The sequence below is a fragment of the Nonomuraea aurantiaca genome, from assembly GCF_020215705.1.
GTDB lineage: Bacteria > Actinomycetota > Actinomycetes > Streptosporangiales > Streptosporangiaceae > Nonomuraea > Nonomuraea aurantiaca.
The window spans coordinates 113946-342691 of sequence record NZ_JAIWNB010000003.1; the positions used below are offsets into that span (position 1 = coordinate 113946).

Genomic DNA, 228746 nt, shown 5'->3' on the forward strand with positions numbered 1-228746 from the left:
AGGCGGCGGGCGGCAAGATCCTCGAAGGTCCCGCCGAGGGTTACGCCCTGGTCACCGACCCGTCCGGCGCCAGGTTCGCGCTCTACCAGCCGGGCGCGTTCATCGGCGCCGGCGTGCTGGCCGAGCCGGGCGCGATGAGCTGGGCCGAGGTCAACGCCCCCGACGGCGCGGCGGCCGACGCGTTCTACGGCGCGCTCTTGCCCTACGACCCGCAGCGGGTCGAAGGGGGCCTCGACTACACCGTCTACAAGGCGGGCGGCGAGCCCGTCTGCGGCCGGCTCCAGATGGACGAGCACTGGGCGGGCGTGCCGCCGCACTGGATGGTCTACTTCGACGTGGCCGACCTCGACGTGGCCACCGCGAAGGTCACCGAGCTCGGCGGGGAGGTGCCGGTGCCGCCGTTCGATTCGCCCTTCGGGCGCGTCGCGGTCATCCACCACGCGGGCGGCGGCGGCTTCTTCAGCCTGCGCCGGCCACGGGGCTGAGCTCGGCGCCGAAGTCCAGTGCGATCTTCCGCATGGCCCCGGCCAGCTCCTCCCGGTCGAGGGCGTCGATCCGCTCGGCCGGGCCTGAGACCGACATGGCCGCCACCACCCGGTTCCCGTCGTGCACGGGCACGGCCAGGCAGTGCACGCCGAGCTCCTCCTCACCCAGGTCCATGGCGTAACCGCGGTCCCTGACCAGGCCGAGCTCGGTGAGCATGCCGTCGGTGTCGGTGATCGTGTTGGGGGTGCGGCGCGGCATGCCGGTCCGTACGAACACCGCGACCGCCTCCTCCGCCGGGCGCCCGGCCAGCAGCACCTTGCCCACGGCCGTGCTGTGCGGCAGCACCCGCCGCCCGACCTCCGCGAACATCCGCAGCCGGCGCGGCGACGGCACCTGCGCCACGTAGACGATGAAGTCGCCCTCCAGCACCGCCAGGTTCGCCGTCTCTCCCGACAGCGACACCAGCTTCGACAGGTAGGGCCGCGCCCACACCCCGACCATGCTCTCGGCGATGCCGCCCAGCCGCACCAGCCCGCCGCCCAGCGCGTAGCGCCGGTCCGACTCCTGGCGTACGTAGCCGCGGGCCAGGAGCGTCTGCAGCAGCCGGTGGATCGTCCCGAACGGCAGCCCGGTCTTGGCCGCGATCTCCGACAGCCCAGCCTCGCCACCGTGCTCGGCCAGCGCCTCCAGCACGTCGAGCGCCCGCTCGACAGACTGCACGCTCACCCGCCCAACCCCCGTCCGGTCAAAGAGAAACCCCGCGTAGCGACGCGTCCAGCACCTCGGCCGTGTGCGCCACCCTGATCCGCGCGCCGCCGCGCCGCATCGCGGCGGCGATCTGCATCGTGCAGCCCGGGTTCGCCGACACCAGCAGCTCCGCGCCCGTAGAGGCTACCGACTTGGCCTTCCGGTCGCCCAGGTCGCGGGCCGCCTCGGGCTGGAAGATGTTGTACGTCCCGGCCGAGCCGCAGCAGATGGCCGACTCCGGCACCTCGCGCAGGTCCAGCCCCGGGATCGCCGTCAGCAGCTCGCGCGGCTGGGCCCGGATCCCCTGCGCGTGGGCCAGGTGGCAGGCGTCGTGATAGGCCACCGTGACGGGCAGAGGATGCCGGTCCGCCACCGGTCCCAGCTCGACGAGGTATTCCGACAGGTCCAGCACGCGGAACCCCGGCTCGGCGTCCAGCAGCTGGCCGTACTCCTTCATCGACGACCCGCACCCGGCCGCGTTGACCACGACCGTGTCCACGCCGGCCTTGGTGAACGTCCTGACCGTGCGCCGGGCGAGCCGCCTGGCCTGCTCCTCGCGGCCCGAGTGCACGCTGAGCGCCCCGCAGCACCCCTGGCCGGGCGGGATGACCACGTCGCAGCCCTCCAGCGCGAGCACCCGCGCGGTGGCCGCGTTGACCTGGGGGAAGAACTCGCCTTGCACGCACCCGGTCAGCATGCCGACCACGGCCCGGCGCGGCCCTCTGGCCCGGACCAGCCGCGGTATCCGCTGCCTGCGTTCGACCTGCGGTGCCAGCCCCGCCATCGCCCCGAGGCTGGGATGCACCCGCTCCAGGAACGGCGCCATCCGCTCGGCCAGCGCCATCCCGGGGCGCAGCAGCCGCAGCCTGCGCGGGTAGGGGAACAGGCTGAACACGATCTCCCTGACCGCCCGCTCGCGCGGCTCGCGCACGTGGACCCGCTCGACCTCGGCCCGCGTCTGCTCGATCAGCCGGTCGTACCGGACGCCCGACGGGCAGGCGGTGACGCACGCCATGCAGCCGAGGCAGGCGTCGAAGTGCCCGGCCATCTCCGGCGTCACAGGGGTGCCCTCGACGTGCTGCTTCATCAGGTGGATCCGGCCGCGCGGCGAGTCCATCTCCTCGCCCCACAGCGTGTACGTCGGGCAGGTGGGCAGGCAGAAGCCGCAGTGCACGCAGTCGTTGATCAGCTTGGGGTCGATGCCGCCGGACGTCATGCCAGATGCCTCCTGGTTACCGCTCACTCAGATGCCGCCGATGAACCTGCCGGGAGACATGCGGCGCTCCGGGTCGAAGCGCTCCTTGACCCGCCGCATCAGCGGCAGCGCGCTCACCGGCCCCCAACGGTCCACACCCTCGTACGGCGCGGCCAGCACGGTCACCCGGCCGCCCACCGGCGTCAAGCGCTCCCGCAGGCCGGACACGAGACCCGCGAAGTCCGCAGGCGGTTCAGCCGTGGGCTGGAGCCAGACCCGGCCCGCGACGGGCGAGCCGCGGAGCGAGAGCCCGGTGTCGCGTACCGCCGCCAGGACCTCGCTCGTCCGCGCGGGCGGGAACCGCAGCTCGATCAGCAACTCGTCGTCGGCGATCAGCCCCCACCAGGCCGGCGCCTCGTCCGTGACGGTGCCCGCGCCCATGGCCCCGCGCAGCGCCTCGGCCCGCTGCCCGGCGGCCGAGCCCTCGACCAGCACGACCAGCGTGATCGGCGCGTCCCCGCCGGGCCAGTCGAGCTCGACCGCGCTCGGCTCGGCCTGGGAGGCGGCCAGCATCGCGGCCACCTCCTGGACCTGCTGCCGGACGAGCTCGGTCACGACATAGCGGCGGTCGGCGGGCAGCGGGTGCAGCCGGAACGTGGCCTCGGCGATGACGCCCAGGGTGCCGTACGAGCCGGTGAACAGCTTGCCCAGGTCATAGCCCGCGACGTTCTTGACCACCCGGCCGCCCGACCTGGCCACGGTCCCGTCCGGCAGCACGACGGTGATGCCGATGAGCAGGTCGCGGGCCGTGCCGTAACGGAAGGCGCGCGGCCCGGCCGTCGCGGCGGCCAGCGTGCCGCCGACCGTGGCGCCCTCGGCGAACGGCACGTCCAGCGCCAGCTCCTGCCCCTGCTCGGCCAGCGCGTCCGCCAGCGCGTCCATCGTCACCCCGGCCTGGGTCTTCACCACGAGGTCGCCCGCGGCGTGCTCGACGACCTCGTTGAGGCAGCACAGGTCGAGCAGGACGTCACACCGCTCGGGCGGGTGACCCCAGTGCAGCTTGGTGCCGCCGCCCACGGGCACGACCGCCAGACCGGCCCCGGCGCAGGCGCGCAGCACGGCCGAGATCTCCTCGACCGACTCGGGCAGGGCCACCACGCCCGGTCGCACGCCGCCCACGACGTCGTCCGGCCCGGCCTGCCTGACCGTCACGCCGGTCTTCTCCAGCCCGTCCAGCTCCATCAGAACTGCTCCGCCTGCCCCGAGGCGACCAGCGGATGGACGCCCTTGCGCACTCCCGGCACCTCCCCGCACAGCCGCGGTGTGGGGAACACCTTGCCCGGGTTCGACAGGCCCTTCGGGTCGAAGGCGCAGCGGACGAGCTGCATGGTGTCGAGATCGTCCGCGGAGAACATCCTCGGCATGTACTTCGCCTTGTCCACACCCACCCCGTGCTCCCCGGTGATCGACCCGCCGTGCTCGATACACAGGTCGAGGATGGCGCCCGAGACCGTCTCGGCCCGTTCGCCGGCCCCCGACTCCGCGTCGTCGAACAGCACCAGCGGGTGCAGGTTGCCGTCGCCCGCGTGGAACACGTTGGCCACCCTGATCCCGTACTCCTCCGACAGCCGGTCGATGGCGGCCAGCACCTTCGGCAGCGAGGTGCGCGGCACCACGCCGTCCTGCACGATGTAGGCCGGGCTGATGCGGCCGACGGCCGCGAACGCCGACTTGCGGCCCTTCCAGATCGCCGCCCGCTCGGCCGGGTCGTCGGCCGTCCGCAGCTCGAACGCCCCCGAGCAGATCTGCTGAAGCCGGGCGAACTGCCGGACGACCTCCCGCTCCGGCCCGTCGAGCTCCACGATCAGCACCGCGCCCGCGCCCTCGGGATAGGAGCAGGCCACCGCCGCCTCGGCCGCCTCGATGGCCAGCGCGTCCATCATCTCGATCGCCGCCGGCACGATGCCGACGCCGACGATGGCCGACACCGCCTGCCCACCCTGCTCGATGCTCTCGAACGCGGCCAGCACCGTGGTGACGGCCTCGGGGGTGCGGCTCAGCCGTACCGTGATCTTGGTGGCGATGCCCAGCGTGCCCTCCGAGCCGATGAACGCGCCGAGCAGGTCGTAGCCGGGGTCCATCCGGTCGAGGGTCACCAGGTCGCCGTCAGGGGTGACGATCTCGCAGGCTTCGATGTGGTTGACCGTGAAGCCGTATTTGAGGCAGTGGGCGCCACCGGAGTTCTCCGCCACGTTGCCGCCGATCGAGCAGACCTGCTGGCTGGACGGGTCGGGGGCGTAGTAATAGCCCTGGTCGCGGACCGCCTCGGTGATCGCCAGGTTGGTGACACCCGGCTCGACGACGGCCCGGCGGTTGGGCAGGTCGATCTCCAGGACGCGGCGCATCTTGGAGGTGACGATCAGCACGCCGTCCTGGCGGGGGAGCGCCCCGCCGGACAGGCCGGTGCCGGAGCCGCGGGCCACGAACGGGACCCCGAAGTCGTTGCAGGCGCGGACCACCCCGGCGATCTGCTCGGCCGTCTCGGGCAGGACGACGACGCCCGGCGTGGCCCGGTGGTAGGTCAGGCCGTCGCACTCGTAGGTGCGCAGGCGTACCGGGTCCGTGATCACCGAGTCGGCGGGCAGCAGCGCGCGCAGCGCGGCCGTCAGCTCGTCGAGCGGCTTGTCGACCATGGAGCCCCCTTCTATCCGCCATCCTCGGTCATACCCGGTCTTTCGCCCTACTGTCTGTTCTTGTTATTTCCGGATATATCCGGAGCTGAAGCACCGGATATATCCGGAAATTTCGTGATTACGGCATGCGGGCGTACGCGGGGAGCGTCAGGAACTCGGCGAAGTCGTCGTCCAGCGCGACCTCCTTGAACAGCGCCGTGGCCTGCGCGTACAGCAGCTCGTCGTAGCCCGGCTCGGCCGCGATCTTCGCCAGCTCCTCCGCGATGATCCGCTCGACCAGCTCCTTCGTCACCGTCGCGCCCGTGTCGGCGAGCGTGATGTCGTTGTGGATCCACTGCCAGATCTGCGAGCGGGAGATCTCCGCCGTGGCCGCGTCCTCCATGAGGTTGTGGATCGCCACCGCGCCGAGCCCGCCCATCCAGGCGGCCAGGTAGCGCAGCGCCACGTCCACGTTGGCGCGCAGCCCGGCCTCGGTGATGTCACCCGGCGTCTCGGAGACCGCGAGCAGATCGGCGGCCGTGACCGAGACCTCGTCGCGCGTCCGGTCGAGCTGGTTGGGCCGCGAGCCCAGCACGCCGTCGAACACCTCGCGGCAGATCGGCACCAGATCGGGATGCGCGACCCAGGAGCCGTCGAAGCCGTCGCCCGACTCGCGCGTCTTGTCGGCGCGCACCTTCTCCAGCGCCGTCGCGTTGACCTCGGCGTCGCGCCGCGAGGGGATGAACGCCGCCATCCCCCCGATCGCGTGCGCGCCCCGCTTGTGGCAGGTCCGCACGAGCAGCTCGGTGTACGCGCGCATGAAAGGCGCGGTCATGGTGACCGCGTTGCGCTCGGGCAGCAGGAACTCCCGCCCCCGGGTGCGGAACTTCTTGATCACGCTGAACAGGTAGTCCCAGCGGCCCGCGTTGAGCCCCGCCGAGTGGTCGCGCAGCTCGTAGAGGATCTCTTCCATCTCGAACGCCGCCGGGTACGTCTCGATCAGCACGGTCGCCCTGATCGTCCCCTGCGGGATGCCCAGCAGGTCCTGGGCCCGGACGAACACCTCGTTCCAGAGCCGCGCCTCCAGATGCGACTCCATCTTCGGCAGGTAGAAGTACGGGCCGCGGCCCTTGTCCAGCTGCCGCTGGGCGCAGTGGAAGAAGTAGAGCCCGAAGTCGAACAGCGAGGCCGACACCGCCCGCCCGTCCACCAGGGCGTGCTTCTCGTCGAGGTGCCAGCCGCGCGGCCGGACCACGATCGTGGCCAGCTCGGCGTCGGGCTTGAGCGCGTAGGTCTTGCCGCCGGTCTCGAAGTCGATCGTCCGGTCGAGCGCGGCGCGCAGGTTGAGGTGGCCGCTGACGCAGTTGGCCCAGAGCGGGGAGTTGGCGTCCTCGAAGTCGGCCAGCCAGACCTTGGCCCCCGAGTTGAGCGCGTTGATCGTCATCTTTCTGTCGACCGGGCCGGTGATCTCGACCCGGCGGTCCTCCAGCCCCGGCGCCGGCGGCGCGACGCGCCAGTCGCTCTCCCTGACCTCCTTGGTCTCCGGCAGGAAGTCGAGCCGGCCGCCCGCCGACAGCTCCGCCTGCCGTACGCGCCGGGCTTCCAGCAGCTCCTGGCGGGTCGCGTCGAACTCGCGCTGCAGGCTCTCCACGAAGGCGAGCGCCTGCGGCGTGAGGACCTCGTCGAAGCGGTCGAGTATCGGGCCGGTGATCTCCATATGCCCCTTCTTCCATGATGTGGAAAATTGGTTCTGGATTATGGAAGAGAAGCTACTTCATGGGTGGTCCCCGGTTCAAGGTGGGGGCCCCCTGGGGGAGGGTCAGGGGGAAACCCCGATGTACGGCATGCCCTGGGGACGCGAGGATCTGTCTCATGAAGACGATCGTGATCGCGGGTGGCCTCCTCGCCTCGGCATTACTGCTGACGGGCTGCGGGCTGAAGGCCCTGTCCGGCCCGACCAACCAGGACACCGTCACGTACCAGGTCACGGACAAGGTCGCCAAGCTGCAGCTCAAGAGCGGCTCCGGCGACACCGTGCTCACCGAGTACGACGGCAACGCAGTGCGGGTCACCGAGACCCTCCAGTGGCGCAACGAGAAGCCGAAGGCCGAGCACAAGGTCGACGGCGACACGCTCTCCGTGTTCTACAGCTGCCCCAAGGGCTGGGACAATTGCGCCGTCAACTACAAGATCGAGGTCCCCAAGGGTCTTCAGGTCGACGCCGACGCGGGCTCGGGCGACATCACCATGAGGCAGCTGACCGGGCAGATCGAGGCGAGCGCCGGCTCGGGAGACGTGGACGCCAGCGGTCTCGGGACCAAGAAGATCTTCGCCGAGGTGGGCTCCGGCAACCTCGCGCTGAAGTTCGCCGTCGTCCCCGACAGCGTCGAGATGAAGAGCGGCTCCGGCGACGCCAGCCTGCATCTTCCGGCCGGTGCCTATGATGTGCAGACCAAGGGCGGATCGGGTGACGTGCAGGTCTCGGTCGACAAGGACCCGGCCTCTCCGCACAAGGTGTCGGTGGCCACGGGCTCCGGAGACGTGAGCGTGGTGCCGGGATAACCAGGTGATGACATGAGGGATGTCATGTCACCATCGGGGAAGACACTCCGGTGTTCAGACGTTGCCTATTAGAGATGACACGAATGCACGAATACTCCGCGCTCGACGAGTTCGACACCGACGGGATGGACCTTGAGGAGCGCCAGGCGCTGCGCCGCGTGGCGGGCCTCTCCACCGAACTTCAGGATGTCTCCGAGGTCGAATACCGGCAGCTGCGGCTCGAGCGGGTCGTCCTGGTCGGCGTCTGGACCTCAGGCACGGCGGAGGACGCCGAAAACTCCCTGCTGGAGCTGAAGCTCCTGGCCGAAACGGCCGGTTCGGAGGTCCTCGAGGGCCTCATCCAGCGCCGCCAGAAGCCCGACCCCGCCACGTACATCGGATCGGGCAAGGCGCTCGAGCTGCGCGACGTGGTCGAGTCGACCGGCGCCGACACCGTGATCTGCGACGGCGAGCTGGCCCCCGGCCAGCTCCGCCAGCTGGAGGAGACGGTCAAGGTGAAGGTCATCGACCGCACCGCGCTGATCCTCGACATCTTCGCGCAGCACGCCAAGAGCCGTGAGGGCAAGGCTCAGGTCGAACTGGCCCAGCTCAGCTACCTGCTGCCCCGCCTGCGCGGCTGGGGTGGCAACCTGTCCCGGCAGGTCGGCGGACGCGCCGCGGGCGGTGTCGGCATCGGCGGCCGTGGCCCCGGTGAGACCAAGATCGAGCTCGACCGGCGCCGCATCCGCGAGCGCATGGCCAAGCTGCGCCGCCAGATCAGCGGCATGTCGACCTCGCGCGACACCATGCGCCACCGGCGCAGTCGCCGGGAGGTCCCGGCCGTCGCGATCGCGGGTTACACGAACGCCGGCAAGTCCTCGCTGCTCAACCGCATCACCGGCGCCGGTGTGCTGGTGGAGGACGCCCTGTTCGCCACCCTCGACCCGACCGTACGCCGGGCGCACACGCCCGACGGCAGGCTGTTCACGATCGCCGACACGGTCGGCTTCGTGCGCCACCTGCCGCACCAGCTGGTCGAGGCGTTCCGCTCCACGCTGGAGGAGGTCGCCGACGCCGACCTGATCCTGCACGTGGTCGACGGCGCGCACCCCGACCCCGAAGGCCAGCTCGCCGCCGTGCGTGAGGTCTTCGCGGACATCGAGGGCGCTTCCGACATCCCCGAGATCGTGGTGATCAACAAGGCCGACGCCGCCGACCAGGAGGTGCTGGACCGCATCGCCAGGCGCGAGCGCGACAGCATCGTGGTCTCGGCGCGCACCGGTGCCGGCATCGCCGAGCTGATGGCGCTCATCGAGCGTGAGCTGCCCAGGCTCGACCACGAGGTCGTGCTGCTGGTGCCGTACGACCGGGGCGACCTGATCTCGCGGGCCCACAAGGAGGGCGAGGTGCTCTCGGTGGACCACGTGGCGGAGGGCACGGTTCTGCACGCGCGCGTGCTCCCGAGCCTGTTCCAGGAGCTGGAGCGGGCCGGCAAGCCGGTCGAACGCGTCTCCTAGCGGCCTCCTGGCACTCGTGGTGGGCAGCTTTGGAGTGATCGTGAGGGGCGGAACCCCTTAAATCACTGCGGAGCTGCCCAAAGGCGGCAGTGGTCCCTGAACGCTGGGATTGCTAGGATGAGCCGAGTCTTACGACACTAATGGCACGGGTTTCAGATGATCGCTGCTGCGAGTCAGGTCGCGTGCGGGGGCCACAGGGGATCGATGGGGCTGAGTGGCGGTTGGGATGAGTGGGCTTCTTTCCGAATAACCCTGTACAGCAAGCCCACCTGTGAAATAACGTAACTGAACTGAAATCGCCGGATCATGAGTCTGGCGATACGGTCACCGCACAGCCATACGCGGATGAGATCAGGAGACCCCCCATGTCGTCCGGACCCGGAGCCGACTCAGTGGGCGCGGCGGCAGCCGTGCGCTGCTGGGCACTGCGCTCAGCTGGGGGATCCCGCGGGGCGGTGATGCGGTGACCGTTCGGCTCCTGACCAATATCGGCCGCCTCTGGACCGGCAACGAGGTCCTCAGCAACGCGGCCATCCTCGTACACAACGACCGGATCGCGTGGGTCGGGCGGGCGCCCGACCTGCCGCAGAGCGTGCCCGGCGTCGTCGACGACATCGTCGACGTGGACCACGTCGAAAACCTGGGCGGCGCGCTCGTCACGCCCGGCCTCATCGACGCGCACACCCATCCCGTCTACGCGGGCAACCGGTACGCCGAGCTGGCGATCCGCACCGGCGGCTCCACCTCGTCGGCGATCACCGCGGCGGGCGGCGGCGTGGGCTCGACCGTCACCGTGACCCGCGGCACCGACCCGTGGACGCTGTGCAACGGCGTGCGCGAGCGGCTGCGCGGCTGGCTGCTCAGCGGCACCACGACCGTCGAGGCCAAGACCGGCTACCACCTCACCCGCGACGGCGAGCTCGCCGACGTGCGGCTCCTGCGCGAGCTGGAGAAGGAACCGATGATGCCGCGGGTGCACGTCACCTTCCTCGCCGCACAGGTGGTGCCGCCGGAATACTTCGGCCGGCAGCGCGAATACGTCGAGGCTGTGGGCGCCTGGTGCGCCGACGCGGCCGCCGCCGGCGCCGACAGCGTGGACGTCTACTGCGACGAGGGCCACTTCACCACCGAGGAGTCCCGCTGGGTGCTCGCCTCGGGCCGTAACGTCGGTCTGCTGCCGCGCATCCACGCCGGCCTCTACAGCCGCCGCGGCGCCGTTCAACTGGCCGCCGAGCTCGGCTGCGCCTCCGCCGACGGGCTGCACCACATGTCCGAAGAGGACATCGCGATCATGTCCCGCTACGGCGTGCCCGCCGTGGTCTGCCCCGCGACGGCGCTCCAGCGCGGCCACCTGCCGCCGGTCCGCCAGATGATCAAGCACGGCGTGCAGATCGCGCTCGGCAGCGACCACAACCCCGGCTACTGCGGCATCACCTCGATGTCCCTGGTCATCGCGATGGCGGTGTCGGCGTTCGGGATGAGCGTCAACGACGCGCTGCGGGCGGCCACGCTCGGCGGCGCCACCGTGCTGGGCGCGCCCGACCGCGGCGTCCTGGCTCCCGGTCGTCTCGCCGACATCGTCCAGTGGGACGCCGACCACGAGGGCGCCTTCGCCTGGTCCTTCGGCCTCAAGCCGCGCCGGGTCTGGCGGGGTGGCACTCCGGTTCAGTAGTAATGCCGTCATCGGTGTTCGTGGTCACGGATTCAACCGCTTACCTGCCTCCGGTGCCTGGTGTCGCTGTCGTACCGGTGCAGGTGACTTCCGGCGGTCTTTCGTACGACGAGGACTCCTTCACCGGCGACCTGTCGTCGGCGACCACCTCCAGACCCGCGCCCGCACACTTCGCCTCGTGCTACGCGTCGCTGGCGGCCGGCGGTGCATCGGGCGTGGTCTCAATCCACCTTTCCGGCGATTTTTCCGGCACAGCCGCCGCCGCCCTGCTGGCCGCCAAGGAGTCCCCGGTGCCGGTGGAGGTCATCGACACCCGCTCGATCGCCATGGGCCTCGGCTACCCCGTCCTCGCCGCCGCCCGCACGGCCGCGGACGGGGGCACGCTGGCGGACGTGGCGGCGGCGGCCCGGCGGTGCGCCTTACGGACCCGGACGTACTTCTACGCCGACACGCTGGAGTACCTGCGGCGAGGCGGCCGAGTGGGGACGGCGGCCTCGCTGGTGGGCTCGGCACTGCTGATCAAGCCGCTACTGCACCTGGTGGATGGGCGGGTCTCGCTACTGGAGAAGGTACGGACCGCGACCCGGGCGATCGCCCGGCTGGAGGATTTGGCGGTGGCCGCGGCGGCGGGCAAGGCGGAGGTGCGGGTCGCCGTACAGCACCTGGGGGCGCTGGGACGGGCGGCGGGACTGGCCGAACGGCTGGCCAAGCGGCTGCCCGGGGTTGTGGAGATGCGGGTGGTGGAGGTCGGGGCGGTCGTGGGGGTCCATGTGGGTCCCGGGATGCTGGGACTGACGGTCACCTCGGCCGACTAGGACGATATCGCCGAACGTTCGCCCGGCATCGGTTCTTCCGTTCTCCCGTGGGATGTCCCTTCTTGGGGACCTCTGCCGCGATGGACGGTCTTCTTCCGCTCCTCGGGAGGGGCACTTCCCCTGGTGAGCCCAACTGCGACGGACGGTCTTCTTCCTCTCTCCCGGAGGGGGATCGCCCATCAGGACCCCAACCGCCACGGACCGTCACAGGGATCTAGACGGTCGTTTGACGAACCACTTCTTCGTCCACAGGGCCGCCTGACCGTCGCCCGGTTGTCCCCAGAACCTCGTTCACCAGCCTGCGGGCCCCCGCCTGTCTCGTACCTTCGCTGGCGTGCGCAACCACGATGCGACAGCCGAGCGGACCATCGCCGAGTCCCGCCTACGGTCGCTTACCAACCCCAGCCTGCCCGGCGGCGCACTCCAACACCCACACGACCCGCCTCCGCAGCCCGGCCAAGCCCTGCCCGAGGCACCCGTGACGCCAGGCCGAGCCTCGCATGGGGCGCCCGTGAGGTCAGGCCGCGCTCCCACCCCGCACGAGCCGATTCAGAGATCTGGCCGTGGGGCGGTCCCTCACGACCCGCCTCAGAGGCCTGGCCGACCGGCGGCCCCGATCCCGCCCTCGTTCGAGGCCTTTCGCCAGGCCGTCACCACCAAGACGCCCGCCTCGCTCGACCCCGGCAGGCCGGGCCTGCGCATCCTGATAGCCCTGGCTGTCCTGGCCGCAGTGGTGGCAGGCGTGATCGCGTGGCGCTCCCAACCCACCCCAGAACCCCTCCCCGCCCCACCCCCCAGCCCGCCGGTACCCGCCACCCCATCTCCCACGGCCAAAGTGACCGTCCACATCACCGGCAAGGTCCGCAAGCCGGGCCTCTACACCCTCGCGATGGGAGCCAGGGTGGCCGACGCGGTGACAGCCGCAGGAGGCCCCGTCCGCAGCACCGCCATGTCCTCGGTCAACCTGGCCAGACGCCTGGTAGACGGCGAACAGATCGTCGTAGGCGCCCCACCCGGCCTCCCACCCGGCCTCGGTTCAGCCGACCCCGCCACCACGATCCTCGACCTCAATACGGCCACCCCCGACCAGCTCGAACAACTCCCCGGCGTGGGGGAGGTCCTGGCGGCCCGCATCGCCGACTTCCGCATCGCCCACGGCGGCTTCACCAGCGTCGACCAGTTGCGCGAGGTCAGCGGCATCGGCGCGAAGAAATACGAGGAGATCAAGGGAAAGGTCCGCGTCTGACATGCCTCACGACCTTCCTTCCTCACCTCACTCCTGGTCCCTGGCCCTGCCTGCCGTTGCCGCCTGGGCCACCACCCTCACCCTCCTGAACTTCTCCCCGACCACAAGCTTGATCGTCTCCGCTGTGGCCACCGTGTCCGCGCTCCTGACTCTCCCCAGACTTTCCCGCGTTCTCCAAGTAGGCTCCCTCACTTGGATCATGTCCGGCCGCACTTCCTCGGGAGCGGTTCAGGGGTCCGCCCGGCGGCTCTGGCGCAACGTGGCCATCGCGACTCTCACCTGTGTCGCCGCGACCTCAGCCTCGGTGGGCCTGCGCGTCCACGCCGTGAGTACAGGCCCGGTGGCCGCCCTGGCGACCCGCGGTGCACAGGTCACCGCCCAGATCACCCTCACCGACGATCCGAAGATCAGACGCCACCGAGGCGGACGCTTCACCCAGGACCGCATAGTCGTCCCCGCCACCCTGACCGTCCTCCAAACCCCCTCCAGCCTTCAATCGCCGCTTCGGCGAGGTGCGGCCGGCAGAGCAATCGCGGTGAACACCCCTGTCGTCGTCTTCGCCCAAGGCGCCGAGTGGAGCAGCCTCCTCCCGAGCCAGAGCCTGGAAGTAACCGCTCGTCTGGCCCAGGCAACCCCAGGCGATCTGATCGGCGCCGTCCTCCTCGTACGAGGGCCACCACGCGTCCTCACCTCCCCGTCATGGATCCAGGCCGCGGCAGGCACCCTCAGAGCAGGCCTACGGACGGCCGCAGACATACTCCCGGCAGACCAGCGCGGTCTCCTCCCTGGCTTGGTCGTGGGCGACGTCTCCCGCATGGACCCACAACTCACCGCCGACCTCAACGAAGCAGGCCTGAGCCACCTGAACGCGGTAAGCGGCGCGAACCTCGCGATCGTGGCAAGCGTCGTCCTGGCCCTCTCCCGCCTGGCCGGTTTCCCGCTCGCCCTGAGAGCCGTCCTCGCCGCCATCGCGATGATCGCCTTCGCCGTGGTGGCCAGACCCTCGCCCAGCGTCCTCCGAGCCCTGCTCATGGGCCTGACCGCCGCCATAGCCCTGGGCACCGGCCGGGCCAAGGACGGTGTGGCGGCCCTGTCGGCGTCGATCCTGCTGCTCATCCTGTTCGACCCCGAACTAGCTCATTCGTACGGCTTCGCCCTGTCCGTGTTCGCGACCGCCGGCATCCTCCTCCTGGCTCCCCGCTGGCGAGCCCACCTCACTGGCCCCGACCCAGAGGAAACCCCCGCAAGCGCCGACACCTACGACGACTTCGCCGCCGAGAACCCCACCCCCACCCCCACCCCCACCCGGGCCGACGATGCCAGCCGTCACAGCGACTCGGCACCATACGGTGCTGTCGCGTCCGATCAAGCGGGCCGTGGTGTGGTCGAGTCGGGTTCGGCGGGTTGTGGTCCTGTCGGGTCCGATTGGGTTATTGGTGGCGTGGCCCCGTCCGATTCGGTGGCCCGTGGGGTCGTCGGGTCCGGTTCGGCATCATGCGGTGCCGTCAGGTCCGACTCGGTACCTCGCGGTGCCGTCAGGTCCGACTCGGTACCTCGCGATGGCGGCGCGTCTGATTCAGCCGCTCACTCGGCCGCTCACTCGGTCGCTGATTCGGCCGCGTTTGGTGCCTTCGCCGCCGACTCGGCACCCCACAGTGCCAATGCCGACACACCCGATGTCGTCCTCGAGTCCCAGGAGCCGCCGCCCTCTGCCCCGATTCGCTCATCGCCCGGGCGAGGTCGGCGCCGTCTGCGGCTGCCTCGGTGGGCGGCGGAGGCGGTGGCCGTGTCCGCGGCGGCGCAGGTCGCTGTGACACCGGTTCTCGTGCTGTTGTCTGGCCAGCTGACCCTGGTGGCCATACCCGCCAACCTCCTGGCGGGCCCGGCAGTGGCGCCGGCGACCATCCTCGGGTTCGTCGCCGCACTGGTAGCTCCCATATGGCCGCAGGCAGCTCAGTGGCTGGTCATCCCGGCAGGGTACGCCGTGGGCTGGATCATCATGGTCGCCCAGTGGGCCGTGAGCATGCCACTCGCCACCCTCCCGTGGCCGGGCGGTCTTCCGGGCCTCGGGCTTCTGGTGGTCGCCGTAACCCTGATGATCCCGGTGCTCAAACGCCGTGCCTGGAGAACGGCGGCCCTCACGATGGCCGGCGTGGCGCTCGTGGTCGCGCTTGTGGTTCGTCCCATGGCCAAGCCGTGGCCGCCTCCGAACTGGCTGATGGTGGTCTGCGACGTCGGTCAGGGCGACGGCATGGTGCTGGCGGCCGGTCCCGGTCGTGGCATCGTCGTCGACACCGGCCCGGACCCCGTCGTCATGGATCGCTGCTTGCGCAGGCTGGACGTACGCGACGTACCCCTGCTGCTCCTCACCCACCCGCACGCCGACCACGTGGACGGCCTCCCCGGCGTACTCAGGAACAGGCGTGTCGGCGCGGTCATCGTCAGCCCGCAACGCGTCGCCCCGCAGGAGAGCAATCGCATCGCGACCATCCTCGCCCGCCACCGGATCCCCGAATGGACGCCACTCGCGGGCAGTCGCTGGCAACTAGGCCCGTCCGAGATGACCATCCTTGCCCCTGACTCGGCCCAGGGTGGCACCGAGGGCCAAGGCGAGGGTAGCTTGATCAACAACTCCAGCGTCGTGGCGCGCGTACGCTGGCGAGCTGGCTCGGCCCTCCTGAGCGGCGACATCGAAACCGAGGCTCAAGACGCGCTGCTGCGGCGCCTCGCCCCGCGAGCGGACGTACTCAAGGTCCCGCACCACGGCTCGCGGCGACTGGATCCGGCCTTCTTCGCGTCCGTAGGCGCTCGCGCGGCGCTGATCAGCGTAGGAGCCGACAACGACTACGGCCATCCCGCTCCGTCCACGATCGGGCTCCTGCACCGCCTCGGCGCCCGCGTCTACCGCACCGACCGCTCGGGCGACCTGGCGGTCATCGATCAGGACGGACAACTGGCGGTGGTCGCCCGCGGCCCGTAGCCGGCACCGGTCCATTCCAGTCTGCCGTTCTGCGAACGCTGGAACGGGATGGGACGCAGTTCTGCGTCACCTGACCTGGACGATGGCAGGCCCAGTCATCCTGAAGCGGTGCGTCACCTGACCTGGACGAGGGCAGGTCCAGTGATCCTGAAGCGGTGCTGCGTCACCTGACCCGCACGAGGGCAGGCCAAGTGATCCTGAAAGGGGCGGCTATGCCACCGAGAATCGGCACCGTTTGTCGCCGGGTTGGGCACCGGTTAGTGATCAACGGGCCGAGAGCGTTGATGGTTCGGGCACTTCTTGGATCGGTTTCTGGTGATGGGACAGGACGGCTACTTGTTGCGCCTGAGGACGGCCCAGGTGAGGAGGATGAGGGAAGCCAGGCGCATGGGGCGGCTCATGACCTGTCGCGGGGTCATGACGGTCTGGGCGTAGACGCGCGGAACCGCGTAGACGAGCCTGATGAGCGTCGGTGCGGGAGCCAGCGTCACGATGACGGTGACCGTGATGGCCAGCCACACCGGCGGGGACTCCAGTACACGTCTGCGTAGGCGAGGAGCAGTCCGAGGGCCACGGCCACCACGAGCGCATAGCGAACGGCGCCGAAGGTTCCCTTGGAAAGCTGGCGGGCCAGGCTTGCCGCCGAGGCGGTTGTGCGGCGCTGCCGCAGGCGGATCAGCCCGATGATCGCCAGAATCGCGACAAGATAGGTGTGCACCGAGGCGATCAGCCAGGTCGGTGGACGGGTGGCGAAGGAGACGTGGAGATAGTCCAGGGTCGTGGTGGACAACAGCACGCATGCCAGAGCCGTCATGCCGTGAAGGACGCTACGGGCGAGCCGCCCCAGGTCGATCGCGCTGTCCCAGGAGTCCCTGCCCTCGTCCTGTTCGAGGTGCGCGGCGATCAGCCAGACGATGCCGCCCGTGAGGGCGACGGAGCCCACCGCCAGCAGGCCGCTGGCGAGCAGCGTTTCCGACCAGACGCGGTAGCAGGCGCTGCCGACGGTGGGAGTCTCGCCGGCGACCACCGCGAAAAGGTAGCTGTCGAGCGCCAGGGCCGCGAACGTGGCGACGAACAGGCCCATGGCCGGGATTCTGCGCCGTTTGGGCCACGACTGGCTCAGCATCACCACGAGGCCGGTGAAGACGAAACCGGCCAGCACTCCGGCCAGCTGGGAAAGCTCCGGCGCGAGCTCGATCGGATTCCAGCCGGCCTCCGGGCAGACGCTGTTCACAAGCGCCAGTGTGAGCGGACGCACCGGCCGTGTCGCCGGGAACGGCGCATCCGGGGCTATGGGTGCACAGGGGTGCTCGTCGAACGGCGTCGCCCCCGACCTCGTGAAGAGGCGCCCGCCCAGGCGAAGGGCGCTCGCCCCCCTCCCGGCGGGCGCCCCTCGTCTGGGCGGGCGCCTCCGGCGCGGGCTCAGCACGTAACACGGTTCAGCGCATTTGCAGCTCAGCGCATACAGGGCTCAGCACGTCAGTGGTTCGGTACATCGTGGTTCGGTACGCCGGAGGCTTAGCACGTCAGTGGCTCAGCACGTCGGTGGCTCAGCACGTCGGTGGCTCAGCACGTCGGTGGTTCGGTACGTCAGCGGCTCGGCGGGTGGGTGGCTCAGCACCGTCACAGTGATTGCCGGTACGCGAGCCACGTCCTCCCCGCGCCCGCCGTCCTGGCCCGGAACTCGCGCCTCTCCTCCGGCCCGTACCGCGCCTTGTAGGTGCGGAAACGCGTCCACAGGGCGGCCAGCCCGATCACCGCGTCCGGCGGCGCGGACGACCATGACGGTACGCGGGACAGCAACTCGTCCACCTCTTCTGGGGTGTGTCCGGCTTCGACGAGGTGGGGGGCGAGCATGGCCGCGTCGATCCAGGCCGCGCCCCGGGCGGAGAACGACCAGTCGATCGCGTACACGCGCCCCTGCGAAATGAGCATGTTGTTCGAGCAGAGGTCGTAGTGGAGCAGTGTGTTGCCGCGGAGGTCACGCGGTTCGAAGCGTTCGATCGCGGTGTCGTACAGGTCGCGGTCCGCTGGGATGCCCTTGTCGCGCAGATGAGAGTGCTTGGCCAGCAGCGGCAGGATGTTGTCGATGACCGGCGCCGCTCCCCTGGGACAGGGCGTGAGCAGGGCGCCGAGCAGGGACACCGTGTCCAGGACGGCGGGCAGGTCGGGGGAGCCGGGCGTCAGGTCGACGTGGCGGCTGTTGTCGTTGATGTACTCGAACACGGTCACCAGCCACCCGTCCTGCTGCCCTCGCCACAGCAGGTGGGGTGCGGGAGTCTCGTCGGGCAGCACGTTCGCCGTCCATGACTCCGTACGGTGTGCCTTGGCAGCGGGTCCGGACGCCTCGACGGCCTTGATGAACACGCTGTGATTCTCGGTCTGTAACCGGGCCGAGATACCGGGCATGGTGCCTTCGCCGGCGGGCTCCACCTTGATGACCGGGCCGCCGCATTCGAGTTCTACCGTTTCGCGCACGCTCGCCGGGAGGTCTTCCCATTGCTGCCGGGTCATCGTAATCCTCCATTTCCGGAGTCGTCGGCGCAGCCCGAATACCACTGGCCGCGTCCGCCGTCTGCGATCCGCAGTTCGGCGTCGAGCGGGAGAGCGAGCGGGAGAGCGGGGGTGCGCATGGTTTGTGCGGTGGCGCCGGCTCGCTCGGCCGCAGGGTGGAGTGCTGCCCCAGCCAGGTCGTCGGGGCCGTGGTCGCGTGCGGCTCGCTCGACCGAGTGATCGAGCGGGCCCTGGTCGATGAGGTCGCACGGGTGGGTCAGGGTCGACCGGTCCAGCGGGGAGCCCGGGGCCGGATAGACGCGGGCCGGCGCACCGAGACCGAGGGTGCCCAGCGGTGAAGCTGTGGGCGGCCGTGCGGAAATGCCCGCAGGTAGCGCCTGTGGCCGTGCGGTGGTGTCCGCGAGTAGCGCGGGTGGGCGTGTGGTGGTGTCCGCGAGTAGCGCGGATGGGTGTGTTGAGATGCCCGCAGGCAATGCGGACGGGTGTTCGGAGATGCCCGCAGGCGATGCGGGCGGGTGTGCGGCGATGTCCGCGGGTGACGCGATCGGGTGTGCGGAGATGTTCACAGGTAATGCGGGCCGGTGCGCGGAGGGGTCCGCAGGTAAAGCAGTGGGGGACACAGCGACTTCCTCACGGAGGTGGAGCTTGCTTGCGGCGGCCGGGGTTTGGAAGTCCGGGAGCCTTCCGGCCGCCGCGAAGTGGTCCGCCTCGAAGGTACGAATCCGCGTTGTGGCCGCTCAAGGAAGTTTCGAAAAGTTTCTTAAAGATCTGGGCGCGCCGCGTCGATACACGACAGCGCGAGCGGCCCATAAACGGCCACTTCAGCCAGTGCGGTAAACGCTTTCTCGTAGACGGCGACGTCGTCCGGTTTCTTGATCCGGAACTGCGCGGCCACACCGTCCACCCGGACCTCGGTGGCGTCGTACAGCCAGAAGTTCTCCGGCGGCATGACGGGCGGTTTGCGGCTGTACGGGAGGATGCCGAGGCTGACGTAGGGATTGTCCCGGGTGTACGTGGCCAGCCTGTCGAGTTGGTCGTTCATCCCGGCGGGGTTCACCATCGGGGTGCGCAGCGTCTGCTCGCCGAGGACGAACACGAAGCGCCGTACGCCCCCGAGCGACTGCTGCTGCGCCATGCGCGCCGCCACGGCCCGCTCCAGGTCATCGGTTATGCCGCGGAAGGAGATGATCGTGGACAGATGGGCGCGGGCGTACGCCTCGGTCTGCAGTAGGCCGGGGACCGTGGAGTGCTGCCACACGCGTAATCGGGTCGTGCGTTCGTACAGCGGGATGAACGCCTCCTGGACCTGGCCCAGCCCGTTCCGCTCCAGGCGGCGCCATTCGGTGTAGAGCGTGTCGATATGGCGGGCGGCGGCGAGCAGGTCGGGTATTTCGTGTTCGGCTCCGCAGGCGGTGGCCCAGGCGCGGATGTCGTCGTCGCTCGGGACCTGCTGGCCGTTCTCGATTTTGGAGATGCGGGACTTGCGTCCGCGCCACCCCATGGCCTCGGCCAGGCGGTCGCCGGTCATTCGGCGACCGCCCTCGGTGTGGGCGGTGCGAAGATCCTTGAGCCGGATGGCGAGCGACATTCGTGCTTCCATGATCGTGCTGTGACTTGTCATGGGCCACCTCGGCTCGGGCGATGGAGTTGCTTCGAAGCTACGCCCGGGTTCGGCCTCACGTCTGTAGGGTTTCTTGAAAATCATGGAGAAACCATTGAGCATGGTTCGGCCGGATGTGACCGTTGCTTCCTGCGGCACAGAAAGCGACTCAGGCCAGCGACCCGTAAGCCACATGTCGCCGGTTCGATAGAAGGACCATCGAGCACCGCCATCGCCGTGCCGATATCGTCGCGAAGCCACCGTGGTAGTGCTCCCGGGCGAGCTCGCTTTTCGGCATCGAAGGGCCGCCGCACGTGTGGTCGTCTCACCGGGCGCGGAGCAGGTCGAGGAAGGCGGTGAAGGCCGCGTCGGTGCGGGCGGTGTCGCCGGTGGCGTCGGTGTCCATGAGGAGCCCGCGAATAACGGCGAGCACGGTGGTGGCCAGCGCGGGTGCCGCCGCGCCATGGTGGCCGCGCAGCCCCTGCTCCAGGAGCGCGAGCCAGTCGGTGGTGGCGGCCCTGCGGAAGTCGGGCCACAGGGCCTGCCCGTCGGGCGTGTTGTGGACGGTGCCGAACAGACGCAGGTAGGGCGCTCCGCTCCGCCGCTGCCGAGTTGCGGGGAGACGGGGCGCGCGCCCAGCGGGAAGGGGCCGACGTTGGAGGACGACGTGGCGGCCGTACGCGAATGGCTGGCGGCGGACGAGCAGCCGACGATCGTGGTCAGCCACAGTTATGGCGGTGTTGTGGCGAGCGCCGCGGCGACGGAGCTGCCCCAGGTGCGTCATCTGGTGTACATCGCAAGTTTCCTCCCTGAGGTGGGCGAGAGCCTGGCCTCGTTCGGTGACGGGACGCCCGCGCCGTACCTGGACTTCGGTCCTGACGGCACCTTCGGCGTGCGCGCCGAGTTCGCCACGCGGACCTTCCTGCAAGACTGCGACCAGGAGGCGGTGGAGCAGGCGCACGCGCGCTTGGTACGGCAGAGCGCTGCCGTCACCACCGCGCCGGTCCAGGCCGCCGCTTGGAAACAGATCCCCTCCACCTATGTCGTGTGCGCGCAGGACAACGGCACTCCTCCGGCGTTGCAGCGCGCCCAGGGCGAGCGGGCCACGCGCGTGGTCGAGGTGGCCGCAGGTCACCACCCCTTCCTGGCCCAGCCGAATGTCGTCGCCGAGCTCGTCCTCGATCTGGCCTGAGCCGGGCTCGTCGTCACGGCGTAGGGTGGGTGGTGCGCGCTCAGGGCGCCACCGGTCCGCGGACAGGGCTAAGCCCACCTGATGCTCATCGAACGACCCGGCCCGACCTCTTTTCCCGGCCTGATCATGCGGACGCCAGGCCAGACGGAAAGGAGGCCCTCGTGCCCATCCATCGCCTGCCCGACAACCCCAGCATCGAACGGCTCCGCAAGCAGGCCAAGACACTCCATCAGCATGCGAAGGCGGAAGTCCCTGAGGCGCTCGGGCTCGTCGCCGAGTTCCATCCCCGGCCGCCGGAGACGCTCAAGCTGGCCGACGCGCAACTCGTCACCGCCCGCATGTACGGCTTCGCGAGCTGGCCCAAGCTCAAAGAACACCTCGGCACCGTCGAGCGCTACTCCCGCTCGCCGCACCGGGTCCCACCGAGCCAGGAGTTGCCGGAGGAGTTCCTGCGGCTCGCCTGCCTCACCTATGGCACGGACCACCCGGGCCGGACCGCGGACGCCGACCTGCTGCTGGCCCGGCATCCGCAGTTGCCCACCGCGAACGTCTTCACCATGGCGGCCACCGGCTCGGCCGATGCGCTGGCCGACATCCTGGCCGGAAGTCCGGGGCTCGCCCGGGAGCAGGGCGGTCCCTACGGGTGGGAGCCGCTGCTGTACCTGGCCTACGCGCGGCTCAATGCTCCAGGAGAGTACGTGGCGGCGGCCCGGCTTCTCCTCGACCATGGCGCCGATCCGAACGCCGGATTCCTGTGGGACGGCCTGACCTCGCCGTTCACCGCGCTCACCGGCGCATTCGGCGGAGGAGAGGGCCACCAGCCACCGCATCCGCAGGGTCTGGCGCTGGCCAGGCTGCTGCTGGAGGCCGGGGCGGACCCCAACGACAGCCAGACCCTCTACAACCTCGGGCTCGGCGGCGCCCGCTCCGACGACACCGCCCACCTCCAGCTGCTGCTGGAGTTCGGCTTGGGCCGGGGCGAGGGCGGCCCGTGGCATGCCCGGCTGGGCCCGACACTGCAGTCCCCGCAGCAGATGCTGCGCGACGAACTGGCCACCGCCGCGCTGCGGGGCGGCCCGCGGCGGGCCCGGCTGCTCCTGGCACACGGCGCGGAGGTCAACGGCCTGGGCGGGCATCCGGCGTACGGCGGACACACCCCCTACGAGCTCGCCCTGCTGAACGGGCACACCGAGGTCGCCGAACTGCTCGCCGCGGCGGGCGCCTCGGCGGTGCTGGACGAGATGGAGGCGTTCACCGCCGCCTGCATGCGCGCCGACGCCGCCGCGGTGGCCGGATTCGGCCCGGAACCGTCGGCGCGGGCGCTCGCCCGATTCCCCGGGCTGATCATCAGGGCGGCCGAACAGCGCAAGCCCGCGGCGGTACGGCTGCTCGCCGGTCTCGGCTTCGACGTGAACCACCTGCATCGCTCCACCCCGCTGCACGCGGCGGCCTGGAACGACGACGTCGAGACGGCCGAGACACTGATCGAGCTCGGCGCCGACCCGGCGATCAAGGACACGGCGTACGACGCGACCCCGCTCGGCTGGGCCGAACACGGCGGCATGCATCGCGCGGCGGCGTACCTGCGAAGTCTGGAGTGAAGGTCCGGTGACCGCCGTCGTCGAGTACCGGCTTGTCGGTGTCGCGTGGCATGCTGCACGACATGGCGGCAACAGATCCAGCACTCGTGACCTTGGTCGTCGGCGACGAGGAGCTGCTGGCCGAGCGGGCGGTCAGCGAGGTGATCGCGGCGGCGCGGGCGGCCGAGGGCGGTGCGGAGGTGCACGATCTCATCGGCGGGAAGGTGGCGCTGGGGGAGCTGACCCAGCTGACCTCGCCGTCGCTCTTCGGTGATCGTTCCGTGGTGGTGATCCGGTCCGCGCAGGATCTCGTCAAGGACGTCATCGCAGAGGTCGTGAAGTACGCGGCGCATCCCTCTGACGACACCGTGCTCATCCTGGTCCACCCGGGTGGGGTGAAGGGCAAGGCGCTGGTCGACGGGGTCAAGAAGGTGGGAGCGCGAGTCGTCACCGTCAACAAGGTCACCAAGGCCGGCGAGCGGCTCGACTTCGTCAAGGGCGAGATCAAGCGGGCGGGGCGCGGCATTTCGAGCGACGCCGCGCAGGCACTGCTCGAGGCGGTGGGCAACGATCTGCGGGAGCTGGCCGCGGCCTGCAACCAGCTGGTGTTCGACACGGAGGACAAAACGATCAACGCGGCGGCCGTGGCCCGCTATCACAAGGGGCGCGCGGAGGTCACCGGGTTCAACGTGGCCGACTCGGCGCTCGAGGGGCGGCTGTCCGAGGCGCTGGAGCAGCTCCGCTGGGCGCTCGGCACCGGGGTGGCCCCCGTGCTGCTGGTGAGCGCGCTGGCGGGTGGGCTGAGGGGCCTGGCCAAGGTCGGCGGAGCGCCGCGCAATCTCAGGGGCGGGCAGTTGGCGAGTCACCTGGGCATGCCGCCGTGGAAGATCGACCGCGTCAAGCGGCAGCTCAACGGCTGGGGTCCGGAGGGCCTGTCCCGCGCCATCCAGGCGGTGGCCGATGCCGACGAGCAGGTCAAGGGTGGCGGCGCCGACCCGGCGTACGCGCTCGAACACACGGTGCAAGTGATCGTCGCCAACCGTACGGGCCGGTAGCCGACACCCAGTCCGGTAACCGTACGGGCCGATACCCGACACCACCCTGAAGCTGTACGGGCCAATAGCCGACAACGCGCCTCAATAACCAATGGGCCGGCAGCCGGCACCCCGGTAAGGTCGCGAAGCGTCGGAGGGCGAGGTGTGCCCCTTACCGGTTGGTGGAGGATATGTGAGCTGGTCGCCGTTTCGTATTGAGGTGCCGGACGAGGTGCTGGACGACCTGCGGAGCCGGCTGCGTAACACGCGGTTCGGCGCCCCGCCACGGCTCGGAGACCAGGGAGGGGAGCGGGCGTGGCAGGGCGGCGCGGATCCCGGCTATCTCCGTGACCTCGTCGGCTACTGGGCCGAGGAATTCGACTTTCGGGCACGTGAAGCAGAGCTGAACGCTCTGCCGCACGGCATGGCGCACATCGACGGCGCGCGCACGCACTTCCTGAAGATCCCCGGCAACGGGCCCGCGCCCATGCCGTTGCTGCTGTGCCACGGGTGGCCGAGCAGCTTCGTGGAGATGTTGCCGCTGGCGGCCCGGCTGGCCGATCCGGGGCGGTTCGGGGGTGATCCGGAGGACGCGTTCGATGTGGTGATCCCGTCCATGCCCGGCTTCCTCTATTCGGAGCTGCCCGCTGAGCCGCTGACCAGGGCGGCGATGGCGCGGACGTTGCACGCGCTGATGACCGAGGTGCTGGGCTACGAGCGTTACGGCGCGTTCGGCGGTGACATCGGCGGGGCGGCGATCGGGTGGCTGGGGGCGCTCTATCCGGAGCAGGTGATCGGGATTCACCTGATCCATCCGCCGTTCCCGGCGTCGTTGGAGGTCCCGCCGCTGTCGGCGGAGGAGCAGGCGTTCCTCGACGCGGAAGCCGTCTATGACGAGGGTGACGGCGGCTACAGCGCCATCATGGGCACGCGGCCTGACACCATCGCCGCCGCGCTGCTGGACTCGCCGGTCGGGCTGGCCGCGTGGATCGTGGACAAGTACCGGGACTGGAGCGACTGTCACGGCGAGGTGGAGACGCGGTTCGACCGGGACACCCTGCTGACGATCCTCACCCTCTACTGGGCCACAGGCTCGATCGGCACCTCGTTCAGGCAGTACTTCGACTTCGAGCACAACTCCGCGCGGCCGCCCATCACCGTGCCCGCGGCGGTCACGCTGAGCCACGAGCCGGTGATGACCGACTTTCCGCGCTCGCTCGTCGAGCGGGCCTGCACGGACATCCGGCACTGGAGCGAGCCCGGCAGAGGCGGCCACTTCCTGCCCCTGGAGGAGCCGGCCCTCCTCCAGGACGAGCTGACGAGCTTCTTCCGCGAACTCCGGCGCACCTGACCGGCGCACCTGATCGGCGCACCGGACCGGCCGCGGTGGAGGGTCAGCGGGTGGATTCCACGTTCACCAGGAGCCGTTTGAGCAGGCCGTCCAGGGTCGCCTGCTCCGCCGGATCCAGTGCGTAGACCATCGCGGCCTCCACCTCCGCCCGGATCCGCATGGCCTCCATCCACAGCTCGTGCCCCCTGTCCGTCAGCTCCACGTCGACCCGGCGGCGGTCGTCCGTGCTGCGCAGGCGGCGTACCAGGCCCAACTTCTCCAGCGTGTCGAGGCGGCCGGTCATCCCGGCGGGCGACAGCATCAGCTCCGCGGCCAGCTCGGAAGGCGTCGCGGAGCCCGCCCTGGCCACCAGCCGATGCAGCGTCTCGAACTCGAAGTCCTGCATCCCCACCTGCGCCAGCGCCGTCTCCTTCGTCTGGTGCAGGTGCTTGACGAGGAGCTGCATCCGCGTCACCACCGCCTCCACCCGCTCGTCGTACGGCGCCTTGCCCCGCCACCGCGCCAGATGCCGATCGACAGAGTCACTGGAGCCGGAGCTGCCGCTGAGGCCAGGGCTGGGATCGGAGTCCGCGTTCATTCCGCAATCATACGCCAGCAAGTATTTAGTTGACGAAACATTAATCAGCGAATTAACCTGCCGTCCCATGAGACTTCTGCTCGGGCGAGCCATTTCCGCCTTGGCCACCGCCTTGATCCCCACCACCCTCACCCTGGCCGTCCTCCGCACCACAGGCTCGGCCGAGGCTCTTGGCGTCGTCCTGGCCTGCGAGCTGATCCCCCTCCTGCTGCTGCTTCCGGTAGGCGGGGTGCTGGCCGACCGGTTCCGGCCCGAGCGGGTGGCGCTGGTGGCCGACCTGGTCCGCGGCCTCTCCCAGGCCGCCATCGGGATCGAGCTGCTGATGGGCGTCGGCCGCGTGCTCGACCTGGCCGTGCTGTCGGCGGTGGCGGGGGTGGCGATCGCGTTCGGCATGCCGGCCGTACCGAGGCTGGTCGCGGCGGTGGTGCCGGGGCCGGAGCGGCTGCGCATGAACGCGCGCATCGGCGTGGCCACCAGCACGTCCACCGTGCTCGCGCCCGCCCTGTCGGGCGGCGTGGTGCTGGTGGCGGGGCCGGGGTGGGCGGCGCTGCTCACCGCCGCGCTGTTCGCCTGCTCGGCGCTCACCCTCGGCGGAGTCCGTACGGCCAAGCAGCCCGACAGAGCCCGGTCCACGTTCGCCAAGGATCTGGCCGAGGGGTGGCGCGAGGTCAGGACGCGGCCATGGTTCCTGAAGTCGGTGCTCGGCCATGGCGTATGGCATTTCATGGCCGGGTTGTTCCTCACCCTCGGCCCGCTGACCGCGGTCAAACATCTCGGCGGCGAGGCCAGCTGGGTGCTCATCGTGCAGTGCGGCACGGTCGGCCTGGTCGCGGGGGTGTTCCTGGTGCCGAGGCTGCCCGTCCGCCGGCCGCTGGTCGTCGTCCAGGTGGCCGCCGCGCTGTACGTGCTGCCGTTGGCGGCGCTGGCGGTGACGGCGAACGTGGTGCTGATCGCGGCGGCCTACTTCGTGGCGATGTTCGGGCTCGGGTTGCTCAGCCCGTTGTGGGAGACCGTCGTCGCCGAGGAGATCCCCGAGGGCGCGCTGGGTCGGGTGCGGGCCTTCGATCAGCTCATCTCGTTCGCGTCGCGGCCGTTCGGGCTGGCCGTGGCGGCGCCGCTCGCGGGTTTCGTGGGCATGACCGGGCTGCTGCTGACGGGAGCCGTCGCCGTGGCGGTGGCGAACCTGGCCGCGATCTCGTCCGTCAAGCCTCCAGCGAGCGGCTCTCCAGAGGAGCGGCCTCCCGCAGGACTCCGTCGCTGATCTCCAGCACCCGGTCGGCCAGGGTGATGAGGCTCGGGTCGTGGGTGGCGACGAGTGCGGTGACACCCTCACTGCGGACCAGGGCGCGCAGCAGCTCCATGATCTGCCGCCCGGTCTGCGAGTCGAGTTGTCCGGTGGGCTCGTCGGCGATCAGTAGCCGGGGCCGGTTGGCCAGCGACCTGGCGATCGCCACCCGTTGCCGCTGGCCGCCCGACAGCTCGTACGGCCGCTGGTTGACGTGCTGTTCCAGCCCGACGAGGGACAGCAGCACGCGCACGCGCGCGTCCCGCTCCGCGACCGGGGTGCGGGCCAGCCGCATCGGCACGCCGACGTTCTCGGCCGCCGACAGCACCGGGATCAGCCCGAACGACTGGAACACGAACCCCACCACGTCGCGGCGCAGCGCCAGCAGGTCGTCCTCGGACATCGAGGTCACCTCGGCCCCCGCCACGACGACCCGCCCGGCGTCGGGCCGGTCGAGCCCGCCGATCTGGTTCAGCAGGGTCGTCTTGCCGGACCCCGACCGGCCGCGGATGGCGATCAGCTCGCCGGGGTAGGCCGAGAACGACACCTCCCGCAGCGCCACGACCTCCTTCGGCCCGGTGCGATACGTCTTGCGCACCCCCTCTACGACGACCAGGGGCTCACTGCTCATTGGAGGGCTCCTCCCGGGCCGGCCACACGCCGATGTGGTCGGATTCGAGTTCGAGGCGCACCCGGCGTTCCATGTCCAGGGCGTTCATGAAGTCGTGGGGCAGCTGCAGCCGCCCCACGCGGTCGAGCACGGCGTACTCCTCGGCGACGCCCTCGCGGCGGAGCGTCTCGCTGCTGGTCCGCCCGTCGCGGATGCCGATCGTGCGATCGACGCGCTCCGACACCAGCGGGTCGTGGGTCACGATGACCACGGTCACGCCCAGCTCGCCGTTGGCCTTGCGCAGCGCCCCGAACACCTCCTCCGAGGTCTCGCTGTCCAGCTCGCCGGTGGGTTCGTCGGCCAGGACGAGCTGCGGGGAGTTGGCCAGGGCGACGGCGATGGCCACCCGCTGCTGCTCGCCGCCGGACATCTCGGGCACCTTGCGGTCCGCACAGGAGGCGACGCCCAGCAGGTCCAGCAGTTCGGCGGCGCGCTCCCTGCGTGCCTTGCTCATCCCTGAACGGCCGGCCAGCTTCATCGGCAGCTCGACGTTCTCGCGGGCGGTCAGGTATGGGAGCAGGTTGCGCGCGGTCTGCTGCCAGACGAACCCGACGATGTCGCGCCGGTACCGCAGCCGGTCCTTCGCGGTCATCGACAGCAGGTCCATGCCCGCGACCCTGGCCACGCCCGCCGTGGGCACGTCCAGGCCGGACAGCACGTTCAGGAGCGTCGACTTGCCCGACCCGGAGGCGCCGACGACGGCGACCAGTTCGCCCTCCTGGATGAGCAGGTCGAGGCCCTGCAGGGCGACCACCTCGACGCCCTCCGTCTTGTAGATGCGCACCAGGTTGTCGCACACGATGTGCGCGTCCCCGCCGAACGCGGCCTTCTTCTCGGCGGCCTTGGCTTCCAGCTCGGACAACGTTGGACTCATGCGAGATCACCCACTCGGAGTACGGCGCCGAGGCTGCGGCGGCGGCTGATGGCGGTGTGCGCGTAGGTGCCGAGCACGGCGACGGTGGCCAGCCCGGCCGCCAGGACGACCGGCATGACCGGATCGGCGGAGTAGTCGCCGACGGCCAGGTCACCGGCGTAGGCGGACAGGTCGATGCCGGGCCCGAGCGCCGCGGGCAGGCCGAGGCCGAGGGCGAGCCCGGCGAGCGAGGTGATGAGGATCAGCGGGAGGATCTCCAGCACGGTCAGCCCCCGCGCCTGCCGGTCCGACAGCCCCAGCGTGCGCAGGAACGACAGCGCCCTGGCCCGGTCGGCCGCGCCGATCACCAGCGTCACCAGCACGGCGATGAGCGCGTAGACCGCCAGGGCGACGGCGGTGATGAGCAGGATGTTCTGGACGGTGCCGGTCATCGGGTCGTCCTCGATCGCGGCGAGGGCCTGTTCCTGCGAGGTCAGCTCGGCCTTGGGCTGTCCCGTGGCCGCCAGCAGCGCCGCGTGATCCGCCTCGCCCTTGATCAACAGGGTGTTGACGCCGGGCCGTTTGTTCGTCGCGAAGGGCAGCACGATGAACTTGCCACGGGGGTAGAAGCCGGGCAGCGAGGCGATCTCGCCGGCCGTGGTGACCTTCATCCGCTCGTACCAGGCGATCTCGAACGTGCCGCGTCCGCGCAGCTCGTGGGAGACCAGCACCGGGATCCCCGAGGCCCCCGAGGCGGTGAGGGGCACGCTGATCGGCGCGCCGTCCAGCAGCCGCCGCCATTGGGCCAGGTCGACGGCGATGATGTCGGCCCGCTCGCCGCCGTAGCCGATCTGCGCGGTGGCGGTCTGCGCGGGCACGAGCAGACGTACGCCGGGCACCTTGCGCACCCGCTCGATGGCGTCGGGTGGCAGCTCCACGGGCGAGGTCAGCTTGATCGGCGCCCCAACGCTCTGCCAGGACGCCAGGCGCTGCGTGGTGGACAGCCCGCCGGAGATCACCGTCCCGAACACCGACACGGCCAGCGCGGGCAGCAGGATCAGCACCGGCAGCACGCTGGCGGATCTGGCCCGGGCCGCCCTGGTCAGGCCCAGGAAGGGCACGGCGAGGCGGCCGCGCGCGGCCAGCCGTACGAGCAGCTTGAGGGGGAGGGGATAGCAGCGGATGGTGATCAGCGCGGCGGCGACCGTGAGCGCGACCGGCACGAACAGCAGGAACGGGTCCTGGCCGCCGGTCGTCAGGCCGCGGGCGCGCAGCAAGTACGCGCCGGCCAGCGCCAGGCCGACGACCAGCAGCTCCAGGGTGATCCGCCGGGCCGACGGGCGGGCGGCGGCCACGTCGTCGCGGCGCTCGTGCAGGGGCGTCCGGTGCGTCATGGCCAGCCGCGCGGCCGCGTAGCCGACGGCGGTGAGGGGCACGAGGGCGGGCCCCGCGTGGGCGATCCACGGCACCGGCCCCGGCACCAGGAAGGCCAGCCCCCACCCGGCCAGCGCCGCGGGCACCACCGCGAGCGCCACGAGCGCCGCACCGGTACCCGCCACCTGCCGCAGCGACCCGCCGCGCGCCCGCGCCAGCGCGAGCGGGTGATCGATCCGCTCGGCCAGCAGTTGCACGGCCAGCACGAGCACCCCGAGCGCCACGACCAGCAGGCCGCCGAGCACCAGGAACATCACGGTCTGCGCGGTGCCCAGCGCGGTCCCGAACGTGTCCAGCAGCCCCGGCAGCTCCGTCTCCAGCCGGTACTGGCTGTCGGCGCCCGCCGGTTGCAGCGTGACCACGTGCCCGTAGTCCTCGACGGCGGCGCGCAGCTCGGGCACGTCGAGAGAGGCGGCCGCGGTGGGAGCGACCGGCAGGACCCAGCTGTAGATCAGGTTGCGGTCGGCGCCGCTCAGGGCGGCCAGGCCGGCGGACGAGATCAACGCGGTCGTGCGCCGCTCCAGCTCCAGCTTGCCGGGCGGCTGGACCTGCGTGACGTGCAGGACGTCGATGTCGTGGCTCCAGTAGCGGGCGCCGGGGTCCTTCGCCCTGAACACGCCCACGATCTTGACCGCGGCGTAGTCGCTCTCACCGAGGATCCGCACGTCGCCGATCTTCAGCGGCATCGTGGTGCGGGCCTCCTCCACGATGCCCACCTCGAACAGCGGGATCTCCGACCCGCTCCAGCGCGTGGTCGTCGGCTTGCCCGGCGCCCGGCCGTCGACCCACTCGACCCGCCGTTCGCCGTCCGACAGCCAGGCGAGGTTGATGTAGGTCTGCCCGCCCGACAGGTGGACCGGCGTGTCGTACGTCTTCGCGCTCATCTGGCCGGGGGCCGAGACGAGCGGCCGCAGCCGGGGCGGCACGAGCGAGCGGAGCCGGGCGTCCCTGGAGGCGAACTGCCCGGGCTCGTGCAGGTCGTCCGGCCCTCCGCGCGACCTGGTCTGTACGGTCAGGTCGGCGAGCTGCGCGGGCGCGTCCTGGAGAGCCCGGTGGAGCGCTTCGTCGTACGAGCCCTGCAGCACCCGCGGCAGCCCCGCCACGAGCAGGCAGGCGCTCAACGTCAGCAGGGACAGCATGGCCATCGCGCCCAGACGTACCTGGGCCAGGCGCAGGATCCTCACAAGTCCTCCTGACGCTGTCCACGCAGGTTGCGGGCCAGTACGGCGACGATGCCGAGCAGCACCGCGGCCACCAGCGCCAGCATGGCCGCGGTCGCCGCCCACGGGATGTCGAGCAGCACGTCCGGCGTGACGGCCGCGGCCTGCCCGGTGAGCACGATGTGCGGCACGACCAGGACGCCCACGACGACCGCCAGCGCCGTGCCCGCCACCAGCGACAACCCGATGACGAACGCCTGCTCGACCGCCAGCAGCCCGAACACCTGCCGGTAGCTCACCCCGAGCGCTCGCAGGATCGCGAACTCGGCCATCCGCTCCCGCGCCGCGACGGTGGCGTTCACCACGAAGCCGAGCGCCGCGAACGCCAGCGCCGCCGCGAAGCCCAGGATCAGCGCCCCCTGCAGCCCACTGGCCAGCGGGTCGTCGCGCAGCCGCTCGGCGAGCTCGCGCTGGTCGACCGCGGTGACGTCCCACTCCGGCCGCTTCTTCAGCGCCGCGAGCGCGGGCCCGGTGTCACCGTCCTGGGCGGCCAGCCACCATTCGGTGGCCGGTCTGGGGATCTGTCCCCCCGCCAGGCCGTACGCCTGAAGGGTGGCCCAGTCGGCCAGGACGGCGGGCTGGTCCGCGGCGGTCGTCGGCATGCGGTCGACCAGGCCCGCGACCTTGACCTCGACGATCCGCCGATCCAGGTTGACCCGGCCCACCTGGCCCGCTGTGAGCTTGAGCGAGGCGGCCAGGTCGGTGGTGAGCACCACGGGCAGCGGGCCGGACAACACGCCGAAGGCGACCGCGACCGGCTGTGATCCGGTCGCCTTGAGCGAGATCGGGCGATCCGCGCTCAGACCGGTCACCGTGACCTGCGCGCTGCCGCTCTCCGGCGGATTGGCGACCAGGCCGCGGACGGACAGCGGGTAGGTGATCTTCCCGGTCCGCCCGGCGATCTCCGTGAGGTCGAGGTCGATCTGGTTGTCGCCCGGATGGAGCAGGCCCAGGGGCAGCTCGCGCCAGACGCCGAGCGCGTCCGAGACCATGATCCGCAGCGACACCGCGGCGTCGGCGCGGGCCCGCAACGTGAGCGTCGTGGGCCTGCCCGGCAGCTCCAGCGGGGCACCCCGCGGCCGGCCCGAGGCGAGCACCCGCGCCAGCTCCGCGACCGATCGCGCCGACAGGTCGGGCCGCAGCTGGAAGAGCCGGTCGAGCTTGCCGGCGTCGAGTCCGAGCAGGACCGCGCCCTCGCCACTGAGCTGGACCGGGCCGCGGAAGGCGGGCGAGGCCGTCGTGACGCCCGGCAGCGCGGCGAACGCGCTGCCGCGCCCGAACGTGCCCAGCTCGGGACCGTCCGGCGGCCCGGAGATCCGCAGGTCGGCACCGGCCTGATGGCGGGCCTGGTCCTGCTGGGAGCCGCGCCAGGTGGCGGCCGTGGCCATGGACACGATGCCGATCGCGATGGCCATGGTCAGCAGCAGCGCGGGCCCCGCGTACTTGAGCGGCCGCCGGCTGACCTGCCAGACGCCGAGCGCCGGGGCGAGCGTGGGCCGCCTGGCGGTGATCCGCTCGGCCAGCTTCGAGACGCGGGGCACCAGGCGCAGGCCCAGCATGCCGCCGGTGAGCAGCGCCAGGGCCGGTCCCGAGACGATGAGCGGGTCGATGCCGAGGTCACCGGCGGCGGTCGCGGTGACGGGCGCGCCGTAGCGGCGCAACTGCCAGATGGCCAGCCCCGCGACCACCAGCAGCGCCAGGTCCGCCCCGGCCCGCTCGATCAGCCCGCGCCCGCCGCTGCGGCCGCGCGTCGACTGCTCCTCCACGTAGGTACGCCGGGCGCCCGCGAGGGCCGGGAGCATGAGGAGTACGGCCGAGGCCAGGGCCACGCCGATCGAGACCGCGAAGGTGCCCAGATCGGGCGAGGGCGTCAGCCGTACACCGGAGGCCTTGATCCAGGGCAGCGTGTTGACCAGGGCCAGCAGCGGCGGGCCGAGGAAGGGCGCGACGATCGCGCATGGGACGGCCACCAGCAGCGCCTCGCCGCCCGCCAGCGCGGCCAGCCGCAGCGTGCCCGCGCCGCGCGAGCGCAGCAGCGCCACCTCCATGCGGCGGTGGTCGGCGAGCAGGCGGGCGGTGAGCATGAGCGCGTACGCGGCCAGCAGCAGCAGCTGGAGCACCGGGATCAGCATGGTGGAGCGGGCGACCAGGGCGGCGGTGCCGAGCTGGGCGAGCATCTCGGGCAGGCGGCTGGTGGCGGTGCAGCTCGCGCAGCCGTTCGCGTGGAGTCGGTCGCGCAGCTCGGTCACCCGGGCGGCGAACGGCCGCAGCTGCTCCGGTGACAGAGCGCGCAGGTCGGGGACGGCGGTCCAGGTGGCGTTGACGTTCGTGGCGAAGCGGCTCAGGAACGTCTCGCGGGGGACCATCAGCGGGCCGTAGGTGGTGTACTCGCCCGTCTCGACGCCCCTGGTGAGCAGCTGCTCGCCGGTCCAGCGGTCGCCGAACGGGTCGTTGAGCTGGAAGACGCCGGTGACGCGGACGGTGACCGCCTTGTGGTCGAGGCGGCCTTCGGTGGTGATCTCCTGACCCGCCTTGACGCCGATCGCCGTGGCCGCCGACAGGGAGATCGCGGCCTCGACCGTCTTGGTTGTGGTGGCGCTCGGCCAGGTGCCGGAGATCAGCTTGGCGTGGGCGTCGAGGGCGTCATAGCTGCCGAACCTGAGCAGCTCGGGGGTCTTTCGGCTCTCCTGGCCCGGCCGGACGTAGGAGTCGGAGCGGAAGGCGGTCGTGATGGCGGCGGGCCCGCCCGCGTAGGCTCTGGCGAGCTCGGCGCGGATCGCCCGGTCGAGCGCCGGGAACGTCTCGCCGGTGACGGGCGTGGCGATGGTCGCGGCCACCTGGCCCAGGGGCGCGGTCTCCATCGTGCGGCGCACGCCCACCTCGGCGATGGTGGAGGCGTACATGGTCAGCGCGACCAGCGTCGTGGTGGCCAGCAGGATCGACCCGAACGCGGCCAGCAACAGCAGCGGCTCGCTGAACGCCCGTTTGACGACCAACGGCCCCCGCATGTGCCCCCCTTGTCCTGTTTAGTGAACCTTTGGGCATTCAGCTGGGGGAGGGCAAGGCGATCTTCGCAACGGTGACGGACCTGATGCGGCGGTGTGATATCGAAATCGTGACACAAAAAACGCCGCACCCCTTGACGGCGGTGCGGCGCTCTGGCGCCTTGCTCTTTGGGCGAGCTTGGCTGGGCCTTACTTGGCGGCCAGGGTGGCTGCCTGCTTGGCGATCGCCGACTTGCGGTTGGCGGCCTGGTTCTTGTGGATGACGCCCTTGCTGACGGCCTTGTCGAGCTGGCGGGCGGCGGCCCGCTGCAACTCGGCGGCCTGCTGGGCGTCGCCCTGCTCGGCGGCCTCGCGGAACTTGCGCACGGCCGTCTTCAGCGAGGACTTGACCGCCTTGTTGCGCAGGCGAGCCTTCTCGTTCTGCTTGTTGCGCTTGATCTGGGACTTGATGTTCGCCACGAAGAAGCCTCGGTAAAGTCTGAGTGATGGATGGGGCGCGCGGGCTCGTGAGAGGGGCGCGCCACACGCAGTTGTACAGGTTACCAATAACCCAGAGGGCAGCTCAAATCAACACCCTGGGAATTGGAGTCTCGGACCAGTGTACGGCCTCAGGAGAGCCACTCGGTGGTGTATTCGCGCCAATCCTCCTCCGTTGCGGCGAAATCGACGTACAGGGCCAGGCCGAACCGCTCCCGCCTGCCATGGTCCGACAGGGCCAGCTTGGCGCCCTGGGCGGCCATGGCGACGCTCTCGGCGGCGTCGCTCCACCCGATGCCGTGGTCGTGGTAGGCGGGGGCGCCCACGAGGACCAGCTTCGTCTCCGGGACGAGGTCGAGGGCGAGGGTGGCCTGCCGTACGACATAACCCCCATAAAGGGACTGCAGGGGGGTGAAGGAGTCGTACGTCATGATGGCCACCTGGTCGACGCGGTCGGCGGCCTCCTTGAAGAAGCCGCTCGACCAGTACTTGTCGTGGCCGAGGATCGCCCGGGTGGGCAGGCGGACGAGAGGGTACGGCTCGATCTGGGGCGTCGAGATCGACAGCAGCTTGGTGTACCGGCGGGTTCTGTCGAGGAGGTCGAGGAACTCGCGGTCGCCGTCACCGATCGGCTCGAAGTTGTAGTGGATGCCGTCGAAGCCGGTCTTCATGATGGCGGCGACTCCGGCCAGGACGTTCTCGCGGGACCTGGCGTCGTCGAGGTCGAGGAAGCCGTCGACCTTCTGGCCGAGCCAGGCGGAGATGCGGACGCCGGGGAGGTACCGCCGCCCCCATTGAACGAAATTTCTGGCGTTGGGGTATTTATCGGGATTTAGCTGGCCGTCCTTGTCGAACGGACCCGCGTGGACGTACAGGTCCTTGATGCCGGTGGCGCGCAGGCGTACCGCGAGTCGCTCCACATCCTGCTCCGTACGGCGGCCGTCGACCCACGCGTGGCCGAGCCAGAGAGCGTCGTTACCCGTGCTCTTCGCCCAGGCCGCCGGGGCACCGGTAAACTGGAGGCGGAGCGCGCCGGCCAGGAGGCCGATCAGCGCGACGACGATGGCCAGGGCCAGCGCGACAAGGCGCAGGCCACGGCGAATGGCGGTTCGGGCAATCACCCGGGCATGTCACCATGAAAGACGCTTGACCTCAACCCTGTCGAAACGGACTTCGGTGCGCACTCAGCCTGGCCAGACCGACCCCGCGTTGATCCGCAACTTCTGCATCATCGCGCATATCGACCACGGCAAGTCGACCCTTGCCGATCGGATGCTGCAGATCACCGGCGTGGTCGACGACCGCTCCATGCGCGCCCAATACCTCGACCGGATGGACATCGAGCGGGAGCGCGGCATCACCATCAAGTCGCAGGCCGTGCGGCTGCCCTGGGACGGCCACGTCCTCAACATGATCGACACACCCGGCCACGTCGACTTCACCTACGAGGTGTCCCGGTCGCTGCAGGCGTGCGAGGGCGCGGTCCTGCTGGTCGACGCCGCCCAGGGCATCGAGGCCCAGACGCTGGCCAACCTCTACCTGGCCATGAACGCCGACCTGCACATCATCCCGGTGCTCAACAAGATCGACCTGCCCGCCGCGCAGCCGGAGAAGTTCGCCGAGGAGCTCGCGGGCCTGATCGGCTGCGACCCGTCCGACGTGCTCAAGGTCTCGGGTAAGACCGGCGCCGGCGTACGCGAGCTGCTCGACCACGTGGTGCAGACCGTCCCCGCGCCGGTGGGCAAGGCCGACGAGCCCGCCCGCGCGCTGATCTTCGACTCGGTCTACGACACCTACCGGGGCGTCGTCACCTATGTCCGGGTCTTCGACGGCCACCTGGGCAAGCGCGAGCGCATCCTGATGATGTCCACCCAAGCCGCCCACGAGACGCTGGAGATCGGCGTCATCTCGCCCGAGCCCAAGGTGTCGGACCGGGGGCTGGGCGTCGGCGAGGTGGGCTACCTGATCACCGGCGTCAAGGACGTGCGCCAGTCGCGCGTCGGTGACACCGTCACCTCGGTCGCCAAGGGCGCCACCGAGATGCTGGCAGGCTACGACCACCCCAAGCCGATGGTGTTCTCCGGCCTCTACCCCATCGACGGCGACCAATATCCCGAGCTGCGCGAAGCCCTCGACAAGCTCCAGCTCAACGACGCCGCGCTGATCTACGAGCCGGAGACCTCGGCCGCGCTCGGCTTCGGCTTCCGCGTCGGCTTCCTCGGCCTGCTCCACATGGAGATCGTCCGCGAACGGCTGGAGCGCGAGTTCGGCCTGTCGCTGATCTCCACCGCGCCCAACGTCGTCTACCGCGTGGTCATGGAGGACGGCTCCGAGCTGACCGTCACCAACCCGTCGGAGTTCCCCACCGGCGGCAAGATCTCGCAGGTCTTCGAGCCGGTGACCAAGTCGACCATCCTGGCCCCCGCCGAGTTCATCGGCGTGATCATGGAGATATGCCAGGGCCGGCGCGGTCAGCTCCGCGGCATGGACTACCTGTCGGAGGACCGGGTCGAGATCCGCTACACGCTGCCGCTCGGCGAGATCATCTTCGACTTCTTCGACCAGCTCAAGTCGCGCACCCGGGGCTACGCCTCGCTCGACTACGAGCCCGACGGAGAGCAGGAGTCGGAGCTGGTCAAGGTCGACATCCTGCTCCAGGGCGAGGCCGTCGACGCCTTCAGCGCCATCGTCCACAAGGACAAGGCCTACGCCTATGGCGTCGACATGGCCAAGAAGCTGCGCGAGCTGATCCCCAGGCAGCAGTTCGAGGTGCCGATCCAGGCGGCCATCGGCGCCCGCGTCATCGCCCGCGAGAACATCCGCGCCATCCGCAAGGACGTCCTGGCCAAGTGCTACGGCGGCGACATCACGCGTAAGCGCAAGCTGCTGGAGAAGCAGAAGGAAGGCAAGAAGCGGATGAAGATGGTCGGGCGGGTCGAGGTGCCGCAGGAGGCGTTCGTCGCGGCACTGTCGACCGACTCCAGCGCCGACAAGACCAAGAAGTAGCCCCTCCGGAGGCGATACAAGAAGTTCGGCCTCATCCCGAGCGCCGCCGATCAACATCGCGCACCAGGCCAAGAAACTGGACGAGGGTGGCCCAGCGATTCTTCGCCCGCCACCCCGACGGGATCGGCCTCGACCTCGGAGCCGGCCTGGACAGCCGGGTGCTGCGCATCTCCCCACCGCCCACCGCCGACTGGTACGACATCGACTTCCCCGAGGTCATCGCCGCCCGGCGGCAACTGCTGCCCGCCCGCGCCACCCCGCATGCCATCGCCGCCGACCTGACTGATCTCCTTGGTGGACCGCCTCATCGGCCACTTCCCAAGCGGGGAGATAGCCTTCAACGGGTACGGCAGCTTCCACGTCTGGGCCCAGCGGCACCTTCCCATGGCCGCCACCCAAGCCGTCAGGGACATCACCAAGTTCCCCGGCCTCGACGATCCCCGGGACGCCGAACGCTGGCACCTCAAGCTGAAGCTGGTCAGGGAGATCCTGTGCACCCGAGAGCCTGAGGTCGCCCTGTTCCCGCCGGTCCTTCGCTGGTGGACCCGTCTAGGCGCGCTGAGCGCGGCCCTATCCCGCCGGGGCAACGTCGTACTCCACTACCGCTTTTAGAGAGCTTGAGCGTCGGCAGCCCGAGCACATCCCTACCCGCGTCTTCTGCGGTCGAGCACATCCTCTACTCGTACTCGCGCCTAGCACGTCCTCTACGGCCCGAGCACGTCCTCTGCAGCGAGCGTCTCCTGCCCACACCGAGCACGTCCCCTATCCGCGCCGAACACATCCGCTACAGCCCGAGCACGCCTGGGACGCCGGCCAGGGCGCGCCAGCGGGCCGCCGGGTCGTCCACCAGGCGGCGGGCCGCCAGATCGAGCAGCCCGCCCACGCTGGTCATCTCGGCCGCCAGCCGCCCGTCGGCATGCCTGAACTCCTGCGCGATCCTGAACGTCTTCCCCTCACCCCACAGGAACGCGCACGTCACCTCCACCTCGTCGCCGCCGCGCAACTCGCCGAGGCAGCGGATGGTGTTCTCCAGGGTCACCGGGCCCACGCCCGAGCCCAGCATGTCGTCGACCGAGATGCCCGCCGCGCGCAGGCACTCCCAGCGGGCGTGGTCGCCGTACTGGTGATAGACGGCGCTGTTGACATGGCCCTGCGAGTCAAGCTCATAGCCGCGTACGGCGATGCGCACGGAAAAGGTCATGCCCGGCCCTCCAGCCAGGTGTGCGACTTCGCGGTGAGGTAACGCAGACCGTCGTCGCGGATCTCGGCCCAGTCGCCCCGCGCCCACCCGCCGGTCGTCTGCGGGGCGAACCCATGCCGCTGGAACAGCACCGATGCCTCCTTCTGCGTCAGCCCTCGCCGCCCCACTCCTCGATGACCCGGGCCGTCCGCTCGTCCTCCCCGGCATCCTCCGCCTCGCCGAGGGCGGCGGCGAGCTCCTCGAACCCACGGGCGATCAGCCGGAGCGCGGCCTGTGTGCGAGCGACATCCATCCCTGCGAAGGAGTATGAAACGTTCATCGATCAGTGGAGCCCGCTGGCGCCCCCGATAGCTGCCGGCGCGGTGACCGCTGCCGCGGCGGTACGGGCCCGAACCGAGGTCATGGACGTCTACCGCCGCTTCCCGGTGCTGCCTGTTGTCCTTCTGCCGCCAGAGTGGCCGCGCAGAGGTGCCCGGGGCCTATTTGTCCAGGTCTGCGACGGTCTCTTGCGGCCTGGGCAGGACCACGTCCGTGCCGTGGTGGCCAGCGTCGCGGACGGACATTGCCCCGCAATCCAGGCGCCCACGGTCGCGGATATGGCCGCCGGGATTCGTCAGGCCGCGGACTGATCCCTCCGCACCACGTCATCTATGCCAGCCGCCGTCGGTTTCCATCGACGTTGACACTTAATCGCACCGCAGTAACACTTCACCCGCCTCAGCCTCACATCCGGTGCACACCGGAGCGCCGGATGTGACGCAAGTCACCCTCCACCTGTGGTATCTGAGGAGGCACATCACATGGCAGACGAGGCTCCCCAGCACAATTCCTTTCCGTCAGATGGCCGTGTGCCTGGCCCACCTGGCTCTCCGAGGTTCGTCGCCCTCTTGCTCCTCACCCTGCTGGCCGTACCGCTCGCGACGCCGGCCGGGGCGGTGACGGACCTGGCGCTGAGCAAGACCGCGAGCGCCGACTCCAGCCAGTCCGGTCGCGGCCCTTCTCTGGCCAACGACGGCGACACCGCCACCCGCTGGTGCGCCGCCGATGGCAGTACCGGCCACTGGTGGCAGGTCGACCTCGGAAGCGCGGCGACGCTGAGCGGCACGGAGGTGCGCTGGGAATTCGCGCGTAACTACCGCTCCCAGGTGTCAGTGTCCGCTGACGGCGTCACCTGGACGCGGGTGGCAGACCGTACGGCGAGCACGGCCACCGCGCAGGTGCAGAGCGACGCCTTCACCGCGACCGCCCGGTACGTGCGGATCACGGTGACCGGGCTCGCGGCGTCCACATGGACGAGCATCGCCGACTTCAAGGTCTTCGGCGCCGACACCGGCACCCCGCCAGGGCCCGCGCCCGATCCAGCGCTGCGTGCCAGGTGCACCGGCACCTCCCCGATCACCTGCCACCTCGACGTCTCACCAGGCGAGTATGACGTGACCGTGGTCCTGGGCGACGCGAGCGCGCTTGGCGCGACCACCCCGTGCTGGTGACCCCGGCGGCCGCCCTCATATGCAGCGGAAGCACGGCAACGCCCAACCGCGGATTCGTGACCGAGACCTTCGACGTCGGCACGGTCACCGGCACCCCGGTCATCGACCTCCACAAACTGAGCTACACCCGCTACAGCAGCCTGCGCTTCTGCCCGTTCAACGGCGACTACACCTCCGGCCCCGTCGGCGCGTTCTTCGCCGACGACCACACACTTCGAGGCGGCCGGGGTCCGGCAGATCGCCGGCCTGGTCACCACGGCGGTACGCGATCAGCAACTCTCCCTCACCGCTTACCTGCGGCCTTGATCGACTCGCCTCCCAAGGGCGACGTCACACGGCGCGGGATGTTGAGGTCAACATCCCCCTTCAGCCCGTCGGCAACACGCACCGCGAGATTGGGGCAACACCGTGACAAACCATCTGCGTCCCCTCCGCCTAATCCTGCTCAGCGTTCTGAGTGCGCTGGCCCTGGTACCAGTAGCGGCCCTCGCGAGCGCCCAACCGGCCAGCGCCGACACCAGCCAGTTCAGGGGGGTGAACTGGGCTGTACCCGGCGACAACTTCGTCAGAGGCCCGCTCGTCCTCGATGGGCTGACCCAATCCGACAGCTACGCGACCGTCCAGGCCAAGGCGGACGCCATCTACAACGGGTTTGAGAGCCAGCTCGGCGTCAACACCGTGCGGTTACCGGTCAACACCCACACCGTCGGTTCGTCGTGGTGGAACGCCTACCGCGGAACTATCGACGCCGCTACCGCCAGGGGGCTCAAAGTCATCCTCGCCTACTGGGAGGACGCCGCGGCCTCAGGCGGCCGGATAACCGACACGGCCGCCTTCAACGCGATGTGGAACACCGTGACCGCCCAGTACGGCTCCAACGACCTGGTCTACTTCGAGCCGATGAACGAACCCCACGGCTACAGCGCCTCCGAGTGGACCAACTTCGCCGCCTCGTGGATCAACGCCCGCTCGTCCATACCGAGGGGCCGGATCCTCGTGGGCGGCACCGGTTACAGCCAGGACCTCAGGCCGGTCTGTGCCGACAACCGCTTCAGCGGAACGCTGCTGTCCTATCACCACTACGCCTTCTTCTACGGCGAGAAGGACTATGCCGGCTGGGTCCAGAGCTTCCGCGAGCGGCTGGGCACCTGCGCCTCCCGCGCGGTCACGACCGAGTTCGGCGCTCAGATGGACCTCGGCCTCAATTACAACGACGCGGGCAGCACCAACAACTTCGTCCGCTACTTCCGCGCGGACACCGATTCCATGCGGGACCTGCACATGGGTTCTGTCTACTGGCCAGCGCTCGGGGGAAAGAACAGCGGGAACGGCTACGACCATTACTCCATGTTCGCGCTCCAAGGCAGCGGCACCAACCTGACCTTGAGCATCCGCAACGCCACCGGCGCCGCGCGCCTCAGGTACGGCTGGGGCGACGGTGGGACTGGCACTCCCGGAATGGTCACCCTCACGGCATCGAACTCGGGCAAGTGCGTCGATGTCGTCAGCGCGTCCACGGCGGACGGGGCCGAGATCGCCCAATACGGCTGCAGCGGCGGCGGCAACCAACGGTGGGAGTTCCGCGACCTTGGCACCGGCTACTACCAGATCGTCGCCGGGCACTCCGGCAAATGCCTCGATGTGGATGCGGCCTCGACCGCCAACAACGCCAGGATCATCCAGTGGACCTGCGGCAGCGGGCAGAACCAGCAATGGCAGGTACAGGACGCTGGCAGCGGCCGGGTGCGACTGATCGCACGCCACTCCGGCAAATGCCTTGACGTCCCGAGCAACTCCACCGCCGACGGCACCCGCCTGATCCAGTACGCCTGCGGCAGCGGGCAGAACCAGCAGTTCACGCGGAATGCTGCATAAGCTCAATAACGCCCAGCGGCGCGCCGCTGGGCGTCGGACGGGGGCGAGGCCGTTTCGGCGTCCGCAAACGACCAGCCGTAGAACCGCAGGTAACCTGACGTCTCCTCGCCAGGCGCCGCCTTCAACAGCTCGTTGGCCCGCTCCATGTCGGCGTCCGGCCGACCGCCCGCGAGTCCACAGCCCTGGTTCCCCGTGTACGCCGGGGATTCTGTCGGTGGCGCCCGCTACCTTGCTGTCCGAACACCTGTGCGATAGGAGGATGGCATGATTGCCGCTGAGCAATTCGAGCGTGCCGCTGTTCTGGGGGTCGCCGTGGCGGAGGAGATGCGGCGGTTGCTGAGGCTCCACGCGGTGCCGGCCGGGGCGGCGGGTGATGGCACCGTCCTGGTCGACGTGCCCTATCCCGATGCGGCCGTGGTGGTGGCCGTGCTCGATGTGGCCGCCGACTGTTTCGGCGAACGCGGCGGCTCGGTCGAGGAGACCCGCCAGGCCGCGCTGGAGACGGTCTTACAACTGGCAGGCTTTGATGACGAGTCCCAGCTCAACCACATGGGGGTCACGGGTCCGGGCGGACGAGACCGCGGCGGTACGCGTACGTGACGGCCTGCGCGCGGTCTCTCAGACGGGCCTTGGCGAAGAGGTTGTTGATGTGGGTCTTGACGGTGGCCTCGCTGATGAAGAGGCGGGTGGCGACCTCGCTGTTCGACAGGCCGTCGGCGATGAGCCGCAGCACTTCGACCTCGCGCCGCGTCAGGCCGTCGCGCGCCTCATCACTCCCTGCGGTACTCCCTGTGGTGCTGTCTCCGTTGCCGGAAGCGGGCCGTTCGGCAGTCGCGTCCGGTCTGGCGGCAGTTGGTCGTTCGGCGGTCGTGTCCGGTGCGGCGGTCATGTTCGGTGCGGCGGAAATTGCCCGATCGGTGGTCATGTCCGGTCTGCTGGAAGCTCGTCGTTCGGCTATCGCGTCCGGCCTGCTGGGGGCCGGTGCGGGTGGCTGCTCGCGCGGGTCGGGGGCAGGACGTTCATCCCAAGCCCGGCCGGCGTCGGATGCCGTCATGGTGTCGAGGAGACGGCGCTGGACGGAGGGGTCGAGCTGGGCGTTACCGCTGACGACAGTGGCGATGGCCTTGGCGATCTCGTCCGAGTCAGCGCTTTTGGTCAGGAAGCCGCGTGCCCCTGCCCTGAGCGCGGCGAACACCGACTCGTCGTCCGAATACGTGGTGAGCACCACGACCTGGGTGTCCGCGTGTTCGGCGCGGATGCGGCGGGTGGCCTCCACACCGTCCATGCGCGGCATCCGGAGGTCCATCAGCGCCACGTCGGGCCGCCGCTCCGCGACCAGGCGGAGCGCCGCCTCGCCGTCCCCCGCCGAACCGACCACCTCGATCCCCGGCAGCAGTCCGAGCAGCAGGACCAGCCCCTCGCGGACGACAGACTGGTCATCGACGACTACGACCGTGATGCTCATGATCCGGCCACCGTAGCCCACTGGGCGAGACCGGCGGGGTTGTCGAAGGTGCGGAGGCCCTGCGGGCGGCAGCCTAGGAGGCTGGCAGGTGGGCGCGAGTCGCCGTTCATCTCATCCGTCGAGGGGTTCACGCCGGGACCCACAAATGGACGCGGAAACCGTCTGTCGTCTCGCCCGCCGACAGGGTGCCGCCGAGAAGCTCGGCTCGTTCGCTCATGCCCACGAGGCCATATCCTCCCCCAGGCGTGCCTCGCTCGGCTGCGGCGGGGTTGGTGATGCGGAGATCGCATGAGCCGGGCTCGTACACCAGGCTGATCGTGGCCGGAGAGCCGGGAGCGTGGCGCCGTACGTTCGTCAACGCCTCCTGGGCGGTACGCAGCAGGGCGAGCTCCGTTTCCGGAGGCAAGCGGTGTTCCGTGCCTGAGACGTGCAGCGTGCACGCCCGGTCGGTGGTCGCCTGGAACTCCTCCGCCAGCGTCCGAAGCGCCTGCGGAAGGGCAGGCGCGTCTTCGCGCAGGGCCGACACCGCGCGCCGGGCTTCCTCGAGTCCGGATTTGGCCAGGTCGCGCGCGCGGACGACGCGGTCGAGCGCTTCGTCGGTCTTGTCCGCGCGGAGCAGGAGCTTGGCGCCCTCCAGGTGTACGAGTTGCGCCGACAGCGAGTGGGCGAGGATGTCGTGGATCTCTCTGGCGATCCGTGCTCTTTCGGCGAGTACGGCCTCGCGGGCCTCGGCGGCTCTGGCCGCCCGGCGTTCCTTGACCGAGTACGCCACCAAGAACACCAGGCAGGCACTGAGGATGAGGCTGAGATCGCGACCCAGCCGCCCGTAGATCGCCCCCTCCACGAGCAGCCCGCCGACGGCCAGAACGCCGATGGGCACCGAGTGGCGCAGCGGCAGCCGGACCGCCGATATGCCAAGGCAGTACAGCAGTACGGCGAGTGCCGGACCGCCGTCGACCACCGCGTCGAGGATGATCGCGAGAACGACCGACAAGCCGAGCGCGATTGCCATGACCGGCGCCCGGGACGTGATCGCCGCGATGGGAGGTCGGGCCGCGATCGCTCTGAGGGACTGGCGGGCCGCGATCGTGATGCGGGACGCGCGGGAGGTGATCGTTCTGACCAGTACGCCGAAGGCGACTCCCTTTCGCGACACACCGACGGGCTCGGACGGGCGTGACGCCACGTGGTCCATTAGTGGTCGGGGCATCACTTGATCCTGAGGTGGTCGGGACGGTGCTCGGTCTGGCTGCGGTCGAGGCGGCGGTGGGGGTGGTGGTGGGGGTGGTGGTGAAGGATGCGGGGCCTTCTGGTCCTGCCGGAGTGTGGACATGTTGCGGGTCAAAGCGAGTTGGACGACGAGCAGCATGATCACTATGGCAGAGGTCAGTGTGGTGACCGTCAGGCCGGTGCCGGTCAAACCAAGCGTGGGCTTGGCCCGTATCTGTGCCCATACGAACACCACGATCGCCCCCAACCGCAGGACGAAGGGGACGATCTTTGACGGGCCAGGCATCACTCCACGAAATTATCCGCCCGCAGGGTCGTACCGGAAAGGGCGCGGCCGCGACGGGCGACGAGCAGGGCCTGGGCGCCGATGGTAAGGCCGACGAAGAACAGGATGCCGGAGGTCGAGACGCTCAGGCCGAGGGCGGTGCCGGCGAAGTACAGGCCCACGCGGCTCGCGACCGAGGCCAGCCAGGCCAGAAGGGTCAAGGGGGTGGCTTTCGACCAGGTCACCCCGGCCTCGTCCATCCAGACGCGTACGGTCGCGGCGCGGACGGCGCCGAAGACCACGGCGGCGATGGCCTCCACGGCCACGAGGGCCAGGCTGAGGGCAAGCTGGGTGGTGTCGATGAGACCACCGGTCAGCAGGCCCAGCGCGACCAGGGCGGCCGAGACATAGACGATGCCGTTTCTGGCCGTGGGGCGGGTCATCATCTGCCGGTAGACGACGAAGATGACGACGGCGGGGATGAGCAGCGCGCTCAGCAGGGGATCCATGGGTCTGACGTTAGGGAGGAGCGGTGTGGCGGCGGATCGGACTGGGGGTTGAGTCCTGGATCTCCACCCTGGGGTGGAGAGCGCGGGCAGGCCGGTGCGCGGGGGTGAAAGTGCGGAGAGCTGCGGGCCCGACGAGGCTGGTGCGCGGGCGAGGTCAGAGGGCCGGTGTGCGGGTCAGACGTGAAGGCGGTGTGCGGGCGCGGCAGGAAGCGCGCCCGCACACCACGATCACCCGGACCGCACGAGCGGTGCTGTGATCACCGCAGTACCGAGTACAGCGCCGACGTCAGTGAGGCGCGGGAGTCGTCCTGGTCGATTGACCACATCATCGACCCGCCCAGCCCCCTGAGCCGGATGTAGGCCGCCTTCTGCAGCATGACCGCCGGATCGTCGTACGACCAGAACTCGTTCCCGTCGTACAGCCACAACGTCCCCGTCCGCACGTCTCGGTACCGTTTGCCGGGCTTGGTGGCCAGGTCCTTGTAGTCCTCCGTCCCCGGTCCCCACTTGCCCGGTGCCGGGCCGGTGGCGGGCTTGTACAGGCCGTCGCCGCCGGCCGTGACCCCGGTCCAGCCCTGGCCGTACGCGGGGACGCCGACCACGATCTTGTTCGCGGGAGCGCCGCGTGACAGGTAGTCCCGTACGGTCTGGTCGACGCTGTACCGGATCGGGTTCGGGTCGCGGCGGTCCGTCAGCAGGTTGCCGTTGTGGCCCGTCTGGGGCTCCCAGTTGCCCCGCAGGTCGTACCCCTGGACGGTGGCGAAGTCGAGTTGCTTGAAGACCTGCCGTACCTCGAAGCCGGCGTCGATCTTGGCCGTCGCGGCCGGCAAGAAGGCCGTCAGCTGCGACGACGCGGAGAACGCCCGCAGCCGCGACCGCAGTTCCGCCGTGAAGAGGGTGAAGTTGCGCTTGTCCTCGGGTCTGATGACGTTCCCGTCGGCGCCGGACGAACCGGGCCACTCCCAGTCGAGATCGATGCCGTCGAACACCCCGGCCCCGGCGCCCGCCGCCAGTCCCGGCAGGTCGCCGCGCAGCCACAGGTCGACGCACGACTGCGCCAGCTTCGCCCGGGATTCGGCGGTGAGGACGGCGTCGGAGAAGTAGCGGGAGCCGGTCCAGCCGCCCAGCGAGATCAGCACCTTCAGCCCCGGGTGCTTGGCTTTGAGCTTGCGCAGCTGGTTGAGGTTGCCGTTCAGGGCCTGCCCCGGCGCGTCGGCCACGCCGTCCACGCTCTGCTCGGCGGGCACCGGGCGGTGCCAATCCGCCCAGGGGTCGGCCGAGTAGCAGGTCCCCTCCGCGTTGACGAAGCCGAAGGCGTAGTTGAGGTGCGTCAGCTTGGCGGCGGCGCCGCTGGCCTCGACGTCCTTGACGTGGTAGTTGCGGCCGTAAATGCCCCACTGGATGAAGTAGGCGACGCGTTTGAAGCCGGTATGGGCTTCGGCGGGCACTGCGACCGCCGTGAGTCCCAGGAGGAGTGAGAGTGCGACCAGGATCTTCGTCTTCACGAGGCGTCTCCAGATAGGAAACTTTCCTATTAGTTTTCCGGATCGTAGAGCCGCTGGATCGGGCAGTCAATGGCAGCGGGCAGACTGGAGGCGTGCCATCCACCCTGCCCGACGGCGACGCCGCGCCCTCCTCCGGTGACCTGCCCGCGAGCGCGTTGCGCGGTCTCGGCGAGCGTCCGTTCGGCTTCTACGTGCACGTCCCGTTCTGCGTGACGCGCTGCGGCTACTGCGACTTCAACACCTACACCACCGCCGAGCTGGGCCCCGGTGCCTCGCACCGCGACTACGCCGACACGGCCATCGAGGAGGTACGGCTGGCACGACGTGTCCTCGGTGACGTGGAGCTCCCGGTCGAGACCGTGTTCTTCGGCGGCGGCACGCCCACCCTGCTGCCCGCCGAAGACCTGAGCCGGATCCTCGGCGCGATCGACGCGGAGTTCGGGCTCAAGGCGGGCGCCGAGGTGACCACGGAGGCCAACCCCGAGTCGGTCGACCCGGCCTACCTCGGCAGGCTGCTGGAGGGCGGCTTCAACCGGGTCAGCTTCGGCATGCAGAGCGCCAGGGAGCATGTGCTCAAGGTGCTCGACCGGCAGCACACGCCCGGCCGGGCGGCGCAGGCCGTACTCGAAGCCAAGAAGGCGGGTTTCGAGCACGTCAACCTGGACCTGATCTACAGCACGCCCGGCGAGTCCGACGACGACTGGCGGGCGTCGCTGGAGGCGGCGATCGCCGCCGAGCCCGACCACGTCTCCGCCTACTCGCTGATCGTGGAGGACGGCACGCGGCTGGCCGCCAGGATCAGGCGCGGTGAGCTGCCGATGCCCGACGACGACGTGGCCGCCGACCGCTACCAGATCGCCGACACGCTGCTGGCGGAGGCGGGCTTCCGCTGGTACGAGGTGTCCAACTGGGCCACGGACGACGACGCGCGGTGCCGGCACAACCTGCTCTACTGGACCGGCGGCGACTGGTGGGCCGCCGGCCCCGGCGCGCACAGCCACGTGGGCGGCACCCGCTGGTGGAACGTCAAGCATCCGGCCGCCTACGCGCAGCGCCTGGCCGCGGGCACGTCGCCCGCGCACGCACGCGAAGTGCTCGCCGACGACGACCGCGACGCCGAACGCCTGATGCTGGAGCTCCGGCTGGTCTCCGGCTATCCGGTCGCCGACGTCGCTCCTGGCGCGCGTACGGCGGTCGCGGTGGCGCTGGGCGACGGCCTGCTGGAGCCGGAGCCGTTCAAGGCGGGGCGGCTGGTCCTCACCCTGCGCGGCCGGCTCCTGGCCGATGCCCTCGTACGGGATCTGCTCAGCTGACCATGCGGATGGCGATCGGGTAGCGGTAGTTCTCGCCCTTGTTGGCGGCGATGGCGGCCTGGATGTGGAAGATCAGCGACACGATCCAGATGATGGGGAACAGGATGATCCCGATCAGGACCACCGTCAGCAGGCCCGCGACGACGTAGCCGATGAACATCGTGATCTGGAAGTTCAGCGCCTCGGCCGACTGGTCACGGACATAGGGTGACTCGTCCCGCTTCATCAGATAGATGATCAGTGGGCCGATCCAGGAGACGAGCAGGCCGAGCAGGTGGGCCAGCATGGCCATCGTGGTGTCGTCGCTGCCAGGCCGCGGACCGTAGACGCCGGGGACGTGCGGCGGACGCTGCTGTGGGGCCGCGTAGCCGTAGCCGGGCTGCTCGTAACCGGGCGGCGGCGTGGGCGGCTGCCCGTAACCGTAACCGGGCGACTGCCCGTAGCCACCGGAACCGGGCTGCCCGTAGCCATAACCGGGCTGCGGCCCCGACCCTGGACCGCCCTGAGGCCCGGAACCATAGCCGGGCGTCGGACCGGGACCAGGCTGGCCGCCGTACCCAGGCCCGGAACCATAGCCGGGCTGGCCGTCGTATCCGGGCGCGGGACCCGATCCAGGCTGGCCGCCATACCCAGGCTGACCGCCGTACTCGGGCGCAGGACCGGATCCTGGCTGAGCTCCGTAGCCGGGCGCCGGACCGGAGCCGGGCGCGGGACCCGATCCTGGCTGGGCTCCGTATCCGGGCGCCGGACCGGAGCCCGGCTGGGCGCCGTACTCCGGTTGCCGAGGGGTTTCCGGGTTGATGTCCGACTGCGAGACGCGCCGCGTCGCATCGTCGTCCGGCGGCGGCTGCGGGGGATCCTGGCTCATGGTGCCTCCGTAACGAAGTCGATCAGTTCCTCGACCCGGCCGAGCAGCTCGGGCTCCAGGTCTGTGAATGCCGAGACGGCGCCGAGGATCCGCCGCCACGCGTCGGCCGGTTCCATCCGCCAGCCCAGGGCGGCGATCACGCCCTCCTTCCACGGCACCCCGCGCGGCACGTCCGGCCAGGCCGGGATCCGCAGCACGGAGGGCTTGACCGCCTGCCAGATGTCCACGTAGGGATGCCCCACGACGAGCACGTGGGGCGAGGCCACCTGAGCGGCGATCCGGCTCTCCTTGGAGCCCGGCACGAGATGGTCGACCAGCACGCCCAGCCTACGCTCGGGCGACGGGCCGAACTCGGCCACGATCGCGGGCAGGTCGTCCACGCCCTCCAGGTACTCGACCACCACGCCCTCCACCCGGAGATCGTGGCCCCAGATCTTCTCCACGAGGGCGGCGTCGTGCACGCCTTCCACGTAGATGCGGCTCTCCTTGGCCACCCTGGCCCGCAAGCCCTCGACGGCTATCGAGCCGGACGCGCTCCGCCTGGGGGCGGCAGGGGCCGCGGCGGCCGGCCGGACGAGCGTCACGACCTTGCCGTCCAGCAGGAACGCGGCGGGCGCGAACGGGAACAGGCGGCGCTTGCCGAAGCGGTCCTCCAGCGTGACGGCCTCCTTGTCGCAGGCCACCACGGCGCCGCAGAAGCCGCTCTCGGCGTCCTCCACGACCAGATCGAGTTCGGCGGGCACCTGTGGGATCTTGCCCTTGCCCGGCCGCCGCCAATTCCCCGCTAGAACATCACCCTCGTACACACGGGGACCGTAGCAAATCACCCGCCCGCCGCGAGGCGCTTGCGATGAGAGCTGCGCCGGGTCACCACCATGATGGTCACGATGACGGCACCAAGCACGCCCAGACCCGGGATCACCAGCAGCGCCGCCACGCCGCCCACCAGCCCGCCCGTGGCGGAGGCGAAGTCGCGGCCGACGCCGAAGCGCGCGTTCGCCGGCTCCTGGGTCGTGCAGGTGAACTGGTAGTCGCCCTTGGCCGGCGCGTTGACCACGAGGATGAGCTGCCACTGCGTGCCGTTGACGGTGACCCGTTCGGTGCCGGACGTCCTGGCGAGCTTGGCCTGACCGGGACCGCCGTCGATCCGGCACATGTAGTGGACCTGGCTCTCGCTGGCGAGGTACACCACCGGCTTGTCCGCCGGATCCAGCGGCACGCTGACGCTCTCGCCCGACGCGAACGTCTTGGACGGGGCCACCGCGCCCACCGTGTTCAGGATGCCGCTCACGAACACTCCCACCCCGACCAGACCGGCGAGCAGGGCCAGTCCCCAGGCGATCGCGATCCACCGCATCCGCGGTCTGATCAACTTCGGGTCAACCTGAGGGCCGAATCGCTGCGGCGTGCCGTAAGGTCCGGGCTGGTACGGCTGCTGCTGCCCGTAGGGGCCGGGCTGCTGGTACTGCTGGCCGTATTGCGGCGGACCATATTGGGGCGGCGGCGGGCCGAACTGGGGAGGTTGCCCCTGGTACGGACCCTGTCCCGGCGGCGGACCGTAAGAGGGGGGCTGGGAGTCATCGGTCATATCGGCCAGTGTGCGCCCAATGGGCAGCCACTCGCTAGCTCCGGTGTTATCGCACCTTGTGGGCGGGAGCCGTACACTTGGCACTCGGGAACACAGAGTGCTAGACCTGTCGTTTCCTGAAAGGCAGAGGTAGGAGGTGAGCGCGTGCTCGACGATAGGAAACTGGCGGTGCTCCGCGCCATTGTCGAAGACTACGTGTCCACCAACGAGCCGGTGGGCTCCAGGGCGCTCGCCGAACGCCACAACCTGAAGGTCTCCCCGGCGACGGTCAGGAACGACATGGCCGCGCTGGAGGAGGAGGGCTACATCACCCAGCCGCACACCAGCGCGGGCCGCGTGCCGACGGACAAGGGCTATCGCCTGTTCGTCGACCGGCTCTCGCAGGTCAAGCCGCTCTCCGGGGCGGAGCGCCGGGCGATCGAGACGTTCCTCGCCGGCGCGGTCGACCTCGACGACGTGGTCACCCGCACGGTGCGGCTGCTCGCGCAGCTCACCCGGCAGGTCGCGGTCGTGCAATACCCGACGCTGACCCGCTCGACGGTCAGGCACGTCGAGCTCGTGCCGCTGCACGACCGGCGGGTCATGCTCGTGCTGATCACCAACACGGGCCGCGTCGAGCAGCGGGTGATCGAGCTGCCCGAAGTGGTGGAGGACACCCGCATCGCGCACCTGCGCGCGGTGCTCAACGCCTCCCTCGACGGCTGCGGCCTGCTCAACGTCCCCGATCAGGTCGCCGACCTGCCGGAGCGGCTGCCCGTCGAGGACCGGCCCGTGGTGGCCACTATCCTGTCGGTGCTCCTCGAGACGCTGGTCGAGCGCCATGATGAGAAGATCGTGTTCGCCGGTGCGGCCAACCTCGCCGGGGCCGACTTCTCGACCGGGCTGCGCGACGTGCTCGAAGCACTGGAGGAGCAGGTCGTGCTCATGCGGCTGCTCGGCGAGACTTCCACAGACACCCCGTCCACGCTCACCGTGCGCATCGGCTCGGAGAACCCGTTCCTCCGTGGCACGTCGATCGTCGCAACCGGGTACGGTTCTGGCGACAACGAACTGGCCCGGCTAGGCGTGCTAGGCCCCACGCGGATGGACTATCCCGTGACGATGGGCGCCGTGCGCGCGGTGGCACGCTACGTCAGCCAGATCCTGGCTGCATCATAAGAGGTCGATAAGTGGCAAACAGCGACTACTACGCCACCCTCGGGGTGCGCCGTGACGCCAGTCAGGAAGAGATCAAGAAGGCCTACCGCAGGCTAGCCCGCGAACTCCATCCCGACGTCAATCCGGACCCCGCGACCCAGGAGCGGTTCAAGGAGATCACGCAGGCCTACGAGGTGCTGTCCGACGCCAACAAGCGTCAGATGTACGACCTGGGCGGCGACCCCTTCGGCGGCGCGGGCGCGGGCCAGGGAGCGGCCGGCTTCGGCGCGGGCTTCCCGTTCAGCGACATCATGGACGCCTTCTTCGGCACCGCTGGCGGCGCGCGCGGCCCCCGCTCGCGGGCCAGGAGAGGGCGCAACGCGACCATCCGCGTCGAGCTCGACCTGCGCGAGACCGCCTTCGGCACCACCCGCGAGCTGGTCGTCGACACGGCCGTGCTCTGCGAGGTCTGCCAGGGCGCGGGCGCCGCGTCCGGCACCCACCCCGACACCTGTGACATGTGCAACGGGCGTGGCGAGATCTCCCAGGTCACCCGGTCGTTCCTGGGCCAGGTCATGACCTCCAGGCCGTGCCCCCAGTGCGGCGGCTTCGGGACGATCATCCGCCACCCGTGCCAGGAGTGCTCCGGTGACGGCCGCGTGCGCACCCGCCGTACGATCAAGGTCCGCATCCCCGCGGGCGTCGAGGACGGCACGCACATCCAGCTCGCCGGCGAGGGCGAGGTCGGCCCCGGCGGCGGCCCGCCCGGAGACCTCTTCCTGGAGATCGTCGAGCGCCCGCACGAGATCTTCGAGCGGCGCGGCGACGACCTGCACTGCACGGTCCAGATCCCGATGACGGCCGCCGCGCTCGGCACCAACCTCGCCGTGGAGACGCTCGACGGCTCCGAGGAGGTCGACGTGCGGCCCGGCACGCAGTCGGGCCAGGTCATCACGATGTACGGCAGGGGCGTGCAGCGGCTCAACGAGACGGGCCGCGGCGACCTGCTCATCCACGTCAACGTGGAGACCCCGCTGCGGCTCGACCCGGCGCAGGAGGACCTGCTGCGCGAGCTGGCCAAGCAGCGTGGCGAGGAGCGGCCGCCCGGGAAGTTCGCCCCCGGGCAGCAGGGGTTCTTCTCGCGGCTGCGGGACGCCTTCAACGGCCGCTGAGCGGGAGGCGGTCAACGGCCGTTGACCCGTGACGGCACCAGGAGCTCGCCCGGGAGGGCCACCCGGGCGGTGATGCCGTGTGGCGGCGACTCGTCCAGCCACACGCGCACGCCGAGCCGCTCGGCCAGCCTGCCCACCACGTAGTGGCCGAGGTAGCGGGTGGGAGCGGCGAAGAAGCGCCGTTCGCCGCGGAGCCGGGCGTTCGCGGCGGCGCGCTCTCCCTCGGTCATCCCCACGCCCTGGTCGACGATCGCGATGTGGCACTCGCCCTCGCGGGTGCTGGCCCGGATCTCCACCTCGGTGTCGGGCGGCGAGCAGGTCAGCGCGTTGTCGACCAGCTCGGTCACCAGGTGCGCGATCTCGGCGACGGCCGTGCCCCTGAGCAGGGCGTCGTCCACCTCGCCCAGCACCGCGCGGCCCGACCCGGCCGCGCTCAGGGCCGAGCGGAGCACGTCGCGTACGGCGACGGGATCAGGCGGGCGGCGCGGACGGACGGCGGCGGGCCGGTGAGGCTCCTCGGCCGCGGGCTCCGCCGTGTCCGGGGCCTTCCCGGCCAGCCGGCGCGGCGCCGCGCGGGCGATCGTGGCAGGGACGGTGAGCAGGACGGTCAGCCGAGTCTTCAGCGCGCACGGCCAGCGCCGCGCGCGACGGGTGTTCCTGGACGGAACGGTCATCGCTCTTACCCCTCGTAGAGTGACCTCAGGAAGGTGCGATCTCGGCCAACCTTAATCGTTTCGTGATCCTATGGCTACTGAACGTGAAAATCTTTGGGGTGATCGCCGGTGACCGTGCCGGTATTCCTGGCCGACGGCCTCGCCGACCACACCGGGCCTGAGCTGGTCCTCGACGGTCCTGAAGGACGCCACGCGGCCTCGGTCCGGCGCCTGCGCGCCGGAGAGCGGATCGACCTGACGGACGGGGCGGGCACGGTCGCCGAGTGCGTGGTACGCGAGGCGCTGAAGGACGCGCTCAGACTCGACGTGCTGGGCCGCTACGAGGTGCCGCCGCCCGAGCCCAGGCTGGTCGTCGTCCAAGGGCTGCCCAAGGGCGACAGGGGCGAGCTGGCCGTCGAGATGATGACCGAGGCGGGCGTCGACGTGATCGTGCCCTGGGCGGCGGCTCGCAGCGTCACCCAGTGGAAGGGCGACAGGGCGGCCAAGTCGCTGGCCAAATGGCGTTCGACGGCCCGGGAGGCGGGCAAGCAGGCGCGCAGGTTCCACCTGCCGGAGGTGGCCGAGCCGGTGTCCACGGCCGGGGTCGAGGCGCTGCTCGGCGGCGCGGCGCTCGCTCTGGTGCTGCACGAGGAGGCCGCAGATCCGCTGTCGGGCGTGGCGCTGCCCGCCGGGGGCGACATCGTCGTCGTGGTGGGGCCCGAGGGGGGTGTCTCTGACGCGGAGCTGGCCGCGTTCAGGGCGGCGAAGGCGGTGCCCGTGCTGCTCGGTCCGACGGTGCTGCGTACCTCGACGGCGGGGGTGGCGGCGGCGGCCGTACTCATGGCGCGAACCGGACGCTGGTGAGTGAGGCCGCTTGACCGGCGCGAACCCGAGGCCGGCGAGCTCTCAGTCGCTCACGGTGTGGTGGCGAGGGGGGTGCCGCCGAGCGGGCTGGCGAAGGTGTTGGCCGTCGTGTCGATGTCGGTCGGCGGGCACTCCTCGACCGGGCAGGGCCCGCCGGGCGTGCTCGTGTCCGAGAGCGTCGGCGTGGGCGTGGGCGTCGGAGTGGGCGTCTCCTCGTCCGTGGGGCAGTCCTTCGGCGGCTGCTCCTCGGTGGGGGTCGGGCACTTGGGGGTCGGTGTCGCCTTGGGCGTCGGCTTGCTGGTGGACCTGGCGGTCTCCGAGGCGGGCAACGGCGCGGAGGTGATCGGGGCGGGCACCACGGCGGGCGGATCGTCCGGCGGCGGGGTCGGCTTCGGCGAGGCCGGCCGGCTGGTCGAGGAGTTGGCCGGCGGCTTGGACCTGGTGTCTCTGACCGGCTCGATGGTGTCCTGCTGCATGACCTTGTGGCGCAGCTCGGGGACGACCATCACGATCGTGCCCGCCACCAGCAGCGCGCTGGCGGCGGCGGCGCCGGCTCGCCACCAGAACAGGTTACGCACCCCGCGCCGCTCGATGCGGGCGCGGATGATCTCCAGTCCTTCCGGCGAGGGCACGACCGTGTCCGCCTCCGCGCGGAGCACACGGCGCAGGACGTCGCCGTACTCGTCGGGGGACTGGGTCATGACATTTTCTCCAGGACGGATCGCAAGGCGGCCATGCCACGAGCTGTGTGGCTCTTGACCGCGCCCTTGCTGATGCCCATGGCGTGGGCGATCTCAGCCTCGGACAGATCACCGTAGTAGCGAAGGACGAGTGCCTCTCTCTGACGTGTTGGCAGGGACCTTAGCGCTTCGATGACGGCGGTGCGTTCGAGCTCGCCGATCGCGCCGTTCTCGGCGCTCGGAGCATCGGGCAGGCCCTTGGGCGCGTATTTCTCGACGACCGCGCGGTGACGCAGCACGGAACGGGACCGGTTGACGACGGATTGCCGCAGGTAGGCAAGTGCTTTGTCGGGATCGCGCAGTCTACGCCAGGCGCCATGGATGGCGACGAACGTGTCCTGCACGACTTCTTCCGCGGTTGCCATGTCTCGCACCAGCAACACGGCGAGACGCACTAATGACCGAAAGTGCGCACTGTAAAGCGCGGTCACGGCCATGTCGGCGTCCCACCCGACCGGCACCGCCCCCAGCGACCTGTCGGCCAAGAGGGTTTCGGTGGTCACATCATTGGGACGCGCGGCCTTCCCGGAGGGTTTACGCTCTTGCGGTTCCTTAGAGGGCATTAGCCAGTCGTGTCCTCGCCAGGTGGCTTCGCCCGACCCTGAATCGTCTTGTTTTTCGGCAGTCTCGCACACTAACCCTAACCGCGAGGATCTTCGGACGCACGGCACGGCGGATTACCGATTCGCAACAGAGACAGCAGATTCCGTCCGATCTAGGATCGAGGGAGAATGCGGCGCCCCCAGTCACCCCGCAGAGCCGCCCCGGCCGCTCGGAGCGAGCGGTTGAAGGACGTGGCTGCCATCGTGACGCCGCTTTGGGCCTTCCTGGGGGCGGTGGCGGCGCCACTGCTGGGCGGCGGGGCGGTCGGGCGCGTGGTGTTCGCCGTGGCCTGCGTGGTGATCATGGTCCTGACCGTTCTCGTGGTGGTGGTCCTGCTCGGCGCCCGGCTCGGCCCCGTCGGGACCGCTGTCGCGTGGCTCGGCACCCTGCTGCGGGCGTTCTTCGGCGGGGTGTGGCGGCTGATCGTGTTCGTCGCCCTGCTGGTCAGGGCCGCCGTCGAGTGGGCGAGCCGGCGTACCGGGCCCCTGGCGGCCGGGGCGCTCGGGTTCGTCGCGGGGGTGCTCGCGGTGGCGCTCGTCCTGCAGGGCGGGCCGCTCGTGCGGATCGGACTGGGCTGGGTGCTCTCCAGCCCCTGTGGCCAGCCGCTGGAGCTGCGGGTGCTCACCTCCGCCGAGAACGTGGCCGCCCTCCAGGCGGCCGGCCGCCGCTACGCCGACGAGAGCGCCGACCTGCGCGGCTGCCCGCGCGTGCGGTTCTCCGTGACCCCGCAGCCGCCGCTCGCCACCATGTCCCAGGCCGCCAACAAGGAGTGGAACGACCCCGCCTCCTGGAACAGCAGCACCTACCGCGCGCTGATCGCGGTCCACCCCGACATCTGGATCCCCTCCAGCGCGGCCACCGAGGAATATCTCCGGCAGGCGTTCGCCAACCTGGGCCAGGTCACGTTCGACCGGATGTCCCCGGTGGCCACCTCCGCGCTGCTGGTCGCGTTCACGCCCGCGCTGGAGGCGCGGCTGGGCACGCAGCCCTCGCCCACGGACCTGGCCGGGCTGCGGGCCTGGCTGGAGAGCGTCGGGGCGCCCCTGGTCAGGCCGCGCGCCGACCTGTCGGAGATCGGGCTCATCGCCAGCGCCGGACTCTACGGCGCCTCCAAGGACGCCTCCAAGGACAGCTCCAAGGACATCGCCGACGAGATCGCCTACACCCCGCCGAACCTCCCGCTCTCCGACGCCGCCAGCCTCCTCTGCTACGCCCGCGACCGCTTCGACACCGTCAAGGAATCGCTCGCCATGATCGTGCCGGAGCACCTCGTCTACGCGGTCAACAACCACCAGGACCTGGGCGCCTGCGCTCCGGGGCGGCAGACGGCCGGCCTGTCCTGGCACCGGCTCGACGGACTGCCCACCCTCAGCTACCGCTATGTCCGGCTGAAGTGGGCCGACCAGTGGAACGACGCGCGCGAGCGGGCGGCGATCGACTTCCACGACTGGCTCGCCCAGGACAGGCTCGCCCCCTACGGCTACCGCGACTCGGCGGGCGTGTCCGACCGCAAGGAGCCCATGCCCCTCGGCAGGGAGCTCGACTCGGGGCGGGCCGACAGCGTCGAACCGGCCACCGTCGAACCGGCCCGGCTGATCGACCGCCTCGGCAAGGCGCACCCCGAGACGTCCTTCCTGCTGCTGGTCGACGCGTCGGGCTCGATGGGCAGCCCGATCACGGGCGGCACCGCGCTGCAGAGGGCCAGCTCGGGGGCCAGTACCCTGCTCAGGCGGCTGCGCGACGGCCGCGACAGGGTCCGGCTGGCCACCTTCTCCGACTCCGGCGGGCTCGGCGAGACCCTGGCGACGGGCCCGGCTCAGGTGGCCGGACGGCTGGGGACGCTGGCCGTACACGGGCGCGACGCTCCGCTCGGGGACGTGCTGGCGCAGGCAGCCCCCCTGCTCGCGGACACCCCCAACCCGGTCGTGGTCATGCTGACCGACGGCGCTCACGAGGCGGGCGACCTCGGTCGGACGGTGGCCGCCCTGCGGAAGGTGAAAGGGCTGAGGGTACGGCTGCTGCTCACCGGGGAGCAGCGGTGCGACGCGGACCACATCGAGCGGTTGGTCAAGGCCGCCGGCGAGGCCGTCAAGTGCGCGCCCATCAGCCGGGCCGAGGCCGCGACGCCGTACCAGGACCAGGTCGACGAGGTCGACAAGGAGCTGACGGAGTTGTGGCGGGAGAGCCCGTGACCGTGCGGCGATGGCGGGCGGCGGCCGTGGGCGCGGCGGCGGGAGCGCTGCTCACGCTCGGCGTGGTCGGCGTCAAGGAGCGGCCGGCGCCGGCGGAGCAGTGCGTGGACGACGACGTGATCAGGGTCGCCACCGGCGATGACGTGAGCGTCGGAGGCGCGCGCAGGGAGCTGATCCGCCGCTGGAAGGGCCCGCTCGTCCAGATGATCGAGATCTCCCGGGTGGCCGACCTCAAGCGCGACGAGATGCTGGCCGCCGCCCAGGCCGACCCGTGCCAGGCCTACGACCTGCTGATCATCGACATGGCCTCGACGGCCGAGTTCGCCGCCGCCGGCCTGCTCAGCGAGATCCGGCCCGAGGACGTCCCCTCGGGTCTGGTACGCCAGGCGCGCGAGAGCGGTCAGTGGGACGGCAAGCAGTACGCGCTGCCGTTCGCGGTGGACGTGGGGCTGCTGTACCGCAGGGCCGACCTGCCGGAGCCGGCGAGCTGGGACCAGCTCTGGCCCGCCGCCCGCCAGGCGGGGGCCACCTACCGCCGCGGCGGGTACCTGGCGCAGCTCGCCGACTTCGAGGGCCGGACCGTGGGGCTGCTCGAACTGCTCCGCGCCTATGGCGCCACCGTGGTGGACGGCGACGGCGAGATCGTGCTCGACCGGGCGCCCAACGACCGGCGGGCGCTCACCGCGCTGCGGTGGATGCGGCAGTGGCAGAGCGACCAGACGCTGGGGGACTCCTGGAAGGACAAGGAGGCCGAAAGCCTGGCCACCTTCGCCGACGGGGGCGCCGGATACCTTCGGCACTGGCCGTACGCGGATCTGCAGCTGATCACCGACGGCAGGATGCCGTTCAAGCTGTCCAAGCTGCCCGGCCCGGCGACGCTCGGTGGTTCGAACCTCGCGATCACCGCCAGATCCACCAAGTACGACAGCGTCCTCAAGTTCGTGAAATACCTCCTCCAGCCGGACAACCAGCGGCAGCTGTTCGCCTGCGGTGGTTACGCCCCGGTCGTCGAGGCCGCCTACGAGGACGTGGCCGTCTGCCCCGAGGCCGACGCGCGCGAGACCGGCACCCCGCCGACGCGCGACGACCTCCGGCGACTGGCCTCCGCGATCAAGGAGTCACTGCCGACGGCCACGCGGCCAAAGCTGGAGCACTACACCCGGTTCAGCGAGGTGTTCAGGGCGTGCGTGACGAAGTACCTCTTCGCCGCGGAGGAGCCGACCCTTCACGACATCGGGATCATCGCCGACGAACTGGAGGTGGCGAAGCTGGGAAGGACCGAGGAGGGCGAGCCCTGTGGGTAGGGTGCTGCCTGTGACCGACTGCCTCTTCTGCAAGATCGTGGCCAAGGAGATCCCGGCCGAGATCGTCCTCGAGAACGACCGGGCGCTGGCCTTCCGCGACATCAACCCGCAGGCGCCCACGCACGTGCTGGTCATCCCCAAGGAGCACCACGCCGACGCGGCCGCCCTGGCCCAGGCCGACGACGGTCTGGCCGACGACGTGCTCAAGACCGCGCACGCCGTGGCCGTGCAGGAGGGCGTGGCCGAGCGCGGCTACCGGGTGGTCTTCAACACCGGGCCGGGCGCCGGGCAGACGGTCTTCCACGTGCACGCCCACGTGCTCGGCGGGCGTGATCTGCGGTGGCCGCCCGGCTGATCCGGCGTGGTGATATTGGCGCGAGCAATCAGCCTGGTCCCGGCTACGATGGGCGGAGAAGTACATCCGAACAGACCGGGAGGCATCAGGCCGCTGGCCTGCCCATGTCCGAACTACATGAATCCCGAAGAACGGCACCTCCCTCGCGCACTCAAGCCAAGGTGCTGATACCGGACGAATACCCAATGGTCAGCCTCCTGGGCTCCCGTGATGAGCTGCTGCGCGTCATCGAGGGTGCGTTCAGGGCCGACATCCACGTGCGTGGCAACGAGATCACCGTCACCGGCAGCCCTGACGAGAGCGGCGCCGTGGTGCGCCTGTTCGAGGAGCTGGTCGAGGTGCTGCGCAATGGCGGCGAGCTGACCGCCGACGCGGTCGAGCGGAGCATCGCGATGCTGCGCATGACGTCCGACCGCCCGGCCGAGGTGTTGTCGCTCGACATCCTGTCCTCACGCGGCCGGACGATCCGGCCCAAGACCGTCAACCAGAAGCGCTACGTCGACGCCATCGACCAGCACACGGTCGTGTTCGGCATCGGCCCCGCGGGCACCGGCAAGACCTACCTCGCGATGGCCAAGGCCGTACGCGCGCTGCAGGAGAAGCGGGTCAACCGCATCATCCTGACGCGGCCGGCCGTCGAGGCGGGGGAGCGGCTCGGCTTCCTGCCGGGCACGCTCTACGAGAAGATCGACCCCTACCTGCGCCCCCTGTACGACGCGCTGCACGACATGGTCGACCCCGACTCGATCCCGAAGCTGATGGCGGCGGGCACGATCGAGGTGGCACCGCTGGCGTACATGCGCGGCCGTACCCTCAACGACGCCTTCATCATCCTCGACGAGGCGCAAAACTCCTCGGCCGAGCAGATGAAGATGTTCCTGACCAGGCTCGGCTTCAATTCCAAGATCGTGGTGACCGGTGACGTGACGCAGGTCGACCTGCCCTCGGGCACGGTCAGCGGCCTGCGGGTGGTCCAGGAGATCCTCGACGGCATCCCCGACATCCACTTCTCGCGGCTGACCAGCGCCGACGTGGTCCGCCACAAGCTGGTGAGCGAGATCGTCGACGCCTACGGCCGCTACGACGCGCTTCAGGAGCCGAAGCAGATCCAGCATCGGGGGAAGCGACGTTGAGGAGAGAGACGTTGAGGACGGAGACGTTGAGGACGGAGACGTTGAGGACGGAGACGTTGAGGACAAAGACGTTGAGGACGGAGACGTTGAGGGATCGACGATGAGCATCGAGATCAACAACGAGTCGGGCGCCGAGGTCGGCGAGCAGGGGCTCGTCGAGCTGGCCACGCACGTGCTCGGCGAGATGGGCATCAACCCGCTCGCCGAGCTGTCGATCGTGGTGGTCGACGAGCGCACGATGGCCGAGCTGCACGAGAAGTGGATGGGCGAGCCGGGTCCGACCGACGTGCTCGCCTTCCCCATGGACGAGCTCCGACCGGGCGGCGGGGCGCGCGGCGACGCCGACACCGCCGCCGACCCGGCGCTGCTCGGCGACGTGGTGCTCTGCCCGCCGGTGGCCGCCCGGCAGGCGGAGGAGGCCGGTCACAGCGCGCAGGAGGAGCTGGAGCTGCTGTGCACGCACGGCATCCTCCACCTGCTCGGCTACGACCACGCCGAGCCTGAGGAGCACAAGGAGATGTTCGGCCTGCAGGCCCGGCTCCTCGAGTCGTGGCGGGAGGTGCGCAGCCCGCGGTGAACGCCTGGTTGCCTCTGGCCATCGCCCTCGTGGTGATCGGTGGCCTGATCGCCAGTGCGGAAACGGCACTGACGCGCATCTCCAGGGTGCGCGCGGAGGAGTTCGTGCGCGAGGGGCGGCGTGGCGCCCCGCGGCTGCGGGCCATCGTCAACGACCCGCCGCGCTATCTCAACCTGCTGCTCCTGCTCCGGCTGAGCTGCGAGCTGGTCGCCACGGTGATCGCGACGCTGCTGTTCATCGACCTGATGCACGACCAGGGCTGGGCGTACGTGTGCGCGGCCGCCGTCATGATCGTGGTCAGCTACGTGATCGTCGGCGTCTCACCCCGCACCCTGGGCCGCCAGCACGCCGAGCCGATCGCGCTGGCCAGCGCCCCCATCGTCTATGGCCTGACCAGGATCTTCGGCCCGCTGCCCAAGCTGCTCATCCTGCTCGGCAACGCGCTGACCCCCGGCAAGGGGTTCCGCGACGGCCCGTTCACCTCCGAGGCGGAACTGCGCGACCTGGTCGACCTGGCCGAGGAACGACGGATGATCGAGCCCGACGAGCGGGAGATGATCCACTCGGTCTTCGAGCTGGGTGACACCCTCGTGCGCGAGGTCATGGTGCCGCGCACCGACATGGTCTTCATCGAGCGGGGCAAGACGCTCAGCCAGGCGCTCTCGCTGGCGCTGCGCAGCGGCTTCTCCCGCATCCCCGTCGTGGGCGAGAACGAGGACGACGTCATCGGCATCGCCTACCTCAAGGACGTCACCCGCAGGGTGCACGAGTCGGACTCGGGGGAGGACGGCGGCGAGGAGAAGGTCGAGTCGATCATGCGCCCGGCCACCTACGTCCCCGAGAGCAAGCCGATCGACCAGCTCCTGCGCGAGATGCAGGCCAGGCAGATCCACCTGGCCATCGTCATCGACGAGTACGGCGGGACGGCCGGCCTGGTCACGATCGAGGACGTGCTCGAGGAGATCGTGGGCGAGATCGCCGACGAATACGACCGGGAGGCTCCCCGCGTCGAGACCATGCCCGACGGCGGGCTCCGGGTGACGGCCCGGATGCCGGTCGACGAGCTCGCCGAGCTGTTCCACACCGAGATCGAGGTCGACGACGTCGAGACCGTCGGCGGGCTGCTCGCCCACGCGCTGGGCCGGGTGCCGATCGCGGGCTCCGAGGCGGAGATGGCCGGGCTCCGGCTGACGGCCGAGAGCCTCGCCGGGCGCCGTAACCGGATCAGCACCGTGGTCGTCCGCAGGGTGGTCCCGCAGGAGGGCGATGTCGTATCCGCCGCCGCCGAGCACGACTGACAGCTCACTGACCGTTTTGCGATGGATGTGGCAAGTGTTCTACAAGTCTGTTGCAAGCGGCGTACGACAGCCTTAATCCCGACACCCCAGTGCGGTGGGTGTCACTGGGGAAGCATCCGAACGCCGGGTGGGGTTCGCGGCGGGAGGATGCCCCTGGGGGGGACGACAACGTCTCGGTCTGCTAGCCGATCGTGACGTTGCTCGGCGTAAAGGGGGTTCTCGTCCGGTAAGCCGGACGAGAACCCCCTTTTAGCGTTTGGGGCTTTGTTGGTGACTCCGGTGGATTTTCGTATTCGTCGCGTGGGGACGTTGTGAACCGGGGGGAATCATGGAACGCGGGATCATCGTCCTGGCCATCATGGGCGGGCTGCTCGCCGGATGCGGCGGCGGGCCGGCCGAGAGTTACGTCGACGTCCAGGCCATGGCCCGGCTGCGCGAGGTGCTGAACAAGGATCCGCAGTTGCCCGACGGCTTCTCCGCGCGGTCCGAGGAGCCGTGGCGGGTGCCGTTCGCCCCGGCGGACCACAACTGCCGGACCGCGCTGGACCCGGCGGCGGGCCGGGCGCCCGCGCGGGCGCTGACGGCGCAGGCGGCGGCCAGCTTCGAGGGGGACGAACTGGGCGAGGTGGCCGGGGTGGGCCTGGCGCGCTACGCCGGCTCGGAGGCGGAGGGGCGCATCGAGGAGCTGACCGACGCGCTGGAGGCCTGCCGGGCGGTGCGGGCGGGCGGCGGCACCCGGCTGCGGCTGACGATGCTGCCGGTCGAGGACGTGGGAGACGAGGCGGTGGGCGCGGAGCTGCGCGGGCGGCTGAACGGCTACCCGTACGCGCTGGACGTGATGCTCGCCCGCTCGGGTGACACGCTGGTGTCCGTCGTGCACACGGGCATCGCCAAGGTGGATCCGGAACGTACCCGGCAGGTGCTCAGCGCAGCCGTTGGGATGGTCAGTGCTTAACCTGTCGGGATGGGCAGCGCTTAGCCGGTCAGGACGGGCAGCGCCTAACCTAGAGCTCGTGACTCTCGATCCAGAAGACAGCAAGATCATTACGCTCGCGCGGGCGGCCAGGGCGCGCAACGGCTCGGCCGAAGGCGCCGCCGTACGTGATGAGACCGGGCGCACCTACTCCGCCACGAACGTCGCGCTCTCCTCCCTCACGCTCTCCGCCGTACAGGTGGCGGTCGCCACGGCCATCTCCAGCGGCGCGCAGACGCTGGAGGCGGCGGCGCTGGTCACGGCGGGCGACGGGCCGAGCGCCGAGGACGCGGCGGTGGCCGCCGAGCTGGGCGTCAAGGCGCTGCTGGTGGCCGGGCCCGACGGCACGCTGAGGGGCTGACGTGGCGATTTCGCCCCATCTGGCCGGGGTACGCGCCAAGGTCGGCTCCGATCTGCTGATGCTTCCGTCGGTCTGCGGCTTCGTGTTCGACTCCGCGGGCAGGGCGCTCATGGCGCGTCACGGCGACGTGGGCCTCTGGGCGGCGCCCGGCGGCGGCGTCGACCCCGACGAACGCCCCGAGGACGCCCTGGTCAGAGAGCTCCAGGAAGAACTCCGCATAGACGTCGCGCCGCGCGGCCTGATCGGTGTGTACGGCGGGCCCGAATTCCGCACCGTCTACCCCAACGGGCACCAGTGCGCGTACGTCATCGCCGTGTACGCCTGCGTCATCGAGGCGGGCACGCCCACCCCCGACGGCGAGGAGATCACCGACGCCCGATGGGCGACCGAGACGGAGATCACCGGCCTGACCACGACCGCCTGGATGCCGTTGGTGCTGCCCGACGCGTTTGCCTGGTGGCGTCGACAGGGCGTTTGATAGGCCACAATGCACTATGTGACTTCGCCAGACAGCCATCGCGCCGGATTCGCCTGCTTCGTTGGGAGGCCGAACGTCGGCAAGTCCACGCTGATGAACGCCCTGGTCGGCACGAAAGTGGCGATCACCTCGTCCAAGCCGCAGACGACCCGGCGCGTCATCAGGGGCATCGTGCACCGGCCCGAGGCCCAGATCGTCATCGTCGACACGCCCGGCCTGCACCGCCCCCGCACCCTGCTCGGCGAGCGGCTCGACAGCCTCGTACTGTCCACGCTGACCGAGGTCGACGTGATCGGCTTCTGTGTCCCCGCCAACGAGCCCATCGGCAAGGGTGACCGTTTCATCGCCGACAAGCTCTCGGCCGTGAAGAAGACCCCTGTCGTCGCCGTGCTCACCAAGTGCGACCTGGCCTCCAAAGAGCAGATCGCGCAGCAGCTCCTGGCGCTGTCGCAGGTGGCGGAGTTCGCGGCGATCGTCCCGGTGTCGGCGCAGTCGGGTGACCAGCTCGACGTGCTGGCCGAGGTGCTGATCGAGCACCTGCCGGAGTCGCCGCCGCTCTACCCGGGCGGGCAGCTCACCGACGAGCCCGAGCAGGTGCTGGTGGGGGAGCTGATCAGGGAGGCGGCGCTCGAAGGGGTACGCGACGAGCTGCCGCACTCGATCGCCGTGGTGGTCGACGAGATGATGCCGCGCGAAGGGCGGGATGATCTGCTCGACATCTACGCGCACATGTTCGTCGAACGGCCGTCGCAGAAGGCGATCGTGATCGGGCACAAGGGCGAACGCCTGCGTGACGTCGGGACGCGGGCGCGCGGGCAGATCGAGGCGCTGCTGGGCACTCGGGTCTATCTCGACCTGCGGATCAGCGTGGCCAAGGACTGGCAGCGCGACCCCAAGCAGCTGCGCCGCCTGGGCTTCTACGACTGACGGAGCCTTTACGGCTGACGGAGCCTTTACGGCCGGCGGCCGCGGACCAGCGACAGGACGGCGAGGGCGACCGCTGCGAGGGCACAGGCCAGCGCGGCGAACCAGCCGTAACGGATCCCCGGCTCGATCGACAGGAACCCGAGGTCGACGGAGACCCCGTTGCCGACACCGGGCGGATCGACCACGAACCTCACCAGCACGATCGTCGCCAGCGCCCCCGGGATGACGGCCAGCGCGGCCACCCGGGGCCGCCCGAACAGGCCCGCGACCCCGAGCGCCAGCGTGGCGAGCCCGGCGACGAGCGCGTAGACGCCAAGACTGTCGTCGATGCCCCGTATGTCGTTGGACACGCCGCCGATGGCACCGAGCCTGGCCTCGATCCCCGTCCACGGCAGGAACGCGCAGAACACCAGCAGCGCCCCGGCCACCGCGATGACGAACGCGTAGCCGCGCCGCGCCTTGGGCTTCGCGGGGCTCGCTGAGAGAGAGTCGGCCACTCGATCACCTTAGGTCGGGCGCGCGGCTCCTGCCAGGCTACCGAGGGCTATACCCTCACCCCACTCCAGACGCCGGCGCAACGCGACGGCATCGGTGGCCAGCGCGGACACCAGCACACCTGGCCCGGCCAGCGGTAACACAGCCACGCCTTCCGCGACCACGGCCTCTGAGGCGGCTTCCGACGGGGTGACCACGGGCGGGGTGGCCGGGGGCGGGGTGATCAGGGTGGTGCCGATGCAGCGGGCGTCGCCGTAGACGGCGGGGGAGGCGTCGATGGCCGGGCCGCCGACGGTGTACTCCTGCCTGAGCAAAGGGCGGCCGTCGTACGTGGCGTCGAAGCGGGCGTGGCAGCGGCCCGGCGCCTCGCCGTACCGGCCGAAGACGATCTCCTCGCGCCAGAACGCGCGCGCGCCCGCCGCCAGCGTCAGCCGTACCACCAGGCGGTGGGCGCATCCGGCGGCCAGGACCGTCGGCTGGGGCGCGAAGCGGAGTGCGGCGCCCGCCCCGACGCGCGCGGAGATCGCCATGACGGATTCGCCGGAGCCGGGCAGCACCAGCGTGCCGGCCACCGAGCCGACCTCGAGGGAGGTGCCGGGTGCGATGTCGAGGTCGAGGTCGAGCCGGTCGCCGCCGAGCGGGCCGGCCGCCGTGGAGACCAGGTACACGGTCTGGGGACCCGTCTGCCGCAAGGTCAGGGGCGGCATCGAGCTCAACCGGCTGATGACCGTCCGGCCACCGGCCAGGGAGGTCGCGACGGCCGCCCGAGCCCGCATCGCCCGCCGCCCGATGTCCGTCTGGGCCCGCTGCTCGACGGCCGCGAGGGTGTTCGCCCACGTGCCCTCCTGCGCGTCTGACGAGGTATCTGACGCTGTCTCCGGCGAGCCCGTGTCAGTCATAGGGCGACGGCCTTCATGCCGCTGAGACGGGCTCGTGGGGCCAGGAAAGGGCCTGTTCGGAGACCCAGGCCGCCACGGCCGACGCCGAGGGGTCCTGTCGGATCGAGGTGAAAAGTACTGGTCTGTCGCCGCGGACCGCCGCCGCGTCGCGGGCCATCACATCCAGGTCGGCGTCCACCAGCGGCGCCAGGTCGATTTTGTTGATCACCAACAGGTCGGCGGAGGTCACTCCCGGCCCGCCCTTGCGGGGCACCTTGTCGCCGCCGGACACGTCGAGGACGAAGATCTGCCGGTCGGCCAGCCCGCGGCTGAACGTCGCCGTCAGGTTGTCCCCGCCACTCTCCACGATCACCAGGTCCAGCGGGCCGAACCGGTCCTCCAGGGTCTCCACGGCGTCGAGGTTCGCGGCGATGTCGTCGCGGATGGCGGTGTGGGGGCAGCAGCCGGTCTCGACGGCGAGGATGCGTTCCTGATCGAGCACCCCGGCCCGGCGCAGGAAGTCGGCGTCCTCGGTCGTGTAGATGTCGTTGGTCACCACACCCAGCCGCAGGGAGCCGCCGAGCGTGCGGCACAGGGCGGCGACCAGGGCCGTCTTGCCGCTGCCCACCGGCCCGCCCACGCCGAGGCGGAGCGCTCTGCCGTGGTGGGCGGGCGCGTGGTGATGGTCGTCGTGGTTGGCGCCCATGGCGTGTCCTTCCTAGGAGACGAACAGTCTGACCTTGGCGCCCGCGTGCCGCTCGGCCAGCAGGTCCAGGGCGGGGGCGGATCGGGCGGGCAGCTCGGCCCACGGGCGGCTGTACGGCGTGGCGTCGGAAGCCGTGGTGGCGAGGTCCGGGGTCAGGTCGGCGAGCAGGCCGTGGACCGCGACCGGGTCCAGGCCGAGCAGGCGGACCGCCGCCGTGGCCGGGCCGGTGATCGCGTGGTAGGCCGCCGCCAGGGCGGCGTCCTCGGGCGACGCTCCCGCCGCGTGCGCCGCCGCGCCGAGCGCGATGGGGTGATGGGGATTCGGTACGGCCAGCGCCAGGTCGTCGAGCGCGCCGGGGCAGCGAAGATCCGGTCCGGCCGTCAGGTCGTCGAGTGTGGGCGACGGCCACAGGCGGCGGGCCACCCGCAGGAGCAGCCTGCCCTGGGTCCTGGAGGCGGCCCTCTGGGCGGGCGAGGCGGTCCGGGCGTCGGCCTCCGCGTCCAGGAGGATCCACAACGCGCCCAGCGCCTCCGACCGGGTCGGGGACGTGCCGAGCGCCTCCGCCCGAGACGCGCCCAGCGCCTCTGGCCAGGGCTGCGCGCAAGCCCCCGTACGCGAGCTCTCCTCGCCCAAGGCGCAGGCGGCGGCCGCGAGGGCGGCGGCGACGTGCCCGGACGTGTGGAGGCGGCCCCTCAGGAAGGCGGCCAGGGACGCCAGGTCGTGGACCGTGCCCGTGGCGATCGCCTGTTCGGTGCCGCCCGAGTGGGCGTGGCCCCCGGCCGGGAGCCGGGAGTCCGTGAGGAGCAGGAGGGCGGGGTTCACGGCCATCAGAACAGGAAGTAGCGCTGGGTCATCGGGAGCGTCTCGGCGGGCGCGGGTTCGATCAGGTCGCCGTCCACGCGTACCTCGAACGTGTCCGGAGCCACCTCGATCCGGGGCAGCGCGTCGTTGAGCGGCATCGCGTCCTTGCCCCGCCCCCGTACGTCCGCCACGGCGACCAGGCGGCGGCGGACCGCCAGGCGGCCGGCGAGGCCCGCGTCGAGGGCGAGGGGCGAGACGAAGTGCAGCGAGGTGGCGGCGGCCGTGGCCGGGGCGGCGCCGAACATCGGGCGGGGCAGCACCGGCTGCGGCGTGGGGATGGAGGCGTTCGCGTCGCCCATCTGGGCCCAGGCCACCACGCCGCCCTTGAGCACCAGCGTGGGCTTGACGCCGAAGAACGCCGGGTCCCAGAGGACGAGGTCGGCGAGCTTGCCGCGTTCGACGGAGCCGAGTTCGGCGTCGAGGCCGTGGGCGATGGCCGGGCAGATCGTATATTTCGCGATGTAGCGGCGGGCGCGGAGATTGTCAGCCGGGCCGCCCAGAGCGCCGCGGCGGCGCTTCATGACGTGCGCCGTCTGCCACGTGCGGATGATCGTCTCGCCGACGCGGCCCATCGCCTGCGAGTCGGAGCCGATCATCGAGATCGCCCCCAGGTCGTGCAGGACGTCTTCGGCGGCCATCGTGGCAGGCCGGATGCGGGACTCGGCGAAGGCCAGGTCCTCGGGGATCGACGGGTTCAGGTGGTGGCAGACCATCAGCATGTCGAGGTGTTCGTCGAGCGTGTTGACGGTGTGGGGCCTGGTGGGGTTCGTGGAGGAGGGCAGGACGTTGGCGAACGACGCCATCCTGATGATGTCGGGCGCGTGCCCACCCCCCGCCCCTTCTGTGTGGTAGGCGTGGATCGTCCGGTCGCCGATGGCGGCCAGCGTCGACTCGACGAACCCGGCCTCGTTGAGGGTGTCGGTGTGGATCGTCACCTGTACGCCGTTCGCGTCGGCCACGGTCAGGCAGGCGTCGATCGCGGCCGGCGTGGAGCCCCAGTCCTCGTGCAGCTTGAATCCCGAGGCGCCCGCTTCGAGCTGTTCGAGCAGACCCTCGGCGCTCACCGTGTTGCCCTTGCCGAGCAGCGCGAAGTTGAGCGGGTAGGAGTCGAGCGACTCCAGCATCCTGGAGAGGTACCAGGTGCCGGTGACCGTGGTGGCCTTGGTGCCCTCGACCGGCCCGGTGCCGCCGCCGACGATCGTGGTGACGCCCGCCCCGATCGCCTCCTCGAGGATCTGCGGGCAGATGAGGTGGACATGGGAGTCGACGGCGCCCGCCGTGAGGATCTTGCCGTTGCCGCTGAGGATCTCGGTGGACGGGCCGATGACGATGTCGACCCCGTCCATGGTGTCCGGATTGCCGGCCTTGCCGATGCCGGAGATCCGGCCGCCGGTGACGCCGACGTCGGCCTTGACCACGCCCCAGTGGTCGAGGATCACCGCGCCCGTGATGACCAGGTCGGGCGCGCCCTCGGCCCGGGTCGTCCTGGCCTGGCCCATCGACTCGCGGATCACCTTGCCGCCGCCGAACACCGCCTCGTCCCCGGCCCCCGCCGGCCCCACGGACAGGTCCTCGGTGACCTCGACGAACAGGTCCGTGTCGGCCAGCCTGATGCGGTCGCCCGTCGTGGGGCCGTACAGGGCGGCGTATCGAGCGCGGGAGATGTCAGCCATCGAGGGGGCCCGCCCATTCCGGTCGCAGGCCGGGCACCACACGGCGCCCGGCGATCGGCACCAGGGTCACGTCGCGCTCGACGCCCGGCTCGAACCTGATCGCGGTGCCCGCGGGCACGTCGAGCCGCATCCCCCAGGCGGCGTCGCGGTCGAAGGCCAGCCCGGGGTTGGCGGCGGCGAAGTGGTAGTGCGACCCGACCTGGACCGGCCGGTCGGCGGTGTTGACGACCCGGACCGTCACCCTCGGCCGTCCCGGATTGAGCGGGATGTCGTCGGCGGGGTGCCGAAATTCGCCCGGGATCACCGGTCCGTCCTGCGCGCGGCGATCAGCCTCGTCAGCGGCAGCTACGGGGTCGGTCTCGTCAGCGGTGACGGGGTCGCCCTCGTCGGCGGTCACGGGATCGGCCGATGCACGGTGACCAGCTTGGTACCGTCGGGAAAGGTCGCCTCGATCTGGACGGAGTCCAGCATCTCGGGCACCCCCTCCATGACGTCGTCCCGCCCGAGCACCGAGCGTCCGGCGTCCATCAGATCGGCCACGGTCCGTCCGTCCCTGGCCCCCTCCATCAGGAACGACGCGATGACCGCGGTAGCCTCTGGGTGGTTGAGCCGCAGGCCCCTGGCCTGACGCTGCCGCGCCACCCCGGCGGCGACGTGGATGAGCAGGCGCTCCTGCTCGTGTGGGGTAAGCCGCATGGCCCGGACCCTAGGAACCGGCCGTTTCCGCGATGTTGCCGGGGGATGTCGAGTCGGTTTCCGGTCTGCCCACCCGCCTCATCCCACCATGGGAAGCGCTTGGGACCGGCCCAGATCGTCCTCCAGCGCCTCGAAGACCGCCAGCGCCGACCCCGCCAGCTCCCTGGCCCGCTCCGCCGCGCCCTCCGCCTGGTTCACCCGGGCCAGGGCCAGCAGGGCGTACGCGTCGAGCAGCTGGTCGCCGAGCCGTACGGCGATCCCTCTGGCCGTCTCGGCGGCCGTCCTGGCGTCGGGGACCGCGTGCTGCGCCAGCCGTACCGAGGACAGATCCAGGAGCGTGTCGGCCTGCCGGTAGCGGTCGCCGAGCGCGGCGAGGTGGGCGGCGGCGGCCTGGAGGCGGTCCGCGGCCTCGTCGAGGCGGCCCGCGCGGTGCAGGACCACGCCCAGGACACGCAGCGCTTCGGCGGCGTCGCGATCGTTCTCCGCCGCCTTCAGGCAACCGAGCAGGGCGCGCTCGGCCTCGGGCAGCCGGTCGCGTTCGAGGTGGACGCGGCCGAGGCGCCGCCTGGTCTGGTTGACGTCGCGGGTGCGCCCCTCGCGCAGGAACATGCCGAGCGCCAGCCTGAGCCGCTCGTGCGCCGGGTCCCACTCCCGCTCGGCCAGGTGCAGGTCGCCCAGGTCGCGCAGGATCAGCGCCTCGCCCATGGCGTCGCCGGCGCGCCGCGCCGACTCCAGCGCCGCCGCCGTGACGTGGCGCCAGTCGTCGAGGAAGCGGTGGCGTTCGAGGTACGGCCCGAGCAGGTGGGCGAGCCGGTGGCAGCCGTCGTCGAGGCCCGCCTGATGAAGGTCGGAGACCAGGCCGACCAGGAAGGCCCGCTCGGCTTCGAGCCACTTGACCGACTCCCTGATGTCCCTGGTCGCCACGAGGGTGGCCGGATCGCCGGAGACCAGCGAGAACCGCGAGAACCGTACCCTGGCCAGGACCACCTCCATCAGCTGTACGAGCGCGGCGGGCGCGGCCTGACTCCCTTGCTCGCGGGCGAACAGGCGGGTCAGGTCGTGCAGCCGGTAGCGCACCTGCCCGGCCACGTCGACCACGTGCGTCTCCAGCAGTCCGGCGTCGACCAGCGCCTCGGCCTGCCCGCCGAACAGCTCCGCCACCCAGTCCGCGAAGTCCGGCGCCGACAGCGCGCCGAGCCCGCGCAGCGTGGCCTTGGCGGGCTCGGGCAGGCCGTCGTAGCCGATGGCGAGCACGCTGCGCACGGCCTGGTCGCCGGAGCGCAGCCCGTCGAGCCGCTCGTGCTCGTCCTCCAGCAGGCCGACGAGGTAGTCGGCGGTCCAGCCCGGCCGGGCGGCCAGCCGGGACCCGGCGATGCGCAAGGCGATCGGCAGCCCGCCGCAGAACCTGGCCAGCCTGCCCAGCGCCTCGTCGGCCGGCCGGCCGGAGGTGCGGACGAGCAGGTCGAGCGCGTCGGCCTCGCCGAGCACGCCCACGGACACGCGGGTCGCGCCGGACAGCCCGCCGAGGGAGGAGCGGCTGGTGACGACCGTGGGGCAGGACGTCAGCAGCGGCCGCACCTGGCTCTCGGACGACGCGTTGTCCAGCAGGACCAGCAGCCGGCGGTTGGCCGCGTACGTACGGAAAAGTCGCTCTCGTGCCTCGAGCGAGGCGGGGACGGCCTGGGCCGGGCAGCCCAGCCAGCGCAGGAAGTCCTCGAGCACCGCCGCGGGCGCCGTCGTCTCGCGCAGGTCGGCGTAGAGGATCCCGTCGGGGAAGCGCTCGCGCTCGCGCCAGGCGGCGTGCACGGCCAGCGCCGACTTGCCCGCGCCCGCCTGCCCGTGGACGACGACCTGCCCGCCCACTACCAGCTCGAGGAGGTCGGCACGCCCGGTGAACCCGGCCACGTCGTGCGGCAGCAGCACCGGCGGCCCCGCCGAGACGTGCAGCGACACGTCGTCGTGCAGCATGCGGTGGTAGAGCAGCTGCAGATCGGAGTCGGGCTCGATCGCGTGGCCGTCGTCGAGCGCCTCGCGTAACGCCGCGTACGCGTCGAGGGCCTCCGCGCGCCGCCCGCTCCGGTAGAGCGCGAGCATGTACTGGCCTCGGAAGCGCTGCCAGAGCGGATGCTGCTCGGCCAGCCGCCGCAGCTCCGACAGCAGCTCGCGGTGGCGGCCGGCGTCGAGGTCGAGCTGCACCCGGCGTTCCAGGGCGAGCAGCCGCAGCTCCTCCAGCTCCTCGCGCAGCCGCCGGGTCTCCACCCAGCGTTCCCCGTCGGGGTCGAGGTCTTCGAGCGCCGGTCCGCGCCACAGGGCCAGCGCCTCCTGGTACGAGCCCCGCTCCACCAGCGACCTGAAGCGGTCGACGTCGAGCTGCTCCTCACCGATGGCCAGCGTGTACGTGCCGGACACCGTGGTGATCACGTCCTTGCCGATGAGCTGGCGCAGCTGCCCGACATAGCCCCGGACCAGGGAGTCGGACCGGTCGCCGCCCTCGCGCGGCCACAGCAGCGCGCGCAGCCGTCCCACGGTGAGCGGGCGGCGCGCGTTGAGCACGAACATCGCCAGCAGGTCGCGGTGCTTGGGCGCGGTCGGCGTACGGTCGTCGTCGCCGTCGCGCACTTCCAGCGGACCCATGATGCGAAATTCCACGCGGCCTTCCTCAGCAGGGGGACATCGACCACAATTACACACTTGATGATCCCTCTGACTCCCTCCGACCCGCACCGGTTGGGCCGCTACTGGCTCGCGGGGCGGCTGGGCGCCGGTGGCCAGGGCGTCGTCTATGAGGCGTACGGCGAGGAGGGGGAGCGCGTCGCCGTCAAGGTGCCCAGGTTCGACGATCCCGAGTCGCGGGCCAGGCTGGCCAGGGAGGCGGCGGCGGCCGCGCGGGTGGCCTCGTTCTGCACGGCCAGAATCATCGAGGTGGCCGAGCCGTACATCGTCAGCGAGTTCGTCCCTGGCCCCAACCTGCGGCAGGTGATCGCCGAGCACGGCCCCTACGAGGGTGACACGCTGCGGCGCCTGGCGATCGGTGTGGCGACCGCGCTGACGGCCATCCACCAGGCCGGCGTCGTACACCGCGACCTCAAGCCCGACAACATCATCCTCGGGCCCGACGGTCCCCGGGTGATCGACTTCGGCGTGGCGCGCGAGGCCGGCCCGACGACCACTGGCCCGGTCATGGGGACGCCCAACTACATGGCGCCGGAGGTCCTGGCCGGCCGGGGCGCGACGGCCGCGGCGGACCTGTGGGCGTGGGGGCTGGTGGTGCTGTTCGCCGCGCGGGGCGAGGACGCGATCGAGGTACGCGAGCCGGTCGCGGTCATCGGCGAGGTCATGGACTTCCGTCCCGACACGGCCGACCTGGCCGACCCGCTCGGGCGGCTCGTGGCGAGCGCGCTCACGAAGGACCCGGCCGCGCGGCCCTCGGCCCGCGCGGCCCTGCTGGACCTGATCGGCGCCGGCGGCGACCCGCTTGCTCGCGGCGGGGTGCTGGCCAGCCCGCTCAGGAGCCCGGCCGAGCCCGACCTGGGCGCGATCGCCGAGGAGCTGTACGACGAGCTGTCCGAGGCCGAGCGGGCGGCCGTCCCCGAGGTGCTGCTGCGCATGCTCGACGGCGACGGCTCGCTCCGGCCGGTGACCCGCGAGGAGCTGCCCGAGAGCGAGGCCGTGTCCGCCCTGCTCGCCTTCTTCGAGGCGGCGGGCCTGGTGACGAGCACCGGTGATTCCTACGAGCTGGCCAAGCCCGCCCTGATCCAGGCCTGGCCCCGGCTGCGGACCTGGGTGGCCGACAACCGCGAGGGACTGCCAGTGCACCGCCGCCTGGTCGAGGCGGCCGGCCTCTGGGACGGCAACGGCAGGAAACCCGCCGACCTGCTGCACGGCTCCAGCCTCGACCGGACACTCCAGTGGGCTGCCGCCGAACGCAAGGACCTGACGCTGGCCAGGAGAGAACGCGAGTTCCTCGACGCCGCGGCCAAGCAGACCAGAAGCCAGTCCAGGAGGCGCGGGCTGCTCGCGGCGGCGCTGGCCGTACTGCTGGTGGCGGCCCTGGGCGGCCTGGGGACGGCCGAGTACCTGCGCAGGGAGTCCGGCAGACAGCGTGACGACGCGCTGGCCAAGTCGCTCGCGTTGCAGGCCGCTGACCTGCGGGAGAGCGACCCGCAGCTGGCGAGGCTGTTGACCGTTGCGGGCTGGCGGCTGAGCCCCGACCTGGCCGAGACGCGGGGCGCGCTGTACGAGTCGCTGTCCAGGCCGGCGAGCGACGTCTTCACGGACCCGTACGCCAGTCCGAGCAGCATCTACGGATTGGACGACACCGGTCGCACGCTGGCGGCCGTCCAGGAGGGCCGGGTGCGGCTCTGGGACGTACGCGCGCACCGCCTGATCCGCGAGTTCGCCGGCGTGGGCACGGCCGTGCGCCAGGTCGCGCTCAGCCCCGACGGGCGGACGCTCGCCGTGCTGGAGGACAAGGATGTGCGCCTCTGGGACGTGATGGCGGGCACGGCGATCGGCGCCACGCTCGGCGGTGGGTTCGTGATGCCCACGGCACAGGGTCGGCTTGCCTTCGACCGCGCCGGTCGCACCCTGCTGGTACCCGAGGGCACCGGCGGCGCCGAGCGCGCTTGGGACGTGGCCACCCGGAAGCGGCTGACCGCCGGATCAGGGGCGGGGCTTGACGCGGTGGACCCGGCGCGCCGCGTCGGCGTGGTGTCCACCGGCGGGCACGGCAAGGTCGAGCTCTGGAACCTGCGCACCGGCAAGCGACTGCCCGCGCCCTGGCTGCCGGCCAAGACTGAGGTCACGTACGTGAGTCTCAGCGACGACGGGCGGGCGCTCACGGTCAGCGAGAATGCGCTACGGCCGGGCGAGCGCCGGATGCGCGCCTGGGCCGTGCCGGGCGGAGGCGTGATCGCGGCACGTTACGGCGGCGAAGCGGAAAGGAATGCCGCCTTCGGCTTCGGTGACCGCTACCTCGCGGGCTGGACCTATCAGGGGGAGCTCATAATGTGGGGGCGCGCCGGATGGCCGGTCGTCCTGGAGCGCGACCTGCCAGGGCACATCAACAGCGTCCACTTCGACGAGGGCGACCGTGTGCTGCGCTACCAGGCCGACGACGGCGTGATCGACGCCGTGGACATATCCATGCTGTTCGACCAGCCGCTGACCACGGGAACCCCTGACGGGCAGGCGCTGCTGGGGCCGGGCGGGCACACGGTGGCCATCACGAGGCCCGGGGAGACCCGGCTGTGGGACGTGTCGACCAAGCGCCCGCTCGGGCCACCGATCCGCGTCATCGGCCGCGAGTCCGCGCTGGCCTTCAGCCGGGACGGCGGGCGACTGGCCGTCGGCGACAAGTCGGGCACCCGGATCGTGGACGCGCACACGGCCCGCGTGCTGGACACGATCAAGGCCGCGGACGTGGACGACGTGGCCTTCAGCCCCGACGGCCGAACGCTGGCCGTCTTCCCCAACAGGCCCGACGGCACCGGCGCTCCCCTCGAGCTGTGGAATCTGGCGAAGGGCACCGCCACCCGCGCCGCCGTGCCCGGCCCCGGCACGCTCGCCTTCCGCCCTGACGGCAGGCTGCTGGTGGGCGGCGTGGTGCCCCAGCCCATCGACCCGGCGACCGGCACCCGGTTACCGATCGCCGAGGGGCTCGGCCGGTTGAACGGCACTCACGCCTTCAGCCCAGACGGCCGGCTCATCGCCTTCTCGGGGCCCGACCGGATGACGTTGTGGGACGCGGACGTGAAGGCGCCCGTCGGAGCATTCCCCGCCGTGCCGGGCAGCGCGATCCAGGAGATCGCCTGGTCGCCGGACGGCCGCACCATCGCCACGTACGAGGACGGCGACCGGGTCAGGCTTTGGGACGTGCCCGGCATGCAGCCTCTCGGTCTGGTCTTCGACGGCCAGAAGAAGATCCCGCTGGGCGACGGGTCGCTGGCCTTCAGCGCCGACGGCGACACCCTCTACAGCGCCATGCCCGACGGCGTGGTGCGGACGTTCCCGCTCGACGGCGGCAAGGTGGCGGCCGCCGTCTGCCGCCGCGCCGGTCGGTCGCTGACCGAGCGGGAGTGGCAGCGCTACCTGCCCGAGGCCGACAGGTTCGACCCCTGCCTCAGCCCGTAGCCGCCCACTGCCGGGCCGTCGCCACGATCTCCTCCAGATGGCCGCTGTGGGCGCCGTGCCAGTACACGTGCCCGCACTCCTGGCACCGCCCGTACGCGTCGTAGGCGTGCCGGGTACCCGCCTCCAGGACCGGTAGCACCTCCCGCTTCTCCACCGGAGCCAGCTCGCCGTTGCAGGCCGTGCACCTGGTCCACGGGCGTAGCGGCGGGGTGAAGCGTTCGAGCAGGTCGCGTAGCTGGTCGTGGGGGCGGGAGCCGCGCACGTACGCGCCCAGCCACAGCGCGCGGCGGCGCAGCAGGCCGCGGTCCTGGGTGAGCAGCACCCGGCGCTCCTCGTTGGCCTGGACCACCAGGGCCGGGTCGTCCATGTCGTTGTGGTAGGCCGTGTCGAGGCCGAGCAGGCGCAGCCGTCGCGCGAGCGTGCCCAGGTGGACGTCCAGCAGGAAGCGGGGTTCGCGGGGCAGCGGCTGGGGTCTGGGCACCGGCCGGACCTCGATGAGGTCGCCGGCCGCGGGCTGGTACGAGGGTCCGACGCCGCGGCCGTCGACGGTCATCGGCCCGACCTCCGTCAGCGGGATGCCGGCCGACTCCACGTGGTGGCCCAGGGTCGAGCTGCCGCCGATGGCGATCCGGTGACGCTCGCGGCGCCGGCTCACGGGCAGGAACATCATCAGCTCGGCGGAGATTCGAAGGTGCGCGTCCCGTTCGGTCACATTGTCCATTCTGCGTGATTCGATAACGTGAACCTGTGCCAATGTCCCGCCGTGTCTTTCTCGCGCTCGCCGCGCTGGGCGCCGCGGGCTGCTCGGTCACCGCCTCGGAGCAGCGCTCGCTGCGGCTGGCGACCGGGTTGGCCGGTGGGCCGTACGGGGCGCTCGGCGATCGGTTCGCGGCCGAGTTACGGCGCGACGGGTTCACCGTGGAGGTGATCGAGACCGCGGCCAGCGTCCAGAATCTCACCATGCTCACCGATGGCCGGGCGGATCTCGGGTTCTCGCTGGCCGACAGCGCCGACGACGCCGTACGCGTGCGCCACCAGCCCGTCGTCGCGCTGGCCAGGATGTACATGAACTACGTCCATCTAGTGGTACGCGCCGACTCGGACATCTTCGCCCCCAAGGACCTGGCATGGCGCCAGGTCTCCATCGGCGCCGACGGATCGGGCACCGCCGTGACCGCCGAACGGGTGCTCGACGCCGCCGGGGTACGTAATCACATCACCGCCAGGCTTGGCCTCGACGGGTCGATCAAGGCGCTCGTCGACGGCGTGATCGACGCGTTCTTCTGGTCGGGCGGCGTACCCACCCCCGCGCTCGCCTCACTCGGCGGCATCAGGATCGTCTCGTTGGAGCCGTTCGTGCCGATGCTGCGCCGCACCTATGGCCCGGTCTACGAGCACGCCACCATCCCCGCGGGCGTGTACGGCGGCTCGAAACCGGTCCCCACCGTCGGCACGCCCAGCTACCTGGTCTGCCGCCAGGCCCTGTCCGACGACGTCGCCTACACCGTCACCGACACGCTCTTCAGCGCCCGCGACCGCCTGCAGGCCCCCTCGGCGCCGGGCGGCCTCCTCGACAAGCGCTACGCCATCGGCACCGGCGTCGTCCCCCTGCACCCCGGCGCCGCCCGCTACTACAGGTCCGTCTACGGCTGAACGAGCGCTACAAGTCCGTGTACGGCTGAGCCAGCCGCAACTCCACGACCAGCCCATGGGGTACGGCGGGCAGCAGGCTCAACGTCGCCCCGCACGACTTGGCCAGCTCGGTGGCGATGGCCAGCCCCAGCCCGCTGCCCGGCACGTTCGCGTGCGCGCCCGACCGCCAGAACCGGCCCAGCGCGTCACCCCGCTCCTCCTCGGCCAGCCCCGGCCCGTCGTCGGCGATCCGCAGGACGCCGTCGGAGAGCGTGACCGTCACCGTGCCGCCCGCGGGCACGAACTTCTGGGCGTTGTCGAGCGCGATGTCCGCCACCCTGGCCGCCGCCTCCGGCACGAGCGACATCTCCGGCACCTCCACCCGCAGGGTGAGATCCTTGGCCGGGTAGACCTCCCGCCACACCGCCAGCCGGGGCCGCAGCTCGATCTCCTTGGTCTCGGTGCCCGCGCCCGCCTCCACCCTGGCCAGCGCCAGCAGGTCCTCCACCAGCAGGGCCAGCCGGTCGAGCTCGCCCATGGCCTCCTCGAACTCGGTGGTGCCGTCCGAGCGCAGGTGCGGCTCCAGATTCTCCAGCCGCAGCCCGAGCACGGTCAGCGGGGTGCGCAGCTCGTGCGAGGCGTCGGCCACGAACGCCCGCTGCCGCTCCATCGCGCCCGACACCGCGTCGGCCATCGCGTTGAACCGCTCCTCCAGCCGTTGCAGCTCCGAGGGCCCCGCACCCGGATGGGCCCGCGCGTCGAGGTGGCCTTCCGCGATGGCCCGGGTGGTGCGGTCGAGCTCGGTCACCGGGCGCAAAATCCAGCGGGCCAGCTGCCTGGCCGCCAGCACCGAGTAACCCAGCGCGATCAGCGCGCCCAGCGCCAGCGCGCCCCAGACGAGCGAGACGTCCAGCCGCGACTGGTCGGTGCGGGCCTGGAGCAGCACCACGCCGGACAGCTGCGCGTCCCGGCCGGCCGGCTCGGCCAGCAGCACCTTCGCCGGGCCGAAGGGGCTGATCGTGGGCAGGTCCTCGGTCGTGCGGCCGCTCAGGGCCAGCCGGGTCTCCTCCTGGTCGTCGCCGTCGAAGCGGCCGGCCGTGACCACGATCATGCCGTCCCTGTCGCGGACGCGGATGGCCGCGCCGTACAGGTCGGCGTAGCGGACGACCTCGGCCGTCAGCGCCGTCCGGTCGTCGTCGCGGGCGGCCTGGTCGGCCAGTTCCGCGAAGCGGGTGGCGTCGGCGCGGCGGTCGAGCAGCAGCCGGTTCGTACGGTGCGAGGCGTAGGCGAAGCCGAGCGGCACCGCCAGCGCCGCGATGAGGAACACGATCAGCGTGGTGAACGTGACCACCAGGCGGGAGTTCACGCGCCGGCCAGTGGGGTGGAACCCAGGCGGTAGCCGGTGCCGCGCAGCGTCTCGACCAGGTGCGGACGGCCGGTCTTCGACCGCAGCCCGGCCACGTGCACGTCGAGCGAGCGGGAGGCGGACAGCAGCGGGTCGCCCCAGACCTCGTCCAGGATCTCCTCGCGGCTGCGCACCACGCCCGGCTCGCGGGCCAGCAGCGCCAGCACGTCGAACTCGCGCCTGGTCAGCGTCACCTGCTCACCCGACACGGTGACCTGCCTGGCCTCCAGGTCGATGCGTACATCGCCGACACTCACCACGTGGTCCCGCGTCGGCATCGGGCGGGTGCCCCTGCGCATCACGGCCTCCATGCGCGCCATCAACTCGACCGTACGGAACGGCTTGACCAGATAGTCGTCGGCCCCGGACCGCAGGCCGCGGAGCACCTCGCGCTCCTCCGTGCGGGCGGTCACCACGATGACCGGCACGGCCGACACCCGGCGCAGGCGGCGCAGCACCTCAAGGCCATCCATGTCGGGCAGGCCCAGGTCCAGCAGGACAAAGTCGACGCCCCCCGCCAGGCGGAGGGCGTCGACTGCCAGCCCCGCGCGCGCGACCTGGTGGCCGTGGCGCGCGAGGGCCGTGGTGAGCGCGGAGGCGAGTCGATCGTCGTCTTCGACCAGGAGAACTCGCATCAGGCCAGATTAGGCCCGGACGGGGACAGACTCCGCCGCTCCCTCTCGCTCCGAGCGGGAGAGCGCCGCGTCGCGCGTCTCGCGCATGGTCAGGTAGACCACGAGCGACACGGCGGCGCAGGCCGAGACGTACCAGTAGAAGCCGGACTCGATGCCCGACGACTTGAACCACAGCGCGACGTACTCCGCCGTGCCGCCGAACAGGGCGTTCGCGATGGCGTACGGCAGGGCCACGCCGAGCGCCCGGATGTGCGTCGGGAACAGCTCCGCCTTGACCACCGCGTTGATCGAGGTGTAGCCGGTGATGATGATCAGGCCGACGAGCGACAGGATGAACGCGCCGACGAAGCCGGAAACACTGGACAGCGCGGTCATGAGCGGTACGGTGCCGAGCATCGACCCGATGCCGAAAGTGATCAGCAGCGGCCGGCGGCCGATCCGGTCGGACAGCCCACCGGCGAGCGGCTGGATCAACATGAAGATGAACAGCGCGGAGAAGCTGACCAGCGACGCGGTCGCCTTCTCCATGTGCGCGGTGAGGACCAGGTACTTGGTGAGGTAGGTCGTGTAGGTGTAGTACGCGACCGTGCCGCCCATGGTCAGGGCGATGACGAGCAGCGCTTCCTTCTTGTGGGCCATCAGCGCCTTGATGGTGCCGCGCTCGCTCTTCTCGCCCTTGTCCTGCTCCTCCTCGTCGTACGCCTCGGTCTCCAGGAGGTTGCGCCGCAGGTAGAACACGACCGCCGCGCCGAGGGCGCCGATGACGAACGGGATGCGCCAGCCGTAGGAGTTGAGCGCCTCCTTGGTCATCGTGTTTTGCAGGATGATCTGCAGGCCCAGGCCGACGAGCTGGCCGGCGGTCATCGACACGTACTGGAAGCTAGAGGCGAAGCCGCGCTTGCCCGCGGGGGTGGCCTCCGTCAGGTACGTGGCGCTGGCCGCGTACTCACCGCCCACGGAGATGCCCTGCAGGAGGCGGGCGATCAGCAGGACCACCGCGCCGAAGTAGCCGACCGACGCGTACGTCGGGGCGATGGCTATCAGCAGCGCGCTCAGCGACATCAGCGTGACCGTCATGGTCAGCGCCGCCTTGCGGCCCTTCGTGTCGGCGTAGCGGCCGAGCAGCCAGCCGCCGATCGGGCGCATGAAGAAGCCCACGGCGAAGATGCCCGCGGTGTTGAGCAACTGTGCGGTGGCGTCGCCCTCGGGGAAAAAGGAGGCGGCGAAATAGATGGCGAAACTGCTGTAGACAAACCAGTCGTACCACTCGACCAGATTGCCGACGGAACCGCCGATCACTGCTTTCCACGGCACGCGGGGTTGGCTCACTGGATTACCTCCTGTGCGGGGCCTGGGGGGAGTAGGTGCAGGCCAGAGCCTCTCCGCAGAAGGTTGTTCCGACAAGGGGAGACGGGCTAGATCTAACGTCCGCTTAACATCAGGGAAACGGAGAGGTGAGATCAGGCCCGTTTTCCCGTCACTGCCGGTAGTTCTCCACCTCGCCGACCGGCCGGGCCTTGGCGCCGTCCGGGTTCTCGCCCGCGTCCCTTCTGGCCCTGCGCTGCCTGAGCAGGTCCCAGCACTGGTCGAGAGCCGTCTCCAGCTCCCTGACCCGCGCGTGTTCCTCGTCCGAGCTGACCTCGCCGGCCGACAGCCTGCCGCGCAGCTCGTGCTCTTCGGTGACCAGGTCACTGATCTTGCTGAGTATCTCGTTGTCCCGCATGTCCAAGACTGTAGTTACTACGTGATAGAACACGGCCTATGCCTGGTATCGCGCTGGTAAGAAAGCCCGGCCCCCGGATCTCCGAGGGCATCGTCACGCATGTGGAGCGCGCACCGGTCGACCACGAACGGGCCCTTGACCAGCACGAACGCTACGTCGCCGCCCTGGAGGGGGCCGGGTGGCAGGTACGTCACGTGGAAGCCGCCGACGACCTGCCCGACGGGCCCTTCGTCGAGGACATGGTCGTGGTTTGCGACCGGCTGGCCGTACTGACCAGACCGGGGGCGATCGAGCGGCGGCCCGAGGTGGACACCGTGGCGGCCCTCGTACGGGAGCTCGGGGTCAAGTCCGTCAGGATCGCCCGGCCCGGCACGCTCGACGGCGGCGACGTCCTGCAGGTCGGCAGGACCGTGTACGTCGGCAGGTCGGGCAGGACCAACGACGAGGGGATCACCCAGCTCACCGCGCTGCTGCCGGAGCGGCAGGTGGTGCCCGTGGACCTCAATGGCGTACTGCACCTGAAGTCGGCCGTCACGGCGCTGCCGGACGGCACGCTCATCGGCGACCCCGACCGCGCGGACCTGCCGGGACTGCTCGTGCCCGCCGAGGAGTCGGGGGCGCACGTGGTGCTGCTGGGCGGCGACCGCGTGCTGATGGCCGCCTCCGCGCCACGGACCTGCGCGATGCTCCAGGAGCGCGGCCTGGAGGTGACGCTGGTGGACATCTCGGAATTCGAGAAGCTGGAAGGCTGCGTCACCTGCCTGTCGGTTCTCATCATGTGAGATCGGGGACAGTTCACGGCGAGACCTCTGGTAGCGTGCAAGGCATGCTGCGTGGCCTCCTTCTTAGCTGCCGCGGCGGGGGCCACTAAGGCCGGCTCCCTCGCCGCGGAGCGAGCCATGCGCGTCGGCCGCTTTTCTTTCGACCGACGAGGAGCTCCCGACATGACCGCTCAGCAGCCCAGCCCGATGCCTTTCCAGCGTTATCAGCCGTTCGAGCCGATCCGGCTGACCGATCGCACCTGGCCTGATCGGGTCATCACCGAAGCGCCGCGATGGTGCGCCGTGGACCTGCGTGACGGCAACCAGGCACTGATCGACCCGATGGACGCCCATCGCAAGCTGCAGATGTTCGAGCTGCTGGTGAAGATGGGTTACAAGGAGATCGAGGTCGGCTTCCCCGCGGCCAGCCAGACCGACTTCGACTTCATCCGGCAGATCATCGAAGAGGACCGGATCCCCGGCGACGTGGTGATCCAGGTGCTGACCCAGGCCAGGCCCGAGCTGATCGAGCGCACCTTCGAGTCGATCGAGGGCGCCAAGCAGGCCATCGTGCACCTCTACAACTCCACCTCCACGCTGCAGCGCCGGGTGGTGTTCGGGCAGGACCGCGAGGGCATCACCGCCATCGCCGTCGAGGGCGCCAAGCTGGTCAAGAAGCTCGCCGACGCGACCGACGTGGACGTACGCTTCCAATACTCGCCCGAGTCCTTCACCGGCACCGAGCTGGACTACGCCGTCGAGGTCTGCGACGCGGTCAACGACGTGTGGCAGCCCACGCCCGAGCGCAAGGTCATCGTCAACCTGCCGGCCACGGTCGAGATGGCCACGCCCAACATCTACGCCGACCAGATCGAGTGGATGCACCGCCACCTGAAGTACCGCGACTCGATCGTCCTGTCACTGCACCCGCACAACGACCGCGGCAGCGCCGTGGCCGCCGCCGAGCTGGGCTACATGGCCGGGGCCGACCGCATCGAGGGCTGCCTGTTCGGCAACGGCGAGCGCACCGGCAACGTCTGCCTGGTCACCCTGGGCATGAACCTGTTCTCCCAGGGCATCGACCCGCAGATCGACTTCGGCGACATCGACGAGATCCGCCGCGTCGTCGAATACTGCAACCAGTTGCCGGTGCACCCGCGCCACCCGTGGGGCGGCGAGCTGGTCTACACCGCCTTCTCCGGCTCCCACCAGGACGCCATCAAGAAGGGCTTCGACCACCTGGAGGCCGACGCGGCCGCGGCCGGAGTGCCGGTCGACCAGTTCACCTGGGCCGTCCCCTACCTGCCGATCGACCCCAAGGACATCGGCCGTACCTATGAGGCGGTCATCCGGGTCAACAGCCAGTCGGGCAAGGGCGGCGTCTCCTACATCATGAAGGCCGACCACCAGCTGGACCTGCCGCGACGGCTGCAGATCGAGTTCTCCAAGGTCGTCCAGGCCCGCACCGACGCCGAGGGCGGCGAGATCGGCTCGGCCGAGATGTACTCCATCTTCCGGGACGAATACCTGCCCAACCCGGCCAACCGGTGGGGCCGCCTCAGCCTGATGGCCCACCGCCACGAGTCGGCGGGCGACGACCGGGACCGCATCGGCGCCGACGTACGGCTCGACGGCGAGATCCGCGAGATCGAAGGCGTCGGCAACGGCCCGATCTCGGCCTTCATCGACGCGATCGCCAAGGTCGGCATCCGGGTGCGGGTGCTCGACTACGTGGAGCACGCGATGAGCGCGGGCAGCGACGCCAAGGCGGCGTCCTACCTGGAGTGCGACGTCGACGGCCGGGTGCTGTGGGGGGTGGGGGTCGACGCAAACACCACGACGGCCTCGCTCAAGGCGATCATCTCGGCGGTCAACCGCGCGTCGCGCTGACCATCCTCAGTCGGCCGCGCCCCCTGATCACGGGCGGCGCGGTCGACCTACTCATCCATTTCCCGCAGGATTTGGTCGAGTCGGGTCTCTCGGTTGTTCATGGCGCGGTTGAAGGTGTGCATGACCTCCTCGAACTGTGCCATGGCCGCGTCAGGGGACGGTGGCGTCCGGCCGACGGCGTCGTACAGGAGTTCCTCATGGCGCCTCTCGCAGTCGTCCTGTGCGCGCCTCACCGCGAGGGTGACCTCTTCGCCGAGGTCCTGGCTGCTCAGTTTCATCGCGCGTGGGTCCAGGCGCACCTCGGTGATGCGTCCGCTGGAGTCGGTGCGGGCCTTGATCTTGCCGTCGGCGCTCTCGCCGGCGCCGTAGGCGTCCTTGAAGCCGCCACCGGCCTTCTTCAGGCGGCTGTGTTCCTGTTCGGCTTGCTCTGAGATTCGGTGGAGTTCGTCCCGGTAGATGTTTTTGGGGTCGTCGGAACTCATGTTCTCTCTTGGGGATTATCTGACCGGGTTGGTCCGGTCGTAGTTCTTCTTGGTCTGGTCCAGGGTCAGGCCCGCGTTGTTCAGGTTCCACATCAGGGCGTCCACCCAGTCGATGGTGTTGGTATAGAACTTCAGGTAGTCGTCGGCCAGTTCCTGGGAGCCCTCGGGAAGCAGGCCGAAACAGCTGGACGTCGGCCTGGCCGCCTCGGCGAAAGCGTTTCGGGGATCGGACAGCAGTTTCATCGATTCGCTGGCGGCCTGCCCGCCTTTCTTCAGGTCGTCCGCGGAATATCCGACTTCCTGGCTCTTTCCTGTCATCGCACTCTCCAGTCGGTCACTTCAGCTTCGGAAGTTTAAGCGTCATGCCTGGTTTCAGGGCCCCGGGGTCCGAACCGATGACGTCCCGGTTGGCGTTGTAGATTTCGGGCCAGTATCTTTCGCTGCCGTAAACCCGCTTTGCGATCGCAGACAAACTTTCCTGTGCTCCGACCTGGTGTGACGAGGGCCGGGGGGCAGTGGTGGCGGTTCCCTCCGGTTGGCGGTCCATCGATGGGGGAGTATCAGGCTCTGGATACTTCTTATGGTCGATGTGCGGTGGCGGATCTGTCTGCTTGAAGGGGACGCCGATGGGTGGGGGAAGGTTACGCAGGGCGGTGCCGGGGATGATCGCGCCGGTGGAATTGAAGAGCTGGACCTGGAAGTCGCCGGTGATGCCGAACTTGCGGAGGGCGGAACCGTTCAGGGCGCCCCAGCCGCCGTTCAGCACCGCCACCTTCCCAATGTCCTTGACCATTTGCCCCAGAGTCTTGCCCTCGAGTCTGTCGTTGACGATCGTGTAGCCCGTTCCCGTCATTGCTCCCGCGGCGAAGAGGGCTTTGGCACCGTACGCCTTTTTCGCCTTGTCCCAGCCGACGCGGCCCCAGGGGAAGGCCGACGATATCGCCGCGGAATTCACCATCTGCGCGTATTGGAGGCCGAAGGGCGCGAAGAACGACTGGCCCTTGAGCTCCCGGCCCAGGCCCACGAACATGAGCTGGCCGGCGCCCATCTGGAGGCCGAACATCTTGGCGTAGCTCCTGAAGGACGTCAGGGCCGTCTTACCGAAACTCATGCCCTGCGTGCCGTTCAGCACCCAGTTCTGCGACTTGAAGAGCGTCAGGCCCTTCCTGAGCGCCTTGCTCCTCTTCATCAGCTCGGCCAGCTTGCGCAGGGGTACGGCGATTTTCTGGAGCAACCAGATCAGCCGCGCCAAGATGGTGGCCGCGAGACTGGCGCCCTGAGCGGCGATCTTGGCTCTGGCCATCCACGCGGCCCACCTGCCCATCACGCCCGTGAACATGGAGAGGGCCACGCTGATCGCCACCGCCTGGAGGATGGATTTCAGCAGCTCCCTGAACGCCCGTTTGGTCTCGTGGGTGGCCTCCTTGGCCATGAGGAGCACTTCCGACACGTGGCCGAGGCTCTTGACCAGCGCCTGCCGTTCGGCCGGGTCGAAGTAGGTGTCGACCATCTCCTGGTGGTGCGTGGCCGAGTCGCCGGTCCACTGCTTGCGGCCCTTCTGCACGGCCGGGTCGATGTATTTGTCGCCCACAGACTCCAGGCTGCCGGCCAGCTGCTTGCACGCCTCGGACATCTGCGCCAGCTGGCGTTCGTCGTTGTCGTTGCCTGCGGCCTTCATGGCGTTCATGATCGTCGAGATCAGCTGCGACAGCGCGTCGACCTCGGCGCGCGGGTCAAAGTTAACCATGTGCTCCCCTCAAGCGTCGCCCTGTGCTCGATCCGCAAGCGCAGGGAGGTGCCCGAGGCCCACCCTCCCAAGTCGTGCCCGGTGGGGCAGGCGGCATCGGGTCATATGGTCATGATCGCTGCGGTGCCCCGCATTGTGGCACGCAGAGGGATGTTCGGCTAGAGATCCGACAATCAACGACGTGCGACGGCCAGTATGGCCCCGTCCTGCACATCCGAACCTTAAGTGTTTGTTAGATCGGCAATGTGGATCTTGACGTTGTCGATCAAGGATGCATACGTTCAGTGACGCTTCGCGACTGTTCGCAGCGCTATGACCATCGGCGCCGCGACAGGCGATGCGAAACCCCCCACAGCCGAGACACCGTCTACAGACGGGAGAACGGATCATGGAACCCACCTACCTCATCTGCCTGCCCTTCGCCGGGGCCGGCGCCTCCTTCTTCAAAGGATGGCAGCGCTACCTGGCCGAGGGCCTGAGCATCCTGCCGGTGCAACTGCCCGGCCGTGAGGAGCGTTTCGTCGAACCTCCGCACACCGATGCCGCCCGCGCCGCGGACGAGGCGTGCTCGCAGGTGCTGCAGCGAATCGGCCCCGGTTCCCGGGTGGCCGTCTTCGGTCACAGCCTCGGGGCGGTGCTGGCGTACGAGCTGGCGCACCGGCTCAGCGGCGTGACCGGATTGCGGCTCGCCCGCCTGTACGTCAGCGGTTCCCCCGGGCCGTGGAGCGGGCGGGAGAGTCGCGCCACCGGCCTGGCCGACGAGGAGTTCCTGGCCCGGATCCGTTCCTTCGCCGGATACTCGCACCCGGCCCTGGAGGACCCGGAGATGCGGGCGCTGCTGTTGCCCATGCTGCGCGCCGACGTAGAACTGCACGAGAGCTACCGACCCCAGTCCGACAAGCCGCTGTCCACACCGATCACCGCCGTACACGGTCTCGACGACGAGCTGGTGGACATGGCGTTGATCGCTCAGTGGGAGCGGGCCACCACCGCCGGGTTCAACACCGTCGAGCTCGACGGAGGGCACATGTACCTGGCCGATGATCCCGCTCCCCTGCTGCGGCTGATCGGCGCCGACCTGGCGACGCCGGAAGAGCGATGACGATGCGCCTGTCCGGGAAGACGGCCGTCATCACCGGCGCGGCCCGCGGGCTGGGCCGGGCCAGTGCCCGGATGTTCGCGCGGGAGGGCGCCGACCTGGTGCTGCTCGACGTCGCGCGTGGCCTGCCAGGGGTGCCGTACGCGCTCGGCTCCGCCAGTCAGCTCGAATACACGGCCGAACTCTGCCGGGAGTTCGGCGTCTCCGTCATGACCAGGCAGGCCGACGTACGGGAGACGCACGATGTCGAGGCCGCGGTGTCCATGGCAATCGGTCGCTTCGGCCGCATCGACGTCCTCGTCAACAACGCCGGCATCGCCGCCCCTTCCGGCAAGGTGGCGCACGAGATCGACGAGCACGAGTGGCAGTTGATGATCGACGTCGATCTCTCCGGTGCGTGGCGCGCCATCCGCGCGGTCGGCAAACTGATGGTCGAGCAGCGATCCGGCAGCATCGTCAACATCGCCTCGACCGCCGGGCTGGTGGGATATCGGCACTTCGCCGGATATGTGGCCGCCAAGCACGGTCTCATCGGCCTGACCAAGGCCGTCGCGCTCGACTACGCCCCGCGCAAGGTCCGGGTCAACGCCCTGTGCCCTGGTTCCGTCCGCGATGACCCCCAGGTCGAGGGCCGGATGCTGGCGGAGATCGCACGTTCGCTCGACGTGCCGGTGGGCGAGCACGAGGAGGCCTTCGTGCAGGCCCAGCCCATGAACACCCTCATCGAGCCGGACGACGTCGCCTCGGCCGCCGTATGGCTGGCCTCCGACGAATCCCGGCAGGTCACCGGCAGCGTACTCACCGTCGACGGCGGCTTCACCGCACGCTGACGCCCGCACTTTCACCACGACCACGCTCTGGAGATCACCGCGTGTCCCGAACCGATCTCATCCCCCCAGACCGCTCGCCCTCCGCACACTGTCATGCGCGGCGCGTCAGGCTGCCCGATGGCGTTGGTGCCACCTGGCTGGCCGGACTCTTCGAACGCGCGGTCCGCACCTGGTGGGGGGACACGCCTGACCGGCTGCCCCGGCTCTGGGACGAGCGGGTTCCGGCCGCCTGCGACTCCGCGGTGGCAGGCCGCCGCGTCGAGGCCGAACTGCACCGTCCTTTGGACGCAGAGGGCGCCTTGCTGCGCGCGGTGCTGCTGCAGTACGCGGACGGGCCCGCCGACCTCGTGCTCGTCGCCCATCGCGCCAATCTCGACGCCCTGTCGCTGCGCACCGTGGCCGACGTGCTCACCGGGCGGGCTCGGTATGAGGGATTCACCGACAAGACGGCGAGTCATATCGTCGCCGCCGCGGACGCTGAAACGCTCAAAAGATGGCGGGAAGCGGATTTTTCCGGACGTATTGCGTGGGCCAGCGGCGACGACGCGGCGGGTGACCGTACCGGCCTGGTCACCGTGGCGATCCGCGAGGCCGGGCCGGACGTGCCGGCCACGATGGCGGCGGCGGTCGGGCTGGTGCTCGGGCGGTACGAGAACCAGGAGAATCCGGTCGTCGGCGTGCTCGGCCCCGTGCCCGAGCGGCCGGAAGGAGCGCTGGGAGCGTTCGACGCCGGGCTCCTGCTGGCGCTGGACCTTTCGGGCGCGCGCACCGCAGGGGAGTTGGTGGCCGAGACCGCCCAAGCGCTGGCCTCGGACGGCGGGCGGTGCGACGGGCGGCAGTACGCCGAACTCCTCGCGGAGACCGGCGGCCGGGTCGTGGCCGGTCTGCTCACCGACGGGCCGGCGGAGAGCGGGTCCGGTACGCACGTTCCCTGTCAGACAGCCCCGTTCCCGCTCACGATCGTGCCCGGTCGCACCCCGGACGGCGGCCTTCAGCTGGTGGTACGCCATCGGCTGGAAGACGTGGACGCCGACTCGGCAAGGCGCTTCGCCCGCCACGTCGTCCGCGCCTACGAGCAGCTGGCCAACGCGCCCGCCGGCCTGGTCCCCGCCGACGTCGAGTTGATGGACGAGGCGGAGACACGGCAGGTGGTCGCCCTCGGCCGGCCGTTACGGCGGCTGGACTGGCGGCCGGAGCGGATCGACGACGTGTTCGCCTCCCGGGTGGCGGAGCGTCCCGACGCGGTGGCGCTCACCTGCGAGGGCCGCTCCCTGACCTACGCGGAACTGGACGCGCGCGCCGACCGCTTCGCCGCCGCCCTCCTCGACCGGGGCGTGCGTGCGGGGGAGCGCGTCGGCGTCTGCCTCGGACGCACGCCCGATCTCGTGGTCGCCATGCTGGCGGTGCTCAAGGCGGACGCGGTGTACGTGCCCATGGATCCGGCCTATCCGGCCGACCGGCTGGCGTTCACGGCTCAGGACGCGGCCTTGCGCATCGTCATCGCGGACCAGGACTTTCCCGGCGGCGGGTCGGCGAGCGTGGTCAGGCCCGAGGAGCTGGAGACCCACGGCGGCGAGGCAGGCCGTGCCCGTCCAGAGCGGCGGGAGCCGGGTGAGGCCGCGTACGTCATCTACACCTCGGGCTCGACCGGGCGCCCGAAAGGCGTCGTGGTGCCGCATCGCAACGTCGTCGCCCTGCTGTCGGCCACCCGTGACGATTTCGGGCTCGGTCCCGGTGACACCTGGACGCTCTTCCACTCCAGCGCGTTCGACTTCTCCGTCTGGGAGATCTGGGGAGCGCTGCTCACCGGTGCCCGGCTGGTCGTGGTGCCGTACTGGGTCTCTCGCTCGCCCGAGGAGTTCCGCGAGCTGCTGGCGCGCGAGCGCGTCACCGTGCTGAACCAGACGCCGTCGGCGTTCGCTCAGCTCATGGAGGCCGACCGGCGGCAGGACGAGCGGCTGGCGGTCCGGCTGGTGATCTTCGGCGGTGAGCCGCTGGACGCCCGGCCCTTGCGGGCCTGGTTCGACCGGTATCCGGAGGATCGGTGCCGGCTGGTCAACATGTACGGCATCACGGAGACGACGGTGCACGTGACGGCGCAGAACGTGACCCGCCGTGAGGCGATGACCGGGTCGCGGTCCGTTGGGCACGCCCTGCCCGGCTGGCACCTATACGTCCTCGACGAGCGCGGCCGTCCCGTGCCGTGCGGTGTCCCCGGCGAGATCCACGTCGGGGGAGACGGGGTCGCCCTGGAGTACCTGGACCGTCCCGAGCTGACCGCGCAGCGCTTCCTGCCCGATCCCTTCACCATGGGCCGCGTCTACCGCAGCGGCGACCGGGGCAGGCTGCTGCCCGATGGCCGGCTGGAGCACCTCGGCCGTCTCGATACCCAGGTCAAGCTGCGCGGATTCCGCGTCGAGCTGGACGAGATCCGCAACGTCCTGCTGGACGACCCCTCCGTCACGGCGGCCGCCGTGGTGCTGAACGGCGATCGGGACGCCGCGGGAGCGCGCATCGACGCGTACGTGGTGCCGGCCGGCGGCGATCCGGCGGCGATCCGGCAACGAGCCGCCAAGGTGCTGCCGGAGCACATGCTGCCCGCCACCATCACGCCTCTCGACACACTGCCACTCACGGCCAACGGCAAGCTCGACGTTCGCGGGCTTCCCGAGCCGGTTGTCGCGCCCGCCGCGCCGATTCGGGCTCCGTCAGGTGAGCTGGCGGGCGCGCTCGCCGCGGTGTGGGAGTCGGTGCTCGGCGTGCCCGTCGGACCCGACGACAACTTCTTCGAGCTCGGCGGCAACTCCCTGTACGCCATGCGGGTGGCGGCGGCCATGCGCGACCGCGGCCTGCCCGCCTTTCCGATGCGCGAGCTGTACCTTCACCCGACGGTGAGCGGCCTCGCGTACGTGCTGGACGAGGTGACGTCCCATGAGTGATCGGCTGCTGGACGGCTGCGACGACACGGCCACGGACTATCCCCGAGACAGCCGCGTCGAGCAGCTCTTCGCCGAGCAGGCCGAGGCGGCGCCCGGCCAACCGGCCGTGGTGCACGGAAACACCACGCTCACCTACGCCGAGCTGCACCGCCGCAGCACTCTGCTGGCCCAGAGGTTGCGCCGCGATGGGCTGCGTCCCGCGGAACCGGTGGCGCTGCTGCTGCCGCGTACCCCCGACCTGATCGTCGCGGCGCTCGCCGTGCTGAAGGCCGGCGGGTTCTACGTGCCGATGGACCCCGACCATCCGGCGGATCGGATCTCCCAGCTGATCGAGGACAGCGGCGCCGGCCTCCTGCTGACCACGCGAGAGCCGGCCCGCGGGCAGGCCATCGCGGTGGACGCCCAGGACTGGTCGGCCGAACCCGAGGGGGACGTCCCCGCGCCGGGCGACGCGTCGGACGTCGCGTACCTGATGTACACCTCGGGGACCACCGGACGGCCCAAGGGCGTCCTGGTCCCGCATCGCGGCATCGTCCGTCTGGTGCGGGGCGTCGGCTATGTACGGCTCGACTCCACGGCCAGGGTGGCGCAGATCGGGGCGACCGGTTTCGACGCTTCCGTCTGGGAGACCTGGGCTGCCCTGCTCTGCGGTGGGACTGTGCACATTCTCGATCGGGAGACGTTCCTCGACGGCGCGGAGCTGAGGCGGGCGCTGGCGGACGGGGGTATCACCACGGCGCTCTTCACCTCCGCGCTGTTCGGTCAGCTCGCGGACGAGGACCCGACCGTGTTCGGGCCGCTGCGGGACCTGCTGGTCGGAGGCGACGTGCTCTCGGCCAAGCACGCCAGGTCCGTGCTGCGGGCCAATCCGGGTCTGCGGCTCGTCAACGCGTACGGGCCGACCGAGAACGCGGTCATCTCCACCTGCCACGAGGTTCGTGAGCCGATCGGCGCCCGCGTGCCCATCGGCCGCCCGGTGCCCAATACCACCGCGTACGTGCTCGACCAGGACAGACAACCGCTTCCAGTGGGCGTCACCGGCGAGCTGTACGTCGGCGGCGACGGGCTGGCGCTCGGCTACCACGGGCGCCCCGACCTGACCGAGCGCGCCTTCGTCCCCCACCCTTTCCGGCCAGGAGAGGTCCTCTACCGGACGGGCGACCGGGCGCGCAGACTGCCTGACGGGTCGATCGACTTCCTCGGCAGGACGGATCACCAGGTCAAGGTGCGCGGTCTGCGCGTCGAGCCGGGCGAGGTCGAGGCCGCGCTACTGGCCCGCCCCGGAGTGCGCGAGGCGGTGGTGGTGGAGCGGCGCGCGCCTGATTCGTCCGACGGTCACCTACGCGCGTACGTCTCGGGTGGGCATTCCCTGGAACCGGAGCGGCTGCGGACGGACATCGGGCGCGTGCTGCCCGCTCACATGGTGCCCGCCCAGATCGTGGTGCTGCCCGCGCTGCCGCTGAACGTCAACGGGAAGGTGGACCGAGCCGCGCTGCCCGAGCCGATCCCCGCAGGCGGTGGGACGGCCGGGGACGAGCTCGAGCGAGAGCTCGTCGAGCTGTGGGAGGACGTCCTTGGTGTGCGCGGGATCGGCGTCGACGACCCACTCGACCGGCTGGGCGGCAGTTCGCTCACCGCGACCCGGCTGGCCGCCAGGGTGCGGAAGAGGTTCGGAGTGGCTTGCCCGGCCTCGGCCGTGCTGGCGGTCCGTACGGTGTCAGCGCTGGCCGACCTGGTCCGTGCCGCGGACGGCACCGACGTGGTGGGGCCGCGTCCGTGTCAGGCCGGCGAGCGGACCCCGCTGTCACCTCAGCAGAAGGGCGTCTATGTCGAGCAGGTCAAGGACCCGTCCAGCACCCAGTACAACCTGCCGATCATCGTCGACCTCCCCGGCCGGATGGACGCCGGACGGTTGCGCGCCGCTCTCTCGACGCTCGTCGAGCGGCACGAGATCCTGCGCACCGACGTGGCCGTGGGCGACGACGGGCAGCCGTACCAGCGAGTTCACGAGGTGCTTTGTACGACGCTGGATGAGGTCGGCCTGTTTCGCGGTGCGGATCTCGACGGCTGGACCGAGCGGTGGATCCGCGCCTTCGACGTCCATCAGGCCCCCCTGTGGCGGGCGGCCCTGGCGCGGCACGACCATGGGAGCCGGCTGGTGCTGGACATTCACCACCTCCTCACCGACGGCCACTCGCTCGCCCTCCTGATGGCCGAGTGGGCGGCGCTGCTCAGGGGCGAGCCGCTCCCCGAGGTGGAGCTGCGTTACCGGGACTTCGCGCAGTGGGCGAACGGGCCGGAGCGGCGCGCGCTGTCCGAGACCCAGCGTGGCTTCTGGGCCGAGACGTTCGCGCGGCCGGTCAAACCTCTCGATCTGCCCATCGACCTGCCCCGGCCGGCGATCCGCCGGACGGAGGGGGACCACCTGCCGTTCGCGTTCGGCGCGGAGCGCAGCCACGCGGTCAGAGAGCTGGCCCGCACCGAGAGAGTGACGGCGTTCCACGTGATCCTGGCCGCGTACACCGCCTTCCTGGGGCAGGTGAGCGGCGGTGACGAGGTGACGGTCGGGACGCCCTTCTCCGGCCGGCACCTGCCGGGGGTGGACCGGGTTCAGGGGATGTTCGTGAACACCCTGTGTTTACGGATGTACCCGGCCCCCGAGCTGCCGTTCCGCGCGTATCTGCAAGCCGTGGCCCGGCACACGCTGGCGGCCGGCGACCACCAGGATCACGCGTTCGACGCTCTGGTGGCGATGCGGGGAGAGCATGACTTCAGCCGCCACCTGCTCTTCGACGCGTTCTTCGGGATGCAGGACACAGGGCTGCACCAGGTGGAGTTCCTCGGCGGCCGGCCCCGGTGGCGGCCGGAGGCCACCCGGCGCACGATCTTCGACCTGGACCTGCAAGTCGAGGACGCACCCGAAGGGTACGACGCCCGGCTGGCGTACGCCACAAACCTCTTCCTGCGCCCCACGGTGGAGACGTTCCGGGATGAGCTGCTGGCCCTGCTCGACGCGGCGCTCGCCGAGCCGGACACGCCGCTCGGCGAGCTCGGTCGGGCGCCTTCGGCCCGGCCTGGCCTGCCCGAGCTCGACTTCGACTTCGACTTCTGATCTGGAGAGGCCATGCAGTCCATTGAGACCCAGGGCACGCTCAAGGTCGCGGCCGCGAAGCGCCGCCGCGAGGGGGCGTTCTGGCGCGCTCAGCTCGCGGCACTGCCAGAGCGCACCGGCTTCCCGCCCGACGCGAACAGTGGCTCGACCGGGGAGGCGGTCGCCGCGCTCGACCTCGGCCCCGAGCTGACCGCCAGACTCGGCAAGCTGGCCCGAGGCCAGGACACCGCCCTGCGCTCCGTGCTGATCGCCGTGGTAGGCGCGTTGCTCCGGCGTTACGGCGGCGGCGAGGAGTCCGTGCTGGCCACCCCTCCCGTCCCCGTGCCCGGCGGGCCCGCGCCGCTGGCCTCCTCACTGGTGCTGTGCCTGCCGATCACCCGCGACACCACGTTGCGCGGGCTGCTGGGCGAGGTCGGCGACCGGCTGCGCGCCGCGGTCGAGCACCAGGACTACCCGATCGAGCTGCTCGCCGACGAGTTCGGGAGCGCGGCACAGGAGGGGGACGACCCTTTCGCCGACGTGCTCGCGGACGCCGTACGCGACGAGACGGACCCGGCCGGCCGGCCCGGCTTCCCGCTCGCCTTCGCCTTCGTACGCGGGCAGGCCGGGCTGACTCTGGAACTGCGCTACCGTCCCGGCACGCACAGCCCCGGTGCCGCCCGGCGGCTGCTCACCCACTGCGTGATGCTGCTCGACCAGGCCACCGCCGCGCCCGACACGGCGATGGCCGCCTTCGACCTGCGATCCGACGACGATCTGGCGCTGATCCACAAGGCGAACGACACGGACGCCGCCTTCGAGGACACGGTGCGGCTCGACGAGCTGTTCAGCCGCCAGGTCGCCGCGACCCCTGACGCCGTGGCCGTGGTCGGTGACGGCTTCTTTCTCACCTACACCGAGCTGAACGTCCGTGCCAATCGCCTAGCGCACACGCTGCGCGCCCGCGGTGTGGGCCGCGACGACCTCGTGGCCGTGCTGGCGGACCGCTCGCCGGAGATGCTCGTCGCCGTCTACGCCGTGCTGAAGGCGGGGGGCGCGTACCTGCCGATCGACCCGGGCAACCCGCGCGACCGCATCGCGTACATCCTCGGTGACAGCGCCGCCCGCCTCGTCCTCACCCAGCCCCGCCACCTGGAGCTGGTCGGCGACGGCGTCGCCGTCCTGGACCTCATGGACGAGGGAGCCTACGCGCAGGAGGTGAGCACGCCGCCGGTCGAGGGCGGCCCCCGCGACCTCGCGTATGTCATCTACACCTCGGGTTCGACCGGTGCTCCCAAGGGCGTGCAGATCGAGCACCGGTCGGTCGTCAACCGCATCGGCTGGATGCAGAAGGCGTACCCGATCAGTTCCGCGGACGTCATCATGCAGAAGACGCCCACGTCGTTCGACGTCTCGGTGTGGGAGCTCTTCTGGTGGACGTTCGCGGGCGCGTCGGTGTGCCTGCCCGAGCCCGGCGCGGAGCGGGACCCGGAGGCGCTGACCGCCGCGGTCGAGCGGCACGGCGTCACCACGATGCACTTCGTGCCGTCCATGCTGGGGGCCTTCCTCGACTTCGCCTCGGGAACGGGCGAGCGCCGCAGGCTGTTCACCCTGCGGCAGGTCTTCGCCAGCGGCGAGGCGCTGCCGGTCCACCACGTGCGACGCTTCCACGAGGTGGTCACAGGTTGCCGGCTGATCAACCTGTACGGGCCCACCGAGGCGGCCGTCGACGTCACCCACTACGCCTGCCGCGGTGACGAGAGGATGGTGCCGATCGGGCGGCCGGTCGACAACACGCGCGTCCACGTGCTCGACGCGGATCTGCGACCCCAGCCCGTCGGCGTCCCGGGGGAGCTGTGCATCGCCGGGGTCCAGCTGGCCCGCGGGTACCTCCATCGCCCCGAACTGACGGCCGAACGCTTCGTCGCCGCGCCCCACGCGGGCGAGAAGCGCGTCTACCGTACGGGGGACCTGGCCCGCAGGCTGGCCGACGGCGGCATCGAGTACCTGGGCCGCATCGACCACCAGGTCAAACTGCGGGGATACCGCATCGAACCGGGCGAGATCGAGGAGCGGCTGCGGCAGCACGCCGCCGTGAGGGACGCCGTCGTCATCGCTCGCGGGCAGGCTTATCTGTGCGGTTACGTCCTGGCGTCCGAGCCACCGTCCGAGGATGACCTTAAGGAGCACCTGAGGCGCACGTTGCCGGAGTACATGGTCCCCGCCCGCCTCGTCACGCTCGCGTCGTTCCCGCTCACCCCGAGCGGCAAGCTGGACCGCGGCGCGCTGCCCGACCCCGGCGAACCGGCCCGTGCGGTGGACCACGTCGCCCCGCGTACGCCGCAGGAGGCGGACCTGGCCCGCATCTGGGCCGAGGTGCTCGGCGTCGAGCAGGTCGGCGCGCACGACAACTTCTTCGCGCTCGGCGGCAACTCGATCCACTTCGTCACCGTGCTGGCCAGGGCACGCGCGTGCGGCCTCGACTTCACCTTTCAGCAGCTCTTCGAGAACCCGACCATCGCGAGGCTGGTCGCGCTCTCGCCGTCTTCGGATCCGGCGACGCGCCCGCTCCGGCCGTTCGAGCTGCTGACGGCCGAGGACCGGGCGAAGATCCCGGCCGGAGTGGCCGACGCCTACCCGATGACGCAGCTCCAAGCGGGACTGGTCTTTCAGAGCGAACTGTCACACAACACAGTCGAATATCACGACATCATCAGCTACACGATCCAGAGCTCGTTCGACCTCGGACGCTTCGAGCGGGCGGTCCGGATTCTCGTCGCCGCGAACCCGATCTTCCGTACCAGCTACCACCTCACCGGCTACAGCGAATACCTGCAGCTCGTCCACGAGGACGCGCCGTCACCGCTGTACGTCGCCGACCTGCGCGGTATGAACGAGGGCGAACAAGACGCCTGGTATCACGCATGGGCGGAGCAGGAGAAGGCCCATCGCTTCACCTGGACCGAGCCCGGCCTCGTCCGGTTGCACGTGCACGTGCTCGGCGACGACCTGTTCCGCTACACGCTCAGCCAGCACAACTCCGCGCTGGACGGCTGGAGCATCACCCTGGTGCACACCACGCTGTTCGACACGTACTACCGGCTGCTCGACGGACGGCCGCTGCCGGACATGGAGCCGGACGGGTACGCGCGCGACTACCTCTCGCTGGAGCGCGAGTCCCTGGCCGACGAGGGCCACCGTTCCTACTGGGCGGACGTGCTCGAAGGCAGCGCCTTCGCCGAGGTGCCCCGCACGAGGGAGTCGGCATCGCCGGACGTCTTCCCCGTCGTGTTCCACGAGGTGGAGTTCCCGCGCGGACTGTCCGACCGGATCGTGGCGCTGGCCGGGGCGCTGTCCGTGCCGGTCAAGAACGTCGCGATGGCCGCGCACGTCAAGGTGCTCTCACTGATCACCGGCGAGCGCGACGTCATGACCGGGTACGAGCACAGCGGCCGGCCCGAGGCGGAGGGCGCCACCCGCTCGATCGGCCTGTTCCTCAACACGGTGCCCTTCCGGGTGCGCACGGGAGAGGGCTCCTGGGAGAGCCTCGTGCGCGACGTCTACCAGGCCGAGGTCGAGCTGCTCCCCGCGCGACGGTACCCGATGGCGCAGATGAAGCACGACCTGGGGACACAGCGGGCACTGTTCGAGACGGCCTTCAACTTCACGCACTTCTATCTGCTCAGGGAGCTGGAGGCACTTGACGGCTTCTCCCTGCTCGACGTGCGGGCCAACTCGGAGACGGAGTTCGTGCTGCGCGCCGAGTTCTCCCGGCACTTCATCACCGACGAGGTACGGCTGAGCCTGCACTACCACGCCCACCTCTTCGAGCCCTGGCAGGTGGCGCGGATGGGGGCGTACTACATCGCCGCGTTCGAGCAGATGACAGCCGATCCGGCCGCTCTCCATCACCTCGCCGATCTGCTGCCCGGCGAGGAGAGCGCGGCGCTGATCGCGATGGAACAGAGCGAGAGCGTCCTGCCGAAGCTGGCAGAACATTATCGGGCGCGGGTCGTCGACGAACACGGCCTGCGGGTGCCCTTCGCCACGCCGGGGCGGATCGTGCTGATCGCCAACGGGGTCACGATCCCCACCACAGGTGTGTACGGACGCCGCATGCCCGGCGGCCTTGAGCTGTTCCAGGCACCCCGAAGCCTGACGTTTCACCGTTCCGAAGAGCGGAGTGCCGAGGGGGAGACGGGCCGTCGTCCCACCGGAGCGGTGGGACCGCGCATCGCGGAGGCGTGGTCCAGGGTGCTCGACGTGCCGCTGGAGCAGATCACCCTCGACGGCAACTTCTTCGAGCTCGGCGGCAGCTCGCTGTCGGCCATGCGGGTGGTCATGGAGTTGGAGGGCCTCGTGTCGCTCACCGACCTGATGCGCAACTCCACCCTGGGACCGCTGTGTGAGATGGCCGAGGCTCGTCTGAACGAGGGCGCGCCCTGCTCGCCGCTGCTTCGCTCGCTGTCGGCCGACCCCGACCGAGCCCGGTCCGTCCTCGTGTGCTTTCCCTACGCGGCCGGCAACGCCGTCAACTTCGAGCCGCTGGCCACCGCCCTCGACAAGGCGGGCGCCGACGTGGCCGTCTATGGCGTGGAGTTGCCTGGCCACGACCCCGGCCATTCGGACGAGCCCTTCCTGTCCATCGAGGAGGCGGCGCGGCGGGTGGTGGAGGAGATCCGCGGTCTCGCCGACCGGCCCGTGGTGCTCTGGGGCCACTGCGTCGGCTCGGCTCTGGCCATCGAGACCGCACGCCTGATGGAAGCGGCCGGAAACGCGCCGCTCCACGTCTTCGTGGCCGGAAAGCTGCTGCACGACGCCCGGACCACTCGCGAGTCCATGGAGCGGGTGGACGCGATGACGGATGAGGACATCGTGCGCTGGCTCGTCGAGGCGACCGGTTACTCCGGGCTCGACGTGCTCTCACCCGAGCAGGCGGCCTTCGTCACCAGGACGTTCCGGCACGACTCCGGTTCGGCCAACGGCTATCTGGTGGCGGCGGCCGAGCGAGGGCCCGTCGCCAGGCTGTGCGCGCCGCTCACGGTCGTCCATGCCTCGGACGATCCGCTGACCCCTGACCACCGGTGGAGGTACGAGGACTGGTCGCTGTTCGCCGATCGGCCGCGGCTCGCGGAGCTCGGGCCCTTCGGCCACTACTTCTGCCGGACAGCCCCGGACGCCGTGGCCACGCTGCTACGTGAGCTGGTGCCACGTACGGAAGACCCGCCGGTATCACCTACGGAAGATCAACGGAGCGAAGTGCACTGAGATGACCACCACCAACACCCCCCAGGCGGTCACGCCGCTGACTCCCGGCCAGCAGTACCTCGCCGGAGCGAGGAGCATGGTGCCGTTCCTCGCCTCGGCCATTCCCATGGGCATCGCCGGAGGCGTCCTCGGACTGTCGAGCGGGCTCTCCGGCTGGGCGACCCTGGGCCTGGCGATGGCCGTGAACTCCGGCACCGCCCAGTTCGTCGGCTTCGCCCTCATCGCCGGCGGCACAGACTGGGCCGCGATCATCCTCACCACACTCATCCTGGGGCTCCGGATGCTCCTCTACTCCACCATCCTGATCCCGTACATCAAGGAAGTGCCCCAGCGGTGGCGGGTGCTGCTCGGGTTCGGGCTGATCGACGAGGTCTTCTTCGTGGCGATCGAACGGCTGAGGAAGGGCGAACTCACCCACAACAAGCACATGTTCTTCCTCGGCGCGTCCTCACTGCTGTACGTCACCTGGATGCTGTGCACGGCGATCGGCATGTCCCTCGGTTCGGCCGTGCCGGATGTACGGGGGCTCGGACTGGACTTCCCGGTGACCGCCATGTTCATCGCCATGCTCGCGATCGGGCTGGCGAACTGGCGCGTGGCCGCGGCCATCTGCGCCGCGGGGGTGACCGTGATGCTGGCGCGGGACCTGCCGTACAACCTCGGCGTCGTGCTGGCCGCGGTGGTGGGAGCGGTGGTGGGGGCCGCGTGCGAGTACGCGGCGAAGACGAGGACGAAGGAGATCGCCCGATGAGTATGGCGCTGCTGATCCTCGGCATGGGGTTGTGCAGTTTCCTGCCGCGCTACCTGCCGCTGGCCCTCTTCGCCGACAGGGAGATGCCGCCGCTGGCGGAGACGCTGCTCAGGTACACGCCGCCGGCCGTGCTGGCCGCACTGGTGTTCCCGGCCGTCCTCGCGCCTTCGGGGGACGGCGTCGAGCTGACCCTGACGAACCCTTATCTGATAGGCGGCGCGGTCACCTTCGCCGTAGGTCTGGTGTCGAAAAGGTTCCTGCTCGTGACAGCGGTCGGAATTGCCGCTTTCTATCTCAGTCGCTGGCTTGTCGGCTGAATGTTATAGGCGTCTTAAGTTTGTCGAAATTCATTTGACACCCGACATCGTGCGGGCGATTTCGCATGCCCTCATACAAGCTCTCAACTGGTGAGACATCCTTGACAAATAGCTATTGCGAGATGATCCGGGCGCCATTAAAGTGTGGCCCGCAGGTGCGGACTCGCAATAAAGAGACGGGGCATCTTTCGCGTTCGGTCTGTGCCTCAGGCGAAACGACCAAGAAAGGATGACCGGGTCTCCATGACGACCGTGTCCGCTGAGAAGGAATCACGTGCCTTAAACGTGACCATGCGCGTACTGAACAGCGTCGAACGCGCCGGTAATAAACTGCCTCATCCGTTCTGGCTCTTCATCATCCTGAGCGTCGTGCTCATGGCGCTGAGCTGGATCCTGTCGGCGGCCGGAGTGTCGGCGGTCAACCCCGCCGACAAGACGACCGTCGCGGTGAAGAACCTGTTGTCGAGCGAGGGCGTCACGCTGATGCTCGGCGACGCCATCAAGAGCTTCACCACCTTCCCCCCGCTGGGCACGATCCTGGTGGTCATGCTCGGCGTCGCGGTGGCCGACAGAGCGGGGCTGCTCTCGGCGGTCCTGCGCCGGGGCGTCTCCCGCGTACCGGCCCGGTGGGTCACGTTCGCGCTCGCCTTCACCGGCATGGTCTCCCACGTGGCCGCCGACTCGGCGTACATCGTGCTGATCCCGCTGGGCGGGCTGGCCTTCTACGCGGTCGGCCGCAGTCCGATCGTCGGCGTCGTGGTCGCGTTCGTCTCGGTCGCGGCCGGCTTCGACGCCAGCCCGGTGGTCACCCCGCTCGACGTCATCCTGGGCGGCATCACCACCGACGCCGCGCACACCATCGACCCGAGCTACACCGTCACACCGCTCGCCAACTACTTCTTCTCCATCGGCTCGTCGGTCGTGCTGTCCATCGTCATCACCGTGGTGACGGAGACGATCCTCACCAAGCGGGCGGCGAGCATGCCGATCGACGAGGACGCCGAAGTGGGCGACCTCGGCGCGCTGGAGCTGTCCGACAAGGAGCGGCGCGGGCTGCGCTGGTCCGGCGTCGCGCTGCTGGTGATCGCCGCGCTGATCGCGCTGTCCATCATCCCGGCCGACTCCCCGCTCCGCGGCGAGGGTGGCAGCCTGGTCACCGGCCCGCTGCTGAACGCGATCTCCGTCATGCTCGGCGTCGCCTTCTGCCTCGTCGGCATCGTGTACGGCCGCGTAGCCGGCACCATCAAGAGCGGCAACGACGTACCCACGTTCATGGCCGAGGGCATGCGCGAGATGGCGCCGGTCCTCGTACTGTTCTTCGCCATCTCCCAGTTCCTGGCCTACTTCAAGTGGACCGGCATCGGCACGATCGTCGCCATCAACGGCGCGGACCTGCTGAAGTCCGCCGGGATCAACGGCCCGATGATCTTTGTCGGCATTCTGATCATCGTCACCTTCATCAACCTGCTGATCACCAGCGGCTCCGCCCAATGGGCGCTGGTCGGCCCGGTCTTCGTGCCGATGCTGATGCTGCTGAAGATCTCGCCAGAGGCCACCCAGGCGGTCTACCGCATCGCCGACTCCTGCACCAACGCCCTGAGCCCGATGAGCCCCTACTTCGTGCTGGTCCTCGGCTTCATCCAGCGCTACCGCAAATCAGCCGGCATCGGCACGCTGATCGCCCTCACCATGCCGTTGTGCCTGATCATGCTCGTGGTCTGGACACTGTTCTTCCTGGCATGGTGGGCGCTCGGCATCCCGCTGGGCCCCGGCGTTCCCTCCTAACTCTCCTCACTCTTAGCGAAAGGATCCTTTAGTGACACCGGCTCCCACGTGGACCCGCCAGGCGCTCCCCTCCATGCTCGACGACCTGCGTATGCTCGTCGAGCTGGAAAGCCCGAGCAACGACAAACAGCTCCTGGACGGGGCACTCGACGCGATCTTCCGCTGGGCGGTGGACCGCGCCGGGGAGCCGGACGAGTTCACCCGGCACGACGGCGGCCGGCACGGCGACGTGCTTGAGCTGACCTACCAGGGCACCGCCCCCGGATTCGTCCTGCTGGTCGGCCACTACGACACCGTGTGGCCGGTCGGCACCCTCGCCGACTGGCCGTGGCAGGTCACCGACGGCGTCATCAGCGCACCTGGCGTCTTCGACATGAAGACGGGCCTCGTCCAGGCGGTCTGGGCGGTACGCGGGCTGCGCGAGCTGGGCCTGCCGCATCCCACGGTCCGCCTGCTGTTCAACGGCGACGAGGAGATCGGCAGTCCGGCCTCCCGCGCCCGCATCGAGGCGGCCAGCGACGGGGCGCTGGCCAGCCTGGTCTTCGAGGGCGCCATAGACGGCGCGGTCAAAACCTCCCGCAAGGGCGTCGGCATCTTCCAGGTGTCCGTCACCGGGATCGAGGCCCATGCCGGCCTCGACCCCACCGCCGGTGCCAGTGCCATCCACGCCATGGCCGACCTGATCACCCAGATCGCCGCCCTGGGCGCCCCCGCGCTCGGCACGACGGTCAACGTCGGCCTGGTCAGCGGCGGCACCGGCACCAACGTCACCGCAGGCCAGGCAACCTGCGGCATCGACGTACGCGTGTCCGACCCGGCCGAGATGGCCCGGGTGGACGCCGCACTCACCTCGCTGCGCGCCCCCGACCCTCGGGTCTCCGTGGCGCTCTCCGGCGAATGGAACCGGCCACCCATGACCCCCAACCCCGCCTCCCAGGACCTGTACGCCAGGACGTACAAGGTGGCGATCGAGCACGGCTGGGACCTCCGCGAGGCGGGCGTCGGCGGGGCCAGCGACGCCAACTTCATCTCAGCCCTGGGCCGGCCCGTGCTCGACGGGCTCGGCCCCGTCGGAGCGGGATCCCACTCCCGGGGGGAGCACACCATCGTCGAATACATCCCGGAGCGCACCGCCCTCACCATCGGGCTCATCGCGGGGTTCGCCAGCTAGTCGCCCCGTCACGCGACCTTGGCCGGGTTGCTGGGGCGGCTCGCGCTGTGGGACGCCGTCACCACGACGGCCTCGCTCGTGGCCTCCGCGCTTCGCGCTGACGCGCGGGTCCTGGGGCCGGTGACTCGGTCTCGCGCACTTGTGGCGCTGGTCCGATCCACGGTGAATGGCCGAGCCAGTCGTCGATTGTCATGTACAGGTCAGTGATCAGGGTGTTGAGGTCTATCTGATTCTCAACACCCTTTGTCATTCCCGCGCTCCGGACCTATTCGTCGCTAGGCGCCGTCCTTGTCCAGCAGCCGATCGAGTGTGCGTCCCACGTCGGCCATTGTGCGCTGCAGGTAGTCGAGTCTGTCCAGCATCTCGTGCTGAGCGGATGTGAGCTGCTCGTGGGTGTGCCGGCGAAGGCCGCCTATCTCGTCTCCGAGAGCTGCGAAGTCCTGGGACGTCTCCGCCTTGATGCTGGCGATTTCAACTCTTATCTGGGCAACGGCGACCGCTGTTGAGGCAATGGCGGTGTGTATGCCTTCCAGGCATGGGCAACCGTTCGTCGGGAGGCTCGCATGTTGACGCCGCGCGCGGGGGCCGCGATAGGCCCCATTACGGGAACGCGCTGTCGCTTCGACGGCTGCCGCGCGAAGTTTCACGTCGCGAGTCTCCGCCTCTTCGTTCATGTACCCCTACCTTTTCGGTAGCTGGAAGGATCTCGGCCTTGGCGGCCAGGATCACTGTGTGTGAGTACATCGTCGCAAGAAGTTGTTGTTCGATGACGCAGGGTCATCGGAATTCGGGTGTGGTTTTATTCGTCGCGGTGTGGCAGAGATGCATCTGAGTTTGATTTTGGGCTGGAGCGAATGTGTTGCGGTGGGGACAATCTGGGGCGCTACGGGCTGGTTAGGTTTTGGTAGCGGGAGGGTGACGTTTGCTAGGTGCCGGGAGTGCAGTTGTACAGGTGGCCGTAGCGGGTTTGGGCGATGCGCATGAGTTCGGTCAGGTCTTTGATCGCGTCCCTGCCCGTGGCGACCTGGGCCAGACCGATGTCGATCAATCGGTTTTTGCTGTCGCAGCGAAACTTCGCGCTCACTTGGAACGGCTGGTCTGGGAATGATGCATTCGGCAGGTGCGCGGCCAGGCCGTCACCGAGATCGCTAGGGAGCGGGGCCCCGCCGTGCCTTGTGTATACCTGGCGCCTGTCATTCAGCAAAAGGTCCAGATGCTCACGGGGCATCCCGGGGCCCTCCTGCATCCATCTCACGTCCAGAGGGCGAGGGTTCGTATCTGGAGCCCAGCAGTCGCCATTCTTCTCGTTGCCATCAGTCTTCTCCGCGAGAGGCCCGCTCACACCAGTGACAACGCGAAATGCCTGCTCGGGGATGAGTTTGCAGACGTATGGCGCGGAATCAGCGACAGGTTGAGGGGCCGGGGCCGGTGTGGAGACGATGTCGTTTGTCGGAGTGCAGGCTGCAGTGAGCAAAGTGAGAGCAGTCAGAGCGACGGGCAGACGAGAATGCCTCATTTGCCATCTCCAGAGGGCGAGGTCTCGAGGCCCAGATAGTCGTCCACCTCACTGGTGCTGCGGAAGGTGTTTTTGAAGCGATCATGCAGGTCGCTACTTCCTCCGGTTGTGCGAGTCCACGCGAGGAACTGGCTGTATTCCTTCGGAGTCATCTTGGCGAAAGGTGTAAGCGTCGGCGGGGTTCCGGTCGCGAACACCCGATCCTTCATATCGAGCCCGTCAAGCAGCCCCTTGTTCAGCATGGCTGTGGCGACCATCTGCTCCGCCAGCCTCTCCACCGCCAACCGGTTGTCCGCCAGTGTGCGATACGTGTCATCCAAGCCTCGCCGGTGTTCGGACATCTGCTGGGCGACTCGGTTGGCGATCTCGTCACGCGCAGCCCCGGCGAGCCTGTCGTACTCCTTGCCGATCAGTTCGCTGAAGGCGCCGGTGGCCAATTGGCCCACCTGCTTGGCTCCTGGCACCGGGAGCAGCCCAATCGCATCGCCCACCATGGTCTTCAGCGACTCGTCCGCCTTCTTGTCGTCCAGCCCTTGGGCGATCAGCGCTTGGCGGCGAGTCTCCACGATGAAAGTGAAGGGAAGCGCCTCCTCCACGGTGCGGTCCACTAGGAACTGCTTGATGTCGGCCGTGTCGACCCGCCCATTTTTGTCGAAATCGAACTTCTTGACGTCGGCCTTCGTGAAACCGAGCCGCTCAGCGTTGGAAGCATTGAGGCCGACTGGAGCCACGGTGTCCAGCGCCGCTCGCATATGTTCAGTCTGTGCTCTCACCAGCGCCTCAAACCCGGCGTCATGGGAGGCGGCCAGCACCAGCGCATAAGTCAGGTCTTTAGCCGCGATGCTGCCGAAGGCCTCATGGTTCACGAGGAGCTTGGAGACGTGGTCGATGTTCGCCGCGATCGCGCGGGCCAGAGGATAGCTCAGGGGAGCGAAACGATCGAACGTCCCTCTGTTCTTTATCTCCAGATTGCCGCTCTCCCCTTTGCCAAAGGCAGGGCGGACCTCGTCGGCGACGGTCTTCATCATCTCGGCCGCCAGCTTCTGGGAGGTCTCATCCCGGCCGGTCGTCGCCGTCACCAGCAGGTCATTGAACGGCGCGTAGTCGCCCAGATAGCGAGAGGAACCCCACCGTGTCGTCAGCAGATAGTGCAGCACGGATTCCTTCCACCCGGCCGGGGTCTGGTCCAGCAGAGCATGGGACGCCTCCCGGCTGGACTTTGCTGCATGGAAAAGATCGTCCACCAACGATGAGGCCCTCGCGCCTGGATTGCCCACATGCGTTCCCGGTCTCAGCATGGTGCCAAGGCCGAGCGCGCCCGCCAGGTCGACTATGGGAACCTGGGCTCCCGCGAACATCCGGCCCAGCAGGTCCTTACTCGCTGCCCATTCATCCTTACGCTGCTCGTACTCGTAGACGATCACGTCACGCCCGACGACCTCCATGAACTCCTTCGAGTACGGAGGCTTCCCGTCGTGGGCACGCCAGATGAGCGCCTGAGCCTGGTAGCCCGTGTACTTCGTGTCGCCGGCCTTCTGCTGGGCCCGGCCCTCCCTCACCAAGTCCTTGAGGAATTCGGCGCCCATGTACGCGGGATTCTTCGGATCGGTTCCCCTGGCCAGAGCCGCGCTCAGCATGCGCAGAGCGTCCTTGCCCTGGCTGGAGACCTGGGCCAGGCGAGCGGAGTCCCCGTGGGTCCCGGCGTCGCGCAGTCGCGCGGCCAGCGAGCCAGGCAGCCGCGTCACGCCCTGGGTGCCCAGCGTGCCCAGGAATGCCTTCACGAACTCCGCGTCCCCGGTCCGCGCCGCGTATTTCTTCAGTTCGGCAAGCGCCTTAACATCCCCATCTGCGGCGTTCAGCGCGGCGCGACCGGCCAGCGTTCCGTCTAGTAGCCCCTTGGCGGCCTCCAGGCCGTCGGGCATCTCGAGGAAGCTCCCGGCTGCCGTGCTCATGCCGAAGGCGACCTTCTGCCGCTGCAACTCGTGGACCAGTTTCTGCCGCCGCCGCAGGTCCTCAGCCTGCGTGGTAACACGTCCGGCCAACTGCCGCAGCCGAGCCGCCGGAGAAGTGTCGAGCCCGGCGCCCTGCAATTCGCTGTGCAGGGCCTGCGCCAGCTCTTCCAGTCGCCTGGCGGCCTCGGTGTGCTTGCCCGCCATCGCGTCGAATTCGGACGGCTTCACTCCGGTGAACTCCGTCATGGCTTGTCCGGAAGGGAAGCCAATTTCTGGTTCGCGCTGTGTACGGCCTGCGTGAGCATGTCCTGCAACTCCCTCCGGTCCGCGTGGACCTGGGAGTCGAACCGGGCGCCCGTGGGACCCACCCACGCGTCGTTCTCCATCAGGCGGCAGGAGGGATCGAGCGCCCACCAGTGCTCGTCCGAGAGTCGCTGGATCTGCTCCGCCACGGCCCGCATCGCCTCGCGGTCGAGGTTGGCCAAGATGATCCCCTTGTACGGCTCGCTGCACCAGAACAGATCAGGAGGCGGCGTCCCTCACGTGGTCACACGATAATCAACATCGCATCAACAAAACAAGTTTAAGCGCAGTGAAAGGTATGGCGCGTTGGAATTTTATTATGCAATGAGCTGCTTTGCCCGACCTCGATCTTGTCAGGTGGGAACTGGGTGTGACCTGCGGGTCTTTCCGCCGGCGAGAGTGAAACTCATTGAGGATTCGCTGAAACGGTCGAGATGAGGCCAGCGCGAGATGGTTGACGAGTGCACCGTCACGGACGGGAAGATCATGGCCACCGGGGCAGGCCGGGGCGGGGAACGCAGCTACGCGCCGATTACGCGCTCAAACTCCCGTCAGGGACTGCCTACCATGGTGGTGGAGTTAAGACAGACGCCCACCAGCGACGACGAGGGCATTGAGCAGGCCAAGCGATACGCCAGCAAGCTCCAGGCACCCTTCGCCAACGCGACGAACGGGCTCAGGCTCATGAGATCGGCCTCGACGCGGGGCTCAGCACAGAGACCGACGGCCACTCTTCGGCGGACGAATTGTGGGCGATGCCACCAGTCAAAGGGAGCTCGGCGCGTGCTCACCATCATGGAATGCTTGCGAGCATCCTGCTAACCGCTGCGCCCAGCAGGATGCTCTAAAATCCTCGTGGCGGAGTCTGGTCGCTTTACGGACCAAGGGAAGACTCTCCGCATGAGCGGAGAGTCTTCCCTTTCTGCGAACATATTTACAAGTCGAACTCGCCGTCCTTCACGCCGCTGATGAAGGCGCTCCATTCGCCAGGAGTGAAGGTGAGGGCCGGACCGCTGGGGTTTTTGCTGTCGCGGACACCTCGGCGTCCTCCGGACAGTTCGGCAACCTCAACGCAGTTGCCGCCGTCGGGCCCCGATCGGGTGGACTTGCGCCAGGTAGCTGTGTCGAGTTCGCGGGTCAGCTCGTCCATCGCTGCAGCGTCTCCTTGATCAGATCTAGGGATTCGCGTTGGGACAGCGCTTCTGAGCGAATCCCCTCATATCTATATGTTAGGACGCGGACGTCCTCTGGTCGCTCGGTTACTCGACTCATGACGCCAGCGGATTCGACATACGCTGTGTCGAAGACGCCATGTGCCTGCGCGATGGCGAACCCGCCGGCAAGACCGGTCGTGGAGTAGGCCTTGAGGGGAAGAACCTGGATGGTAATCCGGGGAGCTTCGCCATCTTCGAGAAGGCGAGTGAGCTGCGCCGACATCACGGCGGGGCTGCCGATCGGGCGGTGCAGAACGGCCTCGTCGATCACAATCCACAACAATGGCGGTTTGGGACGCCTAAGGATGCTTTGGCGTTCCATTCGAGCGATCACATGTTCCTCGACCTGTTCGGACGTCACGCCGACATCACCGCTCAGGACCGCCCTGGCGTAGTCCTCGGTCTGCAGCAGGCCGGGCACGACCAGCGGTTCCCAGGTCCGGATCGCCTCCGCCGTGGCCTCCACCTCGAGCCAGGGCCGAAACCAAGGAGGAGCCTGCGCATGACTGACCATCGGCCAGAGCCGCATCAGCGCCCCTTCCGCCTCCAGCGCCTCGTCGCAGTGGCGGGCGAACTCCTCCGTTGGTGACCGTCTGGCTGTCTCGATCATGCTGATCGTGCCGACGGAGTAGGACACCGCTTTCGACAGACGGATCTGGGACCAGCCTCTGGCCTTGCGGTGTCGCCGCAACTCGAAGCCGAACAGTGCGGTCGGTGAGTCAGTAGGGCATAGCTCGCTTTCCTTAGGCATCTGACCTCCAGGGGGATGGCCACCGTTTCAACACGACTTTCAGCGAAACGGTTGATGGCTTATCGAAGTCAATTGACTACTCAATGTAGCCGAGTCTTGGGATGGTTGGAAGCCGATCGAGGCCGACTTCTTCGGGTGGGTGAAGTAATGAAAGCAGCGAGTGCGGAGCCGAGGGTCATCGGCTCGATCCAGCTCGTGGGCATTCGCGAGTCCGTCTCGCACGCCCGCTCCGAAGTGCGCAGATGGCTCGGAGACGATCATCCTGCTGTCGACGACGCGGTGCTGGTGGCGTCCGAGCTCGTGACGAACGCGCTCCGCCACTCCGACGCCAAACCGTACGACTTCATCGGCCTCACCGTCACCGCGACGGACGAGATGGTCTATGTGGAGGTGCGTGACCCCGGTTCCGCCTTCTCCGGCCCGCACATCCGTCAGGAGCCGGAGGCGGAGGACGGTCGTGGGCTGCTGATAGTCCGTGAGATCTCCCAAGACTGGGGAACCCGAGAGCACGGCCGTGGGCTTGGCCGTACCGTCTGGTGCGCCATCCGGGCGGTCCCATCTTCCCCTGGCCCGTCCGCTCCCGAATCGGTCTCCGGATCGGTTGGCGGGTGCGGTCCTGGCTGAACGCGCAGCCAGCCCAGGTCAGGCGGCTCCTCCTTCTCGAGGAGGGGGAGTGGGGGGAGCCGCCGCAGAACGTCCGGCAGGATCTTCCCCCCGTGGCTCCAGGCCGGGCGGGCCCCCGATGAGTGCACCCGCTTCGGCCCTCATCGGGGGCCATCCACAGAACGCAAGGAAGGTCTGTGCGCGGGCACAGTAAGTGGCGGACGACCCGGCATCGCCGCCTCGCCGGTGAAGTGAACGACCCCAAGTACGCCAGGCTTTACGAAGAGGCGGAAGCCGAGCAGCGACTTGGCCGGCTTGTCTAGGCGGGCCTGACCATTGGCTTCCTTCCTCACCGGGCTGCGTGATCTGGACCTGACGGCATCGAAGGCGCCAGCCTCTAGGTGAGAAGCACCTGACCGAGGACGTGCTCGCCGATGGCCGCCATGCTGGGGTTGTCGGCTGAGTGGGCGGCCAGGGCGGTGCCCATGGCAAGGGCCCAGCCTCTTGCGCGCTCCCACGTCACCTCGTCGGCGTCCACGCGTGTTCGGAAGACCTCGCGCGCGTTCTCGTCGAACACCAGCCATGCGGCGGCCAGGTCGGTGGCGGGATCACCGCTGGTGAGATCGCCGAAGTCCAGGACGGCCGCCAGCTCTTCCCCGTCGAGCAGGAGGTTCCCCGGGTGCGGGTCGCCGTGGAGCCAGAGCGCGGGGCCCTGCCAGGGCGGAAGGGCGGCCAGCTTCTCCCAGAGGGGGAGAAGATCGGCTGATCGGGGAATGGACCGCAGGCGCTGCCGTACCGCTTCGTCGCGGGCGGCGAGCGGGACGCCGCGAACGGGGTTGCGTGGCGCGTCAGGTGGGGCGGGCCGGTGGAGTCCGGTCATGAAGTCGGCCAGTGGGACGGCGATGCCGGAGCGGTCGCACGGTGGCACGTCGGCGACCGTGCGACCGTGGAACCAGGGTGCGATCGTCCACGGCCAGGGGTAGCCCTCGCCAGGTACGCCGACTCTGACAGGTAAGGGCAGCGCGACTTCGACGTGCTCGGCCAAGACCGGCAGCCAGCGTTGCTCGTTGACGATGAGGTCGACGGCGACCTGGCGGCGCGGCAGGCGTACACACAGATCCGTGCCGAGACGGTAGATGACGTTGTCCCAGCCGTTGGCGACGAGGCTCAGCGGGCCCGCCAGATCCGGGTGCTGCGTGCGGATCAGGCGGTCGACAACGTCGTCGTGGATGTCGATCTCCGCCGCCGGGGTGGTCACGCCGCAACGATAGCGCTGGAGTCAGTCCCCAAGGGCGGCCCTCTGATCGTGCGTGCGGTGAGCCCTCGATCGGTACGCACGGTGAGCCCTCGATCGGTCCGTGCGGTGAGTCTCAAAGTAGCGGGTGGGAGATCCTGGTCGGCGCGGATGCTCGGTTCTTACGGATGTAGCACTCGGCGGCCAGCCGTAAGCCGAGATATCCGGGCCGGCGTGGATGGCGGATCAGTTTGTCGGGATAGCCGTGAAGCTACGTCCGGCATCTGGGCGAATCGGTCGGCAGCCAGGCACGGTCCGAGGGCGAGAGGCAGCGAGACGGCGGCGGCTTCGGCTATTAGTGAACGTTGCGTTTCTATGGGTTGAATCATATGCTCCTTAGAGAACGTGTCGTTCTCTAAGGAGCGTGCGATGGGCCTCGTGCTGCCGGGTCTGATGCTGGCGATGCTGCTGGGCGCGCTCGACCAGACGATCATGGCGCCCGCTCTGCCCGCCGTGGCGGGGAGTCTCGGCGGGCTGGATCAGATGCCGGCGGTGATCAGCGCCTACCTGGTCGCCGCGACCGTCGTGATGCCCCTGTACGGCAAGCTCGGCGACCGATACGGGCGTAAGCCGATGATGCAGGTGGCGATCGTCATCTTCGTCACCGGTGCCGTGCTGTGCTCGGTGGCTGCCTCGATGCCGCAGTTCATCGCGTTCCGTGCGGTGCAGGGCATCGGTGGTGGCGGGCTGATGATCGGGGCCCAGGCGATCATCGGGGAGGTCGTCAGTCCGCGTGAGCGCGGTCGCTATCTGGGTCTGATCGGTGCCGCGTACGTGGTCGCCGCGGTCGGTGGACCGCTTCTGGGCGGGTTCTTCATCGACCGGCTCAGCTGGCGGTGGATCTTCGCGATCTACCCGCCGCTCGGGCTACTCGCCCTGGTCGTGCTGACGGCGACCTTGCGGCTCCCCAAGCCCGAGCCCAAGGTCGAGGTCGAGAGTGCGCCCGAGGTCAAGGGCGGGAATCGCGTGCCGATCGACTTCGCTGGTGCGGTCGCATTGGCGGTCGCCGTGGTCGGTGTGGTCATGCTGGGACAGACCAGGAACCTGGCCTTCCTCGCGCTGGCCGTCGCGGGCGGGGTGGCGTGGCTGGTGAGCGCCCGGTATGCCGCCGATCCGATCCTGCCGCTGCGCCTCTTCCGCGACCGCGCCTTCGCCGTGCCCGTGGCGATCAGCCTGCTCATCGGATTCACCCTGTTCGGGACCATCGCGTACATGCCCGCCTACCTGCAGATCGCCCTGCGCTCCACCGCCACCCAGGCGGGCCTGCTGGTGACCGCGCTCATGGGGGGCGTGCTGACCACCACCGTCGTCTCCGGAAGGCTCATCACCAGGACGGGGCGCTACAAGCCCTACCCGGTGGTGGGCACGGCGATGACCGCGGCCGGGCTGGCGCTGCTCGGGATCGTGGGCGACCGCGGGGGAGCGGTGGCGATCGCCGCCGTGATGCTGCTCATCGGGCTCGGCGTCGGGCTGGTCATGCAGGTCATGGTGCTGGCCACGCAGAACGCCGTCGACTACGCCGACCTCGGCACCGCGACCTCGGCGGTGACGTTCACGCGGCAGATCGGCGCCTCTGCCGGGGTCGCGCTGGTGGGGGCGCTGATCACCTGGAGGTCCGGCATCACCGCCACCGAGGCGGCCGATCTGCCCGGCAGCGTGCGGGACGCCTTCGCCGAGGCCGTGCCGCCGGTGTTCGCGGCCATGGCGCCGCTGCTCGCCGTGGCGTTCGTCCTGGCGTTCGCGCTGCCGGCGCGACCGCTCCGCACCACCGCCTATGCCGAGGAGAACCAGTGACCTCCGAGGAGGACCGGTGGCATCCGAGGAGGACCGGTGAACAGCCGAGGAGAACCAAGTGAAAGACGACCAGGAGCAAGTGAAAGCCGACGAGGACCGAGTGAAAATCGAGGAGGTCCAATGAGACTCGTAGCACCCCTGAACGCCTTCGGCCGCGGCGACCTGGCTCTGGCCGGCGGCAAAGGCGCCAACCTGGGCGAGCTCGTCAAGAACGGCTTTCCCGTCCCAGGCGGCTTCGTCGTAACCACCGCAGCCTACGAACTGGTCGCCGACGGGCACGACACCCGTACGTACTTCGAGAACGTGGAGATCCCCCCGGAGCTGCGCGAGGCGATCGCCGGCGCCTATGCCGAGCTCGGCGGCGGGCCCGTGGCGGTTCGGTCCAGCGCCACCGCGGAGGATCTGCCGGGGGCGGCGTTCGCCGGACAGCAGGACACCTACCTCAACATCGTGGGCGAGGAGGCGGTGGTCGACGCGGTCCGCCGGTGCTGGGGCTCGCTCTGGACCGAGCGGGCCGTCGCCTACCGCGAGAAGCGGGGTGTCGACGCGGCCGAGGTTCGCATCGCGGTGGTCGTGCAGCGCATGGTCCAGTCGGAGGCGGCCGGTGTGCTGTTCACCGCGAACCCGGTCACCGGCGACCGCGCGCAGATCGTCGTGGACGCGAGCACGGGGCTGGGCGAGGCCGTCGTCTCGGGACTCGTCACGCCCGACCACTACGTGCTCGACGTCTCGGGGCGGGTCACCTCCTTCACGCCGGGCCGTCGCGAGGTGGTCATCCGCGGTACGGCCGGCGGCGGCGTCGTACACGAGACCGGAGACTCCGCCACCGGCGAGGCGCTGCCCCGCGCGGCGCTCGCTGAGCTGGCCCGGCTGGCGAGCGAGGTTGCGGCTCGGTTCGGCCGCCCGCAGGACATCGAGTGGGCGTACGCGGGCGGCCGGGTGAGCCTGGTCCAGGCCCGTCCCATGACCGCGCTCCCGCCGGCGCCCGTGGGGTCGCTCAACCCGGTCCAGCGTAAGGTCGGCAGCGTCCTGCTCGAGTATCTGCCCGTACGCCCTTATCCGATCGATATGACGACCTGGCTGCCGTACGGTCCGGCGGGCATGATGGCCAAGGTCGCGGCGGCCTTTGGCATCAAAGGGGTGTTCGAGGACTTTCTGCAGGAGGAGGACGGTGTCGTCTACCGGTTGGTGCCACGCTCTCCGCGGGTGACGGCCGGTCTGATGGCCATCCCGTTCCGGCTCGTCCGGCGGGCCAGGCGCTACGACCCCGCCCGGTGGACGGAGGATCCGCGCTTCCAGACCTTCCTCGCCGCGAACCGCGAGCTGGCGGCCCGTGACATGGGCTCGATGCCCTGGCCGGAGCTGATTCGCGTCCCCAGACAGGCACTGGACCTGGTCCAGCCGGTGACGGACCTGCGCACCGACTACCTGCCCGGCACCGGGCTCGCCCTGTTGCGGCTGCTGATGGCGGTCAAGCTGCTGCGTCGCGGCGCGCTGTTCGGCGAGTTGATGACCGGCGCGCGCACCCGTACCTCGGACGCCAACCAGGCGCTGGAGGCGCTGGCCGAGGAAGCTCGGGCGACCGGAGCGCTCGACGCGGATCCGATGCCCTCTGGCTTCGCCGCGAAGCTACGCGACTTCTTCGCCGAATACGGGCACCGGGAGACGGTGACTCCGATTCTGGTCACCCCGCCTACCTGGGGCGAGGCCCCGGAAATCGTCCTCGGAACGATCAGGGTGCTCGCGTCCAAGCCGCCCACTCCAGCGCCCGCCGTGGACGGGGTGGCCGTGGGAGTGGGCGGAGCGGTCGAGCGGCTGCTCCGGCACCCCCTGCTGCGGGCCGGGCGCCGGAGGGCTCGGGTCGTGCGCTGGGTCGAGGCGGCTCGCGCCGGTCACGCGTTCCGCGAGGACAGCCACTTCTACTTCACGCTCCCGCTGCCCATTCTGCGCCGGTCGCTGTTGGAGATCGGGGCGCGGCTGCGTGACGCGGCCGTGCTCCAGCGGCCCGAGGACGTCTTCCACCTGCGGTTGGAGGAGCTGGAGTCGATCAAGGACCTGGCCGCCTCCGACGAGTGCCTCGACGAGCTGCGGGCGGCCGTTCAGCAACGGGCGGCCAAGCGGGAGGAGCTCTCGGGTGTGCGGCTCATCGACCCGCGGGCGATCTTCCCCGTCCGCGACGCGGGCACCGCGATCGTGACCGGGACGCCCGCGGGCGGCGGGAGTGCCACCGGGCCGGTCAAGGTCATCCGGGATCCGGCCGAGTTCGGCAGCCTGACGAGCGGGGACGTGCTCGTCTGCCCCTACACCAACCCGTCGTGGACCCCGCTGTTCCAGCGTGCGGCGGCCGTCGTCGTTGACACCGGAAGCGCCGCCTCGCACGCCGCGATCGTCGCCAGGGAGTACGGCATCCCGGCCGTCATGGGTACGGCGGGAGGCACGTCCACGCTGGTCGACGGGCAGGTGGTAACCGTCGACGGGGACGCGGGCACCGTCGTCATCGCCCACTCAAGCGGGGATGCGGCCGCCTCCGACCCTGGCGGGGATGCGGCCGCCGCGGTCTCTGACGGGGGTGTGGTGGCCCCGGTCTCAGATGACGGCGCGGGCACGGTCACCGCGGCCTCATAGGATGCCTGTCATGGTCACCGACCACCGCAAGCTGCCGCGGCGGCGCGGCGAGGCGCTCAACGTCGCCATCTATCAGGCGACCCTCGCCGAACTCGCCGAGGTCGGCTACGCCCGGCTGACCATGGAGCGCGTCGCCGAGCGGGCCAAGGCCAGCAAGGCCTCGCTCTACCGGCGCTGGCCCACCCGCATCGAGCTGGTCATGGACGCCGTCTATCACGTACTGCCCGACGCGCTGTCCGTCCCCGACACGGGCAGCCTGCGCGGCGACATACTGGCGGCGTTGCGGCGGACGGCCGAGGCGCTGGCCGGTCCCGCGGGTGAGGCGATGCGCGGGCTGCTCAGCGAGGCGCTGGGCGATGAGTCGCGGGCCGCCACGTTCCGGGAGAACTCGCAGGGCACCGGCAGGCGGCTGATGCGGGAGATCGTCCGCCGGGCGGTCGAGCGTGGCGAGGTCGCCCCCGAGGACGTGACCCCGCGCCGGCTCGACGCCGGTCAGGCGCTGCTCCGGCAGCACTTCCTTTTCCAGGGCCTGCCCATCCCGGACGAGCTTCTCGTGCAGATCGCCGACGAGGTCATGGTCCCGCTCTTCACCCGAGCCTGAGCCCGGCAGGTAGGCGGGCAGGTGGGCAGGTGGGCAGGCAAAGCGTTCACGCGGGCTTGAGGCCCAGCAGCGCGCCCAACGTGCGCACCGACTGCTCGAAGCTCCCACGCTTGTCTTGGATCGTGTTCTCGAACTGGCCGAACACCTCGAAGCTGACCCATCCGTACAGGCCGGTCCACGCGGTGAGACCACGAAAGATCAGGTCGTCGGGGACTCCGGGCATGATCTGGCGCAGGTTCGCCGCGTCCGCCGACAGCGTGGCGGGGGCGGGCGGGGCGAGGTCGGGCGGGGCCAGCGCGCCCGCCTCGTACGCCTGCGCGAGGATCCGGCCGAACACCGCCACATCCCGCACCCTGGCCGCGATCGTCTCCTCCGGCGCCTGGTAGCCGGGCACCGGGGAGCCGTACAGCAGCGTGTACTCGTGCGGATGGGCCAGCGCCCACTCGCGTACGGCATGGCAGACGGCCAGCCAGCGCCCCGCGAAGTCGCCGGGCGGGCTGTCCTCGTCGGCGCGCTCCACCGCCGCGCCGAGCGCGTTGTAACCGTCGATGATCAGGGCGGTCAGCAGGTCATCGCGGCTGGGGAAATAGCGGTAGATGGCCGACGAGACCATGCCCATCTCGCGGGCCACCGCGCGCAGGGAGAGCCCGCCCGCGCCCTCGGTGGCCAGCTGGCGACGGGCGATGTCGGTGATCTCCTTGGTCAGCTCGGCCCTGACACGTTCTCTCGCGGTACGGCTCGCAGTCATGTCCCGACCATATCAGAGCACTGAGAAAAAACGAGAGCACTGCTCTTGACGATTGGCGCTCTGATGAGAGAGCATTGCTCTTGTAAGCGAACGGCAGTCACGCGGAGGTTGAAATGCTGAGCATCGCCAAGGGAGCCAACATGGCTCTGATGTTCTTCCTGGAGCTTGGGGTTCTGGTCTCCGTGGGGTACTGGGGCTTCACGGTGAGCCCCAACTGGGCGATCAAGCTGCTCACCGGACTCGGCGGGGTGGCGCTGTTCATCGCCGCCTGGGCCCTGTTCGGTGCGGGCGGTGGCGCCAACGCCACGATCCCGCTGACCGGCCCGGCCAGGGTCGCCCTGGAGATCCTCTGGTTCGGCGGCGGCGCCCTGGCGCTCTACGCCGCGGGCCGGGTCGCGCCGGCCGCCGTCTTCGCCGCACTCTTCGTCCTCAACGCGGTCCTCCGCATCGTCTGGAAGCAGGTCTGATCATGGGTAAGCACGTCGTGGTGGGTTCCGGCCAGGTCGGCACGCATCTGGCCACCAAGCTCCTGGCCCAGGGGCACGAGGTCACCGTGGTGACCCGCTCGGGCAGCGGCCCCGCCGGGGTCCACAAGGTGGCGGCCGACGTCGCCGACATGGCACGGCTGACGGAGGTCGCCAAGGGCGCCGACGTCCTCTACAACTGCGTCAACCCGCAATACCACCGCTGGCTGACCGACTGGCCGCCGATGGCCGAGTCGTTCCTCGGCGCCGCGGAGGCCACGGGCGCGGTGCTGGTCATCCTGGGCAACCTCTACCCCTACGGCCCGGTCAAGGGCCCGATGACCGAGGACCTGCCGCTCGCCTCGGCCACCCCGAAGGCTCAGGTGCGGGCGAAGATCTGGAACGACGCGCTGGCCGCGCACCGTGCGGGCCGGATCCGGACGACCGAGGTGCGCGGCTCCGACTACTTCGGCCCCGGCGCCACCGACCAGTCGCATCTGGGCGGGCGGTTCCTCGTGCCGTTCAGAGCGGGCAAGACCATCCAGCTGGTGTTCCCCGCCGACATGCCGCACAGCTGGACGTACCTGCCCGACGTGGCCGACGCGCTGATCGTCGCGGGCACCGACGAGCGGGCCTGGGGGCGGCCGTGGCACGTGCCCACCAGCGACCCGCTCAGCTTCCGCCAGATCGGTGAGCGGATGGCGGCCATCGAGGGGCGGCCCGCGCCCAAGCTGGCCACGCTGCCGTGGCCGCTGGTCCAGGCGATGGGTCTGTTCTCGCCGATGGTCAGGGAGCTGAAGCACGTGCGCTACCAGTTCACCGCGCCGTACGAGCTGGACTCCTCGGCCTTCCAGCGGACGTTCGGAGTCGCGCCCACGCCGATCGACGAGGCGCTCGCGGCTACGCTCGAGGCGTGAAGACAGCCATGATCGGCCTGGGCGACATCGCGGAGAAGGCGTACCTGCCCGTGCTCACCGCCCAGCCGGACCTCGACCTGCACCTCTGCACACGCGACAGCGAGACCCTGGATCGGCTCGGCGACACCTACCGGATCGCCGCCCGGTCCACCTCGGTGGACGACGTGATCAAGAGCGGGGTCGAGGTCGCGTTCGTGCACGCCGCCACCGGCGCCCACCGCGAGATCGTCGAGCCGCTGCTCGACGCCGGGGTGCACGTCTACGTGGACAAGCCGATCGCCGACAACCTGGCCGACTGCGAGGCTCTCGTACGGCTGGCGAAGGCGAAGAGGCGCTCGCTGATGGTCGGCTTCAACCGCCGGTACGCCCCCGGATACACCGGACTTCTCGCCCTTCCTCGACACCTCGTTCTGATGGCGAAGAACCGCGAAAAATACCCTGATGTGCCTCGTCGGGCGATATTTGATGACTTCATTCACGTGGTCGACACGCTCCGCTTCCTCGCGCCCGGCGAGGTCACCGGGACCCGGATCAGGACCCGCGTCCAGGGCGGACTGATCGAGCACATCGTGCTGGAGCTGACCGGCGACGGCTTCACCGCCATCGGCCTCATGAACCGCGTCAGCGGGGCCACGGAGGAGATCTGCGAGGTCATGGGCGACGGAATCAAGCGCCGGGTGGTCAACCTGGGCGACGTGATCGACTACGCGGGCGGCGAGACGCTCACCAGGCGGCCCGACTGGGTCCCGGTCGCCCGGCAGCGCGGTATCGAGCGCATCTGCCTGGAGTTCCTCGCCGCGGTCCGCGACGGCCGCACGATCAGCGCGGACGACGCGCTGATCAGCCACGCCATCTGCGAGGACATCGTCGCGAACGCCTCCTGACCGGCCCCCGGCGTCACGGGCGCTGCCTGTGGCGCATCCAGGTGTCGGCGCCGGCCAGCAACCGGCTGAACGGCCGGCCGCCGAGCCGGGCCAGCACGGTGAACCCGGCCGCGTCGCTCATCGGGCTGGAGGACGACACGACCCCCGCCACCTGCTCCCCGTACACGGCCGGACCGCCGCTGCCACCGGCCGGGGCGTGGCAGTTCTGGGTCACCAGCACGCCCGGCCCCTGAGCGGTGGCCTCTTTGGCGTCCCCCAGGCAGTGGTACATCCGGGTGCCGGGATACCGCCGCCCCGCCGGGTAACCTAGCAGGTCGAGCCCGCGCAGCGGCGTACCCCTGCGGGTGGCCAGCGGGCGCAGTCCGGGCCCGGTCGCGTCCTCCAGCGTGCCGCCGCGCCGCATCACCCCGACCAGCCCGACGTCGTACGGCAGCAGCTCGGCGGAGTACGGTCGGCCCCGCCACTGATCGGGCACCCAGGTCCGCACGGCCGGCCAGACCCCGAACGGCGGCCGGCCCTGGTCGAAGCCCGGCAGGAAGACCATCTGCCGCAGCGGCCGGCCGTCGTGGTAGAGGCAGTGCGCGGCCGTCAGCACCAGGCTCCGGCTGCGCGACCTGATCACCGTGCCGCCGCACATCACGGTCGTCCGGCTGGCCGGATCACGCCCGAGCAGCACCCCGATGAGCCGTTGCACGCCGGTATAGGGGCGGGGGACCAGCGCGTACCCCAGGCGGTCGCCGTCCGGTGTCAGCACCCTGCGGGCAGGCACCGATCGCTGGGGCACCTCCGCGAGGCCGGTCGGATCGAGCAGGGCCAAAGAGAGCACCATCCTGAGCACCCGTACACTCTAGGCCGATGATCATCAGCCCTCTGACCTGCGACATGAAGGTTTACCTAACCGTGGGCTGAACGCTGGGAGCAGGGCATGATCGCGCGGGCGAACAGGGCGGCGTGCGCCGTCATCCGCCGCCGGGCCCGCTCGCGCTGCTCCGGCGTGGCCCCGTCGTGCAGCCACAGCACGCGGGCGTGCGCTATCGGGCCCAGCAGCGAGTACGCGAGATCGTCCGGCGACCCCAGATCGTCGCGCACCCGCCCCTCGGCCAGCCAGCGGGCGAACACCTCCGTCAGGCCGGCCAGCGCCCGCTCGATGCAACACCACGTATCACGGCGACCACACGGCCGGGAACGCGGCGTTCCCCGCCGAGGTGAGCCGGTGGCGCACCCCTGACGTGGTGTTCGACTCCTACGCCGAGATCGACCTGGGCGGGCGGCTGGTCCAGCTCCACCACTTCGGACCGGGCAACGGCCCCGGCGACACCGTCGTCTACGTCCCCGACACCCGCACCGCGTGGACCGGCAACTTCCTCTGCCACGCTGGCACCGCTCACATGCTGTTGCAGGGCGGACCCGAGCCCTACCTGGCCTCGCTGCGCCGGATGCGCGAGGCGCTGCCCGAGCTGGACACGATCGTCCCGGGTCACGGCCCGATGGGTGACGGGCCCGCGGCCATCGACGCGCTCGTCGGCTACCTGGAGGGCTGAACATCCTGGCCACCTACCGCCTCTATGAGGGTCGCTAGCCCTTCTCGCGGTCCTGGTCGCTCCAGATGAGCAGGGCGACGCCGGCTGCCGCGATCGCGAGATAGACGGGGGTCGGGATGTCGAACCACCTGCGCAGCAGGCCCCATTCGGTGTCGAAGAAGACCCGCGCCACGAATCCCCCCAACCCCTGGATGACCACGACAACTCCCAGAAATCCCCTCATGCCTCCACCCTGGCGAGTCGGTGGAGGCACGGGCATCGAACCTAGGGCTACCTCAGGGCCTACTAAAGTTCACGCCATCACGGGTAGAGGCCGCGCATCTGGTGCGCCTCCGCCACCCGGCCGACGCCGATGACGTGCGCCGCCTGCCGCAGGGTGAGGTCGCGGGCGGTGGCCAGCGAGCGTACCTCGGCGTAGGCGCTCTCCATCAGCTCGCGCAGCTTCAGCTCCACCTCGCCGCCACTCCAGGAGTAGGCCTGCATGTTCTGCACCCACTCCAGGTAGGACACGATCACCCCGCCCGCGTTGGCCAGGATGTCGGGCACCACGATCGTGCCGCCCGCGGCCAGGATCTCGTCCGCCTCCGGCGTGGTGGGCCCGTTGGCGCCCTCCACGATCAGGCGGGCGCGGATGCGCGGCGCGTTCTCGGCGGTGATCGCCCCCTCCAGGGCCGCGGGCACCAGCACGTCCACGTCCAGCTCGAACAGCTCGGCGTGGTCCAGGGCGTCCGCGTGGCGGTAGCCGGACACGCCGCCCGACTCGGCGGCCCAGGCGCGTAGGTCGGCGATGTCGAGCCCGCCAGGGGCGTACACCGCGCCCGTCGCGTCGGACACGGCGACCACCGTGCAGCCGGCGTCGGAGAGGTATTGCGCTGCCGGGGCGCCCACCTTGCCGAAGCCCTGGACGGCCACCGTCACGCCTTCGGGCGAGCGGCCGAGCGCGCACATGGCGGCGATCTGGACGCCGCGCGAGGTCGAGCCGGTCCGGCCGAGCGAGCCGCCCAGCGTCAGTGGCTTGCCGGTGACCACGCCGGGCAGCGCGTAGCCGGTGTTGACGCTGTAGGTGTCCATGATCCAGGCCATGGTCTGCTCGTCGGTGCCGACATCGGGGGCCGGAATGTCCTTCTCCGGGCCGATCATGGGCAGGATCTCGTTGACGTAGCGGCGGGTCACGCGCTCCAGCTCACGCTGGGTCAGCTCGACCGGGTCCACGGCCACGCCGCCCTTGGCGCCGCCGTACGGGATGCCGACCAGCGCGCACTTCCACGTCATCCACATCGCCAGCGCGGTGACCTCGTGGATGTCGGTGCTCGGGTGGAAGCGGAGGCCGCCCTTGGCGGGCCCGCGTGAGACGTTGTGCTGGACCCGGAAGCCCTGGACGACGTCCATGCGCCCGTCCTCGCGGCGCACGGGGACCGAGACGGTCAGCGAGCGGCGCGGTGTGGCGAGCATCGTGCGGAGCCCGGCGTCGAGCCGGAGATGTTCGGCGGCCTGGTCCAGCTGGTGGAGAGCCGAATCGAGGGCCTGGCGGCCAGGTGTGATCAGGGCCGGCGTCCTTGACGGCACCATGACGGTCATGGAAGGGAGTCCTCCTGTTGTCTACGCCCGGTAGCTGAGGCAGGCGCCATTGCCTGCCTTGTTTGGGCGTTCGTGTCACGATCATCCTAGAGCGCGGCGTTTATCGCTGCCTATGGTTTTCGGATTGCCGTATCTCAGGTGATCTGCTGTCATCAATTACATGTGCTGAGCGGGATGCTGCAAACGCGCCACTCTGGCAGGCTTGCCCCGGCAAGTGTGCCGAACTGTCGAATCTGGGGGACTGATGCCCGCACTGGTCGTCGGGCCCATGCTGCGTTACGTCGATTCTGCCAGCGCCTCGATCTGGGTGGAGATCGGCGAACCCGGCGTGGTCACCGTGGAGGCCGCGGGCCGGGCCTTCACCTCGTCCACGTTCACCGTCCACGGACACCACTACGCGATCGTCGATCTGCTCGGCCTGACCGAGAGTGTCGACTCGTACGTGGTCAAGATAGGGGAAGAGCAGGTGTGGCCGCTGGAAGGCTGGCAACCCAGCCGGATCAGGTTGTTCCCGGCGGAGGGGCCGAGCAGGGTGACCTTCGGCTCCTGCCGGACGAGCGTGCCCCACGACGGCACGTACGTCCTGACCCACGGCGAGGACGTGCTGCGCTCCTACGGCTCGCACCTCAAGGACGCCGGCCCCGAGGAGTGGCCGGACCTGCTGCTGCTCCTCGGCGATCAGGTCTACGCCGACAACCCGTCGCCCGAGATGCTGAAGTTCATCGCCGAGCGCAGGGACAGCGAGCCGCAGAAGGAGATCGCCGACTTCGAGGAGTACGCCGAGCTCTACCGCCAGGCGTGGACCGAGCCGGAGATCCGGTGGGCGCTCTCCACCGTGCCCACCGCGATGATCTTCGACGACCACGACCTGCGCGACGACTGGAACACCTCCCAGACGTGGCGCGAGCAGATGGCCGCGACCTCCTGGTGGAAGCGCCGGGTGATCGCCGGGCTCGGCGCCTACTGGGTCTACCAGCACCTCGGCAACCTGTCGCCGGCCGAGCGGGCGGACGACGCGCTGCTGGCGAGCCTGCTGAAGGGCGAGGGCGGCGACGCGCTCGACGCCTTCGCCGAGCGGGCCGACGCCGACCCGAGCAGCAACCGGTGGAGCTACTCCCGCGAGCTCGGCGACACCCGCCTGATCATGGTCGACACCCGGTGCGCCAGGCAGCTCACCCCGGGCGACCGGCGAATGCTCGACCCGGTCGAGTGGGCCTGGCTGCGGGAGGAGGTCGCCAAGCCGGCCGAGCGGCTGGTCATCGGCTCGTCGATCCCGTTCCTGCTGCCCGAGGGCGTGCACTTCGTCCAGAACTGGAACGAGGCGCTCTGCGACGGCAAGTGGGGCCGCTTAGTCGCGCGGCTCTCGGAGCGGGTCCGGCAGGCGATCGACCTGGAGCACTGGGCGGCCTTCCGCCGCTCGTTCGAGGACCTGGCCCGGCTGCTGGTCGAGGTCGACAAGCCGGTGCTGGTCCTGTCCGGCGACGTGCACTACTCCTACCTGGCCAAGGTCAACGGCCGGCCGATCTACCAGGTCGTCTGCTCGCCGATCCGCAACCCGCTCAGCCCGGTGCTGCGCTGGGCCAACGTGTTCAGCCAGTTCGGCCTGGCCACGCTGGTCGGCGGGCTGCTGGCGCGGCTAGCCCGCATCCCGCGCCCGCCGTTCCGCTGGGAGGTCGTCGCCGGGCCGTGGTTCCAGAACGCCGTGGCCACGCTGACCCTGCCCGGCGAACTGGACTGGTACGAATCATCCGGGGACACGGTCAAGCACATCGATTCTGTACGGATTCCATGAAAACGGTTATCATTGGCTTTTGTGTGCCATGACCAGTACTCCGTCGCCGTGCCCTTCTACGACCTGTGGCACGAGGACGGGCACGTCCCGGAGATACGCAGGCTCCTCCCGCCGCTGCTCAGCGGCATCGGCCGGAGCATCATGGAGATCGGGGCCGGCACCGGCCTGATCACCGAGCTGATCGCGTGGGAGACGCCGGCGGAGATCTATGCCGTCGAACCGTCGCTCGGCATGCGCTCGGTCCTGGTCTCCCGCCTGGCCGAGCGCGCCGACCTGCTGTCCCGCGTGACCGTCCTGCCGTGCGGCGCGCTCGACGTGGAGGTCGACGAGCCGGTCGAGGCCATCGTGATGATCTCGGTCCTGCAGGGCTTCGACGCCGCCGAGCGGGAGCGGCTCTGGGAGGTCCTGGCCAGGCAGCTCGAACCCGGCGGGCTGCTGGTGTTCAACCACCGCGAACCACCTCCTTCCGTACCGGGCGAGCTCGAGCGCATGGGGTCGTACCAGGTCGGCAGGCACACGTACGAGGTCTGGGGACAGGTGCTTGAGGCGGCGGGCGAGACCGTCAGGTGGCGCTTCCTCTACCAGATCAGGCAGCGCGGGGTGCTGATCAGCGAGGACGAGGTGGTGAGCGTCAGCCACCGGCCCGGCAGGGAGCGGCTGGACGCCGAGCTCGACGCGGCCGGCTTCACGGCCCAGCGGGCCTCGGAGGGCCTCCTGGCGTGGCGCCTCAATGGCGGATCGGCGTGGAAATAGCGTGAAATAGGTGGAACCGAGGTCCCGCGTGCGGTCAACAACAGGGTGACCGCATGAGAGAGGACCGGCACGTGGTGGGTGTTCAGGAGAAACCTGAAACGCTGGACGACTCGGCGCTGATCGCGCAGTCGGTGATTGATCCGGAACGTTTCGCGGTGCTGTTCGACCGGCATGCCGACGAGATCCACCGGTACGCGGCCAGGCGGCTCGGTGCCGAGCCGGCCGAGGACGTGACGGGCGAGGTGTTCCTGGTCGCCTTCCGCGTCCGGGCGCGCTATGACCGCACGTGGCCGGACGCCAGGCCGTGGCTGTACGGCATCGCCACCAAGGTCGTCGCCCAACATCGCAGGGCGGAGCGGCGACGCATTCACGCGATGTCGAAGGTGGGCGCGGAACGGCCGGGCTCGTTCGACGACCGCAGCGCGGACCGGGTCACCGCCGAGCAGCTCCAGCCCAGGCTGGCGCGGGCGCTGACCAGGCTCAGCGCGGCGGAGCGCGACCTGCTGCTGCTGGTGGCGTGGGCGGACCTGACGTACGAGGACGCGGCGCTCGCGCTGGGCGTGCCGGTGGGCACGGTCCGGTCCAGGCTGCACCGGCTCCGCGTCAAGGTACGCAGGGCTCTCGGCGGCATCGACCCCTTCGCAGAGGAGCCCCAGCATGGATGACGAGATCCGGACGTTCGCGGACGGAAGGCCGGCCGCTCCGCCGTATCCGGCGGAGGCCCGCGCGAAGGCGCGTGACCGGTTGCTGCGCGAGGCCCGCGAGGGGCGCGGGTTCCGCTTTCCGAAGCTGGGCTGGCAGGCTGCGGCCGCGTTCGGGGTGACGGTCGCTCTTGTCGGGGGCGTGGCCGTGGCCCTGTCGGCGCAACAGCCGAAGCTGGGAGTGGCCACGTCGGCCGCCCAGTCGGCCGCCACCCAGTCGGCGGCCGTGTTGGACGGTGACCTGCGGCCCAAGCCAGGGCAGTTCATCATGGTCGCGTCCGACACGATGTACAGCTCGTTCTCGCAGGCCAACGGCAAGATGACCCGCTATCTCTACCGGACGCACCGCGAGATCTGGCAGTCGGCCGATGCCAGCGCGGACGGCCTGCTGCTCATCGCGGGGCTCGCCCCCAAGCCGTGGCCGGGCGAGCCGCTGCCCAAGGAGGCACAGAAGTGGAAGGGGGAGAGCTGGATGCAACTCGCCTCCTGCCCGGCCCGGCTCGCGGCCTTCCGGACCGACCACGCCTATCTGAGCACGCTGCCGCCCGACCCGGCCTTGATGCGGTCCTTCCTCTACAAGCGGCAGCCCGGTGGCAAGGGGGAGGCCGACCGGGCGGCGTTCGTCGCGGCGGGCGACCTGGTCAGGGAGACCTACATGCCCAAGGCGCAGCGTGACGCGCTGTTCGAGGCGGCCAAGGAGATCCCGGGGGTACAGGTGGCCGACGGGGTCGAGGACTCCGCCGGGCGCCAGGGCGTGGCGCTGGGCAGGGAGTCGCAGGGGATCCTGGAGCAGCTGATCTTCGATCGGGACACGCACATGCTGCTGGGGGAGCGGCACACGGTCGTAGACGCCAAGGCCGCCGGCGCGCCGGTGGACAGCGTGCTCGCCTTGACGGCCCAGCTGAAGGTGAGTGTCGTGGACCGGCTGCCGGAGCACGCGCCCAAGGTGGAGCGGGACGACTCCTGCACGCCTCAGCCCGGCGCGACGACGGATTCCACCGAACAGCCGACCGCCCTGCCCACCGACGAGGCGACTGACCTGCTGAGCGACGGGCCGTCTGACGTGCCGAGCGACGGGCCGTCTGACGTGCCGAGCGACGGGTCGATCTACAAGCCGACCGACGGGCCGACCGATGAGCCGCCGGCCCCCGTTCCTACGAAGACCGGCTGATCCAGTACGGCCCGCGCCCCGGAGGTGGATGCGCGGGCCGTACCTGTTTCCGGATGTGGTCTCTAGCTCTGGCGGAAGGAGGCCAGGGCGTCGGCGAGCTGGTCGACCGCCCAGACCAGGTCCTCCTCCGAGATCACGATCGGTGGCGCCAGCCGGATCGTGGAGCCGTGCGTGTCCTTGGCCAGCACGCCGCGCGCCATCAGCGCCTTGGACAGCTCGCGCCCACTGGCCAGCGACGGGTCGATGTCGACGCCCGCCCACAGGCCGCGCCCCCGCACCGTCACCACGCCGTGGCCGATCAGCTCGCGCAGCCGCGCGTGCAGCACCTCGCCGAGCTCGGCCGCCCTGGCCTGGAACTCGCCGGTGTTGAGGATCTCGATCACCGCGTTGCCGACCGCGCAGGCCAGCGGGTTGCCGCCGAACGTGGAGCCGTGCTGGCCCGGCTTGATCACGCCGAGGATGTCCTTGTTCGCGGCGATCGCCGAGACCGGTACGACGCCGCCGCCGAGGGCCTTGCCCAGGACGTACATGTCGGGCACGACGCCCTCGTGGTCACAGGCGAACGTCTTGCCGGTGCGCCCGAGACCCGACTGGATCTCGTCGGCGATCATCAGGATCCCCTCGGCGGTGCACAGCTCCCGCACCTGCGTGAGGTAGCCGTCCGGCGGCACCAGCACCCCGGCCTCACCCTGGATGGGCTCGAACAGCACCGCCACCGTGTCGGCGTCGACGGCCTCCCTGATCGCCTCGACCGAGCCGTACTTCACGATCCGGAAGCCCGGGGTGTAGGGACCGAAGTTGTCGCGGGCGTCGGGGTCGGTGGAGAAACTGACGATCGTGGTCGTGCGGCCGTGGAAGTTGTCCTCCATCACGATGATGTTGGCCTGCTCCGGCCGGACGCCCTTGACCTCGTAGCCCCACTTGCGGGCGACCTTGACGGCGGTCTCGACGGCCTCGGCGCCGGTGTTCATCGGCAGGATCATGTCCTTGCCGGTGAGGTCGCCGAGCCCGGCGCAGAACGTGGCGAACTGGTCGTGGTAGAACGCCCGGCTGGTCAGCGTCAGGTTCTTGAGCTGCTCCTGAGCCGCCCCGATGATCTTCGGATTGCTGTGCCCGAAGTTGAGCGAGGAGTAGCCGGACAGGCAGTCCAGATAGCGCTTGCCCTCGACGTCGGTCACCCACGCCCCGTGTGCCTCGTGGATGACCACGGGCAGCGGGTGGTAGTTGTGCGCGCTACGGCGCTCGCTCACGTCGATCAGCTCTTGGGTGGTGCTCATCTCAGTTCTCCCCCCGGATCTCCAGTGTGCAGCACTTCGGGCCGCCGCCTGCCTTGCGCAGCTCCGACAGGTCGACGGGGATCGGCTCGTAGCCGCGCCGCTTGAGCTCCAGCTGGAGGTCGCCCGCCTCGGCGTTGATCACCACGTGGGTGCCGTCGCTGACCGCGTTCAACCCGAGGACCTCGGCGTCGGTGTCGGTCGCGAGCACCGCGTCCGGGAACAGCCGGGCCAGCACCGCGCGGCTGCCCTCGGAGAAGGCGGCGGGGTAGTAGGCGACGTTGCGGCCGTCGATCGGGAACAGCGCCGTGTCGAGGTGGTAGAAACGCGGGTCCACCAGCGTCAGCGAGATCACCGGCCGGCCGGTGAACTCCTGCGCCTCCTGGTGGGCCGCCAGGTTCGTACGGAAGCCGGTGCCGGCCAGGATGACGTCGTCGAGCGTGAGGAAGTCGCCCTCGCCCTCGTTGACGTGGACCGGCTCCTTGACCGGGAAGCCGTTCTCGGCGAACCAGCGCAGGTAGGCCGGACCTTCGGCGGCCCGCTCCGGGAAGGCGAACCTGGCGCCGTAGACGCGCCCGCCGACGACCAGGGCGCCGTTCGCGGCGAACACCATGTCCGGCAGCCCCTCGACGGGATCGATGAGGCTGACCTGGTGCCCGAGGCTCTCGTAAGCCGATTTGAGGCCCTCCCACTGCCGGATCGCGAGATCGCGGTCGGTGTCGGCCTCGGGATGCATCCACGGGTTGATCGCGTACTCGACCGTGAAGTATTCCGGGCGGCACATGAGGAAGTGCTTGGGCATGCAGGTCTCCGTCGGGGTCGTCGGGAAATGTCCCCGGAGGGGACGAAGACAGCCTAGAAATTTATGTTTGCGCAGGCCAAGGGGTTGACATTGCGTGTACGCGCGGGTCTGTTGCGAGTCTCAACCACCGACCTGCGTTCTGTTGCGCTCATCCGGTACAGAACCCCCGAATGGGTCCGACTCCGGCAGGGCGCCGCTGGTGGGAGTGACCTCGGGGATGGCTCCCGGCGGCAGGTCGACGAGCCGCGACAGCACGATCGAGCTCTTGGTCCGCACCACGAACGCCTCGGCTGCCAGCCGCTCGATCACCCGCTCGACGTGCCGCACGTCCGTGGCCCGGATGTGCACGAGCGCGTCGGCCTCCCCGGTGATCGTGGCCGCCGCGACAACCTCCGGGCACTTGGCCACGGCCAGCGCGATGTCGGACGGCTTGGTCTTGCCCTGGCAGAACAGCTCGACGTACGCCTCGGTGGTCCAGCCGAGCGCCTGCGGCGCCACCCTGGCGCTGAACCCGGTGATCGCCCCGGCATCGCGCAGCCGGTCGACCCGGCGCTTCACGGCCGACGCGCTCAGGGCGACCCGCTGCCCGATCTCCGCATAGGTCTGGCGGGCGTCGTCGACGAGCGCCGCGATGATGTCACGATCCAGCCGGTCCAGTTCCACGCGCCCTGTATACAGCCTGGCCCGGCTGGCGCGCGACGAGCGCGCCGGGGGAGACTGGGCGCTCGATCTTTCACCGGAGGATGCTGGACAAGTGAGCAGCGCAGCTTTTCCCGAGAATTTCGTCTGGGGCGTCTCGACGTCCGCCTATCAAATTGAGGGCGCCAATGCGGCCGACGGCCGGGGCCCGTCCATCTGGGACACCTTTTCCGATTCGCAGGCCGCCTGCGACCATTACCACAGATATGCCGAGGACATTGGCCTGCTGAAAGACCTGGGCGTGACCGCCTATCGTTTCTCGGTGAGCTGGCCGCGGGTGGTCCCCCGCGGCTCGGGGCGGATCAACACCGCCGGGCTGGATTTCTACGAGAGGCTGGTCGACGAATTAATCGGCGCGGGCATAACGCCGTACGCGACGCTCTACCACTGGGATCTGCCGCAGGCGTTGGAGGACAAGGGCGGCTGGGCCACGCGCGACACGGCCGCTCATTTCGCCGACTACGCGCGGGTCGTGCACGACCGGCTGGGCGACCGCGTCGACACCTGGTTCACGGTCAACGAGCCGTGGGTGGCGGCCTTTCTCGGGTACGGCTCCGGCATTCACGCGCCGGGTCGTACCTCGGCGGCCGACGCCTTCAGGAGCGCGCACCACCTGCTGCTGGCGCACGGGCTCGCGACCCAGGCGCTGCGCCCGTCCAAGGTGGGGCTGGTGCTCAACTTCGGCCCCGTCATGACGCCGGGCCAGGTCGGCGACCTGTCGATGGAGCTGCCGGAGGAGGACGCGGAGGCGGTGGCCAGGATCGACACGCTGTTGCACCGGCAGTTCCTGGAGCCCGTGCTGCGCGGCGCCTATCCCGCCGAGCTGCTTCCGGTCATCGAGCGATCCGCGGGTCTCGACCACATCCAGGACGGAGACCTGGCCGCCATCTCCCAGCCGATCGACCTGCTCGGCGTCAATTACTACGCGCCGACCGTCGTACAGGCCCAGCCCAGTCAGCCCGCCGATCCGGCCTATCCGGGAAGCGCGGGAATTCTTTTCTGCACCGTGCCCACGGCGGTGACCGCGATGGGCTGGCCGATCGTCCCGGACGCACTCCCGCTGCTGCTCCGCCGCCTTTCGCGCGAATATCCCGACACGCGGTTGATGCTCACCGAGAACGGCGCCGATTTCGTCGACGTGATATCGGGCGACGGCATTCACGACGTCGACAGGATCAATTTCATCGAGGAGCACCTGCGGGCACTCCGGGTGTCGATCGAGGAGGGCGCGCGGGTCGGCGGATATCTGCTCTGGTCATTGCTGGACTGCCTGGAATGGGCCGACGGGTACCAGCGCAAGTTCGGCGTCTACCACGTCGACTTCGCCACCCAGCGGCGGCGGCCGAAGGACAGCGCCCACTGGTACCGCGACGTCATCAAGCGCAACGGCCTGGGCGAGAGCCGCCCGAAACGGCCCACACTGGAGACCGTCGCCGCCCGCGCCTCGGTCTCCAGGGCCACGGCCTCACGCGTCATGAACGGCGAGGCGTCGGTCAGCTCCGAGGCCCGCGCCAGCGTGCTGCGCGCCGTACAGGAGCTGGGCTACGTCCCCAACGCGGCGGCCCGCAGCCTGGTCACCCGCCGCACGGAATCGATCGCGCTGGTCCTGTCCGCGCCCAGGCCCGGCGGCGAGGCGCTGACCGCGGCCGTCGTCCAGTACGTCACGAGCGTCCTGGAAGGGGCGGGCAAGCGGATCACGCTCATGCTCGCCGACACGGCGGAGAGCCACCGGCGCATCGTCCAGCACGTCGAGGCCCGGCTGGTGGACGGCGTCATCCTCGCCATGCCGGACCGGACCGGCCCGCTGACCGAGCGCCTGACCCGCACGGGCCTGCCGCTGGTCCTGCTCGGCAAGCCGCCGGTCGCCTCCCTGGTCCCTTACGTGGACGTGGACAACATCGGCGGCGCGGCGGCGGCGACGAACCACCTCCTGGCCGCCGGCCGCCGCAACCTGGGCATCATCTGCGGCCCCCTGGACCTGGTCTCGGTCCAGGACCGCCTGACCGGCCACCGGAACGCGCTCGAACGGGCGGGCACGCACCCGTTGATCGCCACCGCCGACCCCACCCTGGAGTCGGGCGCGGCGGCGGCGCGGCGCCTGCTCGCGGACAACCCCCGGCTGGACGCCGTCTTCGCCACCTCCGACCATCTGGCGATCGGCGCGCTGCGTGCGGCCCGGCAGGCGGGCCGCCGGGTGCCTGAGGACCTGGCGATCGCGGGCTTCGACGACATAGACGCGGCCTCCTGCACCACGCCGTCCCTCACCACGGTCCAGGCGCCGGTCGCGGAGCAGGCCATGGCGCTGGCCAGGCTCCTGCTGTCGAGGCTGGAGGGCAGGCACACCACGTCGGTCATCGTCCCGACCCGCCTCGTGGTGCGGGAATCCACTTAGACGCTCTCCTCGCGCCCGGCTCACTCTGCCGGGCGCGGGGGCGGCAGCGGCGGCGCGTCGATCCAGCCGCTGTCGACCGGGATCTCTGGCCTCGGCTTGGCCGCAAGCCTTGCCACACAAGCGAGGCTAGGGTGTGTGGGCATGGTGACAGAAGCGTGGGCGCGGATCGAGGAGTGGCTGGCGCGGCATGCCCCGGCCAGCGCGGCCGCGCTGGCTCCACCCGCCGACCCGGCCGACGTCGCCGCCGCCGAAGCCGCGCTGGGACTCGCCTTCCCGCCTGAGCTCGTCGAGTCACTGAGCCGCCACGACGGCCAACGCATCTGGGCGAACGTCCTGCCCGAAGGGCCGCCGCTGTCGACCGCCGGGATCGTCGACCACTGGCGCGTGTGTATGGACGTCGCCGCGAGTGTCGACGGGCTCACCCCGCACCGGCCGGGCGCCGAACCGTGGTGGCACGAGCGATGGGTACCGTTCGCCGGCGCGGACGGCGATGCGCAGGTGATCGACCTGCGGCCCGGGCCCGGGTACGGCCGGGTCGGCTGGACGGCGCACGACGGCCTCGGCGACTTCGATGCTGCCTGGCCCACGCTCGGCGCCTACCTCACCGAGGTGGCCGACGCGCTCGCCGCGGGTGCTGCGCTGCGTTACTGGGTGCCGTACCTGACGGTCGACGGCGAGCTGTGGTGGAGCACCGAAGATCCGGAGGTTGCGCCCCCGGGCGTCAGGCGTTTTCTCCCAATTCCCTGACCTGGCGCACGTCGCCGGCCGGTAGAGGTGCCGGAGTGCCGGTGTGCAGTCAAACCGGCGAGATATCGATCATCGGCAATTCGCCTTCGCCGCCATTGTTCCGCATTCCCGGCGATTAGCATCGAAAGACAGGACCGCGTTGGAGGCCGCATGCGCTTCACTCGCCGGAACGAGCACGAGCACGGGGACGAATCCGACGAGCCACGCCAGGTCGCCCGTCTCGCCCCCGCCGTCGCCTACGACGGAGACCTCTACCACCTGCCCGACTGGGCGCAGCGCCGCCGCGAGGAACGCGAGCTGGGCCGCGCCCACGCCACCGACGGCCAGATCGACACGCTCACCCTCGAAACCGGCAGCGTGCCGCGCTTCCACGAGCTGGAGGACGAGCGCCTGGCCGAACTGGCCCAGATCGAGAACCTCACCGAGCGCGAGATCCAGCAGGCCCGCGCCGAGTTCGAGGCACAGAAGATCAAGCTGACCGAGTCGCAGCGCGCATTCGGCGAGGCCCGCCAGGCACTCGACGACACCCAGCGCCGGGTGCGCGAGCTGGAGCAGCCGAGCAGGCGCCCCGGCGACGGCCGCCCCAGCTCCATCGCGCTGTCCGGCAGCCGCTGGCCCGTCGTACGCCGCTGGCTGCCCGCCGCGCTGCTCCTGCTGCTCCTGCTGATCGTCGAGGTGCCCATCCTCTACCAGGTGATCCTGAACTGGGGCGACAGCGTGGCGATGACCGCCCTGCTCGCGGCGGGCGCCGCGTTGATCATGCTGGTCGCACCGCACATGTACGGCAGGTCGTTCCGGGCCTGGCAGGAGAACGGCAGCCCCGCCAAGGGACGCTGGCTGCTGATCGCCGTCGCGCTCGTCTGGCTCGGCCTGATCGTCGCCGTGGCCGTGCTCCGCCGCGAGGCCCTGGTCAAGCCGCTGGTCGTGGACGGCCAGGAGATCGGGCCGACCTCCTCCGGCGTCGGCCTGCTGCCCACCATGATCCTGCTGCTCGCCCTGCTCGTCGCCACCGCGCTGATCGCCGCCGACCTGGGGCGCAGGATGCACAACCCCAACGACCGCCGCCTGCGCGAGCTGCGCGCCAAACGCGACGCCGAGGCCAGGGCCTGCGCCGCCGCCCAGGCCGACTACCAGCGAGACGCCGGGTACGCCGAGAGCGTCGCCCAGTACCTCCAGGCCGTCGAGCGGCGTCAGGCCAGCAGGATGAGGCAGCTCGACAGCGGCTTCGACAGCCTCGGCACGGCGTACCTGGGCGGTGTGGTGGAGGGCCTGCGCGACCCAGAGGCGGCGAGCTGGGCCGAACGCATCGTGGTCAGACGCCGCAGCGCCGGCACCCCGGGAGCGTCGCCCAGCGTTTGATCAGCCGGCGCGCTCGGCCTCGCCACGCTCAACGCAGAACTCGTTGCCCTCAGGGTCGCGCAGCGTCACCCAACCGCGCCCGTCAGCCTTGCGATGGTCCTCGTACAGCTTCGCCCCAAGGGAGATGATGCGCTCCACCTCCTCGTCGCGGGTCCGGTCGGTCGGCATCCAGTCGAAGTGGATCCGGTTCTTCACCGTCTTGCCCTCCGGCACCCTGATGAACAGCAGGCCGGGCATGGGCGAGGGCGTCACGAGAAGCACCTCGGGGTCACCGGGCTCGTCCTCATCGGACAGCGGCCATCCGGTCACCTGACTCCAGAAGGTCCCCAGCTCGTACGGTTCGGCACAGTCGATCGTCACATGGCGCAGAATCATGACGCCAACCCTAGCCAGGTGATCGGAGCGGTCCCGCCACCTCCCCCGAGAGGCGGTCCGTCAGGTGGTGGAGAACGTGAACCAGTTGACGTTGACGAAGTCGGCCGGCTGCCCGCTGCTGAACGTCAGGTAGACCGTGTGCGTACCGGTCACCCCTGAGATGTTCGCCGGAACCGTCCGCCAGCTCTGCCAGCCGCCCGTGTCGGCCAGCGCGAAGTCGCCGATCGGCGTGGCCGTGGGGCTGTCGAGCCGTACCTGCACGAGCCCGCTCACACCGGCCCCCGCCCCCGACGCCACCCTGGCCTTGAACTGACCGGCAGCCGTGGAGCCGAAGTTCACCCCGTCGAAGCGGAGCCAGTCGCCGTTGGCGATGGCGCCGATGTTCTGGCCGCCGCCCGTGTCCGTGGTGGTCTCGACGATGGTGCCCGACTGGGCCTGGTAGCTCTCGGCCTGGATGGTCGAGCGGGCGTCCACCCCGCCTGGCGGGTTGGTCGGTCCGGAGCCGCCGCTCTGCCATACCGCCACGTAGTCGACGACCATCGGCCGCCCCGGCACGGTGGCCGCGACCGGCGTCCCGCCGCCGGCCAGCGCGTTCGGGAACGCCCCGCCCATGGCCACGTTGAGCAGCAGGAAGTAGCCGGCGTGACCGGTCATGTCGGCCCAGCTCGTGGCGTCCATCTGCGACTGGCTCACGCTGTGGAACTGCTGGCCGTCCACGTACCAGCGCAACTGGTTGGGGCTCACGCCGCGGTCCCACTCGAAGCGGTACGTGTGGAAGGCCTCCTGGCACGTCGAGCCGGGGCAGGCGCGGTTGGCGCCCAGGCCGGTGGTCTCGTTGCACGGCCCGCCGGGGCTCACGCCGCAGTGCAGGACGCCCCAGACGGAGTTGATGCCGTTGACGTTCTCCATGATGTCGAACTCGCCGATGCCCGGCCAGTTCCAGTAGTTGCCCCGGTACGGCGAGCCGAGGGCCCAGAACGCCGGCCAGTAGCCGAGGGCGGCCTGACCGGTCACGTTCGGCATCTGGATGCGGCCCTCGATGCGCAGCACCCGTCCGTCGGCCGGCTTGAAGTCGGCCCGCCTCGTTTCGATCCGTGCGGATGTCCACTCGCCCGAGCCGCTGCGCTGCGGCGTGATGCGCAGATTGCCGCCGCCGTCCTGCGCGAGGTTGGCGGAACCGGAGGTGTAGTTCTGGATCTCGCCAGTGCCCCAGTTGCCCGGACCGCCCGGGTAGGCGTGGCCGGTGTCCACGATCCAGTCGGCGGAAGAGGGCGGCGACCCGGCGCTGCCGTTGAAGTCGTCCGACCAGACCAGTGACCAGCCGGAAGGGGTTGGGGGCACGGCCGCGGAAGCGCTCACGGCCACGTGCACGAGGAGGGCGGCGAACACCGCCAGCGCCACGGCCACCGCCGCCAAGCGCCTGCGGCTCGGAGATTGTGCTGCCATTCCTTGCTCCTGGGGGGTGCGGAGGCTTTGAGCAGGGGTTGTACGTTCTAGAGAGCGCTCTCTCACCGAGACGTAAACACAGGCGTAACGCCGTGTCAACAAACCGCATTCACAGCCTTGACCGCTGGGAGAAAGACCATTCGTCGCCGACAGAGAGCGCTCTCGAACTTCCTCCGCTACATCAGGCCTTTGCTACAGCAGATCGACCGGGCTCGCTCCCGCCGCCTCGAACGTCTCCTTCCAGAAGTCCTCCAGCAGCGGGAAGCGGTCGGGACTCGCCGTCTTCTCCCGCAGAAACCCATGCACGACCACCCCGTAACCGGTCAGATCGGGCATCAACTGCGACTCCCGCAACTGCTTGGCCTTCTGCTTCCTGGCGGCCTCGCTCAGGTCGAGCTTGTTGATGTTCAGCTCGCCCCGGTTGTTGATGAGGTCGCTGAACACGATGATCTGATGCCCCTTGTCCGGTTGCCGCTGCGCGTTCATCTGCTTGACCAGGTACCGAAGCGCACCGAGCACATCCGACCCTTGGCCTTCGTTCGGGCAGTCGAACAGCTTGACCGCCCGGGGGAGCACCTCGGTGATGCGATGGTTCCGGATGCGGTCCTCGACGACCGGGTTCGCGTTGGGGTTCTCGGCTTTGGTCGCCGCGATGGACACCGGGTCCTGGCGGCACGTACTGCTCTCGGAGCTCCCGGTCACGGCGGCGTACGCGATCCAGTCACAGCCCTGGGCGAAGGCGGGCAACTTGGAGGTGACATCACTGCGGGAGGTCGCCGGATCGGCATAGCTCGTGGAGTCGACCACCACCCCGCACACGGCCTTCGCCTCGGTCCCACACCCGCTGACCCCCACCCCCACCAGGACCATGACCGCTACGGCGGCCATCCCGCGTAATACCCCGCCACCTCCATCTGTCATCGCTCTCCTCCAGTCCCCGTCTGGTCCCGATCAGATCCAGCCTCGGGGTCCGGTTCGGCGTCGGTGACAGGGCTCGGACCGGAGGCGTCGGTGTCTGGGGCCGCATCTTTGGGGAGGGAGCGCAGTGCCTCGCCGGGCAGTGCCCGGGGTGTGACCTCGGCGTGCCACACCTCGATCCGCGCCTCGACCTCCTCCATGATCCGCCCGATCTCCTCCCGCCCGGAGACCGCCGCCGCACTGTCCCCCGAGGAGTCCATCGCGATGACCTCGCCCTTCCACAGCGACGGAATCTCCTCTTTGCGCGGATGAGCCCGCATCACCCCACCCCGATAGGCGGCGATGAGCTGCTCGGCCCTGGCGTGCACGGTCTCCACGGCATGGTTGCGCTCGATCAGCGCGCTCTCCCACTCCTGCGTGAGCCGCTCGATCTGCGCCCTGGCCCGATGAACCGTGTCACTGGCCTCCTGTAACACCGCCCTGCGCCGCGCCTCACCCCGCCGCCGCCTGGCCTCCGCGATGGAAATGAAGGCATCCTCCCCACCAGCCGAGGCGTGGGCCGAAGCAACACCAGAATCACCCGCTGACCCGGCTCCCTCGACCCCGGACCCGGTCCCATTGCTGGAGCCGCCGACCGGCCGCAGATCGGCCCGCCCGAGCTCGCGCAGTATCGTCTCCCGAGCCCCCACAGCCCGCTCAAGCAGCGCCGTCCTGGTGGCCGCCAGCCGCCGGTCAACCTCGGTGATCCGCTCCCGCGCCAGAGCACGCACCTCGGTCACGTACGAAGGCTGGAACTCCGGATCCGTGAATTCCCCGAGCGGATGCTCCCGGGCATCCCGCATCCCCTGCCGACGCGCTTCCTCTCGCTCGGCCAGCGGATCGCCCGCCCCCCACTTGAACAGCCGCGACCAGAACGCCATCCGCGTCTCCCGGCACAGAACCGCTACCCGACTAGAGTGCCCTGCTTCACCACCCTAATCGCTCGAACCCCACCCTGACCGGCTCCCGCGAGTCCCGTGCCCGCACCCTGGAATTCAGGTACGTCAGTCCCACCCAGGCGACCAGCAGGTGCGCATGGCTGGAGCCGTCCCGGGTTTTCGTGGTCGCGGCATCCAGGTCTGCTCCCCTTCGGTCCACGGGCTTGTTGTCCGTCGGGTCGCGCGCCAGGATGATGAGTCACATGGGCGGGGACAGCCGGAGGCACTGGACCGCGTCGCCGGTGGTGATCGTTGCGATTCCGGTGGCGATCGGGCTCATGGGGAACCTTGCGACCAGCACGGTAGAGATAGACGCGTGGTGGTGGGTCCCGCTCACCTGGACATTGACCGCCCTACTCGTCGGGGCGGCCGTGGTGAGCCAGTTCGCGCAGTCCCGCTCCCCTGACCACGGCGCCCCGGAGAGCACATCCACCATCACGGCGCCTGTGCCGACTGTCCAAGAAAGCGATCCGATCGCCTTGGGCGTGCATCCCGCGATCGCACCGGATCCGGCCCTCGAGAGGCCTGAGCTGTCCCGGAGGCTCCCGACGTACGTTCAGCGCGATCACGATCGGCTCCTACGACACGTCCTGGACTGTCCGGAACGCCCCGCGCTGGTGATGCTGGTCGGCACGTCCGCGACCGGAAAGACACGCAGCGCCTACGAGGCCGTCGCGAACTGCCTGCCCGACTGGACGCTTCTGCATCCCCTGCATGCCGCCGACCTGCTGGCTGCCTTGGAAGGAGGAATCGGGCCGCGCACCGTCTTATGGTTGAACGAGAGCCAGATCTACTTCGAAGGCGACCAGGGCGAGTCCGCCGCCGCGGAAATACGTCGTTTCCTTGCCATGGCCTCCGAAGTCGTCGTCATCGGTTCCATGTGGCCCGAATACTGGTTCGCCTACACCAGGGCGCCGCGGCCGGGTACGCCCGATCCTCACCACCAGGTTCGGGCGCTGCTGGAGATCGCGACGAAGCTCTCCGTCCGGGAGACGTTCACGCCCACTGAGCTGAAGACCGCGCGCCAGATAGCCGAACGCGATCCCCGATTGGCCACCGCTCTGACGACGCTGGACAACGGATATGGGGTGACGCAGACCCTGGCGGGCGGGCCCGATCTCATGAGCCGATGGGAGGACGCACCGGACCCGTACAAACGGGCGGTTGTGAATGCGGCGATCGACGCACGCAGGTTGGGGCACCTCAGCCCGCTGTCTGCTGAACTGCTCCATGAACTTAGTGCCGCATCCCTGAACGGGCCGCAACGGGCCGCCGCCCCACCTGGATGGTTCGAGGACTCGCTGGAGTACGCGCGCGAGCCGCTCAGAGGAGGTATTTCTCTTTTGACGGCGACGTCACGAGCGGAGAGCCTCGTCGAGGGATTCGTGCTCGCGGACTTTATCGACCAGCAGGGCCGTGAGGCGCGTCGCTGCTCGCCGGTCTCCGACGAGATGTGGCGAGCGCTGGCCGTCCATACCGGCGACGCGGACGACCTTGAGCGGCTGGGCGCGTCCGCATCCAGCCGTGGACGCTACCCTCAGGCGCTCGCGTTGTGGCGGGCGTCTCTTGTCCGGGGCAGGGTGTCCGCATGGTCGCCACTGTGGCGGCTTCTGGGACAGATGGGGAAGTCACGCCAGGCTGAGGACGTGCTTCAGCAGGCCGCCGACCGCGGAGACGTCCATGCGCAGCAATTACTGCTCGCCATGCTGCGGCGGGCAGGCCGCGGCACGGAAGCAGAGCAGGCAGTACGTGGGATGGCCGCCGACGGCGACCCGCAGGCCGAACGCCAACTCGCCATTCTGCTGTTCAACAGCGGACGGAAGCGAGAAGCCGAGCAGTTGCTCCGGACGGCGTTCCACAGAGGAGACCAGTCCGCAGCCAGACTGCTGCTCATTCTCTTGCAACGTCTCGGGCGGACGAACGAAGCGGTAGAGATGAGACGTGTCCTCGACAGCCGGCCGATCGTGGCACCCCGTCGCCGGACTGCGCTGTCGAATTGGCAGCTTCTCGAACGCGACATGCGGGCGGCCACGGCGTTCCCCGAGGCGGTGAGCCGACTGCTGCACCTGCTGCGTCGGCGGCATCCCGAATCCATTGCCGAGCGGCTGCGACGGCGAATGGTGTCCGGCCGGTTCAACGAGGCGAGGAAGGAACTGGCCCGCCTCTTCGGTGACGAGCCCATGAGGGGTAAGGCCCTTCAAGCCCTCGACGACATACGAGCCGTTCCGGAAAAGGATCCGGGCCTTGGCATGCTGCTGGCGGAGTTGCTGATCAAGGACGACCGCGAGGCCGAAGCCGAGCATGTGCTGCGCCGCTTGATCGATCTCGACTATCAGGCGCTCTCGGCCCTCGTCGATCTGCTGACGAAGTCGGGCAGGCGCGAGGAGTGCGTCGAGATCCTCCAGGCCGGGATCGGATCTCATGGCGCCAAGGCTCGCTATTTGCTGGCCCAGGTGCAACGCGACCTCGGCAAGGACGAAGAATCCGATCGGCTACTGCGCTCGGCGGCGGCGGAAGGCGTCGATGCGGCGATTCAGGAACTCGTGCGGCGCTTGCTCAAGGATGGCCACGTTGCGGAAGGCGTGGACCTGGTGAGTGCAGCCTCTCGGTCAGGCAGAGCCGGCTCGGTGCGGCGGGCAGCCGTGCTGTTCTTCAATGCGGGGCGAACGGAAGAGGCATTGAGCCTGCTGCGCGCTGCCGTCGTGTCCTGCGGGAACTCAGAAGCCCTGCCGTTGCTCACGCTCATGCTGACACGAATGGGCCGTACGGAGGAGGCGGCCGCGATCAGGCGCCACGGATTGAGGTTCGACGGGTCGACCGTCTCCGATTTCACTTAGAAGTACCGGAACGGCGCCATCGATATCCATGACTGTGCGACATTGCGTCCGGGACGCGACGCAGGAGGTAGGTGTCCATCCAACGTATCTCCCGGGAGACCCTGTCACGCGGGAGGCGGATATCAGCGCCGAGGCTCCGGCAATTAACGAAGCGCTTATGCTCGCGGCCCGGCTGACAGGCGTCGTTTTGTCCAACGGACAGGTGCAGGTGGTGCTGCTGCCAGCCCATCGCGAAGTCGCACAGAAAGAAAAACACCACCCCCGCATGACGCACAGGGGTGGTGCAAGAGGAGGGAGGGTAGTCAGCCCTTCTCGGCCTCGCCGGTGGCCTGTTCCATGGCGTCCTCCGGGGAGGCCTCCAGGTCCTGTTCGGCGTCGGCGCCGGCCTGGGCGGAGGCCTTGTCGAGGCGGACCCAGCTGGTCACGCTCTCCACCGCGAACAGGACGAACAGGTACGCCGTCAGTACCGCCAGCACCGGCGTCAGTACGCCCAGTGCCGCGCCCACACCGATGATCAGCAGGCGCAGCTCCCAGCCGAGCCCCGCGTGGAAGACCCAGGCGGGCGGCCAGATGCTCTGCCGTGTCCGGTAGACGGTGTCGTACGTGTGGTAACCCACGACGTACACGAGGACGAACAGCAGCCACTTCGGTACGTCGGCCGCCAGTCCCACCGCGATGATCGTGAGGAACTCGGCGCCGCGCAGCAGCGGCGGGGTGAGCCAGTCGAGGCGGCCCAGGTGGTCGCGCGGGGCGGTCGGGAGCACCAGCAGGAGCACGATCAGCGGCGGCAGGAGCAGGATCGGGCCCGGCTTCAGTACGCCGGTGACCGTCACGGCCACCACCGCCAGCAGGGCGACGAGCGTGGCCGGGACCGGCGGGATGCCCTTGCCGATGCGGCCCGCCAGCGCGTGTACGAGAGGGCCGTCGTCGCGGTAGGCGAGGAGGCGGGCGGTCTGGATGCGGCGGCGTTCCTCGTCGGGATCCGGCGTGGGAGTAGCTGCGGCCAGTGGTGCGGTGATCATGCGAGCGACCTCATGAGGCGTCCGGTGAGGGTGTAGGCGGCGGCGACGGAGCCCCAGATCACCAGCGTGAGGAAGGTGATGCGGGCGTCGAAGAGGGCGGCGGTGATCGCGATGGCCGCGAACCGCTCGCCGATGGGGAAGACGATCATCTTGCGGGCCCAGTGCACGGCGCGGAAGCGGCCGGCGCGGGTCCACATCTTGAGCACGCCGCGGATGCCCTGGCTGCGCTCCACCTTGCGACGCTCCAGCGCCTTGCGCAGGGCGCGGTCGTCGGGGGCGTTCAGGGGCAGCGTGGGCAGCTGGGCGGGCGGTTTGCGGCGGTTGGCGACACCGAAGGAGAAGTCGAGCAGGTGGCGGGTGGACTGCAGGCCGAGCGCCGCCAGCGCGAGAATCCAGATGTCGTCGCCGTTGCCCGACACGACCCAGCCGATGGCCAGGCCGGCGAAGACGACGTACTCCTTGAAGCGGTCGAAGGTGGCGTCGAGCCACGCGCCGAGCACGCCGAACTTGCGGGCGTAGCGGGCGACCTGGCCGTCGACGCAGTCGAAGACGAAGGCGAAGTAGATCAGCACGCCGCCGGCCACCATCCACGGCCGGGCGCCGGTGGCGAAGCAGGCCGCGGCCAGCACGCCGAGCGTGATCGAGATCAACGTCACCTGGTTGGGCGTCAGGCCGCGACGGGCGGCCCAGCGGGCGATGAAGCGGGAGTAGGTGGAGACGAAATAGGTGGTGAAGAAGCCGTCCGCACCCTTGACCGCGTTGTCGAGCCGGGCGCGGTCCTCGTCGATGCCGGACATCTCGGTGCCGGCCTCGTTGACCTCCTCCTGGGTGGTGACCCGGCGGTAGAAGAGGTCGCGGCGGCCGCGGATGCCGACGGACACGCCCTTGCGGACCAGGCCGAAGACGATCAGCTGGATCAGGTCGTCGTCGGCGCCGAACGAGCCGGCCATGTCGGCGAGCTCGCGGCAGGTCTCGGCCAGCACGGGAGCGTTGCGCGCGCTCACGTGCAGGGGGCCGAGCAGCACCGTGTTGGGCCTGGTCACCGCGTGGTTGGCGGTGCCGACGGAGATGACGCGGGACTTGCCGGCGCGCGCCCGGACGGGCAGCCCTTCGAGCTTGTTGAGCCCGATCTCCGGCTCCGCCTCGTCGATCGGGACGATGTCCTCTTGCGCCTGGTCGACCACGTCCGGGCGCGGCTCCTTGGCGACGAGGGCCAGCGCGCCGCGCTTGGCCTTGGTGATCTGGTACATCAGCTCGTCGTGGACGATCGAGTTGTCCGGGATCAGGAACAGGTTCTCCGTTGCGGACTCGGCTACGTCGGCCAGCGCGTGCAGAGCGGTGGCCACGTCGCCGGGCTCGATCGTGGCCGGCTGCGGATCCAGGGAGAGGATCTGGCTGCGCAGCCGTTCGGCCACGGTGGGGTTGCCAGGCAGCGCGGCCAGCCTCAGGCCGGTCGGAGCGGTGTCGGGGCCGGGCGAAGAGCCCAGCAGGACCACGCGGGTCATGACTCCCTTTCGAGGCGGTTGCGGGGGGTTGAACAACGGGTAGAGCGGGGACGGACGTCAAAGTCTAGTGAGGGTTGCGCAAAGTCGCTCCATCCAAGCTCTGCGAAGCCGTTCCACCCGGGCTTTGCGCCACCATTCCACCCAGGCGCCACCATTCCACCCGGGCTTCGCGAAGCCACTCCACCTGAGCATGACCTTGGCGCGCCATAGGATGGGGGAGTGAGTCTCTATCGTGACGAAGGCGTGGTTCTGCGTACGCAGAAGCTCGGTGAGGCCGACCGCATCGTCACCATCCTGGCCAAGCGCACCGGAAAGGTCCGCGCCGTGGCCAAGGGCGTGCGCCGCACCACCTCGCGCTTCGGGGCCAGGCTGGAGCCGTTCACCCACGTCGACCTGCAGCTGCACACCGGCCGCACCCTCGACGTCGTCACGCAGGCGGAGACCATCAGGCCTTACGGCGAGGCGCTGGCGATCGACTATCCCCGCTACACCGCGGGCACCGCGATGCTGGAGACCGCCGACCGGCTCACGCAGGGCGAGAAGGAGCCGGCGCTGCGGCAGTTCCTGCTGCTGGTGGGCGGGCTGCGCACGCTGGCCGACGGCGAGCACGAGGCCAGGCTGGTGCTCGACGCCTACTTCCTGCGCTCCCTGGCGGTCGCCGGCTACGCCCCCGCGCTGGACGCGTGCGCCCGGTGCCAGGCCCCGGCGATCAGGGCGTTCGCCATCGTGTCCGGCGGCGTGGTGTGCGGGGCGTGCAAACCGTCCGGCTCGGTGGTGCCCGCGGGGGAGACGATCGGGCTCATGACCGCGCTGCTGCGCGGCGACTGGGCCACGGCCGACGCGTCGCAGTCACGGCATCGCGGCGAGTGCAGCGGCCTGGTCGCCGCTTATCTCCAATGGCACCTCGAACACGGAATACGCTCTCTCCGACACGTCGAAAGGGAGCCTGCGTGAATGTCCGACCCCCGACCCCGCATCCGTCCGGCGCGGTCCCGCCGCCGATCCCGCGTGACCTGGTGCCCAACCATGTGGCCATCATCATGGACGGCAACGGCCGCTGGGCCAAGGCCCGCGGGCTGCCGCGCACCGAAGGGCACAAGGCGGGCGAGGCGTCGCTGTTCGACGTCATCGAGGGCGCGCTGGAGCTGGGCATTCCCTACCTGTCCGCGTACGCCTTCTCGACGGAGAACTGGAAGCGCTCGCCCGACGAGGTCCGCTTCCTCATGGGCTTCAACCGCGACGTCATCCGCCGCCGCCGCGACGAGCTGCACGCGATGGGCGTACGGGTGCGCTGGGCGGGCAAGCCGGGCCGGCTGTGGAAGAGCGTGATCTCCGAGCTGCAGACCGCCGAGGAGCTGACCAAGGACAACCGCAAGCTGACGTTGCAGTTCTGCGTCAACTACGGCGGCCAGGCGGAGATCGTCGAGGCGGCGCTCCGGCTGGCGAACGACATCGCGGCGGGCCGGGTCAAGCCGTCGAAGGTCAACGAGAAGGTCTTCGCCCGTTATCTGGACGAGCCGGAGATCCCGGAGGTCGACCTGTTCGTGCGGTCGTCGGGGGAGCAGCGGTTCTCCAACTTCCTGCTGTGGCAGTCGGCCTACGCCGAGATGGTGTTCCTCGACCGGCTCTGGCCGGATTTCGACCGCCGCGATCTGTGGGAGGCGTGCGAGACCTTCGCCAAGCGCGACAGGCGCTACGGCGGGGCGATCCCCAACCAGGTCTAGACGATCCAACCAGGTCTGGATGATCCGGCCAGGGCGCGTGGTGACCTCACCCCCGGGTCAGGAGAAGGCATCCAGCCCGGTGAGTTCGCTGGAGAGGGCCCAGAGCCGGGATGCGGAGTCGGGATCGACCGCCCACGGCTTGACACCGCCGATGAGCATGTCGTCGGTGATTGCGGGCTCTGCCAGGTCGCAGTCCTGGCAGTAGGCGCCGCCGTGCTCGTCGAGCAGGGGCGAGGTGGCCGCCCATACGGCCGTCGCCGCGCCCTGGGCCGGAGTCTTGAAACCGTCGGCGTGCCGTCCGTCCCGGGTGATCCAGCCCTGGGCGATCTGCTCCTCCTGGGGGATGCGCCGTTGCAGTTCAGTGAGGATGCTGCCGGGGTGCACCGCGAAGGCACGCACGCCACTGGCCGCCCCGAGGGTGTCCAGGTGGACGGCGAACAAGGCGTTGGCCGTCTTGGACTGCCCGTAGGCCGACCAATGGTCGTAGCCGTGGCGGAAGTGCGGGTCGTCCCAGCGGATGTCGGACAGGAAGTGCCCGGACGAGGCCACAGACACCACTCGTGCCCCCGTGGGGGACAGCGCCGGGCGCAGCCGGTTGACCAGAGCGAAGTGACCGAGGTGGTTGATGGCGAAGTGCGCTTCCCAACCGGAACCGATGAGCCTGTGCGGGTAGGCCATGACGCCCGCGTTGTTGATGAGGATGTCGAGGGTGCGGCCGGTTTCCAGGAACCGGTGGCTGAACGTCCGGATGCTGTCGGCGTCCGACAGATCGAGCTCGTGCACCTCCGTTCGCGGAACGCCGTACAGCGCCTGCCTCGCCACCGCAGGACGGCGGGCGGGCACGATGACGTGTGCCCCGGTGCGGACCAGCGCGCTTGTGGCCTCCAGGCCGAGTCCCGAGTAACCGCCGGTGACCAGGACGTTCTTGCCGGACAGCCGGATACCGGCCAGAACCTCGTTCGCGGTGCTGTGCGCGTCGAATCCCGAACCGATCTTGTGTTGCGTGATTGCCATGCCTCGAACGGTAGAATCTAGACTGCAATCTAGGTCAAGCTAGGCGGAACGTCATGAGCGAGCACGCAACCGGAAATGCCCTCTCCATCGGCGACGTCGCGAAGGCGACCGGGCTGGGCGTGCACGCGCTGCGGTTCTTCGAACGGGAGGAGCTCTTCCTCCGCCCGATCCCGCGCACGGCCGGGGGGCAGCGGGTCTATGGCCCGGAGGATGTGGAGTGGCTCCTGCTGTGCAGCCGGCTGCGGGACTCCGGCATGCCCATCGCCGGCGTGAAGAGGTTCGCCCGGCTGGTTCGATCGGGGCCGGGCAACGAGCCGGAGCGGCTCGCGCTCTTGGAGGAGCATGAGAGAACCGTCCGGGACAAGATCGCCGACTTGACGGCGAGCCTGGAGATCATCCATGGCAAGGTCCTCACCTATCGCAAGCATGTCAAGGACGGAACCGCGGCCGGACTCTGGTCGCCGACGCCGTCTCCGTAGGCGTGGTCAAGATCCCCTCCCGCACCCGCTGTGTGCGCGTCGGTTGCCCGCGCGAGGTCAGGCAGCGCGGCCGTCCCCTGCGGTTACCAGATCACATTTCATGACAAGTCATGTCTTGTTATGGTCGAGCCCTTGCAAAGCTGACACGTTCTCTTCACTCTTCTCCCCATAGGCGTAAAGATCAGCTCTACTCCATGGCGTGAAGGAGAGCGTGTGCCGTCCACCCCCCATTGGCGTGCGATCTTGATCGCGGTCGCCGCCGCTGTCACCCTCATCCTCCCCCAGGGCGTGGCCCAAGCCGCGCCCGACCCGGGAAAGATCAATCAAGCCGTCCAGGCCGACCTGGCAGCGGACGGAAAGGCCACCTTCTGGGTACGCCTGAAGGGCACCGCGGACCTCAGCGGCGCCCGCCGGGCCAAGACCAAGGACGACAAGGCCGAGCAGGTCTTCGCGGCCAAGACCACCAAGGCCGACAATTCGCAGGCGGCCCTGCGCAAGCTTCTGGACTCTCACAAGGCCGACTACACCCCGTACTGGATCGTCAACGCCGTCAGAGTGACCGCCGACCCCAAGCTGGCGGCCGAGATCGCCACCCTGCCGGAAGTGGACCGCATCGACCCCGTACGGACCGTGTCGCTGCCGAAGCCGGCGCCCGGCAAGGCCGTGGCGAAGGTCAACGCCGTCGAGTGGAACATCGACCGCGTCAACGCCCCCCGCGTCTGGAACGAGCTCGGCGACCGCGGCGAAGGCATCGTGGTCGGCACCATCGACTCCGGCGCCCAGTTCGACCACCCGGAGCTGGCCGCCGCCTACCGTGGCAGGAGCCCTGACGGCTCCGTCGACCACAACTACAACTGGTACGACCCGGCGCACGTCTGCCCGAGCGCGGCGCCCTGCGACAACCTCGGGCACGGCACGCACGTCATGGGCACCATGGTCGGCGCCAGCGGCATCGGGGTGGCCCCCGGTGCCAAGTGGATCGCCGCCAAGGGCTGTGAGGTCAACACCTGCACGGACGCCTCGCTGCTCGCCGCCGGCCAGTGGATGCTCGCCCCCACCGACCTGAACGGCGCCAACCCGCGCCCCGACCTGGCCCCCGACATCGTCAACAACTCCTGGGGCGGCGTGGGCTTCGACCCCTGGTACAAGGAGATCGTCGACGCGTGGATCGCCGCCGGCATCTTCCCGGCCTTCGCCAACGGCAACGAGGGGCCCGCCTGCCGGACCAGCGGCTCGCCCGGCCAGTACGTGAACAGCTACAGCGCGGGCGGCTTCGACGTCAACAACGTCCTGTACGCCCGCTCCAGCAAGGGCGAGGGCGAGAACGGCGAGATCAAGCCGAACCTCGCCGCCCCCGCCGTGGACGTCCGCTCGTCGGTGCCCGGCAACGGTTACGACAGCTACACGGGCACGTCGATGGCCTCGCCGCACCTGGCCGCGACGGTGGCGCTGATCTGGTCGGCCTCGCCGGGGCTCCAGGGTGACGTGGCCGCCACCCGGCCGCTGCTCGACAGCACCGCGATCGACGTCAACGACACCAGCTGCGGCGGCACCGCCGCCGACAACAACGTCTGGGGCGAGGGCCGCCTGGACGCCTTCGCCGCGGTGTCCGCCGCGCCACGCGAGGGTCTCGGCGACCTCAAGGGTACGGTCACCGCCGCGGGCAGCCCGGTGTCCGGTGCCACGGTCACCCTGTCCGGGCCGCTGAGCCGTACGGTGATCACCGGGGCGGACGGGACGTACGCCGTCCCGCGCCTGCTTCCGGGCGACTACCAGATCACCACGGAGAAGTTCGGCTACGACAAGGGCACCGCGACGGCGACGATCGCGGCCGACCAGAGCGCCACCGCCGACGTGGTGATGACCCAGAAGGCCACGGGCGTGGTGACCGGCACGATCACCACGGCGGGCACGCCGGAGCCGGGCGCCAAGGTCGAGGCGGTCGGCACGCCCGTCAGCGCGGTCACCGACGCCGCGGGCCGCTACCGGATGTCGCTGCCGAACGGCACCTACGACCTCACGATCACCCCGGCCTCCCGCTGCGCCAGCGGCGCGACGGCGTCCGTCACGGTGGCCGGGGACGTGACCAAGGACGTCGAGCTGCCGTTGCGCGGCGACGACTTCGGCTACACCTGCCGCAGCGCCGCCGCCCCGTACGTCGCGGGCACCGACAAGCTCGCGCTCTCCGGCGACGACGAGGCGCAGCAGGTGACGCTGCCGTTCCCGGTCCCGTTCTACGGGGTGGGACAGAGCAAGGCGTGGATCAGCACCAACGGGTTCGCCACCTTCGCCACCGACAAGGTCGTCACCGGCAGCAACGGTAAGCTGCCCAGCTCCGGTACGCCCAACAACGCCGTCTACCCGTACTGGGACGACCTGGTGATGGACGCCGACAGCGGCGTCTACACCGGCGTCACAGGGACGGCGCCGCACCGCCAGTTCGTGGTCGAGTGGCGCAACGCGAAGTTCTACTCGGCCGCCGACCAGCGCATCTCGTTCGCCGCCCTGCTGGGTGAGGACGGCACGATGAGCTACCGCTACAAGGACATCGAGAGCGAGCGCGAGAAGGGCACCAGCGCCACGATCGGCATCGAGAACGCGGCGGGCACCGACGCGCTCCAGTACGCCAACGAGGAGGCGGCGCTGTCCAACGGGCAGGGCCTGACGTTCATCGCGAGCAGGCACGGCCTGGTGACCGGCACCGTCACCGACGCCAACGACGGCAAGCCGCTCGCGGGCGCGACGGTCAAGGTGGGCGACATGGCCAGCTACACCACCGGCGAGGACGGCGCCTTCTACGGGCAGGTCCTGGCCGGCGACTATGAGGTGGTGGTGTCGAAGGAGAACTACGGCACGTTCACCAAGACCGTGACGATCGCGCCGACGACGGTCACCAGGATCGACACCGCGCTGGTCACCGGCCGGGTCAGCCCCTCGGTCAGCGAGCTGACCGTGGTGATGCCCACGAACGCCGCCAGGACCCGCACGATGGTGCTGACCAACCTCGGCTCGCCCACGGCGTACACCGTCACCACCGACCCGGCGCAGAGCTGGATCGGCGTCACACCGACGGCGGGCGACCTGGCCAAGGGGCAGGCGGTCACGCTGAAGGTCAGCATGTCCAGCACCGGCGTCCAGCCGGGCACGTACCGCTCGGGCAAGCTGATCGTGAAGTCGGCCAGCGGGCGGCAGCCGATCATCGAGGTCACGGTGACGGTCGTGGTGCCCAAGCTCCAGGTGGCTCTGGAGGCCGGCGGCACCAAGGTCGTGACCGACACCGCCGGTGACGCGTGGACGGCCGACAAGAAGTACAGCACGGGTGGCTACGGGTATGTCGCCACCTCGACCCGTACGGCCACCTCGTCCAAGACGATCAAGGGCACCGACGACCAGGCGCTGTTCAAGACGGCCCGCGAAGGGATGCTGGAATACCGCTTCGACAACGTGCCGGCCGGGACTTACACCGTTGAGCTGGACTTCGCCGACGTCAAGTCGACGCAGATCGGCCGCCGGGTCTTCGACGTGCTCGTCGAGGGCCAGCTCGCGATCCCGGCGCTGGACCTGGCGCTGGAGGCGGGCACGTACACGGCCGTCAGCAGGCAGTACACGGTGAAGGTCACCGACGGCCAGCTCAACGTCCGCTTCGCCACGCGGCAGGGCATGACGATCGTCAACGCCATCCGCATCTCGGAACGGCCCGACAAGGCCTCGTGAAACAGCCAGAATGACCCGGGCCCGCCTCTAAGGCGGGCCCGGGAGGCTCTTCAGCGGGCGCTGCGTAGTATCGCAGGTTCCCCCATCATGGTGAAGGGCGATCGGCCATAGGCGGGGAGGCCAGGGGCAGGGTGACCGCGACCTCGAATCCGCCTGACGGCTTCGGCCCGGCCGTGACCGTACCCCCGTAGAGCTTGACGCGTTCGCGCATGCCGATCAGGCCGTGGCCGTCCCCGTCCGGGGTGACCGTCGGCCCGCTTCCGTCGTCGGTGACACGCAGCTCCAGCTCGGCGCCGTAATGGAGCGAGACCGTCGCCGTCGCCGGGCCCGCGTGCTTCAGCACGTTGGTGAGGGATTCCTGGACGATCCGGTAGGCGCACAGGTCGATTCCTGGAGGTAGCGGGCGTACGGCGCCGGTGATCGACATCTTCACCGGCAGGCCGGCCGAGTTCACTCGTTCCACCAGCTGTTCGAGCCGTTGCAGGCCGGGAGCCGGGTCATAGCCTTCCGCGTCGTCGTTGACCTCGATGCGCAGGACGGACAGCAGCCGTCTCATCTCGCCCATGGCCTCGCTGCCGGTGTCGGCGATGGTGGTGAGCGCGCCGCGCGCGGTGGCGGGGTCGGTGCCGAAGACATACCGGGCGAGCCCCGCCTGGATCACGATGACCGACATGTGGTGGGCGACCACGTCGTGCAGCTCGCGGGCGATGCGCACCCGTTCCTCGGTGACGGCGCGCCGCGCCTTGTCCTCCTGCTCCTGGCGCAGCCGTCCGGTGAGGTGGGCCAGCTGCTTGTTGCGCTCGACCAGCATCCGGGTGCTGTTGCCGAACGTCCAGGCGACGGCGACCATGATGCTCACCTGCAGGACGTTCGGCCAGGCGAAGTCGGGCGGGCTGAGGAACGCGGCGTGCCACCAAATGGCCGCCATGGGGAGCACGCAGGGGAGCGACACGGCCGGCCGCCGCCGGCTGGCCACGGTGTACAGCGCCAGCAGCGGCGCCACTTCGTTGAACCTGGAGTCGTAACCGGCCAGGTGGAAGACGAACTCCGCGGCGCAGGAGATCGCTAAAACGGTGATGGGCGCGCGCCGTCGCCAGGCCAGTACGAGGTTGGCCACCAGTGTCAACGCCACGCCGACGGCGTCCATGGGACGCTCCGCGTAGCCGGCCTCGGCCCCGCCCAGGGAGAACAGGAACGTCAAGGTGATGGCGGCGACCGCCGCGCCGAAAGCCAGGTCGACGATGAAAGGGTTCATCGCGGCGAGCCGTCGGAGGGACGACAGCAGCTTTACCCGCATCAGCGCATGCTAGCGGCGATCTCCGCGCGCCGCTGGACGGCTTGGGCGCGGACCATCCGCGCGTACAGGCCCTCCCGGTCGCCGAGCAGCTCCGGGGCCGTGCCCCACTCGGCCACGCGCCCGCCGTCCAGTACGACGACGGTGTCGAACGCGTCCAGGCCCCCGAACCGATGGGTGATCATCACCGTCGTCAGCCCCATGCGGCGCCGCAGAACGGCGTGGACGACCTCGCGTTCGGTCAGCGGGTCGAGCGCGGACGTCGCCTCGTCCAGGACCAGGACGGGCGCGTCGCTCAGGAGCGCGCGAGCGAGGGCGAGGCGCTGGCGTTCACCGCCGGAGAAGAGCGCCCCACGTTCGCCGACCACGGAGTCGTAGCCGTCGGGCAGGGCCATGATCCGCTCGTGCATCCTGGTGGTCGCGCAGGCCGCGACCAGGTCGTCCAGGGCGGCGTCGGGGGCGGCGTAGCGGAGGTTGTCGGCGATGGAGCCCTGGAAGAGCAGGGCTTCCTGCGGGGCCAGGCAGACGCGCCCGCCGGTCCGTACGGAGCCCTCCGCCGGTTCGTACAGCCCGGCGAGCAGGTGGCCGAGAGTCGTCTTGCCCGATCCGTTCGGGCCGACGATCAGGGTCGCGGAGGCGGCGGGCAGGTCGAGGGTCACCTCGCGCAGCGCCCAGCGGGTCTCGCCCTCCGGCCCCGCGTAGGCGTACGAGGCGCCCGCGACGCTCACCTCACCCGCTCCTCCTCCACCCACGGCGGGAGGTGATCCCGGGGGTAGGTCCAGGTACTCGAAGACCCGCTCGAACGCCGCCTGGGCGGTGCGGAACTCCGTCGAGATGTGCAGGATCTGCCAGAGCGGCTGGTAGAGCCTCGACTGCAGGACCACGAACGCCATGAGCGTGCCGGGCGTGATCCCGTCCATGAGCCCGGCCGCGACGAACACGATGTACGGAGTCAGGACGAAGAAGATGTGCCCCGCGCTCAGCACCGACTGAGCGGCCAGGCTTGCGCGGACCCCCAGCCGGGCCAGCCGTTCGCTCTCCGCGGCGAACACCGCGGCCTCGTGGGCGTCGCGCCCGTGCACCCGGGCGAGCGTGATGCCGCCCAGGGAGAGGCGTTCGGCGGCGATGGAGGCGATCTCCGCGCGGGCCCGCTGGCCGGCGGCGGAGAGGAGCTTGAGCGCGCGTCCCGAACGGGCGGTGACCCACAGGATGGCCGGCGCCAGGCAGAGGGTGACCGCCGCGAGCCGCCACGACAGCGAGAACATCGCCCCCAGCGCGAACAGGAACCCGAGGAGGCTGCCGAGCAGGCTGGGCAGCGTGTCCTTGATCGCGTCCTCGATCTGGTCGGTGTCGTTGGCCAGCCTCGACTGGATCTCGCCGCTCCGCGCGGCGGCGAAGAAGCCCAGCGGCATCCGCTGCAGGTGGCCGAACAGCCGCGTACGCAAGGAGTGGATGACCTGCTGGGCCATGCGGGCCGAGATCCACGCCTGGGCCAGGTCGACGCCCGCCGCCCCGGCCGCGGTGACGGCCGCGAGAGCGGCGATCAGGGCCAGCAGGCCGGGCCGCGGGCCGCCCACGCCGAACAGGGCACGGTCGAAGACGACCTGGGTCAGCAGCGGGACGGCCGCGTTCAGCGCGGAGAAGATCGCGACCAGCAGCACGACGAGCAGGACGGCGCGACGGTACGGCGTGAACAGCCGGATGATCCTGCGGGTCGTCACGACGTCTGCCGCCCTCTCGGAGATCTGGAAACGGCGTGCGGCCGATGCCAAGCCGCACGCCGCTCTCGCTATTAGTTGGTGTCGGTGCAGCCCGGGTGCTTGATGCAGTGGCTCAGCAGCGCCGACTCCGAGATGCTCGGCTCACGCTCCTGCAGGTTCTGCAGGTCCTGAACGTCGAAAGACATGTTTCTCCCCCCTCTCCGGTTCCGTTTTCTTCGGATATCACCGTGCTCGAGGCACGGTGAGCTCATGGGCGGGCGCCCCGATGACGTCGTCGAGCATCCACAGGCGTGGATGTCCGTGACGCAGGCGCAGCAGGAAGGCGAGGACGCCCGCGGTCCCGCCCAGGTAGGTCGGCAGGGTCCGGCCCAGGCGGTCGGGCACGTGCAGCCGGCCCGCGCGCCTGACGGCCCGTGCGGTCAGGCACGTGGCCAGATCCTCCGCCCATCGGTGGTACCGCTCGTCCCCGGTGAATCCGGCCATGTCGAGCAGGAAGTCGCCCTCGCCCGGCAGGCCGTGGCACAGCACCGAGCCCGACTGCCACCGGGTCCGGTGCACGGCGACCGCCGCCTGCTCGGCGAGTTCCAGCGCGACCGGGTCGCCGGTGGCGTGCCAGTAGCGGATGAGGAACGAGCCGACGCCCGACGATCCACTGCACCAGTGGGGGCGGCGCGGCCGTACGGACTCGGGCTCGTCGCGCCGGTACGGCCACCAGGCCGTATCCCCTTCCACATCGGCGTACGCGTAGAACGTCTGGGCCACCTCCCGCACGGTCTCCAGCCACTCCGCCTGGCCGAAGGCGACGCCTCCGTAGAGCAGGGCGGTGCCGATTCCCGCCAGGCCGTGGGCGAAGCCGAAGTGGTTGGTGCCGGCGAGGCTGGAGTCATGGGAAGCCGGGGTCAGCCATTGCGGGCGCCCGTCGAGTGAGGACCGCGCGTCGTGCAGGTTCCGCAGCATCCGCGCGGCCCGCTCGCGCAGCGCGGCGTCGTCCGCGCGGATGGCCAGGCGCAGGGTGGCCATCGCGCACCCGGCCAGGCCGTGGGTCATGTCGGGGCTGGGATGGTCGGTCGGCAGCCGGTACGCGGCCCGCACCGCGAAGTCCCTCGACTCCGCGTCCCGCGCCGCCTCGTACAACGCCCAGAGGGCGCCGGACCGCCCGGCGTAGAGGCCGGTCGGCCAGACGTCCTCTTCGGCGAGGCGGCGGCGGAGCCAGCGCGCGACGGTGCCTGCCTCTTCGGGTGGGAGGACCGGGAGGATGCCGGCTGCGCCGGCGCTCACCGCGCAGGGGTCGGCTTCCAGCCCATAGGTGATGTTGGGCCAGGGGGACGGGCTGTCGGCGCGCTCGTCCATGGTCTCGGCCAGCCAGGCGAGCCCGTCGGCGACCAGGTCGTCCGCGGTTGGGAGAACGCGTCGCACATGGGGCTCTTCGAGCTTGGTCAGCCGCACCAGGAAACGCGCGCAGGCGTCCAGCGTCCAGCGGTCCTCGGGCTCCGCGAGCAGTCCCGCGACCATGGGCCGGAGCACCGCCAGAGCAGGGTTGCTCTCGGCGACCCTGGCCAGGTGGTCTGAAGCGCGGGCACCCCAGGCCGGGCCGGTCGCCTCGTCCTCCGCCAGGCCGAGATCGGCGCCGACCGCGAGGAAGTACACCAGCGCGCCGAGGCTGTAGAGATCCGCCGCCGCCGTGGGTGCCTGGCGGAAGGCTCCGGAGTGCGGCGCCAGCTCCGGCGCCAGATAGCCGGGCGTGCCGCCGATCATGACGGTGCTGTCCCGCTTGGCCGCGTACTCGAGATCGACGAGCCGGATCTGGCCGTCGGGCAGGATCATGACGTTGCCGGGGGAGAGGTCCCGGAAGACGTAGCCCTGGCCGTGCACCTTCTGGAGCAGGCCGACCAGGTGTGTGACGACCGGTATGACCTGCTCGGCCGGGCAGCCGAAGCCGTCCCGGCCGAGAGGCGTCGCGTGCGCCTCCGTCCATCGGTGCGCGGTGTGGCCCGGCACCAGCTCCTCCGCGAGGAAGGCATGGCCGCCCTGTTCGAAGGAGTCCACGACGGCGGGCACGCCGCCGGTGACGGCGAGGTCGTCGAGGGCGCGGCGTTCCAGAGCCAGCCGGTCCCTGGCGTCCCGGCCGCTGAGGTCGGAGGAGGCGTGCGGGCGACCCTCCTTGATGACGACCTCGCGGCCCGTCTTCGTGTCTTCGGCGATGTACACGCCGCCCCTGTTCGCGTGTCTGATCGCCTCCCGCACCACGAACCGGTCGTTGAGCATGACCGCGGACGTCCCTTTGGTGGTCTCTTTCGGTGGTTCGGGGAAGGGGCAGGTCGCGAAGCTCGGCGGGGTGAAGGAGGCCGCCCGTTCGTCGCGGACCAGCCCTCCGCCCGGAGCGCGCAGCCGTACCTCGTAGAACCCGTCGTTGCCCAGCGTCCGGTGCCCGGAGAAGGCCCCGTAGCGGTAGTGGACGAGGCCGCCCGCGCGGTAGGGCCGGTCGGAGAGGATCGCCGGGCCCGGCAGTCCCCTGGTGGCCTCGTCGAGGAGGGCGGCCAGGCGTACCGCCTCGGCGTCGCCGGTCGGGTAGGCGGTCACGAACTTGCCCGCCTGCGCCCGCGCGCAGTGCGGCGCGAGCAGCTCCCAGTAGTCGCCGAGCCGGGCGGGGAACTTGAAGGCGCATCCCGCCTCGACCAGCACCCGGGCCACCTGGGCCAGCACGAAGGGCGCCGCCGGCATCGTGGCGGAGACGTGCAGCTTCCATCCCTGATCGGGCATCGGATAGCCGTCGGGAGTGACCCGGCACCAGAAACCGGCGGCCTCGATCGCCCAGCCGTCCTCGCCGGACCGTGCCAGCTCGGCGGTCACGAGGTCGCGCAGAATGGTCGCGTCCGCCCCCATGGCACTACCTCCCGAAGTCCGGCGCCGCTGTTGGAGCGCGCTCCATAGGAGGGTGGCCGACGGGTCTTGCTTTTCGCTGACAGAGGCTGTCGGCGCCTGACCGATCGTCGCGACGCCGCGGTTGTCAGCCCAGGAACGTCGCGGTCGTCGCTACGAACCGGACGGCGTCGTCGACCCACGGGAAGTGGCCCGCTCGCGGTTGAACCACGAACTCGGCATCGGGGAACAGCTCGGCGTACTCGGCCACGACGCTCGGGGGCGTGTTCAGGTCGACTTCGCCGGCCAGCAGCAGCACCGGCGCGTCGAACGCGGCCAGCGCCGCGCGGGTGGCGGCCGGGTCGTAGACGCCCTCGGCGCCGAAGGCGGCCGCGGCTTCGTCGTTGCGATGACCCTCCTGGGCGGCGTGGTGGGCCTGGGCGGCCGCGTCCCACCGGCCGTAGAAGAAGGGGTCGATGGCCGTCCAGCTGTCGTCGGTGGCCTTGCCGCCCACGATCGCCTCAAGGGCGGCAAAGGCGGCGCCGAACCAGGGCTCGTCCTTGCGCAGCCGCGCGACCTCCAGCCGGGCCTCACCGGTGGCCGCGAGGCCGACGGCGAAGGGGCTCGGCGTGATCAGCGCGAGCTTGCCGACGCGTCGCGGATGCCGGGCCGTGTAGAGAGCCGCGAGGTTCGCGCCGGCGCAGTGCGCGAGCAGGTCGAACCGGTCGAGGCCGAGGTGCTCGCGCAGCGCCTCGACGTCGTCGACCAGCCGGTCACAGCGGTAGGAGGTGGTGTCCTCCGGTGTCGCGGACCGGCCGGTGCCCCGAGGGTCCACCATGATCAGCTGCCGGTGCGCCGACAGGCCGCCCAGCTCGCCGAGGTAATCGGCGTCCTGCATCGGGCCGCCCGGCAGGCAGATCAGCGGGCTGCCCGCCCCGAAAACGTGATAGGCCAGGCTGGTTCCGTCATGTGCGGAGAAGGCAGGCATGGCGTGGATCCTGTCAGCGGCGTTCCGGAACGGGCAACCGATTATCCCGCGCCTGGTCAGCGGCCCGGGTCGAAGCGGCCGTCGATGACTCCGGGGGCGATCGTGTTGGCCCGGACCCCCTGAGGGCCGACCTCGGCCGCCGCCGCGATCCCCCGATGCCGCGAGCGCCGCGAACGCGGGGTTGAGAGTCAGGCGGTGACGATCGCCGCGTTCTCCCCTAGCAGCGCGAGAACGACTGCCGTGTCGAGCAGCAGCGAGGGAATCAGCCGGACCCGGAACACCGCGAGAATGGCCGCCACCTCGTCCGCGTGAGCCGTGTCGATCACCGGGACGGGCAGGCGGGCGGCAGCGGCGGCGGCGTCAGCCAGCACCTGCTCGCGCGCCGCGGCGTACTCCGCGCCGCGGGCGATCGGCTCCAGCCGCCGCCACACCTGCGGCATGAAGCCGGGGCGGCCGCCGATCGCGCGGTAGTAGCTCAGCACCCGGGGGTGATCGTGTACGGCGCGGATCTCCTCGTACACCCGCGCCAGTTCGTCGCCGGGCGGAGTGCCGTCCGGCACGATGTTGACCGCTTCAGGGGAGACGCCACGCGGGCCCGGGTCGGCCGGCGCGGGGGCGGTGCCGTCGAGGGCGAGGGCCGCGGGGGCGCCCACGGTCAGCCCTCGGTACCAGCACGAGGCCAGCAGCAGGATCTCGGGCAGCAGCCGGTGGAACGTGATCGTGTAGCGCCGGATGTCGTCACCGGCCGCCAACGACTCCTCCGGTGCGGGCAGCAGCCCGGCCGGCACGCCCAGCCCCGCCGCGGCCTGCTTGAACTCGGGTGAGCCGATGACCGGCTTGAACCGGTGCCAGGCCGGGACGAGGTAGTCCGGGTAGTTGGCGAGCGCCTGGAAGATCGGGCTGACGAACGGCACGCCCAGGTAGCCCGGTACCTCCTCGATCACCTGAGCGGTTTCGGGGGTCGGTTCGGGCTTGCCGGGCAGCGACGGCAGGAGCACCGCGCCACGGGCGGCATCGCCGGGCTCCGTCGTGACGATCGCCTCAGCCTGCGGGCCGACCGATGAGGAGCTCTTCGAAGATTGCATGCAATGTAGAGTACAAATTTGGATCCAATGTCTCAAGAGGACGTTTTGTCACCGTTCCGCGGAGGGTTATGGGTGTCGTGCCGCCCAGGCGGTCCTCGTGGTGCGGACGTGGAGGTCGCCCCGCCGCAGGAGGCCGTCGGGCCTTTCGTCGTCGAGAAGGGCGTCGAGCGCGGCCAGGTCGTCGGCGCTCAGCCGCCCCTCCAGGCCGGTTCGCACGCGTCGCAGGGACAGCTGGGCGTAGCGGCCGGTGGAGACGGGCAGCGGGGGCGTCAGGTCCACGGCGAAGACCCGTTCGGTCTCGACGGCGAACCCGGCCCGGGTCAGGAGTGAGCCCCAGTCGGCGCCCAGGTGCGGGAGCCGGGCGTTGTGCTCCTCGGCCAGCGCGGCGTGGCAGCGCGCTTCGAGTCCGGGACGGCCGATGCCGAGGTCGTCGGGCAGAAAGCGCGGGAAGGAGTCGAGCTCGACCGCCACCAGCAGCCCGCCGGGACGGAGTGCCGTGCGGACGTCGGTGAGCGTGCGGACGGGGTCCGCCATGTGGTGCAAGGACGACGCCGCCCACACCAGGTCGACGGGGCCGAGATCGGGCCACGCCGCGTCCAGATCCGCCTGAACGGTGTGGACACGGTGGGCCACGCCCCGTTCGTGGGCCTTGTTCCGGAGGTGGTGCAGATAGGGCGCGGACATGTCCAGCGCCGTCACGTCGGCCTTCTCGAAGCGCTCCAGTAGGGCGAACGTGCCGGTACCGGTCCCGCTGCCGACGTCGAGGAGGTGGCGGGGCTCCGGGTCGCCGGCGAGTTGGCGGCCCCAGGCGGTCACCTCGGACAGGTACGCGTGCAGCACCTCCCCGTCGAGATCCAGGAGTTCGGTCATCACGGCGTCGTCGGTTCCGGCCGCGGAGTGGTCATGGTGGGTTGCCATGCCTGGAGACTATGTCCGCCTTGCCTGTCTCGCATAAGGTCTTGCGTATGAAGCAAGACGGAGACCTCGACGGCTTGGTCCGCAGGCGGATCAGGGGGCTGCGTACGGCCCGCGGCTGGTCACTCGACGATCTGGCGGCCCGCTGCTACCTCAGCCCGTCCACCCTGAGCCGGATCGAGACGGGCCACCGGCGCATCAGCCTCGACCAGCTGACCGCGATCGCCCGCGCCCTGGAGACCACCCTCGACCACCTCGTGGAGTCGGTCACCGACGACGACGTGGTGATCAGGCCGCAGCGGGACGAGGCGCGGGGGATGACCATCTGGACGCTGAGCCGGGAGCCGGGGCCGCACGGCATGACCGTGGCCAAGATGCGCCTCACCAAGCCGCCCCCGCGGGACCCCGCCGAGCTGAAGGTCCATCCCGGCAGGGACTGGTTCACCGTTCTGTCGGGAGCCGTCGTCCTCCTGCTGGGGGAGCGGACCATCGTGGTCGAGGCCGGTCAGGCGGCGGAGTTCTCGACCATGGTCCCCCACGCCTTCGGCGCCCACGACGGCCCGGCCGAGATCCTGACCATCCTCGAGCACGACGGACAGCGCACCCATCTGCGCCCTTCGCCGTGACCGGGCGGCCCTTCAGGACAGGTAGAGCCCGGCGGACGTCTGCAGGGCGTCGAGCCGGCGGCTGGCCGCGGCCTGGACGTCCTCGACGTGGATCCGCGCCTGCCGCTCCGCGCCCTCACGGTCGCGGTTCGCCAGCGCTTCGACGATGCGCTGATGGCCCGCCACGCAGGTGACCACCTCGTCCGGGGTGAAGAGGACGGCCATGTTGTACGTGATGCCGAAGTCGCGGTTGCGCAGCCACTCGTCCAGCAGCCGGCCGTTGCCCGAGGCCCGCACGATGGCCTCGTGGAAATCGCGGTTCATCCGGCCCAGCTCGGCCCGTGGGCGCTGGATGAAGTCCTCCATCGGCCCGTCGTAGAACGCGGCGATCGTGTCCAGCTGCTCCTCGGACGCGCGTACGGCGGCCAGCCCGGTGGCCATCGCCTCAAGGGCGCACCGCACCTCGTAGATCTCGCGGATCTCGTCCGGCGTGTGCTCGCGCACCACCCAGCCCTGCCGCTCGCGGACGACCAGCCCCTGGTCGACCAGCCGCATCAGCGCGACGCGTACGGGAGTGCGGCTGCTGTTGAGCCGCGCCGCCACCTCGTCTTCCGGAAGCCGCTGGTTGGGCCGGTATCTGCCCTGGAGGATCGCGGCGCGTATGTGCTCGTACGCCTGGTCGCCGAGCGACTCCCCGCTACCCGCACGGGGCCTCCGGCGCTTGACCGCAGGCTCCTCCGTACGTGCCCTGCCGGGTCGTTCGGCCATCAGTCCTCCGGTCCGTCGCCTGTCATGGCGATTCTTCCAGTATGCGATGAGATCCAGAAATCCCGGCATGCGTGCCGGACGTCGTCACAGAACACCCGGGTGAACAGTCAGTAAACGCCGGATGTCGTAGACGCGATCGTAACGACAGAGAGACACATCGGACATATCCGACCATGAGCATGATCGCATGACGAGCCTGTCTTCGCGATTACCGGTGACCGATGGCCGAAGCCCCTCCTGACGGGCCGTCGCGGCCGCCCCTCGACATCGACCACGACCAGCTGAGGAAGCACGCGGCGCCCGCCTTCGACGACGCGTCCGCGGCAGTGCGTCGGGCCGTCGGGAAGGCCGCCGACGCGCTGGGGGCACTGGGCGGCTGGCCGGTGAACGAGCCGGCCGACAGGGCGTTCGTCGAGTGGTACAAGCCGAAGCGTGACGAGATGCTCGGCATGATCGAGGACTTCGCGGCCGTGTACGCGGACATCGCCGACGGCATCCTGACCATGCGCCGCAACGTGGCCGCCGTCGACTGGGGAATGGCCGAGGACATCAAGCTCGCGGACGTGCCGGTCTACACCTGGCCGGTGGAGGACACTCCGTGATCCCCATCAGGCCGATGCTGTCGCCGTCGGCCTTGGCCGGGGCCAGGGTCCTGTCGCCCGCCACCCTGATGACGACTCTGCTGCTGGCCTCCGCCGGGACGATGGTCGCCCTGCGCATCTATGCCGGCGTCACCGCGCCGGAGATCGACCCCGCGGAGCTGCGCAAGGCGGCCGCCGCCTTCCGCGAGCTGGCCGACGACCTGAACGGCCCGGAGCCGCCCGGGAACGGCCACACCGGCGGCGTCGCGGGCATGGCCGACAGCGCCGCCGCCTCGGTGTGGAACAACAACGGCGGCCAGGGAGTGGACGCCTTCGCCCGGCTCTACATCCTGCGGATCATGGGCTTCCCCGCCGCGTTCGCCAAGGACTGCCGCGTGCTCGCCGCCGGCTGCGACGCGTACGCCGACCTGGTGGAGGGAGTGCGCAAGCAGCTCGCCGAGCTGGACAAGGCGATCGTGCAGCTCCTGTGGCTGGTCTGCTTCCAGCCGTTCACGACCATGCTGTACGGCGTGGCGCAGGCGATGGCCGCCGCCCAGATGGCCCGGCTGGTGAAGCTGGCCCAGACGGTCAAGGCCGTCTTCGGCCTCAACGTCGGCCGGATCCTGCAGATCTGCCTGCCGAAGTACGTGCTGACCACGCTCAACTACGCCGCCATCGACGGCCCCGCCTACGCCGCCGGCTCGCTCACGCTGGACGCGGTGAGCGACGCCGCCCACGGCCGGCCGACGAGGTCGGCGGGCGAGAACGCCGGGGAGTTCGGCGGGATCGTCGCCGGGAACACCGGCTACATCCTCGGCTACGACGTGGCCAAGCTGGGCCTGCCCGGTCCCGCCACGCGGGGCGGCGAGCTGGTGGCGCGGCTGTTCGGCTCGGGGTTCGGCTACACGCCGGTCAAGAGCGCCGTAGACGGCGACGGCGAGCTCATGACGACGCCGCAGGAGTGGGCGAGCAAGCTGGAGGGACACGGCCTGCGGGCGCTCATCTTCCCGCCGGGCTGGAAGTTCGGCCGCTGATTCCCACCGCCATTCAGCCGGTGCCGTGCGGCGAAGGGGATGACCCGAATTTGATCCCCTCTTAAGCACCCGGCAGGATATCCGGACGTCCTTTACCCTCAATTTACGGATCCCATGTCATACCGAAAGCTTCTGCCAGCGATCATCCTCGCGGCCGCGGTCACCACCACCACCGCGTCTCCGGCCAGCGCCAACGGCTTCGGCAGCGCCAACGGCTGCTGCCCCTTCGCCGACAACGGCAAGCACTGGTACAACTACGCGTCCCTGGAGACCCGTACCAGGACCGCCGTGAAAGCCGCTCTGCTCAACCTGGACTCCCAGACCGACATGACCGTGGCCCACGACACCACCGCGGACCCGAGCACCGACGTCGAGTCCTTCGACCAGTACTACGTCGACCACTGGGGCCTCGACTGGGACGGCTCCAGCACGGGCTACAACCTGTTCGCCTACTCGAAGTGCGTCAAGACCATCGCTCCGGCCGACAGCAGCCAGCCATGGCGTTGCGACCAGTACGAGGTCCGCTACGATCTGGCCGACATCGACTGGATGACCGCGACCCAGCGGCAGGCCCTGGCGTGTCACGAGGTCGGGCACACGGTCGGGCTCGACCACTCCACCGAGTCGACGTCGTGCCTGAAGACCGGCTCGCACAAGATCATCAAATACAGCGCCCACGATGTCGCCCACATCAACGGCCGCTACTAGGAGACCGGCGATGCGAAACCTCAAACTCCTCACGGCCGTCGCCGCCTGCGCCACGGCCGTGCTCACCGGATGCGCACCGCAGGCTGCGCAGCAGGCCGGCCGGCAGCCGCAGCGCTCGTTCTGGTCCCAGCTCCACACGGACGCGGGTGGGACGGGCCAGTACCTCTTCGACTCCCTGGAGGACATCACCCCCGGCGCCCGGCCGTCCGGCGCGTTCCGCCCGGCCGCCGCGCTGGTCGAGGGCACGGTCGTCGGCGTGGAGCCGGGCATCGCGTACGCCTCGGACGACGACTCGCTGACGCCGCGGGTCGTGCCCTACGAGAGCCAGGAGGCCGCGATCCGCTGGGCCAGCGTCGTGGTCAAGGTGGACAAGGTCCTCGCCGGCAAGCTCGGCCGCGCGTACACCGGGGGACAGATCCGGCTCCGGGTCGAGCAGCCCACCGGCACGACGCTCGACGGCCTGCGCCAGTCGATCGGCACGGCGGGCCGCGGCCTGTTCTACGTGGACAACGCCCTGGACCGGGTCAAGCGGCGGGCCGCGTCGCCGCAGGCGCAGGCGTACCAGGCGTCCGTGCACCTCCCGATCGGCCAGGGGGTGTTCGTCGAGGAGAAGCCGGGGGCGGCGCTCGTCGCCCCCCTCGCGGACGAGGACCGTGCCGCCCAGCTCCTGGGTACCGACGGCCGGCAGGCGCAGCTCAGGTCCACCGGGGACTCCCCGCTGGCGCAGCTCCGCGGCCGGGCCCAGGAGTCGGCCTGCGAGAAGGGCACGGCGACGGACAAGGCCGCCTGCTGACGGACGCCACGGCTGAGAGGCCCCGACGGGGCCCTCAGCCGTGCTCTCACCGCCGCGCCCGCTCACCCGGCCAGGTCGCGGACCAGCGACGGGTAGTCCTTCAGGGTGATGTCCTCGGCGAAGTCGTCCGCCATCTTCATCATGAGCTTGAGCGTGAAGCTCGCCTTGAACATCCAGTTGCGCATCCGGATCCGCCCCTTCGACGGAGGCGCCAGCCACGGACCGGCGTTACCCTTCTCCGAGACCTTGGCGTACTCGCGGAAGCCCTCCTCATAGCGCCGGAACGCCACCCGGTGGTCGCCGTCGGCCACCGCCAGCTCACCCGCCAGCACGTACGCCCCCACCAGCGCCAGCCCTGACCCGAACCCGCCCAGCGTGTTGGCGTAGGCCGCGTCGCCCAGCAGCGCCACCCGCCCCTGGGAGTAGCGGTCGATCTTCACCCGGCTGATCGAGTCGAGGTAGAAGTCGCCGGTGCGGCGCACCGCGTCGAGGATCTCGGGCGTCCGCCACCCCATCCCGGCGTAGGCGTCGAGGACGACCCGCTTCATCGCCTCGGTGTCGTAGCGGTCGTAGTCGAGGCGCGGGGAGGCGAAGACGAAGAAGGCCGACGCCTTGGGACCGCCGGCGGCGACCATCCTGCCCGGCTCGTTGTACATCTGCGCGTCCGTGCCGAACCGCTCGGGCACCTCGGCCAGGGCGTAGTAGTGGCCGAGGAACTCGACGTAATCCGACTCGGGGCCGAAGGCCAGGCGCCGGACGTTCGAGTGGATGCCGTCGGCCCCGATCACCAGGTCGAACGTGCGGGGCGCGGAGCGCTCGAAGGTGGCGTGCACCCCGCCGGGAGTCTCGGTCAGCGAGGTGATCGAGTCGCCGAAGACGTACTCGCAGCCGGCTTCGACACTCCTGTCGTAGAGCAGGCGTGCCAGGTCGCCGTGGTGGATCTCCAGCTCGCCGCCGCTGAACTCGCCGGGCATCACCGCGAGCGTCCGGCCGTGCCTGTCGACCAAGGCCTGGTCGGTGCCGCCGGTCTGCAGGCGGCGCACGTCGTCCAGGATGCCCATGCGGCGCAGGACCGTCATGTGGACGTCGCCCTTGAAGTCGACGGCCTGGCCGCCGGGGCGCAGACGGGGGGCCTTCTCGACGATCGTGACGCGAAAGCCGTAGCGGGCGAGCCAGTAGCCGAGGGCGGGGCCGCCGACGCTGGCACCGGAGATGAGGACGTTGGTGTTCTGCATGTCCACGACTCTCGCGGGGTGCGCTGACACCCTGGGGACAACCGGCTGACAGTATGCCCCGTCAGCCGTCGAGGACTGACAGCGCCTTGTCGCCCCTCAGCCGCCGATGAGGGTGGACAGCGCCTTGTCGCCGCTCAGCGCGGCGCCCTTGGCGAAGTGGGCGGCGAACACGTCCGCGCCCAGCCGCTCGGTCGCCGCCGCGGCGACCATGGTGACGTCCCGATCACCCGCGACGGTCGTGCCGCGCAGCGCCACCCCCACGCCCAGCAGGTACGCCGCCCGCTCAGCCGCCCCGTCGAGCAGCGCCAGCCCCGCGTGGCCCTCGGCGATCTCGGCCGCGTCCGTCGGCACCACCGTGCGCGCCAGTTCCAGCGCCTTCCCGTGTCTGCGCCTGGCCTCAGTGAGATCTCCCTCGGCCGCGGCCAGCCGGCCGAGCGCGGTGTAGGCGAATGGCCTCATGCCCTCGGTCGCGTACGAGCCGGGAACGGCGGCGTCCAGTACGGCGGTGTAGCGGGCCCGCGCCTCATCGTGCCGGCCCGAGAAGCGCGCGAGGTCGCCCCACGCCATGTTCAGCAACGGCAGCCCGCGCGACATGCCCGTCCGGCGGGCCAGCTCGGTGGCGCGTTCGAGATCGGCGCGGGCCCCGTCCAGGTCGCCTTCCCGCATCAGCCCCGCCGCCCTGCGGCACAGCACGTCCACCAGCTCGTCCGCCGCGCCGAGCTGGCCGTTCAGGTCCATGGCCTGGCCCCAGAGCCGCCTGGCGGCCGCCCAGTCGCCGCGCCGGCTCGCGATCATCGCCAGCCATTCGAAGCTCTGCGCCATCCCCCAGCGCTCGCCGACGGCGCGGAAGCGGGTCAGCGTCTCCTCCAGCTGCCGCTCACCCTCGGCCACCTGGCCGATGTGCAGGTGGATCAGCCCCTCTCCCAGCATGGACACGGCCCGGCTCCACGGGTCGGAGCCGAGCAGCCGCCCGCGGTGCCGGGTGGTCACCGTGTCGGCCGGGCCCGCCGTCATGCCCCACAGCACGGCCAGGAACGGGTGCCGCAGCTCGCCGTCCAGCGTCGTCATCATGATGTCAACGGCCCGCGCCCACCACTCGGGGGACACCTCCGGTACGGCCTGCAGCACGCACATGACGTACTCCTCCTCCAGCCCCGCGACCGGCTCGCCACCCATCAGATGCAGCAGCCGCATCGCGGACGAGGCGATCTGTTCGCGCCGCCCGCTCAGCCACGAGTACACCGACAGGGCCGCGACCAGCCGCGACGCCGTCTCCGGATCGTCCTCGACGGTGTGCCGGAGCGCGGCCCGCAGGTTGTCGTACTCGGCGGAGAGGCGGGCCAGCCAGTCGAGCTGTTCGGCCCGCCGCAGCCACGGGTCGGCCCGCCGGGCCAGATCGAGGAACCAGGCGGCGTGCGCGTCACGGGTGCGCCGCTGCTCGCCCGCCTCGGCCAGCCGCTCGGCGCAGAACAGGCGGATCGTGTCCAGCATCCTGTAGCGCCCGCCGTCGGCCTCGATGAGCGACTTGTCGACCAGGTCGGCCAGCACGTCGCCGTCACCGCAGACGGACTCGGCCGCCTCCAGCGACGCTCCCCCCGCGAACACCGAGAACCGCCTGGCCACCTCCTGCTCCTGCGGGGTGAGCAGGCTCCAGCTCCACTCGACCACCGCGTGGAGGGTGCGGTGCCTGGCCGCCGCCGTACGGTCGCCGCGGGAGAGCAGCTTGAAGCGGCCGTGCTCGTTCAGCCGGTCGGCGATCTCCGCCGGGGTGAACGTACGCAGCCGCGCCGCCGCCAGCTCGATGGCCAGCGGCAGGCCGTCCAGCGTGGCGCAGATCCCGGCGCAGACCTCCATGACCTCGGACATGGCCTCCGGACGGGCCGCGAACCCGGGCCGGACGGCGGCGGCCCGCTCGGCGAACAGCCGTACGGCCGGGTAGGAGAGGGCCTCGGCGGGATCGGTGCCCGGCGGCGGCACGGCGAGCGGCGGGAGGGGGACCAGCATCTCGCCGGTGAGCCCGAGCGGCTCCCGGCTGGTCGCCATGATCGCGACGCCGGGGCAGGCGTCCAGCAGCCGCCGGACCAGCTCGGCGGCGGCGGCCACCACGTGCTCGCAGTTGTCGAGCACGAGCAGCGACGGCTGGTCGGCGAGGGCGGCGACGAGGCGCTCGACCGGGTCGGGACGCTCCAGCGCGGGCACCTGCAACCCGGTCTCGCGCAGCCCGAGCGCGCCCAGCACGGCCGGAGCCACCTGAGTCCCGTCGTCGACCGACGACAGATCGGCGAACCCCGCCTCCCGGCCCGGACCCGCCCGGTGGACGGCCTCGACGGCGAGCCGCGTCTTGCCCGTGCCCCCGGGGCCGACGATGGTGATCAGCCGGGCGTCACCGAGCGCCGCGATCCTGGCCAGCTCCTCCTCCCGGCCGATGAGCCGGTTGAGCGGGACGGGCACCCGCCGCCGGGGAGCCTGCTCCCGCTGCTCCTCGCCCCGCAGGATCGCCAGGTGCAGGCTCGCCAGCTCCGGAGCCGGGTCGGCCCCCAGCTCGTCGGCCAGCAGCCGCCGTACCTCGTCGTAGACCGCCAACGCGGCCGCCTGCTGCCCGGAGGCGTGCAGCGCCCGCATGAGCTGACCGCGCGGCCGCTCGCGCAGCGGATGGGCCGCCACCAGCTCGCGCAGCTCGGCGATCGAGGTCCCGCCGGGCAGGGCCAGCTCGGCCTCCGCCAGATCCTCCCTGGCCGTGAGCCGCGCCTCCTCCAGCCGCGCCGCCTGCGGCGGGGCGAACGGCGCGTCGCCCACGTCGGCCAGCGCGGGCCCACGCCACAGGGCCAGCGCCTCCCTCAGCACCCGGGCGGCCGGCTCGTGCTGCCCCGCGGCCAGCAGCCGCCGCCCGTCCCGGGCCAGCCGCTCGAACCGGTGCGCGTCGATGTCCTCCGGCTCCACCGCCAGCCGGTAACCGGCGCCATGGAACTCCACCAGCCCGGCCGGCAGGTTCCGGCGCAGCCGGGAGACGTGGGCCTGGATGGCGTTGGCCGCCCCGGCGGGCGGGTCGTCGCCGTACTGACCGTCGATGAGCCGCTCCACGCTGACCAGCCGCCCGGGGTCGAGCAGCAGCAACACGAGCAGCGCCCGAGGGCGCGGCCCACCCACGGCGACCGCCTCACCGGCGGCCGTCCGCACCTCAAGCGACCCAAGGATCCCGAACTGCACGGCACCGATTCTGTCCCATTCGCCGGGCATGTTCTCGCGCAGATCCACATCGCGGCCCTCATGGGCGCCAGACGGCCGGCTCAGCTCAGCTCGTCGAACTCGCCGACCAAAAAGGCATCACCTCGCGTACCGCCCTCTCAGGTCGCGCTACGCCGGGCAGCTGGTGTCAGCCGCCGGCAGGACACCGTCGACACCCGATGCAACACCAGCCGGCCGAAATACGGCGTGATCGGGTCGCCGGCGTTGGCGACCATGAGCACCGGGATGTCGTTGTGGATCGTCGTGGGCGGCGCCGCTTGCTGGATCAACTCGCGCCCGCCTTCGATCCGGACGCCGTACGGCTGGTCTCGGAGCTGACGGCACGGTGCCTACGAGGCGGGCTTGGTCCGGCCCGGCGGACGCCGAACGCACAGGTTCCGTGCGCAGGTGGTGAGCAGGGCGGCCAGCTGTTCCACCTCGCCGGGCGGAAGATCGGTGATCATGCGTTCCTCCACGTCGAGCACAACGCCGTGGGCCTGGTCGAGCAGGGATTGACCCGCATCGGTGAGGGTGACCGGCAGGGCTCGGCCTGTGGTCGGCTGGGTGGCGACGGAGACCAGTCCGGCCCGGGTGAGCCCGGCGAGTACGTCCCGCAAGGACTGCCGGGTGACAAAGGTGCGCCGGGCCAGTTCGGCGGCCGGGGCACCGGGCGCGTCGGCCAGTGCCCGTAGCACCGCGTACTGGGACATGGACAGGCCCAGCTCGCGCAGGCGCTCCTCACACGCGCCGCGGAACGCCTGGCTCACCTGCTTGACCAGATAGCCGACGCGCTGACGGACATCCATTTGACTCATGACAGGAACCTTACACATAATCCACCTTGTAAGGATCCTGTCATAAGGAGAAGCCATGCCCGCGACCACCACCATCACCGTCGACGCTCCGGTGGCGACCCTGATCAATGTCTTCACCGTCCAGGCCGACCGTCAGCGCGAGCTCGTCGACGTGCTGGTCACCGCCACCGAGGAGGTCATGCAGCACATGCCCGGATTCGTCGCCGCCAACATCCACGCCAGCGACGACGGCACCAGGGTGATCAACTACGCCCAGTGGGAGACCGCGGACGCCTTCAAAGCCATGCTCGACACCCCGGCCGCTCAGGTGCACATGCGCCAGGCCGCCGCCCTGGCAGACGGATTCGACCCGCACCTGTACGCCGTCGCCTCAGTGCACCACCGCTGAGCACGTCACCGCTGCAGGGCGAGCTGGAGTGTCACCCTCTGATGCGTCGGTATGTAACCGAGCGCGTCATTGATGGCGCGCATCGGGCGGTTGCTGTCGATCGTGTCGGTCAGCAGGCCATCGAGGTACGGGTAGCGCTCGCGGGCCTGCCGGATGGCCTCGGCCTTCATCCAGCGGGCCAGGCTGTGCCCGCGATGTTCAGGCAGCACGCCGGTGCTGTAATGCTGGGCATCGCCCGTGTACCGGCAGGAGGGCCTCTCCCGGCGAGCCGGGCTCTGCTTCCGCGATGACGGAGCGCCGGCCCTCGTCGCGGGCCGCGGCCGGCGCGGCCGTCAGCAGGAGAGAACCAACCCCGGCGCGCTGTTCGGCCGGGTGGACGTGGAGATCGAGGCGATGCTCGGGTTCCCAGGCTTCCGGCCGCTCACCGCGGCCCAGCAGCTCAGCCGGTCGTGGCGTAGCGCAGCAGGACGTTGCCGGAGCCGTCGAGGCCGCGGACCTCCGCGAGCGTGAGCCCTTCGACCGGCTGAGTGAAGATCGGCGTCCCCTCGCCGAGCGCCTTCGCCCCGACGATCAGGTGCAGCTCGTCGACGAGCCCGGCGCGGAGCAGGGCGTTCCAGGTGACCCGGCTGCCGAAGGTGACGATGTCGCCGCTGGTACGTTGCTTGAGCTCCTTGACCCACCCCTCGGCGTCGGCACGCTTGACCACGGTCGTCTGGCCCGCCCACGGCGCGATGTCCTCGTCCGTGAGCGAGTCGGAGACGACGCTGACCTCGATCCGCTTATAGATCGCGCCGAACTGCTGGTGCACCGTGGACGCCTCAGGGTTGTCCGCTTGGCCGGGCCAGAACCCCATGAACATCCGGTACGAGTCGGCGCCGAGCAGCAGCGAGTCGGCGGCCTGGATCCGCTCCAGGTTGTAGGCGTCGAACGCGGCGTCCATCGGCAGCACGAGCGGGTTGCCGTCCCCCGCCGCGTAGAAGCCGTCAAGAGACATGATGTTGCAGACAACGAGCTTGGCCATGTCAGCCACTCCGTTTCCTCCGTAGATCAGCCTGTTGCGCCTACCATGTCCGGGCGGCGCGTCGGCCGACAGATGCAAATGTCACCAGGCCCACGATGTCCTTCGCTAGAACTCCAAGCGAGGTCAAGCCTGTTGCGGGAACCAGCAACACCCCTGTTCTCGGGATCGCGAGCGAACCGTCACAGCGACCGTGCGCGCTCTCATGGACCGGTACGGGGCACGCAGCCGTTTCCAGCTCGCGCTAGGAGGCACTGACATCAGCGGGCGGCCGGAGCACATCAGCATCCGGCCGACAAGTCATACGTTGTCAGAGACCTGGCGCGGGGGCCGGCAGGCCACCGCCCGGGGTTCGGGGCGGAGCCCCGATGGGCACAGGCCGAGCGTCAGCGAGGACCACGCTTTGTCAGGCCCGCCGCCGAGCCCGATAGGCGGCCACGTGCATCCGGTTTCCACACGTACGGCTGTCGCAGTAGACCCGGGATCGGTTGCGTGACTCGTCCACGAACACCCGGTCGCAATCAGGTGCCGAACACGTGCGCAGCCGCTCCCACTCCCCTTCCACCAGCAGGTGCGCCAGCGCCACTCCGCAGTCCGCCGCCAGGTGCTCGGAAAGCGTCGCGTCCGGGGCGAAGTAGTGCATGTGCAGCGGATGCCCGTCGTGCTCCGTCAGCCGGGGAGTGATGCGGGTCTCCGACAGGAGCGCGTTGAGCAGGCGGACGGCCGTCGGCTGGTCCGGAGCGGTGAAGACGCGGTGGAACGCCTCCCGCACCAGCCGCACTTGCCCCAGGTCGCGGGCCGTGAGCGCGCCGATGCCGCTGACCTCTCGCGACTCGACGAATGCGTGCAGGTCGTCCGGCTCGGTCAGGCCGTCGTCTCCGCCGGTCGACGGGGACGTGTTGACCAGCTCTACAACCGTGGCCAGCGAATGCACCATGTCATGGCCAAACGGCATGTTGACTCCTGTCGACGACCGGCTCTAGCGTGGACGCAGCGTATCTCGCTCCAAGGACCTCGGGGGTTTCCGTGGGTGCACATCGTCGTATCGTGCTGATCGCGATCGCGGGTGCGCTGATCATCTCCACCTCCGCGCCGCTGGTCCGGTTGTCGGGGGTCTCGCCGGCGACCTCGGCGTTCTTCCGGTGCGCGTACGCGCTGCCGCCCATGCTGGTGCTGGCCTGGCTCGAACGGCGCAGGCTGGGGCCTCTCCCGGCCCGCAGCCGAAACCTGGCGTGGCTGGCGGGCGTGCTGTTCGCGTTCGACCTGCTGTTCTGGCACCACGCTATCAAGTATGTGGGCGCGGGCCTGGCGACCGTCCTGGGCAATCTGCAGGTCTTCATCGTGGCCTTCGCGGCGTGGGCGCTGTTCCGTGAGCGGCCGTCGAACCGGCTGATGCTGGCCACCCCGGTGGTGTTCGCCGGGGTGGTGCTGATCTCCGGGGTGTTCGACAGCGCGGCTTATGGGGCGAACCCGGTGCTCGGGGTGGTGACGGGCGTGGCCACCTCGATCTCGTACGCGGCGTTCCTGCTGGTGCTGAAGGGCGGCTCGGAGCGTACGGTCGGGCCGTTGACGCACGCCACCGCCGTGGCCACGGTCGCGATGGCCGCGCTGAGCCCGGTGTTCGGAGGCGCCGACTTCGTCCCGAGTTGGCCGGCGCACGGCTGGCTGCTGCTGCTCGCGCTCGGGCCGCAGGTGGCCGGCTGGACGCTGATCGCGTACTCGCTGCCCAGGCAGCCCGCCGCGCTCACCGCGCTGCTCCTGCTCGTCCAGCCGATGACGACGGTCGCGCTGTCGGCCGTGCTGCTCGGCGAGCACCCGTCGCCGCTCCAGCTCGCCGGGTGCGGGGTGATCGTCTTGGGCGTCCTGTACGGCTCTCGGCGCGCTCAGCCCGCCCGCACCGAGGCCGAGCAGCCGGAGCAGGTGCCGAACACCTCGACCGTGTGAGTGATCTCGGTGAAGCCGTGCTCGGAGCCGACCGTCTCCGCCCAGCGTTCGACGGCGGGACCGGCCACCTCGACGGTCCGGCCGCAGCGGCGGCACACCAGGTGGTGATGGTGGTCGCCACTGGCGCACGCGCGGTAGACGGACTCGCCGTCGTCGGTGCGCAGCACGTCGACGAGACCGCCGTCGGCCAGCGCCTGGAGCGCCCGGTAGACCGTGGTCAGGCCGATCTTGGCGCCGTGGGCGCGCATCTCGGCGTAGACGTCCTGGGCGCTGCGGAAGCCCTCGCTCTGGCGGAGGGTGTCGTGCACGGCGTCACGTCTGGTGGACATCATCGTATGACCTCCTCGACGCGCATGCTGGAACGCTCGCTCACTGTGGACTCCTGGGGTCTGCCTCGCCGTACGAACTTACCGACACCGAGGGCCAGGACGAAGCCGCAGAGGGCAAGAAGCACGATCGCGGCGCCCGGCGGCACCCTGGCGGACAGCGTCGAGGCGAGCAGCCCGCCCACCGCCGCGACGACGCCGAACAGCATGGCCAGCGTCATCGTCGAGCGGAACCCCCTGGTCAGCTGCTGACCGGTCGCCACCGGGATCACCATCAGGGCGCTGACCAGCAGCAATCCGACCACGCGCATGGCGATGACGACGGTCAGCGCGGCCGTGACGGCGATCAGCAGGCTGAGGAAGCGCACCGGCAGGCCGCTGGCCCTGGCCATCTCCTCGTCCTGGCAGAGCACGAACAGCTCCCTGCCGAAGATCACGACCACCGCGATCACCGCGACGGCCAGCGCGCCGATGATCCAGATGTCCTCGGTGGTGACGCTGGCGATGGCGCCGAACAGGTACGAGTTCAGCTTGGCGTTGCTGCCGCCCGGCGCGATGCCCATGAGCATGACGCCGCCCGCGATGCCGCCGTAGAACAGCAGCGCCAGCGCCACGTCGCCGCTGGTGCGCCCGCGCGCCCTGACCAGCTCGATGGCGACGGCGCCGATGACGGCCACGGCCACGGCGGTGAGCACGGGCGCGGTGCCCGTCAGGAAGCCCAGCGCGACGCCGGTCAGCGCCACGTGCCCGATGCCGTCACCGAGCAGCGCGAGCCTGCGCTGGACGATGAAGGTGCCGACGGCGGGCGCGCAGAGCCCCACCAGCAGCGCCGCGATCAGTGCCAGCTGGAAGAACTGCTTGCCCAACAGCTCGATCATGGCTCTCCCCGCCATCCGGAAAGCGGTCCCGCGGTCGCCTCGGCGGCGTGCGGGTGCACGTGCTCGTGTCCCGGCCGCGCGCAGTCGCCCTCGGGCCGTGGTGGTCTGCCGTCGTGCGCGATCCGGCCCTCCCGGACCACCACGCCGCGGGTGATGAGCGGCTCGAGCGGGCCGAGCTCGTGGGCGACGAGCACGATGGTCTTGCCGTTCAGCACCAGCGTGGCCAGCGTATCGGCGAGCAACTGCTGAGTGTCGGCATCGACACCCGCGGTGGGCTCGTCCATGACGTACGTGTCGGGTTCGCCGGCCAGCGCGCGGGCGATGAGCACCCGCTGCTGCTGGCCGCCGGACAACGACTGCACCGGGTCGCCCGCCCGGTCCGCCAGCCCGACGGCCTCGAGCGCGCTCGCCGCCGCCGCCTTGTCCGCGGGGCTGGTACGGCGCAGCCGGCTCTGCCTGGCCACGCGGCCGGAGGTCACGACCTCGCGGACCGTGGCGGGCACCCCGCCGCCGACGGCCAGGCGCTGCGGCACGTAGCCGATGCGCCACCACTCGCGGAATTTCGCGGGCGGCGAGCCGTACAGCAGGGTCTGGCCGCCCGAAAGCGGAGTGAGGCCCAGCAGGGCGCGCACCAGCGTGGACTTGCCGGAGCCGTTGGCGCCCATGAGGGCCACGACCTCGCCGGGGCGGACCGTGAGGTCGATGCCGCGCAGGATGTCGCGCCGGTCCAGGCTCACCCGGCCGCCGGTCATGGCGAAGGCGGTCTCGCCCGTGCCGCTCATATCGCACATCCCAATGTGCCGCTCATGTTGCGCACCCCAATGTGCCGCTCATCTCGTACACCCCAACGCGCCGGTCATGCCGTACACCCCAATGCGGACTGCAAGGTCTTCAGGTTGTCGCGCATTCCCGACAGGTAGTCGCCCGACGGCTTGCTCTCCAGCGGGTCGAGCACCGCCGTCCGCGCGCCGACCTCCTTGGCGAGCACCTCGGAGACCTTGGGGCTGACCAGGGCCTCGGTGAAGATCGTGGTCACCTTCTCGTCCTTGGCCAGCTTGGCGACCTCGGCGATGCGGGCGGGGGAGGGCTCGGTCTCCGGGTCCAGGGTGATGCCGATCTGCTTGAGGTGATAGCGGTCGGCCAGGTAGCCGAAGGCCTCATGAGCGGTGACCAGCGTCTTGGTCGCGCAGGTGGTCAGGCCCTTGGCGTACTCCTGGTCGAGGGTCCCCAGAGCGCCCGCCGTCTTGACCGCGCGGTCCCGGTAGCCCTGGGCGTGCGCCGGGTCGGCGGCGGCCAGCCGCTCGCCGAGCCTGGCGGCGACGGTGGCCAGGCGAGAGGGGTCCAGCCAGAGGTGCGGGTCGTAGCCGATGTCGTGGCCCTCCGCGTGCTCGCCGGCGGGCAGCGTCTTGACGGCGGTCGCGGCGTCGAAGCTCTTGTCCTCGGCGACCGCGTCGTCCACGGCGGGCTGGACGCCCTTGATGTAGACGGTCAGGGTCGCGTCCTCGAGCTGGGCCACCTGATGCGCGCCCAGCTCCAGGTCGTGCGGTTCGACGCCGGGGGCGGTCAGGACGGACACGCTCACGTCTGGGCCGCCGACCTGCTCGGTGAGCCACTGGAGCGGGTAGAAGGCGGCGATCACGGCGGGCTTGTCGGACCCCGCCGTCTCCGCGGCGCCGGAGTTGGAGCACGCGGCGGCCGTCAGGGCGGTCGCGAGGATGGCAGCACCGATTCGGGGCGTTCGGGACATCACGCCCCCGATTATGGGGAAAATGAAAATGATTGTCAAAATCTACGGCTAAAACACTCCGAAGCGGTCGGCCGCGAGGACCAGCAGGAAGGCCAGCATCACGACCCGCAGCAGCCGCCCGCCGACCCCCAGCGACGGCCAGGACAGGTACGCCAGCCAGCCCACGAACCCCAGCGCCGGCAGCACCGCCACGCCACCCGGCCAGCTGTCCACGGCGAACCCGGTCAGCAGCAGCACCACCAGCACGGCGGGCGCCGCCCACTTGGGCACCTGCGTGAACAGGAACGTCATCGGGGTCGCGCTGCGCTCCTCGACCGACTTGCGCAGGCCGGTCGCGCCGGGGGTGAAGAACCGCTCGCCGGCGGGGAGCGGCCGCCGGGGATTCCCGCGGCGGTTGTCATTGGTGGCCACGGCCCGAGCCTAGCCCCGTCCCCATCGGCCGGCAGGTGGGGTGGTCACCGCACGGGAGCCGGCCTGCGGGTGGGGCGGTCGGAGCGCCCGAATCGGTCATCGGGTGCGGGCAGGTCAGGGGCTGGAATCGCCCAGCGGTGCGTAATCGTCTGACATCCTGGTGTGCGTGCTCGCCGTCATCCGTTACACCGTCCCAGAGTCCCAGTCCCAAGACTTCGTCAAGCAAGGCCATGTCATCCTCCAGACGCTGGCCGACCAGCCCGGATTCCTGCGCGGCCGGTTGGCCCGCTCGGTCGATGAGCCCAACCTGTGGGCGCTGGTCAGTGAGTGGGAGGGCGCCGGGTTCTACCGCAGGGCCCTGTCCGCGGCGCGGATGGCGATGTATCCCCTGATGATCCTCATGGTCAACGAACCAAGCGCGTTCGAGGACGTCTACCTTCAAGACGGCGAGTAGAAATACTCGCGCGCGAGGGCTCTTGAGCGTCCCCTAAGCTGGGAGCTCACCCATTCCCTTCGCCGACCTCCAGCCGGAAAGAGACGCAACCAAAATGGCACGACGCACAGACGTCATGGACACGATCGTCAGCCTCGCCAAGCGCCGCGGGCTCGTTTACCCGTCGAGCGAGATCTACGGCGGACTGCGCGCGTCGTGGGACTACGGTCCCCTGGGCGTCGAGCTGAAGAACAACGTCAAGCGGCAGTGGTGGCTGTCGATGGTCCAGTCGCGCGACGACGTGGTGGGCCTCGACTCCTGCGTCATCCTGGCCCGCGAGGTCTGGCAGGCCAGCGGCCACGTGGAGACCTTCACCGACCCGCTGACCGAGTGCCAGTCGTGCCACAAGCGCTACCGCGCCGACCACCTCCTCGAAGCGTACGAGGAGAAGAACGGCAAGGCGCCCGCGAACGGCCTGGCCGACATCACCTGCCCCAACTGCGGCAACAAGGGTGCCTTCACCGACCCGAAGCAGTTCAGCGGCCTGCTCAAGACCTACCTCGGCCCGGTCGAGGACGAGTCGGGTCTGGCCTACCTGCGCCCGGAGACGGCGCAGGGCATCTTCATCAACTACCTCAACGTGCAGCAGTCGGCGCGCAAGAAGATCCCGTTCGGCATCGGCCAGGTCGGCAAGTCCTTCCGCAACGAGATCACGCCGGGCAACTTCATCTTCCGCACCCGCGAGTTCGAGCAGATGGAGATGGAGTTCTTCGTCAAGCCGGGCAGCGACGAGGAGTGGCACCAATACTGGATCGACGAGCGCTTCCGCTGGTACTCCGATCTGGGCATCAACAAGGACAACCTCCGGCTCTACGAGCACCCCAAGGAGAAGCTGTCCCACTACAGCAAGCGCACGGTCGACGTCGAATACCGCTTCAACTTCGCCGGCGGCGAGTGGGGTGAGCTCGAGGGCATCGCCAACCGCACCGACTTCGACCTGACCGCCCACTCCAAGGCCTCGGGCGTCGACCTGAGCTTCTTCGAGCAGGACACGGGCGAGCGCTATGTGCCCTACGTCATCGAGCCGGCGGCGGGTGTCGACCGGGCCACGCTGACGTTCCTGCTGGACGCCTATACCGAGGACGAGGCGCCCAACGCCAAGGGGGTCATGGAGAAGCGCACGGTCATGCGGCTCGACCACCGCCTCGCCCCGGTCAAGGCTGCGGTGCTGCCGCTGTCGCGCAACGCCGACCTGTCGCCGAAGGCCCGCGACCTGGCCGCGCAGCTGCGCCGGCGGTGGAACGTCGAGTTCGACGACGCGGGCGCGATCGGCCGCCGCTACCGGCGCCAGGACGAGATCGGCACGCCGTTCTGCATCACGGTCGACTTCGACACGCTGGAGGACCAGGCGGTCACGATCCGCGAGCGCGACTCGATGGCCCAGCAGCGCATCTCGCTCGACGCCGTCGACTCCTACCTCCGCCAGCACCTGAACGACTAGTTTTCTTTTACGGCCGGCAGTGGCCGGCCCCACCCGCCATACGTGGCCGGGCTCCGTCCAGGGGCACGCTCCTGCGGTTTACGGGGCCGGCCGCCGTGACGTGCGCATTGTTGACCCCGTTCGCGGTCTTTCCTGGACCGTGGGCGGGGTCGATGCCGTGGGAGCAGGTGGGCAGGAGCATCAGCGGCGGGGGCGGCTTCGGCATACCGCCAGGGTGATGGCGTACGCGATCGGGGGCAGGACGAAGACCGCGGCGCGCAGGCCGTACACGATCCAGAGGTAGGTCTCGTGCGGTGCCGCGAGGAGCGGCATCGGCGCCTTCGGGTCCGGCGGGAGCTCCGAGACCCACGTCCCGGCCCACAGCACCGTGAAGAACGTGATCACCGCCACGCCGAGCGCCGTGCGGACGGGCGCGTGCGAGGGGCGGTCGAGGAGGTTGTGGACGCGGCGGTCCCCGGTGAAGCGGCGCTCCAGGAACGGATAGAAGAGCAGGACCGTGAAGAAGGCGGCCAGGACCAGCATCGGGATCCAGAGGCCGACCTGCAGGACGAAGCCGCCGACGGTGATCTCCCAGGGCGGCGTCAGGCGTAACGCGCCTTCCAGGACACCGGAATACCAGAACGGCTGGGCCGAGGGCGGCCAGCCGCCGGGCCGGTACGCCCCGTGCTCCCACACCGGGTTGACCCGGACGAAGGTGGCCAGCAGCGTGATGACGGCCATCGTGAACAGCGTGGTGGCGCCGTTCTTGACGGCGAAGTAGGGGAAGAACGGGCCGCCCGTGACCCGCGTCTCGTCCGACGCCGGGGTGCGGTGCTCGGTGTGCTTCTGCCGCCAGGTCAGGACGATCCCGTGCAGCGGCACGAGCGCCAGCAGGATGCCCGGCACCAGCAGCACGTGCGTCACGAACAGGCGCGGGATGACCTGGCCGGGGAAGCCGCCGTCGAAGACGAACGCCGACAGGTAGCCGCCGACGAGCGGGATCGACAGCAGCAGGCCCTGAGCCTCCCGCAGGCCGCTCATGGCGAGCTGGTCGGCGGGCAGTGAGACGCCCAGGAACGACTCGAAGAGCACCAGCCCGAACAGCAGCACGCCGGTCATCCAGCTCAGCTCCCGCGGCTTGCGGAAGGCCGCGGTGAAGAAGACGCGGAACAGGTGGGCCACGATCGACAGCACGAAGATCGTCGCCGCCCAGTGGTGCATCTGGCGCACCAGCAGGCCGCCCCTGATGTCCAGGCTGAGCTCGCGTACCGAGGCGAAGGCCACGTCGGGGTTGGGCTTGTAGAAGAAGACCAGGAACGTGCCCGTCAGCACGAGCAGGACGAACGAGTACAGGGCGAACTCGCCGAGCAGGAACGACCAGTGGCTCGGGAAGAGCTTGCGCAGGTTCGGGCCGAGCCAGCCGGCCAGGCCGAGGCGCTCGTCCAGGTAGCGCGCGGAGCCCTGCGCGGCCTTGGCCGATCCGGCGACCAGGCGGGCGGAACGCTGGGGCTTGGTAGGAGCGGCCATCGGGCGCCTCCTGCTAGGGGTGCTCCTGATTGTGAACCTTACCTCTGGATCTTTCAAGAATTGGTTTATACCAATTGGTATAAACCAATTCTTGGTCAACCAGAACATAAATTGGATTAGACCGGTGATAGGCCCTTCACCAGCAGAAACGTTGACTTAACCGATGAGTGCAGTTTCATCATGATTATCGCCGGTAGAGTCCGAACCAGAGGCGTTGATTGGAGCTGTGGTGGCCAAGTACGTTTACGACTTCACCGAGGGCAACAAGGATCTCAAGGATCTACTCGGCGGCAAGGGAGCAAACCTCGCCGAAATGACCAATCTCGGACTGCCCGTCCCTCCCGGGTTCACGATCACGTCCGAGGCATGCCGCCACTACCTGGCCGAGGGCGCGGTCCCCGACGGCCTGGAACGGGAGGTGGCCGAGCACCTGAGCGCGATGGAGAAGCGGATGGGCAAGACGCTCGGCCAGGCCGACGACCCGCTGCTCGTCAGCGTCCGCTCCGGCGCGAAGTTCTCGATGCCCGGCATGATGGAGACCGTCCTCAACATCGGGCTGAACGACGAGTCCGTGCACGGCCTGGCCAAGCAGGCCGGCGGCAACGACCGCTTCGCCTGGGACTCCTACCGCAGGCTCATCCAGATGTTCGGCAAGACCGTGCTCGACATCGACGGCGAGCTGTTCGAGCACGCCCTCGAATCGCTGAAGGGCGACCGGCAGGACACCGACCTCGGGGCGGCCGAGCTGCAGGGCCTGGTCGAGACGTTCAAGGGCATCGTGCGCGACCAGACGGGCAAGGACTTCCCCGCCGACCCGCGCGAGCAGATGCGCCTGGCCGTCATGGCCGTCTTCGACTCCTGGAACGCCCCGCGCGCCATCCTCTACCGCCGCCAGGAGCGCATCCCCGCCGATCTCGGCACCGCGGTCAACATCGTGGCCATGGTCTTCGGCAACGTCGGCAACGACTCGGGCACCGGCGTCGCCTTCACCCGCGACCCCGGCTCCGGCCAGCGGGGCATCTACGGCGACTACCTGCAGAACGCCCAGGGCGAGGACGTCGTCGCCGGCATCCGCAACACGATCCCGCTCCAGGAGCTGGAACGCCTCGACAAGAGCTCGTACGACGAGCTCCTGCAGATCATGGAGACGCTGGAGAACCACTACCGCGACCTGTGCGACATCGAGTTCACGATCGAGCGCGGCAAGCTCTGGATGCTCCAGACCAGGGTCGGCAAGCGCACCGCGGGAGCCGCGTTCTGCATCGCCACCCAGCTCGTCGACCAGGGCCTCATCACGCTCGACGAGGCCGTCACGCGGGTGACGGGCGACCAGCTGGCCCAGCTGATGTTCCCGCGCTTCGACTCGGGCGCCGAGAAGAAGAAGATCGCCAAGGGCATGAACGCCTCGCCGGGCGCCGCCGTCGGCAAGGCCGTGTTCTCCTCCGAGCGCGCCGTCGAGCTGGCCGGCCAGGGCGAGGACGTCATCCTGGTGCGCCGCGAGACCAACCCGGACGACCTGTCCGGGATGATCGCCGCGCGCGGCATCCTGACCAGCCGCGGTGGCAAGACCTCGCACGCCGCCGTGGTCGCCCGCGGCATGGGCAAGACCTGCGTCTGCGGGGCTGAGGAGCTGGAGGTGTCGATCGGCGAGCGCAGGTTCACCGCGCCGGGCGACGTCGTGGTCAACGAGGGTGACCTGATCTCCATCGACGGCACGAGCGGCGAGATCTTCCTCGGCGAGGTGCCCGTGGTGGACTCGGCCGTGGTCGAGTACTTCGAGGGCAGGGAGCCCGACGACGACCTGGTCCGGGCCGTGGACCGGATCATGCGGCGGGCCGACGAGGTACGCCGGCTGGGTGTGCGGGCCAACGCCGACACCCCGGACGACGCGGCCAGGGCGCGCCGCTTCGGCGGCGAGGGGATCGGGCTGTGCCGTACGGAGCACATGTTCCTGGGCGAGCGCAGGCAGCTCGTCGAGGACCTGGTGCTGGCCGCGGGCGACGAGGAGCGCCAGGCGGCGCTGGACGCGCTGGAGCCCCTCCAGAAAGCCGACTTCATCGGGATATTTCAGGCTATGGAGGGGCAGCCGGTCACGGTCCGGCTCATCGACCCGCCGTTGCACGAGTTCCTGCCGGACCTCACCGACCTGTCGGTCAAGGTGGCCACCGGGGACGCCACGGACAAGGACCGCAAGCTGCTGGGCGCCGTCAAGAGGCTGCACGAGCAGAACCCCATGCTCGGGCTGCGCGGTGTGCGGCTCGGCCTGGTCATCCCCGGCCTGTTCGCCATGCAGGTACGCGCCATCGCCCAGGCGGCCAAGGAGGTGCCGGGGTCCAAACCGGAGATCATGATCCCGCTCGTGGCCGCCGTACAGGAGCTGGAGGCCGTCCGCGAGGAGGCCGCCGGGATCCTCGCGGACCTCGGCGTCGAGGCCCTGATCGGCACCATGATCGAGACGCCCAGGGCGGCGCTCACCGCCGGCCAGGTCGCCGAAGCGGCCCAGTTCTTCTCCTTCGGCACCAACGACCTGACCCAGATGACCTGGGGCTTCTCGCGAGACGACGTCGAGGCCGCGTTCTTCTCCCGCTACCTGGAGCTCGGCATGTTCGGGGTCTCGCCGTTCGAGACCCTCGACCGTGACGGCGTCGGCCGCCTGGTCACGATCGCCGTCGAGGAGGGCCGCGCGGCCCGCCCCGACCTCAAGCTCGGTATCTGCGGCGAGCACGGTGGCGATCCCGACTCGGTGCACTTCTGCCACCAGGCCGGGCTCGACTACGTCTCCTGCTCACCGTTCCGCATCCCGGTCGCCCGCCTGGAGGCCGGCCGCGCGGCCTTCGCCGAATGCGACTCCGACACCCGGTAGGCAGCCGAACTCCACACGACCGTCTCGATCCCTGTGACGGTCCGTTGTGGCGGGTGTCCCTTGGGTGGGCTACCCCCTTCGGGAGAGGGGATCGCGACAGTCCGTCGTGGCTGGTGTCCCTTAGAGGGTGGGTCCTGGTGTTCATGCAGTGCGTCGGCTCAGTGTGGTGGGGTGACGTGGCCGGCTGGTCCGCCCGGGAGACGGCGGACGCGCTCGCCGCCGCCTTGGCCGTGCTCGTGCATGAGGACCTACGGGTCACCATGCCGTCGGACCCGCACTGCTACCAGGGCAAGGCGGCGCTGCGACCGCTGTTCGAGCGGGCTTTCGGGCCCGGCCGCCTCGGCGAGTGGCAGGATGCGGGTCGACCGACCTCGACCTGGAGCGGGCCCCAAAGCCGTTGCCGCCGATGCCCGCCTTCCGTCATGATCGAGCATGGCGATGACGCAAGAACTGCTCGCTTGTGTACGGGGTCGGACGCCGGGCCGCGCCGCTGGAGTCCGGGCGCTACCGGTTGTCCTCGCCGTCCTCGCCGTCCTCGTGATGGCCGGCAGTGGCCAGGCCGCGTCCCGTACGGCCGTGGCCGGGGTGCCCGCCGATGCTCGCGGTTCGTCCTCCGGCCCTCCCGTGGTGCTGCCGAAAATAGACTGCGCGGCCCTCGCCGGGCAGGACCTGTCGGGGACGCCCGGCGCTCCGGCGGTCATCGGGTCCGCGACCGCGATGACCTCGCCGGACGGCTGGGCGGCCTGCGAAGTCAAGGGAACCGCGGCGCCGCAGATCCAGTTCGACGTGCTCCTCCCCACCGAGACGTGGCGGCAGCGGTATCTGCAGACCGGGTGCGGGGCGTTCTGCGGGAGCGTCGACATCTACGCCGACGCGACGGACGGGTGCGTGCCGCTGACCCGCGGCGACTTCGCCATAGCCACCGGCAACGGGGGGCACGTCGGCGTCTCCGGCTTCGACGGCACGTTCGGTGCCGATCCGCAGCTCCGGGTCGACTTCGGCTACCGGTCCGACCACGTCGTCGCGCTCGTCGCCAAGCGGCTCATCGCGCTCTACTACGGACAAGGCCCGCGCTACTCCTACTTCGACGGCTGCTCGCAGGGCGGCCACGAGGGGATGACCGAGGCGCAGCGCTACCCGCGGGACTTCGACGGCATCGTCGCCGGCGCCCCGGCGTCGTTGCTCACGTCGCTCATCGTGTGGTCCGCGGGCTGGCACGCCACGGCCAACACCGACGCGCAGGGCCGGCCCATCCTGACCGCTGCCAAGCTTCCCGCGCTGCACGCCGCCGTCATGCGTGAGTGCGACGCACGGGACGGCCTGGCCGACGGCCAGATCGACGACCCGCGTGCCTGCGCGTTCGATCCGCGGAGCCTGCGCTGCGCGACAGGAACCGACAACGCGGGCTGCCTCACCGACGCGCAGATCGATGCCGTACGCAAGCTGTATGACGGGCCACGCGACGAGCGGGGCCGGCGGATGTACCCGGGGGGCGAGCCCGTGGGCTCGGAAGCGAACTGGGCCCGCTGGGTCACCCCGACCGCCACCGGCGGCCCGGCCGTGGCCGAGGGCAACGCGACGAACGCGCTGAAGTACCTCGCCTACCCGTCCGCCCGGCCGTCGGCGACACTGCGCGACCTGCACTACGACTCGGCGACGTTCCGCGATATCTACCGGCAGGCCGGCATCTACGACGCGAGCGACCCCGACCTGACGGCCTTCCGCGCCGCGGGCGGGAAGCTCCTCCTCTGGCACGGCTGGGCAGACCAGGCGATCTCGCCGTACGGGACGATCGCCTACTACCACGCCCTCACCGAGCGCATGGGCGGGACGGACGCCACGCAGCGGTTCGCCCGCCTGTTCATGCTGCCGGGCGTCGCCCACTGCGGTGACGGTCAGGGGCCGGACGCGATCGACGCGCTCACCCCCACCATCGCCTGGGTCGAGAACGGCGTCGCACCCGACCGGCTCGTCGCCACGAAGCGCCAGGACGACACCGTCGTACGGACCCGGCCGGTCTACCCCTATCCGACCGTCGCACGCTACGACGGGAGCGGCAGCATTGACGACGCGGCGAACTTCGCACCGACACCGCCGCCCACGCGCTACGAGGACGACATCCCCTGGCTCGGGTCGTTCCGCTCCGGCTACGAGCAGACCTGCGGCTGGCACGACGGCCGCTGGTCCTGCACCCTGGCGCGACGGCCGAGCTAGCTGGGCGGCTTGGCGTCCTGCTCCAGAACCGCGGACAGGGCCACTTGGTCCCGTCACCGCCCGCTCGCGCTCCACCGTGCCGCATTACAGCAGAGCAGCGCCCTCACGACCGAGGGCGCTGGACTGGCCGCGCGCAAAGCGAACCGGGCGCCGTCCCGGCGACGGCACCTACCGGGCCTACAAGCTCGACGTCCTTCACATCAGGGACGATGCGGTAGCGGCGTTCACCACCTGTTCCCGCCTTCGGCCTACCTGTGGCCCTCTGAAGGAGTACCTCGTGTTCCAATCCGCGACTGAGGCGGCGCGACTGATCCGCCGCAAGGAGATCTCCTCCCGCGAACTGACCGAGTCACTGCTCGCCCGGATCGACGCCGTCAACCCCGCACTCAACGCCGTCGTCGAACTGCGGCGAGCGGAGGTCCTGCGGGAGGCCGCGGCCGCCGATCAGGCCACGGCACGAGGTGGCGAACTCGGCCCGTTGCACGGCGTGCCGATCACGATCAAGGACTGCTTCAACGTCGCCGGATCGCCCACCACCTGGGGCAATCCGGCCTTCGCCGGCCATGTCGCCGACGCCGACGCCACCGTCGTACGGCGATTGAAGCAGGCCGGCGCGATCGTCGCGGGCAAGACCAACGTGCCGTTCATGCTGGCCGACTACGCGCAGACCGCCAACGACCTGTACGGCGTGACCCGCAACCCATGGGACACCACCCGGACGCCCGGAGGATCCAGCGGCGGAGCCGCCGCGGCGCTGGCCGCCGGACTGAGCTTCCTCGACTACGGCACCGACCTGGTCGGCTCGATCCGGATCCCGGCGAGTTTCTGCGGCGTCTACGGCCTTAAGCCGAGCACCGGCATCGTGCCGCTGACCGGATTCCAGCCGCCGGGACCGCCGCCCCCGCCGAGCGACATGACGTACATGTCGGTCGCGGGTCCGCTCAGCCGTTCGCCCGGTGACCTGCGCACGGCGCTCGCGGTCACCGCGGGCCCCGAAGGCCAGGCGGCCAAGGCCTACTCCTGGCGGCCGGCCCCGCCCCGGCATACCCGGCTGAGCGAGTTCCGAGTCGGGTTCGTGCTGGACCACGGCCAGAGCCCGGTGTCCAGCGAGGTGGCCGCGCGGTTGTCCGGCGTCGTGGACGCGCTCGGCCGCGCCGACGCGACGCTCGTCGAAGGCTGGCCGCAGGGCATCGATCCGGCCCGCTCCGCCGAATCCTTCGGCTTCCACGTAGGCCTGTTCTTCGCCTTCATCGAAGGCGGCCAGGACGGCGGCAGGGACTTCGCGCCGCTGCCGGCGGTCATCGAGCACGAGACCAGGCGCATGACCGCACGCCAAGCCTGGAACGATTACTTCACCGACATCGACGTGTTCCTGTGCCCGACAACGCCCACGCCCGCCATCCGCCCCGGCGACGGCACGGATGTCGAACGCATGCCGTTCTGGATCGCGCACGCCTCCCTGCCCGGCCTACCCGCGGTGAACGCACCCATCGGGACCACACCCCACGGACTCCCGGTAGGCGCGCAGATCGTGGGACCACTCTACGAGGACGACACGGCAATCACTTTCGCGGAGCTGCTCAGCGAGATCGCCGGGGGCTACACTCAGCCACCGCCCGACGGCCGCCTCGGATGAACCGGCTTGTCGCCCCTGACCGGGCCCCAACCTGACCTTGGCCATCCCCTTAGGTGGCGTCCGTCGTGGCCGGTGTCCCTGTGGCGGTCGTCTCGGGGACCGTCGCGGTCAGCCGGGCGAGACGGTCGTCTCCGCCTGCTCCAGCGTGGCGGGCACGTAGTCGTGCCGCATGCCCAGATCGCCCAGCCACTTCCGGAGCCCCGGAACGGCGGACGGGTTGGCCGCGACCTGGGCCGCGTACTCCGACAGCGCCACCTCCTCGCCGTCGTCGAACAGCAGCCGCGCCGGCCCCGCCCACGACAGCGTCCACCGGGCCTGGCCGTGCTGGATCAGCACCGCCTCCAGCGCCTGCCCGAGCACCCCGGCCAGCAGCGTCTCCGACGGGTTCCAGCCCAGCTCGCGCAGCTTCTCCTCCAGCTCGGGCCGCCGCCCCCTGGCGATCACCTCGAAGGCCGCGTCGAGGTAGGGCCGGGCGGCGCCCAGCACCCGCTGCCCGGCCAGCGCCAGGTCGTTGAGCGCCTCGGCGTTGCGGGCCGCGTACATGCCCTGGGACACCAGCTCCTCCCACGAGACCGCCCGCAGCCCCGTGAGCGCCTCCGGCGTCCACATCGACTGCTCGACCGCCTGAACCGCCACGTTCGCGTCACGCAGCAGCGTGAGGGCCGAGCGCGGGTCGGGCACGTGCTCCGGCTCGGGCAGCAGCTCGATGGCGGCCAGCCGCTCGCCCAGGCTCGGGTGGGAGTCGTAGAGGGAGGTCTCCTGCGGCTCCTCGCCCAGCCTGGCCACCTCGGCCTGCCTGGCCGGGTCGCTCATCAGCGCGTGGAACCCGCCGAACACCGCCGCCGGCCGGTTGCCGCCCGCCCCGGTCATCGACAGGTAGTTCTCGGCGTAGACGTCCCAGGCGGTCGCCGTGCTGTGGATCTTGCGGAGCGCCTCCGACATCGCCTGGCGACCGCCGATGGCCACCGCGAACCGGTCGGCCTCCAGCTCCTGGCCGCGCGACACGCTCTGGGAGACGAGCATGTAGAGCTTGGCGTAGTAGGCGAACAGCCGCTGGATGAACGGGTGGTTGCCGAGCTCCTGGACGGTCGCGATCAGCGCCACCCGGCCACGGTAGACCGGCGCGCCCAGACGGGTGTGGGCGCCGCTGTAGTGGCCCAGCTCGTGGCCGAGCACCGCGCGCATCTCGTCGACCGTGAGGGTCTGCAGCAGCGGCAGCCCGATGTACATGCGCCGCCTGGTGGCCTTCATGCCGAGGAAGCGGGTGTCCTCCGCCACGGCGGCGTTGACCTCGGGCACCAGGCGGATCTCGTCGGGCGGTGCCGTACGGACGCGCTGGGACAGCTCGTCGACCACCTGCCAGAGCGCGGGCTCGTGCTCGCGGGCGACCAGCACGCCCGGCTCTTCGCCGCCCTTGCGGCGGCTGACCATGATCAGGGCACGCAGGAGCGCGGCCCCCGCCAGGGTCAGCACGACCGCGAACTTGAGGCCGTTGACGTGGAAGTCGACCAGCAGCAGCACGTCGAAGAAGACGGCCGCGACCAGAATGAGGCCGACCAGCACGTAGAAGCCGGCAAGCAGGGCGAAGGCCAGCACGGCCCGGAACGCTGTGGTCATGGAGGAGGGGCTCCCGGGGAATGGGGTTCTCGCGAGGGTTGACACTAGCGGAGACCGGAAACTGGATAAAATCACAGCTCTTATGGCCCGTTACGACGAGCACGACCAGGCGCGATGGGTGCCGGAACCTCCCGGCAACCCGGAGCGCAGCGCGTTCGAACGCGACCGCGCCAGGGTCCTGCACAGCTCCGCGCTGCGCAGGCTGGCCGCGAAGACGCAGGTCGTGGGGCCCGGCGAGGCTCTCGGCGGCGGCCAGCACATCCCGCGCACCCGGCTCACCCACTCGCTCGAATGCGCCCAGGTCGGCCGGGAGATGGGCGCGACGCTCGGCGTCGCCCCCGACCTGGTGGAGACCGCCTGCCTGGCGCACGACCTGGGCCATCCGCCGTTCGGCCACAACGGCGAGGTGGCGCTCAACCAGCTGTCCACCTCGTGCGGCGGCTTCGAGGGCAACGCGCAGAGCCTGCGCCTGCTCACCCGGCTGGAGGCCAAGGTCCTCACCGAGGACGGCCGCAGCGCCGGGCTCAACCTCACCAGGGCCGCGCTCGACGCCTCCATCAAGTATCCGTGGACCTGTGACAAATCGCCGAAGTTCGGGGTCTACGACGACGACCTGCCGGTCTTCGAGTGGATCAGGGACGGCGCCCCCGACGGCCGGGTGAGCTTCGAGGCGCAGATCATGGACTGGGCCGACGACGTCGCCTACTCCGTCCACGACCTGGAGGACGCGCTGCACTCCGGCCACGTCACGCCCGAGGCGCTCCTGTCGGCCGCCGAGCGCCGCGCGGTCTGTGAGACCGCCCGCACCTGGTACGCGCCCAGCGCCGACCTCGGCGAACTCGAGGCCGTCTTCGCCGCACTGATCGCCACCCCGCTCTGGCCGCGCCGCTTCGAGGCCACCTTCGCCGACCTGGCCGGGCTCAAGGCGCTGACCAGCGGCCTCATCGGCCGCTTCTGTCGCTCCGCCCAGACCGCCACCAAGGACGCGTACGCCTCACGGCACCGCGCGGAGCTCGTCGTCCCGTCGGCCACGCTGCTGGAGTGCGCGCTCCTCAAGGGCATCACCGCCCACTACGTGATGACCACCGACGACCACCACGCCAACCAGGCCAGGCAGCGCGAACTCATCACCGAGCTGGCCTCCCTGATCACGCTCGGCGCGCCCGCGACCCTGGAGCCCGCCTTCCGTCCCACCTACCTCGGCGCGCCCGACGACGCCGCCCGCGTCCGGGTGGTCATCGACCAGATCGCCTCTCTCACCGACACCTCCGCCATCGCTTGGCACAAGCGTCTTTCCCGATGACCCTCGGCGGGCGGATACTGCGGCCATGGCTACATATGTGATCGTCGGTGCGGGACTGGCGGGGGCCAAGGCGGCGCAGACGTTGCGGGAAGAGGGCTCCGACGACGAGATCGTGCTGATCGGCGCGGAGTCCGAACGCCCCTACGAGAGACCGCCCTTGTCGAAGGAATACCTCCAGGGCAAGAGCGAGCGGGAGAAGATCTTCGTCCACGGCGCCGGCTGGTACGCCGACAACGGCGTGGACCTCCGGACCGGCCTGCGGGTCACGCGTCTCGAGCTCGATCAGCACGCGGTCCGGCTCTCCGACGGCTCGCGCCAGCCGTACCACAAGCTGCTGATCGCGACGGGAGCGCGGCCGCGGCGCCTGCCCGGGCCCGCCCTCTACCTGCGCACGGTCGAGGACAGCGAGGCGCTCAAGGCCCGCTTCGCCGACGCCGGGCGGGTGATCGTGGTCGGCGCGGGCTGGATCGGGCTGGAGACCGCCGCGGCCGCCCGCCAGGCCGGGTGCGAGGTCACGATCGTCGAACCCGACCCCACGCCGCTGTACCGGCCGCTCGGGCCCGAACTCGGCGAGGTCTTCGCCGGGCTGCACCGGCGCAACGGCGTCGACCTGCGCACCGGCACCGGCGCCGCGGAGATCACCGAGACCGGCGTGCGGCTCAGCTCCGGCGAGCGCCTGACCGCCGACCTCGTCATCGTCGGCATCGGCGCGGAGCCCGAGGTCGGGCTGGCCCGGGACGCCGGGCTGGAGGTAGGCGGCGGCATCCTCACGGACGCCGCGCTGCGCACCTCGCATCCCGACGTGTTCGCCGCGGGCGACGTCGCCGAGGCCTTCCATCCCCTGTACGGCCGGCGCATCCGAGTCGAGCACTGGGCCAACGCGCTGAACGGCGGCCCCGCGGCGGCCAGGTCCATGCTGGGCCAGGAGGTCTCCTACGACCGCGTGCCGTACTTCTATACCGACCAGTACGACCTGGGCATGGAGTTCTCCGGCGACATCCAGGGCTACGACGAGATCGTCTACCGGGGCTCGGTCCCCGACCAGGAGTTCGTCGCCTACTGGCTGCGCGAGGGCAAGGTCGTCGCCGGCATGAACGTCAACGTCTGGGACGTCGTCAGCGAGATCCAGCAGCTCATCCGCTCCGGCGTGACCGTGGACCCGAAGGAGCTCACCTCGGATCGGTGATGAGACTCACGTCGGATTGATGATGATCGGCGTGGGAGTCGGCTTGACGCGGGTCTTCTTTTTCTTCTTCTTCTTGGGCTCCGTCACCGTCTTCGACGCGCACTGAACGGCACAGCGCGGCGTCTCGCCCAGCCGGCCGCGCAGCTTCAGCGTCTCCTTCTTCGGCGAAAACGTCTTGTTGCCGGACTGCCAGGCGTCGAGGTAGTCCCAGGGGTTCACCATGCCCCGGCGCACCCACCAGTAGGCGGGGCCGGTCTTCCAGGAGATCGCGAAGTAGAGGTTGGTGCCGGTGTCGCGGGCATTGCCGGAGTTGCCGATCCGGCCGAGCATCTGCCCGGCCTTCACCCGTACGCCCGGCTTGAGGCCGTCAGCCACGGCGTCGAGATGGCCGCCGAGGTAGCGGACGCCGTCGTCGCCGATGATCGTGACGAAGCGGCCCTCGCGGTCGGCGCCCACGTCGGTGGTGGGCGACCACTTGTTCAGGGTGTTGACCTCGTCGACCACGCCGTCCACCGGCGCCACGAACGCGCAGCCCTTGGCCGCCCAGATCGTCGTCTTCGGCAGCACGAGCAACTGGCGTTGGTAGGTCGTCCGGCAGCCCTCGACGGGGAAGGCGTAGGTGTACTTCGACAGCTTCGGCGGCGGGATCTTGACCGGGTCCTCACCCTTGGGCGGAGTCTCGGCCGATTGCGGGTCGGCGGTCGAGTTCTGCGAGGGGGGTGTTTGCGGGGGGATGGTGGCGGTGACGGACGGGCTCGCGCTCGCCGAGGGTGTGGCCGGTGACTGCGCGCTGACGCCCGCCACTCCGGTGGCTTGTGGCGAGCAGGCGCTCGCCAGCAGCGCGGCGCCCGCTAAAGCCGCCCAACGTCCGAGATGCCCCGCTCGCATGATCTCCACCCGTGTCGACGTGTCCACCGCAAACATTTACCTTTGTAGCCGACCGGGGAAGTGCTCCCGACAGATTTCCGTCTTTCGCGACGCGACGGTGACATCCTCCTACCGCCAGGTCACCGTCACCTCACGGAGGGCAGTCATGAGCCCGGGTGGGGCCGGTTGTCGTAGCTCAGGAATAGACTCACCGGCGTGGCTGGCCGGATCCGTGACGTCGACATCGCGCTCGTTCGTGAGCGATCACCCATCGCCGATGTGATCGGCGAGCACATCCAATTGCGCAACGCGGGCGGCGGCAATCTCAAAGGGTTGTGCCCGTTCCACGACGAGAAGAGCCCCTCCTTCAACGTCACGCCCGAGCGCGGCATGTATTTCTGCTTCGGCTGCACCGAGGGCGGCGACGTCATCACGTTCGTCGAGAAGATCGAGCACCTGACGTTCGGCGAGGCGGTCGAGCGGCTGGCCCAGCGTGCCGGGATCCAGCTCCAATACGACCAGGGCGGCTACGTGCCGCGGCGCGACCACGGCGAGCGGGCCCGGCTGATCGAGGCGCACAAGGCCGCCGCCGAGTTCTACGCCGAAAAGCTGCTCGGCCCGGACGCCGCGCCCGGCCGGCGGTTCCTGTCGGAGCGGGGGTTCGAGCGGGCCGACGCCGAGCTGTTCGGGGTCGGCTACGCGCCCAACGAGTGGGAAGGGCTGACGCGGCATCTCCTGGGGCGCGGCTTCACCGCCGACGAGATCGTCAAGGGCGGGCTGGCCAAGGAGGGCCGGCGCGGGCCGATGGACCGCTTCCGGGGGCGGCTGATCTGGCCGATCCGCGACGCGACGGGCGACGTGATCGGGTTCGGGGCGCGCAAGCTGCTCGACTCCGACGAGGGCCCGAAATACCTCAACACCCCCGACTCGCCGCTCTACAAGAAGAGCCAGGTGCTCTACGGCATCGACCTGGCCAAGCGGGAGATCTCCAAGCGGTCCCAGGCGGTCATCGTCGAGGGCTACACCGACGTCATGGCCTGTCACCTGGCGGGGGTGCCGACGGCGGTCGCCACCTGCGGCACGTCGTTCGGCGAGGAGCACATCAAGATCCTGCGGCGCTTCCTGCTCGACCAGGCGGAGTTCCGCGGCGAGGTGATCTTCACCTTCGACGGCGACGCGGCCGGGCAGAAAGCGGCGCTGCGGGCGTTCGCCGACGAGCAGAAGTTCGTCACCCAGACCTACGTGGCCATCCAGCCTGACGGGCTCGACCCGTGCGACCTGCGCGTCAAGCAGGGAGACGCGGCCGTGCGCGACCTGATCGCCAGCCGCGAGCCGCTGTTCCAGTTCGCCATCCGCAGCACGATCGCCCGCTACGACCTGCGCAGCAACGAGGGCAAGATCGCCGCGCTCGACGCGGCGGCGCCGATGGTGGCCGGGATCAAGGACGTCGGCCTGCGCAAGCGCTACGCGATCGACCTCGACCGGTGGCTCGGCTTCATGGACGAGCGGTTCGTCATGCAGCGCATCGCCGAGGTCGGCGGGGCCCAGCAGGGGCGCCCGCGACGGGCGCCGAAGGCCGCCCCCGTCGACCCCAACGTGCGGGTCGAGGGCGAGCTGCTCAAACTGGCCATCCAGCGGCCCGCGCTGCTCGGCCCCCGCTTCGACGCGCTCGACCCGCGGGCGTTCACTGCGCCTGACCACGTGCTCGTGCACCAGGTGATCACCGCGGCGGGCGGCGCCGCGTCGGCGGGCCACGGCGGCCGGGAGTGGGTCGACCGGCTGCTGGAGCAGTGCCACGACGACGTGACGCGGGCGCTGGTGACCCGGTTCGCGGTCGAGGCGATCCGGGCCGACTCCCACACCGAGGAGCGCTACGGGGCGGCCATGCTGGCGGCGATCGAGGCCATCGCGGTCGACCGGGCGATCGCTCAGGTCAAGTCGCGCATCCAGCGGCTCAACCCGGTGGATGAGCAGCAGGACTACAACCGGCTGTTCGGCGAGCTGGTGGCGCTGGAGCAGCAGCGCAGAGTGCTCCGGGACCGGGCCGCGGGCAGCTGAGGGTTTCGGCGGGACCGTGCGCAGTCGCTTTGACGTAGCCCACCGGCGGATGACGGGCCGCGAATGGCCCCTGTAACGGCTCGTTCGAGAGTTGCCGAGCACAAGATGTCGGGAACTTGTTGAATCCAGATGGCCGTGGCGAAATCCTTCAGCAGCCGGGCGAGACAGCGGTGTCAGAAGGCATTCGGGCAGGCTACGCCCGGTGTCCGGCGACAACACCGGCCCGGACCCTCCTTACTCGACCGCGTAATGGACTTTACTTTCCTGATCAAACTCCTGCTAAACCTTTAAGCGATCTCATTTTGGTAAGGGCCACGGCCTTACCTTCGGTTACAAAAATGGGTCTGCCATTTTACGGAACCAATACTGCAGACTGTGTCCCGTGGGTGCATCGGTACTGCCAAGTGGACCGCCATCCGTAGATCAAGTGGCGGACCTCGTCGCGAAGGGAAGGGAGCGCGGAAGCGTAACCGTCGATGACGTCGCAGCCGCGCTTGACCGCTCAGAGTTGCCGTCCGACGCGTTGGAACGCGTCGTGCGGATGCTCGCGGAGAACGGCGTGGAGGTTCTCGAACCCCAAGGAGAGGAAGAGACCACCCGCGCCGACGAGGAGGACGTAGGCAAGCGGGCGCCGACCAGCGATCTTGTCCGTATCTACCTGCGGGAGATCGGCCGGGTGCCGCTGCTGACAGCGGAAGAGGAGGTGGAGCTCGCCAAATCGATCGAAGCCGGTCTGTTCGCCGAGGACAAGCTGGCCAGCGGTGTCTCGCGTCTGGCCTTTCCCGAGTTCAGGGAGCTCGTCTGGCAGGGCACTCGGGCGAAACAGCGCCTCATCGAGGCCAATCTCAGGCTCGTCGTCTCGATCGCCAAACGTTATGTGGGCCGTGGAATGCTCTTCCTCGATCTCATCCAGGAAGGCAACCTCGGGCTCATCCGCGCGGTCGAGAAGTTCGACTACACCAAGGGATACAAGTTCTCCACTTATGCCACCTGGTGGATCCGGCAGGCGATCACCCGTGCGATAGCCGACCAGGCACGCACCATTCGCATTCCGGTACACATGGTGGAGACGATCAATAAGCTCGTCAGAGTGCAGCGGCAGCTCCACCAGGACCTCGGCCGTGAACCCGCGCCCGAGGAGATCGCCAAGGAGATGGACCTCCCGGTCGATCGTGTGGTGGAGATCCAGCGCATCGCCCAGGAGCCGGTGTCACTGCAGTCGCCGATCGGTGAGGAAGACTCCGACCTCGGCGACTTCATCGAGGACGCCGACGCGGTCGTGCCCATGGAGGCTGCGGCCTTCATCATGCTGCAGGACCAGCTCGACGACATCCTGGCGACGCTGTCGGACCGCGAGCAGCGCATCATCCAGCTCCGCTTCGGCCTGGCCGACGGGCATCCGCGCACGCTGGAGGAGGTGGGCAGGGAATTCGGCGTCACCAGGGAGCGCATCCGGCAGATCGAGTCGAAGACGCTGGCCAAGCTCCGCCACCCGACCAGGGCGCAGATGCTGCGGGACTATCTGGATTGAGCTGTTCGACCGATCGAGCTGGTGACCTGCCGATTCGGTAGGTCACCAGCTCGCTTTCAGGCCCGCTCGACATCGTCGGGAGCGTCCACTCGCCCTTCTGGGATCCCGGTATCAGTGCGGAAATTCCCACCAATATGCCGCTGGCCTGTGACAACTGGTGGCGCGCCTGCCGGCCGGCGAAGCTCAGGGTGATGTCTCAGGATCAGGGCCCTGGTCGCGCGGACCAGAGCGGGGGGACGGTGGGAAGCGCAGCACCCAGCGGCGTTGCCACGGGGTCTCGATGGCCCGATGGTGGTGGTGCTCGCGCGTCCAGGCGACGGCTTCGGCCGGGTCGAGGCCGGCCAGGACGGCGAGGCAGGCGACGACCGTGCCGGTGCGCCCGACGCCGCCCCCGCAGGCGACCTCCACCGCGGCGCCCGCCCGCGCCCGCTCATGCAGCTCGCGGATGTGCCGCACGGCCAGATCGTGGTCGCGAGGCAGCAGGAAGTCGGGCCACTGGATCCACGCGTGGGGCCACCGCAGCTCGCTCTCGTGGCGACGGCGGAGCCGGTCGGAGCCGAGGTACAGGCCGAAGTCGGGCACCGGCCCCTCCGGCAGCGGATGGCGCAGGCCGCGGCCGCGGATCCAAGTGCCGTCCGGGAGCTGGAAGGCGGCTGCGAGCGGTGGCTCGCTTGGTGGGCCACCGACCGGGCCGGCTGCTGCGCTGTCCCCAGGGTCTTGCATGGAGCTCTCCTTATGCCGTCAGAGTGTGTCTCGCCCGGCAGCGCTGCCCAGCCGATGCCGTGCGCGGTGATTGGCGACATTGAGCCGGTTGCCGCACAAGTCAGGCGTGCAGTAAATGCGGCGCCCCCCACGGCTGGTGTCGACGAACACACCGCGGCAGCCCGGAGCGACGCAGGCGCGGAACCGGCCGTGGCCCAGGGCACGGACGGCCCCGAGCAGCCCGACGCCGATGAGCGCGGCCAGCTCCTCGGCCGGCGAGGCACCTGGTGCGGTCGGGACGTGCCACTGCCACCGCCCGCCGGCATCGCGGTCCAGCACCGGGCTGAGACCGGCCCGCCCGGCCAGCACGGCAGCGCCGGCGACGGCCTGGTCCTCCGTCTCGGTCTCCACGACGCCACGCGCCTCCCGGCGCAGCAGATGAACCTCGCGGACGTCGTCACCGGTCGGCGGCCGCCCATCCGCCAAGGCGTCGAGTCGAAGCCCGTGCCCCGTGAGGAACCGCGTCAACGCTTCAGGGGTCGGCAGGGCCTCCCCGGCCGTGGTCTGCACCGTGGGTGAGGTATTGGCCAAGTCGCCGGCCACAGCCGCCCCGAGGGCATAGTCGGTGATGGAGATCCGCATGCCCTCTCTCGCTTCCTAGTAACCGATTAAATTGGATTATAACCCTTACATGGTGGCGAGGGTGCGGTGGTCGTCCGGTCTTGATGAGGTCCTCAGCCCGCGGCCCCGCAGAACACGTTGACGGCGATGCCCATGACCTCTTGCGTGGACGGGTTTCGGGTAGAGGGGTTGAGCGACATGGTCAGCGACTTACCCGAGTCGGAGCGGAACGCGAACGTCAGGTATCCGATCAGCTCGCCGCTATGACCCCACACCGTGCCGCATGGCAGCGTGTACGCCTGCAGGCCGAGCCCATAGGCGAATCCGACTTTCGTGTCGACGGTCGTACGCATGGCCCGCAGCGACTCGGCGCTGGTCAGTTTGCCGCCCAGCAGGGCGGCCATGAACCCCTCCAGGTCCGCCATGGTCGAAATCATCTCGCCCGCCGCCCAGTCGAGCGAGGGGTTGCGAACTGTTAGCTGTTGAGCGTGCATGAGTGTGCATGAGGTGTTTGTCGTTGGGCTTCGATCTTCGTGTGAACATGACGATGGGCCATGCGCGGGGTGAGTCCTCGTGCGGCCTCGCGGTGGCCGCGTGACAGCGTGCTCACGGTTGCGGCCGGGCGGGTCCAGTCGGTGCGATCGTGGTGGGCGTCGAGGCCTGTGGTGCCGGTCGCGTGGTGGCGAGGGCGCGCTCGTGGGGGTGTGGGCGGGGTTCGGGCTGCGTATCGCTCACCTGTTCGGCCCGGCAGGGCAACTTCTGGTAGTCTAACGGTCACTATCGGTGAAAGTCCGGAGTGGATGGCGGGTGATCCGGGTGTGTCGGTGGGCGATGGCGTGGAGGTGTCGATCTCCTGGTGCGGTCGCCGTTGTGGTCGCCTGCGGGTGAACGTGCTCATCCATGTGGCGCTGGGGGTGATCGGGGATGGCTGAGGCGTTGCGGCCGATCGCTGCGCCGTTCGTGGCTGCCGGGCCGTCCGGGGTGGCTGTCCGTGATCGGCTCAAGGGGTTGACGGCGCAAGATGAGCAGGTGTTGCGCCGGGTGGGGGCACATCTGGGTGTGCTGGCTTCGCGGGATCTGGCGGTGCGTTGTCGTGCTGGGCTGGAGCATTCCGCTCAGGCGTGGGCGGAGCGTAAGCGGGAGCTGACACCGGAGTCGTCGTCGCGCTGGGCGGGGGCGATCACCAAGGCCAGCCATGACCAGTGGGCGCTGGCCCGCCGCTGCCAGGCGGCCCACATCCACGCCCTCGAGGCGGGTATCGCGACGATCGCGCACCGGCTGGCCCAGCCGATCGGCGCCAAGGGTTCGAAGAAGACGCCGGGCGGTTACCGCAGCACGCGGGAGTGGCATGCCAAAACCCGCCGCCTGCACGCGCTGAGTGACCGGCTGCGGCGGGAGCGGGCCGACTACGAGGCCGGGCGGGTGCACATCGTGCGGGGCGGCAAGCGGCTGCTCAACACCCGTCACCACCTCCAGGTCGCTCAGCTCGGCGAAACGCAGTGGCGCGGACGGTGGCAGGCCGAGCGGTGGTTCCTGCAGGCCGATGGCGAGTCGGGCAAGCGCTACGGCAACGAGACCATCCGTCTGACCCCCGACGGCCAGGTCAACATCAAACTGCCGGCCCCGCTGGCGCATCTGGCCAACGCCGCCCACGGCCGCTACGTCCTGTCGGCCAGGGTGTGCTTCGCGCACCGCGGCCAGGAGTGGGCCGACCGCATCGAGGCCAACCGGGCTGTTGCCTACCGCATCCACCTGGACATCGACCTGGACATCCCCCTGGGCGGGGCGCGTGGCCGCTGGTATGTGACCGCCTCCTGGCAGCATCAACCGACCCCGATCATCCCGCTCCAGGCCGCGCTGGCCGGCGGGGTGATCGGGGTGGACACGAATGCCGATCATCTGGCCGCTTGGCGGCTGGACGTGCACGGCAACCCGATCGGCAACCCACGCCACTTCGGCTACGACCTGTCCGGCGCCGCCGGGCGCCGAGACGCTCAGGTCCGGCATGCCCTGACCCGGCTGCTGCACTGGGCCCGGCGCTGCGGCGTCGCCGCGATCGCCATCGAAGACCTCGACTTCGCCACCGAGAAGACCCGCGAGAAGCACGGCCGCAACAAGCGGTTCCGGCAGCTCATCTCCGGCATCCCCACCGGCAAGCTCAAAGCCCGGCTCACCAGCATGGCCCAGGCGGCCGGTATCAGTGTCATCGCGGTGGATCCCGCCTACACCTCCCGGTGGGGGGCCCAGCACTGGCAGATCCCACTCACCAGCCCCACACGCAAGACCACCCGCCATGACGCCGCCGCCGTGGCCATCGCACGACGCGCCCAGCAGTACCCGATCCGGCGACGGACGCCACCGCCCCCGCATGACCAGAGTGATCGTGCGGGGCATCGGAGCGTCCAGGCCGAACCATGTGCCGCCGGGCGTGAGGAAACCCGCCACCGTACACCGGACCGCGCACACGATGCGCCGGGCCCGGTTACGGCCAGAACGCGGGCAACCAGCGCGCCCAACACCGTTCGGGGCGCGCCAGTGCAACTTATGTTCACTGGTTAGGAACGGTTCATCCGCGTCGCATCCATTCGGGCGGCGGCTCGTACCCCTTGGCGTGCGGCGATGGCACTCCTGCCCGGTCGCCCGGCACCACCGTGTGGCGCAGTCCCAGCGGCCGCAGGATGCGGCGCCTGACTTCCTCGCCGTAGGTCCTTCCGGTCAGCTTCTCCACCAGCAGTCCGAGCACCACGTAGTTGGTGTTGGAGTAGTGCCACTTCCCGTCATCGGGCAGTTTCTGCCCCCGCTCGCCCGGCAACTGATCCCGTTCCGCGCCACCTCGGATGAGGCGGATCGACCGGCATCGGCCGGCACGGATCGGCGCGGTCTAGTACGGCGGGCCCGGGCTGCACCCCAGGCCCGCCGTGTTCATGGACGGCGGTCGGTCATGAGCAGCCCTCGAACTGCGGGACCGCGATGGTGCTGAGGTTCAGGCCGGCCTTGCCGAACCATTTGTGCAGCAGCTTCGAGGCCGTCCCGTCCTGGTACATGGTGGTGATCGCCCGGTTGACCGCCTCGCACCCCGCGACGTCGCCCTTGTGCATGCCGACCCCGGTCCGCTGCTCGTTGAACTGGGCGTTGACCAGGCGCAGCCCGCTGCCGTCCTCGACGGCCAGGCCGGCCAGGATGACGTCGTTGGTGGTGATCGCGTCCAACCGGCGGTCCTTGAGCGCCGTCAGGCAGGCCGCGTAGTCGTCCACCGGCACCACCTCCGCGGCCACCTTGCGCTCCTCCAGGACCCGCTGCGTCGCGTTCGAGCCCTTCACCTGGCAGATCTTGCGGCCCTTGAGGTCGCGGACGTTCCTGATCGACGGCTCGTCCGGCCGTACCAGGATGTCCTGGTAGGAGATGTGGTACGGCCCGGCGAACAGGACCTTCGCCTTGCGGTCCTGGCTGATCGTGTACGTCGCTAGCACGAGGTCGGCCTTGCCGTTGAGCAGGACCTTCTCCCGGTCGGACGCCAGCACCGGGACGAAGGTGTAGTCCTTGCCGAGCTTCTGGGCGATGTAGCGGGCCACGTCCACGTCGAAGCCCTCGAAGGTGCCGTTGGACTTGCGCACGCCGACCGACGGCAGGTCGGAACGGACCCCGATGACGATCGCGTCCTTGTCCACGATCGACTCCGCGCCGCCCATGCCGCATGCCCCGGCCAGCAGCGCGGTCAGGACCAGCACCGCCGGTAGCAGCCGCTTCATCGGTACTCCTTCAGCCGTGGCCACACCCCGGCGATGACCAGCAGGCCGAGGCCGCCGATCGCGAACGGGAGCAGCCGCCACAGGTTGTCGAGCGCGCTCTCGCCGGCGTCCGTGGCCCGCCTGAACACGGCCTCGTGCTGCTCGGCGAGCTTCAGCAGCGCCTGGTCGTAGGCGTCGAAGGACTCGCGTACCGTCCCCAGCCTGGCCGACACGGCCTGGCTCGCCTGGCCGCTGGCCGCCAGCGCGCGGAGCTTGGCGTCGGCGTCCTGGAAGCGCGTGTACGCCTCGAGCGCCCGCTCGCCGTCGCTCCCGCCGAGCTCGGTGCCCAGCAGACCGAGGAAGTTCTTGGCGCCCTGCGCCACCTTGGCCTGGTAGGTGTCGAGGTTCCCGGCCTCCAGGTAGATCACCGACTGGGACTTGTCGAGGAAGGTGTGCTCATAGGTGTCGGCCCGGCCCTTGTCGAGCAGGAACCGGCTCTGGTCGCCGTGCAGGCTGTTGCTGATCGCGCGGGCCCTGGCCAGCGTGAGCACCGAGTCGAAGCCGTCGGCCTTGGCGGTGCGCAGCTCTCGCAGGTCCCGGCCGAGCACGTTCACCCCGGCGAGCAGCGCGACGACGGTCACGACGGTCGCGGCCAGCAGTGCCGGCCCGAACACCCTGCGGAAGCGCCGCGCCAGGAAGACCTGCAGCCAGATCAGGCAGCCCAGGGCCAGCAGCCCGGCCACGATCACCGCGAACCGTACGATCGGCACCATGACGCTCTTCTCGTCATAGGTGCTCCGCACGATCGTGCCGCTCTCCAGCGTCAGGTTGTACGCCTGGGGGAGCAGCACCAGCCGCATCAGGTCGGTGGCCTGCCGGTAGACCTCGACCACCTTCTGCGGAGGCGGCCCGGCCGCGTGGCCGGCCTGGGCGTCGAGCAGCAGCGCCTGCCCGGCCAGCCGCTCGTAGCGGCCGAGGCCGTCGAGCACGGACTGGACGGTCTGCCGCTCGGCGGGGTTGTCGCCGGACAGCTCGAACGCCTTCAGCAGCGCCTGGTTGGCCTCGGAGCGCCGCCGCTCGTACTGGGCGATGGCGGCCTGGCGCTGCGGGGCGTACTCCTTGCCCATCAGCAGCGCGTCGGCGACCTGCGCGTCCATGTCGCTCAGCCCGAGGTACAGGCCGGCGGTGGCGACGACCTGCGGGCCCGCGTCGCGGCCGATCACCGTCAGCCCGTCGCGCGCGCTCAGGCTCCCGGCCGCCAGCGCGGCGAAGAGCAGCGCCAGGGAGGCCACGGTGATGCCGGAGATGACCCGGATCCTGCCCGGCACGCTCCGGCGCGCCGGCGCCCCCGGCCCGGCCGGCCCGACCTGGCCGGGCGGCCTGGCCTGGACGATGGTCATGGTGCCCCCTCGCAGATCATGACAGCGGTCATGACGGCCCCCTCGCCGGTCATGGCGTGCCTTCGCGGATCGTGATGACGGTCCACGCGCCGACGTGGATGCGGTCGCCCGCGCCCACCCGGACCGGCACGTTGACCGTGACCGGCCTGCCGTTGACCTGGGTGCCGTTGGCGGAGCCGGGGTCGACGAGCGTCCACGAGCCATCGTGCGCGGCGAGCAGCACGGCGTGCAGATGGGACACGCCGGGGTCTTCGGGCGGCCCGGTCAGGTCGATCTCCGGCCGCAGGTCACGGCCCCGGCGGCGGCGGCCGATGCGCACCTGCTCGCCGGACAGCGCGAAGGACCGTTCGGGGCAGTACGGCGGGAACGCGACGGCGTCGGCATCGGGGCCGCCCTCGGCGATCACCTGCTCGTAGTAGGCGCGGTCGGCGGCGGTGACCGCCTCCCAGCGCGCTCCGGCCACCGGCGGCGCCATGGAGGGCGCGGCGCCGGAGTAGTCGTGGCCGCACACCTCGCAGAACTGCCCGGCACGCGGCGTCTGGCAGACGGGACAGCTCTCCACCGCGGCGCCGGCGCCGGTGCCGGCACCGGCCGGTGCGGCGGACGACGTGACCGGTGGCGGGGAGGCGGCCAGCTGGAGGCCGCAGACGTCGCAGTATTCGTCGTCACCCGACGTGTGGCCCTGGGGGCAGGTCGCCATCAGCTGCCCTCCCCGTTCTTGCGCAGCTTGCTGGTACGCACCGAGCCGGTGTCGAGCTCGATCGCGTCGGCCTTGTCGACGTTCTTGCGCAGCCGGGCGGTGCCGGAGGCCGGATCCACCTCGACGACCTTGTCGAGCAGCCGGGCCGTGTCCTCGCGTCCCGAGTCGACGGCGAGCTGTTTGGCCTTGGCCAGGCGGGCCGTCGCGGTGTCGACGTCGCCGGCCGCGCGGGCGCTCAGCCCGTCCTGGATCAGCTCGTGCAGCTCGGCCTGGCCGGTGTAGTGGGCGACCTTCCCGTTGATCCGGGTGGACTGGGCCAGGTCGTCGGTCCACTGGGCGAGCACGTTGCCGCTGGCGAAGACCTCCTGGGTGTCGGGACGGAGCAGCTTCACCCAGCCCGCGCGGATCTCGCTGCCGATCTGGCCGGGCGGCACCTCGACGCACAGGTGGTACTCGCGGTCCTCGGCGCCCCACGAGCCGGTCGGGTAGTCGCCGGTCAGCGGATTCACGTCGGTGCGCTTGCCGGTCAGGTCGAGCAGCGTGGGGGAGACCTGCTTGACCCACTTGAGCGTGGCCGTCTGCGGCACCCACACCCGCATCACCAGCTCGGCCACGGTCTTGCTCATCGAGGTCTGGGTGAGGTTGCGGAAGAAGTCGGCCAGGTCACCCTGGTTGCGGACGAAGTCAAACGTACCGAGCAGTGCTTCGGCGACCTTGCGCAGCTCGGCGGGCACCCAGTCGTCGCCGACGCCGAGGCTGTCGCAGACGAACGCGCCCTCGCAGCGGGCCAGCGCGGCGGCGAACACGTCGGCGCGCTCGTTGTTCTGGCCGTCGGTCATCAGGATGGCGTGCCTGATCGCGTTCGGGTGGGCCGACAGCATCTGGGCCGCCAGTTGCAGCCACTGGCCGATCGAGGTGCCGCCGCCGGCCGAGAGCTTGCCGATGGCCCGCTGCGCCTCGGCCCGGGTGGCCGCACTGGCCCTGACCAGCTGGGGGCCGTTCGGGTAGACGACGCGGGCCCGGTCGGTGCCGGCGATGACCGCGACGTGCACGCCGTCGCGCAGGGTCTGCACGGCCGTCGCGGCGGCGGCCCTGGCCTCCCTGATCTTGCCGCCGCTCATTGAGCCGGAGGTGTCGATGATGATCACTTCGGCGGCCTCGGCCGGGGTGGCGGACTCGGTGGTCACCGTGCCGGTGGAGTTGATCGTGAGGATGGCGTGCACCTCACGTCCATCGATCGGGAGGTACTTGTTCTGGTCGATGTGCAGGGTGAAGGTGGGCTGGTCACCCATGTGCGTCTCCTAGAGGGATCAGGACGATGGTCACGTTGTCTTGCCCGCCGGAGTCGAGCGCGTGCCGCAGCATCGCGCGGGCCATGTCCAGAGGGCTGCCGGTGGAAGGGAAGGTGTAGCCGTCGAGGTAGCGCCACAGGCCGTCGCTGCACACGAGCAGCAGGCCCGGGGTCTCCGGCTCCAGTACGCGGACGTGCGGGCGCACGTCGCCGTAGTCGGCGCCGAGCCAGGCGGTGATCTCACCCGTCGGCGCGGCGTCGTCCTCGGTCAACTGGGTGCCGACGACCTGACCGGTCACGGCGGGCCGGATAGCGGCGGCCGGAACGACTCCGACCGGCCGGGTGTCGGTGCTCGCCTCGGCCTCGACCGGCCGGGTGACGGTGGGAGGGTCGGTCGCGACCGGTTGGGTGTCGGCGGAAGGGTCGGTCTTGGTCGGTCGAGGGCCGGTGGACAGCCAGTACGCGCGGGAGTCCCCCGCCCAGGCGAGCGTGATCCGGCCGCCTTCGACGACCGCCGAGACGTAGGTGCAGGCGGGAGCGTCGTCCACGGAGGTGGCCAGCTTGCCCACGGCCCGGCTGGCCAGGCCGAACGCCTCCTCGGTGGAGACGCCCCTGGCCAGGGCGGCCGAGGCCGTCTCCACCGCGGCCGCCGACGCCTCGTCCGCACGCGGCGAGCTGCCCACGCCGTCGCAGACGACGACCACGGTCTGGGTGCCCGTGGCCAGCAGCGCCATGGCGTCCTCGTTGCGGCTGCGGCGCAGGCCCCTGTCAGTGACGCCCGCCGTGCCGCCGTCGAGTTCGAGCTCCGCGTGGTCGCGGCCGGTGGGCTGGCGCAGGCCGCACCGCTCGCAGTAGCCGTCCGCGTCCACGGCGGGAGCGCCGCAGGAGGTACAGGTAGGGGCTCCGAGCGGATGTCCGCATGCCTCGCAGAAGGAGTCGCCGGCGAGCACGGGGGCCTCGCAGACCGGGCACCGGACCTCCGTCTTCGGAACGGCGGTCTCGCCCATCACACCCACGTCCGGGGACGGACCGCGTTGGCCTGGTCGACGAGGGCCTGGCGCTCCTGGCGGGAGCTCGCGGCCACGGCCAGGCGGCGGAAGATGCCTTCCAGCCGCTTGCGCACGCCGGGCTCGGTGAACTCGGCGCCCGCCAGCTTCAGGCCGCCCGGCGGTTTGCCGGCGTCGAGCCAGGTCAGCGCGCTCTCCAGGAGCTCGGCGGTGAGCAGCTCGCGGCGGCGCGGGTCGAGGTCGGTGAGGTCGTCGAGGCGGTCGGCCGCGGCCGACAGCTCGTTCGGCTTGCCCGGATCGGCCGCCCCCGTCGCTCTGGCCACCGCGGCCACGATCGCGAGCTGCGCCGCCACCCGGTGGCTGGACGTGGTCGGCACCTCGTCGAGCACCGCGATCCGGCCCGCCCTGGCCAGCCCGAACGCGGCGCTCACGTAGGAGTGGTCGGTCCGCCACACGCTCTCGTACCAGCGGACCGGGTCGCCGTTCATGCACTCCAGCGCGAACGCCAGCCCCAGCTTGGGCGCGCACTCGCCGGGCAGCAGCGAGAAGCACTCGTCGAAGATCTGCGCCGCCCGGTCGGCCTGCCCCGAGGCCAGCAGGTGGACCGCCCGGTACCAGGTCACCCGCCAGTCGCCGGGCAGCGTCCGCCCGGCCTCGTCCAGAGCGTGGAGCGCCTGGTCCGAGCCCTGCTCGGCGAGCAGCCGGGCCTTGGTCAGCAGCGTCTCGGGCGTCCGCGCCATCCCCTCGACCTGGCTGACCAGCACGTCGGGATCGCGGCCCACCAGGCCGGCCAGCGCGCCCGCCGCCGGGTCGGCCGGGTCGGCCAGTGGCACCGGTAGCGCGGCCGCCGCCTCCAGCGGGTCCAGCCCGGCGAACACCCGCCCGCGGTCGGCGGCCAGCGCCGCCCCCGCCGCGAGCCGCTCGGGCCCGAACAGCGCGGACTGCGCCGGGTACGGAACGCCCTCCGCCAGCGCGCTGATCTCGCGCAGCACGCCGACGAGCTGCTCCTCCATCTCCAACGCGCTCTGGAACCTGGCGGCGGGATCGGGGGCGGTCGCCCGGCGCAGTAACCGCGCGAACGACTCGTTGCCGCAATCCGCCGGCAGCGGGTTCTCCACGCCGCCCTTGGCCGGGCTGAACGACGGGATGGTCAGCACCGCCAGCGTCCTGGCCACCGTGTAGAGGTCGGAGGCGACGGACGAGGGCTGGGTCTCCAGCTCCGGCGCGTGGTAGCCGACCGTGGCCCAGGACGTGCCCGGCGGCGAGCCGACGCGCTGGACCGCGCCCAGGTCGATGAGCTTGAGCCGCTTGCCGACCCTGATCACGTTGGCCGGCTTGAGGTCGCAGTAGACCAGGTCGTGCTCGTGCAGGTAGCTGAACGCGCGCAGGATCTCCCGCCCGTACATGAGCGTCTCGCGCAGCGGCAGCGGCCCCTGGCGGCGCAGCTCGTGCAGCGACTGGCCGCCGACGTACTCCATGACGATGTAGCCGAGGCCGGCGGAGCGCTGGAAGTTGATGATCTTGACGATGTTCGGGTGGTCGACCGTGGTGAGGAACTTCCGCTCGGCCTCGGCCGCCGCCAGCGCCTCGGCGTCGGCGGTGTTCAGCAGGCCCTTGAGCACCACCCAGCGGCCGTCGAGGTTCTCGTCGGCGGCCAGGTAGATCCAGCCGAGACCGCCGTGCGCCAGGCAGCCCAGCACCCGGTACTGGCCGGCCACCAGGTCGTCCTTGGCCAGCTTCGGGGTGAAGGAGAACGAGGTACGGCAGTGCGGGCAGAACCCGTCGGGCAGCCCGGCGCGCCCCTGCCTGGAGCGGCCGACCGGCTCGCCGCACGCCGGGTTGGCGCAGAACCGCTTCTCCTCGGGCACCATGGGATTGGCCATGATCGCGGTGGCCGGGTCCCGGTAGGGCACCGACGGCAGGTCGGCGAGCTCGCCCAGCACGCCGGCCCGCGACCGGCCGCTGCTCAGCGGCCCGGTCATCTGCCTGCTCACCGGCCGGGTGTCAGGGGAGGCCGAGGGACTCGACGCCGTCCCGGTCGCCGGAGCCGGGACGGGCGCGGCGGCCGTGGCCGCGTGCCCGCACAGGTCGCAGTAGCCATCTTCGATCGTGCCCGTACAGCCTGGCTGGGCGCATCGGGTCATCGGCCACCTCCGTGGATCGCACGCTGATACAGGTCGACGGCTTGTGCCGCCTTCGTCAGATCGCAGGGAGCGCTCCACAGCAGCAGCCGCGCCCGCTCGTACAGCTCGGTGACACTCGGGTCCTCCGCCAGGCCCTTGCGCACGGCCATCGCCTGGCACGCGCCGAGCAGCCCGCGGAGCTCGTCACGCCTGCCGAGCAGCCCCAGGAGCGCCTTCGCCGTGGCCTGTGCCTGCTGGGCGGCCTGCTGGACGCCCTGCTCCAGGGCCGTCAGCCGCCCGGCCCGGTCGAGCCAGGTGCCGGGTGCGGCGTCGAGCGCGTCCAGCTCGCTGGCCAGCGCGTCCACCTTGCTCCGCGGCTGTGCCTGCGGCGGCAGGGCTATCTTCACCACGACCGTGCCGTGGGCCACCCTGGCCTCGCTCTCGGCCGCGCGTACCCGGTCCAGCGCGGCCACCAGCTCCTCGCGCCGCCTGCCGTACTCCTGGCTGACCTGAAGCGCGCGTTCCAGGTCCGTGCGGGTGCTCGCCAGGAGGCGGGTGACGCGCTCCAGCTCGTGCTCCGGCGGCGCCGAGCCGAGCGGGTCTTCGAGTACGGCGGCCCGCATCCGCTTGAGGTCGGTCTCCGTCCGGGTCAGGTCAAGGGTCTCGCCGAGCTGCCTCCGCAGGTCGCCGACCGCGCGCAGCTCGGCGTCGGCGGCGTCGAGGCGGGGTAACGCCGCGGACCAGACCGCGTCGATCTCCGTCAGCACGTCCGTGGCCTGCTGGAAGGCCGCGTCCATCCGGGCGACGGTCTCGTCCAGGGTGAGCCGCTCGTCCGGCTGGGGGAGCAGGGATCGTTCCTCGACGGGCTTGGCGGCGGCCTTCAGCACCACCGAGCGGCCCGACAGCAGCTCGGTCAGGGTGGCCAGCTGCTCCGCGCCGAGGCGGCCGCGGGGACCCTTGACCTGCTCGGCGTCGCGTAACACCCCCCGGTAGGTGTCGTACAGCGCCCACAGCGTGGCGAGCGCGCCCTGGGCGGCGGCCCAGCGCGTCTGGGTCGGGCCGCTCAAGGAGGCGCCCTTGAGTAACTGGTAGGTGGTGTGGGCTTCAAGATCGAGCAGGTCGCCGGAGATGCGGTCGCGCTCGTCGGCTCGGGCGCGCAGCGCGTACTCCGCGCCCTCCCTGCTCATGGGTGGTCCGAGACTCATCACGCTCCCCGTGATAAGGGCCCCCCAGCCCCGTTGTCTACCGGCTTAACGGCAAAACCGACCGGTTGGTTCCGGGAGTATGCCGGTTGGCTCCGAGAGTAGGGGAGACCCTGACTTGTCCCTGATTCAACCCTGTCTTACCTGCAATCCGCTTAAACGATCTCGTAACGTCAGAGACATGGGACGCATACTTCTCGCAATCCTGGCGATCATCGCCGTGTTCATCCTCATCGGCCCTCTCGTGGGCTTCTTCTTCACGCTGCTCAAGTGGGGACTCATCATCGGAGCCGTGGCCTTCGGCATCCTGCTCGTCTCCAAGTGGGCCCGGACGCAGCTTCCTTCGCGACAGCTTCCTATCGCGACAGCTTCCTCTCGCGATAGCTTCCTCTCGCAATAGCTTCCTTCGGTTTAGCGGCGCATAGTGGGTTGATGGAGGCGCGGCCCGCGGTCGACGACGCCGCGCTCGGGCGCGAGGCACTGTCCGTGCTCGAGGCGAACTGGACGGGAACCGCCACCGTTCCCGCTCCAGGTCTCTACCCGCACCAGTGGAGCTGGGACTCGGCGTTCGTGGTGATCGGCCTGGCCAGGCACCGGCCTGACCGGGCTCGTGCCGAGCTGCTCAGCCTGCTGGCCGGTCAGTGGGCGACCGGCATGGTGCCGCACATCGTCTTCCACACCCCCGAGGCGTACTTCCCGGGCCCTTCGGTCTGGCGCTCACAGGACCACGCCGCCGCGCCGCGCGTGCTCACCTCGGGCCTCACCTCGCCGCCGCTGCACGCACTGGCCCTGTGGTGGCTCTACCGGCACACCGGAGACGCCGACTTCGTCAGGCGGGCGTTTCCGGCGCTGGCCGCCCAGCACGCCTACCTGGCCGCCGCGCGCGACCTGGGCGGCTCGGGGCTCGCCGCGATCGTGCACCCCTGGGAGTCGGGCATGGACGACAGCCCGGCCTGGGACCAGCCGCTCGCCGCGCTGCCCGAGATCAGGTACGGCTACCGCAACGTCGAACTCGACGAGCGCCACCCCGCCAGCGACCACGACCGCTACGTCTGGCTGGCGCTGCGCTACCGCAACGCCGGCTACCGCGCCGAATACCTGCGCGACGAGCACCCGTTCGCCATCGAGGACCCGATGTTCAACGGGATCTGGCTCGCCTCCTGCCAGGCCATGGCCGAGCTGGCGCCACTGGCCCGCGCCGACCCGGTGCCCCACGCCGAGCAGGCCCAGCGCATCAGGCAGGCGCTCCTCGACCGCCTGTGGGACGGCTGCTTCTACGCCCGCGACCTACGGGCCGACCGGTTGATCCGGGTCTGCACGGTCGGCGGTTTCGGCCCGCTGCTCGACCCCGAGCTGCCCAGCGACCGCGTCCACGCGGCCATCGAGGTGCTCGAATCGGCCAGGTTCATGGGCGCCACGGGCTATCCGGTGCCCAGCTGCGAGATCCGCGCCGCCCAGTTCGACCGCACCCGCTACTGGCGCGGCCCGTCCTGGGTGAACACCAACTGGCTGCTGCGCCGGGCGGCCGACGTCCACGCGCTCGGCTCGCTCGGCCAGCAACTGGCCAACGGCACGCTCCGCCTGGTCAGGCAGGCGGGGTTCCGCGAGTGCTTCGACCCGTTCGACGGCAGCGGCCGGGGGTGCCGGGACTTCTCCTGGAGTGCCGCGCTCACCCTCGACCTGCTCGCCGATAGCGTGAAGGAATGAGTTTCCTTCGCCGCCTGCCCGCCGACGTCCGCAAGGCCCTGGTCACCGAGCCGGGGGAGCGGGTGCTGACCTTCGCCGCCACCGGCGACGGGCACGTGGTGGCCACCAATCTGGCGCTGCACCTGCCCGGCGGGATCCGCGTGCCGTACGAGACGATCGACCGGGCCGCCTGGGACGAGGAGGGGCTGAGCGTCCTCACCACGTCGAGCGAGAGGCACCGCGTGGAGCTGCCGGAGCCGCGGCTGCTGCCCGAGACGGTCCGGGAGCGGGTCAACGCCACCATCGTGGTGAACAAGCACGTGGACCTGCCCGGCCGCGGCGGCGTGCGGCTGGTGGCCAGGCGCCGGCCCGGTGGTGAGGTGCTGGGGTGGACCCTCGTCTTCGACGACGGCCTCGATCCGGACGACCCGGGCGTACGCGCACAGGCCGAACAGGCCCTTGAGGGCGTACGGCGCAGCATGGGGGTCTGAGGAGCCTGGGGCGCGAGTGCCCCGGGCATGAGTGGTGAGCCTGGGGACGCGTGTGCCCCGGGCACGAGCGGTGAGCCCTAGGGACGCGTGCGCCCCGGGCATGAGCGGTGATTCGTCCTGTGCTCATGCCCGGGGCCCGGCTTGGATCCGCGTCAGTAAGGAATGCCGGTTTGGTCGGTCTTCTTCTGACCGGCCTGCTGCTCGACCTGTTCGCCGGGCCAGCCGGTGCCGGTGTCGTGGTGGTCGTGGCCGTTGAGGAACGGGATCCGATGCTGGAGTGTGTCCCCCACCTTCGACCTGGCCACCCCGGCCGCCTTCGACAGCTGGGCGCCCATCACGCCCGCGGTCTCCTGGAACCTGGGGCTGTCGGCAACGCGCTGGGCTGCCCGTTTGATCTGCTCATAGCGTTCGCGGCCGGCCCGGCTGCCCAGGACATAGCCGACGGCTAGACCAATGACGAATGTCATCCGATAACGCATATTGCACCTCCGCTGTCTCCGGGCCTACCCGAATGACGATGCGACACGCACTCCTCGAGTGCGCTAATCTATTCCTGCGCCCAGGGGAGCGGCCCGCAAGGCCCGCCGATCAGCGCGAACGTTCGATCCCGCGTAGCTCAACGGCAGAGCAGCCGGCTGTTAACCGGCAGGTTATAGGTTCGAGTCCTATCGCGGGAGCAACACCGCACCCCCTTCCCGGAGCTCCGGGAAGGGGGTTTCGCGTTGTGGCTAGACCGCGGAGTCCCTCTTGCCCGTCAGCACTCCGTAGAGCGCCCAGCCGAGGCCCAGCAGGACGCCGCCGACCCCCGCGACCGGGCCGATGGCGCCGCTGCCGAGGAGGGCCAGAATGGCGATCAGCGCGGCGAAGACGAGCGACAGGGCGAGCATGACCGTGCGGTAGATGTGCTTGTTCATGACCATGACGATCACGGGTCCGGCGTCTCCGGGGTATCCACCGATCGGTGGACATCTAGCCATAAGAGGGTAAAACTGCAGATCATGGGGAGCCCCGTGGCGGCGCGGGCCGAGAACGCCTGGCTGCGTTCCTATCCGTTCTGGGACGCGTACTTCGCGGTGGTGCTCATCACCACCGTCATCGCGATGGTGGCGGACGGCGGCCCGCTCATCGCCGTCGGACCGGTGCTCCTGCTGGCTGTCTCCTATGTCCTGTTCGGCCGCAAAGCCGTCCGCGCGGACGCCATCCCGGTGCGGGAGAGCTGGTGGTACGCGGCGAGCATGCTCGTCCTGATCACCGGGGCCGGACTGCTGGAGCCGGCGGCGGCGATAGCGCTGTCCGCGCTGGTGCCGATGGCGTTCATGTCGCTGCGGGTGGGGCACGCCGTGGTGCTGACGGCGGCGTTCTTCGCCGCGCCGGTGCTCAACGGGCTGACGGCGGCCGGGACGGACCAGCTGCAGATCCTCCTCGCCCTGATCGTGGGACTGTCGGCGAGCGCGCTGCTCGGGACGTTCATCAGCCGGCTGTACCGGCAGAACCGCGAACGCGCCGAGCTGATCGACCAGCTCGACCGCACGCGGGCGCAGCTGGCGGAGGTCAGCAGGGAGGCCGGGGTCCTGGCGGAGCGCGAGCGGCTGGCGGGCGACATCCACGACACCCTGGCCCAGGGGTTCACGAGCATCATCATGCTCCTCCAGAGCGCCGAGGCCGTTCGCGGGGCCGAGCGGCACGTGTCGCTGGCCGTACGGACGGCGAAGGAGAACCTGGCCGAGACGAGGGCGCTCATCGCGGCGCTCGGCCCGCCCGCGCTCGACGGCACGTCACTGGGACAGGCGTTGTGCCGGCTGGGCGAGGGGTTCGAGGTGCCGGTGGAGGTGATCGTCAGGGGCGAGCCCGTCGCGTTGCCCGCCACGGCCGAGGCGGTGCTGGTGCGGGTCGCGCAGGAGGGGCTCGCCAACGTGCGCAAGCACGCCCGCGCCCGGTCCGCGCGGCTGACGCTGGACTACGGGGATGCGGCGGTGCGGCTGTCGGTGAGCGACGACGGTGACGGTTTCGAGCCGTCCACCACCCGCGACGGGTACGGCCTGCGGACCATGCGGGTCCGGGTGGCGCGGTTAGGTGGGACCGTCACCGTGGCGGCGGCTCCCGGGGCGGGCACGACGGTCACGGTGGAGCTGCCATGCTCGCCGTGATGATCGTCGACGACCACCCGATGGTCCGTGAGGGCCTGCGTGGGATGCTCGTCGCCGAGCCGGACATGGAGGTGGTCGGCGAGGCCGGATCGGGGGAAGAGGCGATCGCGGTCGCGCCGCGGCTGCGGCCCGACGTGATCCTCATGGACCTGCGCATGCCGGGCTGCGACGGCGTGACCGCGATCCGGCGGCTGGGCGCGGGTTACCGGGTGATCGTGCTGACCACGTACGAGAACGACGCCGACATCAAGCGCGCCATGTCGGCCGGCGCCGCCGGGTACCTGCTGAAGGACGTGTCACGAGCCGACCTGGCCGCCGCCGTGCGGGCGGTGGCGGGCGGCGAGACCGTCCTGTCGCCGTCGGTGTCCGCCCGCCTGGCGGCCTGGCACAAGAGCGGCCCCGAAGGGTGGCGCCTGTCGGCGCGGGAGCGGCAGGTGCTGGAGCTCGTCGCGGAGGGGCTGACCAATGGGGAGATCGGCCGGCGGCTGTTCATCGGGGAGGCCACGGTCAAGACGCATCTGCTGCGGGCGTACGGCAAGCTGGGCGTCTCCGACCGGACCTCGGCGGTGGTGGTGGCGATGCGGCTCGACCTGGTGCGGCGGCCCGGCGGCTGACGCCTTTCACGCTTTGTAGTCGTAAGGTCACGGGATTTTCGATTTGCCGGGACAAACGGCTGCCGGACGGTGAAGGATGGCAGGAGCTGCGGGCACGTCGTGAAGGCGGTGTGGAGAGGGCACTGCCTGCCAGGAGGTGCCGCCGACCCGGAATCGGCGGGGCGCTCCGTTGATGGAAAAGTGCTGGTTACTGCGTGCGTACCTGGATCAGGTCCCTACGTCCCTTCGATGCCATCGCCGTACAGACGCTCATCGAGCGAACGATCGACATCCGCGAGGCGGAGCGCTTCATCAGGCTCTTCCACGCCGAGAATCCCGGCGCGGGTGACGTGCACGCGCGTCTGCGTGAGGTCGCCAAGGAGATCGCCCGTCATGGGACTTATGCCCATACCTTCGAGGAGCTGCAGTTCGGTGCCAGGGTGGCCTGGCGCAACAGCAGCCGCTGCATCGGGCGGCTCTACTGGCGCTCGTTACGGGTACGCGACCGCCGGCAGGTGACCAGCGCCGAGGGGGTGGCCCTCGAGTGCGTGGCTCATCTGCGTGACGCGACGGGTGAGGGCAAGATCCGGCCGACGATCACCGTGTTCCCGCCGGACATGCCCGAGCGGCGCGGCCCTCGGGTGCTGAACGAGCAGCTCATCCGGTACGCCGGATATCGCATGCGTGACGGGTCGATCGTGGGGGATCCCCGCTACGTCGACTTCACCGAGCGGGTCAGACGGCTCGGCTGGCGGGGCGGGAAGGGTGGCAGGTTCGATGTGCTGCCGCTGGTCATCCAGCCGGGGCGCGGGCAGCGGCTGCTGTGCAATCTGCCGGGCGACGCGGTGCTGGAGGTGCCCCTCACACATCCGGACCATCCGTGGTTCGCCGACCTGGGGCTGCGCTGGCATGCCGTGCCGGCCATCTCCAGCATGTGCCTGGAGATCGGGGGGCTGTGCTATCCGTGCGCGCCCTTCAACGGCTGGTACATGGGGGCGGAGATCGGCGCCCGCAACCTCGCCGACACCGACCGCTACGACCAGCTGCCCGTGGTCGCCGGTCGGCTCGGGCTGAACACCGCCTCCGACCGGTCGCTGTGGCGGGACCACGCGCTGGTCCAGCTGAACGTGGCCGTGCTGCACTCGTTCGAGCGGGCGGGGGTCACGATGACCGACCACCACACGGAGTCGAACCGGTTCCTCACGCACCTGGGACGGGAGGAGAAGGCGGGACGCGTGTGCCCGGCCGACTGGTCGTGGATCGTGCCGCCCATCTCCGGCGGCGCCACCCGCGTCTTCCACCGCTACTACGACAACCCCCAGCTGACCCCGGCCTTCGTCCACCACACCGGCTGACCGGAGGGCCGTCCTGCGTTCCTTCGCCACACCGGCTGACGGGGCGGCCGCCTGGCGTTCCACCGCACGGGAGGGTCGCCTTGCGCTCCACGACTAGAATATGATTCTGTTGGCCTATGGCGGAACTCGTTCTCTCCTCGGCCGATCAAGGCGTGCTCACCCTGACCTTCAACCGTCCCGACCGGCTCAACGCCTGGACGGATGCGATGGGCCGGTGTTACTTCGACCTGCTCCAGGATGCCGAGAAGGACCCGAACGTGCGGGCCATCGTGGTGACCGGCGCGGGCAAGGGCTTCTGCTCGGGCGCCGACTTCCAGACGCTCAGCGCCATCCAGACCGGAGACTACGACGAGAGGCCGGACCCGCGCCCCAACACCTTCCCCACGACCATCGCCAAGCCGATCATCGCCGCCGTCAACGGCGCCTGCGCGGGTCTGGGCATGGTCCACGCGCTGGCCTGCGACCTGATCTTCACGGCCGAGGACGCCAAATGGACCACGGCCTTCCCGCGCCGCGGCCTGATCGCCGAATACGGCCTGTCGTGGATCCTGCCCCGCCTCATGGGTCAGCAGAGAGCGATGGACATCCTCCTGTCGGGGCGGGTCTTCACCGGCGCGGAGGCGTACGAGCTCGGCCTGGCCAACCGCTCGGTCCCGGGGGACGCGCTGCTCGCCACCGCCCAGGAGTACGCCCTGGAGCTCGCCACCCACAGCTCCCCGGCCTCCATGGCCGTCATCAAGCGTCAGGTCTGGAACGACTGGAATGTCACCCTGGACGAAGCGGCCAAGACGGCGACCCAGGAGATGCTCGCCTCGTTCGAGCGCCCGGACTTCACCGAGGGGGTCGCGAGCTTCCTGGAGCGCCGCCTGCCGAACTTCCCGCCTCTGTAGCCAGGCGCGTGCCCGAAGACCACCCAGATGGTGTCCGTGCGCACGTAGCGGCGGCCAGCCGGGGAACCGGAGGAGCGTTCCCCTGGACAGGGCCCGGCCCCGGTCGGCGGGTGGGGCCCACCGGGCCGGCCGTAACAGAGAATGTTGATCTTAAGAGAGGTCAGGACAAACGCCGCGCACCCGGAGACGGGGTGGCGGGGAGGAAGCGGGGGGCCTGCCAGGCGCGTTCGGCGTAAGCCGCGCTCACCGACTCCTTCACGTCCTCCAGACGCTCGTCGGGCACCAGCGCGATCGCCGAGCCGCCGAAGCCGCCCCCCGTCATGCGGGCGCCCCGGGCGCCGCCGCGCAGGGACGCCTCCACGGCCAGGTCCAGCTCCGGCGACGACACCTCGTACTGGTCGCGCAGCGACAGGTGGGAGGCGTTCAGCAGGGCCCCGATCTCCGTGATCGCCCCGGCCCGGAGCAGGCCGATGAGCGCCTCGACGCGGTGGTTCTCCGTGACGATGTGCATCGTGCGCTTGCGCTCGGCGCCCTGCAGCCGGTCGAGCGCCCCGGCCAGGTCCGTGACATCCCGCAGCGCCGCGACCCCCAGCTTGCGGGCCGCCGACTCGCACTCCGCGCGGCGCTTGGCGTACTCGCCGCCCGCGTGCTCGTGGTGCACCTGCGTGTCGATGATGAGGATGGTCAGGCCGTGCGCGGCCAGGTCGAGCGGGATGTTGCGGGAGCCGAGCGAGCGGCAGTCGAGGAACAGCGCGTGCCCCTCGGCGCTCAGCGCGGACGCGGCCTGGTCCATGATGCCGCACGGCATGCCGACGAAGTCGTTCTCCGCGCGCTGGCTGAGCAGGGCGAGCTCCATGGGCGTCATGCCCAGGTCGTACAGGTCGTTGAGGGCCGAGGCGACGGCCACCTCCAGCGCGGCGCTCGAACTCAGCCCGGCGCCCTGGGGCACGTCGCCGTCGATGGCGATGTCGGCGCCGCGCACCCGGTCGCCCAGCATCGCCAGGACGCCGACCACGTAGCGGCTCCAGCCCTGCGACTCCTCGTGGTCGGTGATCACCAGCGGGTCGCCGGTCGACTGCAGGGACAGCAGCCGGATCGTGGCGTCGTCACGCGGGCTGACGGCCGCCGTGACGCCCCACGGCACCGCGAAGGGCAGGACGAAGCCGTCGTTGTAGTCGGTGTGCTCGCCGATCAGGTTGACACGGCCGGGCGCGTGCCAGACCGTACGCGGGTCGGCCCCGAAGGCGGCCCGGAAAGCATCGACAACGCGCATAATCCAACACTCCTCAACAAAGGTCCGACCGTAGACTAGCGCCATGGAGGAGTTGGTGGATCCGGCGCTCGACTCGGTCCGGGTCTTCCTCGTCCGCGACGACAACAAGGCGCGCAAGCTCAAGTACAACCTGGGCCACCCCCGCGTGCTCACGTTCGGCGGCGCCTACTCCGGTCACATCAGGGCCGTCGCGGCGGCCGGGCGCCGCGACGGGTTCGCGACGATCGGGGTGATCCGCGGTGAGGAGAGGTTGCCGCTCAACCCGTCGCTGGCGTACGCGGTGTCCTGCGGCATGAGGCTCACCTATCTCGACCGGGGGACATACCGCCGCAAGCACACGCCAGAGGTGCAGGCCGCGCTGCGCGAGCAGTGGGGTGACGTGGCGATCCTGCCCGAGGGGGGCAGCAACGCGGCGGCCGTACGGGGGTGCGCCGAGCTGCCCGGCGAGATCGGCGGCGACTACGACGTGATCTGCTGCGCGGTCGGCACCGGCGGCACCCTGGCCGGGATCGCCGCCGGGCTGCCGGAGGGCCGGCGGGCGATCGGGTTCGCGGTGCTCAAGGGGGCCGGGTTCCTCGAGGATGAGGTGGCGCGCCTGCAGCGTGAGGCGTACGGGCGTGTGTGGCCGAACTGGTCGGTCAACCTGGACTACCACTTCGGGGGCTACGCCCGCTCGACCCCGCTTCTCGACGACTTCATCGCGAAATATCGGGTCGAGGGGGTGTATGTCGGGAAGATGCTCTACGGCGTCTTCGACCTGGCCCGGCAGGGCGCCTTCCAGCCGGGCACCCGCATCGTCGCGGTTGTCACCGGTGAGCCGTGGAGCCCGGCGGCCGATCAGCCCTCGACCCCGGTCCAGGCGTGTGGCGCGCCCACCGGCTTCGACTCCGGCGAGCCGCGCTGCCGCAGGTAGATCGACAGCGCGACCATCGACAGTACGGCGAGCAGCTCCGACTGCCAGTTCTGCAGGCTCCGGTTCCAGAACTCCGGCGAGGTGACATAGGTGCCCCACGAGACCGGATCCCGCAGGTCGAGCAGCCGCTCGGAGTTGTAGGACGCCACTCCGGCCACCGACTGCGCCAGCCACGACAGTACGAAGACGAGCCCCATCACCAGCCCGAGCGAGTTGCTGTACAACGAGAGTCGAATCCCGCCGACCTTCGCCCAGGCGGGAGAGTCGGGCCGCGCGTATGGGCCGACGAGCTGCTCCTCGTCCGACCCGGTGCCCGCCTCCTCCGGCTTCTTCGACTCCGGCGAACCCTTCTGTACCAGCCAGATCGTCATCGTGATGAACAGGAAGAACTGCAGGTATTCGGACTGCCAGTTCTCGGCCACGTCCACGGCGAAGTCCGAGGAGGTCACGTACTTGAGGAGCGAGACCGGCTCACCGCCGTTGACCAGCTGCTGGTCGTTGAACAGTGCGGTCCCCGCGATGGCCTGCCCGGCCAGTGTCAGCAGGAACATCACCAGGAAGGCCAGCGACAGCCCGTTTTCCTTGATCTTCTGCTTCATAGACGGACCAGTCCCGTCGTGAGGAACCAGATCAGCCCCGCCGCGATGACGACGAGGGTGATCGTGAACATCACCCGCATCAGTTCTCCACCCCACAGTCATAAGGACGGTCGCCCCGCGGACGGCAGCTCGCGGCCGTCACCCGCCACCCGCCGCTGTAGCGGTGCAGGAAGACGGTGTCGCCCGCCAGCCGTACCTGGGCGTCGTCGCCCCAGACCCGCGCCGAGGTGATCGGCCCGGCGGCGCCCAGCTTGAGCTCGCGCAGCGCGTCGGCGCACGTCTGGCCGGGGTCGGGCAGCTTCTCCGCGGTCTGCTGGGAGAGCAGCGCGCAGGCGGCATCCTCCTGGTGCGCGGCGAGGGCGGCGTGGAAGCGCTCGGCCGTGCGGGCCGGGGCGGTCGCGTCCACGGCGCATCCCGCGATCAGCGCCGTCGACAGCACAGCGAGCAGCATCCTCATGCGCCCCCTGCTACCCAGTTATGTGGCGAGCATGCTGTCAGCCGAGCTGGTCGAGGATGGGGGTGACGAGCTGGTTCAGCTCGCGTACCAGCACCACCAGGACCCGCGCCGCGCTCTGCTCGACCTCGTCGTGCGGGCCTTCGGGCTCCGGCGGCAGGTCGTCGAGCGGCACCGGAACCTCGACCAGCAGCGTCGCCCGCAGGAACGGGATCCTGGCCAGGTCCTGCTCCGTCGGCTCGACGTACTGGCCGAACGTCTCCTGCCAGCCCAGCCAGCCGCGGTCGCGCCACCAGGTCCGGGAGCGGGTGAGCTCCTCGGGCAGCGGCGAGACCAGCTTGATCCGCGCGTTGAGCGTGCCGTCCCACGTGTTGCGGTGGCAGGTCGCCTCAAGGATGCGGCGGTCCCAGCGCACGTAGCCGGGGTTCAGCGACGGCGGCGTGGCCAGCCGCCAGGCCGCGCAGGCGAACCGGACCGGCGCGATGTCGCCCCACTCGAACTCTTCGAGGTTCTTGCGCACGTGTACGGCATAGCGCCCGTCACGATCCCTGTCGAACTCCTGGTCGATCCAGAACGCTTTAGCCATGGCCCCTACGCTACGGCGCTCCGAACCGGGATGGCCGGAAGGTCCCGAGATCGGGGAACGTGCTGTGACCAGAGCGACACATGTGTAGCTTTTTCACAGTATTAAATGACTGGGGAGTGCAATATGGAGTCAGAGCAGCTGGCCGCGGCGATGAAGTGCTGGGAAGCGGGGGATCCCGACGCGGCGGCCGTGCTGTTCAGGGAGATCGCCGCCACCGGCGATCCCGAGGCGTCGCACCTGCTGGCCTGCCTGCTGGAGGAGCAGGGCGATCTCGACGGCGCGGAGGCCGCGCACCGGTCGGTGATCCTTTCGGGCGACCCGGTCTTCGGGCAGCGCTCCGCCATCGCCATGGGCATGATGCTGGTCGCCGCCCGCGAATGGCCCGCCGCGCACCGGGTGCTGATGATCGCCTGCGACGGCGCCGACTTCGAGGTGGCCGCGCTCGCCGAGACGGCGCTGGTGCTCGTCCTGACCGAGATGGGCGATGCCCAGGGCGCCAAGGAGGCGCTGGAGCGGGCGCGCCGGTGCGACAGTCCCGCCGTGGCCCAGATGGCCGCCCAGCTGGAGCTGCCGGACTTCGCCCCCCAAGATCCGGGTACGGCCCGTGACCTGTTCGAGCTGGCGGACAGCGAGGACGACTACCGTGACCTGCTGACCTGCGGCGATCCCGACGTGGTGTCGCTGTCGGCGTTCCGGCTCTACCGGATCCACGCCGACGAGGGGGACTTCGCGGCCGCCCGCGAGGTGTGCGAGCACGCGATCGCCGTGGGCCACCCTGACCACCTGGCCACCGCCCACCGGCTGCTCGGCGCCGCCCTCGTCGATCTCGGCGAGTACGCCGAGGCGGCGGCCTCCTACGCCGAGGCCGCCGAGGACCCCCGGCCCGAGGAGCGGCTGCCCGCGCTCATCGAGCAGGCCAAGGTGACCGCGCAGCTCGGCGACGTGACGGCGACGAAGGCGATCTTCCACCGGGTGGTCGCCAGCGGCCAGCGGGAGTACGCCGTCGAGGCCCAGGCCTGCCTGGCGCAGATGCACACCGAGGCCGGGGAGGTGGGCGAGGCGCTCGCGGCGCTGCGGGCCGTACTGGAGGCGGGGGAGTCGGACTGGTCGTCGATCTCCGTCACGCTGCTCGGCCTGCTGCTCGACCGGCACCCGGACGAGCGGGAGCGCGTCATGGCGCTCGTGGCCGAGGCGGCCGAGCACGCCGACCCCGACGCGGCGTTCAAGGCCGCGCTGCTGCTCGACCACGCGGCGCGGCAGCAGCCGCTCGCCGACCCGGTGGAGGAGCAGGCGCTCCTGGACGTCGACGAGGCGCTGCGCCACCTGCAGGCGGGCGACCTGGCCGGGGCGCGGCGGCTGCTGCGCGGCGCCATCGACTCCGGCGCGGCCACGCAGTCGGTCCGGGCCATGATGACGCTGGCCGAGCTGGAGCTGGGCGCGGGCGACCGGGAGCAGGCCGACGAGCTGCTGTCCTACGTGGCCGAGGGCGACGACCTGCTGCAGGGCTTCAGCGCCGAGTTCTTCCTGCACCTGCTCCGCGAATCGGGCGACGAACCGCACCCGGTGCTGCGGGCGGTCGTCGACCACCAGCGCCTGGGCAGGGAGGAGGGGCTGGTCCGCTACCGCGAGGCCATGGAGCACCCCGCGACGGCCGCCATCGGCACCGCGGTGTTCGCGCAGGTGCTGGCCTCCATCGGGTACGACCTGTCGGACGCGGCCCGGCTGTTCCACGCGGCGGCCGACTCGGGTGACCCGCTCGCGCTCTCCTATACGGCCACCATCTTCAAGGACGTCCTGGTGAGCCAGGGCCAGACCGAGGAGGCGGTCGCGCTGCTGCGCCGGGCGCGGGCCGACGGGCATCCGGTGCTGGCGGCTTGGGTGGCGTACGGGCTGGGTGAGCTGCTCGGTGAGCGCGCGAACGATTCCGGCGAGGACGTCGGCGGAGGCCCCCCTGAGGGCTTCGGCCAGGACGGCGGCGGGGGTGTGGACGCGGGTGCGCGCGAGCTTGACCTGGCGGAGGCGCGGGCCGCGCTGACCGCCGCGATGGAGACCGGCCACCGGGGGCTCCGTCTGGAGGCGGTGGGCGCGCTGCTCGGGCTGTTCGAGCGCCAGGGTGACCTGCTGGCCGCGTGCCGCCTGCACGAGCGGCTCATCGCCGAGGGCGACCCGGTCCAGGCGCCGCGCCACGCGTGGCTGCTCGGGCTCACCCGGGTGCGGCTTGACGACCTCGACGGCGCTCGGGCCGCGTTCGGCCGCGTTCCGGAGGCCCACTCGGAGGAGAGGGAGACAGGACGCTACGCCCGGCTCCTGCTCGACCGTGACTTCCGTGCGGCGGCTGCGGCCTTTGAGGCGATATCGGATGAGGGCAGGGCGTGGATGGCGTCCATGCTCGCGCTGCAGGCCGCGCACGCCTGGCGGCGGCAGGGTGAGACGGCCGCGGCCGACGGGTCGCTGTCCCTGGTGCTCGGTGTCGGTCACCCGGACTTCCGGCAGGAGGCGGCCAGTTACCTCGGCGCCCTGCGCCATGACGCCGGCGACCCGCACGGCGCGATCGCCGCCTGGCAGCAGGCGGTGACCGGTCCGGACGAGGGCCTCGCCGCCATCGCGCGCCGCGACCTCGGCCGGGCCTGGCACGCGCTCGGCGACCTCGACGCGGCGGCGCGGACGTACCGAGAGGTACTCGCCGGGTACGGCGCGGTGCCCTCGGCGCAGGCACAGCAGCGGCCCCCGGAGGCGTACCAAGGGGCGGTGGTCGGGGACGGCGAGGTGGTGGCGCGCCAAGGGACGGTGGATCCGGTCGACGGGGTGCACGTGGCCGAGGCCGCGTTGCGGCTGGGGGAGATCCTGGTCGCGACCGGCCGGCCCGGCGAGGCCCGTGAGGTGCTGCGGGAGGTGTTCGGCGAGGTGGCGGCGGCCCCGCAGCTGGCCCGGCTGCTGCGTGACGGCGGCGATCTGGACGGCGCGCTCGTGGCCGCGGCCACCGCGGTGCGGACCGCGCCGGCCGAGGGGGCGGGGGAGGCGGGGTGCCTGCTGGGCGGGCTCCTGGCGCGGACCGGCGACCTCGCGGGCGCGCGGGCGGCGTTCGAGCGGGCCGTGGCGGCCGATCCGGAGGCGGCGGGGTCCACACTGCTGGAGGCTGGGCGCCACCTGGAGGAGGCGGGCGACCCGGAGGCCGCCCGCTCGGCCTACGAGCGCGCGGCGGCCCAGGACACCGACCGGCGGGCCGCGGCCACGGCCCGGGTCCGGCTCGGCACGGCCTCGCCGGAGGAACGGCCGTGGGTGCTGGCCGCCGAGGGCGACCGTCAGGGCGCGCTGACGGCGCTGAGCGAGCTGACCGGGTCGACGACGATGGCGGGGCTGCTGCTCGCGCTGGACGCCGGCGACATAGCCGAGGTACGCCGCCTCCTGACGGAGACGAGCGGGTTCTCCGCGGAAGGCGCCGAGACGAGCGGGTTCCCCGCCGACGACGCGTTCGCCGAGACGCTGGAGATGGCCAGGACGAGCCGGGACGAGGACTTCGCCAGGGCGCTCTACCTGCTGGTCGCCGAGGTGGGCGAGCCCCGGTGGGCCGAGCGCGCCGGTCTCCAGCTCGGCGCCGAGCTGGCCCGCGACGGTCAGTACAGCCAGGCCGAGCTGTGCTTCCTGCCCGCGACCGAGAGCGGCGACGACGAGATCGCCCTCATGGCGTGGCGCAACGTCTCCGTCGTCCGACGCCGGCGCGGCGACCTGGACGGAACCGCCGAGGCGCTGCGGGCCGCGCTGCCGGCGACCGCCGTCGAGCTGGCCGCCCTGCTGGAGGAGCGCGGCGACCTGACGGGCGCCGGTGACGTGCTCGAGCGCGGCGCCGCGGCCGGCGATCTCACCTGTCTGTGCCACCTGCTCGTCAACCTGCTCCAGCGGCAGGAGTACGCGGCCGTCGCCGCCCAGGCCGAGCTGGCCGTCGGCACCGGTGATCCCGAGACGGTGACCATGGGCTACTGGGTGTGGGGCGACGCGTGCAAGGCGACGGGTGACCTGGCGGGCGCGGTCGACATGTACCGCAAGGGGATCGACACCGGTCAGCCGATCGCCGGCATGCGCGCCGATCTCGCCGACGCCCTGCACGCTCTGGGCGACAAGGCGGCGGCCGTCGGGCAGGCGCGGCTGGCTCTCGAGTCGGGCGAGGACGACGCCGTGGCCAGGGGCGGCATCCAGCTCGGCTGCTGGCTGCACGAGGACGGTGACCCGCTCGGGGCGGCCGAGGCGTTCGGTGCCGCCGCGGGGACCGGGTCGGCGCTGGCCCAGACCGCCCTGGACAACGTGAACGCCCTGGCCTACCAGGCGTACGAGCGGGGCGAGCACGCGCTGGCCGTACAGGTGCTGTCGCATCTGGGGCCGCACGCCGGTGCCAAGGCCAGGGAGCTCGCGGAGCTCTGCGACGACCCCGAGGCCGTCCACCTCTACTACGAGCTGGTCGGCTCCGACGCCTTCACCGAGCTGGGGGTGGCCGAGCGGCTGGCCGAGCTCGGTGAGACGGAGCGGGCGCGGGCCGTCTACGAGCGGCTGAACGAGCACGAGGATCCCGATGTGCGGTTCGTCGCGGGCGGCAGGCTGCTGGCGCTCCTCGACGCCGAGGACGACTCCGCCGCCTTCTACAGCCTGGCCGAACGGCAGGCGGGTGACGCCGACAGCCCGGTGCGGTCGGTGTTCGGCAGCCTGCTCGGCATGCTCCAGGGCCGGCAGGGCGACACCGAGGCGTCGCTGCGCACGCTGCGGGAGGCGGCCGAGGGCGGTGAGCCCACCGCCCTGAGCGTGCTGGCCCAGGCCCTGGTCGGGACCGGAGAGGTGGCCGAGGGCAGGCAGGTGTACCAGCGGGTGCTGGGCGCGGGCGACGACGAGCTGGCGGCCAGGGCGATGGTCGCGCTCGGCCGCAGCTACCACGACGAGGACGAGGACGAGGCCCGCAAGTGGTACATCCGGGCGGTGAACGCGGGCACGGGACACGTCAGCGCGCTCGGCGCGATGTACCTGGGGGCGCTGGCCAAGCGGGAGCGGGACTTCCCCGAGGCGCTCGGCTGGTACCAGCGGGTCATCGACTCGGGAGACACCGAGTCGGGCATGGCGGCCGCCCATCTGGGGGAGCTCTGCTACTGGCTCAACGACCGCGACGGGGCCGTGCGCTACTACGAGCTCACTCTGGGGCTGACCGAGCAGCCCGAGCTGGTCGCCGAGGCCGCCTTCCGCCTGGGGGAGATCCGGTACGCCCACGGCGACCTCACGGTGGCCAGGCGGATGCTCCGGCTCGCCGCCGGCACCGACGACTCGACCTTCGCGGCCGACGCCGAAGAGCTCCTGGCCAAGCTGGGGTGAACTTGCGGGTAATTAAATGACCATCTAGTCTCATCTAGTCAAACATTTGAGGTGAGACTAGATGGCCAGAGTGGGACGGCCCCCGCAGGATCCCGCGCGCCAGCTGGAGCGGGCGCACCGGATTCTCGACGCCGCCGCCGAGCTGTGCCTGCGCTGGGGCTACGACAAGACGACCATCGACGACGTGGCCCGGCAGGCCGACGTCGCCAAGGGCACGATCTACCTGCACTGGAAGACCCGCGAGATGCTCTTCGCGGCGCTGATCCGCCGTGAGCGGGTCCTTCTGGTGCGTGAGGTCCGCGAGCGCGCGCCCGCGGACCTGCGCGAGCTGCTCCGGGAGCTGGTCGGTGGGCTCCTGCGCCGGCCGCTGATGAGGGCGCTGATCCTGGACGACTCGGAGGTGTTCGGCAAGCTCAGCAGGCAGAAGAAGAGCAGCCAGACCACGCTCGATCTGGGCGCCGCGTTCGGAACCTACCTCCAGGACCTGGCCGGGCGGGATGTGCTCCGCTCGGACCTGACTCCCGCCGAGCACCTCGCGACCCTCGCCTCGGTCATCTACGGGTTCCTGTTCACGCAGAAAATGATGCCCGAGCAGATGCGGATGCCGGAGGACCGGCTCGTCGAGCTGGTCGCCGACACCGGCGTCCGCGCCATGGGCACCGGCGCCACGCTGTCGGAGGACGACGCGCGGGCCGTCAGGCTGGCCACCCTCGGCTATCTCGACACCATGCGGGAGATCGCGGAGCAGAAGCTCGCGCTCTCCCTGGGCGCTAAGGAGCGTGTCACGTGAGGGTCCTCCTCCCTCTCGACGATGCCGCCGCGGACCTCGCGACAGCGGGCGGAAAGGGCGCTTCCCTGGCCAGGCTGACCAGGGCAGGACTGCCCGTTCCCGGCGGTTTCCACATCACCACCGAGGCCTATCGGGCCTTCGCCGCGGACTTCCGCGACCGGATACTCGACGCGGCCGCCGCCGGCGACGCCGCCGGGATCGCCGCCCTGTTCGCCGGGCACGACATGCCCGCCGCCGTCGCCGCGGAGATCCGCACGGCATATGAGGCGCTGGGCGACGACGTGCCGGTGGCCGTCCGCTCGTCCGCCACGGCCGAGGACCTGCCCGGCATGTCGTTCGCCGGGCAGCAGGACACCTACCTCAACATCAGGGGCGACGCGCTGCTCGACGCCGTCAAGCGCTGCTGGGCCTCGCTCTGGAACGCCCGCGCCATCGCCTACCGTGAGCAGAACGGCGTGCCGCACGACGACGTCGCGCTGGCCGTCGTCGTGCAGCGACTCGTGGACGCCGACGCGGCCGGCGTCATGTTCACCGCCAACCCGGTCAACGGCGCCCGCGACGAGATCGTCATCAACGCCTCCTGGGGCCTGGGCGAGGCGGTCGTCGGCGGCCAGGTCACCCCCGACACCGTCGTGGTCCGCCACGGCGCCGTCGCCGAGTCGCGGATCGGCGACAAGACCGTCATGACCGTACGCACGCCGTCCGGCACGCGCGAGGAGCCCGTCCCCGAGGAGCTGCGGCGCCGGGCCGTCCTCGACCCGGCGCAGACCGCCGAGCTGGCCACGCTCGGCTCGCGCATCGAGGAGCTGTACGGCACGCCGATGGACGTCGAATGGGCCAGGCGCGACGGCTCCTTCTTCATCGTCCAGGCCCGTCCGATCACCGGCATCAAGCAGCCGGTCGAGGAGTGGAACGACAGCCTCAAGGGCGAATACCTGTGGACCGGTGGCAACCTCGGCGAGGCCATCCCCGACGTGATGACGCCCGTGACCTGGTCGTTCGTCCGCATGTTCATCCATGAGGCGATGGCCGCCTCGGCGCTGCCCGGATTCGACCTGGTCGGCAACATCGGCGGCCGCTTCTACATGAACCTGAGCGTCATGTACACGATGGCCATCTCGCTCGGCATGCGGAGCCGGCTGGGCGCCGTAGAGCAGATCTTCGGCAAGCTGCCGCCCGGCCTCGACGTGCCGCTGCTGAAGGTCTCCCGCTGGGAGATCGTCAAGAAGGTCGTGCCGTTGGGGATCAACATCCAGAAGCGCGTCCGTACGAATCTCAAGGGCATGCCCGCCTTCCTCGCCACCGCGCGGCGGCGCGCGGAGGAGTTGCGCGCCCGCGTCGCCACCACGGAGACCGGCGCCGAGCTGGCCGCCCTGTGGGAGCGCGAGATCGAGCCGTACGTCGTCACCAGCTGCCGCACCCTGGAGGCGGCCGGCCGGCAGGGCGGGGCCACGCTCGTCTACACCCGCGACAAGCTGCGCAAGATGATGGGCGACGTCGACGCAGAAGCCATGCTCACCGGCGCCAACACCGACGGCGAGCTGGCCAGCCTCGGCCCGGTCATCGGGCTGGGCAGGCTGGCCAGGGGAGAGATCGACCGGGACACCTTCGCCCAGCTGTACGGGCATCGGGGGCCCCACGAGTTCGAGGTCTCCATTCCGCGCCCCGGCGAGGATCCGGCGTGGATCGACGCGCAGCTGGCCGGGCTCCGTGACGTGAGCGCCGACACCGACGCCCTCCTCGCCCGCCAGAAGAAGGCGCGCGAGGAGGCGTGGGCGCGGTTCGCCCAGCGTTACCCCCGCCAGGAAGCCAGGATGCGGGACCGGGTCACCCGATGGAACAAGGTCGTCCGCGACCGCGAGACCGCCCGGTCGGAGAACATGCGGGCGTTCTGGGTGCTGCGCGCCTTCGTGCTGCGGGCCGGGGAGCTCACGGGGCACGGCGACGACCTGTTCTTCCTCTACCTGGAGGAGATCCTCGGCCTCCTGCGCGGCGACGCCTCCGCGCTGGAGCGGGTTGCGGCCCGGCGGGCGACCTACGAGATGTACGCGGCGCTGCCGCCGTACCCGACGCTAATCGTCGGGCACTTCGACCCGGTGCGCTGGGCCGCCGACCCCGACCGGCGCGGCGACATCTACGACGCGCGCGGTGGGAGCGTGCCCGTCAGCGACACGGTCACCGGCTTCCCCGGCGCGCCGGGCATCGTCGAGGGGATCGCCCGGGTGATCTCCTCGCCTGAGGACGGCGACCGGCTCAAGCCCGGCGAGATCCTCGTGACGACGCTGACCAACATCGGCTGGACCCCGATGTTCCCGCGCGCCGCCGCCGTGGTGACGGACATGGGGGCGCCGCTGTCGCACGCCTCGATCGTGGCCCGCGAGCTGGGCATACCGGCGGTGGTCGGCACGGGGAACGCGACGATGCGGCTGCACGACGGCGACCGCGTCCGGGTGGACGGCGAGGCGGGCACGGTCGAGCTGCTGGGCTGAGGGGTGCTCGGGCGGCCGTCGGGTAGGCCGGAGATCGTGCACGCATCCGGTCGCCGCGCCTGGCATGAGCTGCCCCGCCCCCTGGTGGAGGAGGCGGAACGCCGCCTCGGCTCCGCCGTACGCGGCTTCGAAGAGCGCCGGGGCGGCTTCTCGTACGGCGTGCTGGGCGTGGCCACCCTGGACGGCGGCGAGCGGGTGTTCGTCAAGGCCGTACCCGCGGACTCCGGCCACGCGGCCGACTACCGCTCGGAGGCGATCGTCGCGGCGGCGCTGCCCGCCGGGGTTCCGGCGCCGCGCTTCGTTTCTCCTGCGAGGCCGGCGGGTGGGTGCTGCTCTGCTCCGACGTCGCGCCCGGCAGGCTCCCGCACGCCCCCCACCTGAGGGAGCGGCGCGAGCACTCACGCCGGGCCACGATCGGCCGGCTGCGCGGCCGGTGGGGATGACCTGCTAGGCGGCTGACTTGCCGAGGAAGCCCGAGGTGCTGAGCCAGTCGGCGGAGACCTTGTCCGGCTCCTCGCCGTCGACGTCGACCCGGGCGTTGAGCTTGCGCATGGTCGTGTCGTCCAGCTTGGCGATCACCGGCTTGAGCACCTTCTCCAGCGCCGGGTACTTCTGGTAGGTCTCGTCCCGTACGTTGACGGCGGCGTTGTAGATCGGGAAGAAGTGCTTGTCGTCCTGCAGCACGGTCAGGCCGAGCGCGGCGATGCGCCCGTCGGTGGTGTACACCTCGCCGAAGTTGCAGGTCTGGCCCTTGTCGGTCTCGGTGTAGACGACACCGGTGTCCAGCTGGCTGATCTTGTCCTTCGGGATGTTCAGGCCGTACGCCTTGGACAGCCCCGGCAGGCCGTCGTCACGGGTCGAGAACTCCGACTCGACGCACAGCGACGCCTCATTGGGGTTGGTCTTGGCGAGTTTCGCCACGTCGGAGACCGTCTTGACGCCCAGCTGCCGGGCCTTCTCGGAGCGGATCGCCAGGGCGTAGGTGTTGTTCAGCGGCGTCGGCCCGATCCAGCGGATCTTGTTCTTCGCCAGGTCCTCCTCCGAGGTGGCCTTGAACTGCTTGGCCGAGTCCGGGATGGGGGTGGCGTTCTTCAGGTGCTCGATCC

The 228746-nt window shown here is 70.3% G+C and carries 203 protein-coding genes, 1 tRNA gene and 1 pseudogene (2 of these 205 cut by a window edge); 97 read left to right on the top strand and 108 right to left on the bottom strand.

The features are described 5' to 3' along the window. Nucleotides 1-485, top strand: partial view of a VOC family protein gene (locus tag LDL49_RS10075; protein WP_225290698.1) — the 3' portion only. Its footprint begins 253 nt before the window's first position; only the last 485 of its 738 coding nucleotides appear in the window; its start codon lies off the left edge, out of view; the stop codon is at nucleotides 483-485. Here LDL49_RS10075 and LDL49_RS10080 read toward each other — a convergent pair. The 5 genes from LDL49_RS10080 to aceB all read right to left on the bottom strand — a co-directional run bounded on the left by LDL49_RS10080 (nucleotide 460) and on the right by aceB (nucleotide 6817). After that, nucleotides 460-1212, bottom strand: a complete 753-nt coding sequence (locus tag LDL49_RS10080) for an IclR family transcriptional regulator (protein ID WP_225290699.1) — start codon at nucleotides 1210-1212, stop codon at nucleotides 460-462. The genes LDL49_RS10075 and LDL49_RS10080 overlap by 26 nt on opposite strands. Before the next feature lie 19 nt (nucleotides 1213-1231). Then, nucleotides 1232-2449, bottom strand: a complete 1218-nt coding sequence (locus LDL49_RS10085; RefSeq protein ID WP_225290700.1) for a (Fe-S)-binding protein — start codon at nucleotides 2447-2449, stop codon at nucleotides 1232-1234. Nucleotides 2450-2476: 27 nt separating this feature from the next. Beyond that, entirely contained in the window at nucleotides 2477-3670 is a 1194-nt protein-coding gene (locus LDL49_RS10090; protein WP_225290701.1) for an FAD-binding oxidoreductase, read from the bottom strand. Then, on the bottom strand, nucleotides 3670-5121 hold the full coding sequence (locus LDL49_RS10095) for an FAD-linked oxidase C-terminal domain-containing protein (protein WP_225290702.1): 1452 nt from the start codon (nucleotides 5119-5121) through the stop codon (nucleotides 3670-3672). Before LDL49_RS10095 ends, LDL49_RS10090 begins: the two co-directional genes overlap by 1 nt. Nucleotides 5122-5239: 118 nt before the next feature. After that, nucleotides 5240-6817: a malate synthase A gene (aceB, locus tag LDL49_RS10100; protein WP_225290703.1), complete on the bottom strand. Its 1578-nt coding sequence runs from the start codon at nucleotides 6815-6817 to the stop codon at nucleotides 5240-5242. Nucleotides 6818-6972: 155 nt separating this feature from the next. Here aceB and LDL49_RS10105 point away from each other — a divergent pair, with 155 nt between their 5' ends. From LDL49_RS10105 to LDL49_RS10130, 6 genes are all read left to right on the top strand, one after another. Further along, on the top strand, nucleotides 6973-7662 hold the full coding sequence (locus LDL49_RS10105) for a DUF4097 family beta strand repeat-containing protein (RefSeq protein ID WP_225290704.1): 690 nt from the start codon (nucleotides 6973-6975) through the stop codon (nucleotides 7660-7662). 83 nt (nucleotides 7663-7745) lie between these two features. Continuing rightward, on the top strand, nucleotides 7746-9158 hold the full coding sequence (gene hflX / locus LDL49_RS10110; protein ID WP_225291012.1) for a GTPase HflX: 1413 nt from the start codon (nucleotides 7746-7748) through the stop codon (nucleotides 9156-9158). A 463-nt stretch (nucleotides 9159-9621) separates the two neighbouring features. Further along, nucleotides 9622-10830, top strand: coding sequence for an amidohydrolase family protein (locus LDL49_RS10115; RefSeq protein ID WP_225290705.1), 1209 nt, complete (start codon nucleotides 9622-9624; stop codon nucleotides 10828-10830). Between the two features lie 2 nt (nucleotides 10831-10832). Further along, a complete protein-coding gene (locus tag LDL49_RS10120) occupies nucleotides 10833-11645 on the top strand; it encodes a DegV family protein (RefSeq protein ID WP_225290706.1) in 813 nt (270 codons plus the stop codon). An 835-nt stretch (nucleotides 11646-12480) separates the two neighbouring features. Further along, complete coding sequence (locus LDL49_RS10125) at nucleotides 12481-12891, top strand: ComEA family DNA-binding protein (RefSeq protein ID WP_225290707.1); 411 nt, start codon at nucleotides 12481-12483, stop codon at nucleotides 12889-12891. A gap of 199 nt (nucleotides 12892-13090) precedes the next feature. Further along, complete coding sequence (locus tag LDL49_RS10130; protein WP_225290708.1) at nucleotides 13091-15871, top strand: ComEC/Rec2 family competence protein; 2781 nt, start codon at nucleotides 13091-13093, stop codon at nucleotides 15869-15871. 332 nt (nucleotides 15872-16203) lie between these two features. On the opposite strand, the gene LDL49_RS10135 is transcribed toward LDL49_RS10130, so the two are convergent. The 5 genes from LDL49_RS10135 to LDL49_RS58280 all read right to left on the bottom strand — a co-directional run bounded on the left by LDL49_RS10135 (nucleotide 16204) and on the right by LDL49_RS58280 (nucleotide 20712). Next, nucleotides 16204-16392, bottom strand: a complete 189-nt coding sequence (locus LDL49_RS10135; RefSeq protein WP_225290709.1) for a hypothetical protein — start codon at nucleotides 16390-16392, stop codon at nucleotides 16204-16206. Beyond that, nucleotides 16359-17105 (bottom strand): hypothetical protein, encoded by a 747-nt coding sequence (locus tag LDL49_RS10140; protein ID WP_225290710.1) that lies wholly within the window; start codon nucleotides 17103-17105, stop codon nucleotides 16359-16361. The genes LDL49_RS10135 and LDL49_RS10140 overlap by 34 nt, the downstream gene beginning before the upstream one ends. A gap of 389 nt (nucleotides 17106-17494) precedes the next feature. Next, nucleotides 17495-18385, bottom strand: coding sequence for a phosphotransferase family protein (locus tag LDL49_RS10145; RefSeq protein ID WP_225290711.1), 891 nt, complete (start codon nucleotides 18383-18385; stop codon nucleotides 17495-17497). A 760-nt stretch (nucleotides 18386-19145) separates the two neighbouring features. Continuing rightward, nucleotides 19146-20006 (bottom strand): helix-turn-helix domain-containing protein, encoded by an 861-nt coding sequence (locus LDL49_RS10150; protein WP_225290712.1) that lies wholly within the window; start codon nucleotides 20004-20006, stop codon nucleotides 19146-19148. A gap of 304 nt (nucleotides 20007-20310) precedes the next feature. Next, nucleotides 20311-20712, bottom strand: coding sequence for a hypothetical protein (locus LDL49_RS58280; protein WP_225290713.1), 402 nt, complete (start codon nucleotides 20710-20712; stop codon nucleotides 20311-20313). Between LDL49_RS58280 and LDL49_RS10160 the strand changes: the two genes are divergently transcribed. From LDL49_RS10160 to LDL49_RS10175, 4 genes are all read left to right on the top strand, one after another. Next, nucleotides 20641-21177 carry an alpha/beta fold hydrolase gene (locus tag LDL49_RS10160; protein ID WP_225290714.1) on the top strand — a complete coding sequence of 179 codons (537 nt, stop codon included), beginning with the start codon at nucleotides 20641-20643 and terminating at the stop codon, nucleotides 21175-21177. The two genes, LDL49_RS58280 and LDL49_RS10160, sit on opposite strands and share 72 nt — an antisense overlap. Nucleotides 21178-21338: 161 nt before the next feature. Then, the gene (locus tag LDL49_RS58285) at nucleotides 21339-22778 is read left to right on the top strand and encodes an ankyrin repeat domain-containing protein (protein WP_225290715.1); all 1440 of its coding nucleotides are present in this window, start codon (nucleotides 21339-21341) and stop codon (nucleotides 22776-22778) included. A gap of 62 nt (nucleotides 22779-22840) precedes the next feature. Then, the gene (gene holA, locus LDL49_RS10170) at nucleotides 22841-23812 is read left to right on the top strand and encodes a DNA polymerase III subunit delta (protein ID WP_225290716.1); all 972 of its coding nucleotides are present in this window, start codon (nucleotides 22841-22843) and stop codon (nucleotides 23810-23812) included. A 172-nt stretch (nucleotides 23813-23984) separates the two neighbouring features. Beyond that, on the top strand, nucleotides 23985-25142 hold the full coding sequence (locus LDL49_RS10175; RefSeq protein WP_225290717.1) for an epoxide hydrolase family protein: 1158 nt from the start codon (nucleotides 23985-23987) through the stop codon (nucleotides 25140-25142). A 43-nt stretch (nucleotides 25143-25185) separates the two neighbouring features. Here the strand turns inward: LDL49_RS10175 and LDL49_RS10180 are convergent, their stop codons facing one another. Then, nucleotides 25186-25719 (bottom strand): MarR family winged helix-turn-helix transcriptional regulator, encoded by a 534-nt coding sequence (locus LDL49_RS10180; protein ID WP_225290718.1) that lies wholly within the window; start codon nucleotides 25717-25719, stop codon nucleotides 25186-25188. Between the two features lie 67 nt (nucleotides 25720-25786). Here LDL49_RS10180 and LDL49_RS10185 point away from each other — a divergent pair, with 67 nt between their 5' ends. Further along, the gene (locus tag LDL49_RS10185; protein ID WP_225290719.1) at nucleotides 25787-26980 is read left to right on the top strand and encodes an MFS transporter; all 1194 of its coding nucleotides are present in this window, start codon (nucleotides 25787-25789) and stop codon (nucleotides 26978-26980) included. Here LDL49_RS10185 and LDL49_RS10190 read toward each other — a convergent pair. The 6 genes from LDL49_RS10190 to LDL49_RS10215 form a co-directional block, all read right to left on the bottom strand. After that, nucleotides 26922-27635, bottom strand: a complete 714-nt coding sequence (locus LDL49_RS10190; RefSeq protein ID WP_225290720.1) for an ABC transporter ATP-binding protein — start codon at nucleotides 27633-27635, stop codon at nucleotides 26922-26924. The genes LDL49_RS10185 and LDL49_RS10190 overlap by 59 nt on opposite strands. After that, nucleotides 27625-28548, bottom strand: coding sequence for an ABC transporter ATP-binding protein (locus LDL49_RS10195; protein ID WP_225290721.1), 924 nt, complete (start codon nucleotides 28546-28548; stop codon nucleotides 27625-27627). The genes LDL49_RS10190 and LDL49_RS10195 overlap by 11 nt, the downstream gene beginning before the upstream one ends. After that, a complete protein-coding gene (locus LDL49_RS10200) occupies nucleotides 28545-31145 on the bottom strand; it encodes an FtsX-like permease family protein (protein ID WP_225290722.1) in 2601 nt (866 codons plus the stop codon). Before LDL49_RS10200 ends, LDL49_RS10195 begins: the two co-directional genes overlap by 4 nt. After that, complete coding sequence (locus LDL49_RS10205; protein ID WP_225290723.1) at nucleotides 31142-34189, bottom strand: FtsX-like permease family protein; 3048 nt, start codon at nucleotides 34187-34189, stop codon at nucleotides 31142-31144. Before LDL49_RS10205 ends, LDL49_RS10200 begins: the two co-directional genes overlap by 4 nt. A 186-nt stretch (nucleotides 34190-34375) precedes the next feature. Beyond that, entirely contained in the window at nucleotides 34376-34645 is a 270-nt protein-coding gene (rpsT, locus tag LDL49_RS10210) for a 30S ribosomal protein S20 (RefSeq protein WP_225290724.1), read from the bottom strand. A 149-nt stretch (nucleotides 34646-34794) separates the two neighbouring features. After that, nucleotides 34795-35784 carry a glycoside hydrolase family 18 protein gene (locus LDL49_RS10215; protein WP_225290725.1) on the bottom strand — a complete coding sequence of 330 codons (990 nt, stop codon included), beginning with the start codon at nucleotides 35782-35784 and terminating at the stop codon, nucleotides 34795-34797. Between the two features lie 55 nt (nucleotides 35785-35839). Here LDL49_RS10215 and lepA point away from each other — a divergent pair, with 55 nt between their 5' ends. From lepA to LDL49_RS10230, 3 genes and pseudogenes are all read left to right on the top strand, one after another. Then, nucleotides 35840-37669: a translation elongation factor 4 gene (lepA, locus tag LDL49_RS10220; protein WP_225290726.1), complete on the top strand. Its 1830-nt coding sequence runs from the start codon at nucleotides 35840-35842 to the stop codon at nucleotides 37667-37669. 86 nt (nucleotides 37670-37755) lie between these two features. After that, nucleotides 37756-37941: pseudogene (locus LDL49_RS59110) on the top strand (class I SAM-dependent methyltransferase); the annotation flags it as partial. A gap of 19 nt (nucleotides 37942-37960) precedes the next feature. Beyond that, nucleotides 37961-38281, top strand: a complete 321-nt coding sequence (locus tag LDL49_RS10230) for a hypothetical protein (protein ID WP_225291026.1) — start codon at nucleotides 37961-37963, stop codon at nucleotides 38279-38281. Between the two features lie 172 nt (nucleotides 38282-38453). On the opposite strand, the gene LDL49_RS10235 is transcribed toward LDL49_RS10230, so the two are convergent. Genes LDL49_RS10235 through LDL49_RS10240 form a run of 3 tightly spaced genes read right to left on the bottom strand, consistent with a single transcriptional unit; the run spans nucleotide 38454 to nucleotide 39162 of the window. Continuing rightward, nucleotides 38454-38870 (bottom strand): acyl-CoA thioesterase, encoded by a 417-nt coding sequence (locus tag LDL49_RS10235; RefSeq protein ID WP_225290727.1) that lies wholly within the window; start codon nucleotides 38868-38870, stop codon nucleotides 38454-38456. Continuing rightward, the gene (locus tag LDL49_RS56785) at nucleotides 38867-39001 is read right to left on the bottom strand and encodes a hypothetical protein (RefSeq protein ID WP_263654863.1); all 135 of its coding nucleotides are present in this window, start codon (nucleotides 38999-39001) and stop codon (nucleotides 38867-38869) included. Before LDL49_RS56785 ends, LDL49_RS10235 begins: the two co-directional genes overlap by 4 nt. Nucleotides 39002-39018: 17 nt before the next feature. After that, entirely contained in the window at nucleotides 39019-39162 is a 144-nt protein-coding gene (locus LDL49_RS10240; RefSeq protein WP_225290728.1) for a hypothetical protein, read from the bottom strand. On the opposite strand from LDL49_RS10240, the gene LDL49_RS59115 reads away from it, so the two are divergent. From LDL49_RS59115 to LDL49_RS10260, 4 genes are all read left to right on the top strand, one after another. Beyond that, complete coding sequence (locus tag LDL49_RS59115; protein ID WP_225290729.1) at nucleotides 39146-39499, top strand: PaaX family transcriptional regulator C-terminal domain-containing protein; 354 nt, start codon at nucleotides 39146-39148, stop codon at nucleotides 39497-39499. The genes LDL49_RS10240 and LDL49_RS59115 overlap by 17 nt on opposite strands. Nucleotides 39500-39757: 258 nt before the next feature. Then, entirely contained in the window at nucleotides 39758-40360 is a 603-nt protein-coding gene (locus LDL49_RS10250) for a discoidin domain-containing protein (RefSeq protein ID WP_225290730.1), read from the top strand. A gap of 534 nt (nucleotides 40361-40894) precedes the next feature. Beyond that, the gene (locus LDL49_RS10255) at nucleotides 40895-42235 is read left to right on the top strand and encodes an RICIN domain-containing protein (RefSeq protein ID WP_225290731.1); all 1341 of its coding nucleotides are present in this window, start codon (nucleotides 40895-40897) and stop codon (nucleotides 42233-42235) included. 264 nt (nucleotides 42236-42499) lie between these two features. After that, nucleotides 42500-42835, top strand: coding sequence for a hypothetical protein (locus LDL49_RS10260; protein WP_225290732.1), 336 nt, complete (start codon nucleotides 42500-42502; stop codon nucleotides 42833-42835). Here the strand turns inward: LDL49_RS10260 and LDL49_RS10265 are convergent. The 4 genes from LDL49_RS10265 to LDL49_RS10280 form a co-directional block, all read right to left on the bottom strand. Beyond that, a complete protein-coding gene (locus tag LDL49_RS10265; RefSeq protein WP_225290733.1) occupies nucleotides 42792-43700 on the bottom strand; it encodes a response regulator in 909 nt (302 codons plus the stop codon). The genes LDL49_RS10260 and LDL49_RS10265 overlap by 44 nt on opposite strands. 127 nt (nucleotides 43701-43827) lie before the next feature. Then, complete coding sequence (locus LDL49_RS10270; protein ID WP_225290734.1) at nucleotides 43828-44910, bottom strand: sensor histidine kinase; 1083 nt, start codon at nucleotides 44908-44910, stop codon at nucleotides 43828-43830. A gap of 305 nt (nucleotides 44911-45215) precedes the next feature. Continuing rightward, entirely contained in the window at nucleotides 45216-45704 is a 489-nt protein-coding gene (locus LDL49_RS10275) for a hypothetical protein (RefSeq protein WP_225290735.1), read from the bottom strand. A 257-nt stretch (nucleotides 45705-45961) separates the two neighbouring features. Continuing rightward, the gene (locus LDL49_RS10280) at nucleotides 45962-47209 is read right to left on the bottom strand and encodes a glycoside hydrolase family 18 protein (protein WP_225290736.1); all 1248 of its coding nucleotides are present in this window, start codon (nucleotides 47207-47209) and stop codon (nucleotides 45962-45964) included. A 92-nt stretch (nucleotides 47210-47301) separates the two neighbouring features. Between LDL49_RS10280 and hemW the strand changes: the two genes are divergently transcribed. Continuing rightward, a complete protein-coding gene (gene hemW / locus LDL49_RS10285; protein ID WP_225290737.1) occupies nucleotides 47302-48522 on the top strand; it encodes a radical SAM family heme chaperone HemW in 1221 nt (406 codons plus the stop codon). Here hemW and LDL49_RS10290 read toward each other — a convergent pair. From LDL49_RS10290 to LDL49_RS10300, 3 genes are read right to left on the bottom strand one after another with little or no spacing between them, the layout of a single operon-like run. Continuing rightward, a complete protein-coding gene (locus LDL49_RS10290; protein WP_225290738.1) occupies nucleotides 48515-49390 on the bottom strand; it encodes a DUF4870 domain-containing protein in 876 nt (291 codons plus the stop codon). The genes hemW and LDL49_RS10290 overlap by 8 nt on opposite strands. Then, nucleotides 49387-50196 carry a DUF3097 domain-containing protein gene (locus tag LDL49_RS10295; protein WP_225290739.1) on the bottom strand — a complete coding sequence of 270 codons (810 nt, stop codon included), beginning with the start codon at nucleotides 50194-50196 and terminating at the stop codon, nucleotides 49387-49389. The genes LDL49_RS10290 and LDL49_RS10295 overlap by 4 nt, the downstream gene beginning before the upstream one ends. A 17-nt stretch (nucleotides 50197-50213) precedes the next feature. Continuing rightward, on the bottom strand, nucleotides 50214-50978 hold the full coding sequence (locus tag LDL49_RS10300) for a hypothetical protein (RefSeq protein ID WP_225290740.1): 765 nt from the start codon (nucleotides 50976-50978) through the stop codon (nucleotides 50214-50216). Nucleotides 50979-51122: 144 nt separating this feature from the next. Here LDL49_RS10300 and hrcA point away from each other — a divergent pair, with 144 nt between their 5' ends. Both hrcA and dnaJ read left to right on the top strand, forming a co-directional pair. Further along, on the top strand, nucleotides 51123-52136 hold the full coding sequence (gene hrcA, locus LDL49_RS10305; protein ID WP_225290741.1) for a heat-inducible transcriptional repressor HrcA: 1014 nt from the start codon (nucleotides 51123-51125) through the stop codon (nucleotides 52134-52136). 11 nt (nucleotides 52137-52147) lie between these two features. After that, complete coding sequence (gene dnaJ, locus LDL49_RS10310) at nucleotides 52148-53287, top strand: molecular chaperone DnaJ (RefSeq protein WP_225290742.1); 1140 nt, start codon at nucleotides 52148-52150, stop codon at nucleotides 53285-53287. 11 nt (nucleotides 53288-53298) lie between these two features. On the opposite strand, the gene LDL49_RS10315 is transcribed toward dnaJ, so the two are convergent. Next, nucleotides 53299-53961, bottom strand: a complete 663-nt coding sequence (locus LDL49_RS10315) for a sensor histidine kinase (protein ID WP_225290743.1) — start codon at nucleotides 53959-53961, stop codon at nucleotides 53299-53301. 108 nt (nucleotides 53962-54069) lie between these two features. On the opposite strand from LDL49_RS10315, the gene LDL49_RS10320 reads away from it, so the two are divergent. Next, on the top strand, nucleotides 54070-54804 hold the full coding sequence (locus tag LDL49_RS10320; protein ID WP_225290744.1) for a 16S rRNA (uracil(1498)-N(3))-methyltransferase: 735 nt from the start codon (nucleotides 54070-54072) through the stop codon (nucleotides 54802-54804). A 50-nt stretch (nucleotides 54805-54854) separates the two neighbouring features. Here the strand turns inward: LDL49_RS10320 and LDL49_RS10325 are convergent, their stop codons facing one another. After that, the gene (locus tag LDL49_RS10325) at nucleotides 54855-55505 is read right to left on the bottom strand and encodes a hypothetical protein (RefSeq protein ID WP_225290745.1); all 651 of its coding nucleotides are present in this window, start codon (nucleotides 55503-55505) and stop codon (nucleotides 54855-54857) included. Further along, on the bottom strand, nucleotides 55502-55981 hold the full coding sequence (locus LDL49_RS10330) for a SigE family RNA polymerase sigma factor (RefSeq protein WP_214638568.1): 480 nt from the start codon (nucleotides 55979-55981) through the stop codon (nucleotides 55502-55504). The genes LDL49_RS10325 and LDL49_RS10330 overlap by 4 nt, the downstream gene beginning before the upstream one ends. Before the next feature lie 369 nt (nucleotides 55982-56350). Between LDL49_RS10330 and LDL49_RS58290 the strand changes: the two genes are divergently transcribed. The 10 genes from LDL49_RS58290 to era all read left to right on the top strand — a co-directional run bounded on the left by LDL49_RS58290 (nucleotide 56351) and on the right by era (nucleotide 65745). Next, a complete protein-coding gene (locus tag LDL49_RS58290) occupies nucleotides 56351-58339 on the top strand; it encodes a VWA domain-containing protein (RefSeq protein ID WP_225290746.1) in 1989 nt (662 codons plus the stop codon). After that, on the top strand, nucleotides 58336-59643 hold the full coding sequence (locus LDL49_RS10340) for an extracellular solute-binding protein (protein ID WP_225290747.1): 1308 nt from the start codon (nucleotides 58336-58338) through the stop codon (nucleotides 59641-59643). Before LDL49_RS58290 ends, LDL49_RS10340 begins: the two co-directional genes overlap by 4 nt. Before the next feature lie 4 nt (nucleotides 59644-59647). Beyond that, nucleotides 59648-59998 carry a histidine triad nucleotide-binding protein gene (locus LDL49_RS10345; protein WP_225291013.1) on the top strand — a complete coding sequence of 117 codons (351 nt, stop codon included), beginning with the start codon at nucleotides 59648-59650 and terminating at the stop codon, nucleotides 59996-59998. Nucleotides 59999-60102: 104 nt separating this feature from the next. Then, nucleotides 60103-61131 carry a PhoH family protein gene (locus LDL49_RS10350; protein WP_225290748.1) on the top strand — a complete coding sequence of 343 codons (1029 nt, stop codon included), beginning with the start codon at nucleotides 60103-60105 and terminating at the stop codon, nucleotides 61129-61131. Between the two features lie 100 nt (nucleotides 61132-61231). Further along, nucleotides 61232-61708: an rRNA maturation RNase YbeY gene (ybeY, locus tag LDL49_RS10355; protein WP_225290749.1), complete on the top strand. Its 477-nt coding sequence runs from the start codon at nucleotides 61232-61234 to the stop codon at nucleotides 61706-61708. After that, nucleotides 61705-63006 (top strand): hemolysin family protein, encoded by a 1302-nt coding sequence (locus tag LDL49_RS10360; protein WP_225290750.1) that lies wholly within the window; start codon nucleotides 61705-61707, stop codon nucleotides 63004-63006. The genes ybeY and LDL49_RS10360 overlap by 4 nt, the downstream gene beginning before the upstream one ends. A gap of 328 nt (nucleotides 63007-63334) precedes the next feature. Next, nucleotides 63335-63961 carry a hypothetical protein gene (locus LDL49_RS10365; protein ID WP_225290751.1) on the top strand — a complete coding sequence of 209 codons (627 nt, stop codon included), beginning with the start codon at nucleotides 63335-63337 and terminating at the stop codon, nucleotides 63959-63961. Between the two features lie 58 nt (nucleotides 63962-64019). Further along, nucleotides 64020-64340, top strand: coding sequence for a cytidine deaminase-like protein (locus LDL49_RS10370; RefSeq protein WP_225290752.1), 321 nt, complete (start codon nucleotides 64020-64022; stop codon nucleotides 64338-64340). A 1-nt stretch (nucleotide 64341) separates the two neighbouring features. Further along, nucleotides 64342-64818: an NUDIX domain-containing protein gene (locus LDL49_RS10375; protein ID WP_308016102.1), complete on the top strand. Its 477-nt coding sequence runs from the start codon at nucleotides 64342-64344 to the stop codon at nucleotides 64816-64818. An 18-nt stretch (nucleotides 64819-64836) separates the two neighbouring features. Beyond that, on the top strand, nucleotides 64837-65745 hold the full coding sequence (gene era / locus LDL49_RS10380; protein WP_225290753.1) for a GTPase Era: 909 nt from the start codon (nucleotides 64837-64839) through the stop codon (nucleotides 65743-65745). A gap of 26 nt (nucleotides 65746-65771) precedes the next feature. On the opposite strand, the gene LDL49_RS10385 is transcribed toward era, so the two are convergent. The 8 genes from LDL49_RS10385 to LDL49_RS10420 all read right to left on the bottom strand — a co-directional run bounded on the left by LDL49_RS10385 (nucleotide 65772) and on the right by LDL49_RS10420 (nucleotide 73703). Next, nucleotides 65772-66242: a hypothetical protein gene (locus LDL49_RS10385; protein ID WP_225290754.1), complete on the bottom strand. Its 471-nt coding sequence runs from the start codon at nucleotides 66240-66242 to the stop codon at nucleotides 65772-65774. 9 nt (nucleotides 66243-66251) lie between these two features. Continuing rightward, the gene (locus LDL49_RS10390; protein WP_225290755.1) at nucleotides 66252-67139 is read right to left on the bottom strand and encodes an urease accessory protein UreD; all 888 of its coding nucleotides are present in this window, start codon (nucleotides 67137-67139) and stop codon (nucleotides 66252-66254) included. Nucleotides 67140-67152: 13 nt separating this feature from the next. Further along, the gene (ureG, locus tag LDL49_RS10395) at nucleotides 67153-67824 is read right to left on the bottom strand and encodes an urease accessory protein UreG (RefSeq protein WP_225290756.1); all 672 of its coding nucleotides are present in this window, start codon (nucleotides 67822-67824) and stop codon (nucleotides 67153-67155) included. A 12-nt stretch (nucleotides 67825-67836) separates the two neighbouring features. Beyond that, nucleotides 67837-68652: an urease accessory protein UreF gene (locus tag LDL49_RS10400; protein ID WP_225290757.1), complete on the bottom strand. Its 816-nt coding sequence runs from the start codon at nucleotides 68650-68652 to the stop codon at nucleotides 67837-67839. After that, a complete protein-coding gene (locus tag LDL49_RS10405; protein ID WP_225290758.1) occupies nucleotides 68652-70358 on the bottom strand; it encodes an urease subunit alpha in 1707 nt (568 codons plus the stop codon). The genes LDL49_RS10400 and LDL49_RS10405 overlap by 1 nt, the downstream gene beginning before the upstream one ends. Next, nucleotides 70351-70755: an urease subunit beta gene (locus tag LDL49_RS10410; protein WP_308016103.1), complete on the bottom strand. Its 405-nt coding sequence runs from the start codon at nucleotides 70753-70755 to the stop codon at nucleotides 70351-70353. Before LDL49_RS10410 ends, LDL49_RS10405 begins: the two co-directional genes overlap by 8 nt. Further along, on the bottom strand, nucleotides 70752-71054 hold the full coding sequence (locus LDL49_RS10415) for an urease subunit gamma (protein WP_225290759.1): 303 nt from the start codon (nucleotides 71052-71054) through the stop codon (nucleotides 70752-70754). Before LDL49_RS10415 ends, LDL49_RS10410 begins: the two co-directional genes overlap by 4 nt. Before the next feature lie 78 nt (nucleotides 71055-71132). Further along, nucleotides 71133-73703 carry an AfsR/SARP family transcriptional regulator gene (locus tag LDL49_RS10420; protein ID WP_225290760.1) on the bottom strand — a complete coding sequence of 857 codons (2571 nt, stop codon included), beginning with the start codon at nucleotides 73701-73703 and terminating at the stop codon, nucleotides 71133-71135. Nucleotides 73704-73748: 45 nt separating this feature from the next. Here LDL49_RS10420 and LDL49_RS10425 point away from each other — a divergent pair, with 45 nt between their 5' ends. After that, on the top strand, nucleotides 73749-77186 hold the full coding sequence (locus LDL49_RS10425) for a WD40 repeat domain-containing serine/threonine-protein kinase (protein WP_225291016.1): 3438 nt from the start codon (nucleotides 73749-73751) through the stop codon (nucleotides 77184-77186). Here the strand turns inward: LDL49_RS10425 and LDL49_RS10430 are convergent. After that, complete coding sequence (locus LDL49_RS10430) at nucleotides 77176-77907, bottom strand: Mut7-C RNAse domain-containing protein (RefSeq protein WP_225290761.1); 732 nt, start codon at nucleotides 77905-77907, stop codon at nucleotides 77176-77178. The genes LDL49_RS10425 and LDL49_RS10430 overlap by 11 nt on opposite strands. A 32-nt stretch (nucleotides 77908-77939) precedes the next feature. Here LDL49_RS10430 and LDL49_RS10435 point away from each other — a divergent pair, with 32 nt between their 5' ends. Then, nucleotides 77940-78839, top strand: coding sequence for a TAXI family TRAP transporter solute-binding subunit (locus LDL49_RS10435; RefSeq protein WP_225290762.1), 900 nt, complete (start codon nucleotides 77940-77942; stop codon nucleotides 78837-78839). A 7-nt stretch (nucleotides 78840-78846) separates the two neighbouring features. Here the strand turns inward: LDL49_RS10435 and LDL49_RS10440 are convergent, their stop codons facing one another. The 4 genes from LDL49_RS10440 to LDL49_RS10455 all read right to left on the bottom strand — a co-directional run bounded on the left by LDL49_RS10440 (nucleotide 78847) and on the right by LDL49_RS10455 (nucleotide 82581). Beyond that, nucleotides 78847-80184, bottom strand: coding sequence for a sensor histidine kinase (locus LDL49_RS10440; RefSeq protein ID WP_225290763.1), 1338 nt, complete (start codon nucleotides 80182-80184; stop codon nucleotides 78847-78849). Beyond that, nucleotides 80181-80858 (bottom strand): response regulator transcription factor, encoded by a 678-nt coding sequence (locus tag LDL49_RS10445; RefSeq protein ID WP_225290764.1) that lies wholly within the window; start codon nucleotides 80856-80858, stop codon nucleotides 80181-80183. Before LDL49_RS10445 ends, LDL49_RS10440 begins: the two co-directional genes overlap by 4 nt. 9 nt (nucleotides 80859-80867) lie before the next feature. Further along, nucleotides 80868-82187, bottom strand: coding sequence for an MFS transporter (locus LDL49_RS10450; RefSeq protein ID WP_225290765.1), 1320 nt, complete (start codon nucleotides 82185-82187; stop codon nucleotides 80868-80870). 148 nt (nucleotides 82188-82335) lie between these two features. Next, nucleotides 82336-82581, bottom strand: a complete 246-nt coding sequence (locus LDL49_RS10455; RefSeq protein WP_225290766.1) for a DUF2630 family protein — start codon at nucleotides 82579-82581, stop codon at nucleotides 82336-82338. Between the two features lie 38 nt (nucleotides 82582-82619). Here LDL49_RS10455 and ddaH (LDL49_RS10460) point away from each other — a divergent pair, with 38 nt between their 5' ends. Beyond that, nucleotides 82620-83363, top strand: a complete 744-nt coding sequence (gene ddaH, locus LDL49_RS10460; RefSeq protein WP_225290767.1) for a dimethylargininase — start codon at nucleotides 82620-82622, stop codon at nucleotides 83361-83363. Nucleotides 83364-83525: 162 nt separating this feature from the next. After that, a complete protein-coding gene (gene leuA, locus LDL49_RS10465) occupies nucleotides 83526-85232 on the top strand; it encodes a 2-isopropylmalate synthase (protein ID WP_225290768.1) in 1707 nt (568 codons plus the stop codon). A 47-nt stretch (nucleotides 85233-85279) separates the two neighbouring features. On the opposite strand, the gene LDL49_RS10470 is transcribed toward leuA, so the two are convergent. The 3 genes from LDL49_RS10470 to LDL49_RS10480 are packed head-to-tail and all read right to left on the bottom strand — an operon-like array spanning nucleotide 85280 to nucleotide 87401. Beyond that, the gene (locus LDL49_RS10470) at nucleotides 85280-85714 is read right to left on the bottom strand and encodes a YbaB/EbfC family nucleoid-associated protein (RefSeq protein WP_225290769.1); all 435 of its coding nucleotides are present in this window, start codon (nucleotides 85712-85714) and stop codon (nucleotides 85280-85282) included. Nucleotides 85715-85729: 15 nt separating this feature from the next. Then, nucleotides 85730-86032: a hypothetical protein gene (locus LDL49_RS10475; protein WP_225290770.1), complete on the bottom strand. Its 303-nt coding sequence runs from the start codon at nucleotides 86030-86032 to the stop codon at nucleotides 85730-85732. 16 nt (nucleotides 86033-86048) lie between these two features. Continuing rightward, a complete protein-coding gene (locus LDL49_RS10480; RefSeq protein ID WP_225290771.1) occupies nucleotides 86049-87401 on the bottom strand; it encodes a LysM peptidoglycan-binding domain-containing protein in 1353 nt (450 codons plus the stop codon). 448 nt (nucleotides 87402-87849) lie between these two features. On the opposite strand from LDL49_RS10480, the gene LDL49_RS10485 reads away from it, so the two are divergent. The 9 genes from LDL49_RS10485 to LDL49_RS10525 all read left to right on the top strand — a co-directional run bounded on the left by LDL49_RS10485 (nucleotide 87850) and on the right by LDL49_RS10525 (nucleotide 104712). Continuing rightward, nucleotides 87850-88563, top strand: a complete 714-nt coding sequence (locus tag LDL49_RS10485) for a thioesterase II family protein (protein ID WP_225290772.1) — start codon at nucleotides 87850-87852, stop codon at nucleotides 88561-88563. Continuing rightward, entirely contained in the window at nucleotides 88560-89390 is an 831-nt protein-coding gene (locus tag LDL49_RS10490) for an SDR family oxidoreductase (RefSeq protein WP_225290773.1), read from the top strand. The genes LDL49_RS10485 and LDL49_RS10490 overlap by 4 nt, the downstream gene beginning before the upstream one ends. Nucleotides 89391-89431: 41 nt before the next feature. Continuing rightward, nucleotides 89432-92329, top strand: a complete 2898-nt coding sequence (locus LDL49_RS58295; RefSeq protein WP_225290774.1) for an amino acid adenylation domain-containing protein — start codon at nucleotides 89432-89434, stop codon at nucleotides 92327-92329. Further along, on the top strand, nucleotides 92322-95441 hold the full coding sequence (locus LDL49_RS10500) for a non-ribosomal peptide synthetase (RefSeq protein WP_225290775.1): 3120 nt from the start codon (nucleotides 92322-92324) through the stop codon (nucleotides 95439-95441). Before LDL49_RS58295 ends, LDL49_RS10500 begins: the two co-directional genes overlap by 8 nt. A gap of 12 nt (nucleotides 95442-95453) precedes the next feature. Then, nucleotides 95454-100688, top strand: a complete 5235-nt coding sequence (locus tag LDL49_RS10505) for a non-ribosomal peptide synthetase (RefSeq protein WP_225290776.1) — start codon at nucleotides 95454-95456, stop codon at nucleotides 100686-100688. Nucleotide 100689: 1 nt separating this feature from the next. After that, on the top strand, nucleotides 100690-101439 hold the full coding sequence (locus tag LDL49_RS10510; protein WP_225290777.1) for an AzlC family ABC transporter permease: 750 nt from the start codon (nucleotides 100690-100692) through the stop codon (nucleotides 101437-101439). A 2-nt stretch (nucleotides 101440-101441) separates the two neighbouring features. Then, complete coding sequence (locus tag LDL49_RS10515; RefSeq protein ID WP_225290778.1) at nucleotides 101442-101756, top strand: AzlD domain-containing protein; 315 nt, start codon at nucleotides 101442-101444, stop codon at nucleotides 101754-101756. A gap of 291 nt (nucleotides 101757-102047) precedes the next feature. Further along, on the top strand, nucleotides 102048-103541 hold the full coding sequence (locus LDL49_RS10520; RefSeq protein WP_225290779.1) for an AbgT family transporter: 1494 nt from the start codon (nucleotides 102048-102050) through the stop codon (nucleotides 103539-103541). Between the two features lie 31 nt (nucleotides 103542-103572). Then, nucleotides 103573-104712, top strand: coding sequence for a M20 family metallopeptidase (locus LDL49_RS10525; protein ID WP_225290780.1), 1140 nt, complete (start codon nucleotides 103573-103575; stop codon nucleotides 104710-104712). A 275-nt stretch (nucleotides 104713-104987) separates the two neighbouring features. On the opposite strand, the gene LDL49_RS10530 is transcribed toward LDL49_RS10525, so the two are convergent. From LDL49_RS10530 to LDL49_RS10540, 4 genes are all read right to left on the bottom strand, one after another. Further along, entirely contained in the window at nucleotides 104988-105386 is a 399-nt protein-coding gene (locus LDL49_RS10530) for a hypothetical protein (RefSeq protein WP_225290781.1), read from the bottom strand. A 251-nt stretch (nucleotides 105387-105637) separates the two neighbouring features. Further along, the gene (locus tag LDL49_RS56800) at nucleotides 105638-105760 is read right to left on the bottom strand and encodes a hypothetical protein (protein WP_263654864.1); all 123 of its coding nucleotides are present in this window, start codon (nucleotides 105758-105760) and stop codon (nucleotides 105638-105640) included. Between the two features lie 464 nt (nucleotides 105761-106224). Continuing rightward, a complete protein-coding gene (locus tag LDL49_RS10535; RefSeq protein WP_225290782.1) occupies nucleotides 106225-108426 on the bottom strand; it encodes a hypothetical protein in 2202 nt (733 codons plus the stop codon). Beyond that, nucleotides 108423-108665 (bottom strand): hypothetical protein, encoded by a 243-nt coding sequence (locus LDL49_RS10540; protein WP_225290783.1) that lies wholly within the window; start codon nucleotides 108663-108665, stop codon nucleotides 108423-108425. The genes LDL49_RS10535 and LDL49_RS10540 overlap by 4 nt, the downstream gene beginning before the upstream one ends. 304 nt (nucleotides 108666-108969) lie before the next feature. Here LDL49_RS10540 and LDL49_RS59840 point away from each other — a divergent pair, with 304 nt between their 5' ends. Further along, nucleotides 108970-109305: a type I restriction enzyme HsdR N-terminal domain-containing protein gene (locus tag LDL49_RS59840; protein WP_504854010.1), complete on the top strand. Its 336-nt coding sequence runs from the start codon at nucleotides 108970-108972 to the stop codon at nucleotides 109303-109305. 112 nt (nucleotides 109306-109417) lie between these two features. On the opposite strand, the gene LDL49_RS10545 is transcribed toward LDL49_RS59840, so the two are convergent. Then, nucleotides 109418-109633 (bottom strand): DUF397 domain-containing protein, encoded by a 216-nt coding sequence (locus LDL49_RS10545; protein WP_225290784.1) that lies wholly within the window; start codon nucleotides 109631-109633, stop codon nucleotides 109418-109420. Continuing rightward, nucleotides 109621-110448 carry a helix-turn-helix domain-containing protein gene (locus LDL49_RS10550; RefSeq protein ID WP_225290785.1) on the bottom strand — a complete coding sequence of 276 codons (828 nt, stop codon included), beginning with the start codon at nucleotides 110446-110448 and terminating at the stop codon, nucleotides 109621-109623. The genes LDL49_RS10545 and LDL49_RS10550 overlap by 13 nt, the downstream gene beginning before the upstream one ends. Before the next feature lie 147 nt (nucleotides 110449-110595). Between LDL49_RS10550 and LDL49_RS10555 the strand changes: the two genes are divergently transcribed. Beyond that, entirely contained in the window at nucleotides 110596-111072 is a 477-nt protein-coding gene (locus tag LDL49_RS10555; protein ID WP_225290786.1) for an ATP-binding protein, read from the top strand. A gap of 376 nt (nucleotides 111073-111448) precedes the next feature. Here the strand turns inward: LDL49_RS10555 and LDL49_RS10560 are convergent, their stop codons facing one another. Then, nucleotides 111449-112309 carry an aminoglycoside phosphotransferase family protein gene (locus LDL49_RS10560; protein WP_225290787.1) on the bottom strand — a complete coding sequence of 287 codons (861 nt, stop codon included), beginning with the start codon at nucleotides 112307-112309 and terminating at the stop codon, nucleotides 111449-111451. 405 nt (nucleotides 112310-112714) lie between these two features. Between LDL49_RS10560 and LDL49_RS10565 the strand changes: the two genes are divergently transcribed. The 3 genes from LDL49_RS10565 to LDL49_RS10575 all read left to right on the top strand — a co-directional run bounded on the left by LDL49_RS10565 (nucleotide 112715) and on the right by LDL49_RS10575 (nucleotide 117365). Continuing rightward, entirely contained in the window at nucleotides 112715-114139 is a 1425-nt protein-coding gene (locus tag LDL49_RS10565; protein WP_225290788.1) for an MFS transporter, read from the top strand. Nucleotides 114140-114259: 120 nt separating this feature from the next. Continuing rightward, complete coding sequence (locus tag LDL49_RS10570) at nucleotides 114260-116764, top strand: PEP/pyruvate-binding domain-containing protein (RefSeq protein ID WP_225290789.1); 2505 nt, start codon at nucleotides 114260-114262, stop codon at nucleotides 116762-116764. 1 nt (nucleotide 116765) lies between these two features. Beyond that, the gene (locus LDL49_RS10575; protein WP_225290790.1) at nucleotides 116766-117365 is read left to right on the top strand and encodes a TetR/AcrR family transcriptional regulator; all 600 of its coding nucleotides are present in this window, start codon (nucleotides 116766-116768) and stop codon (nucleotides 117363-117365) included. Between the two features lie 46 nt (nucleotides 117366-117411). Here LDL49_RS10575 and LDL49_RS10580 read toward each other — a convergent pair whose 3' ends face one another. Further along, entirely contained in the window at nucleotides 117412-118113 is a 702-nt protein-coding gene (locus LDL49_RS10580; protein WP_225290791.1) for a TetR/AcrR family transcriptional regulator, read from the bottom strand. A gap of 140 nt (nucleotides 118114-118253) precedes the next feature. Between LDL49_RS10580 and LDL49_RS10585 the strand changes: the two genes are divergently transcribed. The 3 genes from LDL49_RS10585 to LDL49_RS10595 are packed head-to-tail and all read left to right on the top strand — an operon-like array spanning nucleotide 118254 to nucleotide 120378. Continuing rightward, nucleotides 118254-118580 carry a YrdB family protein gene (locus tag LDL49_RS10585; RefSeq protein WP_225290792.1) on the top strand — a complete coding sequence of 109 codons (327 nt, stop codon included), beginning with the start codon at nucleotides 118254-118256 and terminating at the stop codon, nucleotides 118578-118580. Between the two features lie 2 nt (nucleotides 118581-118582). Further along, entirely contained in the window at nucleotides 118583-119494 is a 912-nt protein-coding gene (locus tag LDL49_RS10590; protein ID WP_225290793.1) for an NAD-dependent epimerase/dehydratase family protein, read from the top strand. Beyond that, nucleotides 119491-120378: a Gfo/Idh/MocA family protein gene (locus LDL49_RS10595; protein ID WP_225290794.1), complete on the top strand. Its 888-nt coding sequence runs from the start codon at nucleotides 119491-119493 to the stop codon at nucleotides 120376-120378. Before LDL49_RS10590 ends, LDL49_RS10595 begins: the two co-directional genes overlap by 4 nt. Nucleotides 120379-120391: 13 nt before the next feature. On the opposite strand, the gene LDL49_RS10600 is transcribed toward LDL49_RS10595, so the two are convergent. Further along, the gene (locus tag LDL49_RS10600) at nucleotides 120392-121207 is read right to left on the bottom strand and encodes a trypsin-like serine peptidase (protein WP_225290795.1); all 816 of its coding nucleotides are present in this window, start codon (nucleotides 121205-121207) and stop codon (nucleotides 120392-120394) included. A 65-nt stretch (nucleotides 121208-121272) separates the two neighbouring features. Further along, the gene (locus tag LDL49_RS10605; protein WP_225290796.1) at nucleotides 121273-121497 is read right to left on the bottom strand and encodes a hypothetical protein; all 225 of its coding nucleotides are present in this window, start codon (nucleotides 121495-121497) and stop codon (nucleotides 121273-121275) included. An 86-nt stretch (nucleotides 121498-121583) separates the two neighbouring features. On the opposite strand from LDL49_RS10605, the gene LDL49_RS10610 reads away from it, so the two are divergent. Next, the gene (locus LDL49_RS10610) at nucleotides 121584-121919 is read left to right on the top strand and encodes an MBL fold metallo-hydrolase (RefSeq protein WP_225290797.1); all 336 of its coding nucleotides are present in this window, start codon (nucleotides 121584-121586) and stop codon (nucleotides 121917-121919) included. Nucleotides 121920-121953: 34 nt separating this feature from the next. On the opposite strand, the gene LDL49_RS10615 is transcribed toward LDL49_RS10610, so the two are convergent. Both LDL49_RS10615 and LDL49_RS10620 read right to left on the bottom strand, forming a co-directional pair. Beyond that, on the bottom strand, nucleotides 121954-122142 hold the full coding sequence (locus LDL49_RS10615; RefSeq protein ID WP_225290798.1) for a hypothetical protein: 189 nt from the start codon (nucleotides 122140-122142) through the stop codon (nucleotides 121954-121956). A 77-nt stretch (nucleotides 122143-122219) separates the two neighbouring features. Then, nucleotides 122220-123497: a Glu/Leu/Phe/Val family dehydrogenase gene (locus tag LDL49_RS10620; RefSeq protein WP_225290799.1), complete on the bottom strand. Its 1278-nt coding sequence runs from the start codon at nucleotides 123495-123497 to the stop codon at nucleotides 122220-122222. A gap of 244 nt (nucleotides 123498-123741) precedes the next feature. Between LDL49_RS10620 and LDL49_RS10625 the strand changes: the two genes are divergently transcribed. From LDL49_RS10625 to LDL49_RS10640, 4 genes are read left to right on the top strand one after another with little or no spacing between them, the layout of a single operon-like run. Beyond that, a complete protein-coding gene (locus LDL49_RS10625) occupies nucleotides 123742-125289 on the top strand; it encodes an alkaline phosphatase D family protein (protein WP_225290800.1) in 1548 nt (515 codons plus the stop codon). A 21-nt stretch (nucleotides 125290-125310) separates the two neighbouring features. Beyond that, the gene (locus LDL49_RS10630) at nucleotides 125311-126042 is read left to right on the top strand and encodes a class I SAM-dependent methyltransferase (protein ID WP_225290801.1); all 732 of its coding nucleotides are present in this window, start codon (nucleotides 125311-125313) and stop codon (nucleotides 126040-126042) included. Nucleotides 126043-126095: 53 nt separating this feature from the next. Beyond that, nucleotides 126096-126707 (top strand): RNA polymerase sigma factor, encoded by a 612-nt coding sequence (locus LDL49_RS10635; RefSeq protein ID WP_225290802.1) that lies wholly within the window; start codon nucleotides 126096-126098, stop codon nucleotides 126705-126707. After that, nucleotides 126700-127914: a CU044_5270 family protein gene (locus LDL49_RS10640; protein WP_225290803.1), complete on the top strand. Its 1215-nt coding sequence runs from the start codon at nucleotides 126700-126702 to the stop codon at nucleotides 127912-127914. Before LDL49_RS10635 ends, LDL49_RS10640 begins: the two co-directional genes overlap by 8 nt. A 62-nt stretch (nucleotides 127915-127976) precedes the next feature. Here the strand turns inward: LDL49_RS10640 and rocD are convergent, their stop codons facing one another. The 3 genes from rocD to LDL49_RS10655 form a co-directional block, all read right to left on the bottom strand. Continuing rightward, a complete protein-coding gene (rocD, locus tag LDL49_RS10645; protein ID WP_225290804.1) occupies nucleotides 127977-129191 on the bottom strand; it encodes an ornithine--oxo-acid transaminase in 1215 nt (404 codons plus the stop codon). Nucleotide 129192: 1 nt separating this feature from the next. Next, nucleotides 129193-129990, bottom strand: coding sequence for a dimethylargininase (gene ddaH / locus LDL49_RS10650; protein ID WP_225290805.1), 798 nt, complete (start codon nucleotides 129988-129990; stop codon nucleotides 129193-129195). Nucleotides 129991-130110: 120 nt separating this feature from the next. Continuing rightward, on the bottom strand, nucleotides 130111-130653 hold the full coding sequence (locus LDL49_RS10655) for an Lrp/AsnC family transcriptional regulator (protein WP_372470353.1): 543 nt from the start codon (nucleotides 130651-130653) through the stop codon (nucleotides 130111-130113). A gap of 91 nt (nucleotides 130654-130744) precedes the next feature. Here LDL49_RS10655 and LDL49_RS58300 point away from each other — a divergent pair, with 91 nt between their 5' ends. The 3 genes from LDL49_RS58300 to LDL49_RS10675 all read left to right on the top strand — a co-directional run bounded on the left by LDL49_RS58300 (nucleotide 130745) and on the right by LDL49_RS10675 (nucleotide 135187). Continuing rightward, entirely contained in the window at nucleotides 130745-133081 is a 2337-nt protein-coding gene (locus tag LDL49_RS58300; RefSeq protein WP_308016105.1) for a GH1 family beta-glucosidase, read from the top strand. A gap of 141 nt (nucleotides 133082-133222) precedes the next feature. Continuing rightward, nucleotides 133223-133828, top strand: coding sequence for an SMI1/KNR4 family protein (locus LDL49_RS10670; protein ID WP_225290806.1), 606 nt, complete (start codon nucleotides 133223-133225; stop codon nucleotides 133826-133828). Between the two features lie 150 nt (nucleotides 133829-133978). Further along, a complete protein-coding gene (locus LDL49_RS10675) occupies nucleotides 133979-135187 on the top strand; it encodes an OmpH/Skp family outer membrane protein (RefSeq protein ID WP_225290807.1) in 1209 nt (402 codons plus the stop codon). Here the strand turns inward: LDL49_RS10675 and LDL49_RS10680 are convergent, their stop codons facing one another. The 4 genes from LDL49_RS10680 to LDL49_RS10695 form a co-directional block, all read right to left on the bottom strand. Beyond that, nucleotides 135188-135562: a VOC family protein gene (locus LDL49_RS10680; RefSeq protein WP_225290808.1), complete on the bottom strand. Its 375-nt coding sequence runs from the start codon at nucleotides 135560-135562 to the stop codon at nucleotides 135188-135190. A 60-nt stretch (nucleotides 135563-135622) separates the two neighbouring features. Further along, a complete protein-coding gene (locus LDL49_RS10685; RefSeq protein WP_225290809.1) occupies nucleotides 135623-137008 on the bottom strand; it encodes a glycoside hydrolase family 16 protein in 1386 nt (461 codons plus the stop codon). Nucleotides 137009-137200: 192 nt separating this feature from the next. Next, nucleotides 137201-137929 carry a hypothetical protein gene (locus LDL49_RS10690; protein WP_225290810.1) on the bottom strand — a complete coding sequence of 243 codons (729 nt, stop codon included), beginning with the start codon at nucleotides 137927-137929 and terminating at the stop codon, nucleotides 137201-137203. After that, nucleotides 137926-138846 (bottom strand): hypothetical protein, encoded by a 921-nt coding sequence (locus LDL49_RS10695; protein ID WP_225290811.1) that lies wholly within the window; start codon nucleotides 138844-138846, stop codon nucleotides 137926-137928. Before LDL49_RS10695 ends, LDL49_RS10690 begins: the two co-directional genes overlap by 4 nt. 260 nt (nucleotides 138847-139106) lie before the next feature. Between LDL49_RS10695 and LDL49_RS10700 the strand changes: the two genes are divergently transcribed. Beyond that, the gene (locus LDL49_RS10700) at nucleotides 139107-141740 is read left to right on the top strand and encodes a hypothetical protein (RefSeq protein ID WP_225290812.1); all 2634 of its coding nucleotides are present in this window, start codon (nucleotides 139107-139109) and stop codon (nucleotides 141738-141740) included. Nucleotides 141741-142042: 302 nt separating this feature from the next. Here the strand turns inward: LDL49_RS10700 and LDL49_RS56805 are convergent, their stop codons facing one another. Together LDL49_RS56805 and LDL49_RS56810 are read right to left on the bottom strand one after the other, a co-directional pair. Beyond that, nucleotides 142043-142762, bottom strand: coding sequence for a DUF5941 domain-containing protein (locus LDL49_RS56805; RefSeq protein WP_263654865.1), 720 nt, complete (start codon nucleotides 142760-142762; stop codon nucleotides 142043-142045). Continuing rightward, complete coding sequence (locus LDL49_RS56810) at nucleotides 142759-144267, bottom strand: CDP-alcohol phosphatidyltransferase family protein (protein ID WP_263654866.1); 1509 nt, start codon at nucleotides 144265-144267, stop codon at nucleotides 142759-142761. The genes LDL49_RS56805 and LDL49_RS56810 overlap by 4 nt, the downstream gene beginning before the upstream one ends. Before the next feature lie 219 nt (nucleotides 144268-144486). Between LDL49_RS56810 and recO the strand changes: the two genes are divergently transcribed. After that, entirely contained in the window at nucleotides 144487-145221 is a 735-nt protein-coding gene (gene recO, locus LDL49_RS10710; protein ID WP_225290813.1) for a DNA repair protein RecO, read from the top strand. After that, entirely contained in the window at nucleotides 145218-145991 is a 774-nt protein-coding gene (locus LDL49_RS10715; RefSeq protein WP_372470354.1) for an isoprenyl transferase, read from the top strand. The genes recO and LDL49_RS10715 overlap by 4 nt, the downstream gene beginning before the upstream one ends. A 57-nt stretch (nucleotides 145992-146048) precedes the next feature. Here the strand turns inward: LDL49_RS10715 and LDL49_RS10720 are convergent, their stop codons facing one another. Next, the gene (locus LDL49_RS10720) at nucleotides 146049-147005 is read right to left on the bottom strand and encodes an SDR family NAD(P)-dependent oxidoreductase (RefSeq protein ID WP_225290815.1); all 957 of its coding nucleotides are present in this window, start codon (nucleotides 147003-147005) and stop codon (nucleotides 146049-146051) included. Between the two features lie 53 nt (nucleotides 147006-147058). Between LDL49_RS10720 and LDL49_RS10725 the strand changes: the two genes are divergently transcribed. Together LDL49_RS10725 and LDL49_RS10730 are read left to right on the top strand one after the other, a co-directional pair. Then, a complete protein-coding gene (locus LDL49_RS10725; RefSeq protein WP_225290816.1) occupies nucleotides 147059-147484 on the top strand; it encodes a MerR family transcriptional regulator in 426 nt (141 codons plus the stop codon). Nucleotides 147485-147697: 213 nt separating this feature from the next. Then, nucleotides 147698-151198, top strand: a complete 3501-nt coding sequence (locus tag LDL49_RS10730) for an NIDO-like domain-containing protein (RefSeq protein WP_225290817.1) — start codon at nucleotides 147698-147700, stop codon at nucleotides 151196-151198. Between the two features lie 85 nt (nucleotides 151199-151283). On the opposite strand, the gene LDL49_RS10735 is transcribed toward LDL49_RS10730, so the two are convergent. The 6 genes from LDL49_RS10735 to LDL49_RS10760 form a co-directional block, all read right to left on the bottom strand. After that, on the bottom strand, nucleotides 151284-152495 hold the full coding sequence (locus LDL49_RS10735; RefSeq protein WP_225290818.1) for a sensor histidine kinase: 1212 nt from the start codon (nucleotides 152493-152495) through the stop codon (nucleotides 151284-151286). Further along, nucleotides 152495-154213 carry an ABC transporter ATP-binding protein gene (locus tag LDL49_RS10740; RefSeq protein ID WP_225290819.1) on the bottom strand — a complete coding sequence of 573 codons (1719 nt, stop codon included), beginning with the start codon at nucleotides 154211-154213 and terminating at the stop codon, nucleotides 152495-152497. Before LDL49_RS10740 ends, LDL49_RS10735 begins: the two co-directional genes overlap by 1 nt. Nucleotides 154214-154435: 222 nt before the next feature. Next, the gene (gene lanL, locus LDL49_RS10745; RefSeq protein WP_225290820.1) at nucleotides 154436-157096 is read right to left on the bottom strand and encodes a class IV lanthionine synthetase LanL; all 2661 of its coding nucleotides are present in this window, start codon (nucleotides 157094-157096) and stop codon (nucleotides 154436-154438) included. 124 nt (nucleotides 157097-157220) lie between these two features. After that, nucleotides 157221-158060 (bottom strand): alpha/beta fold hydrolase, encoded by an 840-nt coding sequence (locus LDL49_RS10750; protein WP_225290821.1) that lies wholly within the window; start codon nucleotides 158058-158060, stop codon nucleotides 157221-157223. A 188-nt stretch (nucleotides 158061-158248) separates the two neighbouring features. Then, the gene (locus tag LDL49_RS10755; RefSeq protein WP_225290822.1) at nucleotides 158249-159145 is read right to left on the bottom strand and encodes a halocarboxylic acid dehydrogenase DehI family protein; all 897 of its coding nucleotides are present in this window, start codon (nucleotides 159143-159145) and stop codon (nucleotides 158249-158251) included. A 66-nt stretch (nucleotides 159146-159211) separates the two neighbouring features. Further along, nucleotides 159212-160063 (bottom strand): class I SAM-dependent methyltransferase, encoded by an 852-nt coding sequence (locus LDL49_RS10760; protein ID WP_225290823.1) that lies wholly within the window; start codon nucleotides 160061-160063, stop codon nucleotides 159212-159214. A 47-nt stretch (nucleotides 160064-160110) separates the two neighbouring features. On the opposite strand from LDL49_RS10760, the gene LDL49_RS10765 reads away from it, so the two are divergent. After that, nucleotides 160111-160686 carry a helix-turn-helix domain-containing protein gene (locus LDL49_RS10765; protein WP_225290824.1) on the top strand — a complete coding sequence of 192 codons (576 nt, stop codon included), beginning with the start codon at nucleotides 160111-160113 and terminating at the stop codon, nucleotides 160684-160686. A gap of 12 nt (nucleotides 160687-160698) precedes the next feature. On the opposite strand, the gene LDL49_RS10770 is transcribed toward LDL49_RS10765, so the two are convergent. Next, the gene (locus tag LDL49_RS10770; protein ID WP_225290825.1) at nucleotides 160699-161433 is read right to left on the bottom strand and encodes a GntR family transcriptional regulator; all 735 of its coding nucleotides are present in this window, start codon (nucleotides 161431-161433) and stop codon (nucleotides 160699-160701) included. A gap of 221 nt (nucleotides 161434-161654) precedes the next feature. Here LDL49_RS10770 and LDL49_RS10775 point away from each other — a divergent pair, with 221 nt between their 5' ends. The 4 genes from LDL49_RS10775 to LDL49_RS10790 all read left to right on the top strand — a co-directional run bounded on the left by LDL49_RS10775 (nucleotide 161655) and on the right by LDL49_RS10790 (nucleotide 164549). Continuing rightward, nucleotides 161655-162035 (top strand): hypothetical protein, encoded by a 381-nt coding sequence (locus tag LDL49_RS10775; protein ID WP_225290826.1) that lies wholly within the window; start codon nucleotides 161655-161657, stop codon nucleotides 162033-162035. After that, on the top strand, nucleotides 162032-163048 hold the full coding sequence (locus LDL49_RS10780; protein ID WP_225290827.1) for a hypothetical protein: 1017 nt from the start codon (nucleotides 162032-162034) through the stop codon (nucleotides 163046-163048). Before LDL49_RS10775 ends, LDL49_RS10780 begins: the two co-directional genes overlap by 4 nt. A 114-nt stretch (nucleotides 163049-163162) precedes the next feature. Continuing rightward, nucleotides 163163-163756, top strand: coding sequence for a matrixin family metalloprotease (locus LDL49_RS10785; protein WP_225290828.1), 594 nt, complete (start codon nucleotides 163163-163165; stop codon nucleotides 163754-163756). A 10-nt stretch (nucleotides 163757-163766) separates the two neighbouring features. Further along, nucleotides 163767-164549, top strand: a complete 783-nt coding sequence (locus tag LDL49_RS10790) for a hypothetical protein (RefSeq protein ID WP_225290829.1) — start codon at nucleotides 163767-163769, stop codon at nucleotides 164547-164549. A gap of 62 nt (nucleotides 164550-164611) precedes the next feature. Here the strand turns inward: LDL49_RS10790 and LDL49_RS10795 are convergent, their stop codons facing one another. The 4 genes from LDL49_RS10795 to LDL49_RS10810 form a co-directional block, all read right to left on the bottom strand. Next, nucleotides 164612-165784 (bottom strand): FAD-dependent monooxygenase, encoded by a 1173-nt coding sequence (locus LDL49_RS10795; RefSeq protein ID WP_225290830.1) that lies wholly within the window; start codon nucleotides 165782-165784, stop codon nucleotides 164612-164614. Between the two features lie 96 nt (nucleotides 165785-165880). Next, nucleotides 165881-168991, bottom strand: coding sequence for an AfsR/SARP family transcriptional regulator (locus LDL49_RS10800; protein WP_225290831.1), 3111 nt, complete (start codon nucleotides 168989-168991; stop codon nucleotides 165881-165883). 137 nt (nucleotides 168992-169128) lie between these two features. Continuing rightward, nucleotides 169129-169299 (bottom strand): alpha/beta hydrolase, encoded by a 171-nt coding sequence (locus LDL49_RS10805; protein ID WP_225290832.1) that lies wholly within the window; start codon nucleotides 169297-169299, stop codon nucleotides 169129-169131. A gap of 60 nt (nucleotides 169300-169359) precedes the next feature. Continuing rightward, the gene (locus LDL49_RS10810; protein WP_225290833.1) at nucleotides 169360-169824 is read right to left on the bottom strand and encodes a MarR family winged helix-turn-helix transcriptional regulator; all 465 of its coding nucleotides are present in this window, start codon (nucleotides 169822-169824) and stop codon (nucleotides 169360-169362) included. 55 nt (nucleotides 169825-169879) lie between these two features. Here LDL49_RS10810 and LDL49_RS10815 point away from each other — a divergent pair, with 55 nt between their 5' ends. After that, a complete protein-coding gene (locus LDL49_RS10815) occupies nucleotides 169880-170212 on the top strand; it encodes an antibiotic biosynthesis monooxygenase family protein (RefSeq protein WP_225290834.1) in 333 nt (110 codons plus the stop codon). Nucleotides 170213-170217: 5 nt separating this feature from the next. Here the strand turns inward: LDL49_RS10815 and LDL49_RS10820 are convergent, their stop codons facing one another. The 3 genes from LDL49_RS10820 to LDL49_RS10835 form a co-directional block, all read right to left on the bottom strand. Continuing rightward, entirely contained in the window at nucleotides 170218-170421 is a 204-nt protein-coding gene (locus tag LDL49_RS10820; protein ID WP_225290835.1) for a GNAT family N-acetyltransferase, read from the bottom strand. A gap of 230 nt (nucleotides 170422-170651) precedes the next feature. Continuing rightward, a complete protein-coding gene (locus tag LDL49_RS10830) occupies nucleotides 170652-171233 on the bottom strand; it encodes a dihydrofolate reductase family protein (RefSeq protein WP_225290836.1) in 582 nt (193 codons plus the stop codon). A gap of 403 nt (nucleotides 171234-171636) precedes the next feature. After that, nucleotides 171637-172185, bottom strand: a complete 549-nt coding sequence (locus tag LDL49_RS10835; RefSeq protein WP_225290837.1) for a CGNR zinc finger domain-containing protein — start codon at nucleotides 172183-172185, stop codon at nucleotides 171637-171639. A 92-nt stretch (nucleotides 172186-172277) separates the two neighbouring features. Here LDL49_RS10835 and LDL49_RS10840 point away from each other — a divergent pair, with 92 nt between their 5' ends. Beyond that, entirely contained in the window at nucleotides 172278-173174 is an 897-nt protein-coding gene (locus LDL49_RS10840; RefSeq protein ID WP_225290838.1) for a DMT family transporter, read from the top strand. On the opposite strand, the gene LDL49_RS10845 is transcribed toward LDL49_RS10840, so the two are convergent. The 5 genes from LDL49_RS10845 to LDL49_RS10865 all read right to left on the bottom strand — a co-directional run bounded on the left by LDL49_RS10845 (nucleotide 173114) and on the right by LDL49_RS10865 (nucleotide 176536). Beyond that, nucleotides 173114-173503: a Fur family transcriptional regulator gene (locus tag LDL49_RS10845; protein WP_225291019.1), complete on the bottom strand. Its 390-nt coding sequence runs from the start codon at nucleotides 173501-173503 to the stop codon at nucleotides 173114-173116. The genes LDL49_RS10840 and LDL49_RS10845 overlap by 61 nt on opposite strands. Continuing rightward, entirely contained in the window at nucleotides 173503-174378 is an 876-nt protein-coding gene (locus LDL49_RS10850) for a metal ABC transporter permease (RefSeq protein WP_225290839.1), read from the bottom strand. The genes LDL49_RS10845 and LDL49_RS10850 overlap by 1 nt, the downstream gene beginning before the upstream one ends. Further along, nucleotides 174375-175160, bottom strand: a complete 786-nt coding sequence (locus tag LDL49_RS10855; protein WP_225290840.1) for a metal ABC transporter ATP-binding protein — start codon at nucleotides 175158-175160, stop codon at nucleotides 174375-174377. Before LDL49_RS10855 ends, LDL49_RS10850 begins: the two co-directional genes overlap by 4 nt. A gap of 74 nt (nucleotides 175161-175234) precedes the next feature. Continuing rightward, entirely contained in the window at nucleotides 175235-176125 is an 891-nt protein-coding gene (locus tag LDL49_RS10860; RefSeq protein ID WP_225291020.1) for a metal ABC transporter substrate-binding protein, read from the bottom strand. Between the two features lie 48 nt (nucleotides 176126-176173). Continuing rightward, on the bottom strand, nucleotides 176174-176536 hold the full coding sequence (locus tag LDL49_RS10865) for a DUF6703 family protein (RefSeq protein WP_225290841.1): 363 nt from the start codon (nucleotides 176534-176536) through the stop codon (nucleotides 176174-176176). A 166-nt stretch (nucleotides 176537-176702) separates the two neighbouring features. Between LDL49_RS10865 and LDL49_RS10870 the strand changes: the two genes are divergently transcribed. Together LDL49_RS10870 and LDL49_RS10875 are read left to right on the top strand one after the other, a co-directional pair. Beyond that, nucleotides 176703-176990, top strand: coding sequence for an antibiotic biosynthesis monooxygenase family protein (locus LDL49_RS10870; RefSeq protein ID WP_214638288.1), 288 nt, complete (start codon nucleotides 176703-176705; stop codon nucleotides 176988-176990). Between the two features lie 94 nt (nucleotides 176991-177084). After that, nucleotides 177085-178470, top strand: a complete 1386-nt coding sequence (locus tag LDL49_RS10875; protein WP_225290842.1) for a glycine--tRNA ligase — start codon at nucleotides 177085-177087, stop codon at nucleotides 178468-178470. Nucleotides 178471-178650: 180 nt separating this feature from the next. On the opposite strand, the gene LDL49_RS10880 is transcribed toward LDL49_RS10875, so the two are convergent. Beyond that, on the bottom strand, nucleotides 178651-179976 hold the full coding sequence (locus LDL49_RS10880) for a cytochrome b (protein WP_225290843.1): 1326 nt from the start codon (nucleotides 179974-179976) through the stop codon (nucleotides 178651-178653). A 229-nt stretch (nucleotides 179977-180205) separates the two neighbouring features. On the opposite strand from LDL49_RS10880, the gene ppdK reads away from it, so the two are divergent. From ppdK to LDL49_RS10895, 3 genes are all read left to right on the top strand, one after another. Further along, nucleotides 180206-182839 carry a pyruvate, phosphate dikinase gene (ppdK, locus tag LDL49_RS10885; protein ID WP_225290844.1) on the top strand — a complete coding sequence of 878 codons (2634 nt, stop codon included), beginning with the start codon at nucleotides 180206-180208 and terminating at the stop codon, nucleotides 182837-182839. 432 nt (nucleotides 182840-183271) lie between these two features. Next, nucleotides 183272-185053 carry a tannase/feruloyl esterase family alpha/beta hydrolase gene (locus LDL49_RS10890; RefSeq protein ID WP_225290845.1) on the top strand — a complete coding sequence of 594 codons (1782 nt, stop codon included), beginning with the start codon at nucleotides 183272-183274 and terminating at the stop codon, nucleotides 185051-185053. A gap of 277 nt (nucleotides 185054-185330) precedes the next feature. Next, nucleotides 185331-186689, top strand: a complete 1359-nt coding sequence (locus tag LDL49_RS10895) for an amidase family protein (RefSeq protein ID WP_225290846.1) — start codon at nucleotides 185331-185333, stop codon at nucleotides 186687-186689. Between the two features lie 108 nt (nucleotides 186690-186797). Here the strand turns inward: LDL49_RS10895 and LDL49_RS10900 are convergent, their stop codons facing one another. Continuing rightward, nucleotides 186798-188306: a M48 family metallopeptidase gene (locus LDL49_RS10900; protein WP_225290847.1), complete on the bottom strand. Its 1509-nt coding sequence runs from the start codon at nucleotides 188304-188306 to the stop codon at nucleotides 186798-186800. Nucleotides 188307-188388: 82 nt separating this feature from the next. On the opposite strand from LDL49_RS10900, the gene LDL49_RS10905 reads away from it, so the two are divergent. Both LDL49_RS10905 and LDL49_RS10910 read left to right on the top strand, forming a co-directional pair. Next, complete coding sequence (locus tag LDL49_RS10905) at nucleotides 188389-189609, top strand: deoxyguanosinetriphosphate triphosphohydrolase (protein WP_225290848.1); 1221 nt, start codon at nucleotides 188389-188391, stop codon at nucleotides 189607-189609. A gap of 25 nt (nucleotides 189610-189634) precedes the next feature. Further along, nucleotides 189635-190795, top strand: a complete 1161-nt coding sequence (locus tag LDL49_RS10910; RefSeq protein ID WP_225290849.1) for an NAD(P)/FAD-dependent oxidoreductase — start codon at nucleotides 189635-189637, stop codon at nucleotides 190793-190795. A 6-nt stretch (nucleotides 190796-190801) separates the two neighbouring features. Here the strand turns inward: LDL49_RS10910 and LDL49_RS10915 are convergent, their stop codons facing one another. Continuing rightward, nucleotides 190802-191710, bottom strand: a complete 909-nt coding sequence (locus LDL49_RS10915; RefSeq protein WP_225290850.1) for a M23 family metallopeptidase — start codon at nucleotides 191708-191710, stop codon at nucleotides 190802-190804. A 168-nt stretch (nucleotides 191711-191878) separates the two neighbouring features. Between LDL49_RS10915 and dnaG the strand changes: the two genes are divergently transcribed. Further along, nucleotides 191879-193720 carry a DNA primase gene (gene dnaG, locus LDL49_RS10920; protein WP_225290851.1) on the top strand — a complete coding sequence of 614 codons (1842 nt, stop codon included), beginning with the start codon at nucleotides 191879-191881 and terminating at the stop codon, nucleotides 193718-193720. A gap of 427 nt (nucleotides 193721-194147) precedes the next feature. Beyond that, complete coding sequence (gene rpoD, locus LDL49_RS10925) at nucleotides 194148-195251, top strand: RNA polymerase sigma factor RpoD (RefSeq protein ID WP_214638280.1); 1104 nt, start codon at nucleotides 194148-194150, stop codon at nucleotides 195249-195251. Between the two features lie 183 nt (nucleotides 195252-195434). On the opposite strand, the gene LDL49_RS10930 is transcribed toward rpoD, so the two are convergent. From LDL49_RS10930 to LDL49_RS10940, 3 genes are all read right to left on the bottom strand, one after another. Beyond that, entirely contained in the window at nucleotides 195435-195974 is a 540-nt protein-coding gene (locus tag LDL49_RS10930; protein WP_225290852.1) for a phosphatase domain-containing protein, read from the bottom strand. An 18-nt stretch (nucleotides 195975-195992) separates the two neighbouring features. Continuing rightward, complete coding sequence (locus LDL49_RS10935) at nucleotides 195993-196595, bottom strand: CGNR zinc finger domain-containing protein (RefSeq protein WP_225290853.1); 603 nt, start codon at nucleotides 196593-196595, stop codon at nucleotides 195993-195995. A gap of 92 nt (nucleotides 196596-196687) precedes the next feature. Next, on the bottom strand, nucleotides 196688-197302 hold the full coding sequence (locus LDL49_RS10940; RefSeq protein WP_308016109.1) for a serine hydrolase: 615 nt from the start codon (nucleotides 197300-197302) through the stop codon (nucleotides 196688-196690). 196 nt (nucleotides 197303-197498) lie between these two features. Here LDL49_RS10940 and LDL49_RS10945 point away from each other — a divergent pair, with 196 nt between their 5' ends. Further along, a complete protein-coding gene (locus tag LDL49_RS10945; RefSeq protein ID WP_225290854.1) occupies nucleotides 197499-199133 on the top strand; it encodes an IS200/IS605 family accessory protein TnpB-related protein in 1635 nt (544 codons plus the stop codon). Nucleotides 199134-199140: 7 nt separating this feature from the next. Here LDL49_RS10945 and LDL49_RS10950 read toward each other — a convergent pair whose 3' ends face one another. From LDL49_RS10950 to LDL49_RS10985, 8 genes are all read right to left on the bottom strand, one after another. Further along, nucleotides 199141-199386: a serine hydrolase gene (locus tag LDL49_RS10950; RefSeq protein ID WP_225290855.1), complete on the bottom strand. Its 246-nt coding sequence runs from the start codon at nucleotides 199384-199386 to the stop codon at nucleotides 199141-199143. Between the two features lie 127 nt (nucleotides 199387-199513). Further along, nucleotides 199514-200323, bottom strand: coding sequence for a transporter substrate-binding domain-containing protein (locus tag LDL49_RS10955; RefSeq protein ID WP_225290856.1), 810 nt, complete (start codon nucleotides 200321-200323; stop codon nucleotides 199514-199516). Continuing rightward, a complete protein-coding gene (locus tag LDL49_RS10960; protein WP_225290857.1) occupies nucleotides 200320-201702 on the bottom strand; it encodes a GlnX family signal transduction membrane protein in 1383 nt (460 codons plus the stop codon). Before LDL49_RS10960 ends, LDL49_RS10955 begins: the two co-directional genes overlap by 4 nt. Before the next feature lie 49 nt (nucleotides 201703-201751). Further along, entirely contained in the window at nucleotides 201752-202402 is a 651-nt protein-coding gene (locus tag LDL49_RS10965; protein WP_225290858.1) for an FHA domain-containing protein, read from the bottom strand. Next, a complete protein-coding gene (locus LDL49_RS10970) occupies nucleotides 202402-203694 on the bottom strand; it encodes a vWA domain-containing protein (protein WP_225290859.1) in 1293 nt (430 codons plus the stop codon). Before LDL49_RS10970 ends, LDL49_RS10965 begins: the two co-directional genes overlap by 1 nt. After that, complete coding sequence (locus LDL49_RS10975; protein ID WP_225290860.1) at nucleotides 203687-204700, bottom strand: PP2C family protein-serine/threonine phosphatase; 1014 nt, start codon at nucleotides 204698-204700, stop codon at nucleotides 203687-203689. The genes LDL49_RS10970 and LDL49_RS10975 overlap by 8 nt, the downstream gene beginning before the upstream one ends. Continuing rightward, complete coding sequence (locus LDL49_RS10980; RefSeq protein ID WP_225290861.1) at nucleotides 204700-206844, bottom strand: serine/threonine-protein kinase; 2145 nt, start codon at nucleotides 206842-206844, stop codon at nucleotides 204700-204702. Before LDL49_RS10980 ends, LDL49_RS10975 begins: the two co-directional genes overlap by 1 nt. Further along, nucleotides 206841-208028 carry a hypothetical protein gene (locus LDL49_RS10985; protein ID WP_225290862.1) on the bottom strand — a complete coding sequence of 396 codons (1188 nt, stop codon included), beginning with the start codon at nucleotides 208026-208028 and terminating at the stop codon, nucleotides 206841-206843. The genes LDL49_RS10980 and LDL49_RS10985 overlap by 4 nt, the downstream gene beginning before the upstream one ends. A 178-nt stretch (nucleotides 208029-208206) precedes the next feature. Between LDL49_RS10985 and LDL49_RS10990 the strand changes: the two genes are divergently transcribed. From LDL49_RS10990 to LDL49_RS11000, 3 genes are read left to right on the top strand one after another with little or no spacing between them, the layout of a single operon-like run. Continuing rightward, on the top strand, nucleotides 208207-208425 hold the full coding sequence (locus LDL49_RS10990) for a hypothetical protein (RefSeq protein ID WP_225290863.1): 219 nt from the start codon (nucleotides 208207-208209) through the stop codon (nucleotides 208423-208425). Between the two features lie 32 nt (nucleotides 208426-208457). Further along, complete coding sequence (locus LDL49_RS10995; protein WP_225290864.1) at nucleotides 208458-209732, top strand: amylo-alpha-1,6-glucosidase; 1275 nt, start codon at nucleotides 208458-208460, stop codon at nucleotides 209730-209732. Continuing rightward, entirely contained in the window at nucleotides 209729-210202 is a 474-nt protein-coding gene (locus LDL49_RS11000; RefSeq protein ID WP_225290865.1) for a hypothetical protein, read from the top strand. The genes LDL49_RS10995 and LDL49_RS11000 overlap by 4 nt, the downstream gene beginning before the upstream one ends. A 152-nt stretch (nucleotides 210203-210354) precedes the next feature. Here the strand turns inward: LDL49_RS11000 and LDL49_RS11005 are convergent, their stop codons facing one another. Continuing rightward, on the bottom strand, nucleotides 210355-210681 hold the full coding sequence (locus LDL49_RS11005) for a YtxH domain-containing protein (protein ID WP_225290866.1): 327 nt from the start codon (nucleotides 210679-210681) through the stop codon (nucleotides 210355-210357). A gap of 126 nt (nucleotides 210682-210807) precedes the next feature. On the opposite strand from LDL49_RS11005, the gene LDL49_RS11010 reads away from it, so the two are divergent. Next, nucleotides 210808-210879: transfer RNA gene (locus LDL49_RS11010), tRNA-Asn, on the top strand. 51 nt (nucleotides 210880-210930) lie between these two features. On the opposite strand, the gene LDL49_RS11015 is transcribed toward LDL49_RS11010, so the two are convergent. Next, nucleotides 210931-211116 carry a hypothetical protein gene (locus tag LDL49_RS11015; RefSeq protein WP_225290867.1) on the bottom strand — a complete coding sequence of 62 codons (186 nt, stop codon included), beginning with the start codon at nucleotides 211114-211116 and terminating at the stop codon, nucleotides 210931-210933. An 84-nt stretch (nucleotides 211117-211200) separates the two neighbouring features. Here LDL49_RS11015 and LDL49_RS11020 point away from each other — a divergent pair, with 84 nt between their 5' ends. The 4 genes from LDL49_RS11020 (at nucleotide 211201) to LDL49_RS11035 (ending at nucleotide 215187) form a co-directional block, all read left to right on the top strand. Next, complete coding sequence (locus LDL49_RS11020) at nucleotides 211201-212349, top strand: sensor histidine kinase (protein ID WP_225290868.1); 1149 nt, start codon at nucleotides 211201-211203, stop codon at nucleotides 212347-212349. Further along, complete coding sequence (locus LDL49_RS11025; RefSeq protein ID WP_225290869.1) at nucleotides 212337-212963, top strand: response regulator; 627 nt, start codon at nucleotides 212337-212339, stop codon at nucleotides 212961-212963. Before LDL49_RS11020 ends, LDL49_RS11025 begins: the two co-directional genes overlap by 13 nt. A 194-nt stretch (nucleotides 212964-213157) precedes the next feature. Continuing rightward, nucleotides 213158-214297: a nitric oxide synthase oxygenase gene (locus LDL49_RS11030; protein WP_225290870.1), complete on the top strand. Its 1140-nt coding sequence runs from the start codon at nucleotides 213158-213160 to the stop codon at nucleotides 214295-214297. A 116-nt stretch (nucleotides 214298-214413) separates the two neighbouring features. After that, nucleotides 214414-215187, top strand: coding sequence for an enoyl-CoA hydratase-related protein (locus LDL49_RS11035; RefSeq protein ID WP_225290871.1), 774 nt, complete (start codon nucleotides 214414-214416; stop codon nucleotides 215185-215187). Nucleotides 215188-215347: 160 nt separating this feature from the next. On the opposite strand, the gene galK is transcribed toward LDL49_RS11035, so the two are convergent. Then, entirely contained in the window at nucleotides 215348-216460 is a 1113-nt protein-coding gene (galK, locus tag LDL49_RS11040; RefSeq protein WP_225290872.1) for a galactokinase, read from the bottom strand. Nucleotides 216461-216503: 43 nt separating this feature from the next. On the opposite strand from galK, the gene LDL49_RS11045 reads away from it, so the two are divergent. Then, on the top strand, nucleotides 216504-217373 hold the full coding sequence (locus tag LDL49_RS11045; protein ID WP_225290873.1) for a 1-aminocyclopropane-1-carboxylate deaminase/D-cysteine desulfhydrase: 870 nt from the start codon (nucleotides 216504-216506) through the stop codon (nucleotides 217371-217373). Here LDL49_RS11045 and LDL49_RS11050 read toward each other — a convergent pair. The 3 genes from LDL49_RS11050 to LDL49_RS11060 form a co-directional block, all read right to left on the bottom strand. Further along, the gene (locus tag LDL49_RS11050; RefSeq protein WP_225290874.1) at nucleotides 217298-217972 is read right to left on the bottom strand and encodes a DUF6766 family protein; all 675 of its coding nucleotides are present in this window, start codon (nucleotides 217970-217972) and stop codon (nucleotides 217298-217300) included. The genes LDL49_RS11045 and LDL49_RS11050 overlap by 76 nt on opposite strands. Before the next feature lie 79 nt (nucleotides 217973-218051). Further along, nucleotides 218052-218429, bottom strand: coding sequence for a hypothetical protein (locus LDL49_RS11055; RefSeq protein WP_225290875.1), 378 nt, complete (start codon nucleotides 218427-218429; stop codon nucleotides 218052-218054). Between the two features lie 37 nt (nucleotides 218430-218466). After that, on the bottom strand, nucleotides 218467-219012 hold the full coding sequence (locus LDL49_RS11060; RefSeq protein WP_225290876.1) for a hypothetical protein: 546 nt from the start codon (nucleotides 219010-219012) through the stop codon (nucleotides 218467-218469). Between the two features lie 123 nt (nucleotides 219013-219135). On the opposite strand from LDL49_RS11060, the gene LDL49_RS11065 reads away from it, so the two are divergent. The 4 genes from LDL49_RS11065 to LDL49_RS11080 all read left to right on the top strand — a co-directional run bounded on the left by LDL49_RS11065 (nucleotide 219136) and on the right by LDL49_RS11080 (nucleotide 228021). Next, complete coding sequence (locus LDL49_RS11065) at nucleotides 219136-224361, top strand: tetratricopeptide repeat protein (RefSeq protein ID WP_225290877.1); 5226 nt, start codon at nucleotides 219136-219138, stop codon at nucleotides 224359-224361. Nucleotides 224362-224422: 61 nt separating this feature from the next. Continuing rightward, the gene (locus LDL49_RS11070; RefSeq protein WP_225290878.1) at nucleotides 224423-225151 is read left to right on the top strand and encodes a TetR/AcrR family transcriptional regulator; all 729 of its coding nucleotides are present in this window, start codon (nucleotides 224423-224425) and stop codon (nucleotides 225149-225151) included. Beyond that, on the top strand, nucleotides 225148-227640 hold the full coding sequence (locus tag LDL49_RS58305; RefSeq protein ID WP_225290879.1) for a PEP/pyruvate-binding domain-containing protein: 2493 nt from the start codon (nucleotides 225148-225150) through the stop codon (nucleotides 227638-227640). Before LDL49_RS11070 ends, LDL49_RS58305 begins: the two co-directional genes overlap by 4 nt. A 36-nt stretch (nucleotides 227641-227676) precedes the next feature. Continuing rightward, the gene (locus LDL49_RS11080) at nucleotides 227677-228021 is read left to right on the top strand and encodes a hypothetical protein (protein WP_225290880.1); all 345 of its coding nucleotides are present in this window, start codon (nucleotides 227677-227679) and stop codon (nucleotides 228019-228021) included. Nucleotides 228022-228087: 66 nt separating this feature from the next. Here the strand turns inward: LDL49_RS11080 and LDL49_RS11085 are convergent, their stop codons facing one another. Next, nucleotides 228088-228746, bottom strand: partial view of a glycine betaine ABC transporter substrate-binding protein gene (locus LDL49_RS11085; RefSeq protein WP_225290881.1) — the 3' portion only. It continues 307 nt past the right edge of the window; the window shows 659 of its 966 coding nt (coding positions 308-966); its start codon lies off the right edge, out of view; the stop codon is at nucleotides 228088-228090.

What these genes read in the sequence shown, in the direction of transcription:
- LDL49_RS10085 (WP_225290700.1), bottom strand. Translation starts at nt 2,449, where the DNA reads ATGACGTCCGGCGGCATCGACCCCAAGCTGATCAACGACTGCGTGCAC.
- LDL49_RS10090 (WP_225290701.1), bottom strand. Translation starts at nt 3,670, where the DNA reads ATGGAGCTGGACGGGCTGGAGAAGACCGGCGTGACGGTCAGGCAGGCC.
- LDL49_RS10095 (WP_225290702.1), bottom strand. Translation starts at nt 5,121, where the DNA reads ATGGTCGACAAGCCGCTCGACGAGCTGACGGCCGCGCTGCGCGCGCTG.
- aceB (WP_225290703.1), bottom strand. Translation starts at nt 6,817, where the DNA reads ATGGAGATCACCGGCCCGATACTCGACCGCTTCGACGAGGTCCTCACG.
- LDL49_RS10105 (WP_225290704.1), top strand. Translation starts at nt 6,973, where the DNA reads ATGAAGACGATCGTGATCGCGGGTGGCCTCCTCGCCTCGGCATTACTG.
- hflX (WP_225291012.1), top strand. Translation starts at nt 7,746, where the DNA reads ATGCACGAATACTCCGCGCTCGACGAGTTCGACACCGACGGGATGGAC.
- LDL49_RS10120 (WP_225290706.1), top strand. Translation starts at nt 10,833, where the DNA reads ATGCCGTCATCGGTGTTCGTGGTCACGGATTCAACCGCTTACCTGCCT.
- LDL49_RS10130 (WP_225290708.1), top strand. Translation starts at nt 13,091, where the DNA reads ATGTCCGGCCGCACTTCCTCGGGAGCGGTTCAGGGGTCCGCCCGGCGG.
- LDL49_RS10145 (WP_225290711.1), bottom strand. Translation starts at nt 18,385, where the DNA reads ATGACCCGGCAGCAATGGGAAGACCTCCCGGCGAGCGTGCGCGAAACG.
- LDL49_RS10150 (WP_225290712.1), bottom strand. Translation starts at nt 20,006, where the DNA reads ATGACAAGTCACAGCACGATCATGGAAGCACGAATGTCGCTCGCCATC.
- holA (WP_225290716.1), top strand. Translation starts at nt 22,841, where the DNA reads ATGGCGGCAACAGATCCAGCACTCGTGACCTTGGTCGTCGGCGACGAG.
- LDL49_RS10180 (WP_225290718.1), bottom strand. Translation starts at nt 25,719, where the DNA reads ATGAACGCGGACTCCGATCCCAGCCCTGGCCTCAGCGGCAGCTCCGGC.
- LDL49_RS10185 (WP_225290719.1), top strand. Translation starts at nt 25,787, where the DNA reads ATGAGACTTCTGCTCGGGCGAGCCATTTCCGCCTTGGCCACCGCCTTG.
- LDL49_RS10190 (WP_225290720.1), bottom strand. Translation starts at nt 27,635, where the DNA reads ATGAGCAGTGAGCCCCTGGTCGTCGTAGAGGGGGTGCGCAAGACGTAT.
- LDL49_RS10195 (WP_225290721.1), bottom strand. Translation starts at nt 28,548, where the DNA reads ATGAGTCCAACGTTGTCCGAGCTGGAAGCCAAGGCCGCCGAGAAGAAG.
- LDL49_RS10205 (WP_225290723.1), bottom strand. Translation starts at nt 34,189, where the DNA reads ATGCGGGGGCCGTTGGTCGTCAAACGGGCGTTCAGCGAGCCGCTGCTG.
- LDL49_RS10235 (WP_225290727.1), bottom strand. Translation starts at nt 38,870, where the DNA reads ATGACCTTTTCCGTGCGCATCGCCGTACGCGGCTATGAGCTTGACTCG.
- LDL49_RS10240 (WP_225290728.1), bottom strand. Translation starts at nt 39,162, where the DNA reads ATGGATGTCGCTCGCACACAGGCCGCGCTCCGGCTGATCGCCCGTGGG.
- LDL49_RS10260 (WP_225290732.1), top strand. Translation starts at nt 42,500, where the DNA reads ATGATTGCCGCTGAGCAATTCGAGCGTGCCGCTGTTCTGGGGGTCGCC.
- LDL49_RS10265 (WP_225290733.1), bottom strand. Translation starts at nt 43,700, where the DNA reads ATGAGCATCACGGTCGTAGTCGTCGATGACCAGTCTGTCGTCCGCGAG.
- LDL49_RS10270 (WP_225290734.1), bottom strand. Translation starts at nt 44,910, where the DNA reads ATGCCCCGACCACTAATGGACCACGTGGCGTCACGCCCGTCCGAGCCC.
- LDL49_RS10275 (WP_225290735.1), bottom strand. Translation starts at nt 45,704, where the DNA reads ATGGATCCCCTGCTGAGCGCGCTGCTCATCCCCGCCGTCGTCATCTTC.
- LDL49_RS10290 (WP_225290738.1), bottom strand. Translation starts at nt 49,390, where the DNA reads ATGAGCCAGGATCCCCCGCAGCCGCCGCCGGACGACGATGCGACGCGG.
- LDL49_RS10300 (WP_225290740.1), bottom strand. Translation starts at nt 50,978, where the DNA reads ATGACCGATGACTCCCAGCCCCCCTCTTACGGTCCGCCGCCGGGACAG.
- LDL49_RS10315 (WP_225290743.1), bottom strand. Translation starts at nt 53,961, where the DNA reads ATGACCGTTCCGTCCAGGAACACCCGTCGCGCGCGGCGCTGGCCGTGC.
- LDL49_RS10325 (WP_225290745.1), bottom strand. Translation starts at nt 55,505, where the DNA reads ATGACCCAGTCCCCCGACGAGTACGGCGACGTCCTGCGCCGTGTGCTC.
- LDL49_RS10330 (WP_214638568.1), bottom strand. Translation starts at nt 55,981, where the DNA reads ATGGCCGTGACCGCGCTTTACAGTGCGCACTTTCGGTCATTAGTGCGT.
- LDL49_RS10350 (WP_225290748.1), top strand. Translation starts at nt 60,103, where the DNA reads ATGTCCGAACTACATGAATCCCGAAGAACGGCACCTCCCTCGCGCACT.
- ybeY (WP_225290749.1), top strand. Translation starts at nt 61,232, where the DNA reads ATGAGCATCGAGATCAACAACGAGTCGGGCGCCGAGGTCGGCGAGCAG.
- LDL49_RS10365 (WP_225290751.1), top strand. Translation starts at nt 63,335, where the DNA reads ATGGAACGCGGGATCATCGTCCTGGCCATCATGGGCGGGCTGCTCGCC.
- LDL49_RS10390 (WP_225290755.1), bottom strand. Translation starts at nt 67,139, where the DNA reads ATGACTGACACGGGCTCGCCGGAGACAGCGTCAGATACCTCGTCAGAC.
- ureG (WP_225290756.1), bottom strand. Translation starts at nt 67,824, where the DNA reads ATGGGCGCCAACCACGACGACCATCACCACGCGCCCGCCCACCACGGC.
- LDL49_RS10400 (WP_225290757.1), bottom strand. Translation starts at nt 68,652, where the DNA reads ATGGCCGTGAACCCCGCCCTCCTGCTCCTCACGGACTCCCGGCTCCCG.
- LDL49_RS10405 (WP_225290758.1), bottom strand. Translation starts at nt 70,358, where the DNA reads ATGGCTGACATCTCCCGCGCTCGATACGCCGCCCTGTACGGCCCCACG.
- LDL49_RS10415 (WP_225290759.1), bottom strand. Translation starts at nt 71,054, where the DNA reads ATGCGGCTTACCCCACACGAGCAGGAGCGCCTGCTCATCCACGTCGCC.
- LDL49_RS10425 (WP_225291016.1), top strand. Translation starts at nt 73,749, where the DNA reads ATGATCCCTCTGACTCCCTCCGACCCGCACCGGTTGGGCCGCTACTGG.
- LDL49_RS10430 (WP_225290761.1), bottom strand. Translation starts at nt 77,907, where the DNA reads ATGGACAATGTGACCGAACGGGACGCGCACCTTCGAATCTCCGCCGAG.
- LDL49_RS10435 (WP_225290762.1), top strand. Translation starts at nt 77,940, where the DNA reads ATGTCCCGCCGTGTCTTTCTCGCGCTCGCCGCGCTGGGCGCCGCGGGC.
- LDL49_RS10445 (WP_225290764.1), bottom strand. Translation starts at nt 80,858, where the DNA reads ATGCGAGTTCTCCTGGTCGAAGACGACGATCGACTCGCCTCCGCGCTC.
- LDL49_RS10455 (WP_225290766.1), bottom strand. Translation starts at nt 82,581, where the DNA reads ATGCGGGACAACGAGATACTCAGCAAGATCAGTGACCTGGTCACCGAA.
- ddaH (WP_225290767.1), top strand. Translation starts at nt 82,620, where the DNA reads ATGCCTGGTATCGCGCTGGTAAGAAAGCCCGGCCCCCGGATCTCCGAG.
- leuA (WP_225290768.1), top strand. Translation starts at nt 83,526, where the DNA reads ATGACCGCTCAGCAGCCCAGCCCGATGCCTTTCCAGCGTTATCAGCCG.
- LDL49_RS10470 (WP_225290769.1), bottom strand. Translation starts at nt 85,714, where the DNA reads ATGAGTTCCGACGACCCCAAAAACATCTACCGGGACGAACTCCACCGA.
- LDL49_RS10475 (WP_225290770.1), bottom strand. Translation starts at nt 86,032, where the DNA reads ATGACAGGAAAGAGCCAGGAAGTCGGATATTCCGCGGACGACCTGAAG.
- LDL49_RS10480 (WP_225290771.1), bottom strand. Translation starts at nt 87,401, where the DNA reads ATGAACGCCATGAAGGCCGCAGGCAACGACAACGACGAACGCCAGCTG.
- LDL49_RS10485 (WP_225290772.1), top strand. Translation starts at nt 87,850, where the DNA reads ATGGAACCCACCTACCTCATCTGCCTGCCCTTCGCCGGGGCCGGCGCC.
- LDL49_RS10490 (WP_225290773.1), top strand. Translation starts at nt 88,560, where the DNA reads ATGACGATGCGCCTGTCCGGGAAGACGGCCGTCATCACCGGCGCGGCC.
- LDL49_RS10500 (WP_225290775.1), top strand. Translation starts at nt 92,322, where the DNA reads ATGAGTGATCGGCTGCTGGACGGCTGCGACGACACGGCCACGGACTAT.
- LDL49_RS10505 (WP_225290776.1), top strand. Translation starts at nt 95,454, where the DNA reads ATGCAGTCCATTGAGACCCAGGGCACGCTCAAGGTCGCGGCCGCGAAG.
- LDL49_RS10510 (WP_225290777.1), top strand. Translation starts at nt 100,690, where the DNA reads ATGACCACCACCAACACCCCCCAGGCGGTCACGCCGCTGACTCCCGGC.
- LDL49_RS10515 (WP_225290778.1), top strand. Translation starts at nt 101,442, where the DNA reads ATGGCGCTGCTGATCCTCGGCATGGGGTTGTGCAGTTTCCTGCCGCGC.
- LDL49_RS10520 (WP_225290779.1), top strand. Translation starts at nt 102,048, where the DNA reads ATGCGCGTACTGAACAGCGTCGAACGCGCCGGTAATAAACTGCCTCAT.
- LDL49_RS10530 (WP_225290781.1), bottom strand. Translation starts at nt 105,386, where the DNA reads ATGAACGAAGAGGCGGAGACTCGCGACGTGAAACTTCGCGCGGCAGCC.
- LDL49_RS10535 (WP_225290782.1), bottom strand. Translation starts at nt 108,426, where the DNA reads ATGACGGAGTTCACCGGAGTGAAGCCGTCCGAATTCGACGCGATGGCG.
- LDL49_RS59840 (WP_504854010.1), top strand. Translation starts at nt 108,970, where the DNA reads ATGGCCACCGGGGCAGGCCGGGGCGGGGAACGCAGCTACGCGCCGATT.
- LDL49_RS10545 (WP_225290784.1), bottom strand. Translation starts at nt 109,633, where the DNA reads ATGGACGAGCTGACCCGCGAACTCGACACAGCTACCTGGCGCAAGTCC.
- LDL49_RS10550 (WP_225290785.1), bottom strand. Translation starts at nt 110,448, where the DNA reads ATGCCTAAGGAAAGCGAGCTATGCCCTACTGACTCACCGACCGCACTG.
- LDL49_RS10555 (WP_225290786.1), top strand. Translation starts at nt 110,596, where the DNA reads ATGAAAGCAGCGAGTGCGGAGCCGAGGGTCATCGGCTCGATCCAGCTC.
- LDL49_RS10565 (WP_225290788.1), top strand. Translation starts at nt 112,715, where the DNA reads ATGGGCCTCGTGCTGCCGGGTCTGATGCTGGCGATGCTGCTGGGCGCG.
- LDL49_RS10570 (WP_225290789.1), top strand. Translation starts at nt 114,260, where the DNA reads ATGAGACTCGTAGCACCCCTGAACGCCTTCGGCCGCGGCGACCTGGCT.
- LDL49_RS10575 (WP_225290790.1), top strand. Translation starts at nt 116,766, where the DNA reads ATGCCTGTCATGGTCACCGACCACCGCAAGCTGCCGCGGCGGCGCGGC.
- LDL49_RS10580 (WP_225290791.1), bottom strand. Translation starts at nt 118,113, where the DNA reads ATGACTGCGAGCCGTACCGCGAGAGAACGTGTCAGGGCCGAGCTGACC.
- LDL49_RS10585 (WP_225290792.1), top strand. Translation starts at nt 118,254, where the DNA reads ATGGCTCTGATGTTCTTCCTGGAGCTTGGGGTTCTGGTCTCCGTGGGG.
- LDL49_RS10590 (WP_225290793.1), top strand. Translation starts at nt 118,583, where the DNA reads ATGGGTAAGCACGTCGTGGTGGGTTCCGGCCAGGTCGGCACGCATCTG.
- LDL49_RS10600 (WP_225290795.1), bottom strand. Translation starts at nt 121,207, where the DNA reads ATGGTGCTCTCTTTGGCCCTGCTCGATCCGACCGGCCTCGCGGAGGTG.
- LDL49_RS10615 (WP_225290798.1), bottom strand. Translation starts at nt 122,142, where the DNA reads ATGAGGGGATTTCTGGGAGTTGTCGTGGTCATCCAGGGGTTGGGGGGA.
- LDL49_RS10620 (WP_225290799.1), bottom strand. Translation starts at nt 123,497, where the DNA reads ATGACCGTCATGGTGCCGTCAAGGACGCCGGCCCTGATCACACCTGGC.
- LDL49_RS10625 (WP_225290800.1), top strand. Translation starts at nt 123,742, where the DNA reads ATGCCCGCACTGGTCGTCGGGCCCATGCTGCGTTACGTCGATTCTGCC.
- LDL49_RS10635 (WP_225290802.1), top strand. Translation starts at nt 126,096, where the DNA reads ATGAGAGAGGACCGGCACGTGGTGGGTGTTCAGGAGAAACCTGAAACG.
- LDL49_RS10640 (WP_225290803.1), top strand. Translation starts at nt 126,700, where the DNA reads ATGGATGACGAGATCCGGACGTTCGCGGACGGAAGGCCGGCCGCTCCG.
- rocD (WP_225290804.1), bottom strand. Translation starts at nt 129,191, where the DNA reads ATGAGCACCACCCAAGAGCTGATCGACGTGAGCGAGCGCCGTAGCGCG.
- ddaH (WP_225290805.1), bottom strand. Translation starts at nt 129,990, where the DNA reads ATGCCCAAGCACTTCCTCATGTGCCGCCCGGAATACTTCACGGTCGAG.
- LDL49_RS10670 (WP_225290806.1), top strand. Translation starts at nt 133,223, where the DNA reads ATGGTGACAGAAGCGTGGGCGCGGATCGAGGAGTGGCTGGCGCGGCAT.
- LDL49_RS10675 (WP_225290807.1), top strand. Translation starts at nt 133,979, where the DNA reads ATGCGCTTCACTCGCCGGAACGAGCACGAGCACGGGGACGAATCCGAC.
- LDL49_RS10680 (WP_225290808.1), bottom strand. Translation starts at nt 135,562, where the DNA reads ATGATTCTGCGCCATGTGACGATCGACTGTGCCGAACCGTACGAGCTG.
- LDL49_RS10685 (WP_225290809.1), bottom strand. Translation starts at nt 137,008, where the DNA reads ATGGCAGCACAATCTCCGAGCCGCAGGCGCTTGGCGGCGGTGGCCGTG.
- LDL49_RS10690 (WP_225290810.1), bottom strand. Translation starts at nt 137,929, where the DNA reads ATGACAGATGGAGGTGGCGGGGTATTACGCGGGATGGCCGCCGTAGCG.
- LDL49_RS10695 (WP_225290811.1), bottom strand. Translation starts at nt 138,846, where the DNA reads ATGGCGTTCTGGTCGCGGCTGTTCAAGTGGGGGGCGGGCGATCCGCTG.
- LDL49_RS10700 (WP_225290812.1), top strand. Translation starts at nt 139,107, where the DNA reads ATGGGCGGGGACAGCCGGAGGCACTGGACCGCGTCGCCGGTGGTGATC.
- LDL49_RS56805 (WP_263654865.1), bottom strand. Translation starts at nt 142,762, where the DNA reads ATGATCACCGCACCACTGGCCGCAGCTACTCCCACGCCGGATCCCGAC.
- LDL49_RS56810 (WP_263654866.1), bottom strand. Translation starts at nt 144,267, where the DNA reads ATGACCCGCGTGGTCCTGCTGGGCTCTTCGCCCGGCCCCGACACCGCT.
- LDL49_RS10720 (WP_225290815.1), bottom strand. Translation starts at nt 147,005, where the DNA reads ATGGCAATCACGCAACACAAGATCGGTTCGGGATTCGACGCGCACAGC.
- LDL49_RS10725 (WP_225290816.1), top strand. Translation starts at nt 147,059, where the DNA reads ATGAGCGAGCACGCAACCGGAAATGCCCTCTCCATCGGCGACGTCGCG.
- LDL49_RS10735 (WP_225290818.1), bottom strand. Translation starts at nt 152,495, where the DNA reads ATGCGGGTAAAGCTGCTGTCGTCCCTCCGACGGCTCGCCGCGATGAAC.
- lanL (WP_225290820.1), bottom strand. Translation starts at nt 157,096, where the DNA reads ATGGGGGCGGACGCGACCATTCTGCGCGACCTCGTGACCGCCGAGCTG.
- LDL49_RS10750 (WP_225290821.1), bottom strand. Translation starts at nt 158,060, where the DNA reads ATGCCTGCCTTCTCCGCACATGACGGAACCAGCCTGGCCTATCACGTT.
- LDL49_RS10755 (WP_225290822.1), bottom strand. Translation starts at nt 159,145, where the DNA reads ATGCAATCTTCGAAGAGCTCCTCATCGGTCGGCCCGCAGGCTGAGGCG.
- LDL49_RS10760 (WP_225290823.1), bottom strand. Translation starts at nt 160,063, where the DNA reads ATGGCAACCCACCATGACCACTCCGCGGCCGGAACCGACGACGCCGTG.
- LDL49_RS10765 (WP_225290824.1), top strand. Translation starts at nt 160,111, where the DNA reads ATGAAGCAAGACGGAGACCTCGACGGCTTGGTCCGCAGGCGGATCAGG.
- LDL49_RS10770 (WP_225290825.1), bottom strand. Translation starts at nt 161,433, where the DNA reads ATGGCCGAACGACCCGGCAGGGCACGTACGGAGGAGCCTGCGGTCAAG.
- LDL49_RS10775 (WP_225290826.1), top strand. Translation starts at nt 161,655, where the DNA reads ATGGCCGAAGCCCCTCCTGACGGGCCGTCGCGGCCGCCCCTCGACATC.
- LDL49_RS10785 (WP_225290828.1), top strand. Translation starts at nt 163,163, where the DNA reads ATGTCATACCGAAAGCTTCTGCCAGCGATCATCCTCGCGGCCGCGGTC.
- LDL49_RS10790 (WP_225290829.1), top strand. Translation starts at nt 163,767, where the DNA reads ATGCGAAACCTCAAACTCCTCACGGCCGTCGCCGCCTGCGCCACGGCC.
- LDL49_RS10795 (WP_225290830.1), bottom strand. Translation starts at nt 165,784, where the DNA reads ATGCAGAACACCAACGTCCTCATCTCCGGTGCCAGCGTCGGCGGCCCC.
- LDL49_RS10810 (WP_225290833.1), bottom strand. Translation starts at nt 169,824, where the DNA reads ATGAGTCAAATGGATGTCCGTCAGCGCGTCGGCTATCTGGTCAAGCAG.
- LDL49_RS10815 (WP_225290834.1), top strand. Translation starts at nt 169,880, where the DNA reads ATGCCCGCGACCACCACCATCACCGTCGACGCTCCGGTGGCGACCCTG.
- LDL49_RS10830 (WP_225290836.1), bottom strand. Translation starts at nt 171,233, where the DNA reads ATGGCCAAGCTCGTTGTCTGCAACATCATGTCTCTTGACGGCTTCTAC.
- LDL49_RS10835 (WP_225290837.1), bottom strand. Translation starts at nt 172,185, where the DNA reads ATGCCGTTTGGCCATGACATGGTGCATTCGCTGGCCACGGTTGTAGAG.
- LDL49_RS10845 (WP_225291019.1), bottom strand. Translation starts at nt 173,503, where the DNA reads ATGTCCACCAGACGTGACGCCGTGCACGACACCCTCCGCCAGAGCGAG.
- LDL49_RS10850 (WP_225290839.1), bottom strand. Translation starts at nt 174,378, where the DNA reads ATGATCGAGCTGTTGGGCAAGCAGTTCTTCCAGCTGGCACTGATCGCG.
- LDL49_RS10855 (WP_225290840.1), bottom strand. Translation starts at nt 175,160, where the DNA reads ATGAGCGGCACGGGCGAGACCGCCTTCGCCATGACCGGCGGCCGGGTG.
- LDL49_RS10860 (WP_225291020.1), bottom strand. Translation starts at nt 176,125, where the DNA reads ATGTCCCGAACGCCCCGAATCGGTGCTGCCATCCTCGCGACCGCCCTG.
- LDL49_RS10875 (WP_225290842.1), top strand. Translation starts at nt 177,085, where the DNA reads ATGGCACGACGCACAGACGTCATGGACACGATCGTCAGCCTCGCCAAG.
- LDL49_RS10880 (WP_225290843.1), bottom strand. Translation starts at nt 179,976, where the DNA reads ATGGCCGCTCCTACCAAGCCCCAGCGTTCCGCCCGCCTGGTCGCCGGA.
- LDL49_RS10890 (WP_225290845.1), top strand. Translation starts at nt 183,272, where the DNA reads ATGGCGATGACGCAAGAACTGCTCGCTTGTGTACGGGGTCGGACGCCG.
- LDL49_RS10900 (WP_225290847.1), bottom strand. Translation starts at nt 188,306, where the DNA reads ATGACCACAGCGTTCCGGGCCGTGCTGGCCTTCGCCCTGCTTGCCGGC.
- LDL49_RS10905 (WP_225290848.1), top strand. Translation starts at nt 188,389, where the DNA reads ATGGCCCGTTACGACGAGCACGACCAGGCGCGATGGGTGCCGGAACCT.
- LDL49_RS10910 (WP_225290849.1), top strand. Translation starts at nt 189,635, where the DNA reads ATGGCTACATATGTGATCGTCGGTGCGGGACTGGCGGGGGCCAAGGCG.
- LDL49_RS10930 (WP_225290852.1), bottom strand. Translation starts at nt 195,974, where the DNA reads ATGCAAGACCCTGGGGACAGCGCAGCAGCCGGCCCGGTCGGTGGCCCA.
- LDL49_RS10935 (WP_225290853.1), bottom strand. Translation starts at nt 196,595, where the DNA reads ATGCGGATCTCCATCACCGACTATGCCCTCGGGGCGGCTGTGGCCGGC.
- LDL49_RS10945 (WP_225290854.1), top strand. Translation starts at nt 197,499, where the DNA reads ATGGCTGAGGCGTTGCGGCCGATCGCTGCGCCGTTCGTGGCTGCCGGG.
- LDL49_RS10955 (WP_225290856.1), bottom strand. Translation starts at nt 200,323, where the DNA reads ATGAAGCGGCTGCTACCGGCGGTGCTGGTCCTGACCGCGCTGCTGGCC.
- LDL49_RS10960 (WP_225290857.1), bottom strand. Translation starts at nt 201,702, where the DNA reads ATGACCATCGTCCAGGCCAGGCCGCCCGGCCAGGTCGGGCCGGCCGGG.
- LDL49_RS10965 (WP_225290858.1), bottom strand. Translation starts at nt 202,402, where the DNA reads ATGGCGACCTGCCCCCAGGGCCACACGTCGGGTGACGACGAATACTGC.
- LDL49_RS10970 (WP_225290859.1), bottom strand. Translation starts at nt 203,694, where the DNA reads ATGGGTGACCAGCCCACCTTCACCCTGCACATCGACCAGAACAAGTAC.
- LDL49_RS10975 (WP_225290860.1), bottom strand. Translation starts at nt 204,700, where the DNA reads ATGGGCGAGACCGCCGTTCCGAAGACGGAGGTCCGGTGCCCGGTCTGC.
- LDL49_RS10980 (WP_225290861.1), bottom strand. Translation starts at nt 206,844, where the DNA reads ATGACCCGATGCGCCCAGCCAGGCTGTACGGGCACGATCGAAGATGGC.
- LDL49_RS10985 (WP_225290862.1), bottom strand. Translation starts at nt 208,028, where the DNA reads ATGAGTCTCGGACCACCCATGAGCAGGGAGGGCGCGGAGTACGCGCTG.
- LDL49_RS10990 (WP_225290863.1), top strand. Translation starts at nt 208,207, where the DNA reads ATGGGACGCATACTTCTCGCAATCCTGGCGATCATCGCCGTGTTCATC.
- LDL49_RS10995 (WP_225290864.1), top strand. Translation starts at nt 208,458, where the DNA reads ATGGAGGCGCGGCCCGCGGTCGACGACGCCGCGCTCGGGCGCGAGGCA.
- LDL49_RS11000 (WP_225290865.1), top strand. Translation starts at nt 209,729, where the DNA reads ATGAGTTTCCTTCGCCGCCTGCCCGCCGACGTCCGCAAGGCCCTGGTC.
- LDL49_RS11005 (WP_225290866.1), bottom strand. Translation starts at nt 210,681, where the DNA reads ATGCGTTATCGGATGACATTCGTCATTGGTCTAGCCGTCGGCTATGTC.
- LDL49_RS11015 (WP_225290867.1), bottom strand. Translation starts at nt 211,116, where the DNA reads ATGAACAAGCACATCTACCGCACGGTCATGCTCGCCCTGTCGCTCGTC.
- LDL49_RS11020 (WP_225290868.1), top strand. Translation starts at nt 211,201, where the DNA reads ATGGGGAGCCCCGTGGCGGCGCGGGCCGAGAACGCCTGGCTGCGTTCC.
- LDL49_RS11025 (WP_225290869.1), top strand. Translation starts at nt 212,337, where the DNA reads ATGCTCGCCGTGATGATCGTCGACGACCACCCGATGGTCCGTGAGGGC.
- LDL49_RS11035 (WP_225290871.1), top strand. Translation starts at nt 214,414, where the DNA reads ATGGCGGAACTCGTTCTCTCCTCGGCCGATCAAGGCGTGCTCACCCTG.
- galK (WP_225290872.1), bottom strand. Translation starts at nt 216,460, where the DNA reads ATGCGCGTTGTCGATGCTTTCCGGGCCGCCTTCGGGGCCGACCCGCGT.
- LDL49_RS11045 (WP_225290873.1), top strand. Translation starts at nt 216,504, where the DNA reads ATGGAGGAGTTGGTGGATCCGGCGCTCGACTCGGTCCGGGTCTTCCTC.
- LDL49_RS11050 (WP_225290874.1), bottom strand. Translation starts at nt 217,972, where the DNA reads ATGAAGCAGAAGATCAAGGAAAACGGGCTGTCGCTGGCCTTCCTGGTG.
- LDL49_RS11055 (WP_225290875.1), bottom strand. Translation starts at nt 218,429, where the DNA reads ATGAGGATGCTGCTCGCTGTGCTGTCGACGGCGCTGATCGCGGGATGC.
- LDL49_RS11060 (WP_225290876.1), bottom strand. Translation starts at nt 219,012, where the DNA reads ATGGCTAAAGCGTTCTGGATCGACCAGGAGTTCGACAGGGATCGTGAC.
- LDL49_RS11065 (WP_225290877.1), top strand. Translation starts at nt 219,136, where the DNA reads ATGGAGTCAGAGCAGCTGGCCGCGGCGATGAAGTGCTGGGAAGCGGGG.
- LDL49_RS11070 (WP_225290878.1), top strand. Translation starts at nt 224,423, where the DNA reads ATGGCCAGAGTGGGACGGCCCCCGCAGGATCCCGCGCGCCAGCTGGAG.